The organism is Psychromonas sp. MME1, assembly GCF_041080865.1.
Lineage (GTDB): Bacteria > Pseudomonadota > Gammaproteobacteria > Enterobacterales > Psychromonadaceae > Psychromonas.
In genome coordinates, this window is record NZ_CP160906.1 from 2249189 (window position 1) to 2479874 (window position 230686).

Sequence of the window (230686 nt, forward strand, 5' to 3'; positions counted from 1 at the left end):
CGATCGCAGAAAAACGCCAATCTTGGAAAAATGCAACGGAAAATGGTTTCACTGTAGGTACTTACGAAGAGTTAATCCCACAAGCCGATCTTCTATGTAACCTAACACCTGACAAGCAGCATACAGCTGTAGTTGGCGCGGTTATGCCTCTGATGAAAGACGGTGCGACACTCGCTTACTCACACGGTTTCAATATCGTTGAAGAAGGCATGCAAGTGCGTAAAGATATCACTGTTATCATGTGCGCACCAAAATGCCCAGGTACTGAAGTACGTGAAGAATACAAGCGTGGTTTCGGTGTACCAACACTGATCGCGGTTCATCCAGAAAATGATCCACAGGGCCAAGGTCTTGCATGGGCAAAAGCATATGCATCTGCAACTGGTGGTGACCGCGCTGGTGTCTTAATGTCTTCTTTCATCGCAGAAGTTAAATCAGACCTAATGGGCGAGCAAACTATCCTATGTGGTATGTTACAAACTGGCGCAATCTTAGGCTTTGAAAAAATGGTTGCGGACGGTTTAGAGCCAGCTTACGCATCTAAATTAATCCAATACGGTTGGGAAACAGTTACTGAAGGTCTAAAATATGGTGGCATCACCAACATGATGGATCGTCTATCTAACCCAGCTAAAATCAAAGCATTTGATATGTCTTTAGAGCTTAAAGATATTCTACGCCCACTATTTAACAAGCACATGGATGACATCATTGAAGGCGAATTCTCTAAAACAATGATGGAAGACTGGGCTAACGATGACGTAAACCTACTTAAATGGCGCGCAGCAACGGCTGAAACAGGCTTTGAAAAACAACCAGCTGGCGACATGGAGATTGGCGAGCAAGAGTTCTACGACCACGGTATCTTCTTAGTAGCGATGATCAAAGCGGGTGTTGAGCTTGCATTTGAAGCGATGACTGCATCTGGCATTATCGATGAGTCTGCATACTACGAGTCACTACATGAAACACCGTTAATTGCGAATACCATTGCACGTAAGAAACTTTACGAAATGAACGTTGTTATCTCTGATACAGCTGAATACGGTTGTTACCTGTTCGACCATGCTGCTAAACCACTACTTGCTGATTTCGTTAAAGCGATGAGCCCACAATTCTTAGGCTCAGCACTACAAGTTAAATCTAACTCTGTAGATAACGCGCGTTTAATTGAAGTTAATGAAGCTATCCGTACTCATCCAGTAGAAATTATTGGTAAGAAACTACGTGGTTACATGAAAGATATGAAAACGATTGTTTCTGCATCTTAATAAAGCCAATCGCTAGCACATCATCAAGCCAAGGTATTTACCTTGGCTTTTTTGTCTATTAAGAAAAGGTCGGTAACAGATCTCGAATACCATTAATAAACATTTGTACGGACATAATTAACAATAACATCCCCATTAAACGCTCTAATGCAGTCAAGCCTTTCACCTTTAAAATTTTGTAGAGTTTAGTCGACGAAAGCATTATTACCGCAGAGGCAATCCAAGCCAAAAACAGCGAAATAAACAGTGCACCGGAATGGTCAGCATTGGTTTTTGCTAATACTAATAATGTCGCCAACGCAGCAGGCCCAGCAATCATAGGCAATGCAATAGGGACGACCAAGGGCTCATCACCAACTTTAGTGGCAAACATATCTCCCCCATGCGGACTTGGAAAAATCATCTTTAATGAGATCACGAAAAATATAATCCCACCTGCAATCGTGATTGCCTGTGTTTCGAGATGGAATAGACTTAAAAATTGTTCGCCAAAAAACAAGAAAACAACCAAAATTAAAAAGCCAATTAGCATTTCTCGCACAATGATCTGAGTATGCCTTTGCTTATCAATATTCTTTAGAATGCTTAAAAGTAAAGGGACATTACCAAAGGGATCGAGAATAAAAAATATGAGTACTGCTGTTGAGAAGATCGGAAAAGTTGTCTCCATTCGCCACCATCCTTGTCAATAAATAATATTTCAAAACGTATTGATTACTGAAATCGGCAATACGATATAGCTATTTGATTTGAATATACAGTTTTATTATTTAAAAAATTCACACGCTGAACAATAGAAATGATTAACAGTAAAACATGGAGGTTTGATCAATAGGAGGACGGAGATATTAGGAAGGCTAGAAAAAACAAGGAGGTTAAACCTCCTTGTTTACATTAATGCTGTTTAATTACACTTACTGACCATTAATTCACCACCATCATTATTCGCATTGATACGGAAACTATAAACATAATCTCCAGCTACAGGGATAGTAATTGCTGACTCGGTACCAGGTCCTGAAGCTATAGTCATGTTTTGTTCACTGGCAATAACAACGGGAGCCGAATTGGCTACGGCAAACTCAGAACTCCAATCACCTGCTGCAAATTTAAATGAAAATGCAGTAGGGACACTCTCATTAACCACTACTTGATAGATATTATCTCCCTTGTAGCTAAATTTATGACTATCTGGTGTCGCATCGAAACCATCGGGAGTATAAGTACCACGGATCCACATCTCTTTACCTAAAGGTCCAACTTCATCCTCATCGGCGGCATTACAATCTGCCAATGGCCCCGTTCCAACTAGATTATCGCCATCCCCCACATTTGGCCCTTCAGCACTTGGAGTGACAATATCTAAAAAGCGAGCCTGTAGTGGTGCTAATGTCACGGAATATTCATCGCTAACAGACTTGATGACTTCTGCCGTTTGCAAATCCACCAAATCACCCTCACTACCCGATTGAGCAGCAGTAAATGTCACTGTTTTGTCACTATTGCTCGTATTCAAAACAAACAGTACCGCATCATTACCAGCTTGTTTATGGTCAATATAAACAACAGCGTCTTGATCTGTATTAAGATGTGTACGCACACCATTATAAAGCGCTGGTTGAGTTGCACGAAGATTCATCACTTCGGTAATGTAATCGCGTAGCGATTTTTGCTCTGCATCAGCACTGAATGGAGTGTCACCGATAACAGCGGCAATACCTTCAATCTTAGCAGGTGAACGCGAAACATGGTCATCACATAATCCGGCACGCGCATTCGCACCGTTATCATTCGCACAATCCACACGATCCGCAAAACCAGCCACTTCATCACCAATCTCATCACCGTAATACATGGTGATAGGCCCAGTATAGGCGGCTAAAAGCGCATAGGCCGCTTTATGACGTTGTGAGTACTCCGTTGTACCTGGCTCTGCAATATTACCGCGCTGTAATAAGTCACCAAAACGGACTAAATCGTGATTAGTTAAAAAGCCATTCGGCGCCGCAAAATCAGGATAAACAATATGCGTAGCGTAACCAGCAGCTAAGTTAGTCGCATCACGCCCACCCGCACCACTCTCTTCTACAGCTAAGGTTTGTGTAATGCTATAACGCATTGGGAAATCGAAGTTCGAGCAAAGACCAGGCATCGCAGTATTACCATAACCATTGTTGGCAATCTCACCGGCACTACTCCATATCTCCCCGACCATATACCCCAATGGATTAACAGTCTCGCCCTTCATTGTATAGGTCACGCTCTTAGCCGCATCTTCAACCGTTTTACGTAGTTCTCCCCACGCACCAACAGGTACCTGATAGGCCTGATCTAAACGCCAACCATCAATACCAAACTCAGTGATCCAGTAACTGGCCACTTCTTTAAAAAAGGCTAAATCATTCGGATAGACCGCTTGTCGGCCAGTTGCACTTTGCCCTGGACCATTAGTCGAAACGGTCAGCCCTGTCGGTGAAGGGTAATCAGTGGCGTTGGTCTTGAAATGACCAAAAACACCATCAAGGATCACATATATACCTCGTGCATGTGCTTCGTTGACTAAGGTTTGCAATTCCGCTTTAGTACCAAATTTAGGATCCACATCAAAATAGTTAGAGGCAAAGTAACCAGTACCATCGAGACGATCTGCCCACTCATCCTGACTTGATAACTCAACGGATTGGAATATCGGCGTCATCCAGATAGCATTCATACCCAGAGACTCAATATAATCAAGTGAGTCAATCACGCCTTGGATATCACCTTTATGCTCACTGTTACCATAAGCCATGTTGTAATCAGCATTGGCATTGCCATCAACAAAGGATTCGCTCATCACTTGATAGATACGCAGTTGATTAGCTTTTTCATATAGCGTGCTATCACATGCATAGGCCTGATATTCAGGTGTTGGAGGAGTTGGGGGAGTGTCGCCACCGCCACCACCACCACAGGCTGTCAATACGGTTGTTAACGCCAGTGCTAATAAAGACTTTTCAAATTGCATTATTTCTTCCCCTGAATATAACCATTAAAAATAAAAAAATTCTCACGAGTATATGGGGGTGAAAAATCCTGTCAATATGAGCAGATGGATTTACCAGAAGCAAGGCCTTTCATTTACCTATACCGTGATCAAACCCTGACTTCTAAAAAAAATATAGTCCATATTTAAACGTCGATGAGCTATTAACCAGCGACAATTTACCACTTAAAATTCAAATGGTTACGTTTACATTTTTGATAATTAGCGCAACAAACAACATGCTAAAGCAACCACTAAAGCACGCAAAAATAGCACTACCTAGCTTGTTGTAGAAATGATTTAACGAGCGAAGGGAAAACAGCTATTGCCATGCATATCAACCACAAAAGCGAATATGCATGTGCACAGAGATAGTATTTTTCAGCTATGCGCTAATTTAAGGCCAACAATACCCGCACAAATCAACCCCAAACTCACTATTTTTAAAGCGTCAGTGGCTTCATCGAACAATATAACCCCAAAAATAGCGGTTCCAAGGGCACCAATCCCCACCCATATTGCATAGGCAGTGCCAACTGGCAATGTTTTCAGAGCAAGACCCAACAATAGAAAACTGGCAATTAACGCACCTACCGTCGCAACACTCGGCCAGAGTTTCGTAAAACCATCGGTGTACTTCAACCCAATAGCCCAACAAATTTCCAAAAGACCAGCGACAAATAAAATAACCCAACTCATAGATACCTCTTGATTAGTTTTGGGCCGTCCCCCGATGAAATAGAGCGGTGAGGTCGTCCTCACTTCAACACCGTTATCGCTCTAAAGAGAAATGCGGCAGGAGAATTTAACGATAAATATTCACACACCCCCATCCCAGCTAACCGTCCCGTCGCAAAACAGGCCGTTAAAAGATACCCTCCGGTTGGCGCTTCCCAATCAAGCATCTCACCAGCACAGAAGACGCCGGGCAATTGCGTTAACATAAAGTAGCCGTCAACACTGCTTTCGCAAACACCACCAGCACTTGAGATGGCTTGCTCAATACTTTTTACTTTATTAAAGGTGATCGGTAATTTTTTTATCGACTCAGCTAAGGATTGCGCATCTTGTAATTGATCCTTGCTGCACCTCTCGTATAACAGGGCCGCTTTAACCCCACTGATGCCTAAGCAGCGTTTTAAATATTTACTAAAAGAGTCTTTCCCCTGCTTAAGCTGCAATTTTTTAACTATCTGTTGTTCACTTAAATCGGGTAATAAATCGAGTTGCAAATGGGCTGCCCCATGGTGATTTATCGCATCACGCAAATGCTTCGAAAAAGCATAAACCAAGCTGCCTTCCATACCATCTTCGCTAACAATACATTCGCCCTTACGATATATATCCTCGCCTGCTAGGGTCTTAAAACGAAAAGCGATATTCTTAACCGGACTACCGGCATGATTTTTTTGTAAATGGTCGCTCCATTGACTATAAAAACCGCAATTAGCGCTCTGTAATGGTTGTATCTGCACATTGGCGGCAGACAACATACTTTGCCACGCTCCATCTGAACCTAATTTTGGCCAACTTGCTCCGCCCATCGCAAGCACCACGGCATCGGCATGCACAGAGACACTATCACCAGCATGGCGAAAAGATAATAGCTCACCTTTAATATCAATGAGGCGATGATTCATGTTGAAAGTGACGCCTGATTCCCGTAATCGTTTTAACCAATTCCGTAACAGCGGAGCGGCTTTCATATCGCTCGGAAATACACGTCCAGAACTACCGACAAAGGTATCAATCCCTAACCCTTTTATCCAGTGACGCAGAGCGCGTGCATCAAAGGCACTAATCGCTTTATCCAACCATTGCAACTTTTCATAATAACGTTTAATAAATTCATCATAGGGCTCAGAATGAGTGATATTCATGCCCCCGACTCCAGCCAATAAAAACTTACGGCAGGCACTTGGTTTGGCATCAAAAACTTGTACTTGATAACCAGCGGCATTAATCACTTCAGCAGCCATTAACCCCGCAGGTCCGGCTCCCACTACTACAACCACTTTTTGTTTCGTCACCGACTGCCCCGCTTAAAATATATCCTCATCTATTGAGGTATAGGGTATATGAATCAATACTTGGTTTCACTGAAAATATGAGAGCAAAACGAAATCGTCTGCATATCTCGTATTTTTATCTACATTAGGTATAATGCGCCTGCTTAATTTTGGAGTTCAGCATGTCTAATTATCACCATCGCTTTGGCGGCATTCAACGTTTATACGGCACACAAGCTATCAATAAGTTTCAACAGAGTCACGTTTGTGTAATCGGAATCGGTGGCGTTGGCTCATGGGTTGTTGAAGCCCTCGCTCGCTCTGGGATTGGTCAACTCACTTTGATTGATATGGATGATATTTGCGTCACTAATACCAATAGGCAAATACATGCGCTCGCCAATAGTATTGGTGAAACCAAAATTGAGGCGATGGCCGCTCGCTGTCGGTTAATTAACCCCGAGATTAAACTTAATTTAATCGATGATTTTATCGACAAACAGAACTGTTTTGAATACCTCTCCAGTGAATTTGATTATATCTTTGACGCCATCGATAGCATCCCAGCAAAAGTGGCACTAATTGCCCACTGTAAACGTAATAAATACCCCTTGCTTACCTGTGGTGGTGCCAGTGGACAATTAGATCCCACACAGATTCAAATTACCGATTTATCCCGCACGATTCAAGATCCGCTCGCCGCGAAAGTGCGTTCAGAGCTACGCCGCCATTTTAACTTTAGCAAAAACCCCAAACGGAAATTTCGCGTTGATTGTGTTTTTTCCACGGAGCAGTTGAGTTACCCTGATATGAATGGTGAAGTTTGTCATCAGAAATCGGAATCCGATGGTAACATGAAAATGGATTGTGCCAGTGGCTTCGGGGCATCTACCATGGTAACGGGCAGTTTTGCCTTTGTTGGCAGCGCGTTTATACTGAAAAAAATAGCCAGTAAATAAACGAGGCGCTTTAACAAATTAAAGCGCCCATGCCACTACTTACTTAAGTCTAATAATTCACGCAGTGCAACCTGACACATACTAAACTCAGGCACTTTAATCGCCAATAATGAATCTGCCATTTTATACCAACGTTGTGCCAGATTTTCATACTGCGTTTCCCAGTCATTAAAGGTTTGCTCAACATCCTCCCCTTTCATCATCGTCAACAACGTCCTCGCAATACGTTGCTGTTGCCATTCAAGGTCATCACACATCGCCTCCTTAGCCAATGATTGCCAATTATTATCAACGGGCAGTAAATTGAGCTGTTTAGCAATATCAAATAACTTCAATTTGTAAGATGCATAAAAATAGACTCTAGCTGCTAAATGGGGATCAACCTGTAGTTTTAGCGCCACAGAAATCACACTCAATAAGGCATAAAACTGCTCCGTACAGGAGATTTTTGCCGCCAAAGAAGCAGGAACAGAAGCTTCTAAAAGAGGATTAATAGCAGCAATACGATAATCAACCACATTGCCCATTAAGACTTTTTCAATATTAGCCGCCACCGATTGCAAGGGCTGTTGATATTGACGTATTAACTTACCAGTCTCTAATTCATCACGATGATTACGTATCAACCAACGCGTGCTGCGATAAATCATACTTTGCAGTTTAAAAATCATATCGTTCTGTAGGGCACAATCAACCTTATGATCTAAGGCTTCTATCTCCTGCAAAATATTGTTAAGTACAAAAATATCCCGACTAGCAATCCACGCCTTACTCAGGTCTAAAAATGAACAGCCCGAGCTAGACATAATACGATACGCAAAGGTTGGCCCCATTATATTAAAAAGAATCATTACTCACTTGTGTCGCAACAATCTCATTGATTAATGGATGCTGTTGTATCTCATTGGGATATTGCTTAACTAAGGATGCTGGAAATATTTTTTCTGCTTCACCAATAAGATAAGGATCACTGGCAATGTGAGCATCTGCTAGTTCCTGTTTCATCTCATTTTTTGCATAGGCAAGCACAACCGAAATAGTCGGGCGACTCAAACCAAGGTGTGCGCTTTTACGTTCACATAGCTTTTCATCGGAGGGAATAAACTCCAGCTCACGGTTTAATTTTCCCTTAGATTCCAATTCATTAATAAAATTACGAAACTCTTCCATACGCTTATAGCTGCCAATATGCGTCAAACTAACACACTGGGCTTGGCGATAATTATTGCAAAGCACTAAATGCGCCACATCATCGGTCATTTTTCCTAAGCAAAGATTACGCTGCTTAACCGTTAAATCCCCCTGTGAAACTAACTTATCCAGCAGAATTTTAATATTAACTTCTAAATCTGAACAATTAACGCCTGCAGCATTATCGATGGCGTCAGTAAAGCAGAGCCCCCCCATACCGGCATACTCAATTCGTGCCCGTTGTGTAAAACCTAAATTTCCACCTTCACCAATTACGGCACAGCGCAGTTGATTACCATTAATACGTAAACAATCGTTAGCCTTATCGCCAACATCAGCATGGCTTTCGTCACTACTTTTAACATAGGTGCCGATTCCCCCATTCCAGAGAAGATCAACGCGTGCTTTTAATAACAAACCAATCAGCTCCGTTGGGGAAACTTGTTTTTTATCAATATCAAAACGTTTTGCCATTTCAGGTGTAATTTTAATACTTTTAGCGCTACGTAAATAGACACCACCACCCGTAGAGAGTAGTGCCGCATTGTAATCACTCCAAGCACTACGCGGGGTATTGAATAAACGCAATCTTTCATCAAAGTTAGCTTTTAAATCAACCGGATTGGGATCAATAAATATATGTAAATGGTTAAAAGCGGCAATCAGTGAAATATATTTTGACCTGAGCATCCCATTACCAAAAACATCCCCTCCCATATCACCAATACCAACCACACTAATGGCTTGTTGCTGCACATCAACACCGCGTTCTCTGAAATGACGTTGCACACTTTTCCATGCCCCGCGTGCGGTAATTCCCATTTTTTTATGGTCATAACCATTACTGCCTCCCGAGGCAAAGGCATCATCGAGCCAAAAATTTCTTTGCTGTGCTAATTGATTCGCGATATCAGAAAAAGTTGCCGTACCTTTATCTGCCGCTACCACAAGATAGGGATCATCGCCATCATAGCGAAGCAGATCGACGGGCGGGACGACCTCACCTTGTTGAAGATTATCGGTAATATCTAATAACGCGCTGACAAACATTCGATAGCAACGAATACCTTCGGCCATAAAACTTTCTCTGTCCATATTCGTTTTTAATTTTTTCGCAACAAAGCCCCCCTTAGCACCAACCGGGACAATCACCGAGTTTTTCACTTGCTGCGCCTTTACTAAGCCAAGTACCTCGGTTCGAAAATCTTCACCACGGTCAGACCAACGTAACCCACCACGAGCCACCTTACCACCACGCAGATGAACCCCTTCAAAGCAAGGTGAATAAACAAACACCTCATAATTTAAGCGCGGAAGCGGCAGTTCGGTTAATTGGTCATGGTCAAATTTAAAGCTGATATAGGGTTTATCAATACCGCTATCTCGTTGGAAGTAGTTGCTACGCAATGTTGCCATAATAAGCTCAACATATTGACGTAAAACGCGATCTTCATTGAGATTACTGACATCATTTAGGGCCGTTAAAATCTTATCCTGCAACTTAACTTGCTTATCCAGATGGCAACTTGTCACAGGATCAAAGCGTAACTTAAATAAACGAATAATATCTTGTACTAATTGGCTATGGGCGAGCAGTGTTTTAGCAATCGCTAAATGGCTAAAACCAAAACGAATTTGTTTTAAATATTTAGCATAGGCACGTAATAAACTGACTTCACGCCAAGAAAGTCCGGCACTGAGAATGAGTTTATTAAAAGAGTCACTCTCCGCCTGACCATACCAAATTGATAAAAAGGCATCGGAAAATAGATCTCGATATGCTTCGGGATCAAAATTATCAACGAGCGAATATTTTAACGTTAAATCATACAACCAAACCGACTCTTCACCCTCCGGAGCGACTTTATAGGGATACTCTTCAGCAACTTTTAAGCCTAAGTTTTCCAAGACAGGGATAAGATCCGAAAGCAATAATGCACCATCTTGATGGAATAGTTTTAATTTTAATTCACTCTCATTAACTTCAATAGAGCGGTAAAAACGCAATGCCATTGAGCGTGTTTTATCTGCATACAATGACTCAATTCGTTCAATATCAGTCACTGCAATACGGCTACTAAAGACATATTGATAACTACTTGAAAAGGCTGACTGATACTTTTTGGCAAGCTTTATCCCCTGCTCTTCACTAAAGTGGTCAACTAAAGACTCATGTAATTGATAATCCCAAGGCTTAGTTAACTGGCACATACGATCTTCTATCGCTTGCACCTCTAACTCTTGCTTCAATGGTCCTTTTAAACGCAACAATAAACGGAGACGCGCTAAATTCGACTCGCTCATATAGATTTGAAAATCACTATCAATCACATCTAAGGTGCGGCAAATTAACTCTTCAAAAGCCAATCGAATTTTAGTGTTATAAACATCGCGAGGAACATAGAGCGTCGCAATAACAAAGAGGTGATTACCTTCGCTGCGCAAAAATAGCTTCAACTGTTTACGCTCTTGCGCATGTAAAACCACTAAAGCATTTTCTAATAGGGATTGCGTATCACACAGTAGCAGATCTTCTGCTGGATGAGTGGAAATAATTTGCGATAACTCTTTGTAATAATGGCCACCTGGACTGTAACCTGATTTTTCTAATATATGCTTTAACTTACTAGAAACGACAGGGATCAAGGATGGCGTTTCACGATATACGGATGAAGTATATAAACCAATAAAACGATAACCAGCAATTAACTGCCCCTGTTCATCGAAACGTTTAACATAAATCACATCGGGATAGGCCGCCCGATGGACCATCGCCCGCTGAGAGGCCTTGCTAAAATGCAACAAAGAGGGACGATTTAACACATCAAAGGCTTCGAATTGGAGAGTTCCGCCATAAAACCTACACGTTTAAGTAGCCCTAAACGACTCTCCTGAGAAGAAATAAGTTGCCCTTTTTCTATTACAAATTGGTCACAAGCGATAAAGGTAAAGTGATCATTTAACAACCAAGATAAAAAAGTTTGCTGCTCTTTTAAGTCAGGGATCTGTTTATTATATTTATCCGTACAACTAACCTGCACCGCATCCTTTAATGTTTGCGTTAATCTAGAGAAGTCATCAACAACTAAAACAACATCTTGCATAGCGAGTTGGATCTTAGCCGTTAACTGATCTCGTTCCACTTTTGAACTTGTTTGGTCTATCTCTAAATAGAGTAATAACTCCCCCTTTTCCTTGCCATTAAAAGAGGATAATTTACCCGTTTTCGTTCTACTGGTGGTCATTTCGCTATGAAAAACACGATGAACTTTAATATTTTGCTCGTTAATAATGAGTTTTAATGTATCAATCACGAAGGGAATATTACGGCACAACACACTAATAACAGTATGCGAGGATTGCCATTCATCTTTTTCAACATCAGGATTAAATACCAGTACCTTGGCATTATCTCCAGACCATTGCTGACATTCACGCCACAAAGAGACGGTCAGCCCTGTGAGATCTTCTGGTGACATTTGCGTTAAATCGGCAATGGTTACATCACGATAAAGTCGGCTGATAAATTGCTCTAATACCTTTTGTGTCGCCGCAGAGAAGTGCGTTTTTAAATGCGTAAAAATCTGTTTTAATATATCGCTTTTTTGATCTAATTTTGAAGAAGTCATCATTGCCCCCCATTACATAAATGCTCTTTTGTAAGACTAGAGCACAATAAAGAATTAACCATGCAACCCACGCAATAAAAATTACTTTATAGTAAATATTTGATTTGCTTCGAAATGTGAGTAAAAAAGAGCAGTGCAAAAATGCCCCTGAAAGAAATAGCCCCGAGCATCTCGGCACTCTTTTTCTTGCTGACTTTGCATTTTAAAGTGGCAGGAATATAAATATAGGATGGGTATTAGTGTTCACAATGGGGACAATGATAAAAGCGCGTAAAAGCTCCCTTTACGCGCTTCATAAAATGCGATTAGCGTGTCCTTGTCACACCATCAACATGAGTAAGTGCGGCTTGCAAGGCTAGCTCACGTGAACTGTAATTATTACTCTTGGCAATTAAATCCAAGACATTCAATTTTTCTAATTGGTCGCGCGTTTGTATATGAGGGCATAATAATAACACCTCACATTTTGCCTCTAGTGCATCTTTTATCGCATTTTCTAGTGCCAAGCCAACCGTCACATCAATCATCGGTACATCGGTTAAATCTAAAATCATCACTTGATAGTCGTCAATGGTTGCATGTTGTCGTGATATTGCTTTTGATACACTAAATATCATTGGCCCTGATAAGTAAAAAAACAGCACTTTGCCATCCGCTTTATCTAAAAGTAATCGTTCGCTAACGGTTAAAGGTAAATCGGTTTGATCGGCATCACTGATCGCTTTAACTTGCCGTTCTTGCTCTTTACTGAGCTTTTCAATAATCAAAATATTGGAAATAAAGACCCCTAACCCCACTGCGACCATCAAATCAACAAAGACGGTCAGTAGCATCACGCCATACATTATCATCATCGCAGGCAGGCTAACCTTGTGAGCTCGCTGAATAAAGCTCCAATCTAAAATATTAAAACCAACATAAACAGCAATCCCGGCCAGCACCGCCATGGGTATGGGTTCGGTTAGCCCACCCGCAACGAGCACAACCAGCGCCAGCACAAGGGCGCGCAACATACCTGAAATGGAAACGCCCCCCAACCTGTATGTTGGTGACCGTGCCCATGGTTGCCCCAGCCCCCGGTAGTGCGCCAAATAAACCAGAAATCATGTTTGCCAAACCTTGGCCACGCAACTCTTTATCAGAGTCATGCTCTTTACGCGTTAAGGAATCACCAATGACAGCTGTTAACAGGGTATCAATACAACCTAAAGTCCCCAGTACTAACGCATCGAGTACCATGGTAGTAAACATATCAGCATTAAAAGATGGCAATACCAAGGAAGGTAATCCAGCAGGTATTTCGCCAATACGACGGATACTCTCTTTATCAAATAATATCACCGACAAAAATGTAACAGCAACTAAAGTGACCAGTTGCGCGGGAACAAATTTTCGATATTTTTTAGGGAAATAAAATAGTAATAGTAAAGTAATAACACCAAGGAAAAGTTCACTAAATTTTATCTCTGATAACGTCTGCGGTAACGCAGAAAGCGTCCCTAATACTCCTCCTGCTGGCGCCGAATGTCCAAGCAATGGCGATAATTGCAGAATAATTAAAATCACACCGATACCAGACATAAATCCCGAAACAACGCTATATGGCATCAACGTTACATACTTACCGAGTTTAAGCGTGCCGAGCAATATCTGAAAAGCCCCCGCCATCATCACCACGGTAAAAGACATTGCCATGCCCGATTCTGGATATTTAGCCATCATACTGGTCAAAACGGCCGTCATAATAACCGTCATTGGGCCAGTAGGCTCTGAAATAAGGCTCGTTGAGCCACCAAAAAGAGCAGCAAAAAAACCAACCAGAATCGCCCCCCACAACCCAGCCTCCGCACCAGCGCCAGAGGCAACACCAAAGGCAAGCGCCAAGGGTAAAGAGATGATAGCGGTTGTGACGCCAGCGAAGAGATCCCCTTTCACATTAATATTATCAAAACGATGTCCAAGCACCACGGTCACTCCTGTAGAAAGTCTGTTGTGAATTTTTTAACAACATTCAAATTGTGCAATTTGTTGCTTAACTATCGCCTGATTTTCTGCAATGAAATTAACATGACCTAACTTTCTATTGGCTTTCACGGTTTTGTTATACCAATACAATTTGGCGTTTTCAGTTAATGCATCAAAGGGAGGCTTTGCCGTACCGATAAGGTTAACCATTCCCGCAGCCCCTATTTGCTGAGTGCTGCCAAGGCTCAACCCAGCTAATGCTCGGATATGATTTTCAAATTGGCAAGTAAGAGTACCCAACTGCGTCCAATGACCGCTATTGTGAACTCTGGGCGCTAATTCATTAACCATTAACTTATCGCCAACAACAAAAAACTCAATAGCCATCACCCCAACATAATCCAATTTATTCAGTAGCATTTCCATATACTGCTGTGCCTGTTGCTCCATGGCATTGGAAATATCCATTGCTGGCGCATAGGATCGTTTTAACATGCCTCGTTCATGTTCATTATCGGTTAACGAATAGTGCTTAATCTGCCCACTTTGACTGCGCACAGAAAGCAGGGAGATCTCTTTATCAAATGCAACAAATGCCTCGATAATATAGTCTTCAATAGTGAGCTTATCGAATGCATTTGCCTCATCCTCATTTTTGATAAGCCATTGGTTTTTACCGTCGTAGCCTTCGCGACATGATTTAACCATGACCGGATAACCTAAAACCTGCCCCGCCTCTAAGACACGGCTATTATAAAAAAATGGCGAGGTTGGAATAGCCAAATCCGCTAATAGCTGTTTCTCTTTAGCTCTGTGTTGACACGCCTTTATCGCGGCAATACCCGGATAAATAGGACAAAATTCTGCCAAGGCTTGTAATAGCGCGGGGTCAACTTGTTCTTTTTCAACGCTAATACAATCAGGCTCACCTAACGCTTTATATAGTTGCTCGATTTTCTGTCTATCATAACCATCACTCCCTTTTGTTGCCGCTGGCAATTCTTTGACCACCCCAAGCCCCTCGACACAAGAAAGGCTTTGGCTAAGATCATCATGAATAAAGCTAAATTTAATCCCCAATGGTAAACCCGCAAGCGCCATCATACGTGATAACTGCCCACAGCCAACAATGGCAATACGCATTATTCAACCTCCCACGTAACACTTTCTGTTTGCTGTTCACGCCATGCTTTCACTTTATGTTGTAAGTCAGGGTCTCCAATTGAAAGCAGTTGAGCGGCTAACAAGCCCGCATTAAAGGCCCCCGCTTCACCAATTGCTTGCGTTGCAACCGCAACGCCCTTAGGCATTTGCACAATGGATAATAAACTGTCCATCCCCTTGAGTGCTTTACTTTGTACAGGAACGCCAATCACAGGGACACAGGTTAACGCCGCAGTCATGCCTGGAAGATGAGCAGCACCACCTGCGCCAGCAATAATCACGCTGTAATTATTCTCCGCTGTTTGCGCAAATTCATATAACCGTTGTGGGGTACGATGCGCGGAGACCACCATCGCTTCAAAGGGAATAGCAAACGCTTCAAGCAAGGTGGTGGCGTGACGCATCACAGGCCAGTCTGATTGAGAACCCATTATGATAGCGACTTTATGTGTAGGCATTGTTTTTACTCCGTAATTGATTCACTAAAAAGTGCAAATTAATATAGTTTTCCTTGGACGGAGTGAGTATGACAACAACAAGCCATAGATAAAAATAGATATTATCTAATCCATATATAGACTAATATCTATGTACATTTATTCTTATACCGTGAAGGATTTCGAATGCAATCACGACTGCATGCCCATGTAGGTACAATGCGGCAACTAGAAATACTATTGGCTGTGCATGATAAAGGCAGTATTAATGAAGCGGCCAAGGAGCTTTTTTTAACTCAACCGACAGTATCAATTCAAATGCGCAAACTCACCGAAGCGATTGGTGAGCCTTTGTATCAATATATCAATAGGCAATTGGTTTTTACGGATATCGGCTTAGAGCTAGTGAAAACCGCAGTCGAAGTGCTTGATAGCTTTGCTCGCCTAGATATGACCCTAGGCAATCTCCGCGAATTCAAATCGGGTACCCTACGCTTGGCCGTTGTAACCACATCCAAATATTTTATTCCGCACCTTTTAGGCCCCTTTTGTGAAGCGTTTCCAAATATCGATATCCAACTGAAAATCGGCAATCGCGAGCAAACCATTGAACGAATGAAACAGGGGGTGGATGATTTTTATGTCTTTAGCCACCCCCCTCAAGATATCGAGGCCAACAGCATAGAATTTCTCGACAATCCCTTAGTCGCCATAGCGCATCAAGACCACCCACTGGTAAAACAAAAAATAATTACCCTTGATGACCTATGTAAAACGCCTTTTCTAATGCGTGAAAAGGGTTCGGGCACCCGTTACGCGATTGAACGTTTTTTTAAAAAACATAAGTTACAAGCCAACATAAAGATGACCATAGAAAGCAACGAGGCGATTAAACATGCGGTCATGTCTAAATTGGGGGTGTCGATTATTTCGGCTCACACCCTCACCTATGGTGGTCAAAGCGGCTTAGTACGTCTACCTATCAAAGAGCTACCGATAGATTCACACTGGTTTTTTATGTGGTCAGCAGCGAAACGCCCCACCTTAATCGCCTCGGCATTTTTACAGCATATTGAGGCTAATGGTCGCAAGTTGCTACAAGATGAACTTGATAAGAATGGGTTGGAGTAAGGTGAGCGCTATAAGGTTTGACTGCCCTAGCGAAGCCTACTCCTTACAGCGAAAAAATTACAGATGTTAAAGTTTTTAACCCTCTTTTGTATTAGTTCAGACTAGATCTGACATTTCGACTTGAAAAGTTGAGAGTTACCCGTTTTGATAAAGGTGTCGAATCTTTATTTCAAAACAACAAAAGGTAACTCTCATGTTTCATACTAACAATCCAATCATTAAACACAAAGCAGGTTTACTTAATTTAGCAGAAGAATTAGGCAACGTATCTAGAGCTTGTAAAGTCATGGGTGTATCACGAGATACATTTTATCGTTATCAAGAGCTTGTGGAGGAAGGTGGTGTTGATGCTCTGATCAACAAAACCAGACGAGCACCCAATCTTAAAAATCGTGTTGATGAAGCAACAGAACAAGCTGTTATTAAGTATGCCATTGAACAACCAGCTCACGGCCAACACCGTACAAGCAATGAATTACGCAAACAAGGTGTATTTGTATCCGGTAGTGGTGTTCGCTCTATTTGGTTGCGGAATAACCTTGAAAATTTCAAAAAACGCTTAAAAGCACTTGAAGAAAAAGTCGCTAACGACGGCATTATTCTAACGGAAGCACAGGTCGCAGCACTAGAAAAGAAAAAGCATGATGATGAGGCGTGTGGTGAGATAGAAACGGTACATCCAGGTTATTTAGGCTCTCAAGACACCTTTTATGTCGGCAATATGAAAGGTGTTGGTCGTATTTATCAGCAGACTTTTGTTGATACCTATAGCAAAGTAGCCTTCGCCAAGCTCTATACCACCAAAACCCCAATTACAGCTGCCGATATACTTAACGACAAAGTATTACCGTATTTTGAGCAGTATGAGCTTCCTATGCTACGGATTTTAACTGACAGAGGTACTGAATACTGTGGAAGAGTTGAGCAGCATGATTATCAGCTCTATCTTGCTATTAACGATATCGATCATACTAAAACGAAAGCGATGTCTCCGCAGACTAATGGTATCTGTGAGCGCTTCCATAAGACGATATTGAACGAGTTTTATCAAATTACTTTTAGGAAAAAACTGTATAGCAGTTTGGAGGAGCTGCAAAAAGATCTAGACGAATGGATCAATTACTATAACAATGAACGTACCCATCAAGGTAAAATGTGTTGTGGACGAACACCACTTGAAACATTAATTGATGGTAAATCGATTTGGGCAGAAAAGAATTTAGCTCAAATCTAAACTAACAGTCACCATTACAAAATGGGTAACTGTCAGATTAAGTCTGAGCTACTACACTCTTTGCTAACAATCGTAAGCGCAGGTGGGTGCTGATTGATTAGTTCTATCTTTTCCATGCTCTAATTGACGTTCAGCATCTTGTACTGATATCTTCTGAAAAAAAACCGCCATAATTAGATTTAATCTTTCTTCTGCATTTCCAAATTTATCCATTCCGCCATACCTAACTGAATCGAAGTCAAGCTCAGCCACCTTCTCTCCTTTACTATCAGTAACATCTAAGTTTACGTAACGCATGTACGTTGCCATATCCCACCACCAATTAGCATTAAATTCAAACATCACTTGATTATCATTTAACGCTGCATTTGGGCTTGCCGTTTCCTTAGATACGTTATAACCATTATCAACCATCCAATTAGTAACAATACTCCTAACTTTTGCGGTTTGCTTTGGATCGTTTGTCATAACTATTTCTTTTTCAAAATTTGGATCCATTTGCTTCAACGTTGTTAGACCATTGCTTGAACATCCCGTTACAGCGACTAAAACCAAACCGAGTATTATATTTCTCACGTAAACATCCCTTTAAATTAAATATAGCTATACGCAAACGATATAGTTGCGTATCCATGTTAAGCAGTTATGATAATAACTTGAATATTTGATGATAAGTTTAATATTACTCGTATACAAATATCAGGTAACAAAAAGCAATATATGGGGTTTCCCATTATTCAATGGTTGATGATATTGGAAATCGCGAACATGCAAATATTTTATTGATTTACATTAATAAAAAGGTTTGGCTGTCCCAAATTGTTAGTCCAGTTAATAAAAGACAAAATTAACAACAAAAAGTACGCCAGACAAAGCATCTGAGATAACAGGGGTATAGGGAATATTCATGGACTTAGAGATCTATCAAGTTGATTCGTTTACAACTGAAGCATTCAAAGGAAACCCTGCTGGGGTTTGTATAACGAAGAATGGTATAGCTGAACGCTTAATGCTTTCCATTGCTGAAGAAATGGCGGTATCTGAAACTGCATTTTTATCACTTTCGGATATGACCTTAAGGTGGTTCACTCCCAAGGCAGAAGTAAAATTATGTGGCCATGGAACACTTGCTGTTGCCCATGTACTCACCGAACGAGGGCTACTTAAACAAGGCGATCAAATCAATTTTGAAACAGCATCTGGTACATTAACAGCACTCATAAACGAAGCGACAATCGAACTTGACTTCCCATCACCGATAATCAACTTTGATGTGACTCAACCGCCTGAGTTACTTGATTATCTAGGTATCGAAAAGAGTAAAATCATATCCTTTGGTCACTTTGATTCAAAGTTTTTGATTGAAGTTGATAGTGAAAAAACCTTACGTAATCTTCAGCCTAATTTTGATGCTTTAAAACAACTTAATGGTCGTGGTGTTCTGGTTACAACACGCTCAGAAAGTGATAATTTAGACTTTCTCTCAAGGTACTTTGCTCCTTGGGTTGGTGTAAATGAAGACCCTGTAACAGGATCGGCACATTGTGCTTTGACCGTTTATTGGTCGGAGAAATTAGGAAAAATACAACTAAAGGGGTTTCAAGCATCAACCCGTGGTGGATATGTCGCTACCGAACTTTTACCCAATGGACGCACAAAGTTGGTGGGCTCTGCAGTAACGGTAATCAAAGGAACGATACAAGTACCAATCATATAACCCATAAATAGGTGATACGAACGTAAATTAAAAAGTTAGCGCCAAAAGTCAGGACATCTGGATGTCCTCAATTGGCACTAAGATATAAGCCTAAAATAAGCTTAACCACACGGCATTACTTATAAGGGGTAAGTGTAAGAAGCTTGAATACCCAGTGGAATACCTAATGCCCAGTAAGCCAATAAGAATAATGTCCAACCAATTAACATTGCAATGGAATATGGCATCATCATTGACGCTAATGTACCGATACCAGTGCTTTTAACATAGCGTTGACAGTAAACAACAACCAGAGGGAAGAATACCATTAATGGAGAGATGATATTAGAAACAGAATCACCAACACGGTAAGCCGCTTGCGATAGCTCAGGAGAGATATTCACCGCCATTAACATTGGCACTAAAATTGGACCAATTAATGCCCATTTGGCTGATGCTGAGCCAACAAGTAAATTTATAAATGCCGTTAACAGGATCATGCCAACAATCGTAAATTGTCCAGGTAAATCTAAGAATTGCAAGAATTGAGCACCGTAAAGCGCCAAAACAACACCGATATTAGATTGGCTAAACGCCACTGGAACTGTGCACAGAAAAATGACATGACGATGTAACTGCCCATTGTACCCATGGTAAATGACATTGATTTAATGACGTCATCATTGGTTTTAAATTTACCCACCATACGCCCATATACAACGCCAGGGATAATAAAGATAATAAAGATAAGTGGCACGATAGATTGCATAATCGGCGCATCAAATGCTGTTAACTCTCCAGTAGGAGAGCGAAGTGCTGAGTTTTCAGGAATTAACAGTGCGATTAATACCGCAATACCCGCTAACATAGTAAACAGAGCGAACTTGAATGCACGTCCTTCAAGCTCAGTAATAACTCCTAATTTTTCACTCTCTTCAGCATCATCATCGATTTTAATTTTACTCAAACGAGGTTCAATCACTTTATCCGTTACCCACCAACCCACAGCTACAATTAGGATTGAAGATAACCCGGTAAAGTAAATATTTGATAACGGATTAACAATGTAATCAGAATCAAATACTTGTGCTGCCGATTGTGTAAAACCAGCAATTAACGGGTCAATACCTGATGGGATAAAGTTAGCAGAGAAACCACCTGATACCCCCGCGAAAGCAGCTGCGATACCCACTAGAGGATGACGACCTGCCGCCTGGAAAATAATTGCCCCTAATGGAATAACCAGTACGTAACCTGCATCGGCAGCAGTATGCGAAACAATCGCCACTAAAATTAACATCGGTGTTAATAGTTTAGCAGGGGTAAAGCGCAACATGTTTTTAAGCGCTGTATTAATAAAGCCAGAAGAATCAGCAACACCGACACCTAACATAGCGACCAGTACAATGCCTAACGGAGCAAAACCTGTGAAGGTTGTTACCATATTAGCTAAAAAACTTGCTAAAGAATCTCCGGTTAATTGGTTATTAACTTCAATACTTGCTTCTGTTACAGGATGTACTAGACCAAAGGAAAATTGCGAAAATAACGCAGATAGCCCCCATACTAGCAGTAGCCCCCAGAAAAAAAGAAGTGCTGGATCAGGTACTTTATTACCTGTTCTTTCGATAAAATTTAAAAAACGATCCATTCCTTTGGATGTAGTTTGTGCATTTCCTTCTAATGAAGTTTGCACATCTCCATTGATCGCTTGGTTACTCATTAAAACTCCTGTTTTTAGCTAGAAAGTTGAATTGTTTGAATATTCCTCTACAAGGAAATTATTATTACGGCTTATCACTCAACTTTTTAAATATAAGCCGCTTTGCCCTCACATAATTGATGGGATTATCATTTTTACTGCCCCAATTATCATTCGATGCTGTTTCGATTAAATCAGCGCTTCACATAATACAGAAAGTTAATGGAAGCGACACAAAAAGATATATCACCTGAGTAGAAATCGCGGACATCCAAATATTTTATTGATTTACATTAATAAAAGGTTTGCCTGTCCCAAATTGTTAACCGTACTCGTTAGCGGGTAGAAAATCTTAGACACGTCTGTGAACGCTTTAGTATTTTTACCGTCAGAGCGACTGCAATTAAAGCTAATTTGTTGATTCTTCATTATCAAAAGATCTGTTTTTAATAGACTAAGAGTCATTTATATCCCTGATTACACCCTTAGCTAGTCTTTTGGGTTTTACGCAAATAGATATTTACGCTTTACAACACCAGCAGTAGAATGTGCCGATTTTCGGCACCGCTCATCACTTTTAAAAATGGTGGGCTATTGTATGAGTTTGATATTTAATGAATCCGATAGTAATCAGTATTTCACTGCTTGTTTGTAGTAATGTTTTTATGACTTTTGCATGGTATGCACATTTAAAAGAACTTAATAATAAACCGTGGGTAATAGCTGCTCTAGTTAGTTGGGGAATAGCTCTTTTTGAGTATATGCTACAAGTTCCTGCGAATAGGATAGGTTATACCGCTCTTAATGTTGGCCAACTAAAAATTCTTCAAGAAGTCATTACGTTAATGGTATTCGTGCCATTTTCGGTTTTCTATCTTAGAGAGCCTCTAAAATTAGATTATTTATGGGCTGGTTTTTGTTTGGTTGGCGCTGTGTACTTTGCATTCCGCAGCAAATTTTCCTAACACTGCGAAATAGGTGTTCTCAATTGGCGTTTCTCATTAAGTAACGTAAGTCTCTCTTCATTTATTACTTGAAGACGAGCATCTATTTGGGCAAGTTTATTAATATGGTTTTCAGGCATGACTATCATTTACCTTAATAAAGCTTACCCAAATACGGCTAGAAATGTTTTGAGGGATCCATACGCTGATGAAGAAGACGAGCCACTTCGATGCCATTATCACTAATCTGATAAAAGACAATATGCTTTTCTACGGGAAAACTTTTAGCACCAACATAAACATCATTTCTTTCCCTGCCGAAGTCAGGGTATTGAGCTAACTTCAATAAGGCTGCATCGATAGTTTGAGCATACACTTTTGCCTGTGTACTTCCCCAAGATTCAATCGTTGTTGAAATTATTTTGAATAAATCTTTTTCAGCTAAAGGAGATAACCTATAGCTAGGCATTAGTATTATCGCTCGCTGACTTGTTAGCGACTGAAAGAGAAGCTTGTTCAAATATTTCCATTACACTGTGCTTTGACGATTCGCCAGCAGCTAGCTGTTCGAATCCTTTAGCGACTTCTTCGCGTAATATTTCTAGTTGCTGGTTTTTAGCAACGTCTTTCTCAAATAATAGCCTCAAACCATCACGGATCACTTCACTTGCAGAAGTATATAAACCATCAGATACCTTTTCAGTAATTCTTCGCTCGAATTCTTTACCTAAAGTAATATTCATAATTAGCACTCCAATCATTCATTTATCATATTATGCGCATGATATACACATAATTCAAGTTTGAGAAATTTTAGTATCAAAATTAAAGAAGATAATGTGGATATTAGATGTTCAGGTTATTGAGGCATTAAACCAACCCAAACCCATATCATGCATCCCATTTATGACTTATACCAATTCCGGTAAGTATGTGATCTAAATTTTGCGCAGGAAAAACAGCTTAATTCAAGGCGTAATTTAACGTAAATGGTTATTCCCTTTGCGAAAATTACAACGCAGCAGTAAGTTGTTTTAACCAGTAAAATAGATCAGCTATTTATCGGAATTGGTATTACCACGTTGCTTTTAAGAGAGTATCCATATGGGAGGCTTTATTGGTACCCCACTTTATACCCCTAAAATGATAAAGCTTCATCAAACCTAAGAAACAAAAAAGCCATAACATCAACATGTTATGGCTTTTAAAGAAAGCTATCTAGAGTGTGTTTTACTACATCATACCGCCCATACCACCCATTCCGCCCATATCAGGCATTGCAGGCTCTGCTTTCGTTGGTAGGTCTGTGATCATACACTCTGTCGTGATCATTAATCCGGCAACCGATGCGGCAAATTGTAATGCGCTACGGGTTACTTTAGTTGGGTCAATGATACCCATTTCTAACATATCGCCATATTCACTAGTTGTTGCGTTATAACCAAAGTTACCAGACCCTTCTTTCACTTTGTTAGCAACCACAGAGGCTTCTTCGCCACAGTTAGCAACAATTTGACGCAGTGGTGCTTCCATTGCACGTAGTGCAACACGAATACCCACATTTTGCTCATCATTATCACCTTTTAGGTCTTTTAATAATGCAGCAACACGCACAAGTGCAACACCACCACCGGCAACAACACCTTCTTCAACTGCTGCGCGTGTCGCATGTAGTGCATCATCAACGCGGTCTTTCTTCTCTTTCATCTCAACTTCAGTCGATGCGCCTACTTTAATAACAGCAACACCACCTGCAAGTTTTGCACTACGCTCTTGTAGCTTCTCTTTATCGTAATCAGATGAAGAGGCTTCGATTTGTTGTTTGATTTGCGCAACACGAGCTTGAATCGCATCTTGTGCACCAACACCATCAATAATTGTGGTTTCATCTTTATTGATAACGATACGTTTTGCTTGACCTAAATCTTCTAGTTGGATCTTTTCAAGATCTAAACCGATCTCTTCAGAGATAACCGTACCCGCTGTCAAAATCGCAATATCTTGTAACATTGCTTTACGACGGTCACCGAAACCAGGCGCTTTAACCGCTGCTACTTTCACTATGCCACGCATGTTATTCACAACTAGCGTTGCTAATGCTTCGCCTTCAACATCTTCTGCGATAATTAATAGTGGTTTTGACGCTTTAGCAACAGCTTCTAAGGTTGGTAATAATTCACGAATGTTACCGATTTTTTTATCAACTAATAGAATGTATGGATTATCAAGCTCAATGGTGCCCGCTTCTTGATTAGTGATGAAGTATGGCGATAGGTAACCGCGATCAAACTGCATACCTTCTACTACGTCTAATTCTGTTTCTAGGCCTTGCCCTTCTTCAACGGTAATAACGCCTTCATTACCGACTTTCTGCATTGCAGATGCGATAATTTCACCAATTTCACTATCTGAGTTTGCAGAGATAGTACCTACTTGTGTGATCGCTTTTGAATCGGCACAAGGGGTTGATAATTTTTTCAATTCAGCAACGGCAGACTTAACGGTTTTATCAATACCACGTTTAAGATCCATTGGTTCATACCCGCAGCGACTGCTTTTAAGCCTTCTTTAATAATCGCTTGCGCTAATACGGTTGCGGTCGTTGTTCCGTCACCAGCTGCATCATTGGTTTGTGAAGCAACTTCTTTAACCATTTGTGCGCCCATGTTTTCAAACTTATCTTCAAGTTCAATCTCTTTCGCAACAGTTACGCCATCTTTAGTAATTTGTGGAGCGCCAAAGCTTTTATCGATAACTACATTACGGCCTTTAGGACCTAATGTTACTTTAACTGCATTAGCTAGGACATCAACACCGGCTAACATTTTAATACGCGCATCGTTACTAAATTTAACTTCTTTTGCAGACATTTTATTTTCCTTTATTCTTTACGATTTTAAGATACTGACATTACTTTACGACGAAAAAGTAAAGTACAATTAAAATAGCGAATTATTCAACAACAGCAAGAATGTCACTTTCACTTAATATAAGCACTTCTTGGCCTTCAATCTTCTCAGTTTTCAGACCGTAACCTTCACTAAAAATAACAATATCTCCCACTTTTACATCAAGTGGCTTTACCTCACCGCTATCTAGTAGGCGGCCTTTACCAACAGCAAGCACTTCACCGCGAGTAGACTTTTCCGCAGCGCTTCCCGTTAACACGATGCCACCTGCAGATTTAGTTTCTTGCTCGGTACGTTTTAAAATAACACGATCATGTAATGGACGAATAGTCATGGTTTTTCCTTCTAAATTGACGTTTGGATGTACAAGCGATATGGGGAGGGGGAGTAAAACTTTCAAGTGCAAAAGTGTATTTTTTTGCAAAAAAAAAAGCCTATATATTCATATAGGCTATTAAAATTTGATTAAACAAGGTTAAGTAGATGGTGACTTTATCTTCGGCGATGCGAGTTCATTAATAATTCGATTAATTTCACTTACTGCAATCAATATGCTTTTGTCGCTTTGTTGATGACGATATGCGACCAATTTTCCTTTGATAACACGAAACCGCCCCAAGCCAACAATAAAAATACGTCCGTTAAAAAAGGCTTTGACAAACTTAGCTATTTGACGAGGTTGATATTTTTTAAAAACTCTTAATGTAATTGAATTCTTTATACTCACAACAGTTGACCCTTTTGTTTTTTGTAAATCACTTTAGGCGCATTAACGTACTCGCCATATATGACAAAACAATGAAATATATAGACTTTCTATACAATGCCGTTGCAAATGAGATTTATCAAATAAAAAAAGAGAGATATGTGACCGCAATTTAAAAATTTACTCTTTGTCATCTTTACGTTCGAATTCTCCTTCAATGACATCATCCGACATTTTTTTAGTAGAAAAAGGTGAGTGGGCTCCCCCCTGTTGAAATGCACCTCCCATCGTCACGTTTGGATTTAATTTTATATTTGCCAAAACCATTCGTGCGATGCTTTTCCTAATGGATGGCTGTAAAAGTAGCAAACCACAGGTATCAGTAACAAAACCAGGCGTGACCAATAAAATTCCAGAGGCAAATAGCATTAGCCCTTCAACCATCTGTTGCCCCGGCATCTCGCCACGTGCAACGCGTTGTTGTAAATCTTGGATAAGTTGTAGACCTTGACTGCGCACTAAGGCAGACCCAACTAATGCGGTAATAATAACCAATAACACCGTTGGCCAAGCACCTAAAGCACTACCAACCTTAACCAGGACAAAAATTTCTAGTAGGGAAACGGCAGTAAAAAGTAAAAATAATCGAGCAAACATATTCATTCCTATTTTTGGTAGAAAATATAACCAGTTACCTCAGTATGCTTTGTCAGGCGTTAGGGCAATAACAAGAGTAGCAGTCGGCGATGTTATAAAATCTCTAGGTAGAATAACTATACTTCTATTTGAAGCCTCGCATCTCGGTACGCTTTTGCTTGCTGACTTTGCATCTTGAAGTAGCATGGTTATTAAGACTATAGTAAAGCGTACTTAATTAACATAGTGAATATTGAATTTACTTGTATTCTAAATTACGAACTTGCACTTTCGTCTTGATAAAATGTTTGTATTGACTATCAGCGCTAAGCTCTCCAGATAACTCGATAAATACGCTACGCAGCGTCGCTGACGCACTCGAGACTTCGCTTTCAGTAAAAACCAACTTGGTGATTTTTATGAATTTATTATCCGTCATGGCTTCCCAATGTCCGTTACCACTGTTATAACAATCTGCCGCCAATGGGGCGACCCCTCGACCAAATTGGATTCGCTGATTATCAGCATCAAACCTAAATGCCATTTTATTACTGTGAATAAGGGACTCTGAATGATCTTGGTTATAATAATAGATGATACAATTTTCACTTACGCCATGGATCGTATCGACCGTTTTTACAGCCCCACTACCCACCAAGTAGTCACGTCCCCCATAACCTGCGCGGCGAATATCATTTTCCATCACGGCGATGAGTGATTGTAAATCAGTACGTAAACGAGACTGTTTTAAACTTTTAGCCCCCGCTGAAACGCTAAACAGATATAAACTAATGATCATTGTCAATAACAGTGAACCCAATAACAAAGCGATTAATAGTTCAACTAATGAAAAGCCGCACTTACCTTTTAACATTTTTTATACCCTAACAGTGCTTCATTAGGAGAACATATTCTTAATCGCATTGTGGATTGAATAACTTTTAACTGTGCCCCATCGGGAGTGGAAAATTTCACACTGCCCGTATTAACATTAAATCGCATCGCTCCATAGGAGGCTTGTTGGCTAGAAAAATTGATGTCTGCGGCAGAAGTTGAGACCTTGTTGCCATCACTTATTTGCTCACTCACGAGTAAACCATCGAACAAGCAACTGTTAATATTGATGCAATCGCAGTTATCGACATCCGTTGTGATGACCTGCCATGCACCGCTAACCTGCATCGGACAAAAATGAGCATATACCACACTGTTTTTTCGGATCGCCTGCGAGCTAGTTAAACTTAATATACGATGTAGTTTTTCGGCGCGTTGTATTAAAGCTTGGTGGGCAAAAAGAGCGTAATAACTTGCTCTAACAGTAGAAATGAGAATGGCTAATATAACCAAGGTGATCAGTAATTCGATGAGTGTCAAACCTCGGCTATAATAAGCACCTTTTCTAACCACCCTGTACTCCTGAAATTTATGATTAAAACAACTTAAAGCGCCTTAAGTGCGGATTCAAAACAGCGATACCGCTGCATCGAAACCTCATCAAGTTCCGCAGCTTCAATAACATTAACACATTGTTTTGCTATATTTTTTTTCAACGAAAATGGCTCATTAGTGGGCCAGCCTTTAACCAGTGATTGTGCTAAGTTGAGTGACAGCTGTATATTGTTAGGCATAATTTTATGCGCATCCAGAAACGTTGCGGTAGCGGCGGGGTATAGACCATTGCGATATAAATTAATACCCTTTTCATTCAACTCCAATAGTTTTCTAATTAACTCATTGCTCTCTTTCTTACTCTTATTGATAAGTAATAAATAGCTCATCACTTCGATGTTATTGCTCTCCTCTGGTAGTGAAATAAGCGCCATTATTTCATGATGTTTTCTATGTTCTCCTAGCTCAAGCCACGTTTTAGCTAGTGCTAAAACAGTGTCTCGCCCACTCTCTACGATAACATCGATGTCACAATCATTGAGTAATCGATAGGCCTCTTTTAATGCGCCTTTCACTATCCGCATACGCGCTGCAGCTATTTTCTCTAACTCGCAAAATTGTTTTTTATCAAAACGTTGAGAAGCATTTTTTAAAATAACTTGTACCTGTGAAAACGTTTTTGCCTGTTGCAGCTCATTACCTGTTTTCGCTTGATCTAATAGGCAATGAATATAATTAAAACTGTTAACAATATGTTCATGTACCGAAAAGTGGGAATTACTTAATATCACCTTAAAACAACGCGCGGCGGTTTCGTTATCACCTTCTAATAAGGCGATGTTAGCTAAAGCTCGTTGCCTAGATATGTTTTTTGGGGAGAGTTTAAGCGATTCCACTAATAGTTTTTTCGCATCGGCAAAGCGTTGCCTCTGCGCATAAATACTAGATAACCAGTTCAGTGCTTCGATGCGTGTTTCATTTAAATCACATAATGCATATAGCAGCTTTTCAGCACGACTGTAATCATTTAAATGGTAATAGGCGATCGCCTTACCCAGCCTAGCCCAAGAAAAATCTCTATGTTGCAGAATGACATCATAGAGATCCAAAGCTAATTGCGGATGTTGCAAATGTAGTAACACTTCCCCTTTCAAACGAGTAACCATTAGCGTATATTTATTGCTCTCTTTACTGGCTTTAGCGCATTCCGACAACGCTTTAGTGTAATCTTTATTCGCCAGAGCATCATAAATTCCCCCTAGAGCAATACGTTTCTCTAAGGCTCTGACTAAACGGGTTTCAAGGGTTTTATAGGAGAAGGGTTTTAATAGATAATCATCGGGCTGAAGTTCTACCAAACCATGCACAACTTGCTGCGTCATTTCAGCGCTAATTAAAATAAATACCGCATTCGTTTTTAGTAGAAAACGTAATTTTAACTCTTCAAATAACTGGTAACCATCCTTACCTTTTCCTAAGTTAAAATCGCATAAAATAAAATCAAATGCTTTCAACTCACACAACTCAAGCGCTCGGTCACCATTACTCGCAAGGGCAACATCGCGACAGCCAAACATTTGCAACATCCCTTTAACAGCATTTCGGATTGTATCGATGTCATCAACAACTAATACAGATTGTGTTGCAAAAAAATTACTGGGTAAGGCCATAATTCCCTAGCTATGTAATACATATCTACATAAGTATCTGATCTATCTTGTTGCTTAAAATAATAAATAGGTGCGTTGCATTCAATCGTAATAGTCGACTATGACTCAATCATATGCTTTGCTCTCTCATTTACTCACAAGCGATGACCACAATATTATCCAGATTGGTATAAGGTAAAAAGTAATAAAGCGATGAACTCCTTAGCTTTATCACACTTGCCTCGTGAGAGGCATATAACTGTTCACGGTATTAGATAATTAAAATAATTGGTATTAAACTTAAACATTCCACGTGTTGGTGAGTATGCTATGCACGCAACACGTGTATCTAAACAATACAGATAAAAAGGATTTAGAAAATAACTATTATAGTCTAAATAATGATTCTATTGACAAACCTTGTTGGGAAAGGACATCACGTAAACTTCTCAACGCTTCAACCTGAATTTGACGAACGCGCTCCCGTGTTAAGCCAATCTCTTTGCCAACATTCTCTAACGTTGCTGCTTCATAGCCAAGCAGTCCAAATCGTCTCGCTAGTACTTCTCGTTGTTTAGGATTTAGATCTTCTAACCACTCAACAATACGTATCTTCATGTCATCATCTTGTAGCTCATTTTCTGGTGAAGCTTCACTACGATCAGGGATGATATCTAATAGCTCTTTATCAGAATTATTACCAATGGGAATATCAACTGAACTAATTCGTTCATTGAGTTTTAATATATGGGCGACTTCCTTGGCTGATACTCCTAATTTTTCAGCAATATCTTCAGCAGTTGGTTCATGTGTTAAACTGTGGGCAATTTCACGTGCAGTGCGCAAATAAACATTCAATTTTTTTACGATATGGATGGGTAAACGTATGGTGCGAGTTTGATTCATTATGGCACGTTCGATAGTTTGCCTTATCCACCATGTTGCATAGGTGGAGAAACGGAATCCCTTTTCAGGGTCAAATTTTTCAACAGCACGAATTAAACCTAAATTTCCTTCTTCGACTAAATCTAACAGAGACAAGCCCCTGTTGTTATAACGACGGGATATTTTGACCACAAGACGTAAATTACTTTCAATCATTCGCTTACGTGCAACTTCATCACCACGGAGTGAGCGGCGCGCATAATAAATCTCTTCTGCAGCAGTTAATAATGGAGAAAAGCCGATTTCACCAAGGTATAGCTGCGTCGCATCCATTACCTTAAACTGATTATCAACGGTTAATTCTTCAACCTCAGTGTCATCATCAATCAAGTCACTATCATCATCTACTTCGATTATAATATCATCAGCTACTTGCATATTTCACTACCCCTTAATCGATACTTACACTTAACCCATCATTTACTTTTTTTTGATATATATTGAAAAGGCTAACCCTTCATTATTTTTTTATTTAGTTGTTGTTTGCAATTTCGCCTTTGCTATCACTCCCATTGATAGCACCTCTGCTATTCGCTAATAAGGAATAGCTAACAATAAAATCACTCCTTTGAACAACAGTAAAGCAATATCAATTAATTATGTGACCAACAATCCACATTAACGCTTTGGCAAATAACGCTGAGGATCGACAGCCTTACCCCGATAACGGATTTCAAAATGCAGATGAACAGTTTCTGTTCCACTATCCCCCATTGTCGCTATCACCTGCCCAGCCGTCACCTGCTCATTTTCGTTGACCAAGAGTTTTTCATTATGGGCATAGGCACTTAAATAATCGTTATTATGCTTGATAATGATAAGGTTACCGTAACCACGTAACGCGCTACCCGCATAAACAACCAAGCCAGGGGAAGCTACATAAACTGGCGCTCCGCGTTGATTCGATATACTGATACCTTTCATCCCTGCCTGGGAGGAAGAAAATGTTTTACTAAGCTTCCCAGCTGCAGGCCAACGCCAATTGCTTATTTTACCCCCACCTTTGTCATTCACGTTAATTTGACTTGCCTTGGGCTTATTACTGTGCTTATGGTATTCCTTTGCGTTACTTGCAACAACCTTTTCTTTCTTATTTTGTACACGAATCTCACTTACACAACTACTTTTTATTTTCTTTGCTGTAGAGGAAGTTTTTTTCACTGTAGTGACAGTCCCGCTATGGCTCTTTTTAGCTAATGAGGGACGCAGCTTTAAGTTTCTTCCTTGATAAATAGTATAGGGAGCTTTAAGGTTGTTATATTTAGCTATATTATTGACATCCACCCCAGTTTTCCAAGCAATACTGTAAAGTGTATCCCCTGCTTCAACTTTATAATGTGTTGCGTTTTCATAATCACTTGGCTTGTTGACCTGTTTAACCGTTGCGACAGATTCCTTATTTAAGCTCAGGTCAGAGACAGGCGCACGGTGCCCGGATGATGAACACCCAGATATCAACAACAAAAAAGCTAAAACAGGAAACAGCATTGGCATATCAGCTCTTAAGCAAAAAATATAACAACATGGCGAGCACAATTGTTATCCAGCTTAATATATCGATGTACTTACTCAATTTTGCTTCCATTTTTTCTCCACCTAACACCATCAAACCCGCGACAAGAAAGAAACGCAAACCTCGCCCAACTAATGCAGTTAATACAAAAGGAATAAAAGCCATACTCATGACACCCGCTGTAATAGTAAAAACTTTAAAGGGGATGGGTGTAAAACTGGCGATAAAAACAATCATAACCCCCCAGTATGAAAACCACTCCTGTGCCGTTTGCATCTTGCTTTGATACTGCATAAACTCGATAAATGGCAATACAACGGGCTCATATAAAGCATGACCAATATAATAACCCAATGCCCCACCAAGCACAGAAAATAAGGTCGCCCCAAGTGCATAACGCCACGCTAATTTAGGCTTAGCCAACGCCATCGGTGCCAGCATAATATCAACGGGTATTGGCCAAAAAATAGACTCGACAAACGCTGTCAAATATAAATAATATGGCGCATATTTATGTTTAGACCATGTCATAACCTTGCTATACAGTGGTGAAAATATTTTCATTTTTTCTCTTTTCAAGTAAATTTAAAATTGTTAAGTTGATGATATTAATAGGAACAAATAGCTCACCTAATTTAATGACTATTCACTCAGATAACAAATTATTCACGTATTAACTCTCGTAATACACTCGTTGCATAACAACCCGAGGGTAAATAAAAATCGATTTTGACACTCGTATCATTAAGCCAAGTCGATGATAATTCTTCAGGTATTAGTAACAACGGTCGCCGTTCCTGTTTTAAACCATTTTTAGCTAATCCGGCCTGTATCGCTTGATAATTCAATAATTTTTTTAATTCATAGGTTTGCGCATCTTCCTGAGAGGTTAAGTCACCGGCCCCCCACAACGGGGCGGTCAAACAGACCTCGCGATCCAGTAAACGTTGCAAGGTACTTGGCTGAAGATCTAATAATGGAAAAAAAGATCGATTAGCGACAAATTGAACACAATCGCCCAATAAAGGCTGATTATATAAACCATCCTTAATACGTTCAGAAACAACATGATTGAACAGATAGCTACGTGCGGCACTCAAATAGATACCACGCTTAAAGCGGTCTTTTATTTTTCGACCTAAAAACATCTGCATAGCGGCATTGATATTATGTCCCGCATAACCAAAACGTTGCTTACCAAAATAGTTCGGTACGCCGTTTTTAACGTTGAGTAATGCGCTATCTAAGGCTTCTTTATCACTTATTTCACGTAAAATAATCGTAAAGTAATTTCCAGCTAGTGCGCCCGTTCTTATTTTTTTATTGTGGCGAAGCACCTTGAGTATGGTCACCCCGGGTAATTCGAACTGCGAAAAATCGGGGCTTAATTTTCCGGGGATATGTAATGAAAACCACTGTTTAGTGACACCTTGGCGATCTTTTAAACCGGCATAACTCACATCACGCGCAGGAATTGCTGCAAACTTTGCAAGTTGCTTAGCAACATATTCTGTATTTTCTCCCGTTTTTTCAATCCACAAACAGACATGTTCACCTTCGCCAGTTAATTCAAAACCCAGTTTTTCTTCTACATAAAAATCACTGCAAGATGCTTTGAAAATACCTGAACTTTTTGGTAACCCGTATAAATAGCTAAAATTTAAACTAAATTGTGGAACTTCTATTTCACTCATTTTGACTCTTCATTGGTTATTTTACTCACTAATACAACAGCATGAGAAGCGATGCCTTCCTTTCTGCCAATCGTACCCAGTTTTTCTGTGGTGGTCGCTTTAACATTAATATTGCAAATTTGAGTTTCTAATAAAGCCGCTATTTGTTCTCGCATTGCGTAAATATGGGGAGCCATTTTAGGCATTTCGGCAATAATAGTAAGATCTACATTGCCAATTTTGTAACCATTAGCTTTAACTTCAGAGAAAACCCTTTGTAATAATTTACGACTATCAATACCTGCATAGGCAGGATCATTATCGGGAAAATGATGGCCAATATCGCCCAGCGCTAAAGCCCCCAAAAGCGCATCGCACAGTGCATGCAATGCTACATCTCCATCTGAATGAGCGAGTAGACCACTATGATAAGGTATTTGCACACCAGCTATGGTTATTGGCCCTTCACCGCCAAATTTATGCACATCAATACCATGGCCAATACGAATCATGATAGCTCCTTTTATTAATTACTGTGTAAGGTATAACTCGGCTAGTTTTAAATCTTCTTGCCGAGTAACTTTGATATTATCGCCACGCCCCTCGACGATGCCAACGGGTATTCCCGCCAACTCTAATGCAGAAGCTTCGTCGGTGATTTTGTCAAGATTATCCGCGGCTTTAATGGCTGCAATTAATAATCGATTATTAAACATCTGCGGGGTTAGCGCGTGCCAGAGATGGGTGCGTTCAACGGTCTTAATGATATTTCCCTGTGCATCGGTGCGTTTCATTGTATCGCGCACAGATGTTGCCAAAATAGCACCTTGCTGAGAACAACAAACATGGTCGATCAAGCTATCAATATCTCCTCGAGTAATACACGGCCGAGCAGCATCATGCACTAAGACATAGGCATCTTGGTCAATTAGCTGTAATGCTGAAAGCACCGAGTCAACGCGTTCAGCTCCCCCTTCTACTAATTGTATTTTACAGTGAGTAGCAATAGGCAAATTGACAAACCATGTATCGTTTTTTGCTATAGAGACGACAACTTGATGAATATCGGGATGATCAAGAAAAGGTTGTATACTGTGTTCAACAATCGTTTTACCTAATAAAGTTAAATACTGCTTAGGAATAGCGGCACCAACACGCTTACCAATACCAGCGGCTGCGATAACCGCAACTAAATTAGTTTTATGCATTTTTTTCTCGATATTGATGACATTCATTAATCTTCTTTAGGAACAATGCGGAAAAACGTTTCCCCCTCTTTAACTAATCCTAATTCATTGCGAGCACGCTCTTCAATGGCCTGATGACCCTGCTTTAAATCTTCAATTTCCGAGAACATCATTTGATTACGTTGCATTAACTGCTCCGTATCAGCCTTGATTAAAGCCACTTCTTTTTCCAACCTGTAGTTATCTTGCAACCCATTCTTGCAAAACCATAAGTGATACTGCTGTAGTGCGAATAAACAAATAAGTAGCAATACAAATAATTTCATGAACTCAAGGACTCCAATAATGCCTACCTCTACCTACAAAGATCTATTCTCACATATATAGCCATGGTACTTCAATATGCAAAGTCAGCAAGAAAAAGCGTATCAATATGCGAATTACAAAGTAAAAGTCTAGTATCCTACATCGAGATTTTATCACAAAGCAGAGGGAGAGCTCTTTGCTTGCTCTGCGGGAGCCTGCAACAGACAACGTATCTTGAGGTAACATGGAAATATCTGAACAGATAAGTTGTATCGCTTTAGCAATAGGACTGCAATATATTGCACCATCTAGCTATTAATTCTTGTTTTTGTGACATTTAATAAACATTAAATATAAAAGTGTACTAAAGTAGTGCCATTGTTAACTCCCCATCTCCCAACTCAGTTTATTTTTTGTTGTGTGTCGCTCAAAGTTTCGCAAAAGTTCCGCAAAGATTTTATTATATTAATAAAAGTGTGACGAACGTCGTAGCCATAAGGAAACTTCCACACATATAATGCGCTCAAGTTAATTGGAACTTCAATTACCATTTTAATTGTTATCCCAGCTAACTCACTCTAAAGAATTAGAGTGATGGATATTTAAATATAATAAATAATGGAATCAAAGGAATAATTATGAAAATCAAAACTCTTTCGGCTGCGGTAGCAGTTGCATTGTTGTCAGCTAGCGCATCAGCGGTAGATTTCAACGGTTATATGCGTGCAGGTATCGGCCAAAATACAGATGGCGGCAATCAAGTTTGTGCTCAAGCAAACGGTGCTCCAACTAAATACCGTCTTGGTAACGAATGTGAATCTTACTTAGAACTTGGTCTAGGACAAGATTTATATGAAAAAGATGGTAAAAAATTCCGTCTAAACACTATGGTTGCGATTAAAGCAGGTAATGGTGCAGATTGGCAGGATACTCGTGACGGTGGTCATGGTGATGAGATCTTAGCAGATGATTCAAATCCTTGGGGTAATGCTGCATTTGCATTCCGTCAAGCAAATGTTGAATATACTAACGAAGCTGGTACTAAAGTTTGGGCTGGTAAAAAATACTACCAACGTCATGATATCCACTGGTTAGACTTCTACTACTGGAATACATCTGGTTACGGGGGCGGTGTTGAAAACTTCAAAATTAACGATCAATTAGGCACACTATCTGCTGCATGGTTACGTGTAGTGACTAACGATGGCGGCCCATCTGGTAACGAAGACAAAGTTAACCAATACAACACAAACAATATCGACCTACGTTGGGCTGGTATTCAAATGTGGAAAGATGCTTCATTAGAATTAGGTGCAAACATTTCGTTCCTACAATTACTGATGAGCAAGATAAAGCTGGTCTGAATGATGACACTGGTACATTATTGACTGCTGAATATACCCAAGGTGGTATTTTAGGTGGCTTTAACAAATTCACTGTTCAATATGCAGATGGCGCTTCAGCTCATGAACTAATGAGCAACCACTCAGGCTCTTACTTCGGCGCTTGGATGGATAAAGATTCTAGCGGTTACCGTATTATCGACTGGGGTGTGATCCAACTTAGTGACAAAATTGAAATGGGCTACAACGCGATTTACGCACAAGTAGACTACAAAGGCGACAACGACCATAAATGGACTTCTGTAGGTATCCGTCCAGTGTACAAATGGTCTGATACAATGAAATCAATCATCGAAATTGGTTACGACAGTACTGACAACCCAGACTGGGGTCAAAAAGAAGATCTAACTAAAGTTACTTTTGCTCAAGCTTTAACTGCGGGTAGCAGCTTCTGGGCTCGTCCAGAACTTCGTGCCTATGTAACTTATGCTAAATCTGATGATGACAACAAATTCCGTGAAGGCAGAGACAAAAACATTAGTGTTGGTCTTCAAGCTGAAGCTTGGTGGTAATCCACACTGTTTACAGGCTTGAATTATAAGCCTGTGATTTCAATTAAACCCTTATCAGGCAACTGTTAAGGGTTTTTTTCTGTCTTGTAAAGCTGCAACTCGCTTATGCACCAGACTTCTTAGACTTCCAAAATAACAGTTTGCTTTCTAATTGTGGAAAAAAAGGATGGATGAATAACTTATAGCTGGTGATCCCCCCTACTATCGCTTTGATAACAACCATTTGCTCAATACCTAAAAGATAATAAGCAAAACCACCAACAAAAGCAGAGGTCAGCATAAACAGTTGAAAAATGCGTAATCTTTTAACGCTTAATGCAATGAGTATTAGTGCAAAATCAACCCAAGTCAGCAGTAAGCCCAATGATGGATTAGCCAAATAATCGTTAATAGCAAAGTGGGTGAAATAGCCGATGCCAAGTATCATTAGGGCCAATAAAATGTAGGTCACTTTTTTAGGTGTATTAGTGAAATCACAAATATAGCGATAGAAGGTAACACTTCCAACGACCAAATTCAGTAATACCTTGGGCATGACACCAATCATGAATCCCCATACCACATCGTTAGCAACTGACAAAAAAGACGCCAACCGCATATTTTTCATGCCATTAAATAACAACAATAAAATATAAAAAGCAACACTTGTCCAACCGAGTACTTCGACAATGATATTCATATACATTTCCATGAAAAAAAACCAAAAAAAATCCCCGCCGTAGCGGGGATTACTATGAAATTAATCAAGCGCAGTAATTAGTAATTACTGACCTTTAACTTCTTTAAGACCGTTGAAAGGTGCTTTTGCGCCTAACTCTTCTTCGATACGGATTAGTTGGTTGTATTTAGCAACACGGTCACTACGGCTCATTGAACCAGTTTTGATTTGACCTGCTGCAGTACCAACGGCTAGATCAGCAATTGTTGCATCTTCAGTTTCACCAGAACGGTGAGAGATAACAGCTGTATAACCTGCATCTTTAGCCATTTTGATTGCTGCTAACGTTTCAGTTAAAGAACCAATTTGGTTAAATTTAATCAGGATTGAGTTAGCAATACCATTGTCGATACCACGCTTAAGGATCTTAGTATTTGTTACGAATAGATCGTCACCAACTAATTGAATTTTATCACCCATTAGTTTAGTTTGGTGCGCGAAACCATCCCAATCAGACTCGTCAAGACCGTCTTCGATAGATACGATTGGGTATTGGTTAGCAAGATCTTGTAGGTAGAAGTTAAATTCTTCAGAAGTAAAGATTTTACCTTCGCCTTTCATGTTGTAGTTACCCGCTTCTTTGTCGTAGAACTCAGATGCAGCACAGTCCATCGCTAATGTAACGTCTTTACCTAGTACGTAACCAGCAGCTTCAACAGCTTCTTTGATTGCAGCTAGTGCAGCAGCATTAGACTCAAGGTTAGGAGCAAAACCACCTTCATCACCAACAGCAGTGCTTAGGCCTTTAGCTTTTAATACTTTAGCTAGGTTATGGAATATTTCAGCACCGATACGTAGTGCTTCTTTAAGTGTTGGAGCGCCAACTGGTTGAATCATGAATTCTTGGATATCAACGTTGTTATCAGCGTGCTCACCACCATTGATGATGTTCATCATTGGAAGAGGCATAGAGTAAACACCAGAAGTACCGTTTAAGTCAGCAATGTGAGCATATAAAGGAACTTTCTTAGAAATTGCAGCTGCTTTAGCATTTGCAAGAGAAACAGCTAGGATTGCATTCGCGCCAAAGTTAGCTTTGTTTTCAGTACCATCTAAATCGATCATGATTTGATCTAGTTCAGCTTGTGCAAGTGCATCTTTACCTACTAATGCATCTGCGATTGGACCGTTAACAGCAGCAACTGCTTTAAGTACACCTTTACCTAGAAAACGTGCTTTATCACCGTCACGTAATTCTAACGCTTCACGAGAACCAGTTGATGCGCCTGAAGGAGCTGCAGCACGACCCATAGAGCCGTCAGCTAGATAAACATCAGCTTCAATAGTTGGGTTACCACGTGAATCAATGATTTCGCGAGCAAGTACTTTTACGATAGTAGACATAATTGTTCCTTTAGATTGTATTAAAAAATAATATTAAAAATTTATTTATGTGACCTAGCAACACGTTATGCTGCGAATTTAAACAAAACAAAGTGATCTGGTCAACAAAAACTATTTAAATCGACCCTGTTGATGATCTATCGCAGCTTTTATGAATCCTTTGAACAAAGGATGCCCATCTCGAGGTGTAGAAGTGAACTCGGGGTGGAACTGCGCAGCAACAAACCAAGGGTGATTAGGGTTTTCAATAATCTCAACTAACTTTTTATCTTCCGATAGCCCAGTTATTGCTAATCCAGCCTTTTCTATAATAGGCAAAAGATTATTATTTACTTCATAACGGTGACGATGACGCTCGAATATCTCTAAATTAGCGTACATTGCAGCAACCTTAGACCCTTCTTTGAGGTGACATAGTTGCGCACCAACGCGCATTGTACCACCTAAATCAGAATTTTCTGAACGCTGTTCAATTTCACCTGTTTTATCTATCCATTCTGTTATTAAGCCAACAACGGGTTGCTCAGTATCGGCTTTAAATTCGGTGGAGTGTGCATTTTTAAGGCCAGCAACATTTCGAGCAAACTCAATTAACGCAACTTGCATACCTAAACAAATACCAAGGTAAGGTATTTTGTTTTCACGCGCATATTTTGCCGCCAATATTTTACCTTCAATGCCACGCTCTCCAAATCCACCCGGTACGAGTATTGCGTCAACACCTTCTAAAATAGAGATTCCACGAACTTCAACATCCTGTGAATCGATATATTTAATTTTAACTGAAGCCGCATTTTTTAAACCACCATGTTTTAATGCTTCATTCACCGATTTATATGCATCAGGTAACTCGGTATATTTACCGACCATACCAATCACAACTTCATGGGAGGTATTCGCTTCTTCAGAAACAACTTGCTCCCATTCACTTAGGTCAGCTTCTGGGCACGCTAAACCAAATCGTTCAATACAAATTTGATCTAATCCCTGCGACTTAAGCAATGCGGGAATTTTGTAAATTGAATCAACATCACGCAGGGAAATAACCGACTTCTCTTGAACATTACAAAATAACGCTATTTTAGCGCGTTCATTAACTGGAATGCTCACTTCAGAGCGACAAACTAAAATATCAGGCTGAATACCTAAACTACGTAACTCTTTTACAGAGTGTTGTGTCGGTTTAGTTTTGACTTCGCCAGCGGTTTTTAAATAAGGCAATAGCGTTAGATGCATATACATGGCGTTAGCTTGACCGACTCTTAACCCCAATTGGCGAATGGCTTCTAAAAAGGGTTGCGATTCAATATCGCCAACGGTACCACCTAACTCAACAATAGTGACATCATGCCCTTCACCACCAGCAATAATGCGATCTTGAATCTCATTGGTAATATGTGGGATAACCTGAATAGTTGCCCCCAAATAATCGCCTCGACGCTCCTTTGCCAACACCTCAGAATAAACTCTGCCCGTTGTAAAGTTATTACGCTTAGTCATTTTAGTGCGAATAAAACGTTCGTAATGACCTAAATCCAGATCCGTCTCAGCGCCATCATCCGTGACAAATACTTCACCATGTTGAATAGGGCTCATTGTGCCTGGATCAACATTAATATAGGGATCAAGTTTCATAATCGTGACATCTAAACCACGCGCTTCGAGAATAGCGGCTAAAGAGCCTGCGGCAATGCCTTTACCTAGCGATGAAACCACACCACCAGTTACGAAAATATATTTTGTCGTCATAGTAACCCTGAGATATTAGGAATTAAAAAAGAAATTTTATTTACTCATTAAAAGAGATAAAGATACAAACACAAAAAAACACCAACTTAAAGATAATTGCTGGTTTTCGCTACTGGCATCAATTTACTGTAATTATAAATGAGAATTTAGGACATTTAGATGGGAATACAGTATAGCAAGCGCGCTTATTTTCGACAATCTTTTATAACAGATTCACTGAAAATAGAATAATTAACGGTAAACCGCACCAATATTGTAGCTGGAGGGGAAATAGCATCAACGAAGCGCTAGAATCGCGCTATATCATGAAAAATCAACATCTTGAAATTGATAAAACAACGCAATAAAAAACATCTTATTATACAATATCAATATTATAGAAAGTGGCTATATGGTTATTTTTTTAACTTGCTCCCAAATAGCATCTAATTCTTCTAAGGAACATTCCTGCATCCGCTTCCCCTGAGCCATCACTTCTATTTCAACCAAGCGAAAACGCTTTTCAAATTTACTGTTAGCTTGTCTCAACACCTGCTCAGGGTTGCATTTTAGATGCCGCACTAAGTTGACATTAGCAAATAATAGATCGCCAAGCTCATCTTCTATACGTAACTGTTTTTGTTGCTCACTTAAATCTTTGCGCTGAACTTCCACCAATACTTCATCAAGCTCTTCTTTAATTTTATCAACAACCGGAGCTAAATCATGCCAATCAAAACCGACATGAGCACAACGTTTTTGAATTTTATAGCTGCGGTTTAATGCTGGCAACGCCATTGGAATATTATCTAAAACACTTTTTGGTTTATTCTCTAAGCTTGCTTTTTTCGCTCGCTCCTTCTCCTTTTCTCTCTCCCAATTGGCATGAATTTCCGCTTCATTTGCAAATTCCGCAGCACTAAAAACATGGGGATGACGACGCACCAATTTTTCGTTTAAGGTTGAGATAATCTCATCAAAGTCAAACAGACCTTGTTCTTTTGCGAGTTGTGCGTAAAAAACAACTTGAAAAAGTAAATCTCCCAACTCCCCTTTCAACTCATTGAAATCTTTCTGCTCGATGGCATCCGCTACCTCATAGGCCTCTTCAATAGTATGAGGCACAATCGATGTAAATGTTTGTTTGGCATCCCAGGGGCAGCCTGTTTCAGGATCGCGCAATTGTTGCATGATCTTTAACAGGGATGATAAATTTGAAGAAGCCATGACTATTCCTTATGTTTTACACCCCATCAAGGCGTTTTTATTTGCTGCGCTAACTGCGCTATTTTTTTACACATGCCAGTCAGTAACAATTTATGCCACGGAGCAAAAAAGTACCAATAGACTAAACCCCAAATCCCAGCAGGATGCCAGTATAATGCAATTTTAAGAATGCTACGATCTGCGCGATCGGGATCAATTGTTATTTGCATTCCACCGCCACCGGGGGCCTTCATACCAAAACGCATCACTAAACAACGCCTTTCTTCGACGCTGAGTATTGTCCATGAATCTATTCGATCCCCCACTTTTAGCTGCGAGCTATCGGTTCGACCATGATGACGCCCATCACCACCGCACAGGTAATCAATCCACTCTCGTAATGCCCAAAGGCTATTAAAATAAAAATAGCGATGTTCACCACCGAGTAAATTGATAACCTGCCAAATTTGCTCAGGGCTAGCTTGAATGGTGATACTATTTTTTGCACTTTTAGCATAAAAACCATGTAGCGATGAAAAATTACGAAAGGCAGGAACACCATCTTCCCAACGCTCTGGATAGGATAATATCTGTTCTTGTTTGAAAACATCATCAATGGCTTGCTCAACGCTAATTAATGACTGCGGTATGAGTTTACGTAATGACTCAGGGCGGGCCTGAAGTTGCTCTGCTAACCGGCAATTAGTGACTTTGCTAAATTTTGCGGCACCGACGTTACCACCCCTAACACCGTACACGCTACCCGTATTGGCAGACCGGGAATGGCAATTATCTTTATATTTTTATTAAATTTTTTAGCGATTTTAAGCATCAACTGTCGGTAACTCAACCATTGCGGTCCTGCTGCGTCAAGTATCATCCCTGCGGTTTCCGGCATGTCAGCTAATTTAACCAAATAATGAAGCACGTTGACCAACGCGATGGGAGGCGCTTGTGTCTCTATGGCGTTAGGAACCAAGGCGAAAGGCATATGACCAACCATATCACGCATCACTTCAAAGGCGGCAGAGCCCGGTGCAATAATAATCCCTGCGCGCAACTCTGTTACAGCAATACCACTAGATGATAATGCCTCGCCAGTGGCAATGCGCGCAAGCATATGGTCAGATTTAGGCCGAGCTGAAACTAAACTGCCTAAATAGATAATACGGTTAACCCCTGCACTAGCTGCTGCATGGGCAAGGTTTCTAGCCGCAATAACTTCCTTACTTGTATGCGTCTGCCCATCACTCATTGCGTGCATTAAATAATAGATTAATTCAACCCCATCTAAAGCTGGCGGTATTGAATCATAATAAAGCAAATTGAGCGTGAAGCGACGACAAACCGAATCAGGCCAAGGTGCAATTTTACTGGCATAGCGCGAAGATATTGCTACTTGATGTCCCGCGGCTAATAACTCAGGTACTAATTTTCTCCCCACCGTTCCTAGCGCACCTATCACTAATATTTTCATCTAACGACTCCCGCTTTTAAAAGCATGCTGCAATAAATAAGCTTACGCTAACATCTGCAATATCTTTTTTAATGCGCTAATAAAATGTTCAGCTTCCCGTAAGGTATTATACATTGAAAAAGAAACTCTCACGCTGCCATTGCAATTTAATATTGCCATTAATGGCATGGCACAATGAGAACCACTGCGCACCGCAATACCTTGAGCATCTAATAACATGGCGATATCAGCGGGGTGTTCACCCTGCACCGTAAAGCTCAATGCTCCTGATTTTTGCTCACCTTGGGCAAAAACGGTGATACCTTTTATTTTCACCAATTCATTTTCTGTAAACACAAGCAAAGCCTGTTCGTGGGCTTTTAATTGTTGCCTATCATACTGTTGTATAAAATCAATCGCAGCACCTAAACCGATAACCCCTGCAATATTGGGCGTGCCCGCTTCAAACTTGAAGGGCAGATCATTATAAATGGTTTGCGTAAAAGTAACGCTTTTAATCATCTCTCCACCGCCCTGCCACGGTGGCAAACTTTCTAATAAATGCAGCTTGCCATACACTACACCGACGCCCGTTGGAGCAAATAGCTTATGCCCAGAAAAAACATAAAAATCACAATTTATATCTTGTACATCAACCACTTCATGCGCAACCGCTTGCGCGCCATCAATAATAACTTGCGCAGCAACTTGGTGGGCTAAAAAGGTGATCTCTTTAACGGGGTTAATTACACCTAATGCATTAGAAATATGGCTAACAGAGACAAGTTTAGTCTTATCATTTAGTAATGACTTATAGGCATCCATATCTAAACAATGCTGTTTATCAAGGGGGATCACTTTTAGGACAACGCCAATTGACTCAACCAACATTTGCCATGGAACAATATTCGCGTGATGTTCAAGCTCACTGATAATTATTTCATCACCTGCTCGTAACCCTTTGGCTAACGTATTAGCTAATAAGTTAAGCCCCTCGGTCGTCCCCTTCGTCCAAATGATTTCTTTGCTATTTTGAGCATTAATGAAGGTCGCTACTTTTTCGCGTACCGCTTCAAAGCGCATCGTTGCGCGGTTACTCAGTTGGTGACTAGCACGGTGAACGTTGGCATTATCATTAGCATAATAGGAGGTGATTGCATCAATAACGGCCTGCGGTTTTTGGGTCGTAGCGGCATTATCGAGATAGATCAAAGGGTGATCATTAATGGTTTGCTGTAGGGCAGGAAACTGCAAACGCAATTGTTCAATAGAAAATGTAGATTCAACCAAGGTAAACACTCACTTACAATCTAAGAAGGCTATCAGCAGTTAGAAATCACAACCGATAGCCAACAACAGCCTTTAGCCATTTCGCCCTTCAACCATTAGACGTTTCATTTCACTCACTGCGTTAGCAAAGCCATCAACTAGCGCACGAGCAACAATCGCATGACCAATATTCAGTTCGATGATTTCTGGCAATGCCGCAATAGGTTTCACATTATGATAGTTTAAACCATGCCCTGCATTCACTTTTAAACCAACTTGGTGTGCGTAGGTAGCCGCTTTAGCAACACGCTCTAATTCCGATTCTTGAATCGCTTCGCTGGTTGCATCGGCATATTGACCCGTATGTAATTCGATATAGGCAGCGCCCGTTTTAAACGCTGCATCTATCTGCGCATTTTCAGGGTCAATAAACAAAGAGACCTGAATACCAGCCGCATTTAAACGGGCGACGGCACTGGCGATATTAGTAAAAGAGCCAATCACATCTAACCCCCCTTCAGTGGTTAACTCTTCACGTTTTTCTGGTACTAAACAGACAAAGGCTGGTTTGGTTTTAATGGCAATATCAACCATTTCATCGGTTACCGCCATCTCTAAATTCATTCGTGTTTGTAATGTCTGTGCTAACACTTCAACATCACGGTCGATAATATGGCGGCGATCTTCACGTAAATGGATCGTGATACCATCGGCACCCGCACATTCGGCTACAGCAGCTAAATGGGCAGGCTCTGGATAGCAAGTCCCACGCGCGTTGCGCAATGTGGCGATATGATCAATGTTTACACCTAATAAAATCTTACTCATTGCTACGTTGTCCTTTTATTTCGCCGCAAATAAACTGCGGCTATGTAATGGTTTGCCACCCAATAGGTGGGCTAATGCTTGACGACAAAAACGTTTTGCCGTGTGTAAAATAGTCGGGCTAGAAAAATCTCGATTAGCCAATGCGAGTATCTCTTCACCTTTATAGACTTGATCTTTTTTATGAATCGCTTGTTTAGCGAAAAAACCTGCCTGTTGCTGATATTGATATTCATAACCCGCTTCGATTAATTCACCACTGTAAATATCTTCATGAAAATTAACACCATAACCTAAATTTTCTAATAGGCTAAATTCAAAACGACGTAATGTAATTTGTGGGTTACCTGCCGCAGCGATTTCTAGCAATGTCTGCTGATAAGCTGTAAATAAACCATCACAGGAAGTTTCAGCCTCTAGAAGGCGGTATAATAATTCATTAATATACATTGCTAAATAGAGGCGATCACCACTTAATGGCACGACCTGAGTAATGGCCTCAATGGACTTAACCGTTTTTAAACTGCCACGTCCAAAATAACTCACTTGTAGCAGGGTAAAAGGTTGCGCCATACCGCGTTTCATACGCGAACTACTACGCGCCCCCTTATACACTAAACTCACTTTCCCTACATCTTGGCAGAACAGATCAATTAATTGACTGGTTTCACCGTAGGGGCGTCGATGTAGAATAAAAGCTTGATGAGACTCAATTGACATAGTAAATGCTTACTTACTGTAATCATCACCATAGCCAAGGCTGTGTAACGCACGCATGTCATCAGCCCAGCCAGATTTAACTTTCACCCAAACTTCTAAAAAGACTTTCGCATCAAAAAGTTCTTCCATATCAAGGCGAGATTGTTTACTAATCTCTTTAATTTTGTCACCTTTATTGCCGATAACCATCCGTTTTTGACCGTCTCGCTCAACTAAAATCAATGCATTAATATGCAACACACCATTTGCTTGCTGTTTAAATTGCTCAATTTCAACGGTGACTGAATAGGGAAGCTCATCACCTAGAAAACGCATTAGCTTCTCACGGACTATTTCTGACGCCATAAAGCGTGACGAACGATCAGTGATATAATCTTCAGGAAAATAGTGCTCAGATTCAGGCAAAGCCTGTTGCGCCCATTGACGGATTTTTTCCACATTATCGCCTTTTTTAGCAGACATTGGCAGAATGTGAGCAAAATTATAACGTTTAGCTAATGTTTCTAAGTGCGGTAATAAAAGCTCTTTATCTTCAACATTATCAATTTTGTTAACGGCTAACACTACCGGGCATTTTAAGTACTGTAATTTACTCAGTACCATTTCATCATCTTCGTTCCAGTGTGTCCCTTCAACGACAAAAATCACCATTTCAACATCATTAATTGAGCTCGCTGCAGAGCGATTCATCAAACGATTAATCGCACGTTTTTCTTCTACATGTAGCCCCGGAGTATCGACAAAAATAGTTTGATACTCGCCGACGGTATCTATACCTAAAATGCGATGACGAGTCGTTTGCGCTTTGCGTGAAGTGATACTCACTTTTTGACCTAATAAGGCATTAATCAATGTTGATTTACCCACATTTGGACGACCAACAATTGCCACTAATCCACATTTTGTACTCATTTATTGTGCTCCCAGTAAAAATGCTAACATTTTTTCGGCGGCCACTTGCTCCGCTTTGCGTCGACTTGTCCCCTGCCCCATCACCGAGGGTAAACCTTCAATAGTGCAGCTCATTGTAAAACGCTGGTTATGCGCTTCACCTTTGATTTCAATCACTTCATAGACGGGTAGTGCTTTTTTACGTGACTGCAAACGTTCCTGTAAACGCGTTTTCGGATCTTTTTGGCTAATTCCCGGTTTAATCGTCTTTAAACGACTATCAAACCAGCCTAAAATCAAACCCTTAACAGTATCAATATCCGAGTCAAGGAAAGCCGCACCAATAATCGCTTCAACGCTATCAGCGATAATGGAGTCGCGGCGAAAACCACCACTTTTCAACTCTCCCGGCCCTAAAATCAAGCAATCACTTAGAACAAATTCACGCCCTATTTCAGCTAACATTTTTCCGCACACTAAGGTCGCACGCATGCGACTTAAATCACCTTCATCCACATTAGGAAAACGGGTGTAAAGATCCGTCGAAATTGCAAAACTTAAGATTGAATCCCCTAAAAACTCCAATCGTTCGTTATGATTTCCCAAGGCACTGCGATGAGTGAGCGCTTGTTTGAGTAAATTAAAATCTTTAAAGGTATAACCGATGCGTCTTTCTAAACGTTTTAATTCGTCATTCTTAATACTCATTACTTAACACCACCGATACGATCAAATCGAATACCACTGGGTACCCAAGTAGGAAGAAAATCATCGCGGTGACGGTAGAACTCAAAACTTACCCAAATTGCAACGGCTTTACCCACTAAATTCTGCTCCGGAACAAATCCCCAATAACGGCTATCTTTACTGTTATCTCGGTTATCCCCCATGACAAAGTAATTACCTTCAGGCACAATCCATTCATAGGCGTAGGTATCTGCTTGCTGATAATAATAAGCGACATGGTCGCTACGCAGCGGATTGATTAATACTTTATGGGCCACTTCACCTAATATTTCGCTATAAACTTGCATCATACTCTCTTCATCGGCAAAATCTTGCTCACCGATATACTGCGTATCAACGGCTTTATAGTTACCACATTTTTCTTTTTCACATGCAGGAACAAGATAAAGGCGCTTATCTTTATAAACAATTTTATCCCCCGGTAAACCAACAACACGCTTGATGTAATCAACACGAATATCTTCTGGGTATTTAAATACCGCGATATCACCGCGTTTAGGCTCGCCAACTGGGATCAGTGTATTTTGCCAAACAGGCTCTTTGACACCATAGGAAAATTTTTCAACTAAAATAAAATCACCAACTAATAGGGTGGGCATCATTGAACCCGATGGAATTTGAAAAGGCTCATATAAAAAAGAGCGCAAGACAAAAACAATCGCAATGACGGGAAACAGTGATCGCGCATTTTCGATGATCACATTTTCAGGATAGATACCTGCCAATGTTTGTTCATCTAATACCCCTTCCACTTTATCCTGTGCTGCTTGTCTAGCAGCAACTCGTTTAGGCCCCCATATAAATTTATCAAGCAGCCAGACAATACCGGTAACAAAGGTTAATATAACCAAAATAAGTGCAAACGTATTTGCCATTTTCATTCCTATTATTTAGATTTTCTTTTATTCAATCAGATTATTTAAGCTGACATGTAGGCACATATCCGTTTAACTAATATGACTACCAATTATGCGTAAACAACTTGAATACGCAGATTTTTGACCTGTTTATATAAAGCGAAAAATGCGCTGTTTAAAAAAACAGCGCATTTTTGCCATTTACTCTATGGGTTGGGACAGCTATTTATCTTTGCCAATATGCAACACCGCAAGGAATGCTTCCTGAGGAATATCAACATTACCGACAGACTTCATTCGCTTTTTACCCTCTTTTTGTTTCTTCAATAGTTTTTTCTTACGGCTAATATCGCCGCCATAACATTTTGCAAGTACATTTTTAGTAAGCTGTTTTACCGTGGAACGGGCAATAATTTTCCCGCCTATCGCCGCTTGTATTGCAATATTAAACATTTGGCGAGGAATAAGCTCTTTCATTTTTTCAACGAGATCTCGACCATAGTTTTCGGAGTTACTACGATGCGTAATGAGCGCGAGCGCATCTACACGATCACCATTTATTAACACATCCACGCGCACCATATCCGCCAATTCAAAACGAATAAAATTATATTCCAGTGAAGCATAACCACGGCTGGTTGATTTCAAGCGGTCAAAGAAATCCATCACCACCTCTCCCATCGGGATATCATAGGTTAGCGCAACCTGATTACCATGATAGGCCATTTTCTTTTGCACACCGCGTTTATTGATACAGAGCGTAATAACATTACCTAAATATTCCTGCGGTACTAAAATATTACACTCCGCAATTGGTTCACGAATCTCTTTAATGCTATTTATCGCGGGTAGTTTAGCAGGACTATCAACATGTTGAACTTTGCCATCGTTCGTTTCTACTTCATAAATAACCGTTGGTGCAGTAGTAATTAAATCAAGATCATATTCACGCTCTAAACGCTCTTGAATAATCTCCATATGCAGTAAACCCAAGAATCCACAGCGGAAACCAAAACCGAGTGCCGATGAATTTTCTGGTTCATAAAATAGTGATGCATCATTAATACTCAACTTACCCAAGGCATCGCGAAAACTTTCGTAATCATCGGAGCTCACGGGGAACAAGCCAGCATAAACCTGTGGTTGCACGCGCTTAAATCCAGCCAAAGGTGCACTTGCTTCGTTGTTAGCAAGTGTTAATGTATCACCAACTGGCGCACCAAGAATATCTTTAATGGCTGAAATAACGTAGCCCACCTCACCCGCTTTTAAGATCCCCGTTTCTTTCTGTTTAGGCGTGAAATAGCCCACTTTGTTAACTAAGTGAACCTGACCAGTAGACATCACCTTCATGCGGTCACCAACTTTAATTTGGCCGTTTTTAATACGCACTAAGGAAACAACACCTTGATAGTTGTCAAACCATGAATCAATAATTAAGGCTTGTAATGGCGCATCAAGATCCCCCACTGGTGGCGGAATAGCACGCACAATTTCTTCTAACACCAAATCGACACCAAGCCCGGTTTTAGCAGAACAATGGACAGCTTCCGTCGCATCAATACCGATAATATCTTCTATCTCTTCAGCAACACGAATAGGATCGGCCGCAGGCAAATCTATTTTGTTCAGAATAGGTACAACTTCTAGGTCCATCTCCATTGCGGTATAACAGTTAGCAAGTGTTTGTGCTTCAACGCCTTGCCCTGCATCGACCACTAACAATGCCCCTTCACAGGCTGCTAATGAACGCGATACTTCATAGGAAAAGTCGACGTGTCCCGGCGTATCGATAAAATTAAGCTGGTAAGTTTGACCATCTTTGGCTTTATAATCGAGCGTCACACTTTGTGCTTTAATGGTAATTCCGCGTTCACGTTCAATCTCCATTGAATCGAGTACTTGCGCTTCCATTTCTCGAACCGTTAAGCCACCACAAATGCTGATTAAACGATCCGACAACGTTGATTTGCCATGATCGATATGGGCGATTATTGAAAAGTTACGAATATTTTTCATGAATACATTAAATACCTGTGTTATTGCATGCTGCATGCGCTGTAATATGGGCTTTCATAGCGACGCTTTCTAGACTTTAAAATGGAGCAAGAAGCTTCGATATATAAATGCTACGCATTCTAACGAATTAATCAATCCACCGCTATCTTTATGACACAATCCCCTTTTCAATAAAGATAGCAAACAAAGATATCGCCAATAGAATAGAAAATAATCACTTTTAATTTTTCACCAATCCTTTTTAAGCGTGTGCTATTTCACAAAACCAACCTACTTATGTTCAATAAGCACCTATTATTGTTAACAGAATTGATCGTTTTAGCTTACAATATGTTTGCTTTTTTTAGGGAACAGTAACGGCAAGGAGCAAATTAATTTGTGCAGCCAACAACCGAAAAAAGAGATTCTTAATCATTATTCAATCCATATCGCATCTATCGATGTCGATGTTTTTCTATCTATCTTTGAGGTTATTTAATTATGAAATCAAACACATCTGTGTTGCTTTCTGTCGCAGTGGCGATATTAGGATTTATCGTTATTTCTGTATCAGGCATTAATATACCTGGTCAATATTTATTTGTTATTGGCGCTTTAGCAACGGGGCTTGCCATTCAATTTATTCCAACAACTAAATCAACGAACACAAGTGAAGAAGCAAACACTGCAGATTTTACAACTGCGACACTTTATGTTGGAAACTTACCTTATCGCGCAAATGAGATGGCTATCCGTACACTGTTTTCAGAGCATGGCAAAGTTATTTCAGTACGTTTAATGAAAGATAAGCACACGGTAAACGTCGTGGCTTTGGTTTTGTAGAAATGCCCGAGGAAGATGCTAAAAATGCTATCGCTGCATTAAATGAGTATGAATTTCAAGATCGCTCATTAAAAGTGCGTGAAGCGAATGAAAGAGCACCACGCAATGATGATAATAGCGAAAATTAGTCAATATTTATTGCTATCTGCATAAACGCCCTTTGGGCGTTTTTTTATGCCTGCTCGATATTATCATTGCAGGCGAGGTTAATTAAAAAAGCGAATTCCCTCGCCGTATCATGAAAAGGCTTAAATCGACCAGACTTACCACCATGACCCGCTTCCATATCCGTATACAACAGTAATTGATTGTTATCAGTTTTTAATGCCCGCAACTTGGCAACCCACTTCGCGGGCTCCCAATATTGGACGTTCGAATCATGTAAGCCTGTGGTGACTAACATGTTTGGATAATCCTGCCTTTTTACTTGATCATATGGACTATATGAGAGCATATAATGATAATAGTGTTCAATATTAGGATTTCCCCACTCATCATACTCTCCCGTTGTTAAAGGTATAGATTCATCGAGCATAGTCGACACAATATCAACAAAGGGGACTGCAGCAACAATACCGCAATATAGCTCGGCCGCATCATTGATAACCACCCCCATCAATAATCCTCCAGCACTGCCTCCCATGGCAAAAACCTTACTAGGATCTGCATAATTTTGTGTAATTAATCCTTTGGTCACATCTATAAAATCATTAAATGTATTTTTCTTTTTTAGCAGCCTTGCATCTTCATACCAAGCACGCCCAAGCTCCTCACCTCCTCTGACATGGGCCACCGCATATACAAAACCACGGTCTAATAGACTGAGATTAGCAGCACTAAAGGTAATATCTAAACTGTGTCCATAGGAACCATAGCCATAGATTAAAATAGGATTATGGTTATTGAAAAGTGCACGTCGGTAGACCAAAGTGACGGGAATATTGGTACCATCGCGGGCTACTATGGTAATTCGTTCACTTTTGTAATCACCACTTTCAAAACCACCCATCACAATGCGCTGTTTTAATATCTCAGTAACACCACTATTTAAGTCAAGCTCATAAACGGTTGTAGGCGTGGTAAAAGAGGTATATTGGTAACGAAATTTACTGCTATTAGGATCGGGATTGTAATGACTAAACACACTATAGGCAGGATCATTAAATGTAATGAGTTTAGATTCGCCGCTATTATAGTGAATTTGGCGTAGCTGAGGTAATCCTGCAGACCGTTCTTCAACAACTAACCAATCAGACATTAATTCAAAGTCTTCAAGTAATACCGCTTCTCGAGCTGAAATTAACGTTTTCCAATGTGCACTATCACTATTAACCGATACACGGGAAGTTTGTAAAGCAAAGTTTTTACCGGATAAATTCGTGCGTATGTAAAATAGGCCTTGGAAATGGTCAATCCGATATTCATGCCCTTCTGATCGCGGCAAAAATATCTGCGGCGGCTGTAGCGGATAATTAGCATCTAACAGCAAGCATTCCGACGTTGTACTGCTTTCAATATAAATAACGACATATTGTTCACAACGCGTTTTATATATATCAACATAAAAGCTTTCATCACTTTCTTGGTAAACTAATTGGTCATTTTCTATCGCATCCCCGAGCGTATGCCGATAAACTTGATAGGGCAATAAAGTCTTAGGATGTTGCTTAACATAAAAAACCGTTTTATTGTCATTTGCCCAAACGACGGCAGAAACATCTTCAATGATGTCATCAAGTACCTCGTTCGTTTGCAAGTTTTTAAAATAGAGCCGATATTGCCGACGACTAATAACATCCTCAGAAAAAGCCAATAGCATGGCGTTGCTTGATAGTGTTAAATCACCTAATTCATAATACTCATGCCCTATTGCGCGCTGATTGCAATCCAGATAAATCTCATCTGCAGCATCCATTGTTCCTTCATGTCGACTATAAATAGGGTAATCTTTGCCTTCATCAAATCGCGATAAATAGTAAAAGCCATTTTTAAAATAAGGAACCGTACTTAGCGCAGGCTCTTGTCGCGCGACCATCTCTTTATATAAGGTATTTTGTAATGTCGCTAATGGTGCCATTTCATGCTCTGTATAGGCATTTTCTTGTTTAAGATAATTTAACACGTCAGCGGATTCGCGTTTATCATCTCGTAGCCAAAAATAATCATCACAGCGTTGATGACCATGCATCTCGTGAATATACCGTTTTTTCGGTGCGTAAGGGGCATAACGTTTATTAGCAGTTTGCATGGCTTGCTCAATGATGATTTAAAGAGGGGAAATATTAACACTCGCTAATAGATTGGCAAAGCATGCCTTGAAATAGAGTAGTGAAAGGAAGCATTAATTCAAGAAGAGTAAATGGATATAAAAAAACAGCTCCCAAGGGAGCTGTTTGATGTATTGATTTAACCTTTATTACCACCTGCGGTTAAACCACCTACTAACCATTTTTGTGCGAGCATGAACACAACGGTAATCGGTATTGCCGATAGAACCGCTGCGGCTGCGAAATCGCCCCATAAATAGTTTTGTGGGTGCAGATACTGTTGCATACCAACCGCTAAGGTATAGTTCTCAACAGGGACGTCAACTAACAATAATGAAGCAACTGGCACTTCAGTAACTGCAGCCACAAATGACAGGATAAATACCACGGCTAGAATAGGCACAGAAAGCGGTAATAACACCAACCTAAATGCCTGCCAAGGTGTCGCACCATCTAACGATGCAGCCTCTTCTAGAGAAACATCAATCGTTTCAAAATAACCTTTGATAGTCCAAACATGTAATGCAATACCGCCTAAATAAGCAAAGATTAAGCCCCCGTGAGTATTTAAACCAAGGAATGGGATATAGTCACCAACTTTATCGAATAATGCATATAACGCCACTAACGCAAGCACAGCTGGGAACATTTGAAATATTAACATCCCTTCTAACAATACTTTTTTACCCGCAAATTTCATTCGAGCAAATGCGTAAGCAGATGTTGTTGATAATACAACAACTAATATTGACGTAATACCTGCTACTTTCACCGAGTTCCATAGCCAGCTCAAAACCGGAAATGGAGGCGCTGAAATAGTTCCATCGGCATTAGTGACACTTAAACCTAATGCAAGTCGCCAGTGATCTAGCGTTGGGTTATCAGGAATTAACGATCCCGCTGCGAAGTTACCTTCTCGAAACGAGATGGCAATAATCATCAATAGTGGAAATAAAATCGTTGCACAAAAGATTAATAAAAATGCATGGGCAAACCAGACGCGTTTTTGTTCATTTTTAGATTTAACAATAGCCATTAGATTGTTCCTTTAAGAAGCTTGTTGTTTTTTCGAAGCACGTAGGTTAATAAATGCTAACACAGCAACCATCAAGAAGATTATTGTTGCAATCGCACTTGCCAAGCCAAAGTCTTGACCACCACCACCTTCAAAGGCGATACGGTATGTATAACTAACCAATAAGTCTGTATGACCAGCTGGAGTCGAAGAACCGATAATATCCGGCGTACCGTTGGTTAATAGTTGAATCAATACAAAGTTATTAAAGTTAAAGGCAAAACTTGCAATCAGTAGTGGCGTTAACGGTTTAATGATTAATGGGAAAGTTATTTTAAAGAAATTATCTAACGGTCCCGCACCATCAATTGCAGAGGCTTCATATAAATCACTCGGAATTGATTTTAATAGACCCATACATAGGATCATTACATAGGGGTAACCTAACCATGTATTAACAATTAAGAGCATTGCTTTTGCTAAATAAGGTTCAGTAAACCACTTTAATTGAACACCGAAAATTGCATTTAGAAGTCCATTTATCTCACCAAAGCTTTGGTTAAATAAACCTTTAAATATCAAAATAGATATAAAAGCGGGTACCGCATATGGCAGTATTAACAGCATACGGTAAATTGCTTTACCTTTTAACTCATCCCACTGCACAACCGTTGCTAGTACAAGGCCCACAGCCAGAGTAAAGAATACTGAGCCACCAGCAAAAATAATTGTCCAGATAAAAATTTGTAAGAATGGTCCTTGAATACCTTTATCGAGGAAAATACGAGCAAAATTATCCCAACCGTTATTAACCACAAATCCAGGTGTCAATAACTGACCTGAGAAATTACCATTTGCATCAACACCCTGATAATTACCGACTTCAAAATTCGGTTTAATAGTCGTGCCATCAACTTGATTAATTAATGTACCTTGATCATCAGCAGCAGCATACAGAGGTACAACTTCAGAAAACTTACGTAATCCCTGCATAGAGAGAACTTTTTCATCAATGGTATACAGTTTTAATTTACTTAAATTACTACGGTTTTGAACAAGGAATCGAACTTTAGCAAGCTCACCAACTCTCTCATCACCAGCGACTTTTAAGTTAACATTTTCCTCAACTGAACTTAATGTTAACGGGGCTGTAACAAAAACGTCCTCACCTTTACTTAAGTAAAGCTGAATCTTTTCGTCATCTAAAATATAGACATCAAATTTATAACTTGTTCCTGGCTTTTCATAGGTTTGTGCTAGAAATTGTGATTCAACACGTTCAAATGTTAATTGATTCGCACCACTATAGTTAGTAAAGGCGATACCGACCGTATACATAAGTGGGAATATGATGAATAAGAACATTGCCGCTATGCCAGGATATACATAACGATGAGCGTATGTATCTTGACGTGCAAAAACAACCACACCCGAGGAGACCAAAACAAGGGTTACTAACGCAAACACAATTTCGTCTTGTGCATACATCAAAACAACTGCATAACCCGCTATTAATGAAATAAGTGTTAATAATCCCCACTTAATCCAATTCGCACTAGAAGACGGTGCATTTTCCGATTTAATAGATAGTTCCATAAATTCCTCAGAGGTAAAACTCAATCAATAAAGACTCTTAGAGTGACTACCCTAAGAGCCTCTTTTTACTTACTATTGTTATTTAACAATACGTGCAGCTGCAGCATCTAGCGCAGCTGATACAGTCTGACGACCTTGTACAGCATTGTTGATTGCAGCACCTTCTGCATACCAGAATTTTGACATTTCAGGTATATTAGGCATTAACTCACCAGTTTGAGCATTTTGCATTGTTGCAGCAATACGAGGATCTGCTTCAAGCTTAGCTTGGAAAGAGTTCAATGCCACAGCACCAAGTGGTTTATCATTATTTACTAACTCAAGACCAGCATCAGTCAATAGATAGTTTTCGATAAACTCTTTTGCAAGCTCTCGGTTAGGGCTCGCAATATTAATACCTGCAGTTAATACACCTACGAATGGTTTCGCTGCTTTACCTTTAAATGTAGGTAAAATTGTTACGCCATAGTTAACGCCACTTTTATCAATATTGCCCCAAGACCAAGGACCATTGATAGTCATCGCTGTTTCACCTGCGTTAAATGCAGATTCAGCAACTGAGTAATCAACATCTGCACTGATCTGTTTGCTAGAAATCATATCAAGTAGGAATTGTAGTGCCGCTTTTGCACCAGGCTCATTTACACCTGTATTTTTAACGTCATAACCACCGTTAGCAAATTTGAATGCGTAACCACCGTCAGCAGCTAGTAAAGGCCATGTGAAGAACGGTTCTTTTAAGTTCCACATGATTGCTGATTTACCATCTTTTTTAAGTTTCGCATCAAGGGCAGCCATCTCTTCCCATGATTTAGGAGGATTAGGTACTAAATCTTTGTTGTAAATCAAAGATAGAGATTCAACAGCGATTGGGTAACCGATATATTTACCGTCATACATTACCGCATCCCAAGTAAAGTCAGCCATTTTACCTTTTAACTCTTTACTTGGTTTAATTTCAGCTAGTAAACCAGCTTTAGCCCAACCACCGAAACGGTCATGAGCCCAGAATACGATATCTGGACCAGCACCAGTCGCTGCTACTTGACCATATTTTTCTTCTAATTTGTCAGGATGTGCAACAATGACTTCTATACCAGTGTCCGACTCGAATTTTTTACCAACTTCAGCTAAGCCGTCATAGCCTTTATCACCATTAATCCAAATAGTGATTTTGCCACCGTCCATTTTTGCATGAGCAACATTTACACTGCCTAGTGCAACCAATACTGAAACAGCTAATGTACCTAATACTTTTTTCATAAAAATTCCTTTAAAATATAAATGGTAGTTTTTAGTTTTGTATCATTCTTCAACTTCGTTTTTCATCTGGTTTATCTAATAACCTTAAAAACGAGGGAGACAATAGCCCCCCCCCAAAAAAATCGTCACCCCCCCTCCCTCTACGCCCCCCCTAAACAATGCCATGTTAATGTAAATAATGTTACCTAACGCACTAAATTAGGGTTAAAAGCCGCACGAGTTAGTTGCAATGGATATCGTTTTATTGCATTTTAAACGCCGCTGGGAGGAGGTTATTTATAGAAGGGCGTAGCTTATTTAACTGCACATCTATATTCTTCATCCATAAAACGTTAACATATATTAACTAACTATCATTACGCCTAACATTTTACTGTAAAATCAAACAATAATGTTTGCTATTTACGACGATAGGATTGATGTAAAGCTGTATTAAAGCGCGAATGAAAGCGATAGCAGCATCAAATAGTCGAATCAAGGAAGAAATTAAGTATCTAACGAAGCTACTTAACTAGTATTAGATGCTGCTTTAATTAAAGGTTTAGTATGATTATCAAATCAAAATTATCACTCCCCACTCCACTTAAAAGAAGCATAGTCCGCAAGCGACTGATGCACAACCTAGGGAATTGCAAATTAGGGTTAATTTGCGCACCTGCAGGTTATGGAAAAACCACTGCAATGACAGATTGGGCACAAAGTAAAAAACATTTAGCTTGGTTTAGCATTGATCGATTTGATGATAACATCAGCCGCTTCAGTAATTATTTTATCCACTCCATTAATGAAATAAATGCCATTAATTGCCCTGCTTCACTAGAAGCTGTCAAACAGAGTCAATACCCTGACCTGATCAATCTCTTCACTCTCTTTATTAGTGAAATATCTGAATATAACGTGCCAATTTGTATTGTTCTGGATAACTACCACCACATAAAAAACCCAGTTATTCACCAAGGTATCAGCTTTTTTATTAAAAACATGCCTAATACTTGGCAAATGGTTATTGCCAGTCGCACACACCCAAATTTACCAGTTTCCAATTTACGCCTTAAGCAGCAGCTTTTTGAGATATCCGAAGCTGAATTAGCATTTACCGATTTAGAAACTGATTCTTTTTTTGCACTTTGCACTGATTTTTACCGCGACCCTGAAAAACAACAGGCATTACGCAAAAGTGTAGATGGTTGGCCAGCCGCCTTACAACTGGTTTCAATTCTAAGTAAAGATAGCGATACATTTAATGAATGTGCTGAACAAATAGGTAAAAGTAATCATGCCTATCTCTGGGATTATCTTGATGAGGAAGTTTTTTCTCTACTTAATCCAAAATTGCAGACCTTGCTATTAACGATTGCACCACTTAACAAAGTTGATGCGGATATTGTTAATAGCCTCTGTCAAATTGATAATGGTCAAGAACAGTTAGAGCGCCTACAAGAACAAGGTGCTTTTATCGTAGCTAACAACAATCAAAAAGAGTGGTTCACATTTCATTCATTCTTTAAAACCTTCCTCTTGCATAAATGCAAAAACACTCCGGGGATTAAGAGCGACCATACAAAGATTGCACGACTTTGGTTATCTAAACAGAATATCGAAGAAGCATTACCCCATGCCCTAAAAAGCCAAGACCAACAATTAATTATTGATTTACTTAAAGGGGCTGGTTGGCAACTACTCGACGATGGCCACTTAAGTAGTCTCGATGAATGTTTTGACATTATTAAAGATGCAATATGGGAATATCCAGAGCTTGTACTACTAGAATTATGGATGCTACGCAGTCGCCATCAAGGTTACAAAGTCGAGCCCCTTATCAAGAAAGCAGAAGCAATTTTTGCAGAGAAAAATATTTCCCTCTCTGAACAAGTAAAAAATGAGCTACCCGTGATTCATGCACAAATAGCAATAAATCACGGAAAAATTGAAGATGCCTTGAGTCAGGCTCAAAAAACATTATTAACCATGGAAACAAATAGCATACGGGTTAATATTGTTGCACAGGCAATCATGGGGGAAGCATACCACTGCCTTGGTAATCTACCGCTCGCATATCAATATTTTCAAGAAGTGAAAATGCTCGCCAATGGACAGCACATGCACCAAAGTGTGATTTGGGCTTTTTACCAACAGGGTGAAATACTTCATGCACAGAGTAATCATGTCGAAGCTGAAAGACATATCGATGCAGCGATCAGCTTGATCAACAAGTATCATTTGCAGAAATTACCCCTATATGCTTTTCCACTACATTTTAAAGCACAAAAGGCCTATCAAGAGGGCGACTTTGAACTTGCAGAACACCTTTGTAAAAGTGCTTTAAAAGTGGTTTCTCCCTATGGAGAACAGTGGCGTTTATATACTTATACGTTACAAGCAAAGATAGCGCTGGAGAAAAAAGATCGTGACCAAACCGCGCCCTTAATTGAAGAGATTGAAAGACTAATACGAAAACAACATTTTCATAGTGATTGGATAGCATCTGCAAACTATGTTCGCATAAAATACTGGCGTACTTGCAACGATATCACCGCGATTGAACGTTGGCTAGAAAATGCACCTATTCCTGAGCATGCTCGCAATCACTTTGATCAATGCCACAATCGCAATCGCATTCGTGCTTATATACAGCTAGGGGATTTAGACAAAGCAGAGACGTTATTAGAAAGTAATATTGCCGATGCCCAAGCGTGCGAACTATTACAGGAAGTCAATCGTAATTTAATCTTATTAACAACTGTCGACTGCCGCTTAAAGAAATTAGAATCAGCTAAGAAACATTTATTACAAGCTTTAGAGTTATCCCTATTAACGGGATTAACAACTTGCTTTGTCCGAGAATCAGGTAATTTAAAATCAGTTTACCTAGAATTAGCGGATGATGATTCACTACTTCATTCCGTAAAAGAACGATTAGCTTATTTGCTCTCCCTATCTGGCATTAACGTAAACGAGCCACAGAAAATCCCTTTTACGCCTGAAAGTGTAAAAAAAATTCAAGCGCATCCTCGCGTTCCTATGTTAGTAAAAAATATTCAGCTAACGCCTAGGGAGTGGGAAGTATTGGGGATGATCTATGCAGGTTACCGAAATCATCAAATAGCAAAAATGATGGGCGTTGCACCAACAACTATAAAATCTCACATTCGTAACGTTTACCAAAAACTAGGCTTAGGTGATCGTAATGAGGCAATGGTTTTAAGTGAAGAGTTGGTCACACTTATTGATGAATAGCCATTCACAGTAAAAAAAATAGTCCATAATAGGAATGTAAAATGAGATAGATAATCAAAAATAACGAGATCTGCTTCTCAAAAGCCAACTCTACGCCCCCTCAAATAAGGCCTACGCCCCCTTGAGGAGGATGCTTATGAAGCGACCATAGCTCAGAATATTTATCTAGAATATTTTGGTTTATATTATCTCCTATGCATTTGATTAGATTCCTAATACATAAGAAATAAACTAAATCCTATAAACATCAATAATAGAGAAGGTAAAGTTAATGGCAGGCGTTGTATTAAAAAAAATAACAAAAGCATTTGGTAATGTTGTTGTTCAAAAAGATATTGACTTAGAAATTGTTGATGGTGAATTTATAGCCTTTGTTGGCCCATCTGGCTGTGGTAAAACAACACTACTACGTATGATTGCTGGATTAGAAGATATTACATCCGGTGACCTCTATATCGATGGCGAACGTGTTAATGACACACCTCCATCAAAACGCTCTATCAGCATGGTATTTCAATCCTATGCACTTTATCCTCACTTAAACCTTAAGGACAACATGACCTTTGGTTTACGTTTAGCGAAAACACCAGAAGCTGAAATTCAAGAGCGTGTTGACTATGCCTCTTCAATTTTACAACTTGGTTCTCAGCTACATAAAAAACCAAAAGAGTTATCAGGTGGTCAACAACAACGTGTGGCAATTGGTCGTACGCTAGTAAACCGTCCAAAAGTATTGCTATTTGATGAGCCACTATCAAATCTTGATGCATCACTACGTGTACAAATGCGTATTGAAATTACCAAACTGCACAAACGTCTAAATTCAACTATGGTTTATGTTACACATGATCAGGTTGAAGCGATGACAATGGCTGACCGTATCGTAGTACTAGAAGGTGGTCGAGTGGCACAACTTGGTACACCTCTTGAGTTATACCATAATCCTGAAAATCGTTTTGTAGCAGGCTTTATCGGTTCACCAAAAATGAACTTTGTAAATGCACGAGTTCAAGAGTTAAATGATGAAGGCGTTGTAGTTCAATTAGCTGATAAATCACTAATCACGGTACAAGTTGAGCACGATACATTAAAAATTGGTGATCCCGTTTCAGTTGGTATTCGCCCTGAGCATATTGATACATCATGCTCTGTTCAATGTGGTGATGGAAGCAAAAAAGATTGTCTCGTTGGTGAAATCCAAGTACTTGAGCAATTAGGCCATGAAACACAAATTTATGTAGAAGCTAAAGGCATTGAAAGTGACTTAATCATTCGTTACTTTGATGTTGCTAAAGTGGCTCTAGGCGAAGAGATTGCGTTTAAATTCCCAGCTCATCGTTGCCACCTATTTAAAGAAGATGGCACAGCATGCCGTCGTACCTTTAAAGAAATCGGTAGCCTTTAAATAGTAATGATGCTTTAACCACCAAAAAGGAGCCTTAAGGCTCCTTTTTGGTTATAGCAATTCATTTAAATAACAAAGCTCAACAAAACCATAGTCAAAAAAATTCTGCTTTAATGCAGCCAAATTCTCTTTTTCAGTTTCACTATATTCCTTTGTATAATAAGCACGATACCCAGTCACGGAGTTACTCTCCGTTTGCTTGCCCAATAATTGATTAACACGATTTGCCACCGCAACACCAGGATCGACCAACTGAACCTGCCGTTCAAAACAACCTGCAATTTCCTCTTTTAACAATGGAAAATGAGTGCAACCGAGTACAATTACATCTGGTTTTTCACACAGCGTTAGCCACGGCTCAAATATTTTTTGTAAGTTGGCTTGATCAACCACTATGCCACGCAACTTTTGCTCTGCCATTTTGACCAAAGCGGTTGAGCCTATTTTCAATACAGTTAAATTGGGGGCAAATTCATCGATCAGTAATTTGGTATATTCTCGATTGATAGTTGCAGGTGTTGCAAGTAAACCGATCACCCCATTTTTTGTTAACTGTGCTGCAGGTTTAATGGCAGGGACAACACCAACAATAGGAATAGTAAAATGCGCTCTTAATACTTGTAATGCGACAGTACTAGCAGAATTGCAAGCGATAACGATTAAATCAATAGCATGCTTTTCAACAACCGCTAATAACAGTTCAGTTAAGCGCTTAATGAGAAAATCATCCTCTAACTCACCATAGGGGAAGTAAGCATTGTCAAATAAGTAGAGGCAATCGACTTGGCTATTAAGACGTGTTATTTGTTCAAATATGGATAAACCACCAACACCTGAATCGAAAATTAAAATCTGTTTTGCTTGCTTCATGAAATTGCCACTATTTTACCCTGTGAAATAAATTATCTGAATTTATCTGGTCAACTTAGTATCGCTACTTTAAAATTCGCACATTATACAATAATTAAGAGGTTTAAATGAATCTGCAATTTGTCGATCCAGATAATTATGAACAGCAGTTAGCTGCCAAAGAAACACAATTTAACCATCAATTTGCAACATTCAAACTGCCTCCTCTAGAGTCGTTCCCCTCTCCAGTCATCAATTACCGTATGCGTTCAGAATTTCGTGTCTGGCATGAAGGAGATGACCTTTTTTATATTATGTTCGACCAAGCAACTAAAGCGAAGATTAGAGTTGATCAATTCCCCCCAGCCAGCGCGCTAATAAATCAACTTATGCCACAATTAATTGCGGCACTAAAAAGCAATACGATATTACGCTACAAACTATTTCAAGTGGATTTTATCTCTAGCTTAAGTGGCCAAATCGTGATTAGCCTGCTATATCATAAACCGTTAGATGAACAGTGGGTAGCACAAGCAACACAACTTAAAACATCACTATCAGCGCATTTCGACATTAACGTTATTGGACGTGCTAAAAAGCAAAAAATTGTATTAGATCAAGACTATGTATTAGAAGAGTTAGAGGTTGATGGAGAAAAATTATGCTATCAACAAATCGAAAATAGCTTTACTCAACCGAATGCTCAAGTCGCGATAAAAATGCTGGAGTGGGCGATTGATTGCACCCGGAATAGTGAAGGTGATCTACTTGAACTATACTGCGGTAATGGCAATTTCTCACTTGCACTGGCAAAAAACTTTAACAAAGTGCTAGCAACCGAAATAGCTAAACCCTCTGTTCATTCTGCACAGTTCAATATTGCCAAAAATAACATTGATAATGTCACTATTATTCGCATGTCTGCTGAAGAGTTTACACAGGCTATTAATGGAGAGCGTGAGTTTAATCGTTTACAGGGTATTAATTTACAAGATTATCAATGCAATACCATTTTTGTCGATCCTCCTAGATCGGGTCTTGATGATGAAACGGTAAAAATGGTACAAAAGTATGACAATATTTTATATATCAGCTGCAACCCTGATACCTTATATAATAATTTGCTCGTATTTAATGAAACCCATGAAATTAAGCGTTTTGCGCTCTTTGATCAATTTCCATATACACACCATAGCGAAGCGGGTGTCTATCTAGTAAGACGCTAGCCTTTATTGGACTTTGATATAGGAGCCAATAATTGTCAGCGAATATTGCTTACTGATTATATCAAAGGCGTGGGCGACATTATCGTCGAGTTGATGGCCGTCCACATCAATAAAAAAGTGGTATTTTCCAAATTGGGACTTGGTCGGACGTGACATGATCGATGTTAAGTTTACTTTTTGCTGAGAAAATGCATTGACGATATTGCCCAATACACCCGGACAATCCTTATCATTTTTCACAACAACGGTGGTTTTATAATTGGCATCGAAAACACGTGCCTGCGCTTGATGGCTAATCACTAAAAAGCGTGTCTGATTATTCTCATAATTAGTCACATTTTCCTTCATCAAACAGTTACTATCAGCAAGTTCTAATGCATGCTTAGGAATAATAGCTCCAGCTCCTTGACCTTGCTGCTTAGCGCGCATTAACGACTCTATATTACTCTGTGTATTATGGATTTTAATATTTGCTAACTTATTAATAAACTCAGAGCACTGTCCATGCGCAACAAACTGTACATAAAATCTGTTAATTGCGAAAAATCTTTGCAATAACCAACAAAGGAGAATTGAATCGGTAATAGTAATTCAGCAATAACAATTAAATGCGTATCGATGAGGCGTTCTAAAACAACTTGTACATACCCTTCAGATAAGTTCTCAATCGGCAATACCCCACACTCACACTCTTTGCCAATGGCATCAAAGGTCTCACTTAGCGTCGGATAATATTGAATATCATAATGTTTATCTTGGCTACGCAAGTATTGCTGTGTGGCTAAATCTGAAAATGTTTCTTTAGGGCCAAGCGTTGCTATTTTAGGCATGAGCCACCGAACTATGGATAAGTAGGGAAAATAAAAAGGTGAGCTTATTGCTCACCTTAATTATATTAGTTAAATCATATGCGATTGTAATTTTTTAAGTGCATTTGCTTCAAGTTGACGCACACGCTCCGCGGATATTTCATAACGTGCAGCAAGATCATGTAGTGTTGCTTTAGAATCATCTAACCAACGGCTATTAATTATATCTTGGCTGCGCTCATCCAACATAGATAACGCGGCATAAAGCTTATTTTTTTGCGACTTTTCAGTGTACTCTTTCTCAACAACAACCGCGACATCAGCACTCTTATCTTCAAGGTATTGGACAGGAGAAAAATTACCGTCTTCATCATCGCTAGCACTTAAATCAAAGGATTGATCCTGTGCATTCAAACGAGATTCCATTTCTAATACATCTTTGGTACTAACATTCAAATTTTCTGCAACTGTTTCAACTTCATCTTGGCTTAACCAACCCAAACGTTTCTTTGCTTTGCGAAGATTAAAGAAGAGTTTACGTTGTGCTTTAGTGGTTGCTACTTTAACCACGCGCCAATTACGAATAACATATTCATGAATTTCAGCTTTTATCCAGTGCACAGCAAAGGAGACGAGACGAACGCCAATAGATGGGTCAAAACGTCTTACAGCTTTCATTAAGCCAATATTACCTTCTTGAATTAAATCAGCTTGAGGTAAGCCATACCCAGCATAACTTTTAGCAATATAAGCAACGAAGCGTAAATGAGACATGACTAATTTTTTAGCCGCATCCAAGTCCCCCTCATTAAATAAGCGTTCAGCCAACTCTTTTTCCTCTTCTGCACTAAGCATTGGAAACTGGTTAACCGATTGAACATAGGCGCCAATACTTCCCTGAGGAACTAAACTCATTGAATTTATTGTATTACTCATGTGTTTCCTTATTGATATATATAGCTAATATAACGATACCATTGCCGTGATAGAGCGTTAACGCAGTGATTATATAACCTCAATTTAGGATAAGCAAATCTATACCCATCTTAGGTCTGAAGCTTTATCAGGCGCTAACTAGCAAGCCTGACATTATGATACGTATTATTACGTAAAAAGCGCTTTAAATGACGAGAGAGCCAATATTCAGCTAATGTCTGATCTTTAATAATACTGCGGATATAGATATTGTTAATTTCTATATCGAGGTTGTCTACCACAGTAAATGTCGTATAGCCAATTACCACGCCATCTAAACGAATAATTAATAATTCACTGGCAATACCAATGTTGATTAATTCACAACGTTGCTCAATGGAGGTTTCATTGATTAGGGTCTGGCATAATGGCGAAAAAAGAGAGGTAGCGGTAATATCGATAATTTTGTTCATAAGAAGCCCAATACCAAATCCTATAGTTATCTACTCATTAATGCTGGTGAAAATGAATACTCGCTTGTAGTGAAACCCCGTTTCACTCTTGTTATTTATACCAAGAGGAGTAAATAGCTGATCTATTTTGCTGGTTAAAATAACTTACTTTTTTGTTGTAAGTTTCGTAAAGGGAGCACCATTTACGTCAACTCACGCCTCAAATTAAGCCATTTTTCCTGCGCAAAATTTAGATCACATATTTAATCCGATTGCTATTATTTTGCAATTAGAAGAATTAATTAGTGAAATCAATGTTCGCTCACATATTACAGGCAATAAAAAAGAGATCAAGCTTGATCTCTTTTTATTATTTACCAAAACTACGTTAGCAACAATCGCTTACTTAGGCTCTATTTTTACCAAATATTGTTTCACAGAAATAAAGGAAGCAATAAAGCCAAGGAAGGTAGAGACACCGATTAAAATAGCCACTTCTTCTATATTCATTGCTAAGATCTGGAAATCTACCTTATATAGGCCCATCAAGCTTCCAGCACTAGATTGTAACCATTGCACTAAGCCAAATGTTAATAACCAGGCAATGACGCCACCTAGGCAACCAAACCAAGCGCCAACATACAAAAATGGACGTTGGATAAAGCTGTTTGTCGCCCCCACTAACTTCAATACTTCGATTTCAGCACGCTGATTTAAAATATTTAAACGAATCGTATTACTGATAATTAATAGAACCGATAGCAACAGCAACAATGCAATTGCAATGACAATATCCACGATAACAGATAAGATCGCTTGTAACTTTTCTATCCAATCTATATCCACACGCACAAGGTCGATATCAGGCTCTCGTTGCAATTTGGCTACCAGTAATTTACTTGAAGCGATATTCATTGCATCGGGTGTAGGTACGATCACCAATACATCGGGTAATGGATTATCCTCTAAGTAATCAAGCGCCTTGGAAAAGCCAGACATCTCTTTGAACTCTTCTAATGCTTGATTAGAAGTGATATGAGTGACCGTTTCAATATCGCTATATAAACTTAACTTATTAATCAATACCTGAACACGCTGTTCTGATATATCTTTCTTTAAAAATAGACTAATTTCAGACGCTTTATCCCACTGATTCGTTACACGTTCTGTGTTTTTATAGATCACCTGAAATACACTAGGTAATGATAAGGCTACACCGAGCACTAAAATGGTCATTACCGTCGCAAAGGGGGTTTTCCATAACTCAGAAAAACTACTAAAAATTTGTTTAAAATTTTGCTGAAATCCAGATATCACACGTCCAAATAGTGACACCTTGTTGATACGAGGTGTTCCGGATAATGCATTGCTGTTTTCTTTTTGCTTAGCCATGACGTTCTCTCATTAATCCATCATTAATCATTTCCCCATCCTTTAGGGTCAATGTGCGATAACGCATTTTTGCGATCAAACCTAAGTCATGAGTGGCAATTAACACCGACATACCAAACTCATTCAAAGATTCAAATAAGCTTAAAATTTCTAAAGATAATTTAGGATCGAGATTACCTGTCGGTTCATCGGCAAGTAATAATGGCGGCTGATTGATTATCGCACGGGCGATACCAACACGTTGCTGCTCACCACCTGAAAGATGAATAGGTAAATAGTCCTCTTTCCCTAACAACCCCACTTTATCCAAAGCAACTAAACTACGGCGCTTTATTTCATAGGGGTTATACCCCTCAATTAACAGTGGCAAACCTACGTTTTCTAATACAGTTCGATTCATTAATAAACGGTGATCTTGAAAGATCATACCGATATGTCGGCGCATATAAGGGATGTCACTTCCTTTAATCGCACTAATATCATTACCATTTAAAAGAATACGCCCTGTACTTTGACGCTCCATCAAACTAATTAATCGTAACAGCGTACTTTTACCAGATCCTGAGTGCCCAGTTAAAAATGCCATTTCCCCCTTTTTTAGATGAAAATTGACATCTGACAGCGCGCTAAAATTCCCAGCGTAAACTTTGCTGACGTTTTCAAATACAATCATTATTTATTGTCACCTTATTCTGAATGTTCCTCATTCGAGAAAAGTGCATCGATAAACTCTTTGGCATTAAACTCCCTCAAATCATCAATCCCTTCACCAGTCCCGATGTAACGAATGGGTAAGTTAAATTTATCAGCAATCGAAAATATAATTCCCCCCTTTGCAGTACCATCTAGCTTTGTTAATGTAATTCCTGTTAAACCAACGGCTTGGTTAAATAATTGTACTTGGCTAACGGCGTTTTGCCCAGTACTAGCGTCAATCGTAAGCATAATTTCGTGAGGTGCACTGGAATCTTTCTTACGCATAATGCGAACAACTTTACTTAATTCATCCATTAAGTGGTTTTTATTCTGTAAACGACCCGCTGTATCCGCTATTAATATATCGACACCTCGAGCTTTAGCGGCATCCATCGCATCAAATAAAACGGAGGCACTATCAGCACCAGTTTGTTGAGCAATGACAGGAATATCATTACGCTCTCCCCACACTTGAAGTTGCTCAACCGCGGCAGCGCGGAAAGTATCCCCGGCTGCTAACATCACAGACTTGCCCTGCTGCTGATATTTTTTAGCCAATTTACCTATAGTGGTTGTTTTACCCACACCGTTTACACCCACCATCAAAATAACATAGGGAGACTTACTTTCATCAATGCATAATGGCTGTTCAACTTTTTGTAGAATATCGGATAGATCCTCTTTTAAGAGCGCATATAATGCTTCAGCATCTTTCAATTGCTTACGATTAGCATGTGAGGTTAAGTTATTAATAATTTTTAAGGTAGTATCAACGCCAATATCAGCAACAATTAGCTGCTCCTCTAGCTCTTCAAACAACTCATCATCTATTTTCTTACCTTTAAAAAGCGAAAAAAGCCCACTACCAATAGATAAACGCGTTTTCGTTAAGCTAGCTTTAAATCGAGCGAAGAAACCCAATGGCTTTTTCTCTTCTTTTACAACTTCTAACTTTTCAGCTTCTAACTTTTCAGCTTCTAACTTTTCAGCAGCTAACTTTTCAGCTTCTAACTTTTCAGCTTCTAACTTTTCAGCGGCTAACTTTTCAGCTTCTAACTTTTCAGCTTCTAACTTTTCAGCTTCTAACTGTTCAGCTTCTAACTTTTCAGCTTCTAACTTTTCAGCAGCTAACTGTTCAGCGGCTAACTTTTCAGCTTCTAACTTTTCAGCTTCTAACTTTTCAGCTTCTAACTTTTCAGCTTCTAACTTTTCAGCTTCTAACTTTTCAGCGGCTAACTGTTCAGCTTCTAACTTTTCAGCAGCAACTTTATCCGCTTGTCGCTTTTCGTTTTCTAAATCAACCGTTACATCTTCATCATCAAAAAGCGTTATTTCTATATTTTCATCTCTATTCTGTAATGCTTCTTGCTTCAATAATTCAAGTAACGCTTCTTTTTCACTTTGATCTTTCTTTTGCGTCTCTTCTTGCGGAGTTTTTTTTCCAAACCAGGAAAACATACCTTTCTTCTTAGTCATTAATTAAAAACCTTACTAACATGCAATATGTGCTGCTAAAATAGCAACGATAAGCGTATCTTACCATTATATCCTTGGACTAAAAATTATATGGTTAACAATCGACACAATAAATTACATGAAAAAAGTAAAAAACTGATCAAAAGTGGATTTATTCGCATCATTGCGGGGAAATGGCGAGGTAAAAAATTACCGGTATTAGATAAAGAAGGGCTGCGTCCAACCACAGATCGCAATAAAGAGACACTCTTTAATTGGCTAATGCATGATATTCGAGATACAAACTGTTTAGATTGTTTCAGCGGTAGTGGCAGCTTAGCTTTCGAAGCATTATCTCGCTCTGCTCAACATGTCACACTGCTCGAACGCGATACACAGGCGGCATCACAATTACAGGTTAACTTACAAACATTACAAGCCAATAATGCACAGGTCATTGCAACGGATTCCCTGCATTTTTTAAATGCACAAGCACAGCACCCCTTCGATATTGTGTTTATTGACCCGCCATTTATGCAAGGTTTAGTAAAACCATGCTGTGAACTATTAACAAAAAACGGCTACTTATCAGATAACGCATTGATATATATAGAAACAGAGTCTAATTTATCAAGCGATCAATTACCTAGCCATTGGCAGTTAATCAAAGAGAAAAGTGCAGGGCAAGTGAGGTTCCAACTTTATCGAGCTTATACCAATCGGAATAAATAGCTGATCTATTTTACGGGTTAAAATAACTTACTTTTTTGTTGTAAGTTTCGCAAAGGGAACAACCATTTGCGTCAACTTACGCCTCAAATTAAGCCATTTTTCCTGCGCAAAATTTAGATCACATACTTAATCCGATTGGTATTAAAGCCTCACTATCCTAGTAGAACAAGGGAGGAGAACAATTGCTATTGTGGTCCTCGCCTTAACAAGACCCCGTCACAGCGATAAATCCCGCTTCTGTTTCAATGAATTTTCCTTTGCTAACGAGAAAATTAATAAGATCCTCAGCCGTAAGATTACTATCCATGCAGGTGTGAAACAGGCTATCGTCACCAAACTGCTCGGCAACGGCTATTTTTAAGGTCGATGTGGTGAAAAGTATTTCACTGTTCGAAACCAGATCAATGACCTGATGCCCATGAATTGATTGACTCATTGATTACTCCAATTAGATTAGATTGCCCCTAGAGTATAATCACAGTAATTAAGTCAAGTATTGATATTAAACAAAAAGCGAACGGTTTTCATATTCTAACAAAAAGCACTCCGAAGAGTGCTTTGATATTCATTAACTAGTTAATCACTTATGCATTTTTCATCCGGTTAGCAATACTTTCTGCCTGTGGACCAATAATAACTTGTAAATTATTTTCACCTAATTTGACAACGCCCATCGCACCTAAATTTTTCAATTCAGCTTCATTAATCAAGCTACAATCTTTTAGTGTTAGACGTAAACGAGTGATACAAGCATCAATAACAGTTAGGTTATCTAAACCGCCTAACGCTGCTACATAAGCTGTCGCAAGTTCACCAGCATCTTGACTTTTAGTTGTCGTTACTGCGTCAGCATCTGCGTCTTCACGACCGGGTGTTTTAAGGTTTAATCCTTTGATTAGCGCTACGAAAGTGAAGTAGTAAAGTGCAAAGAAAACAACACCTTGAACAAGTAGCATGTACCATTTAACAGCTAATGGATTTTGTGAAGATAGTACCATATCCACTAAACCTGCTGAGAAACCGAAACCTGCCATCCACTGCATTGATGCTGCGAAAAATACAGAGATCCCCGTTAAAAATGCATGTACAACATATAGCAGTGGCGCAACAAACATGAATGAAAATTCAAGAGGCTCAGTAACACCAGTGAAGAAAGAAGCTAAAGCCGCAGCGATCATAATTGATGCAACTTTTTCTTTGTTTTCTGGCTTTGCCGTCATGTAGATAGCAAGTGCAGCACCAGGAAGACCAAACATCATAATTGGGAAGAAACCAGCTTGGTACATACCGACAACACCAACCGCTTCTTTACCTTGCGCAGTAAATGCATCAATCGTTGTTTGACCGCCTAGGAAGTTCGGAATATCGTTAATACCCGCCACGTCAAACCAGAACACAGAGTTAAGTGCATGGTGTAGACCAACTGGAATTAATAAACGGTTAAAGAATGCGTAGATACCAGCACCGACATCACCTAAACCAGAGATAGTTTCACCAAAGTGTTGTAGACCTTCGAAGATCACAGGCCAGATAGCCATTAATACAAAAGATACACCGATCATAACCACAGATACCACGATAGGTACGAGACGACGACCAGAGAAGAATGCTAAGGCTTTGTGCAGCTCAACACTTGAAAAGCGGTTATACAACTCAGCAGAGATAATACCCACAAGGATACCCACAAACTGGTTATTGATTTTGCCAAATGATGCATGTGCATCCATGCCTGTAATTTGTTGAACCGCGCCAGGAGAGAGTAGTGTTGTAACAACTAACCAGCCCACTAAACCAGAAAGCGCAGCAGCACCATCTTTATCTTTAGACATACCATAAGCAACACCAACAGCAAATAGTAATGCCATGTTCTCAATAACAGCAGCACCAGCTTTAATCAAAAAGGCAGCAAGAGCAGAATCCCCCCCCCAACCATTTGGATCAATCCAGTAACCAATACCCATTAAAATTGCCGCAGCTGGCAGTACAGCAACTGGCACCATTAACGCACGACCTACCTTTTGGAAGTAACCTAGAATATTCACAACGAACTCTCCTTATTGATTAAACGTAAAGTGCTTAGAATTATTTCGCACTAATTATTAACAGTCAACTTTACGCTTGCAAATTAAGCTACAGTTGTAAAAATGACAAATCTTGCAACTAAGATTAAAGTTTTAATGGCATTTCGCAAATACAAAACGACTAAAACGCGATCGAAATCACTAAAAACTCGACTTTTTGATTTTTTTACTGGTAAAAAACACAAACTTATTTTACATTAAGAATTAAGTTATATTGGAAACATAATATATAATCTAACTTCGACAATAAATTAGGAGAATAGAATGCGCTTAATCCCTCTAAAAAAAAGTACTGATGTTGGTCTTTGGTCTGCTCGCCACATTGTAAATGCCATTAATAAATTTGCCCCGACGGCAGAAAAGCCATTCGTATTAGGCTTACCAACAGGGGGAACTCCGTTAGCTACCTATAAACGTCTAATTGAGATGCATAAAGCAGGTGAAGTTAGTTTTGCTAATGTCGTAACATTTAATATGGATGAATATGTCGGCATCGAACCATCACACCCAGAAAGCTACTATAGCTTTATGCATAACAACTTCTTTAATCATATTGATATCAAGCCAGAGAACATTAATCTATTAAATGGCCTCGCAGAAGATTTAGAGGCTGAATGTTTACGTTACGAAGAAAAAATAAAAAGCTACGGCAAAATAAATCTATTCATGGGTGGCATTGGTGAAGATGGTCACATCGCATTCAATGAACCAGGTTCATCATTAGCATCGCGTACCCGCATTAAAACCTTAACGCCACACACCAGACAAGTTAACTCTCGATTTTTCGACAATGACATTGATCAAGTGCCTAAATTAGCATTGACCATTGGTGTTGCAACGCTATTAGATGCCGCAGAGGTGCTTATTCTGGTATGTGGATTCAATAAAGCACAGGCCGTTGCCGCGGCCGTTGAAGGAAGTGTTAATCATCTTTGGACTGTTTCTGCTTTACAACTCCATGCTAAGGCGATTATTGCCTGTGATCAAGACGCCACCATGGAGCTAAAAGTCAAAACGCTTAAATACTTCAGTGAATTAGAAGTTGAGAATGTTAATAAATTATAATTTAAATTTTAATTAAAAAAGATTGAGGGAGATTTTACTATGTATGCATTAACCAACTGCACCATCTATACCACACAGGACGTGTTACATGACCACGCTATTGTTATAAATGGTGAGAAAATTGAAAAAATTATCCCCCTCTCTGAACTTAATAGCGATTATATAACCAAAGTTGACCTTAAAGGGGCAAATGTCAGCCCCGGATTCATTGACTTACAACTAAATGGCTGTGGTGGTGTCATGCTCAATGATCAAATAACTGAGCAAACTCTAGTAACAATGCAAGCGGCTAACTTAAAATCTGGTTGCACCAGTTATTTACCAACATTAATTACCTCATCCGATGAAGATATTAAAACAGCATTACAAGTTGCCCGCAGCTTTATGGATAAAACAAAAAATGAAGTGTTAGGTTTGCATCTTGAAGGACCATTTCTTAGCCTAGAAAAAAAAGGCATTCATCGTCCAGAATATATCCGTAAACCAGCTCAGGAGATGATAGATTTAATCTGTGCGAATGCCGATATCGTTGCCAAAGTCACCCTGGCACCAGAAAATACACCAGCAGAAATTGTTAAACAACTCACTGATGCTGGCATAGTCGTCTCTATCGGCCACAGTAACGCAACCTATCAAGAAGCAAAAATGGCGATTGATAATGGTGCCAGCTGTGCAACCCATTTATTCAATGCGATGAGTGCCATGAGTGGGCGAGAAGCGGGTATCGTTGGCGCGATTTATGATACAGCTATCTACGCGGGTATCATTGTCGATGGTTTCCATGTTGCCTATGAAAATGTACGTATTTCTAAAAAAATTCTGGGTGAAAAATTATTCTTAGTGACCGATGCCACCGCACCTGCTGGGGCGAACATTAGCGAATTCGATTTTGTCGGTACCACCGTTTACTATAAAGATGGCAAATGTTTCTCTAAAGATGGAACACTAGGCGGTTCAGCGGTAACCATGATAGAATCGATTGAGCAGTGTGTGAAACATGTCGGAATCTCATTGGAAGAAGCGATCCGCATGGCTACCCTATATCCAGCGAAGGCCATTTCTGCCGAACAAACCCTTGGTAGCATCGATGTAAATAAAGTTGCTAATTTAGCGATTTTTAACAATAACTATCAAGTGCTCGCAACTATCGTTAATGGTCATTTCGCAAGGAATGAATTGTAAATTTTTATCCTAGCCATTACATAACGTTGTGTAGTGGCTATCTAATCAATTGAAGTGAATATTAATGGAAGAATACACATCTAGCAATGAGTCCGTTATTGCTAACATTGATCATATAAAGCAAGTCAATTACGCTGCTATTTATAAGGTCATTGAAAAAAATGCCCCTATTTCACGTGTCGACGTCGCTAAAGTGAGCAAGCTTGCTCCTGCCAGTGTCACCAAAATAACACGCCAGCTGCTAGAGAATGGCTTACTGACCGAGACGGCTCGACAAGCTTCAACCGGCGGTCGACGCGCAATATCTTTAGAGCTAAATGCATCAGCGATTAATGTACTCGCAATTAAAATCGGTCGTAAACAGCTTTCCATTGGCCGTTATAACTTAGCCGGTGTGCAGCTGTTTAAAAAACAAGTACCTGTCATGGCAGAAAATGCCGAGCAACTGCTTGCCCAGCTTTTGTCTGAAATTGAATTGGTCATTGTCGATTGCACGCAACGAGATGAAAAAATATCCGCTATCACCCTAACACATGCAGGTCTGATAGACCCGATCAAAGGAGTAATACTCTACTCATCGCGCTATTCCCTAGAAAATATCTGTTTAGTCGAGCTCATTCAAACACGCTTTAATATTCCAGCTTATTTAGGTAATCACACGCGTTGCTTAGCCCTAGCGGAGCACTACTTTGGTGCCTCTCAGGATTGTAAAGACTCTATCTTAATTAGCATTCACCATGGTGTCGGTTCTGGCATTATTATGCAGGGTAAGCGGCTGCTGGGTGAAAAATATAACATCGGTGAAATTGGTCACATTCAGGTAAATCCCGCCGGGAAACAGTGTCACTGTGGTAACTTTGGTTGCCTAGAAACAGAAGTCAGTGATGATACTATTATAGAAAAAGTACAAGAGGCACTTAATCGAGGCGCCATCTCATCATTAAGCGTAGAGGAATTGAGTAGCGAGAATATATACCAAGCAGCTGCCGATGGCGATCCGCTCTGCCAAAAAATCGTCACCGATATGGTCAACTACCTCGGTAAAACCGTTGCTATTTTGATTAATATCCTTAATCCTGAAAAAATTATTATCTCAGGGAAAATTACCCTCTGTGGTAATTTACTCTTTTCAACCTTGCGCCAATCAATCAGTCAGCAAACCTTGCATGCTTTCCGTGAAAAACTGCAAATACTACCGACAGCATTAGCTGAGAATCCAACCATTGCCGCCTTTGCATTGGCAAAACAAGCCATTTATGAAGGGGATTTACTGCAGAAAATAAATAATAAATAATAAATAATAACGAGTAACATCAGATACCCGACTACAAATAGCAGTCGGGCATCAACGGAAAATATTAACCAATAACACTACCCAATTGGAAGATAGGCAGATACATCGCCACAATCAAACCACCAACGACCACACCTAACACCACCATGATCATCGGCTCTAATAGGCTTGTTAAAGCGTCAACGGCGTCATCAACTTGCTGCTCATAGATATCCGCCACTTTACTTAGCATGCCGTCAAGGTCACCGGATTCCTCACCAATCATCACCATTTGTGCAACCATATCAGGAAAAACAGTGGTCGTTTTCATCGCCACATTCATCTGCATCCCCGCCATTACCTCGGTACGAATATTGGTAATCGCACTACGATAAACATAGTTACCCGATGCCCCTGCGGCAGAAATTAAGGCATCCACTAACGGGATACCGGCAGAAAAGGTGGTCGATAGCGTGCGCGCAAAGCGGGCCACGGCGGCTTTATCTAAAATGGTGCTAATGACGGGAATTTTAAGCACGAATTTATCGGTATTATCGCGTACATTCTGCGAGGCGGCATGGGCGCGTTTAAATATAAAAATGGCCGCTATCACCGCCGCAGCGATAATGTACCAATAAGATTGTACTAAATCGGAGATGCCCAATACAAACAGGGTAAAGGCTGGGAGTTCGGCACCAAAACCGGTAAAAATATCTTGGAACTGCGGAATAACAAATAGTAGTAGCAACATCGTCACCACCCCTGCAACAGCCAATACCGCAGCAGGATAAAACATCGCCTTTTTAATTTTCGACTTCAGCGCTTCAGACTTCTCTTTATAGGTGGCAATACGATCATAAATCGCCTCTAAGGCACCCGACTCTTCACCAGCATCCACCAAATCGCAGTAGAGATCATCAAAATACTTAGGATGCGTACGCAGGGTTTTAGAGAGCGGTGTACCCGTCGCTACTTCCGTGGCAATGGAGGTCATCAGTTCCCGTAAGGACGCTTTTTCATTACTTTTAGCAATTAACTGTAGGCTCTGTACTAAGGGCACACCAGCACCTAGCATGGTCGCTATTTGTCGTGAAACAATGGCGATATCCATTGGCGATATTTTATTGCCAAAGGAGAAGAGATCTTTTGGTTTTTTGGTGATGCGGGTAACATTTACCCCCTGTTGACGCAGTTCCGCCTTGGCTTCCACTAACGAAGCACTTTGTATCTCGCCAGAGACTTTTCCGCCCTTGCGGTTAAACCCCTTCCATTTAAAGCTATGAATAACAACAGCTTGAGGTTTTTTAGGTGCAGCCATAATTCTTCCTTAAATTATAATTATTATGAACCTCCAACTGGGTCGGTGTTAAACGACGATGAGAGGAGCTGCCATCTTTTAAACAACAGCTTTTATTAACTGATTTAAAATGGCAATATTAGGTAACGCGGGTCACCTCTTTTAAACTGGTAATGCCTCTGATCGCCTGTTGCAGTGCCGATTGACGTAATGTATCCATCCCTTCAGCCTCGGCGACATTGGCGATTTGCATCGCATTACCTTCATTGAGGATGATGTGACTAATATTGTCGGACATCTGCATTACTTCATAAATACCCACACGTCCTTTATACCCATCTGTACATTTAGCGCAACCGACAGGTTTATAAAGTGTTATCCCTGCTGCAATTTGCTCATGATTAAAGCCGATCGTCTGTAACTCTTTGTCACTGTACTCATCTACCGCTTTACACTCAGGGCAGAGTCGACGCGCTAAACGTTGTGCGATAATCAGGGATACCGAAGAGGCGATGTTAAAGGCGGGAACGCCCATGTTTAACAAACGCGTTAAGGTTTCTGCTGCCGAGTTGGTATGCAATGTGGATAACACTAAATGGCCCGTTTGTGCGGCTTTAATGCCGATTTCGGCGGTCTCTAAATCTCGAATCTCACCGACCATCACGATATCAGGATCTTGACGTAAAAAAGAGCGCAGTGCTGAAGCAAAGGTCAGCCCTGCTTTATTATTGATCTGTACTTGGTTAATACCAGCAAGGTTGATCTCCACGGGATCTTCCGCTGTTGAGATATTACGCTCCACGGTATTGAGAATATTCAGTCCCGTATAGAGAGAAACGGTTTTACCACTGCCCGTTGGCCCAGTAATGAGGATCATCCCCTGCGGTTTTGACAGGGCATGTAAATATTTCGCCTTTTGTTCATCGCTGTAACCTAAACGGTCGATATCAAGGCTTGCAGCCGAGGAGTCTAAAATACGCATTACGATTTTTTCGCCCCACATGGTAGGTAGCGTACTAACACGCAGGTCAACATTACGTTTGCTCGATATTTTCAGCTTAATACGACCATCCTGGGGCAGACGGCGCTCGGCAATATCCAAACGCGACATCACCTTAAGGCGCGCCGAAAAACGGTTCGCTAAATTAACCGGTGGCGTAGCAACCTCATGTAAAATACCATCAACACGAAAACGGACGCGGTATTTTTTTTCATAGGGCTCAAAGTGTAAATCCGAGGCGCCCTTGCGCACCGCATCGAGCAGAATGCCATTAATATATTTAACGATCGGGGCATCATCTTCACTGTCGCCCTGCGCCTCGTCAAGGCGTGATTCACCTTCGTCAATTTCGATATCGTCGATATCGCCCATATCACCAAGGGAGGAGACATCATCCTCTAAGAGCTTTTCAATGGCTTTATTAAGGTAACTCTCTTCCACCAATAAGGCTTCGGTATGGATGGCAAAACTAAAGCCAAAATCTTCCAGAGCCGCGACGTTAGTCGGGTCGGACATGGCGATATAGAGGGTTTTCTGCTGCACATAGACGGGCAGCGCATGATGTTTCTCTATGAGTTTCTGATTAATAAACTTTTCTGGAATCTCATCGAGGTCCAGAGAGGCAGCGTCTAATAGAGGAATACCATATTCAGCTTCGCAGAACTGAGCCAGCTCAACACTAGAGATAAAATTATTTTCCACCAAATAGCTAACCAGTGCTTTTTTTTGACTAGCGGCAGCGGAGGTTATCTGTTGGAGTTTCGCAAAGGGGAGTAGACCGCGAGCGGCGAGGCTAGACGCCAAGCCGCTAATATGATGGGTTGCCATTAGGAATTAGCAGAAAGCACTATTACTACACACAAAACCCCAAGTAACCTGCCCTGAAGCTTGGCGAGTAGGTGTCCCTGTATAAGTAGCACTACCAAGTCCTTCACCAGCAACAGCTGTTGCTGTAATTACACCGTTTGTAGTTGTTACAGAAGTTACATAACCATATGCACCAAGTGCTGCAATATTGTACGTAGAACCAGATGCACCATCAGTACAGCCTGTAACAGTACTAAGCTCCATAGCGCACAGCTCTACTTGTGTTTTCAGACCAGTAACAGACTGCACTACTTCCGCAAATTTTGCTTTAGCTGTATAACTATTATAAGCAGGCAGTGCCACTGCTGCTAGAATACCGATAATCGCGATTACAATGAGTAGCTCGATTAATGTAAAACCTTGTTGTACTTTTTTCATTTTGTCATCCTTAATGTAATGTATTTTCATTTAACGTATTGCTTAAAATGTTAACTCTTTCCCTAGAGAAGTGGAGTAAATCGTTAAGCGATCTTGCGTTATTATGCTGTTTAACTATTTGTTAGTAGGTCTTGCAACCTAATTTGTAAAACAGCGCCTAGTTTACCTTAATGTTATAAACTTAACATATAAAAAAGTGTTTAAAATCTTTAATTTATATCAAGTTATGTGGGAAAAGTTAAGTAGCGCACAATTTACTGCTAATAAACGGTTAGCCACTTCACTTTGCGTTTTTCTATTCTCTCAGAACTATAGTCGTGGAACAAGCCCATAAACGGCAACTCTATGAGCAAGATCTAATAAAAATTTAGTTGAACGCCGCTTTTTTAAGCGAACTTTTCAATAGCACTACTTTGCACAAAAAAACAGAGCGGCTATAAATCGCCATAATAGCATAGCGAATTCAAACGCTTGCCCATTGAGAGAGCTCACCTTGCACAATTAACAAGCAAAAGGGAACGGATTAAAGGCGAAAATAGAGCGGCGATTAGCGACAGCAAAAGGGGGCAATAACGCACATAATGTTGCGACAAACACGCAACGATTGCGCGCACTTGTCGGCAATTCACCGACAAGTATAATATCGACCATTTAAAAAAGTGCTGAATTGATCCATAAGTGAGTAAAGATACTGGCGATATATCCTAAAGCAACAACGGGCGCCCATTTTAGGTGCACGGCAAAGGTATAGATACCACGCGCTTGCCCCATTAATGCGACACCAGCCGCGGAGCCAATAGAAAGCATACTGCCGCCCACACCTGCGGTTAATGTTACCAACAACCATTGTCCCGTGCTCATGTCTGGTTGCATACTTAACACCGCAAACATCACCGGAATATTATCCACGATTGCCGATAAAACCCCCACGGTAACGTTGGCATAGGTTGCATCCCAGTTGCTATACATAGCTTCGGAAATCATATGTAGATAACCAATAAATCCTAATCCACCAACACAAAGTACCACCCCGTAGAAAAATAGTAAGGTATCCCATTCCGCTCGGGCGACTTTATTAAAGATATCAAAGGGCGCACCATTACCTAAATCACGTAAACGTTCATGCTCCACCGTATCATCGGTTTTATGTATTGCACTTTTATAATAAGAGCTTTGTGTTTTACGTAAAAAGAAAGCAAAGAACTGTAACAGACCAAGACCTGTCATCATACCAAGCACGGGAGGCATACCAAGGAATGAATGGCCTAACACGGCAAAGGAGATGGTCACTAAAAATAGCGCCACGATACGCAGTGCACCGCGTTTGGTCTGTACCTGAATGCCATCACCTTGCGCAACATCCTTAGAGATAAAAAAGCTCATAATAATAGCGGGTACTAAAAAGTTAACCGCGGAAGGAATAAATAGTAAGAAGAAAGTACCGAATTGGACCATACCTTTTTGCCAAACCATTAATGTGGTGATATCACCAAAGGGGCTAAAGGCACCACCCGCATTCGCAGCAACAACAATGTTAATACAAGCAATGGCAATAAATTTTTTGTTTTCACCACCTACTTTCATGACAATAGCACACATCAGTAGTGCCGTTGTTAAATTATCGGCGATAGGCGAAATAAAGAATGCCAAGATACCCGTTAACCAAAAAATAAGGCGGAGCGTAAAGCCCTTATTAACCATCCAAGCGCGCAGGGCATCAAAAAGTTGACGTTCTTCCATGGCGTTAATATAGGTCATCGCCACTAATAAAAAGAAAAATAGCTCTGCGTATTCTAATAAATTATGACGAAAAGCGAGCTCGGCATCGTGGCTCATACCGTGTTGCGTATAATAATAACCAATCATTGCCCAAATGATACCCGCAGCAACTAGCACGGGTTTCGATTTACGCAGGTGGATCACATCTTCGAGCATCACTAAAACGTAGGCAATCGCAAAAAACAGTAATGCGGCATAACCAATGCTGTGTGACGTTAAGTCCATGGACTCTCCACTACTAGCCAACAGGCTCGGTGAAAAGAAAAGGCTAATAAGTGTCAGAAAAACACTTAAAGACTTAGTTTTAGATAACATTTCATTCATCCTTAAAGAAAGTAAAACAGTGCGAGTTAAAATTTTTTCGATATTAACATAGAAGATTGATTTTCAATACAATAAAAGAGGTTTTATCTATATGTGTTAATTGGTGCTGTTATTTCTCTCGCTTAACACTGAGATACGCAATGAGTTGCGCGAGTATAAAGCCACAAAGTAGACCAAGACAATTAGCCGCTAAATCTAACCACTCGCCATAACGATTGACATAGGGCTGGATTAATTCAATGGTGCCACTCGCTAGGATAAACAGCAGGGCTATCCAGCGCCAATATTTGGGCTTTCGTAGCGCCACCGGAAACATTAATGCCCCATAGGCGATAAAATGGTGTAGCTTATCCGTACCGGGCACATCGGGAAGCTGGCTGACGGGATACAGTGACAAAGTAATAATCACCGCTAATATCGACAATGAAATATATAACCAATAATCCCGCATTTTAGTGATTAATCTATTCATCAGTGATGCACTAAAAACTAATTGGTTTACGGGCTTTTTTACCCTCAACTTTTGTCGATTCGGTTTGCTCAACTGGCGCTTGTTGCCTTTGGCTTTCAACAGGTGCTTGTGTACCCATTTCATACTGTTCAATTTGCCCAACTAGCGCAATTTGAAAATATTGCTCATTAAAATAGATAACATCCCCTGCATACACTTTTTTACGTTTACGCGTTTCCACTTCACCATTTAAGTACACATAGCCGTCACTAATGACCTGTTTCGCTTCCCCTCCTCCAGAGACTAAATTCTCAAATTTCAATATTTTATAGAGTTCCGTTGGCTCCGCTTTTATCTCAATTAATGTCGCATAAATATCTTGCTCTGACATGTTACTCTCTTATCTCTGTTAACTCTGTTCGGTTAAACTATGATCCCAATCTTTCCAAACCACTTCATAGCCCTGCGCTTTGACTAATTCTGCCATAGTTTGCGCAGAACGCTCATCACTAATTGCGAATTGCTCTAACGCTTTTTCCGATTGCTCGGCATACCCCCCCGGTTGTGTGCTTGAACCTGCGCTTAAGGAGGTGATCCCGAGCGGCAAGACGTGATTTCTAAAGTGTTGCGATTCCCGTGTCGATAAGGATAACTCGACTTCGGGATTAAACAAACGATAGGCACAAATAAGTTGTACTAACTGTTTATCACTCATCACCGATTTAATTTCCATGCCGCCCGTGCACGGACGCAAGCGAGGAAAAGAGATGGTATAACGGGATTGCCAATATTGTTTCTCAAGATAGCTTAAATGGGCAGCCACATAAAAACAGTCGGTACGCCACTCTTCCAAACCAATTAGGCTACCTAACCCCATTTTATGAACGCCCGCTTTACCTAAACGATCATGGGTATCTAAACGATAATTAAAATCGGCTTTTTTCCCCTTTAGATGGTGCTCAGCATAGGTCACAGGATTATAGGTTTCTTGGTAGACTAACACTGAATCGACTCCATATTGAATCAACTCACTGTACTCCTCTTGCTGCAATGGCTGTACTTCAATGGTGATATGTGAAAAATATCGCTTGATGATAGGCAATGCCTGTTTGAAATAATCAATGCCTACCTTACGCTCCGACTCCCCCGTCACCAATAGAATATGCGCAAAGCCCATTTTTTTAATTGCGATGCATTCGCGTTCAATTTCCTCCATATCAAGCGTTTTGCGACGAATTGCATTATGCATGGAAAAGCCGCAATAGGTGCAGATGTTGCTGCACATATTAGAGAGATATAAAGGAATATAGAACTGCTGCGTTTTACCAAAGCGCTGTTGGGTTAATTGCTGTGATTTTTGCGCCATCTGCTCCAAATAGGGTTCAGCAGCGGGGCTTATCAAGGCTTTAAAATCCTCTAAATCTAAACGCGCTTTACTTAATGCACGCTGCACATCGGCAGCGTTTTTTGCATAAATAGAGAGGCGCACATCATCCCATTGATACGCTTTTATTTTTTCACTAAAGGTCACAGGCTTGCCTCAAGAAACGCAGTTAATGGACTCGAAGCTTGCGCATAGTGGCTCTGCCCCCCTAATCCCGCAAGATAAGCTTGACGCCCTGCTTGCACCGCTTTAGCAAAGGCTTCGCTCATGGCAACCGGATCATGCGCAACGGCAATGGCGGTGTTAACTAATACGGCATCAGCGCCCATTTCCATCGCCAAAGAGGCGTGTGAAGGGCTACCTAACCCTGCATCAACAATCACTGGAATAGTTGCCTGCTCGATAATAATCTGCAAAAAATCTGCGGTTTTAATCCCTTTATTAGAGCCAATCGGTGCGCCCAACGGCATCACGGCGGCACAACCGACCGCCTCTAAATGTTTACACAACACGGGGTCAGCATGCACATAGGGTAGCACTACAAAACCATCTAGCGCCAAGGCTTCCGCCGCTTTTAATGTCTCGATGGGATCGGGTAATAAATATTTAGGATCGGGATGAATCTCTAACTTCACCCAATTGGTTTGCAGTGCTTGGCGTGCCAGTTGCGCGGCAAAGACAGCCTCTTTGGCATTACGCGCCCCCGATGTGTTGGGTAGTAGCTGCATACCATTTTTAATCAATGGCGCGAGAATATCATCATCTTTGTGCTGCATATCCACACGTTTCAATGCCATAGTAACCAGTTGTGATTGTGATGCCCGTAAGGCATTGATCATGGTTTGCTGGTCATTAAATTTCCCCGTTCCAGTGAATAAGCGCGAGGTAAATGTTTTATCGCCAATGGTTAATTGGTCATTAACCAACATCTCTTTAAATAACATGCGATTAGCCCCCTGCGATTGCTTGAAAGAGAGAGATTTGATCACCTTCATTTAAACCGAATTGTGACCATGAACCGCGACTGATAACGCGCTGATTAACCGCCACTGCACTGCCATTGAGCGGTTTTTCTAATAATGTTAATAACGCATTGATATTACAATTTTCAGCAACTTCAATTGGTTGCTCATTGACAAATATTTTCATCTAACTTTTCCCACAGACGCGACATTGAGGATCTTTATTGATCACAAAGGTTTGCCAATCGAGGCTTTTCGCATCAAATAATTTCAATTTATTTTTAATACCAGAAGGCAAACCAAGGAAATGTTTAATCGCTTCCAGCGCTTGCAAGGTGCCAATAGTGCCAACAACGGGGCCTAACACACCAGAATTACTACAGTTGAGTTGCGCTTCTTCACTAGAGGGAAAAAGACAATGGTAACAAGCAGCGTCATCGTGGCGATGGTCAAAAAACATTAACTGTCCTTCAAGGCGGATCGCAGCCCCGACGATTAACGGTACTTTCGCCTCTACACAGGCAGCGTTGATGATCTGCCTTGTCGCCATGTTATCGCTACAATCGAGCACCAGATCCACCATCATTAACTCCATCGCTAATTGCTCTGCGGTCATTTTTTGCTTAATGGTGCGCACTCGAATTTGTGAATTTAAGTGCTGCAATCGCTGTTTAGTAACAACCACTTTTTCAGCATTAATATCACTCTCTTGATAGCTTATTTGCCGTTGCAAATTACTCATTTCGATATGATCAAAATCATTTAACACTAAATGACCAATCCCAGCAGCAGCGAGATAGAGTGCAGCGGGTGTCCCTAGTCCACCCAGACCAATAATCAACACCTTAGCGTTTTTTAGCTTCTGCTGACCAACGTCTCCCACTTCCTGTAACAATAAATGGCGGCTATAACGGATCGTTTCTGCATCAGATAACATATTCTGCTCCAATCAAATTATTGCATAATTTCATTAAATTCCCTGACCACTCGCTCGGGATCATCACTTAACGTAATGGCAGTCACTACCGCGATACTGCCAACGCCACACTGCCAGACCGCGCTCGCTCGCTCCAGATTAATGCCACCAATGGCAACGGTAGGCGTATCTGCAAGCAAATGGGCATAGTTCGCTAACCGAGTTAGTCCCTGTGGATTAGAGGGCATCTCTTTGGTTTGTGTGGGAAAGATATGGCCGAGCGCAATATAACTTGGCTTTAATTGCTGCGCTCGCAACAACTCATAATATCCATGCGTACTCAGCCCTAAACGCAAACCTGCATCGGCTATTTGCACTAAATCAGCAACGTCGATATCTTCCTGACCAAGGTGTACCCCATAGGCACCATGCTTAATGGCGAGTTGCCAATAATCATTAATAAATAGGCGGGCATTATATTTTTTCCCCAGCGCAATGGCGGCAATCACCTGCGCCTCAACCTGCTCTGGCTGTTTATCTTTGATACGCAGTTGTAGTGTTTTTACGCCCATTTTTAAGACGCGCTCGATCCACTCGATGCAATCTAAGACGGGATACAAGCCAAGCTTTAAGGTCTGACAAGAGGCAAAACCGTGGCCCGCTTCTAGCGTACCGGGTAAATCTAACTCATAACCTATCTTCGACTCAGGCAAAACCACGTCAGGGAAATCGGCGCGTTCCCTTGGCCAACCTAAATGCGCGACGCTCCCCTCCCCTTTGCCAAGCGCCTTAGCTCCTTTCAGCCCTTGATTAAGATAGGCTTTGGCAATCACTAAGGCATCTTCGATAACATAATCTAAGGCGATAGATGCAGCAATGGCACTGGATAACGTACAACCACTACCATGTGTGTGAGCCGCCTGTATACGCGGACTGGTTAAGGCAATTTCCCGTTCACCATCACACCAATAATCGAGCGCGATAGCATCAAAGAGCGGAAAATGGCCGCCCTTAATAAGCACACTTGCACAGCCCATCGAGATTAATTTATTGGCAGCCGGTTTTAAGGACTCTCCAGAAATCAAAGCATGCCCCGATAGCGCTAATAACTCGTGACCATTAGGGGTTAGCAGATCCACTTGCGCTAATAAGTGCGCTTTAATATAGGCGTTAATCCCCTCTTCCACCATATTATCCCCCGTCGAGGCAACAGCAACGGGATCGTAGATAACAAAGGGCTTGTTAGACCATGTCTGTTTATAAAAAGCGAGTTTTTCCGCTAAAATTTTGACCTGTTCGATGGTTGCGATTAATCCGATTTTAATCACTTTAGCGGGCATATCTTCCGCCAAGCAATCTAACTGTTCAGTGAACATCTTATCGGAAACCGCTTCAACTAAACTCACCATAGTCGAGTTTTGTGCAGTAACAGCACTGATCACCGAACAACCAACAACCCCTAAATCGTGAAAGGTACAAAGATCCGCTTGGAGCCCTGCACCTGCGCTGCTATCGGAGCCAGCAATAGTCCAAACAATGTTATTCATAATAGGCCTTACTCATTAAACCTTATCTGATATATTTCAGCCCCTGAGTCAGCAAACTCCTTGGCTTTTTCTGTCATGCCCTGTTGCGCTGAAACGGTAACCGTTTGATCAAGTAATTGAATGGAGATCTCACCATCATCTAGCTTTTTGCTAAAATCGCGCACATCTTGGGTTATCTTCATGGAGCAGAATTTTGGCCCACACATGGAGCAAAAGTGCGCCACTTTGCCGGACTCCTTCGGCAATGTCTGATCATGGTATTCCTGAGAAGTAACAGGATCTAAGCTGAGATTAAACTGATCCTGCCAGCGGAATTCAAAACGCGCCTTAGACAAGGCATTATCACGAATTTGTGCGCCCGGATGCCCCTTCGCTAAATCCGCTGCATGGGCAGCTAATTTATAGGTCACTAGCCCCACTTTAACATCATCTTTATTGGGTAATCCTAAATGCTCTTTAGGGGTGACATAACAGAGCATGGCACAGCCATACCAACCAATTTGCGCCGCACCGATAGCCGATGTAATGTGATCGTATCCCGGTGCAATATCCGTGGTTAATGGCCCTAACGTATAAAATGGTGCTGCAAAACAATCTTTAAGCTGTTTATCCATGTTCTCTTTGATCATCTGCATGGGGACATGACCGGGGCCTTCAATCATCACCTGAACATCGTATTGCCACGCCACTTTGGTGAGTTCACCTAATATTTCTAGCTCAGAGAACTGCGCCTGATCGTTGGCATCAGCAATCGATCCGGGACGTAAGCCATCCCCGAGGGAGAGTGCCACGTCATATTGCTGGCATATTTCACAAATTTCACGGAAATGTTGGTAGGCAAAATTCTCTTTATGGTGCGATAAACACCATTTAGCCATGATCGAACCTCCGCGAGATACTATCCCAGTCACCCGTTTTGCCGTCATCGGTACAAAGCGTAATAACAGACCAGCATGAATGGTAAAGTAATCAACCCCCTGTTCGGCCTGTTCGATTAAGGTGTCACGAAACACTTCCCAAGTGAGGTTTTCAGCAATGCCATTGACCTTTTCCAACGCTTGATAAATGGGCACAGTACCAATTGGTACTGGCGCATTACGCATGATCCACTCTCGGGTTTCATGAATATTACGCCCCGTTGATAAATCCATCACCGTATCACCGCCCCAAAGCGTTGACCAAACCAATTTTTCCACTTCCTCTTCAATGGATGAAGTGACCGATGAGTTACCAATGTTGGAATTCACTTTTACGAGGAAGTTACGACCGATAATCATCGGCTCTAACTCTGGATGGTTAATGTTGGCAGGAATAATGGCGCGCCCTTCCGCAACCTCCTGACGCACAAATTCAGGGGTGATCGCCTCCTGTAGATTTGCACCAAAGCTGTATCCAGGATGCTGGAAATGTAACGCCTCACATTTCACGCGATCGCGTCCTTGATTTTCACGAATGGCAATATACTCCATTTCAGGGGTTATAATGCCCTGACGCGCATAATGCATTTGGGTAACACATTTACCTTTTTTCGCACGCAATGGTTTTGGCAAGTTTGCAAAACGCAGCTCATCTAAACTTTCATCGGCTAAGCGCGTTTGTGCGAATGTTGAGCTTAAAGAGTCGAGTTCTTCAACATCATCACGTGCTTCAATCCAACTTTTTCGTAACTTAGCAAGACCTTTATGAACATCAATAACCGTGTTTGGATCGGTATAGGGGCCAGAGGCATCATAAACGGGAATCGCTTCGTTTTTTTCATAAATGGGCTGTTCTTCACTTCCCCCTACGAAGGTATCCGCTTGCAGAATTTGTCGCATCGCCACTTTAATAGGATGGATTTTTCCATCAATATAGATTTTCTCTGAATTTGGATAGGATTCATTATTTAAATTATGAATATAATCCTGTGCGGCTTGACGAGATTCTCGACGAGATAAGTTGTTACGACTAGACGTTTTTAGATTTGAATTTACGGTGTTTGACATAGCATTCTTTACCTTAACATAAATAAAAGTTGATAAGAGTGCTTGACGAAAGATTGTGGAAAGAGTAAAAAACTGAGAATGACCCATTATTTTTTATGCTTGTTCCCTTCGTAGGTACTAACCTAATCAGGTTCCACGGATTCCACGTTAATGATAATTAAAACTAACTATCAAGATATACCCTACATAAGATGACGAGTATAGTGGTCTCAGCCCAAGGGCGCTCCGACAAGAGCCCCTAGTATAGAAGAAAATTTATAGCAGTGGAACCGTATTAGTTAATTGTATGTAAATTAAAATTTATTATTAATACGCGTTAATAAATTCATCAACTGCGCTATCTCTTCTTCCGTAAAATCAGCTGTTAACTCTTCAGTAAGTTTCTGATGTAACTGATCATGTTGCAAAAATAGATTATGCCCCTGATCACTAAGTTCGACTAGGATCGAGCGGCGATCGCTCTCATGGGCAACGCGTCGCACTAAATCAGCAGCGACGAGCTTATCCACTTGCACCGTTAATGTTCCCGTCGTCACCCCTACTTTACTCGCCAAAGTTTTCATTGGCATGGCACCGAAGATCCCTAATATTTCCACGGCATGTACCAAGGTTAAAGTGAGACCATTATCTTTTACCGTATTCGCCTCCCAAGCAGAGAGCTTTTCATAAAACTCGATAAAAGCGTGATTCAATTTTTCGGTTATTGTTTTCATCTATTTCATCTCTTGTAAACATTCATCTTGAGTACATTGGTTCACTTCAATTGTGAGATGACTCAAGCGCTCAAATTGATTGAGTAGTTCTTGATAATATTGTGTAGTAAATGGTCGGTGCGATACGATGGATATAACCGCAGCATAGTGGTCAGCACTCACAGACCAAATATGAATATCAGCAACTTCATGGTCATGATGCTCTTCTATTACCTTAATAATGGCACGTTGATACTCAGGTTCAATGCTTTTATCCAATAGTATCGGCGCTGTCTGCTTTAAAAGTCCCCATGACCAACGGGTAATAATTAATGCGCCAACGATTCCCATCAGTGGATCTAAACTATTTAAAGCAAAGTATTTACCCATCAATAATGCAGCAATCGCTAATACAGAGGTTAACGCATCCGCCATGACATGAAAATAAGCCGCGCGTAAATTATGATCCTGTCCATGATGGTGATGAGCATGATGGCTATCTGCATGTGAATGGTGCGTGTGAGTATGACCATGTGCATGATCATCCTTTAATAAAAACACACTAACGACATTGACTATCAAGCCAATAACAGCGACCCAAATAGCTTCTTGGAAATGTATTTGTTCGGGGTTAAAAAGTCGTACAGCCGATTCAACCGCCATAATCAAAGCAACTAAACCTAATGCAATCGCACTGGTAAACCCACCAAGTACACTCACCTTACCCGTACCAAAGGAGAATTGTGGGTTATTATTATGATTACGCGCATAGGCATAGGCAAACAAAGTAATTAAAAATGCAGCGGCATGCGTGCCCATATGCCAACCATCGGCCAACAGAGCCATTGAACCGTAAATGCTCCCAGCGATAATTTCTGCCACCATCGTAATAACGGTCAAGTAGAACACATACCAGGTGTTACGTTCCCCTCTATTATTGCTCGCTGAAAAATTATGTTGCTGCTGCCATTTACGGTGAGCCGCTGTTAGCTTCGTCATCTGCTTTCTCTTTAGTTTGATTTGCATGTAATTTGATTTTCAAACTATATTAAAAGCGAACTATTATTACAACCATTTATTATCAATCGCAAATCATAAAATTAACCGTAATGACTCTTCAGCGCTTGCTCACGGGAGAGCTTTGCTATTGAATAGAGACATCACTATTTTATCTAAAATTATCAAGGAGATTTCATGGGTCGTCATAAGATCCCACGCAATATTTGTGGAACCCCAGCCGATAGTTGTTTTAAACCAAACGGCATCCCGATAAGTCAATTACAGCAGCTACACCTAGCACTAGATGAATTTGAGGCATTACGCTTAGTTGATTTAGAGGGATTACAACAACAAGAAGCCGCCATTGTGATGGGTATATCACGACAAACTCTCGCTAATTTAGTGAAAAAAGCACGAGCTAAAGTAGTCGACTGTTTAGTCAATGGCAAAGCATTAATCATGCATCCCCATGATGACAAAGAATAACTGATCTTAACCATTTATTTATTGCATATGCTATATTTGAGTGCTATATATAGCATATGCCAATTAAATAAATCTGTTTATTTATAATATTGGCTATTTTCAACCACCTATTACAAGGAATAAATTCAATGAAAACAGCCATTCCAATGAAAGATGATCGTATTGCTAGCCATTTTACCAAAGCTGACCATTTTATTTTCTTAGACAAAAATGGTTCAATCCAAACAACCAAGAAAAATCCAGCCTTCGGCGCAGATTGCTGCGGTAAAAGTGCGCTACACAAACTACTTACAACAGAGCAAACGCAACGCGTCATCGTTCGCAACATTGGCCAACGCAGTTTGGCTAAACTGTTACAAGCGGGAATACAAGTATTACAAGCTGAAAGTGGCCATTTTGATAGCGATATATTCAATACAAACGGCTTAATAGAACTGATCGATGCACAACAGGGAAGAGAGCCCCTCACACACAGAGCTAAAAAAACCAATTGTTGCGGCGATTCACAAGAGCCTAAGCATCATCACGGAAAGTGTTGCCATAGAAAGCATAAAAATGGCCCTAAATCGGCCATCAAAAATAGCTGCTGCCATTAATTAGGTTCTTGGATTTGATATAAGCGATGTTGTTCACAGCTAGTTTCACAATCACAACTTCGCTCTATTTGTAAAGTAGCTAATCCACCACAACTCCCTTGTAACTGCTGACGGTTAAATATAACACCAATGGCCATGGCTAAAATAACCAATAAAAAAATAACGAATGTAATAATTAATTCCATAATTTCTCCTAACGTTGACATTTTATACTACTTCTTACAATTAATAGCATATGCTAAATATTATTCTATAACGTATGCAAAAGGAGAGCAAAGTGAGTAAATCAAAAAATAGATTATTGAAAATGCTCCAATCACATTATCCGAATTTAAAAAACGATGATTTAATGCCTATTAATAAAAACGCAAGCCATAAACATTGTATGTTGTGTGGTTTACAGAACCCGCTCGGTCTTAAGCTAGCGTTTTTCTACACCGCAGATCAAAAGGTATGGTCACATGCAATGGGTGAGTTTCACCACCAAGGTTACACCGGTATATTGCATGGGGGATTTCTAGCCGCATTGCTTGATGCCGCTATGTGCCAAGCTATTTTCAATCAAGGTATAGAAGCAGTCACCGCAGAGATAAAGATTCGATATTTACATGAAGTACCTGCCAATAGTCAGGTTTTAATTAGCGCTAAAGTATTACCATCACGCCACCCCCTCTATAATGTTGAGGCACAACTTTATGTTCAAAACAAATTAATGGTCAAAAGTAGTGCACGTTTTATGGACAAATTATTTGCGAAGCCTAAACATGAGTAAAGCAGACATTAGACTAACCATCTTAGCGGATAATATCGCGCAGTCAGGATTTATAGCCGAACATGGCTTTGCACTCTTAATTGAAAGTAACAAGCAGCGTTTTCTGTTTGATACTGGGCAAGGAGAAGCTCTTTTTGAAAACGCTAATAGATTAAATATTGTATTAACGGATCTCGATGGCATTATTCTCAGCCACGGTCATTTTGATCATGGTGGTAATATTAAAAAATTATTACATGACAATCCCAATACCACCTTATATTTACACCCTGATTGTTTACAAATACGCTATTCGATACATCCTAACAAAGCAGTTCGCGTCATTTCATTAACAGAGGAAACTCTCGCAGCTATCGAGCAATTTCCCGCTGAGCAAAAAGTCTTTAATAAATCCATTACACAAATAACTGAGCAACTTTTTATTAGTGGTGAAATACCGCGTATCCATAATGAGAATGGAAAAAAGACGCCATTTTATTTAGATCCATTTAAACAGACGCTGGATAAACTGCTTGATGATCAAAGCCTATGGATTGAGACTACAACAGAAGTCATTGTCATATCTGGCTGCTGCCATGCAGGTGTGATTAATACCTTAACGCATATACAACAGAATAATCATCAGAAAAAAACGACAACGCTATTGGGTGGATTACACCTACACAATGCGGACAAAAACAAACTAGATAACACCATTAATTACTTGCACGAAACAAACATATCTAAACTTTATCTCGCACATTGCACAGGAGTAGAGTCTAGCCAATATTTAAAAAGTCAATTTAATGGTACGGTGAAAAGTTGTTATGCAGGTTTAACATTATCTATTCAATAAAAATAAAAAAGCCCCTGCTATTTTCATAGCAGGGGCTTACAGATAACAACTTAGTTAAGAAAAATTATTTCTTAGCTGCAGCCGCTTTCTCTGCTTTAACTTTTTCAATTACGCCTTCAGCAACGCTGTTAGGACAAGGCATGTAGTGTTTGAACTCCATAGAGAACTGACCACGGCCTGAAGTCATCGTACGTAGTGACCCAATGTAACCAAACATTTCTGAAAGTGGCACGTCTGCTTTAATACGCACACCTGTTGCACCCGCTTCTTGACCAGAGATCATACCACGACGACGGTTAAGGTCACCGATAACGTCACCAACGTGATCATCAGGCGTAAATACGTCTACCGCCATGATTGGCTCTAGAAGTTGTGCACCCGCTTTAGGGATAGACTGACGGAATGCGCCACGTGCAGCTAATTCAAACGCAACTGCAGATGAATCCACGGCGTGGAAACCACCATCGTAAAGTTCAATTTCAACATCTAATACAGGGAAACCAGCTAGTACACCCGTTGCCATCATGCCTTCGAAACCTTTCTCGATCGCAGGGAAGAACTCTTTTGGTACGTTACCGCCAACAACTGTTGATTTGAATACAAAACCAGAACCAGGCTCTCCAGGTCTAATACGGTAATCGATTTTACCGAATTGACCAGAACCACCAGATTGTTTCTTGTGCGTGTATGAGTCTTCAACAGCTTGTGTGATAGTTTCACGGTAAGCAACCTGAGGCTCACCTACGATTAAATCAACACCGTAAGTACGTTTTAAGATATCTACTTTGATATCTAAGTGAAGCTCACCCATACCAGAAAGAATCGTTTCGCCTGAATCAATATCAGTTTCAACACGGAATGTTGGATCTTCAGCAACCATTTTACCGATAGCAATACCCATTTTCTCAGTTGAACCTTTATCTTTAGGTTTAACAGAAATTGAGATAACTGGCTCAGGGAATACCATTGCTTCTAGAATGATTGGATCTTTTGGATCACATAGTGTGTGACCTGTTTGAACATTTGTCTTCATACCAACGATAGCGATAATGTCGCCCGCTTGTGCTGAAGTTAATTCTTTACGATCATCCGCTTGCATTTCAACCATACGACCAACACGCTCAGTTTTACCTGTTGCTGCGTTCATGATGGTATCGCCTTTCTTCAGTTTACCTGAGTAGATACGTACGAAAGTCAATGCGCCAAAACGGTCATCCATGATTTTGAATGCTAGAGCTTTCAGTGTTTCGTCAGCAGATACTGTTGCAACACGACCTGTTGGTGCACCTTCTTCATCGGTAAGCGGTTGTGGATCAACTTCCATTGGGTTTGGTAAGTAATCAACAACAGCATCAAGAACAAGTTGAATACCTTTGTTTTTAAACGCAGAACCACAGTAAGTTGGGAAGAATTCCATTGTACGTGTACCTTTACGGATACAACGTTTGATCTCTTCTAGAGAAGGCTCAACACCCTCTTCTAGGTACGCTTCCATTAGGTCATCGTCTTGCTCTACGGCAGTTTCGATTAGTTTTTCACGGTATTCTTCAACCATGTCAACCATATCAGCAGGCACATCTTTAATTTCAAAGTTTTCAGGAAGACCTGTCTCATCCCAGATGTGTGCTTTACGCGTAAGTAGGTCAACAACACCACAGAATTCATCTTCGATACCGATTGGTAACACCATTACTAATGGGTTAGCAGCAAGCACTGTTTCAGTTTGCTTAACAACACGGAAGAAATCAGCACCCATACGGTCTAATTTATTTACGAAGATAATACGTGCTACTTCTGAGTCATTCGCATAACGCCAGTTAGTCTCTGATTGAGGTTCAACACCACCGCTACCACAGAATACACCGATACCACCATCTAATACTTTAAGTGAACGGTAAACTTCTACTGTAAAGTCAACGTGTCCAGGAGTATCGATAACGTTTAAACGGTGGTTGTTCCAGAAACAACTTACCGCTGCCGATTGGATAGTAATACCGCGCTCAGCTTCTTGTTCCATGAAGTCAGTAGTAGATTCGCCATCATGAACTTCACCAGTTTTATGGATAGTACCAGTAAGTTTTAGGATACGCTCTGTTGTAGTGGTTTTACCCGCATCAACGTGCGCGAAAATACCAATATTTCTGTATTTTGTTAAATCTGTCATTTTTTATACTCTGTTTAGTAAAAAATCGAAACCAATATTCCCGGCGCATTATACAATTTTTAAAGTTAAACAGAACACAGAATTAAGAATAAATATAAAATTTGTCTCTTTTTTCACCATTATTTTGATTGATTTTTAAAAAAAGGCCTTTTTTTAGCAAATTTGCGGCTATTTTTCCGTTGTCTTACCGATAAATGACAAACGGACTAAACAACGCAGCGATTAAAAATTTAAGAAACTGGGATTAAGAGCAATGCAAACAGCAGTGCAAAGACAAAACTGCTAATCGCTGTGTTTTTTAATTCTTGATTAAAAATATCGCCATCTCGACAATCTCCATTAATTGCAACAGATAACCGTAAACAACTTTTACTAAATGGGATCAATGTTAATAAAAAAAGATATTGCCATGCAGCGACATCAATTAAGGTACATAGATATAGGCATGCCAATAACTGGCCGGTAAAAAGTAAAAAAAGATGGTATATGTATGCCTTTCGTCTCCCCCACAATACAACCAGAGTTATTTTATTGGCCGCCTTATCATTAAAGACATCGCGCATATTATTAATATTAAGCACTGCCGCTGAGAGCATACCGATACTGCATGCGGGTAGCAGTAAGCCATAATGAAAGGTATGTGCGTAAAGGTAATAACTACCAATCACACCTAACAGACCAAAAAAAATAAAAACAGATAGATCCCCTAATGCACGATATCCGTAGGGTAACTTCCCCATGGTGTAGGTAATTGCCGCAGCTAACGCTAATACCCCTAATGCAAGAAACAACAGCCAACTGGTTAAGTCGTTACCTAAGGCAATAAATAAGAGACTCACACCGCTGCAAATAGTCACAACAACGGTAATCAATATTGCCCGTTTCATGCTCTTTTTACTAATAACCCCCGTTTGCATTGCCCGAGTAGGGCCAACACGAAAGTCATTATCCGCACCGCTAATTGCATCACCATAATCGTTAGCAAGATTCGATAAAATTTGTAATAACAAGGCGGTGATCAATGTAAAAGTAAAAATAACGGGATCAAAGATGTGCGCTTGGGCAGCAAGGCCTGCCGATAAAATAATAGAAGCCGCTGCCAGTGGCAAGGTACGTAACCGTAGTGCGCTTATCCAAATTACAAGCTTGTTCATTAACTTTTTCCTAATTTCTAACTATGCAGAAGCATTTAATCGCGCTACATTAACAAACCTGAATCTACAATAGCAAACTGTTATCATCAACGCATCTTGTCACGGAACACAACCTAACAAACATGATTAGTTTTATTAAACAGCAATTACACCTTTTCGCTAAGCAACATGGAGAGACACCCTGTGACAATTTAGTGATTTCATTACCTCTGTTCGATTTACTCGCATTTTTAAAAGGTCAAACATTAGCCCCATCACCCATTTACCCGAGTATCTATTGGCAAGATAGAAATCAACAACAAACGATTGTCTGTTTAGGACAAATCGAAGAGCATTATTGCGTGCCCAACGTAACAGATCCACAAGCTTGCTATTTTGGCGGTTTAGCCTTTCAACAACAAGGGGAACAGTGGCCTGATTTTCCAGCGGTTCGTTTCATTCGCCCGGCATTGGAATTTAAACAATACGCAGATAAAGTAACATTAACCTGTCACTTTAATGGGCAGAATGGCATTCACAGCACCGATGCATTAGTTACACAATTACAGACTATCGCCCCCTTAAGTAAAAATCACAGCACCATATTGTCTCGTACGGAGCGGCCCAATCAACAACAATGGGCTGATTTAGTCGAACTGGCTATTGAATACAAAGCATTACTCCCCAAGGTAGTGCTATCGCGGCAGACGGAAATAATCTGTGCAAAAAAAATTAACCATGTTGATTTATTAGCTGAATGGCAAAAGGCCAATAAAGCGAGTTTTCATTTTTCTTTTCAATTTTCACAAAAACATGCCTTTATTGGCTGCTCACCGGAACGGCTTTTTTGCCGTAATGGTAATCAACTTAATACGGAAGCGTTAGCAGGTACTATCAACCGTGGTCGTAATGAAAAAGAAGATCAATTTTTATTACAAAGCCTGTTAACGGATAAAAAAATCGACCGTGAAAACTATTTGGTACAAGAATTTATAATTGCCAATCTCAAACAACTTAAAGCGACGGTCTGCTGTGATGATGCTCGGGTGATGCAACTACAGAATGTACAGCATTTGTGTGTCCCTATTAAGGCAACCCTCGCAGCTAACACCAATGATGCAAGTCTACTCCATAAGTTGCACCCCACCCCCGCGGTTGGCGGTTCACCAAAACATCCCGCCCTACAATTCATTAACGACAATGAACCCTATATACGTGGTTGGTATGCAGGGGCCGTCGGTTATTTGAGCGCACAGAAAAGTGATTTTAGTGTCGCAATTCGTAGTGCCTTAGTAAAAGATAACAAAATTAAACTCTTTGCAGGTGCGGGGATTGTCACGGGCTCTATCGCACAACAAGAATGGCAGGAGCTCGATAATAAAATTCATACTATATTAACTATTTTATCGTCACAACAATAAGTAGAACGCGATGCAGACTCCTTGTCACCAAAACAATTCATTTCCAACGCACTTTGCCAATATTAATCAACTATGGGCAACTCTTTTTATTGAGGAGTTGGTCCGTAATGGTATTCGTGATTTTTGTATTGCACCCGGCTCTCGTTCAACACCACTTACTCTTGCCGTTGCGACCCGTAGCGATGTCAACACACATCTCCATTTTGATGAGCGAGGACTCGGCTTCCTCGCATTAGGGATCAGTCAAGCCACTAACAAACCAGTTGTAATTATCACGACATCAGGTACTGCCGTTGCCAACCTCTATCCGGCGGTGATTGAAGCGAGACAAAGTCAGCACCCTTTAATCATTCTTTCCGCTGACAGGCCGCCACATTTGCTCGATTGCGGCGCAAATCAAGCCATTGACCAGTATGCTATTTTTGCCAATTACCCGATATTTTTTAAACAACTGCCCATGGCGACATTAGAGATAACGCCCTGTTACCTATTAACAACCATTAATCAAGGCCTCGCCAAACAACAGAGTAGCCCAGCCCCCATTCACTTTAATATTGCATTTTCAGAGCCCCTTTATCCGCGCGAAGAGCTGATTAATTATCAAGATTATTTAGCCCCTTTACAACGTTGGTTAACAAACTCAATCCCCTTTACCTCTTATATGCAAGATAACGTTAGCGATAGGCTCGACACGAGAGAACACCGTTCAGGCAAAAAAGTACTGATTATTACAGGACGTTTGACCAATAAAGAACAAGCATTACAAATTGCTCAGTTTGCCAAGCTTAATCATTACCCCTTGTTTGCCGACATTCAATCGTCACTTGCAAAGCATAATCAACAGATTACCTATTATGACCTACTCTTGCTCAATCCAAGCTTTACAACAAAGTTAGCAGAAGCTGATATCATCATTCAATTTGGCGATCAAATAGTCAGCAAACGATTAGGGGAGTTTATTACACAATTCACGGGCGAATATTGGCTAATTCAAGAGGGTAACCAGTGCATCGATCCTCATCATCAACTGCAACAACGATTTAACTGCACAAGCAGCGAATGGATTAATCAGCAGAGCGCGTTAACTGCAAGTAACGTCAACTGGCTGACTAATTTAATAGAATATGATCTACAAATAACAGAAAACCATATATCACCATTGCTTAACTCCTCTGTTTTTTGCGAAATAAATATTACCCATCAACTCGGTAAACTGATCGGCAAAAATAATTCGCTCTTTATTGGTAATAGCCTGCCAATCCGTATTGCCGATATGTTTATGAGCCACGATGAAATTGATATATTCACTAATCGCGGAGCAAGCGGTATCGATGGTTTAGTCGCAACAGCTGTCGGTGTTGCGAAAAATCATGGGTGTACAACCACACTATTACTGGGTGATACTTCGTTTCTCTATGATTTGAATTCATTAGCACTGTTAAAACAGTTACACTCGCCTTTTATCATTGTTGTTATCAATAATGATGGCGGTGCTATATTTAATCTTTTACCCGTACCCGAACAACATAAACAAAGGTTTTATCAACTTCCCCATGGTTTAACCTTTGCAGACACCTGTAAACAATTCTCTATCGATTATTATCAACCAGCACATTTGCAAGAATTCCAACTCTGTTATCAAAAAGCAGTAAAGAATAGAGCATCTTTAATTGAGATTTGTGTAAAAAACGAGCAAACTAGCAAACAACTTGAACAACTCAAAGAGCAGCTTAAATATGCCACTTTTTTATAGAGTAGATGGTCAACGAAGTAACCCTACCTTGGTTTTCTTACATGGTTTTTTAGGTAATAGTGATGATTGGAATGAAACCATTACTCAGCTTAAGGAGCGATTTTATTGCATTTGCATAGACTTACCTGGTCATGGCCACTCTATCGCCACAAATGCCCCCATCGAAAATGGTTTTGCACATTGCCATCGTTTAATCAAAAAATGTTTACAAGAATTACAAGTGACGACATTTACTCTCGTCGGCTACTCCCTTGGTGGACGTATTGCACTAGATTACGCGCGCACTCAAAAAGATGCTAACTTACAGCGCCTTATTTTGGAATCCTCGCATATAGGCTTACACTCTGAAGCTGAAAAAAAAGTCCGCTATCAACACGATAAAAGTTGGGCAAAGCGCTTTGCCACGCAGCATATAGAGCAAAGTTTATATGAGTGGTATGAACAGAGTCTATTCGATAACCTATCTCCGCAGCAAAAAGACGACATCATAAATAAACGGAGCCAAAACTATGGCGTCTGTTTAGCGGGCATGCTGCTTTCGACAAGCTTAGCAAAGCAAGACCATAGCTGGGATTACCTGCAAAACAATAGTCAAACTACATCGCCATTACCTATCGACTATTGCGTGGGTAGTGAAGATAAAAAATTCATCGCACTTGCGAAACAATTAACTTCCTTTAACTGTGTTAATATTATTGAGTTCAACGGTGTCGGTCATAATATTCATCAACAGCAACCGCGACAATACGCCCAATTTATAATAGATAATATACATAAATAACTAATAACGAATAATATTCACCCTTACTTTCCACAGCTAACAGATAATAAGAGAAAATGATGCCTGAACAAGATTTTTATGCACCGATAACCTGGCAAGATAGTGGCTTAAACTTTACCGATATTCTTTACCATAAAGCCGAGGGGATTGCTAAAATCACCATTAATCGCCCACAGGTCCGTAATGCTTTTCGTCCACAAACAGTCAATGAAATGATGCAAGCGCTCAGCGATGCTCGCTACGATGAAAAAATTGGCGTGATTATATTAACAGGACAGGGCGACCTTGCCTTTTGCTCCGGTGGCGATCAAAGCGTGCGCGGTGACTCAGGTTATCGCGATGAGACTGGTGGGCATCATCTAAATGTACTTGATTTCCAACGTCAAATCCGCACTTGTCCAAAACCAGTTATTGCCATGGTAGCAGGGTATGCCGTCGGTGGTGGCCATGTTTTACATATGATGTGTGATTTAACTATCGCAGCGGATAACGCAAAATTTGGGCAAACTGGCCCCAAAGTTGGTTCTTTTGACGGTGGCTGGGGCGCTAGCTATATGGCACGTATCGTCGGACAGAAAAAAGCACGCGAAATTTGGTTTTTATGTCGTATGTATGATGCCAAAGAGGCTCTTGATATGGGCTTAGTCAATACCGTCGTGACACTCGCCGATTTAGAAAAAGAGACGATAAAATGGTGCCGCGAAATCTTGCAAAATAGCCCAATGGCATTACGCTGTTTAAAGGCAGCACTCAATGCAGATTGTGATGGGCAAGCTGGACTACAAGAACTTGCAGGTAATGCAACTATGCTATTCTATATGAGTGAAGAAGGGCAAGAAGGTCGAAATGCCTTTAATGAAAAGCGTAAACCTGACTTTACCAAGTTCCAACGTAATCCATAAGCATTAAAAGAAAGTGGCTAATTTAATCAAATTTCAATAGCCTTAAGCTATCAATTTAATTGAAATAAACGATTCGATTATTAGTGATTTTTCACGCATGCTATAAAACATAAACATATTACTTAATCAACAGAGGGAAATATCATGGTATTAGTAGGCAAATCAGCTCCTGATTTTACAGCGGCAGCAGTATTAGGTAACGGCGAAATTGTAGATAGCTTTAACTTAAAAGCTTTCGCACAGGGTAAAGAAGTTGTTATATTCTTCTATCCTCTTGATTTTACATTTGTATGTCCTTCAGAGCTAATCGCTTTCGATAAACGTTTTGGTGAATTTCAAGCACGTGGCGTTGAAGTTATCGGTATCTCAATTGATTCTCAATTTACACATAATGCATGGCGTAACACGGCTATCAATGATGGCGGTATTGGTGCTGTTCAGTACCCACTCGTTGCAGATGTTAAACATGAAATATGCCAAGCATACGATGTTGAATTAGCCGATGCAGGCGTTGCACTACGTGGTTCTTTCTTAATCGATAAAAACGGTATTGTTCGTCATCAGGTGGTTAATGATCTACCACTTGGACGTAATATTGATGAAATGTTACGTATGGTTGATGCATTACAATTCCACGAAGAGCATGGCGAAGTTTGCCCGGCACAATGGGCAAAAGACAAAGCTGGTATGGAAGCTTCTCCAGAAGGTGTGGCTAAATACTTAGCGGATCATAACGACGACCTATAATGGTTATCTATTGTTTTATTTAGCTAAAAAAGGCCTCATGCTATGAGGCCTTTTTTGTATGCTGCGAATCATTGCCCAGCTTTACTTTAATGATGAATAATAAGCCGCTATATTTGCCATATCTTCATCTGAGAGCATATCAGCTTGTGGTTTCATAATCGCAGACATCCCCCCTGACGTTGACCCGATTTATAGGCCTTTAAAGCAGATACAAGATAAGCCTCTTGTTGCCCCTTTAAATTAGGATAAATCGGCACCGCAGAGATGCCATCAGCACCATGACAAGCAGCACAAATAGCTGATTTCGCTTTCCCCAACTCAGCGTCAGCAGCAACGCAAAGCATGGGTGAAAGCAACATTATTGATGCAAGTAATCGTTTTTTCATTCGAGCTCCTTTCTCTATTTTTAACAAAAATTAACGAATGTGGTACAACGCGTTAATTTTATCCAGATTGTCAAAGTTCATTTCAAGATCCTTTAAACGGCCATCTTTCACGGAATAAACTAGACCATGCACAACTAATTCCTGCCCCCTTGCCCAAGCTTCTTGCACACAGGTGGTATGACAGACATTTTTTGCCTGTTCGATAACATTCAGCTCGGTCAATAAATCCAACCGTTGTTCATCACTCATTTCAGCCGATAACTGATCACTATGTTTAACATAAATATCTTTAATATTACGTAACCAGCCATCGATTAAATCATAGGACTGCTTTTGCATTGCGGCTTTGATCCCACCACAATCGTAATGGCCCGTAACAATAATATGTTTTACTTTTAATACATCAACGGCATATTGAATCACTGACATACAACTTAAATCAGTATGTATCACTAAGTTGGCAATATTACGGTGGACAAAAATATCGCCCGGCATCAAATCTAATAGTTGATTCGCGGGAACTCGACTATCCGAGCAACCGATCCATAAATAATCTGGGGATTGTTGATTCGCTAACTGTGAAAAAAACGTTGGGTCTTCTTCATTTATTTTTGCAGCCCATTCTTCATTTTGCTTTAATAGATCACTTAATAAGCTCATAATTCTTCTCTATATAATTTAATTATAATAAGTTAGCAGGATATTTATGCTTATACCATATCAAGAACTAAGTTCAGAGGCATTAGATAATTTAATTGAATCTTTTATTTTACGAGAAGGGACAGACTATGGTGAGTTCGAAATTTCTCTCATCGAAAAGAAGCATTCAATCTTGCAACAGCTAAAACAAGGTTGTATTGTAATACTCTATTCGCAATTGTCGAATAGTGTCACCTTAATCGATAAGGATGATTTAAAAAAACAACAATGATTAATATTAAAAAATAACGGATTATATTCACAAGCTTTTTTCACTAAATCTATTAGTTCATTTTCAAGAAAAGCCTTTGTAAAAAGATAAGTTTGTTGATGAAGATCTAATTTCTGCAGTGACAAAAGCCGATAAGTGTTATCGGACGCATCTAAAAAGAGATACAATCTCTTGGTTAGTGCCACGTCATAAATAATAACAAGAGATAGCTCATTAGCTAGTCAATACCTAATTAAAGGAATATTATGATCATTACCAAACCTCAAGCAGACCCAACATTAGAGTGGTTTTTATCACACTGCCACACACATAAATATTCAGCAAAAAGTATGCTTATACATGCTGGAGAAAAAGCAGACACTCTTTATTTTATTGTAAAGGGTTCGGTAGCCGTTGTGATCAAGGATGAAGACGGTAAAGAGATGATTTTATCATATCTAAACCAAGGTGATTTCATTGGCGAATTAGGCTTATTTGATAAAGAAGAAAACCCGATTCGTAGTGCTTCTGTAAAAGCGAAAACATCTTGTGAAGTTGCAGAGATATCCTACAAAAAATTCACTCAGCTGATCACCGTAAACCCAGAAATTTTAATGCGTTTATCTCGTCAAATGGCTAATCGTCTACAGATCACGAGCCAAAAAGTTGGCAACCTCGCTTTCTTAGATGTAACTGGACGTATCGCGAATACTTTACTTGACCTTGCTAAACAACCCGATGCCATGACTCACCCTGATGGCATGCAAATTAAAATCACACGCCAAGAAATTGGTCAAATTGTTGGTTGCTCGCGTGAAACGGTTGGTCGAATCTTAAAAATGCTCGAAGACCAAGGCTTAATTTCAGCCCACGGTAAAACCATTGTGGTATTTGGCACCCGCTAATTAAAAGTGCGCAGACCAAGCAACAAAAACCGCTTAATATAGCGGTTTTTTTATATCCTTTAATAACAATCCGCATAAGTTATGAGTGATTATTTACTTTCACAGCACAAAACTAACGCTTTCATAAAGATAAAGTACTAACAATATTTATCTAAACTGCCACAACCGTTATAATTTAATATAATCAACAAACACGACCATACTTATTTAGGCTTACTCATGAGAAAAATAATAAAACCTATTTCTAGGGAAGATAATTTCTATTACATGCTAATCAGCCTGATACTTTTACTTTTCTCTAATGCCTGCATTGAACAATTTTTTCTTGATTCTCTATTTATTCATGAATTATTTACCCTATTAACCATCACCTCTATGTCCATATCCATTTTCGGTTTACGTTCCAGCGGCATCGCGTTTAAATCGGCAATCGGGTTAATTATCACGATTATCGTAATGACAACGCTAATCACAAACTTTAGGGAAGCCGACCTCGCTATTACACAACTTGTTTTAATGTTAATATTTTTTTCCATGCAGATAAAATTAGCTATACAACAAGTACTGTTTTCCAGCGATAAAATAACAGGGAATAGTTTAGCGGGCTCAATTTGTATTTTTTTATTGTTAGGCATTATTTGGCTGCTACTCTACTCAATCACCATTGAATTAATGCCTAACTCATTCTCCGGTCTACCGCAAGATACATGGCCAGGTAATTTCTCAGGGATCATCTATTATAGCTTTGTTACCTTAACCACATTAGGCTTCGGCGATATATTACCGCTCTCTCCCACTGCACGTTTCTTAACCTATATGGAAGCCATTGTGGGTGTCTTTTACATGGCAATCTTCGTTTCTAGTTTAGTGGGTGCAGCAATGCAGCGTAAAAGCTAGACCGTATGTTTTATGAAGGGAGAGAAAAACGTTTAGAAATAATTATAACTGGGCATAACCTACTAGAATATTCAGAGTCATTTTGGATAGAGATGGTCAGTGAAGCGAATACCAATATCCTTTCACAAATTAAAAATAAACATATTAGTGCCTATTTATTATCAGAATCGAGCCTATTTGTTTGGCATAATAAAATTTTGCTCATCACCTGCGGTAACACGCATTTAGTGAAAGCGGCACAATATTTCCAAAAAAAAATCCCCAAAAAGAATATTATTTCATTACTATTTCACCGCCACCAAGCGATACAGCCAAATCGACAAAAAAGTAGTTTTGAACAAGATAGTCAACTTTTAACGGCAGATCTTAATGGTATCACTCAGCACTGGCGAGGCGATTATCGAGGCGATCTATTCTATTTTACAAATAAAGAGCCTAACTCCGATTACAAACAAATCTTAATGTGTCATAACTTAACAGGTGAGTTAACGGAAAAGGCGCAATCCGGTTTACTTTCAACGGCAGAGATGGAGAGTTATCTCTCCATTAATTGCTTTTTCGACGACCTTATCATTGATCAATTTACCTTTGAACCTAAGGGCTATTCATTAAATGCGGTCTGCGCAAATGACTACTTAACTATTCACCTTACTCCTGAAAAGTTAAGTAGCTATCTAAGTGTGGAAACCAGTTTTAACAACGCTAACAGCAAGGCACTGATGGCGCATATTGTAAAACTATTCAAACCACAACAGAGTCATTTAATGTGTTTTAACTCAACAGAGCAAAGTGCGTTACAGATAAGTTTACATCCCCACTAACCCCTTCCCTGGTGTGAAGAAATAGTTAAGGATTCAATAAAAATACCGCCTGTACCCTGTCCGTTAAGGTCATTTTTTTCGACTGGTAAGTTGCTTCAGCTTGCTCATCTTGCATACTTTTCATCATCATCATCGGCTGCACATAATTATTCTGATAATTAATCGAATAGATCTGACCCAATTTAGCTCCGTAGGCGGTAGCTAACACCTCCGCTTTCATCAATGAATCCTCTATGGCCATTTGTCTAATCTTTGCTCGCCATTGCTCCGGTGAAGCTAAACTATATTCCAATGCATTGATTGACTCTATTTGAGACGATAAAACCGTATCTAAAAAGCGATTTAACCCATCGATGTTCGTTAACAGATAACTTAAATCACGTATTGCGCGTATTCCGACTAAGGTACGTTTCCTATCGTCATATTGATACTCTTCACCACTATATAGATCAGCCCTTTGTAAAAGCGCCGTATCAAATCCAGCTGCTTTTAAATTAGCCAACAAAGCCTCAACTTGTGAATCAACCTTCATTTTTGCTTCTTTGGCATCTTTTTCTAGCGCTTGGGCGCGAAACTTAATAGTCACTTGATCAGGCATAACAGCCAAGGAAGCAATACCAGTCACTGATATAGAAGGCTGATTAGGCAATGCCTCAGCGGAAGTTGAAGTGGATACAATAAAGGTTAACAAAACAATACAGTAATTAATCACTCGCATAATAAGCCTCTCATTTTCTCATGGTAATACCAATTCCGGTGAGTATGTGATCTAGATTTTGCGCAGGAAAAACAGCTTAATTCAAGGCGTAATTTGACGTAAATGGTTATTCCCTTTGCGAAAATTACAACGCAGCAGTAAGTTGTTTTAACCAGTAAAATAGATCCGCTATTTATCGGAATTGGTATAAAACGTAACAAAAAAAGCCAGCAACTAGATAAACTAGGCTGGCTCTATTAATAGTCTGTTATATTTTAATAAAGCCAACGATAATGTCGGCTCGTTAAATTATAAAACGTCGATAGCGTTAAGGTCTGCAAACGCTTTTTCAAGACGCGCAACCATAGACTCTTGACCTGCACGTAACCATACACGTGGATCATAGTATTTTTTATTCGGTGCATCTTCACCCGTTGGGTTACCGATTTGACCTTGTAAGAAATCGTGGTTTTTAGCTTCGTAACCACGGATACCATCCCAACATGCCCACTGTGTATCTGTATCGATGTTCATTTTGATAACACCGTAACCGATAGACTCTTGGATTTCAGCTTCAGATGAACCAGAACCACCGTGGAATACGAAGTTTAATGTATTCGCTGGAAGACCGTGTTTTTCAGAAACATAAGCTTGAGAATCACGTAGAATAGTTGGTGTTAACTTAACGTTACCAGGCTTGTATACACCGTGTACGTTACCGAAAGAAGCTGCGATTGTGAAGTTAGGGCTAACTTTAGAAAGTTCAGTGTACGCGTAATCAACTTCAGAAGGTTGAGTATAAAGTAGAGACTCATCCATACCTGAGTTATCAACACCGTCTTCTTCACCACCAGTACAACCTAATTCGATCTCTAATGTCATACCCATTTTAGCCATACGTGCTAGGTATTTAGAACAGATTTCGATGTTCTCTTCTAAAGACTCTTCAGAAAGATGATCATGTGTGAAGAGAAAAGAGGTTTACCAGTTGCAGCAAAGTGCTCTTCAGATGCAGTTAGTAGCCCGTCAATCCAAGGAAGCAATTTTTTAGCTGCGTGGTCAGTATGAAGAATAACAGGTACACCATAAGCTTCAGCCATTGCGTGAACGTGCTTAGCACCTGAAACAGCACCAAGAATTGCCGCTTCTTGACCTTCAAGTTTAAGACCTTTACCTGCGTTAAATGCAGCACCGCCGTTAGAGAATTGAACAACAACAGGCGCTTTAACTTTAGCTGCTGCTTCAAGTACTGCGTTGATTGAATCAGAACCAACAACGTTTACCGCTGGAAGTGCAAATTTGTTTTCTTTTGCAACTGCAAATACTTTCTGAACATCATCACCAGTGATAACACCAGGTTTTACAACGTCTAAAATCTTAGTCATGAGATATATCCTATCTATTTTAGTTAAATTAAATACGGTTTAATTTCGCGTGATATTATACACAATTATGTGACAAAAAACACGCAATAAAAAAGCGAGATCTTATCTCGCTTTGTATAGTATATTAATCGTTTGCACGTGACTCTAACATTGCCACTGCTGGTAATATTTTACCTTCAACAAACTCAAGGAATGCGCCACCACCTGTAGAGATGTAAGAAACATCAGCAGCAATATCGAATTTATCGATAGCCGCTAACGTATCACCACCACCGGCAACAGAAAACGCAGAAGACTCTGCAATCGCTTTAGATATCCCAGCTGTACCCGCTTCGAAATTTTTGAATTCAAATACGCCAACAGGGCCATTCCAAAGAATTGTTTTTGCACCTTTAAGGATTTCAGCAAGCGCAGCAGTTGATTTAGGGCCTAAGTCGAAAATCATATCGTCATCTTGAACGTCTTCAACATTTTTTATTTCAGCTTCTGCGTTTTCATCGAATGCTTTTGCACAGGCAACATCTGTTGCTACTGGAATTGCACAAGAAACCATTAATTCTTTAGCTGTTTCAACTAAATCTGCTTCGTACAATGATTTACCAACATTGTGCCCTTGCGCTGCAATAAATGTATTTGCAATACCGCCACCAACAACAAGTTGATCGGCAATTTTCGATAAAGATTCAAGTACAGTTAGTTTAGTTGATACTTTAGAACCACCAACGATAGCCACTAGAGGACGCGCAGGTTTATCCATCGCTTTACCTAATGCTTCCAGCTCAGCCGCCAATAAGGGACCAGCACAAGCGATAGGTGCAAATTTAGCGATACCATGAGTTGATGCTTGCGCACGGTGAGCCGTACCAAATGCATCCATTACATAAACATCACAAAGTGCTGCCAGTTGCTTAGCAAGTACTTCATCGTCTTTTTTCTCGCCTTTATTAAAGCGCACGTTTTCAAGTACAACAACTTCACCCGCATTTACTTCAACACCGTTCAAGTAATCAGTTGCTAAACGAACAGGCACATCTAGCGCTTCGTTTAGGTAATCAACAACAGGCTGTAAAGTTGCAGCTGCATTTTCTTCAGCAGTACCGCCTTCAACAGGGCGACCTAAGTGAGAAGTGATCATCACTTTAGCGCCTTTTTCTAAGGCTAGTTTGATTGTTGGGATAGACGCACGGATACGTGCATCCGATGTCACTTTACCCTCTTTAATTGGCACATTAAGATCTTGACGAATAAATACGCGTTTACCAGCTAGATCCTGATCTACCATTTTTTTTACTGACATGATGTGTCCTCTTATTTAATTTTAAAACTAACAAACTGATATTTTATACCTGAATAACGATCCAGATTTTGCTATCGAACTCGTTTTAGTACAACATTCTTCCGTTGTCTTGAAATTACTCGTAGCATTATAGACGATTCTTTTTGTTACATCGATCACAATGCCCTGTAATTTACCTTCTTAATAGGGGGTTAGGGTTTGATTTATATCATTTTCTGTAACTTTATTTCAAAATCACTAAAAAATAACAACATTCCCAACCTTTTCCTACAAAAGATAACATTAACTTTTAATACTTTGTAACTCTTCTAAAGGCCATCGGGGTTTGGTTTTTATTTTTAAATCCTGTAAATGGCCAGCCTTGAGACGTTGCATGCCCGCATAGGCTATCATTGCACCATTATCTGTACAAAATTCATTACGTGGATAAAAAACCTCCCCTTGTAACGACTTCATCATCACAGCCAATTGTTCACGTAATGACTTATTGGCACTGACACCACCGGCCACAACTAATCGCTTTAGCCCCGTCTGCTTTAGGGCGCGTTTACATTTTATGGCAACAGTATCAATCACGGCATCTTGGAATGCCAATGCAATATCCGCCTGCGTTTGCGGATCACTGCCCTCTTCGGCAATGGTATTGGCGGCAAACGTTTTTAATCCACTGAAACTAAAATCAAGCCCAGGTTTGGTAGTCATTGGTCTTGGAAAGTGAAAGCGCCCTGCAACACCGTTTTCAGCCATTTTCGCCAAACGAGGTCCGCCCGGATAATCCAAACCAAGTAATTTGGCTGTTTTATCAAAGGCCTCACCTGCTGCATCGTCAATGCTTTCTCCGAGTACCGTATATTCACCAATATCATCGACCTGTACTAGTAGGGTATGTCCACCAGAAATAAGGAGAGCCAAAAAAGGAAATTCTGGACGATTATCTTCGAGCATCGGAGCTAATAAATGGCCCTCCATATGATGCACGGCAATAGCTGGTTTATTCCATGCATAGGCTAAACTTCGCCCAATACAAGTGCCAACTAACAAGGCGCCAACTAATCCAGGGCCCACTGTATAAGCAATACCATCAATATCATCTTTACTACAATCGGCATTAGCGAGCGCTTCCTTAATCAGCGGAATCGTTTTACGAACATGGTCGCGCGATGCAAGCTCAGGAACAACACCGCCATAGTCAGCATGTAATGCTACTTGGCTATATAATTGATGTGACAATAATCCTAACTGATCATCATAAATTGCGATGCCCGTCTCATCACATGAAGTTTCAATGCCTAAAATACGCATATCGCCAAGCCTCTAATGAATAAAATAACAGCTTAGTTTACCGCAAAATTATCACGAGTAACTTTTTTTTTAATAGAGAGCGTCATTTTCAATGCATAAATGCCTTTTTCTAATAATACAATTCCCCCTTTATCTTTTTTTAACTATATTTAATACAGTAATCCTTTACATTTTATAGCAAATAAGATTAAAATCTCGCACCATTTTAAAAGCACTGGTCAATATACGACCGTAACCATAAAGGTAATAGGCACATGCCAGTAATTAAACTTCGTGAAAACGAACCATTTGACGTAGCACTTCGTCGTTTTAAACGTTCTTGTGAAAAAGCAGGTATCTTAGCAGAAACTCGTAAACGTGAATTCTTTGAGAAACCAACTACAGTTCGTAAACGTGCTAAAGCTGCTGCTGTTAAACGTCACTTGAAAAAACTTTCTCGTGAAAACGCACGTCGCGTTCGCCTGTACTAATTTCTTAGTTAAAGGTTTCTGATGTCTTTAAAAGCAAGATTAAAAGAGCAACAAATACTCGCGATGCGAGCGAAGGATAAGGCACGTTTAGGCACTATCCGTATGTTGCAAGCAGCAATCAAACAAGTTGAAATTGATACGCAAGTTGAACTAAATAATGATGAAGTTATGGCTATTGTCATTAAATCAGTAAAACAGCGTAAAGATTCAATTGCTCAGTTTGAAAATGCGAATCGCGTTGATCTTGCTGATATTGAAAAAGCAGAACTTGCAATATTGCAAGAGTTTCTCCCACAACCACTAACTTCCGATGAAGTCAAAGACTTAATCAAGCAGGCTATTGCGACCTCTGGTGCAACTGGCATGCAAGATATGGGTAAGGTAATGGGGCTACTCAAAGAAGATATTCAAGGACGAGCAGATATGGGTGAAGTAAGCTCGCTTGTGAGAGCTGGCTTAGCTTAATTCTGATGCTTGTTAAATAATAGCCCTGAGTTTATTCGTAAGCTTGGGGCTTTTTTGTTTTACCACTAAACTTACCCCCTATTAATAAACAACTTAATTTAATGGTTTAATACATGGCAGGACGTATTCCTCGACAATTTATTGATGACCTTATCGCACGTACCGATATTGTTGACCTCATTGATAGCCGTGTAAAATTAAAAAAGAAAGGCAAAGACTACCGCGCTCGCTGCCCTTTCCATAACGGTAATAACGACTCCTCCTTTTCCGTTAGTGCAGATAAACAGTTTTATCACTGCTTTAATTGTGGTGCCAGTGGTAACGCACTGAGCTTTGTCATGGAATATGATGGCATTGAATTTGTCGATGCAGTAGAAACCTTAGCTGAACAACTGTCCATTGAAGTACCTCGTGAAGATATTGGCAATGGCAAAACAGTGGTCAATAATTATGTTGATCGCAAAGATCTATACCAATTGATGGCCGAGATCACCATTTTTTATCAACAGCAGCTGCGCAGTCACAAAAACAGTGAAAAAGTGATTAACTATCTAAAGGGTAGAGGATTATCCGGTGAAACCGTTAAATACTTTAAAATTGGTTACGCCCCGGATGGTTGGGATGAATTACGTAAACGTTTTGCTTTAACTGCGCAATTAGAAAAGCAACTCATTGATATCGGCATGCTTATTGCGAAAGATAAAACAGGCAGTTATGACCGCTTTCGTGATCGCTTAATGTTTCCAATACATGACCGCCGAGGACGAGTGATAGGATTTGGTGGCCGCGTTTTAGATAACCAAGAACCAAAGTACTTAAATTCACCTGAAACACCCATTTTTCACAAGGGTAAAGAACTTTATGGCTTATATCAAGTAAAGCAAACCCATAAAGAGATTCAACGTATATTGGTTGTTGAAGGCTATATGGATGTCGTTGCACTAGAGCAATTTGCGATTAATTATGCCGTTGCATCACTGGAACTAGTACGAGTAGTGACCATATTCAAACTCTTTTTCGTCACAGCAGCGAAATTATTTGTTGCTTCGATGGAGATAAAGCGGGCAGAAATGCTGCTTGGCGGGCATTAGAAAATGCCCTACCCTATATACAAGATGGCCGAACACTGCGCTTTATGTTTCTACCTGATGGAGAAGATCCTGATAGTTTAATTCAAAAGCAAGGTAAGCAAGCCTTTGAACAGTTAATCGCTGAAGCTCTTCCGCTTTCTGATTTTCTTTTTCAACAATTATTAAGCAAAGTGGATATGAGCACATCAGACAGCAAATCAAAGCTGGCTCAGCTTGCCATTCCGCTGCTAGAGCAATTACCAGAGAGCGTCTTTAGGCAAATGATGGATGAAAAGCTCATTAATCTACTCGGTATTGAAAAAGAAGGGTTAAAAAAATTACTACCCAGGTCACAAGAGCAAAATAAAAATAAAATAAAACAAAAAGCGACACCGATGCGTTTAGCTATCTCTGTATTATTACAGCACCCTAATGTCGCATTTGATTTACCTCTGTTTCCTGAATTTCAAGAAATGAATTTACCTGGATTACCATTATTAAATTCATTACTTGAAATTTGTCGTAACAGCCCCAATATAACCACAGGTCAGTTACTCGAACATTGGCGTGATGCGCCTGAATACAAACAACTACAGACCCTAGCTATATGGGAAAATAACATTGATGACGATAATTACGAAGCATTTTTCTTAGACACATTAGAGAACTTTCTGAATCTTCATCTTCAGTATAAAATTGAATATTTAAAACAAAAAGCTAGAACAGGCAATGCATTAACCAGTGAAGAAACACAACAGCTTGCAGCACTGCTTGTAGAGCAAAAACAACATTAATGAAACTGGAAAAAATAACGAAATAGGCGTATAATCGAGCGCTTGTATTTTTTTAATTGTATCTCTCTATTTGGATGGTATCTATGGCTCAATCACCTCAGTCACAGCTCAAAGAGCTTATTATTAAAGGTAAAGAAAAAGGTTTTTTAACCTATGCAGAAGTTAATGACCATCTGCCACAAGATATTGTTGAATCAGAGCAGATTGAAGATATAGTACAAATGATCAATGACATGGGGATCCGTGTTGTTGAGACAGCCCCTGATGATGACGATCTACTATTGTCTGGTAACGAGGAACCCGATGAAGATGCCGTAGAAGCCGCAGCACAAGTGCTAGCAACGGTTGAATCAGAAATTGGACGTACAACAGATCCTGTGCGTATGTATATGCGTGAAATGGGTACGGTTGAGTTACTTACTCGCGAAGGCGAAATAGTGATCGCCAAACGTATCGAAGAGGGCATTAACGAAGTACAAACAGCGGTATCAGAATATCCTGGCACCATAACCGGCCTACTCGACAATTGGGATAGTTATCAAGCAGAAGATATGAAACTCACTGATTTGATTAGTGGTTTTGTTGATCCTAATGATGAAATATCAATGGCAGTTAGTGCGATTCATATTGGCTCTGAATTATCTGACTTAGAATTAGAAGATGAAGATGATAAAGATGACGATGATTTACTTGATGATGAGGAAGAAGAAGGTCCTAAAGGACCGTGTCCTGAAGAAGCTGCGGAAAAATTTACAGAACTTCGACATTTAAACAAAATTGTAGAAGATTCTATTGCTAAAAATGGTCGAGCACATCCTGAAACACGTAAGGCGATCAATGAGCAAGCCGAATTTTTCCAACAATTTAAACTTATTCCGAAACAATTTGATCGCATTGTTAAAGCGATTCGTTCATCCATGTATGCAGTACGTGTGCAAGAACGTTTAATTTTAAAAATCTGTGTTGAAATAAATAAAATGCCTAAAAAAGAGTTTATTACTCTATTTAAAGGCAATGAAACTAACCAATCATGGTTAGATGCTATCATTTCGAGTAATACCGATTACGGACGACGTATCGCTGAATCAAGTGAAGATTTACAGCGTTGTATCCGAAAAATGCTCTCTATCGAAGAGCAAAGCTTCCTTACCATCACCAATTTAAAAGAGATCTCTCGCAACATGAGCGTAGGTGAAGCAAAAGCTCGCCGAGCTAAAAAAGAGATGGTTGAAGCAAATTTACGTCTAGTAATTTCTATTGCTAAAAAATACACCAATCGTGGCCTACAATTCTTAGATTTAATCCAAGAAGGTAATATCGGATTGATGAAAGCGGTGGATAAATTTGAATACCGCCGTGGTTATAAATTCTCAACCTATGCAACTTGGTGGATTCGCCAAGCAATCACCCGTTCTATTGCAGACCAAGCACGCACCATTCGTATCCCAGTGCATATGATTGAAACGATTAACAAACTAAATCGTATTTCTCGTCAAATGCTACAAGAAATGGGCCGTGAACCTCAGCCGGAAGAGTTAGCTGAACGTATGATGATGCCAGAGGATAAAATACGCAAAGTACTTAAAATCGCCAAAGAGCCGATTTCAATGGAAACTCCTATCGGTGATGATGAAGATTCTCATTTAGGTGATTTTATTGAAGATACGACCATAGCGCTTCCAGTAGACTGTGCAACAATTGAAAGCCTGAAAAATGCAACGAATGAAGTGTTAGAAGGGTTAACTGCTCGTGAAGCAAAAGTATTACGTATGCGTTTCGGTATCGATATGAATACCGACCACACTCTCGAAGAAGTGGGTAAACAATTTGATGTAACACGTGAGCGTATTCGTCAAATTGAAGCCAAAGCATTACGTAAACTACGTCATCCAAGTCGTAGTGAACAGTTGCGTAGCTTCCTTGATGAATAACCGATAGATCATATTATTTTTACTAAAGTCCTGCATTCGCAGGATTTTTTTTAGTAAAAAGGAATTTTTTACAATCAATATTGAAAACTGCGCTGAAATTATAAGCAAACGCACTCTATATGCTAGACAGAGGAAATTGAAGCTTATATAATCGCATCTCAAATTTAGGCCCATAGCCTTTTATTGGTATAGGGTTAGAGCAAATGCTCTAGACAAAAATTTGGCCCCATAGCTCAGTTGGTTAGAGCATCCGACTCATAATCGGCAGGTCCCCTGTTCAAGTCAGGGTGGGGCCACCACATTCAACAAAAAAGGCGCTTTTAGCGCCTTTTTTGTTTTCCGATTCAGATTGAGCAGCGGATGATTAACGACGTTGACGACGCGTTAAACCAAACGCCAGTAAACCTAGCCCTAAAAATGCAGCAGAAAGAGGCTCAGGCACTTCCTGTGTATTAACCGAACCTAAGTTGGTAATTTTACCATCAAAATTAAAACATGCCCCACATTGCATTTTGACATCAAAAGGATCCAAAGTAAGCTCAGCACTGCCGACATAATCGCCAGCAATATAATCAAAAATAGTGCTACCACCAGCAAATTTACCACCCGCAATAAAACCTAGCGACCAAATTTCATATGCCCCAGTGACGCTTTCTTCACCAAAGATAGGGGAAATAAAATTAACACCAATACTTAATTCACCGTCACCATAGCCGACAAATGCAGCATTACCAAAGGTAAAGTTCGCTGATTCGCCATCATCAAGGGAGGCAGAACCAGAATATCCAGTATAAGAACCGATTCCGACTGCGCCAGTTGCACTAGCAGATCCCCCATCAAAAGCAAAATTAATTGGCATAGCAGAGACAGATAAGGCACAACAAGCAAGTATTAAACCTAAAAGATAACTTTTCATCATAATTACTCCATATATTTTCAAGATACCGATTAGATTCTGCCATTATCAACACTCTCACCATGTCACTTTATCATGCAGAGAAACCGGTTGGATATCACATCTAGTGGATAAGATGCCGTGGTTAGTAAAGTCTAACGATACAAATAAAGCATAAACCACACCAAAAATAGGCTTATTATATTTACCCTTAAAAACAATAACTTAAATACAAACCCATAATAAGAAAAAGTAATCTGTTACATTTCTCGACACTTTTTTTTGACAAAAAAAAGATGATTTCATTTGTAATTAACAGGATTTTTACATCACGTTAACCACAAACACATAATTTATGTATGGATTTGAGATTATTTATATTGAACTATATATCCAGGTCATCATTATTATTATTTATAATATAAATAATAATAATGTAACTAATTAATAGTAAAGGGAGTTCACATATATCTATCGTTTATGAAGGTATACTTATTGAAAAAAAATGATTTGAGATGGAGTTGCATGAAAATTTTTTCATCATGTGATAAATTTTTCGACAATCGCAAGAATATGATCTTTAATAAAAAATACACTAGGGCAATATTTGAATATCACCCTAGCTATTTTAAGCTTAGGATTAGATATTTCCCTATGGTTAACAAAATCCCTATTTACCGACTCTACGACGCATTAAAACAAAGCCAACGCCCATTAGTAATAGCACTAAAGAATCTGGCGCAGGCACATCAGTCGTACCGCCACCATCGTAGTTATACGCTTGTAGATGTGAAAGACGATCACCTCCCTTACCAGGAGCTAATACATCATGAAACACCCAAGTACCAGATGTAACACCGTCTTTAAGGTCAAAGATAAACCAATTATCTGCCGTATTACCCGTACCAAATTTAAAACCAATCGCTTCAACAAATGAATCTACAGACCACGTACCAGCGTCCTCCCCATTATTATAAAAATCAGTACCAACACTCGCCCCTATATAACCAGCTGTAGTACCTCCTGCGGTTAAAAAATCATCAGTACCTGCATTTCCGTTAATATTACCGACGCCAGAAGCAACACATCCTGTCGCATAAGTATCCTCCATAGTCATGTAATTCTTAGCGGTATCTTGGCAAGTGATAAGCCCTGCATTTGCCGTAGAGGTAAGAGCCAGTAACAAAGCTCCAACTCCCCCTAGTACCATTTTTAATTTATGTCGCATAATATCCATGTCAAACTCCTCATGTATACAAAACGATAAGAAAACGTATCAATTATCGAAATTGTTTTTATACGTCATATATACTCAAGCATATATCAAACCAAATATATAACCCTCATTTATCAGCAAGTTACAATACCACAAATTAAGTGTGTAAGAAAAACCAACATGTTTTCTACGCTAATAGCTAACATTTTTTATCATAGAGATTTTATAACAAAGCTGATTGATATGAATTTCTAGGAAGTAGAAAACGGGCAAGACAACCCGTTTTCTCTTTTTAATTGTATTACTTTTATGTTTTAATCATCTAAGCTAATTACTGACACACCGCTTGCAGATTCATTGTCATCAATAGCCACTAATGTATAGATACTGTTTGCACTTAACTCTAGCATCACAGGGCCAATAGCAATGGTGTTCATATCTTCGGCAGGGGTCACCATGATATAGACTTCTCCTGGTGTTACATCTAATAAACCGCTATCACCTTTATAGGGTATATCTTTTAAAACCACATCATCTGCACTTGGTGTACTGTCTGAACTGAGGTAAATGTCTACATTACCTGCCAATGTAGAAGCATGAAAAGCACGCAATTTAGCCGCAGTCGCTATACGACGAGTATTGTCTTCAAGAACATATAATTGTTCATTTTCAGCACCATCGGCAAGATTACCTATCGCAACAGCCGTATAATTATTTCCTGCAGATAGCGTAGCATTAAGGGTTAAGGCATCAACCACGGCAACGGGATCACTGCCATTGACAGCCACGTTGAAGGTATAATCTCCTGCGGCTACAGCGATATAATCAGTAAATGCTTTAAATCCTAAGTCATACAAGGGACTTTCCATCGTTGGCGCAGTACCGTTAACCCAAACATCGACATCCGGAGCATCAGAAATAGCATGCACCACACGAATATCTGCACCATTATTGATATCGTTGACCACTAGCGAAGCATCCCCAGTATCAACTAGCAAACTAACAGGAGATGAACCAGCACCAGTATTCGTTGTCGCAACAGCAACCCAATCTCCACCAGCGGGGACTGATACCATACCGGAATCAAAATAGATCACAGATGGATCGTTGGCATCGGTAATACGGATTTGATAATCACCAGCTGGTACTTCGACAGCTTCCGTAGCAGCTAAATATTCAACATTATCAGCAAAGGGGATCGCATCAGTTAAATCATCATTATAAGCAGTGATGAATATATCAACCATTGGCGCATCAGGCGCAGCGTGAATTGCCTGAACACGTGCACCAGATGGGCTAAGTTGTTCACGAGCAACAATTTTTGGTGCAAATGCTTTTTCATCCCCCGTTCCTATAAGCGCAGCTTTACCTAAAGCGATAACGTTATATTCACTATCAGCCATCAAATCTAGGGTTGTTTCGGGTAATACGGTGAGTGTGGAGCCATCAGGTAAAATCGCATCTATTTGTACGCTATGTACGCCTTCTGATACAAACAAGGCACCGGAACTTTGCTGGTAGTCAACGCCAGTTAAAGCAGGCTTACCATCTAACCAAACATTCACTAATGGAGCATCCGGTGAGGCGTGATAAACTCTTAAGGAGGTGGTTGATTGGCTATCAACACTCGAAGAGCCTCCTCCCCCACCACAAGCAACTAATAAAGTTGAAACGAAAGAGACGAATAACATATTTTTAAAGTTTTTGATGTATTTCATTTTTTATACCCTCTTGTTTACGTGTTTTAATCATTACGAGGAGGGTGAAAAAAAAATCACTATTGATAAAAAGAAAATTCAAAACAGGTTCGTAAATATCACCAACGATATGATTGAATTGGTGATATTTACGTGAAATTATTTTTTGTCTAGTTTTATACGCGCAACTAATAATGCAATAAATTTATTCGCCGTTAATCCATGAGCAACAATACTTAAAATAACAGTACAGGCTACCGTCATCGCTAAGGTTTTACCGCCGGGAAGCTGCTCTTGAAGTACAATTAATGCAAAGACAATACTGGCTAAACCTCGCGGACCAAACCAACCAATGAAGAGCTTCTCATCAGTACGTAGTTTTTGCCCTGTTAGCACAACAAAGACTGGCAACATTCGAATCACCGTTAAGCTTAATATTGAATAAAAGATAATATGCCAACTAAATAACTCAATTGACTGTCCAACCACCAACGCCCCAAATACAACCCATGTTATCAGGGCTAAGGTATCTCCTGTCCCCTCTGCAGCCACTAAAAGTTTATGTTTATGTGCTTTCGCAATCGCACCAAACAGTAATCCACCAACGAAGCTCGCAATAAAGCCACTACCACCTAACCACTGAGCAACACTAAAACAAGCTAGTGCCATCGTCACAACGGGCAACTGCTGCCAGCTTTCAGTTACCCAGTTTCGCTGCGTACAAAAGTGCAGTAAATGATAACCACAAAAGGTAAGCCCAACACCAACAACGACACCAATGCCAATCTCTTCAGCAACTAATGTCAACGCTAACAGGCTGGTATTTTCTTGACTTGCATCTCCTGCTATTAGGGCAATAATAATAAACAGGATGGGGACACAAATGCCATCATTTAATCCACTCTCAACATTCAATCCTTCACGGATATTAGCTGGTACATTTTCATTGGTTACAACCGCTTTACCTAATGCTGCATCGGTAGGAGCAAGCATGGTTGCAAGCAACGCAATTTCGAATAACGTCAACTGGTCAAAGAGTAAAATACCAAAGGCATAGCCGAGCAAGATAGTTAACGGTAAGCCAATTAACAATAAACGCCCCGGAATACCAATATTACGCTTTAATACTGCTAGATTGGCATTAGCTGCATCAGCGAATAATAGAATAGCCAGTGTCAATTCAGCCAGTGTACGTAACATTTCAATTTCCATACGCCCAGCAATCACCGCAAAACCCAGTGGACCAAATATCAGCCCAAATGCAGTAAAAACAATCGCACCACTGGTTGGCGTTTTCTCAAGTCCCCCGCTTGCTATGCTATAAAAAAACACAAAAAGCGCTAAAACAGATAAAGAAGCATACATAATAATCCCTTATTTAATAATGACATTTAGGCTGTTTTTACAACCAATTAGTACGATACTTATTAGTTAAGATAACTCCCTAAGTCATAATATTAATATTGCTGTAATGGAGCCTAACGTGAACGAATTTGCTGATGCAAAACAAATTTCACTTCTCAGTATAGCACTTGCTGTCGACCTATTAATCGATGTTGAATACGGCGTGAAGCGCAAGAAGTCACCCATTTAGTTAATCCATTAGCGTTACAATCAACACTTATCTTTGCTGTATTTTTAGTATTACCGATGTTGCCGCGATCGTAGCAGGCAATAACATGGCCTTGAAAGTTCTCCTGCCACTATCAATGACCGCTAGTACTGGCTTAATAGTGATTTGGTTGGTCCATTTTTTTTAGTTCAAAATAGCTGCCCATATATTTCTTAACAAAATGATCTATATCAGCGTTTTGCTGTGCGCTAAGGTCGATCCTCTCCTAACATTGAAGTGTGGCATTTATTGTTGTTTAGGAGGTTGTTGTGCATTTCTCTGAAATCAAAAAAAATCCCTTACAGGCAAGCGATCATAATCTTGTATCCTATGATGACACTTACCAACACTTTAATTGGCAAATAGCAGACGCACGACTTAGCGGTCATGATAAAAAGTTAAATATCGCCTTTGAAGCGGTGGATCGTCACGTTGACGAAGGTTTCGGCGAGCAAGTTGCTATCCGTTGGCTAAGCAAGCAAGGCGAACAAACAAACATTAGCTATGCACACTTAAAGGCGCAAAGTAACCGCTTTGCGAATATTTTACAGGATCTTGGTGTGCAACCGAGTGAGACTGTATTTGCCCTCTCTACACGCGTCCCGCAACTGTACATCGCATTACTTGAACGCTTAAATTTGCCGCCGTTTTTTCACCATTGTTTTCTGCATTTGGCCCCGAGCCCATACGCTCACGTATGGAAATTGGTGATGCACGTGTTCTGGTCACTAGCGAAGCACTTTATCGAAAAAAAGTGCAAGCATGGCGCAACGAGCTAACACAATTAAAATGGGTGTTGTTATACAATGTGAGCGTTGAATTACCTGAAGGTTGTTACGATCTGGATAAGTTACTAACACAAAGTAGCGCAGAATTTACTACTCGTTTCTGCGATCCTGAACAGCTCGCGCTATTGCATTTCACCTCTGGTACAACGGGCAAGCCCAAGGGAGCCATGCATGTTCATAGGGCGGTCATTTACCATAGTATTTCTGGTTTTTATGCACTCGACCTTCGCCCTGGCGACTGTTATTGGTGCACCGCCGATCCAGGCTGGGTGACGGGCACTTCCTATGGTGTCATTTCGCCACTGTGCAATCGTGTCACCTTGATCATTGATGAAGCGGAATTCGATGCGCGTCACTGGTATCAATTACTGAGTGAGCAAAAAGTGAATATTTGGTATACCGCACCAACGGCTATCCGGATGTTAATGAAAGCGGGTGATGAGCTTGCCAAGGAATATGATCTTAGCGCCTTACGTTTTATCGCCAGCGTGGGTGAACCCCTTAACCCTGAGGCGGTGATATGGGGAGAAAAAGTATTCGCCATGCCCTTCCATGACAACTGGTGGCAAAGTGAAACCGGTGGCATTATGATCGCTAACTTTGCAACAACCGCTGTTCGCCCTGGCTCCATGGGTCGCCCGCTTCCGGGGATCGACGTCGCGATTATGGTCAAAAATAGCGACGAAATAACCACACCATCACAGCAAGCCAATCAAATTGGCGAACTTGCGCTAAAACGCGGTTGGCCATCGATGTTTCGTGGTTATCTACATGAAGAAGCGCGTTATCAAAAATGTTTTGTTGGTGATTGGTACTTAACCGGTGACCTTGCTTACCGCGATGCGGATGGATATTACTGGTTTGTTGGGCGAGCCGATGATGTGATTAAAAGCTCGGGTCATTTAATTGGCCCCTTTGAGGTTGAAAGTGTCCTAATGGAGCAACCTGCCGTTGCCGAAGTGGCTGTGATTGGTCTGCCCGATGAGATAGCTGGAGAAGTTGTTAAAGCCTTTGTCGCCTTAAAACCCAATTACGAAGGCGATCAGGCATTGCGCAAAACATTACTCGCCCATGCGCGCAAAAGACTCGGCCCAGCCGTTGCCCCAAGGGAAATTGTATTTCGTCAGAACTTACCAAAAACACGCAGTGGCAAAATCATGCGACGACTCTTAAAGGCTCGCGAATTAGGCTTACCTGAGGGTGATATATCCACACTTGAGAGCGATGAATCCTAAATATTAAGGCTCGGGAGAAGATATTATGGGTAATGATAAAATACATCTGAATCGTCAACATTTACATTATTTACTCAAGCAAATGTTGCGTATCCGTCGTTTTGAAGAGCGTTGTGTCACCTTGTATAGCGAAGAAAAAATTCGTGGTTTTTTACATTTATATAATGGTGAAGAAGCGATTGCAGTCGGCGTCATGCAAGCATTAAATCAGGACGATGCGGTATTGGCAACCTATAGGGAACATGGTCATGCATTAGCGCGAGGTTTGTCAATGACGTCAATAATGGCTGAAATGTTTGGCAAACAGAGTGGCTGTAGCGGTGGTCGCGGAGGTTCGATGCATCTCTTTGACGACAAGCTACGATTTTTTGGTGGCAATGCCATTGTCGCGGGGGCGTTACCGCTCGCGGTTGGATTAGCGCTCGCGGACAAAATGCAACAACGTCAATTAGTGACCTGCTGTATTTTTGGCGAAGGAGCCGTTGCCGAGGGTGAATTTCATGAAAGTCTCAATCTCGCAAAATTATGGCAATTACCTATCCTATTTATTTGCGAAAATAATCTCTATGCCATGGGCACGGCCTTAGAGATAGAAGAATCCAACCAAAAAATCCATTTAAAAGCAGCGAGCTATGGAATGACTTCACAGGTCATCAACGGCATGAATGTCATTGATGTGGAAGCCGCTGCAAAACTCGCATGTAGCGCAATTCGTCAAGGTGACGGCCCACATTTTATCGAGTGCCGTACCTATCGTTTCCGTGGACACTCCATGTTTGATACACAACTTTATCGCCAGAATAGTGAAATAGAAGCGTGGAAACTAAAAGGGCCAATCGTGCAGTTAACACACTGGTTGACTGAAAATAAACAGCTCACTAACACAGAGCTACAAGCAATCGAACAAGACGTGGATGCTGAGATAGAAGAAGCCGTGCAGACAGCAGACAAAGCGTCGGTCGAACCCGTTGCAGATATATTTAAACACCTATACGCGGAGGCTCCCCATGAGTGAGGTAACATTCAGAGAGGCATTTAAAGCCGCGATTGTAGAAGCATTGAATGATGACCCGCGTGTTTTCTTGATGGGTGAAGATGTCGGCCACTATGGTGGCTGCTATGCTGTTTCCAAGGGTTTAATTGATCAATTCGGCACACAGCGAATCATCGACACTCCCCTTTCTGAGTCAGGATTTGTCGGTGCAGGTATTGGTGCCGCGATGGGAGGGATGCTGCCGATTGTTGAGGTAATGACCGTTAATTTTAGTCTTCTTGCTTTAGATCAAATCATTAATAATGCAGCGACGCTGCGACACATGTCGGCAGGACAAATTGCCGTACCACTGGTGATTCGTATGGCATGCGGTGCAGGTAAGCAATTAGCAGCGCAACACTCACATAGCTTCGAAGGTTTTTATGCCCATGTCCCGGGGTTAAAAGTACTCTACCCCGGTACGATAGCGGATGCGCGCTACATGTTAAAAATGGCACTGGCAGATCCCAATCCAGTCATCATTTTTGAACATGTCATGCTCTATAACCAAAGCGCAGAATTAGCAGAGAACAATGATATCGCACCGATGGAAAAAGCGGTGATCCGCAAAACGGGCAGTGATTTATCCATTATCACTTGGGGTGGCTGTTTATATAAAGCGGTGGCGGCTGCGGAGCAACTTCAGGAGCAAGGATTTTCCATTGAAGTGGTCGATTTACGTTGCTTACGCCCATTGGATAGAGAGACCATTATTGACTCCGTGCAACGCACCCATAAAGCACTGATCGTTGATGAGTCGTGGAAAAGTGTCGGCATGTCCGCAGAGATAAGTGCAACTATTGCAGAGCAAGCATTTTGGTATTTAGATGCGCCGATACGCCGAGTCTGCTCGATAGAAGTGCCTTTTCCCTATGCTGGGCATTTAGAGCAAGCCTGCATTCCACAAATAGAGCAAATAGTGGCAGTGGCACTAGAAATGTTAACCACAGCAATTCCATCTGAACAGGTGACACTATGAATGGGGCGCGACATGATTTAAAAATGCCCTCCTTCGGTGCGGATATGGCAAAAGGCACACTTGTGGAGTGGCAGGTAAAAAAAGGCGATATCATAAAACGGGGAGATGTCATTGCCGTTATTGAAACGCATAAAGGCGCAATCGATTTAGATGTTTTTGAGGATGCCATCGTTGAAGAATTACTTATCAAGGAAGGACAGCAAGTCACCGTCGGCACAGCTATCGCTACCCTACGCACGATGAACGACTCATTAGAGACGCCTAGTCGGCAACAACACATAGATGAACACAGCAATAAAACAGAGCCCGCCGAGAAAGTACAGATAAACAACACGTTGACTGAAACGCATCAACCAAAAGCGGCCCTTGACTCTGACTTTATATTAGCCAGCCCTGCTGCACGTGCATTAGCGGCACAACAGCAATTATCTTTATCACGCTTAGCGGCTGAAAATAGCCAACCATTGACACTGACGATGGTTAAAAAAGCAATAACCAAAACAGAGGAGGCTGAGCCCCCCATCCAAGAAAAATCAGCTCAGCGTAAAAGTGGTTTTGACAAAAACGCAATGCGCCAAGCCATTAGTGATACGGTCACACGGTCAAAACAACAAATACCCCACTACTATTTAAGCCAACGTTTAGATATCAGCGCATTACAATCCTATCTACAAAACTATAATGCGCAAATATCCGTGGAATCACGTCTGCTACTTAATGCCCCACTACTCTGCGCCATTGCACGTACATTAAAAACAAACCCACAACTTAATGGGATATATCAGGATCAGCAATTTATCCCCAGTGATAGCATTAATTTAGCCAATGCGATTAATTTAAGAGGCGGAGGATTAGTGATGCCCGTGATCCGTGATGCGCAATCGCTGTCAGCAGCAGCGATGATGCAACAACTCAAGGAGCAAGTTGCACGAGCCCGAACAGAGAGCCTACGGGCATCAGAAATGAGCAATGGCAGCTGTACGGTTACCAGTATTGGCGATCGCGGTGCTGAACAGATGTTTGCCGTGATTTATCCACCGCAGGTGGCGATAATAGCTCTAGGAGCCCCCCACCAAGAAGCATTGGTGATTGATGACAACATACAAATTCGCTCCATCATAAATGCCACTATTGCGGCAGATCATCGCGTCAGTGATGGGCAAGTCGGCGCTCGTTTCCTATATCAGCTAAATCAACTATTACAACAACCCGAACAACTGTGGCAAGAATAGGTTCAACAAGGAGTAGGTTATGAATAAAATTGAATTAAAAAATTTAATTATTACAGAGCTCGGTAATATTGCACCCGAAATAGAGCCAGAGGAGATACCAGAAGATCAAGATCTACGTGAAGCGATTGAGCTTGATTCCATGGATTTTCTAAATTTGGTGATTGCTGTATCCAAACAAACCAAGGTAGCCATCCCAGAAGCCGATTATCCATTGGTAGTAACCCTTAATGGTATGGTAAATTACCTTATCGACAAGCAACAATAATCAATAAAATGACATTTCATTTAGCGTCGCTCGCAACTTGCACATCCTCTACAGGATGAACGACTGCTTGCATCCAAACGTCCGCGCTGAATTTTACAATAGGCATTTTTTAACGCACGTCGCCCCGAAAACCAATCATCTGCCTTACCGAGTAATAAATTCCCCTTGAAACGTTTAGCTAACTCGACACCATATTGATCAATGAATGAACGATCAAAGCTTATCTCAAAATAAATTAATGCATCCTCTATTCTTGTAAAGCCCTCAACTATATTTTGTAAATTATTTTTTTGATAACTTTGAACCATGTGGCGAACCTCACAGAATTAAAATGGCTATTAGTAGGATAATGCGACCTTTATCGCCATTGATTTATATTTCACAAATAAATGACTCAACATACCGCGTAGATGATCTATTTTACTGTGAATTTTAATGCGCTTAAACTTTTATTGAATTAACAAGAGAGTCGTAATGAAAAATACAAAGCTAACCATTTATTTTTTATTGCTACTTTTTATTCATTTACCCTCCAGTAGCACTGCTGATGAAATAACTATCGTTGCAGACCAATGGTACCCCTATAATGGGGATGAAAAATCACCGGGTTATGGGATCGAAATTGCCAAACATATCTTTCAAGCCGCAGGGCACAAAATAATTTATAAAATAATGCCTTGGAATAGAGCCATCAAAAAAACGCGCGAAGGGAAATTTAACGCCATTATTGGCGCAATGAAAGAAGAAGCGCCTGACTTTATTTTTCCAGAAGAGGAATTTGGCATTTCTGAAGAGATGTTCTTTGCCAAAAAAGGCAGTACTTGGCGATATAATGGCATTAAATCATTACAAGGGATTAACATTGGTCTAATAAAAGATTACTCCTATGGTAATGAGTTAGAAGATTTTTTTGCCGACAATCCCGATAAGACGCAATACGCTCAAGTCACCAAACCACTTGAAATGAATATAAAAAAATTACTCTATGGCAGAGTTGACGTGATTATCGAAGATCCCGTTGTACTAGCGCAAACTAGCATGCAAATGGGTCTTTCTGAGCAACTTATTAAAGTGGGAAAAACCACACAAGCCGATAAAGTCTACGTTAGCTTTTCACCCAACATAGCGAAATCAAAGGAATATGCCGAAATCTACACAGAGGGAATTCGCAAATTGCAAGCGTCAGGTGAATTAGAAAAAATTCTCGCCAAATATCATTTAACATATTGGAAATGATCCCATTAAGTCACTTTTTCACTTGAAAGGGTGATCTACTGCCAAAATGTTCGATGCTGACGACAAATTAATACGCCCCATGTTTCCGACTTGGTTTATGCTTAATTAAGCAGATAAGACATGGAGGCATCTTCTGAATACAGAAACAACAAGCTCATCCCTTAAACAGCGTAAACACAAACGCGGAATACTTTACGCAACTATTCTGCTTACTTTCCTGCTTCTCGTTTTATGCTTTATTTACCTAAAACTGCATAGTGAACTACACCATAAACGTCAAACAGAACAATTCTCAGAACTTTTTGGCATGCAAAGCAAAATTATTAGCGAGCTAAACTCTGTCGGGGTAAATCTTAGCTACTACGCACATAATGAGTTTACAATTGCGACACTTTCATCACAAGACAAAACCGCTCAAGCCTATCTTACCTCGCTCATGTACCAAATAAGCACATTGCAAAAACGCTATGAGCAGATCCGTTTATTGGACGCATTCGGAAATGAGGTTATTAGGATAAATAAATCGCCTAACTCACCACCACAAATTACCCCGACAGCCAATTTGCAGAATAAGGCTAATCGTTATTACTTCCAAGAATCAAAGATTCTGAAACAGCAGCAGCTATATACCTCGCCATTTGATCTTAATATTGAAGCAGGAAAGATTGAAAGACCCCTCAAGCCTATGATTCGTTTTGCCACACCTATCCATAACAAAGAAGATCAATTACTTGGCGTTGCTGTTATCAACTATAACGGCAGTCAAATTCAAGCGCTGCTTGAGAAGCTTAATATACACCAAGGAGATCAAATCCTGCTGCTAAATGAAAATGGCTATTATTTAAAAGCTAATCAACCTGATACAGAGTGGGGATTTATGATCCCAGAAAGAGCAAATTTTCAATTCTCTCAGCAATACCCACAACTCTGGAGAGAGATGCAAAATAGTAAAAGCGGTGAAATTACTACAGAGAAGGGAGAATATTATTTTAGTCGTTTCGAACTTTCACCTTCCCACCCCTTTGAAAGCATCAATCAAAATCATGTCACACTAGTCATGTATGTGCCAAGTACAATAATTCATAATGATACAGGGCCTCTCATAACAGGCTTATTAATTGCTTTTGTATTTTTAGCGCCGATGCTTACTTTTTTAGGCTGGGTATTAGCAAGCTACCAAATCAGTCAAGCCAATCTGTACAAACAGTTAGAGCATGAAGCCCGATTTGATGCATTAACCGGACTTTTGAATCGCAAAGCGATAAGTGATCGTCTACAGGAAAGTATCAACCTGAATAGGCGCAGGAAATCACCTTTATCGGTTGGATTTATTGATGTTAACGACCTTAAAAAAATGAATGACCAACAGGGGCATGCAGCAGGAGATCATCTAATTCAAGGTGCTGCCAAAGTCATTACTAATGTCATTCGCTCAACAGATTTAGCTGGTCGATTAGGTGGAGATGAATTCCTTATTGTATTTATCGATTGTACTGAAGAGAGCGCCAATATTATTATGAACCGTATTGAGTCAGAATTTAATTCATTAGGAATGCTGACAATGGGTAAGCCATGGAGTCTAAGTTATGGTTGTACAGAGCTTACAAATGATAACGAAAACGCTGCAGATATGATTAAACGAGCCGATAATAAAATGTATGAACATAAAATAAGGTATAAAACAAAAAAGAGAGCATAATTGCTCCCTTTTGTTTATCGCGATAACACTAGGGTAATATACGAGACATCACTTTATCTTTTATTATTAACTGATGGTATAAAGCGGCTGCAATATGACCGACAATAACAATTAGGATGATGCTTTCCATCACATCACCATGGGTTGCTTTACCCAAGTTAAATAACCACTCACTTTTATCAACTAGCGAAGGCATCGTCTCCCCAGCAATCGTCAATGATCGTCCCCCCTTACCAGCAAAACGAATATAACCACTGATTGGCACTAATAAAGTAATTAAATATAGCGAAATATGCGCACCGTGGAGTAACAGTTGCATTACCCCTTTTTCATAGACAGCTGCAGGAGCTTTACTGTTCATCTTAACGGCAAGACGAATAATTGTTAACACAAAAACCATGATCCCAAACCAAGAATGCAAGTTAAGCCAAAGTACTCGGATTTCAGTCCCTTTATCCGAAATTGAGCGAAGGTAGTCGCTTAAAAATAGCAGTGCAAATAGCAGTGCAATAATCCAATGTGTTGCGATAATAATTTTATTGTATTTCATAAAGCCCCTAAGATAATTAAATTTCCATTATTTAAACAAAAACTCGGATCGTAAGCGTTGATCTAAATAATACATGCTACAAATAGCATTTAATAAATTGCATGAAAAAGTGTTTCACTTCATACAATCTATCATTCCTTAATGAACAGCAATCATGGCTTGATATGATGAGATAAATATCAATATAACAACTAAAAAGAAGTGCCAAGGATGTTGAAAATATTCCAAGATTTGCGGGAATTACCCAAGGAAGAACAGAAGAGAAGCAATATTCGTAATATCATCGCTGGCTTCATCTTAATTATAACGCTCTTAATTATAATGGGTTTTACAACATTGGGTGGTGTTAATACCTTTTTTGAAACATTACGCCATTATTCAGAAACCGGGGAACTATTAATATCATTAGATAGAGCGAGACTCTATGAGCAAACATTCGAGAAAGAGAATAGTTTAAATAGCGCAGATAAAGCGCAACAAAGTATCGACCAATCAATCAAACTTGCCAACACATGGGAACACCAACAAAAACCCACCATAATGCAGTTACTACAGGCTTATAATAAACATTTCAATTCATTGGCTTTACTGAGTATTAAGCGTAATAAAAAAACGCAAGAAATGGTAAAAAAAGCGACCAAAGCTTCAGCGAGCAGCGATCAGCTGCAAGTTTTACAATCAAAATACATTAATTTAGATCGATTAGAGGTGAGTAACCTGCGAAAAGCCGTTTTTTTAGACTTAAATAACATTACACAATTATCTTCGATATCTTCATTACTGCAAAATTTAAACTATAGCATCATCAATTTTAATTCAGATAATCATAATCAATCATTTAAAAAAATGCTTTTTGAAAAAATCCTAGAAGATATCGATAATATCTCGCAACACATACAACGCAGCATTGATAAACTCCATTACAACGAACCACTTTTACTAAAAATGTTGCTGTCATCGGTACAGATAAAAACGCAATTAACTGAGCCAAATAGCCCACTAAAAACGGTGATAGAGTTATTGCATGAAACGACAGATGACAGCCTAAAGGCCATTGCCATTGCCAAAAAATGGCTTGAAATAAACCAAGAAAATCTCGAATCCAGAATGGATATTATTGATAAGAGAATTGAATTACTTGAACTGGTCAATACCTTAACAAATAATATCGATGATGCCAGACAATGGGATAGAGACTTTTTATCCTCAATATCAGAAAAAAATAAAAATCTATTTAAAAAAAGAACACTTGCCACACTCAATAACGCCATTGATATCAGTAAAAAAATAGAAAATAAATTATTAGAAGCAGAAGAGGTGCTAATTTTTGATGAAGTATCATCCGATATAAAACAGTACTTTCTCGCCTTTCAAGCGCTTACCAATATTGTTCAAGAATTAAAAAATGCAGCACACAACACCAAAGTCGCAGCACAGGATGCAGATCGATTATTGCTACAGGTAAGGAGCGAAGCTTTTAATGATTTTAATAAGATAAAAGACACTTATACTTACATAAGCATACTATTATTCATTTTTTTCACTCTGCTTATATTTTTAGGGGTGCTTATATATCAATCTATATCGCACCTAATTTCACTAACAAAAATATCCATCGTAGCAAAAAATGATGCCATCAAGGCGAATAAAGTCAAATCTCAATTCCTTGCGAACATGAGTCATGAAATAAGAACACCAATGAATGCGATATTAGGAATGACTAAATTAACACTTAATACGGATTTACAAGAAAAACAAAAAAAATACATTACCCATATCTATAATTCTGCACATAATTTATTGTATATCATCAATGATATTCTAAGCCTTGCAAAGATAAATTCCGGAAAATTTGCCATTGAGCCCATTAACTTTTCATTAATGGAACTGCTTGATGAAGTGGCTAATATCATGCGTATTAGTGCAGAAGAAAAAGGCATTCAATTTCAATGCACCTATTCTCCTAATTTACCGGCCTATATCCAAGGCGATCCAAACAGAATAAATCAAGTGCTGATTAATATTGTCGGCAATGCAATAAAATTTACCACTAAAGGTTCGGTAAACCTAGAGGTTTCCCATCGCGTACTTGAAGATAAACAGCTCAAACTACTTTTTTGCATCACTGACACCGGGATTGGCATCGCCGCCACAGACCTTGAGCGGCTTTTTAACCCCTTTAGTCAAGTCGATGAATCAACAAGTCGAGTTTATGGTGGAACAGGATTAGGATTAACAATAAGTAAACAACTTATCTCCTTAATGGGCGGTGAGATTAAAGTCAGTAGTACTGTCAACATCGGGAGCACCTTTGAATTTGAAATTCCAGTACTGCAAGTAGATTGTGCTCAAGTAAACGAGAATGATGTCGCTATTATCGTCCCAACAGACCTTGCTCCATTAAAAAACAAATCTATATTACTTGTTGAAGACAACCAAATAAACCAAGAATTAGTCGAAGAGTTATTAAGAGGCAAACTAGATTTATCAATCTGTAACAATGGTCAAGAGGCATTAGCTGAAATAAAAAACAGACAATATGATGGTATATTAATGGACTGTCAGATGCCCGTAATGGATGGCTACACAGCGACCCAAATCATTAGAGAAGAACTCAATAACAATATCCCTATTGTAGCAATGACCGCCAATATTACGGAAAAGGATAAAGAAAGAGCCCTCGCCTGCGGTATGAACGATATAATCGGTAAGCCTATTGATGTAGAAAGCATGTTTAAAAAAATGCTTAAGTGGTTTGCAAACAAAGAAGTCTCTGAAATATCACTCTCACCAGTGTCATATATAGATAATAACGAGCTCGATGAATTTATCATTGCACTTTCTCGTATAGGTGTGGATATTGAGACCGGTTTAAATATCGCCAATCACAATCAAAATCTCTACATAAGCCTAATCAACTCATTTAGCACAGAATATAAAACATGCCATTATCAAGACAAACAAGCCTTCGTGCATAAGCTTAAGGGTGTTTCCAGTAATTTAGGATTAGAGAGCATATTCAACCGTTGTAAAAGCTACGAGTTGTCACCCACCAACCACGATTTTGCCGTCGTCATCGATGAGATAAAAAACATTATACATAGCATTGATAACATCAAAGCCGTACCGATTGAACAGGCAAAGAATGAACTTATGCCGTGCAGTGATAAATTGATTGGCCATATTCTCATTGTTGAGGATGATGCGATTAATCAACTTTTATTACAAAAAATAGTCAATGATATGGGTGTAACAGCTGATATAGCCAATGACGGGATCGAGGCATTAGAAAGAATAGAACAGAGTAAAACAGCCTATGACCTTATTATGACCGATTTTTATATGCCCAATATGGATGGCCCTGCGCTAGCTCAAAAACTACGCAACAACATCAGCCAATATGGGTATCTAAATATTATCGGCGTCACGGGGGAAGAGGCACACATTAACAATAAAAATGAAAATATGGATATCGTGATTAGCAAACCATTTAATCGACAGGAAATTCAGACCGCTTTAAGTAAATTTTTAATTGCCTCAGAAACAACTGAAAGCAATGACGGATTAATTTCTGTTTTTACAAATTATACAACAGAAGAAAAAGTCAAAGCGTTCAACCTTATTATTGAGTCAATGAGTCAAGATATAGCAGAGCTTCGCAAAACGGATTGCGACATAAAAAATATCGCCCATAAAATAAAAGGCAGCACCAGTATGCTAGGCGTTAGCAGTGTCGCTAAACTTGCGCAGCTACTTCAAAATGAAATTGATGACGAGATGATAAAAGAGAAAAAACAGCGTTTAATACAAGAAATGGTTAAAGTGATTGATGATGTAACCCTTCTCTTAGAAGAGCTAATGGATCAATAGCCAATACTCCCCCCTGTAGGGTAAGAAAAACAGCAGCGATTACGTTGTAGAAGCAATCTCTGTATCATTATTCGATGTTCGACTAGAGGCTAAATCTTCCGCAAGCCTGTAATTGGAATGAATACCCAATTGAGTTAACTCGTTATTATTATATAACTCTTTACATATATGGTAACAATCTTTTAGCAATAGGCGAATATCTCGTCCTGTATAATTAGAGGGCCAATTCACTGCAAGGTATTTAATGAGATTGCCATTTACTTCACGTATATACTTATTCTTAGCTCTAATTTTTAATAACACATCGAGGGCTTTCATAATATCCCCCGTTTTCACACACTCATTAAACGCTTCGTAAGCTTTTTTAATATATTGCACATTTTTCTTATGATGATTAATTTGAGAACTAATCACCTCTAATTGTGACTTAAGTAAAATAGGGCTAATGTTTTGCGAATCCATAAAAGTTTTCAATGTCATCATATTTTCATTGAATTCTCGATTAAAAGATAAGCTATCGAGCAGATAGTTATAATGAATATTACTATAAAACCCCTTTATCGCCTTATTAGCATACAAGTGTTTCAAAATGGTCATTGCTTCAGATATATTCCCTTCCATTATCGCAAAATGGCTTAAAATCAATTCGCTATCGCAGTCACCATCCTTTACTGACTCCCCAGAATCATCCGCTTTAGCATTGTTTCTATGGCGTAAATTTGCAAGGGTTTTATACTCATTCAACGCTTCCACTTTTAATGTTAGCGTTGCATTCATTAGCTCTTTATTTTGACTGCCCTTCACATTAAATTTATTCATGGCATCATAAATGAACAAAATACATCTTATATAGTTATATCTTGCTTCAAAACTATCACGATAAGTATCAATATTAAGCTCGTAGTAAGTCATAAATCGAGAGGCTGCATTACGAAAATCGCCTTGAGATAAACATAAGTTAGCGATAACCAACTCGCGCTCTGGATTTCCTGGCGCAAGCTCTGAAATAATAGAAAACTGTTTTATTGCATTGGGAACATCACCGCTATATATATCGTATTTAGCATTTAGAGATAAACCTGAAACCGAGTTGGGGACTTTATCTAATATTTTATTAATTATCACTTCAGCTCTTGAAAGCTCGCCTAGTTCAATTAAAGAATCGGCCAAACCGACATTAGCCCATTCCACATCTTTCTCAAGCACAATAGAGCTATATAACTCTTTTGCTTCATTAAACATACTTAGCAATGTATATAGCTCGCCTCTAAGCTTCTGTATTATATAATAATATTGTGGAAATTTAATGGTCAGCTGATCAGCTAAAAGCAAGCCCTCTTTATAGTTTTTATTATTTTTTGCTTCGTATAACTTATAAAGCGCCGCTTTTCGTTTAAGTGCATTTTTTACCTTAAAGGTGAAAAACTGAGAGTTAAAGGGTTTGAGGAGGTATTCATCAGGATCTAATTCTATAATCGACCTAACTACCTTTGAAAGTGATTCACCGGTTATTATAATAAAAACAGCTTCAGGATTTAATAAATTATAATATTTCAACTCTTCAAAAACTTGTCGACCATTTAACCTTGTAAAAAAATTATAATCACAAATAATTACATCAAACTTTTGTTTCTTGCAATGCCAAATCGCCGCTTTCGGATCCTTAGCATGATTAACGTTTTTTTCATTCAACCCCATATTCACTAGCATTTGTCTAATGCTAGAGATCATAACGGGGGAATCATCCGCAACAAGAGCTGTTATGCTTTTTAATTCTTTCATATTTTATTAATTATAATCCAGTACTGAAGCATCTTGCTTACTCAACCCAAACACTTAATTAGAGATAATGTTTAGATTATTTAAAAAGATAATACACAGAAATATTTTACAGCTTAAGGTTTATTAAATATAGCTTACTGAGCCACATCAACACTAACTACACAGTTTAAAATATATAGGGGGAAGCATAGAGATGTACGAACTCTGTCTGCCTTTTATACTCTAGGATATTAGCAACAAGTATAGTTTATAGCCATAAATATCTGTTTTTTACACATTTAAAGAGGTTAACGGGAACGAACTCAGGAGCAAAGACATCGCAGCAACCCCTAGGGCGAGACTAATCAAGCAGTCCCTGATGGTTCAAAGGGCTTGTTCACCCCCAATAAAGTGTCGGCTGCGCGACATCTATTCTTGTTGGTTATGTTTCTTGGCTTTTATGGCTTAATTTATGGGCATGCTGCTCCCAATTTTTGCCATCAAAGTCAGATATATTTACTTGCTTTGCTTCGGTATCGAGGCAATTTACATTAACGTCAACGCCATCAGGGTTAGAACGTGGAATATAAAATGGTTTAATACCACAAGTTTTACAAAAGAAATGCTTAGCGATTCCAGTATTAAAGTTATATTCAATCAGCTTACTTTTACCCGTCAGTAACTTAAAACGAGAATTGGGCACTATTAAATGCAAATACCCTGATTTTTTGCATACGCTACAATTACATAAATCTGCTTCGATAACACTCGGTGCATCAACACTAAATTGAATGTCGCCACAATGGCAGCTTCCTTGATATATCATGCAACTCCTTATAAAAAATGAACAAAGAAGAAAAGAACGGGGACAGCCAAATCTTATACTTTATAAAAAAATATGGGGAAAATATACTTTATTAACCATTCATATCGATGATGACGTTTATTTAAACATCTCAAATGTTGCTCTTAACACTTAAAGAGGGGTAATTGGCAAAACCAACGCACAGAGCCCCCTTAACGAGACGCTAATCGTTAATAAAAAAACAAATGATTGGGAGTTAATGCAGCATACAACTTAGTTTGTTTTGCCCAGATACCCAACATCGGCCTGTGTGTTCGGCAAATAGTGCCAGTTCTTCGAGTGAGCCCACTGCACCATGGTAATCTTTACCAAAACTCACGGCTAAGGCTAACCATGTGTCACTCTCTAAGCCAAGGCTGCTTAATAAGCTTGGCAGTTCGCTCGAAATCACGCCGCGCTTATCCTCTCGAATCGCTCGTCCAGTCCAATCAACAAGCTCTAAATAATCGAGTAAGGCATAGGGAATACCTTCGTGGGGCGCATCACATTCTGCCGCTACAAAACCAAATAAGGGTTTACTGTTATCATGGCAATGCAACGCTTCATCGTGACTACATTTACTGTGGATACGCTCAAATATGGACGTAAACTCCGATGTTTCCACACTCTCTGACATTTTTGCTCGCACGGGGTTTAAATCAACATAAGCCATACAAGTTAATAGTGCTTTTTCATCAAGCAATGCTTGCGACTTAAAGCGCCCTTCCCAAAAACGCCCTTTACAGTTATCTTCGGCGTTCGCTTTGCGGGCAATAAATTCATTTAATGCCCGCATGAACCAAGAGATATCAAGCAAGCGATGACGCCATTTGCTGATTATCTCAAGCGCCACCTCTATTTGACCTGCGCAAGTTAGCTCCCCTTTACGCCATCGCGAAACTATTTCTGAGCCAGAATAAAGTTGATACCAACGTCGGCAAACTTCTTCATCGCTACAGGCGCTAATCTCGGCTTCATTAGCATGTAAAACAAGGTGATAGTGATTAGACATAATCGAATAAGCGCAAACATCAATGGCAAAGATGTCACTTAATTGCCGAATGCGATCGACCATCCATTGCCGGCGATGTGAATAGTTTTTACCGCTGTAATTATCTTCGCCACACAAAAATGCACGGCGAACACATCGAGAAATGCAATGATAATAAGGTGTGTCCACAAGAGAAATTAACGAAGCACGTGATTGTGTCATACCAAACCCCACAACTGTAAACAAAAACACTGTTTATATAGTAGGTGCGATATTCAATTTAGTCAAAAAGGTGTGGGTGTCCTGCACTAACGATATCAGGCAGCCTAAAGCAGGGTTAATGTTCCATAGCGATCGTGGCTCTCAATATACGAGCGCGCGATTTAACCGATTGTTAACTAAACATAAAATAACCGCCTCCATGAGCAGTGTTGGGGCTTGTTTAGATAATGCAGTTGTAGAGCGATTTTTTGGTAGCTTAAAGAATGAATGGTTATTAAATGTTGTTTACTTAACACGTGATGCAATGAAGATGGATGTTGAAGAATATATCCGTTATTATAACCATGAGCGATTGCATACAACACTCGGTGATTTAACGCCGATTAACTATGAAAATTTACAAAGACAGGTGTCCGGTTGGAGTTGACCAGAATAAATCGATTTACCATCAATTAATGTTTCAAGTGGTGTTCGTCCACAACACATTTTACCTTGATGGGTACGTTCATTGTTATAGTAATTGATCCATTCGTCTAGATCTTTTTGCAGCTCCTCCAAACTGCTATACAGTTTTTTCCTAAAAGTAATTTGATAAAACTCGTTCAATATCGTCTTATGGAAGCGCTCACAGATACCATTAGTCTGCGGAGACATCGCTTTCGTTTTAGTATGATCGATATCGTTAATAGCAAGATAGAGCTGATAATCATGCTGCTCAACTCTTCCACAGTATTCAGTACCTCTGTCAGTTAAAATCCGTAGCATAGGAAGCTCATACTGCTCAAAATACGGTAATACTTTGTCGTTAAGTATATCGGCAGCTGTAATTGGGGTTTTGGTGGTATAGAGCTTGGCGAAGGCTACTTTGCTATAGGTATCAACAAAAGTCTGCTGATAAATACGACCAACACCTTTCATATTGCCGACATAAAAGGTGTCTTGAGAGCCTAAATAACCTGGATGTACCGTTTCTATCTCACCACACGCCTCATCATCATGCTTTTTCTTTTCTAGTGCTGCGACCTGTGCTTCCGTTAGAATAATGCCGTCGTTAGCGACTTTTTCTTCAAGTGCTTTTAAGCGTTTTTTGAAATTTTCAAGGTTATTCCGCAACCAAATAGAGCGAACACCACTACCGGATACAAATACACCTTGTTTGCGTAATTCATTGCTTGTACGGTGTTGGCCGTGAGCTGGTTGTTCAATGGCATACTTAATAACAGCTTGTTCTGTTGCTTCATCAACACGATTTTTAAGATTGGGTGCTCGTCTGGTTTTGTTGATCAGAGCATCAACACCACCTTCCTCCACAAGCTCTTGATAACGATAAAATGTATCTCGTGATACACCCATGACTTTACAAGCTCTAGATACGTTGCCTAATTCTTCTGCTAAATTAAGTAAACCTGCTTTGTGTTTAATGATTGGATTGTTAGTATGAAACATGAGAGTTACCTTTTGTTGTTTTGAAATAAAGATTCGACACCTTTATCAAAACGGGTAACTCTCAACTTTTCAAGTCGAAATGTCAATCTAGTCTGAACTAATACACTAAATGAAACACGCAGAAAGATAGTCTTCGTTTTCTTAAGAACGTCTTCGTTTTAATTCCACGAATACACTACACCTCTTGCCCCGCTGCCCAACCACTCGCCCATGCCCATTGAAAATTAAAGCCGCCAAGCCACCCGGTTACATCCAAGGCTTCACCAACAAAATATAACCCTTTGGTGGTTTTACATTCAAAGGTTTTCGATGAGACGAAATCGGTATCGACCCCACCGAGCGTCACTTCCGCCGTCCGGTAGCCTTCGGTACCACTGATCTGCGGTGACCATTGATGGAAAAGTTGGCTAATGGTGATTAACTGTTTTTCGTGATATTTCTTGAGCGGTAAATTTTCGATTGCTGCCATTTCTAATAAACACTCCACCACGCGTTTAGGGAGCTGTTTAGCGAGTAAGGTTTTTAAGGTTTGCTCTGGGTTAGTTTGTTGCTGAGTTTGCAAGATATGCAGAAGATCTAGACTCGGTAAAAGATCTAAGCTCACCTTCTCTCCCGGCTGCCAGTAATTCGATATCTGCAAAATAACAGGGCCACTTAAACCGCGATGAGTAAATAACAAGGCTTCGCTAAAGCTAATTTGCTTCGATTTTTTACCCACTTTAACTTCACAACTTGCAGTGGCAGGTAAGCTAATGCCCGAAAGCGCAGCAAATTTATCCTTTTGTTGCAGGGTAAAGGGAACTAATCCTGCGCGGGTTGGCTTGACGGGTAATTGATACTGCTCAGCGACTTTATAGGCAAAGGGAGTTGCCCCCATTTTGGGCAGAGAAAGGCCACCAGTGGCAATAACAAGCGAATGACACTGCATGCTCCCCTGTTTGGTTTGTAGTGTAAAAAGATGATCCGCACTTTGACTATGGGCAATGATTTCCGTTTGCAATTGCAACTGCACACCCACTTGTTTAGCTCCATCTAAGAGCATTGTGACGATTTGTTTAGCACTATCATCACAAAATAGTTGCCCGTGTTCACGCTCATGCCAGTTGATTTTATGCTTATCCACCAGCGCAATAAAATCCCACTGGGTATAACGACTCAGTGCAGATTTGACAAAATGTGGATTATCACAGAGGTAATTATTAGGCTCTAGGTAAAGATTAGTAAAGTTACAGCGTCCACCACCGCTCATTAGGATTTTCTGTCCGGCACGTTTTGCATGGTCCAACAGCAATACCTTACGGCCACGTTTACCCGCTTCTATCGCGCACATTAGGCCAGAAGCACCCGCTCCGATAATAATCACATCCCACATACAACACCTCTTAAATTAATCCGCTAAGGATACACTATTTGCTCATCGCTAGCCCATTATGATTCTGAAAAAAAGGCAAAAAAAAAGACCGCTCAAAGCGGTCTTTATATAACTAAATTAGATTAGTATTTATTCTGTAGCAGCTTCTTCTGTTGCTTCATTATCTTCAATGGCTGCAGATTCAATGTCTAACAATTCAACATCAAAGATCAATGTTGAATTTGCTGGAATACTACCAGCACCTTGATCACCATATGCTAGGTCAGCAGGAATAACGAATTTAAATTTATCGCCCACACTCATTAACTGTAGACCTTCTGTCCAACCAGGAATAACACGGTTTAGTGGGAATGTTGCTGGCTGGCCACGTTTAATTGAGCTATCAAATTCAGTTCCATCAACAAGCGTACCAACGTAATGTACCGTTACAGTATCTTCAGCTTTTGGTTTTTGACCTTCACCTTCTGCTTTTGTAATGACAGAGTATTGTAGGCCTGAATCGGTAACCATAACACCTTCAACTTTAGCATTCGCTTCTAAGAACGCTTTTTCTTCTTCAGCGGCTTTCGCTGCGTCTTCTAGCATTTTCTTTTCTGCAACCGCTTTAACTTCTTCACCGTAAGCTTTCAGTGTCGTCATCATCTCTTCATCAGACAACTTTGCAGTGCCACGTAGCGTATCAGTAATACCTTTAAGAACCATCTCTTTATCTAATGGCATACCAATTTCTGTTTGTTTATCTAACATGGTGTTAAATTGCTCAGAGAATGATTGACCAACTGCGTAGGCTACTTTTTCTTGATTTGTGGCAAAAGTGGCGGCTGCAGTTTCAGTCGCAGCAGCTTCCGTAACAGCTTCAGCTTTTTCATTGCAACCAACAGTTAGTGCAACAGCTGCAGCTAATAAAGAAACTTTAAATACATTTTTCATTGTTACTCCAAAATTATTCATATTTATTAAGTAAAACATGTGCCAATACTATTTTCTCATTCGCCAAGAAAAAATAAAGTATCAAATTTAATTCGCTTATACTAACCTTAAAAACTCTATTTAACCAAAAGTTAATTCTGAAATGTCATTAAACATCTATTTAAAATCACTTTTTTTAATCTTGGTAATGATTTTTGTCACTGCCTGCAATCGTTCCGATACGCCATTACAGCAATATGAACATGCTGTCGAAGGCGCATTTGCCGCTGAAATATCTCAAAATGGTGACTTCTCTATTATCTCTTCGAAGCATCATGGCCTGAGCTTGTGGAATAATCGAGAAAATAAACTGTTATTTCAATGGCAGCACCATAATGCCAACGATAACGACATTTATATAGTACGACTCTCCGCTAACAATAGTCACGCACTTTCTGCAAGTCGCGATGAATTTGCAATTTGGGACATGCAAACCGGGAAGTCATTAGGTTTTTATAAGGTCAGTGATTCCGCAATTCGAGATATTCGCATATCCGCCAATGGACGTTACGTTCTATATGGCCAAGTAAATGGTAAAGTTGTCCATATAGACCTACAAACGGGACGTCGCTTAGAGATGCCGATACACACCGAAAAAGTAAATAGTGTCGACTTATCAGCCAATGGGCTTTATGCATTAACGGGCGGTAATGATAAACGCGCATTTTTGTGGAATACAAAAACAGCACAAATTATTAAAGAGTTTAACTTTTCACAACGTGTCTCGATGGTAAAACTGGAAGATGAAGGCCGTTATGCTTTTATAGCGGACACTCAAAAGGCTTCGCAAATATGGGACTTACAAACAGGTAAGCTACAAAGCAGCTTGCAATATACGGCAAGACAATCGATTTTTTCTTCGCTGCGTTTTATCAACGAGGGCAAGCAGCTACTCACCGGAAATGCCTCGCAACGATTACAAATATGGGATGTAAAAAGCGGGCAGAGTCAACAAAGTTGGCAAGTCAGTGTCGGTGAAGAGAGTCGCCCTAAAACTGCAGTAGTATTCTCCGCGACATTATGGAATGATCACCAAATAGCCAGTGAAAGCTCGGCTGGCAACTTAGAAATTTGGCCTTTACAAACGCTTAATAATTAAAAATAGAGAAACAGATGAATTTAGAGACGCGTATTGAACAACTGGAAATGAAAGTCGCATTCCAAGAAGATAATATTGAAACCTTGAACAGTGAAATTTTTGAACAACAACGTAAATTACAATTACTCAGTGAGCAGGTCGCGATACTGGCGACAAAATTAAAAGAACATACCCCTAATCAACTCGCATCTGAAAAAGAAGAGATGCGCCCACCGCATTATTAATACACTAATCTGTTAGCGCGTCCATGTTGGCAAGGGCGGGATTGTTAATCAAACCATAACTCTGCCACCCCTCTGAAAGTTCATTGGCTTTATCAACAGGTCGAGGGGGGGTATCGGCAGCCTGCTCAGCTTCCGTTACGCTAAACAGCTCACTATTATAGATAACAAAATCGCCTACTTGATAATTGCGTTGTGGTTCGAAGTAACGTACATCTTTACTGATTATAAATGATTCGATGATGGCTGCTTCCAAATCAGCTAAACGGTTTTTTGTATTCAGTAGCGCGCCGCTATTAATCACTTGGCTATAGATAAAACGTTGTTCATTTCCCTGCGAATCAGCCCACTCAATCAGCAACTTGACGCAACGTAGATCCGCTTCGGCACTATAGATATTAGCAATCGGCTCAACTTCCCAGTTTAAATATAAATTAGTCAGCGCAGTTGAACGCGTTATTGTGCCTAAATTCACCAGCGAATCTAATTCACTCACGCTATCATATTGCAAAACCTCTTCCATTTTTTCTGTGGCTATCTGTACCACATAGCTATGTATCGCATTATCACGATTTTGCTCGCTGACCATTTTTTGTAAACTAATAATTTGAGCGGCCGTTAAACTGACAACAAACAGTGAAATGAGAATTTCAAGCAATGAAAAGCCCGGTGCAGATTCCTGATAGGTCATTTGAAATCTTTCCATGATCCAGCCACTACCCGATAGCCTGCACTAACCGCAAGACTACCTCTATTTTGATACAATTTATTAAGTACGGTTTTGTCATAACGGACGGAAAGAGGCGCTGCATTAAGGCTTGCTTCTGCATTATCGCTACCACTGTATGAACAGTTATACTCACTGAGCACCGCGCCATTCACGGACAGGTTGCCAAGGTCAACACTTTGCTCTCTCGCCTGCATTACTTGCTCTGTATCGGGATCAACTATGACGTTACCATTTTCATCAAAGAGTTCACCGCTACCAGGTAAAAAATAGACCATGCCAAAAATAACCACATCCGTTTTGGCCTCGCTAACAAAATGCCCCCCTTTAATTAGCAGTAATTTAGGGTTATCAACACTGCCGATGCTAACTCGTTGCGTTTTTTCCGCATCCAACGCATAGAGGTCATCACGCATTAGGTCGCAATCACCTTCAATATAAATCGTGCTGACTGCCTCATCCACCTCCGTTAGGCGCGTTAGACAGTTCGTGACATCACCATCATTCATATCGATCATGGCTACATCATTAGCACTTTGTAATGCAAACATCGCATCTGACTCCGACACACCAAAGGTACTCTCAAATAATGAACTCGGAGAGACATCTTCTGTCACCTCAAGACCATGAAATTGCATGGCTGCGGTTCGATTTTCAGGCCAATTTACGGTTTCTAACGTTGCAAAGCCATACTCATCGATAACGCTTTTTTGTTCACCAACAGTCAAAAAATTATCGCCATGCAAGAGGTTGCTAGCAAAAACATTTTGCGCCAATGAATGCCCAGTGCACTCTGCTGTTGCTTGCGTTTCATTGCTCGGATGAGTGACTAATTGATACTTGGCAATATTGCCAGGAGATTTACAAAGTGATGCATTTACACCTTCACAGCCATCATTAATCACCACATCATCATTTAAGTGCAATTTCCCATTCACAGAAAGCGCCGCTAATGGGATGTTATAGGTCAGTTCATGGTTAATTTGTAAATGGATCTCTCGTTGTGCAGTGCCATCCTGTGACATACCAACTGCACTAAGCGCAACACTATTTTTATTAATACGTTCAACGGAGACAGAATAAGAAGCTCCCGCTGGATGGTAGGAAATGGGCAGCGTGTTTAAGAGAGAAGCCGAGGCCGTAATTTTACTTAACATCAGGTTAATACCTGATTCTGCATTAAGAAACGCTTCTCTATTGCGATAATAATTACCTGCAATCTGATTATCAATCAATTGTGAAAATGCCATGTTGGTCGTAAAGGCAATCCCCGCAAGGCACAATAATAGCGCGGTAATTAAAACGGCAAATCCCCGCTGATGTTTAATGAACTTCATACTCCTCCCTAAAAGCGAATGCCACGACTTCTGTGAGAATTTATGTTCATTAATCTTAGAAAATAAAAGTCAAAAGTAAATAAATAAAAGCAAAATAATGTATTTAAACTTCTCTATTAGCTAACAATGCATCTCGGCGCTATATATCGACCGATTTTAAATAACCACTACTAGCCAGTTCACAGAAGAGCAGTTACACTGCATAATCTACTGTTTTAGGAGCTTATTTATGTCAAATAAGATAAAAGTATTAGTATTGAACGGTCCCAATCTAAATCTATTGGGACAACGTGAGCCAGAAGTCTATGGACGACAAACACTGGATGACATTGTTAATCATCTCGAGATACAAGCAAAACAAGCCAATGTTGAATTAACACACCTACAATCGAATCGTGAATATGAGCTCATTGAGAAAATTCATGCGTCGATTAACAGTATCGATTTTATTATTATTAACCCCGCAGCATTTACTCACACCAGCGTTGCACTACGCGATGCCTTATTAGGCGTGGCGATTCCATTTATTGAAGTACACCTTTCTAATGTGCATGCGCGTGAAAAATTCCGTCATCACTCCTACTTATCAGATGTCGCAAAAGGTGTTATTTGTGGTTTAGGGGCGAAGGGTTACAGCTATGCTCTAGAATCAGCAATTGAATACTGCCAAGCAAAAAAATAGCAGAGTAAAATCGTCATCCCCCGAACTCATGGCAAAGAGAAAAACCAATATTCAGTAAAATGGCCATTTTTCCTCCTTGCCAACTTTCTTTTTCTATATTATTCGACCTATCCCCTGTATTCTTGCGCAATTATTCTGAAAATGAGAGAAAACTATGCCTTGGATACAATTAAAACTTAATGCAACGTCCGAAAATGCAGAGATGATTGGTGAGTTGTTAATGGACAATGGTGCGCTATCCGCAACCTTTACCGACTCTCACGACACCCCGATTTTTGAACCCGCTCCCGGTGAAACTCGCCTTTGGGGGGATACAGATATCACAGGTCTTTACGAAGCTGATACCGATATGACCTTAGTCGTGGCAGCACTTAATAACAGCCCACTACTCAATGAAAATTTCGCCCTTAAAATCGAGCAACTTGAAGACAAAGATTGGGAACGCGAATGGATGGAAAACTTTCACCCAATGCAATTTGGTGAACGTCTATGGATATGCCCAAGCTGGAAACCCGTTCCCGATCCGAGTGCTGTGAATGTGATGTTAGATCCTGGCCTTGCCTTTGGCACGGGGACTCACCCCACCACGGCATTATGTTTAAAATGGCTCGACGCTCAAAATCTACAGGATAAAGTTGTCATTGATTTCGGTTGTGGCTCCGGAATTCTAGCCATTGCAGCGCTAAAATTGGGCGCGAAACGAGTCATCGGTATTGATATTGACCATCAGGCAATAACAGCAAGCCGTGATAATGCCGAACGTAATAACGTTTCAGACCAATTAGAACTTTACCTACCCGGCGATATGCCAGAGGGGCTGTTAGCAGATGTATTAGTCGCAAATATTCTTGCCGGACCACTACGTGAACTGTCAACGAACATCGAAGCATTGGTCAAAGATAATGGCCTATTAGCACTGTCAGGTATTTTACAACAGCAAGCTGATGAGTTAATCGATGTCTATGGAAAATGGTTTAGTATGGACAAAGCTGAGATTAAGGAAGATTGGGCTCGACTTTCAGGCATAAAATGCAAATAAAATAGCGACAAACTTAAAATTGCTTACTTTGCAAGCAAAATAATTATTAAATGGTTAATAATTAACCTTTATTCTATCGGCAAAAATGCGTACACTACGCCGCCTTAAGATAGATAGGTTGTTTACTTTATATGCGTATTGGTCAATATCAATTAGATAGCAATATTATTTTAGCGCCAATGGCTGGGGTGACTGATCGCCCTTTTCGTGAACTTTGCCGTTCACAGGGTGCCGGACTTGCTGTTTCGGAGATGCTGTCATCTAATCCACGCGTATGGAATAGCACAAAATCTAAATTAAGAATGGATTACCATGATGAATCTGGCATTCGCTCTGTACAAATAGCGGGCTCTGAGCCTGCTGCAATGGCTGCTACTGCACGCCTATGTGTACAACAAGGCGCCCAGATTGTTGATATTAATATGGGTTGCCCGGCGAAAAAAGTAAATAAGAAGATGGCAGGCTCGGCCTTGCTACCTCACCCTGAACTTGTGCAAGCAATTTTAGAGTGTGTCGTTGATGCCGTTGACGTGCCTGTTACTTTGAAAATTCGCACTGGCTGGGATCCTGAAAATAGAAACGGTCTGGAAATTGCGCAAATAGCACAACAATCAGGTATCCAAGCACTCGCGGTGCATGGTCGTACAAGACAATGTCTGTATAACGGATTTGCTGAGTACGACACCATAAAGAAAATTAAAGAAAATGTAACCATTCCTGTGATTGCCAATGGCGATATCACTTCAGTGGAAAAAGCCAAATTTGTGCTTGAATCAACTGGAGCGGATGCCATTATGATTGGACGAGGTGCACAAGGTGCTCCTTGGATATTCAATGAAATTGACCACTATTTAAAAACAGGGGAGCAAGCTGTTCCACTGAATAAAATAGAAATAAGCGCTATTTTACTGAACCATGTGCAGGCTCTGCATGCGTTTTATGGTGAAGTAATGGGGCCTCGCATTGCTAGGAAGCACGTAGGTTGGTATTTAAAAGAGCAAGATCAGTTAGGTTACTTTAAACGAAAATTTAATGCGATTGATTGCCCTAGCAAGCAGTTAAGCACATTAGAAAATTATCTAAACCATTAGTATTTAATCATTAAAGAGTTTATACCCATGTTTGAACAAAATATTTCTTCAGAAGCACTTACAACGACAACTAGCATTCCTGCAACAGGGCAAATAACTCAACGACCACTTCGCGACTCAGTACGTCAAGCTGTTTCAGGTTACATGGCGAAGCTGAATGGCCAAGATCCAACTGAATTATATGAGCTTGTTTTATCAGAAGTTGAAGCCCCATTTTTAGATATCGTCATGCAATACACTCGTGGAAACCAAACACGTGCAGCGACCATGCTAGGCATTAACCGTGGCACACTACGCAAAAAACTAAAAAAATATGGCATGGGCTGATTTTTCTAGCTACTCAATATACAAAAGCGACTATTATGTCGCTTTTTTTATGCCTGCAGATAAAAAAGTAATAGGAGTTTATTTTAGCTTATCGTAAGCTCTCACTATATCTAACAAGGTAACTAGGAAATGTATGCTTGATTTACCCATCAATAACCAATTAAATAAATTAGCGCCATGGCAACAAACTGTTTTTTGTATGGCGCTTGCAGAGCAAACTCGATTGCATTTCCAACTTTTTTGTGACGCGATTAATAGTGATAACCATCAAATCATCAACAACATTAATCAACTTTTTTGGGAAAAAATGACCGTCAAAGGGGCAAAGGTCAATTTTGCCATTCAGCAGGACCATTTTGAAGAGATCATTCCCAATGTCAGCGACTATGACTTTTATGGTGTCACACCAGCACTTGACCACTGTGTGATTGTCAGCTGCGTATTCAATAGCTTTTTAACTAAATCCACAGATGAAGCACTCAATGCCAGCCAAACAGCCTTCGCAACGATCGCTAGTTTCATCGAATTACAAAGCGGTGAGGAGATTCAACAGAGCGATCTTGAAGCAGAGCCGCTCTTTAAAAACCAACTAGCATTACAGCTAAATATCCTAAAAATGCTCGACGAACAGCGTTCACCTGAGCTAATTAAATCGATAAAAAAAATGGTTTTAGATATTGGAACAACGAGCCTAGGTATTGACTTAGAAGGCTAAAATAGAAAATATTTTGTGATTTTTAACACAGTAAAGACAATTAAAAGTAATATATCGCGTTTTTCCTGTGCTAACTCTTTACTTCGAACAATGAGTTGCAATACATTCATCCATTGTCAGGTAAAACCTACTCTAACTAACTATAAAAATGGAAACTCTAATATGAATAAAACTCAACTTATTGCTGCTGTAGCAGAAAAAGCAGATTTAACTAAAGTGCAAGCTAAAGCAGCACTAGAGCAAATTCTTGCTAGCGTAACTGATAGCCTTAAAGACGGTGAGCCAGTACAATTAATTGGTTTTGGTACATTCAAAGTAAGCCACCGTGCAGCACGTACTGGACGTAACCCACAAACGGGTGAAGATATCCAAATCAAAGCGGCAAACGTACCTGCATTCGTAGCGGGTAAAGCATTAAAAGAGTCTGTTAATAAATAATTTTATTAGCGCCAAAAATTTGATAGGTGAAGTCATTGCTTCACCTTTTTCATATCTATAGATACTCAAACCTTTAAAGCAGAACTACTTTCCCCCCTTAGCCTACCCAAGGGCGCATGAAATAATACCAACTCCGGTAAGTATGTGATCTAAATTTCGCGTAGGAAAATCTAAATCACATACTTACCGGAATTGGTATAAAAAACAAAAGGTGGTGAATTCAGCAATAAACTAACTAATAATTTATTAACATATCTCAATGAGCAAAATTCACCACCTAACGTAACCATTTATATTAATATTAACTATTGAGTGTAATAACTTTAATGCCTTCCATACGTATATTTGTTTCAATTGCTTCACTTAGCTCTTCTAATGGAAAGCTATGTGTCACTAATTTTTCGATGGGTAAACCGATACTTTTAATGCCTTTCATACACTCAATGGCGTTAGGATAATCTTCAGGGCTGTATGCCCATGATCCCACTAGTGTGATCTCTTTATTGCAAATATCAAGGTGCGGATTAATTGCAGCTTCGCCATTATCAACAAAGAAGCCCACTTCACATAACCCACCACCACGTGCGACTAGTTTCAGCGCAGTAGAAGCGGCGGCTGGCGCACCAGTACATTGGAAAGCAAAGGTCGCACCACGACCATTGGTTAACGCATGTACGGCAGCGACTAAATCAGCCCTTTCCGGATACTCGGTAAAATTAATAACCGCTTTTGCGCCAAGCTCTTTAGCGATAGCTAGCCGTTTTTCTTGGCCATCAATGGCAATAATATTTTGTACTCCAAGGGTTTTTAATACTGCGATTACAGATAAACCAATCGGGCCAGCCCCTTGAATGAGAACCGGTGCGGCAAAGTTAATCAACCCCGTTGTTTTGGCTCGCTCAACGGCGTGTACAGCAACTGCAACAGGCTCAATTAAAATACGTTCTTTAACATTAAATTCTGACACATTAAAAAATGTTGATCCTGCTTTTAGTACTAAATATTCACCAAACCAACCATTAAATTTATTGTCTTCCTGTTCACCCATTAACCCATAGCACCCCATGCTTTCACATAAGTTGGTACGTCCTGGTGTAGTTTTACAGGGTTCACACTCACCACAAGGAATAATACTGGTAATTATTTTTGACCCCAGTGAGACAGATTTTCCGACGCTGTCTTTGCTGATATTTTTACCTAATGCAATAATTTCCCCCGTTCCTTCGTGGCCTAATACAATAGGGATAATACCAAACGGGTCGTTACGGTATTCATGTACATCAGTACCGCACACACCACAACCTTCAATTTTAATTAAGATTTCATCATCACCAATTGCAGGCAGTTGATACTCGGCAAATTGAATTTTTTTTAAAGCAATTAATTCAGCCACTTTTGCTTTTTCTGGAATTACGATAGACATGCTTTCATTCTCCATATTCGGCACCTATTCTTGTTTGTTAGATGCCATAAGATTTATATTCATTAACGCCTATTTTACGAGGTGTTTATTCACCGCTTTAAGGCGATCGAGTACAACGGCTTGCACGCGTGGCAACACTTCTTGCATGATCAATGGTGGATAAGCATTGGCTATATCTTTACTGATCTCTTTGTGTGTTTCACGCATGTAAGTTGAGTGGACAATCGTGCCAATATTAATTTTCGCAATACCCATTTTGATCGCTTTTTGAATATCTTCATCGGCAATGCCTGTACCACCATGCAATACCAATGGACATGCAACGGCATTAGCAATCTCTTGTAGGCGTTTAAAGTGAATTTTAGGCGCACTGGTCGTGAAACCATGTGCAGTACCGATCCCCACAGCCATGATGTCAGGACCCGCTTCTTGGTAAAGAGAAACAACATCGGCAACAGAGGCAAGGTAGTCATCTTCTGATTTAACGACCACGTCACGCCCCATGATCTTACCAATTTCAGCCTCAACGGTGACATTGGCGCTACGTGCATAGTCGACCACTGCACGAGTCATAGCGATATTCTCTTTGAGGCTCTGATGTGAGCCATCGATCATGACGGAATCGTAACCATCATCAATCGCTTGCTTACAGAGATCAACGCTCGTGCTGTGATCTAGATGTAGGTAAATTTTGTTGTTAGCGATATGCTCAAAACCATCCACCATCTTACGGCACAAGCGCGTAGTGTTTAATTGCGTGACCGGAGGATAAGTCATTGCCATAAAAGGTAAATCTAATTCATTCGCAGCCAGTGCAACAGCATGTAAATCATAGATATCATTAATATTAAAACCGGCAAGACAGCGTTGTTGCGCACGGTAGTTTTTGAGTAGAGCTGTAAGTGATTGTGACATAGTATATTAACCTTATCTTAGTAATTTAATTTTTTAGGGATGCTACGACCGTAAGTTTTTGCTTCTGTTGGCATTAACTCTTCTACCCCTACCCAGAAATTAAATTCGCGTAAGGTCTCAATGAGGTGACCACGAGCCATCGCCCAGTGATGATCCATGCCGTAATTCATAACTGAATTGGCAATCGATTTTGAACAAATATCTTGCGGTGTAATTTCGCCATAACAACCGCGATATCGCATTGGAGACTCAATAATTTCACCTTCAAAGGCAAACACGGTTGATGCGTGTGGATATTGGTATTTGGCAATAGTAATTGGCCCCGTTTCCTGTAGAAACTCTAACAACATTCCGTAGGATTGCTCAGGATCGTAGTTATCTAAAATACTGTGATTTTTCACATCAAAGGTCGTGCCTTCTCGCATCAACTTAGTTGAGGTACCACCACAGTGCCACATACCAATACTATTTTTATCGTGATCAACAAAAGAGAAGTCCATCAAGGTCGGTAAGCCTTTACTCATGGTTAGCTCATTAAAGACCACCATCGTCAATAGCGCGCCCATATCTGATTCATCGGCAACAGGAATACCGAGATCTTGTACCAAAGCACCCGCGCCATCACCTGCGATGCCATAGTTATCAAAAAGCTCTGGCCAATTTTTCAATGCTATACCAATGTAGTTACCCTGATTACTGTAATCTGCGATGGCCAAAGCTAAGCGAATTGAAAGAAATAGCTCTTTCTCTGACACATTATTTTCATTGAATTTATCTGACACAAGCAACTGCTTAATAAGAGGCTTAACTTGCTCCTCGCTAAAGTTTTTCTCACCATGTAACCAAATAGTTTGCATATCAATGCGATCGACAGCGATACCAAAGTGCTTAGCAATCGACATCTCATTTAATTCACAATCATAAAAACCGGGAACGCGCATACCGCCCACCATTAATATTTTGGCGTGCTTAAGGCGTGCTTTCGCAGAGACTGCATTGATAAATCTACCCAGCGATTCTTCAAGACTTGGCGCACCAGGCTCTTCAAAAATCCAGCTGTATTTGACTTCCATTGATGAAACAATGTTTAACAGGAAGTTTTGTCCGCACAAACGATTTGCCGTTAAGTTTCCACCAGTTACTTCGGTGTGTGACCAACTCAGTAAAGGAATGTCATGTTCAGCTAACCACGTTGCTAAGGCAAGCGCCATATCACCTTGAATATAAGAGGCTTGGTAGATGATTAATGCTTTCATCCCCTGCGCTCTATATGCATCTAATAGCGTGAGCATCTCTTCTTTAGTTTGAATCGGCTCCTCTTCTGCAAGCATTGAATTACTGCTCGAGAAGACATTTTTTACATCATTAATTGCCTGAGCATAAGACTCTTTGGCTTTTGCCCAATCAAAATGTAATTCAAAACCAATACCGATAAAACCGATAGGCACATCTTTACGAGGTACAGCGGGCGTTACTAAGGCTTTCATCGCCTCTTCAAGTACACCAACGCGTTGTGTGAAATCTACTGACATATTGGAATTCCTATTGTGCTTGTTGAATAAAATTGTGTACATCTTGTTCAGATGGGAAAGCGGTACGGCCGCCAAAGTGAGTTGCAACAATCGCAGCAAAGGCAGAAGCAAATTGCATGCGAGCCGAGAGTTCGTAATCTTTCATTAATGCATAAGCATAAGCTGCGTGATAGGCATCACCACACCCAGTGGTATCAACAACTTCGACTTTAAACGCGCTTTGACTGATAACCGAATCACCCTCTGTGGCCCAACTACCATTAGCACCATCGGTGATCACTAGCTGCGCATCTGTAGTGGCCCTGAGTGTATTAATACAATCTTGGATATCTGTTTTAGCGCTCATAAATTGCGCGCACTCAAGTGGCAAAATCACATGAGAACCTAATTTCAGCATGATATTAAGCTGTTCAATATCACCAGCTTCCATATCAACAACGGAGGGGATATTTTGTGCTTTTGCTTGTTTAAGCAACGCAATATTGCCTTCAATATCGTAACCATCCACAAATAACAATTTACTTTGCGCTAACCAAGTTGGATCAATATCTTGTTCAGATAATGCGCGGTACCCCGTGGTCGAGTAAAATACGGTTCGCTCCCCCTGCTTGTCGACTTCAACCAAAGCAGTAGCGGGGACGGCTCGGCTATCGTGAAGCATTAAGCTAGTATCAACATTGCAGCGTTTAAATTCACTTTTAGCAATATCGCTTTGTGCGTTATCACCTAAAAAACCTAAAAAGCCAGTTTTTAAACCTAGTGCAGCCATTCCACAGGCACCATTACCCGCTGGAGCACCACCTTGAATAACAATCTTGTCGACTTGTTGTTTTTTACCCGCTTCATATTGTGCGGGTAATGTGACTAATATATCGATAACATTTAAGCCTGAAACGAGGACATCGTAACTCATGCCTTTCTCCTAAATTGAACTTGGTATTCTCTTTAGTGCTTAAAATAACGATAAAAGTGCAACAAAGCTAAATAGCAAATTATCCGATTTGTGTGCTATTTTTGCATTGTTGTGCTAATTTACTTTGACACTTAATCGCCGTCACATTTTAGATAAAATAAAAATTTGATAGGCGCATCTTGTTAATGCGTATTATTAAATTATTCACATCAATAAAAATCACTCGCTGTGATGATGCTTTAGTTTACTTAAGGATAGGGAGAATGGGCTTATGGAGCCAGTTTTAGAGTATATACCGCTAAACAAAGCCCACTCATTTCATGTTGAAAAGTATCAACAAAAAAGCTTTGACGCGCCTTGGCATTATCATTCTCAGTGGGAGTTAACATACATTATTGAAGGGTCTGGCATGGCCTATGCTGGCAACGCAATTCGCCACTTTGTACCGGGTGAATTAGTATTGTTAAGCCCCAACCTCCCTCATTGCTGGAACAGCAATGTAAATTCAAATGCCAGCGCGACGTCACTCTTTGTGCAGTGGGATAATAACTTGCTCGGAGAGGGATGGTTAACACGTCAGGAGTTTAACGCAATTAAAAAGATGCTCGATAACAGCCATACTGGGATTATTTTTGATTCATCGAATATCGCTGAACTGACCAGTAAATTGATAGGTTTGCAGAAATTACCAGCCTTTGCTCGCCTGATTCAATTTTTAGATTTACTAAACTGTTTGGCGGAAAGCCATTATAAACCGCTGAGTGACAGTGTGGTCGAGTATAAAAATAAGGCTGTCCCTAAACGGATCGAAACCATTCTTGAATATATTGCAGAAAATTATCAACAGAGAATAACAGCCGAGGATATGTCTGTATTAACTAATTTAACCGCAGTTTCTTTCTCTAAATACTTTAAAAAAACCTTTAATAAACCCTTTACCCGTTTTTTAAATGAGTATCGAATTAGTCAGGCCTGTGTATTATTAATTGAAGATGATAATTGTATTGAAGAAATTGCACATCGCTGTGGTTATAACAATATGGCTTTTTTTCATCGCCAATTTAAAGAGGTCATGTTAAAAACACCATTAGGTTATCGGCATGAATTCAGAAAGGTACAATATTAGCCTTCCCTAATTAACAACCACTATCCGTTATTGCGTAGGTAGGTGGATTCGTTGCGGAACTTGCCTGTGTATATTCAAAGTAACATCCATCATCATTAACCTGCCCATTACCATTAGCATCGTAACCGATAAAAGTTGTTGTTATACCTTGGTACTGAATTTCAAAATCATCGGAGAGGTAGACTCGTTTTTCGATATCGGTATTGTCTAAGTAAAACCATTTTAAACGGGTATCAAAATTACCATCCCCCGTGGTATCAACATCGATAAGATCATCTCGATTCGGAACGGGTTGGCTAGCGTAGCTGGGCATTTGCGATTTTATAAGCATGAAATTATTGGCAGTTTTAACACTCTCTTTAATTTGCTTGAGCACTTGTATACGTGATTCAGAAGAGAGATTGACCATTTTAGGTAGCGCAACGGCAGCAAGAATACCAATGATAACAATCACGACAACCAATTCAACTAAGGTAAAACCATTTACTTTTGTTTTTAAACGCATTTTTATCACTAATTCCATTTGAGCTTGGCGACATGATAAATTAATAACTCAATTTTTGTCTATTATAAAAAGCAAAAAATGCGCTCTCTCGGCTATTTTTATATCAACAGTGAAAAAATGCGCAACATGGGCAATGGTGAATTTGAATAGAGATAAAAGTTTGGGATATACAAATATTAAAGTTGTTAATTGAGTGGAAATTATACCAATCGGATTAGTATGTGATCTAAATTTTGCGCAGGAAAATGGCTTAATTTGAGGCGTAAGTTGACGAAAATAGGTTGTTCCCTTTGCGAAACTTACAACATAAAAGTAAGTTATTTTAACCAGTAAAATAGATCAGCTATTTATTCCGATTGGTATTAACAGTTCAACTTTCCCGGCCAACTAAATATGAATTAATATTTCAGACAAAAAAAATCCGATATAGTCAATGCCACATCGGATTATAAAAAAGCAACATTATTAAATAGAATATAACCTATTTATCTTGCTCGCGGGCAATAGCGCGGTAGGCAATATCATTACGATAGAACATGCCATCCCAACTAATTTGCTTAGCAAGCTGATAGGCTTTTTCCTGCGCTTCGGTCACAGTGTTACCTAAAGCTGTCGCACAAAGTACACGTCCACCATTAGTCACAACTTGCCCATCTTTTTCACTAGTGCCAGCATGGAAGACCTTCAGACCTTCGCTCTCTTGCGTTGGTAAACCAGAAATAACCTGACCTTTACTGTAATCACCAGGGTAACCACCTGCGGCTAATACCACGCCAATTGCAGCGCGCTCATCGAACTCTGCGACCATACCGTCTAATTCACCGTTAACACCCGCTAAACAGAGGGTCACGATATCTGACTTCATACGTAACATGATAGGTTGCGTTTCTGGATCACCAAAACGGCAGTTATACTCAATCACTTTAGGTGTGCCATCGGCCATGATCATAAGACCCGCATACAAGAACCCAGTATAAGTATTGCCTTCAGCAGCCATCCCTTTAACCGTTGGGTTAATGACCAAGTCCATCACACGCTTATGCATTTCAGGGGTTACAACGGGAGCTGGAGAATAAGCGCCCATTCCGCCCGTATTTGGCCCTGTGTCACCATCACCTACACGTTTGTGATCTTGACTCGTTGCCATCGGCACAACGTTCTCACCATCGACCATAACGATAAATGAAGCTTCTTCACCATCTAAAAATTCTTCGACAACAACACGATGTCCCGCTTCACCAAAGGCATTACCAGCAAGCATATCTTGAATGGCATCTTCAGCTTCTTGTAACGTCATTGCCACAATAACGCCTTTACCAGCGGCAAGGCCATCTGCTTTAATAACAATCGGCGCACCTTTTTCACGCACATAGGCAAGCGCTGGCTCTATTTCTGTGAAGTTTTGATACCAAGCCGTTGGGATATTATGACGCGCTAAAAAGTCTTTAGTGAAAGCTTTCGACCCTTCTAATTGCGCAGCCCCTTTAGTTGGACCAAAACAAGCAAGGTTAGCCGCACGAAATGCATCAACAACCCCAATCACTAATGGGGCTTCTGGGCCAACAATGGTTAATTCAACATGGTTTTCTTGAGCAAAGGCAACTAACGCATCAATATCTTCAACGCCGATATTAACATTCGTCACTTTATCTTCTAAAGCGCTGCCCGCATTACCCGGTGCAACAAAAATATGGTTAACTTGTTTATTTTGCGCCGCTTTCCACGCTAATGCATGCTCACGACCACCACTACCAATAATTAATACATTCATTCTTAACAAATCCTTCAATAAATAGATATTATACCAATAGGAATAAATATCTGATCTATTTTACTGGTTAAAATAACTTACTTTTATGTTGTAAGTTTCGCAAAGGGAACAACCATTTGCGTCAACTTACGCCTCAAATTAAGCCATTTTCCTGCGCAAAATTTAGATCACATACTTAATCCGATTGGTATTAATTGGAATTTCTCAACGGCGGTTGCTTCGAGGTCAAGGAAAAAGCGCGCAGCTTACTCTAGTAAGTGAGCACTTTTGACGCTGAGATCGAAACAACAGACTAAGAGAAAACCAATTAATGGCGGAAGTGACGCATTCCCGTGAATACCATTGCCATACCATGCTCATCTGCTGCGGCGATAACTTCATCATCACGCATCGAGCCACCTGGTTGGATAACACAGGTGATGCCGGCTTCAGCTGCTGCATCGATACCATCACGGAATGGAAAACGCATCCGATGCCATTACCGAACCTTCTACAACCAGATTCTCATCGGCAGCTTTGATACCAGCAACTTTCGCGCTGTAAACACGGCTCATTTGTCCAGCACCAACACCAATAGTGGTACAATTTTTTACATAAACGATAGCATTTGATTTAACAAATTTAGCGACTTTCCAGCTAAATAGTAGATCTTTTAATTCTGCTTCCGTTGGTTGACGTTTCGTCACCACTTGCAAATCATCTAGGCCGACCATACCTTGATCGCGATCTTGTACCAATAAACCACCATTCACACGTTTAATATCAAACTCAGTGGTTTTACTCGCCCATTCACCGCACTCTAGTAGACGTAAGTTTTTCTTCGCAGCAACAATTTGTGCCGCTTCAGAGCTCACTTTAGGGGCAATAATCACTTCCACAAATTGACGAGAAACAATCGCTTCGGCAGTATCTGCATCCAATTCACGGTTGAAGGCAATAATGCCACCGAAGGCAGAAGTTGGATCGGTCTTATAAGCACCTTCATAGGCATCTAGGATATTATCACCGATTGCCACACCACAAGGGTTAGCATGTTTAACGATCACACAAGCTGGCTCTGCAAACTCTTTAACACACTCAAGGGCGGCGTCAGTATCGGCAATGTTGTTATAAGATAACGCTTTACCTTGCAGTTGTGTTGCGGTTGCAACGGATGCTTCTTGGATATTAGTCTCAACATAAAATGCAGCATCTTGATGACCATTTTCACCGTAACGCATATCTTGTTTTTTGTTGAATTGCATGTTGAAAGTACGTGGGAATTTAGACTCTTCATCACCTTCTTTATTTTCGCCGTAACTTGGTACCATAGTACCAAAGTAGTTAGCAATCATGCCGTCATATTGAGCAGTATGCTCATAGGCAGCAATCGCTAAATCAAAACGCGTTTTGTAAAGTAAACTGCCGTCATTTTCATTCATTTCATCAAGAATACGCGAGTAATCACTTGCATTAACGACGATTGCCACATCTTTATGGTTTTTAGCCGCAGCGCGAACCATCGTTGGACCGCCAATATCAATATTTTCAATTGCATCTTCTAAAGAACAATCTAGGCGAGCCACGGTTTGTGCAAATGGATAAAGATTCACCACAACCATATCAATGGCAATAATGTCATTTTCTGACATGATCGCTTCATCAATACCACGACGTGCAAGAATACCGCCATGAATTTTTGGATGAAGGGTTTTAACACGCCCGTCCATCATCTCAGGAAAACCAGTATAATCAGATACTTCCGTTACTTTTATGCCATGATCAGCAAGTAGTTTACAGGTTCCACCCGTAGAGAGAATATCGACGCCTTTGGCCGCTAACTCTCTTGCAAACTCAACAATGCCAGATTTATCTGAAACACTTAATAACGCTCGTTTAATCGGTCGGCTACTTTCCATTTTATTACTCATTCCTCGGTTGATGAATTAATAAGCAAAACCATGCATTGGTTTTTCAACTTATAAAAAAATTCTTTGGACTAGGATCGCTATTCTACCCGAAAACGATGGCAATTTGAGCGTTTATAATGAAAAAAATTCGCTTTTTATTGTGTCGTGATACTGACTACTTAAGTTGCGCTTTAAAATGGTATTTTCCTAGCAATTTATAATGGGCATTTATAACGAGTGCAAGGCTGTAAATAGGGGGATGGCAATGGTTAGATTGTAACAAAAGAGTAATCGATAACGTTAAGCGGTAACAATGCCGTTACCAAAACAAATGGTAACGGCTATCAAAAGATTAAAGGTGGTAAGGCTGACTCAATTCATGCACGGCATCGACAAATACTTTGGCATTTTCTGGTGGAACATCCAAATGAATACCATGCCCTAAATTAAATACGTGGCCACTGCCATTGCCAAAACCTTTTAAAATTTCAGCAACTTCTTGACGGATGCGTTGTGGGGATGCATATAACATGGATGGATCCATATTGCCTTGTAGCGCAACACGAGAACCAACTCTTGCTTTAGCTTCAGCCATATCAATAGTCCAGTCAAGGCCAATACCATCACACCCAGTATCTGCGATAGACTCTAACCACTGCCCACCATTTTTAGTAAACAAGGTAACCGGTATTTTTTTGCCTTCATAATTTCTTATCAAGCCCGCAACGATTTTCGCCATATATTGTAGTGAAAAATCTTTATAATCTCGCGGTGACAAAACGCCGCCCCAAGTATCAAAAATCATCACTGACTGTGCGCCAGCCGCTATTTGACCATTTAAATAGGCGATAACAGAATCGGCTAATTTATCTAGCAGGGTATGTAATATTTGTGGCTCAGAAAATGCCATTTTTTTAATTTTAGTAAATGCCTTAGAGCTTCCCCCTTCCACCATGTAAGTCGCTAATGTCCACGGACTACCTGAAAAACCAATCAGTGGAACTTCACCTTTTAACTCACGACGGATGGTGCGCACCGCGTTCATAACGTACTGCAATTCACCTTCAGGATCTGGCATGATTAAATGGTCGACATCTTTTTTACAACGAATAGGGCGTTCGAATTTAGGCCCCTCTCCCTCTGAAAAATAGAGCCCCAGCCCCATCGCATCAGGAATCGTTAATATATCTGAAAATAAAATAGCGGCATCGAGTTCAAAACGGCGTAATGGTTGCAATGTCACTTCACAGGCAAGATCAGCATTGCGACATAGCGACATGAAATCGCCAGCTTCTGCTCGTGTTGCTTTATATTCAGGCAAATATCTCCCCGCTTGGCGCATCATCCAAACAGGTGTTTTATCGACAGGTTGCTTTAATAACGCACGAATATAGCGATCATTTTTTAATTCAGTCATACAACTTTTATTCCATTATAAAATTGGATTTAATATTTTCGAGATGTTAACACTTTTAACATCTTTTTTTACAAAAAATCAAGAAATCGATAACGCTAATCAATATCCGTAATTATCTTTGTAATTAATTTTCTTGCTAACGTCCCTGTATTAGGTAGTTCAGGCAAATTATCAATATCGTACCAGTCAGCACTACAAAGCTCTTTAGGGTCAATATTAATGTCACCTGAAGCATAATCTGCTATATATCCAACCATTAATGAATGGGGAAAAGGCCAAGGTTGACTGGTGACATATTGAATGTTTTTAATTTTTATTCCCGACTCCTCATAAACTTCACGTTCTACGCAAGTTTCGAGTGTTTCCCCTGCTTCAACAAACCCGGCCAAGACCGTATAAACAGGGTTGTTATCATTCTTATGACGTTGATGCAGGGCTAATAAAATCTGTTTTTGTTTACGAATGCCAACAATAATACACGGAGAAACGCGAGGATAACAACGGTGTTCGCAGTGATAACACTTCATGGCAATTTCCCAATGAATCGCACTCATCTTTTCACCACAATGGCCACAATATTGGTGGGTTTTATAAAAATGCGCAACCTGAAATGCCCTCCCTGCTATATCAAACAAAAGATCATCAACTCGCCCAAGCAGGAAGCGTAAATTCGAATATTCACCTAGGCCAACATCTAATTTTTCCTGAAGATGAACTAAATAGCATGGACTAGACTGATAGCTGCCGATATTGACTCTATCAGCAACGAGTTGTTCTGAAAATGGCAAATCATCAAGATTTCCATAGGGGATAAAATCGCCCTGTGGCTGTAAAATAATTTCATTATGAGCAACAATAAACCACCATGCATTTTGCTGATAATCTATCTTTGATTTAACTGGTTTCATCTCCCCTCCCCTTGACGAATTTAACTCAATTAGTGCCTGCTAAATTTTAACAGGTAGCAGCTTACATCACAGTTATACAGGAAGATTATCATGATATTCAAATTGAAGTTGACGCTAACTTAATTTTTGTTTACTTTCGCTGTTAAAACTTATTACATAATCTATTTAAGGCTGTCATATGCTAACCAAATTAGAACAAGCAAAAGAAGAATGGGGTGGCACACTTGCAGTTATTGATAAGTGGCTTGAAGAGCGCCAAAGCTTAGTTGTTTTATATTGCGAACTAGCGGGATTACCGCCTTATCAGCAAGAGACTCGTAGCTTACCTACACAAGAGAAAATAACGCAATTTTGTCAAATGTTACTCGACTATGCATCGAAGGGCCATTTTGAAATTTACGAGCAAATTATTCTGCAATGTAAATTAGATGGTGAAGAAAATTTAAAAATTGCTCAAGAGCTCTATTCGCGCATCACCACGACGACGGATACGGCATTAAATTTCAATGATAAATATGCAGAAGCAAAGGGTGATAAAAACTTACTCGACTTTGACCAAGATTTGTCGGAATTAGGCCAAGTTATGGAGAGCCGTTTTGAGCGTGAAGACCAACTACTTGAAGTGGTACATTTACACCACACGCTTGCCTAGCTGTTGTTCATATAAGCAAAAACCAATCTTTTCTACATTGGTTTTTGCTCTTCCGTTCAATAATAACCGACCTGCTACCTAAGGCAAATCCATTACCTGCGAATCTAAACTATTTTTTATCAATAAAAAATACTCTTTGATAAAATCAATCTGCGTTCTGTTGGCTGGCTTATTCCAACGTTGTCCTAATATTTGTTCTAGGTCATCAACCAACTTATCGCCTTCTGCAACCACAGTGAGGCGCGTTTCATTACTCAAGTGCGGTTGCTGTTGGCAAAAGCATAACAACATATCAACGACTTGATCTGAGACGATATCTGCGATGATATCACCTTCCTCTGAATTAATTTGACCTTCAAAAATATCTAGGTTGTCAGCAAAATAACCAACACATGCCTTGTAAGCATCACTTTCTAATAACATAATGATCTACCCTGAAATTAATGATTGCTATATAAAATAATAGTACGACTTAAGCAACTCGTGCAATTAAATGGATGCTAAACCCAACTCTTTTAAAAATAGGTCTCTTCGTTGCTCAAATACCTTCATCTGTTTTTTAGGTACCTCTTGAGATAACGGTAAATCGACACGCATAGCATCAACGGGTCTGTTGTAGACATGGAATTCGTAATGCAAATGAGGTCCGGTTGAACGGCCTGTATTACCACTTTTAGCAACTAACTCTCCCATTTTAACATGCTGCCCTTTATGCACATATATTTTACTTAAATGTAAAAAGCGCGTGGTGTATTTACGTCCAAGTTTTATCACCACATAGTTACCAGCAGCAGCATGATACCCCACTCGCTCGACAACGCCATCGCCAATTGAGTAGACTTTTGTACCAGTTGGCACGGCAAAATCGGTACCATTATGGGGTCTGACTTTTTTCGTTACAGGGTGTAAACGTTTTGGATTAAAGTTGGAGCTAATACGATATTTTTGCTTAAGTGGTACACGTTTATAAGCTTTATTCAAACCGCGTCCCTGTTGATCGTAATAACGCCCATCTTCATTAAGGAATGCCGTATAGGTTTGTCGACGGGTGTTGATGATAACCGCTAGCACTTCACTATCTAAGCTATACTGACCATCGATATACTGCTTAGATACCAACACATTAAAGGTATCTCCTGCTTGCAGCTGACGGCGAAAATCAATCCGGTCCTGTAGTGCATCTGATATCTGTTGAATCTGCCCTGAGGTCAGCCCTGCATCTATTGCATTATTATAAAAACTACCTGTTATTGACCCTTCATATGAACTATTTTGCCACTCACCTTGTTTCGTTTCTAACAGGGCAACATACTCATTATCCTTAAGTGTAAAGGTCAATGTATTAGCCAGATCAATAATGACCTTCAAAGCCATTAATTTATTATCAGGCGAAATTAGTAAGTAAATTTGCTGACCAGGTAATAAGTTATCTAAACGTAAATACTGTCTATCGACCTCAAGGAGTTCTTGTAGTAATGCCGCTGACAACCCCTCTTTTTCAAATATCGCACTAAGTGTATCGCCCTTTTCTATTTCAATTTGTACTTCTCTATAACCGAGCGGATTTGGCAGTGTATCAACATATTCCGCAGCCACTCCTTCAGCGGGCTCTAAACTTGCCTTGGTTTGTAATTTTGTTGAGCTAGGCTCGGCAACATTTTGACTAATAGATGGCAATTTCAATTGTCTTTTAATACTTTTGTCTTTAACCCTTTGCATCGGCATAAAAGAAATGACCAATAAAAAAACAAACAATATAATTAAAGCAAAAAAATGTTTTTTTGGTAAGTTATTGATAAATGAAACAAATGAAAGTAAAAATGCTTTTAGGCGGATAAAAAAAGTCATATATAGAACTCAAGAGCTAAAATGAATACAGCCGAAATAGAAAAATGAGGCGCTAGTATATACCCATGATACTTCAAGATGCAAAGTCAACAAGAAAAAGTGTCGGCGTAAAATAACCAAGCGCTTCATCCTATTCGTGAAGTTAAATAAAAGGGTGTTTTTCATCACAGAAAAATGTATTATAGACGTCTAGATGTAAAAACATCTAAAATAATTACACTCATCTCATTTTAGGAGTCCATATGTCACGTGACTTATTCACTTCAGAATCCGTTTCTGAAGGTCATCCAGATAAAATCGCCGATCAAATTTCCGATGCGGTACTTGATGCCATTTTAAAACAAGATAAAAAAGCACGTGTTGCCTGTGAAACCTATGTCAAAACAGGTATGGTGATGGTGGGTGGTGAAATCACTACCGATGCATGGGTTGATATTGAAGAGATCACTCGTAACACGGTACGTGATATTGGTTACACCAGCTCTGAAATGGGATTTGATGCCGATTCTTGTGCAGTCCTTAACGTAGTGGGTAAACAGTCGCCTGATATTAATCAAGGTGTTGATCGTAGTGATCCACATGAGCAAGGAGCCGGCGATCAGGGACTTATGTTTGGTTATGCAACCAATGAAACAGAAGTCTATATGCCAGCCCCTATCACTTATGCTCACCGTTTAGTGAAACGCCAAGCAGAAGTTCGCAAAAATCAAACATTGCCATGGCTGCGTCCTGACGCAAAAAGCCAAGTAACCTTTGCCTATGATAATGGCAAAATTGTTGGTATCGATGCCGTCGTATTATCCACACAGCACTCTGAAGGTATTAAGCAATCTGATTTGATTGAAGCGGTAATGGAAGAGATCATCAAACCTGTATTACCAGCAGATCTATTAACAGAGCAGACTAAATACTTCATAAACCCAACGGGTCGTTTTGTTATTGGTGGCCCTGTTGGCGACTGTGGTTTAACTGGACGTAAAATTATCGTTGATACTTACGGTGGTACTGCGCGACATGGCGGCGGTGCATTCTCTGGTAAAGATCCTTCTAAGGTTGACCGTAGTGCTGCTTATGCTGCACGTTATGTTGCCAAGAATATCGTTGCGGCTGGTCTTGCGGATCGTTGTGAAATACAAGTTTCCTATGCTATTGGTGTTGCAGAGCCGACCTCAATTAGTGTTGAGACTTTCGGCACAGAAAAAGTGAAGAAAGAGCTGATCATTCAACTTATCCGTGAACATTTTGATTTACGCCCATACGGGTTAATCGAAATGTTAGATCTTATCCAGCCAATTTACCAAGCGACGGCAGCCTATGGTCACTTTGGTCGAAATGAGTTTCCTTGGGAAGCACTGAATAAAGTTGAAGATCTGAAAGCTGCCGCATTTTAAGAGAGATAACCAACTCTTTTATGGTCAGTAACGAAGATAAAAAAGCACTGCAAGTTAAAGGTGAAACATGTTTCATTTTAGCTGAGTGCTTTTTTAATCGCTCTTTTCAGCGCCCAAGTTACCTCTTTAATCAACGAGGAAAGAGCGCAGCAACGGCACATCTACAGCGTAATTTAATTAAATTCAACGCGATCCTTTATCAACAAAATAAAGAAACCTTTTTACAACAGGTCGTCGCCCACGAAGTCGCTCATCTAATTGTTTATCAATGCTACGGTAAGGTTCGTCCGCACGGTAAAGAGTGGCAAAAGGTGATGCGTGATGTATTCCACTGCCCACCTCACACGACTCACTCATTAGATATAAGCGATGTGGTTGGTCAACAATTTACTTATCAATGTCAATGCAGCAGCCATCAACTCAGCATACGCCGCCATAATAAAGTATTAAAAGGGGGTCAATATCTATGTACCCGTTGTAAAACCCTATTAACAGCTAAGAACGCTTAAAATTGTCTAAAATAATCCCCGTTGCCATAGCAACATTTAATGATTCCGCCATGCCAAAGTTCGGGATAGTGATTTTATCACTAATAAACTCTCCGACCTCATCGGAAATACCATGTGACTCGCTGCCCATGACAATAAAAGCACTATCAGCCAGTTGAGCTTGATGAATATTCTCCCCCTCTAAAAAGGCACCATAAATAGGCCGATTTTGCTGACTTAAGTATGCTGACAATGGGGTATGACTAACCTGAACTCGCGCAAAGGATCCCATCGTCGCTGCAATCACTTTTGGGTTATAAAAATCAGCACACTCGGGACTACATACAATGCGTTTAATGCCATACCAATCCGCAACCCGTATTATCGTGCCAAGGTTGCCAGGATCACCAACTTGGTCAAGGACTAAAATCAATTCATGCTTACCAATAATTGGGACTTCGTGGGTTTTACATTCGGCAACGGCAACAACACTATTATTGGATATCAGTGTACCAGCCTTACTTAGCTCATTTTCAGTCGCTGCAAAGATAATATTTAGTAGACCTTTTTCTGCGAGTAATGCACTATTTTTATTAATGTAGCTAGCGGTTGCAAAAATAGACTCTATTGTGAAATCAGAGGCCATTAATTCGGCAACATTTTTCTCCCCTTGTACTAAGAACAAACCATGTTTTTTGCGTTGTTTTTTTAACTCAAGCGCTTGTATAAGTTTTAACTGATTTTTAGATAACATATTAATATTCCATCTTATCGCTATAGGTAACAACACATAATAAGTGCATCTTCACGGCCATTTTCGCAGGGATAATAGTCTTTACGTCGATCAACCTCGACAAATCCAGCTTGACTATACAGCGATAGTGCATTGAGGTTCGATTCGCGTACCTCTAACCAAATTTCTTGCTCATCTTTTTGCCTTGCATGATCGAGCAAGAATTGTAATAACTTCCTCCCTAGACCACGACCTTGATTTGTAGGTGAAATGGCAATATTCATTAAGGTGACTTCGCCAGCAACGGAACTGGCGACAAAAAAACCGACCACCTGACCATTTTCTAATAAGAGATGATTAAAATAACGTTTACCAAAATTACTTAAAAATAGATTTTTTGACCAAGGGTGACTATGACAACGGCATTCAATGAGATGCACTGCTTCAATGTCAGCCAACCCCATCGGGAGAATATCCAGCTCACTGTTTTGATTATTTTTTAAAGGCACAAAATTGCTTCCATAGGGATTTTTTATGGTGTGGATTATTGGCTAACTGAGACACCGGTACAGAATTTAACACTTTATGCCCATAGGGCTGGTTAATTTTACCCAAGGTTGACCAAATATATTCGGGTAAGACACCCTGTTGGGCTTCAAATTCAGCCATTGAACAATGATAAACTTGCTCGGGGGAAAATTGAAATGCTTTTAATATATTCCCCATTAATGGATGCGCAAACTCAGCCTCTTCTATTAAGATCAGCAGTGCATAACGGCTTAAATCGACATTTTTTTTGCCTGCTTCACAGGCAAACAATTCGGGCTTACGTACTTGCCAACGAGTGATCCCCATCTCTTGCAAGTAAACTGCTTTTTGATGTTGCATAATAGCAATCCGTCTTTATTCACCTAAAAAAGCAAATATAGCATGAATAAATGCCAAGCGAGTAAACAATCAATTTCACGAGTGCTGTTTTATAAACACCTCGCCAAGGCGTATTTTGAAGATATAACCAATAGTTATCGTGAGCGACCGATATATCAACAACGCCGCTCACGCTAACAATAAACAACTATTACTGGGTCGCTGCAGGCGGTGCAATTGCTTTGCTCTTCTCATTTGCTTTGCCTGATTTTCCAAGTGCAGTTAAACAAGGGTGTTTATCTTCTATCACTGACTCTACTAATTTTTGTGCTAAGTAAGAAGTACCTAAGGTAAGTATTGCTGCACCAATAGTCGCCCCTGTTTTCGTTGCCCCGGCAATATCGAGAATCGGTTTAGGGTTCGCTAACGTCCCGCCTAAACCAACACTGCGAGTAAGGTCACCCGCATCAATAGCAGCAAAACCTACACTGTGGGAGCTAATTTGAAAACCTAATCCCTCTGTTTTCAAATCGATCTCGCCACTACCTACAATAACCGTTTTATTACTTTTCAATGCAATGCTCTTATCCGCTAAAGCATGGCCATCTTTTATATCAAAACGGACAACGCCACACTCTAATAAGGAGCCCTGTGTTTTACTTTCCGTTGGAGCAAGCGCTGAAATAAGTGATGCAATCATATCGCCAGCAATTAAATCCATAGTACCATTAGCCAATTTAGCCTGGCCAATATCAAGAATCGTTTCACCATTCAATCCCGCCATTATCTCGCTAATTGAATCACCACTCCCCTGCAGCGCAATATGAACTTTAGAATCACCACCACTGATGTGCTCCTTCAATTTATCAAATTTACCCAACTCTAATTTATCGGAGTCAAGATTAACCATCAATAGAGGTTTGCCTTGGCTTGGTGATGCATCTAAAAGCAACTCCCCCTTAATAGTACCTCCTTGCAACTGCGCTTGTAGTGGTTTTACTAACAATTTGCTGTTATTCAGGTTGACGACAAATTTAAGATCTTTGATAACCTCACTCGGCAGCTCTAGTCGACCAATACTATAATCAATATTCGCATTAAGTGAACTTAATGACTGCAAAGGTAAAGGTGTACTAGGAAACACTTTATCACTTTTAACCGCGACAACGGGTTGCTTCTCTTGTTCTGTCACTGGGTCATTTTGAAATGGTTTTAAGTCAAGGAGATTACTCATTATTGTTGCTGAAATAGCGATAGGTTGTTTTCTCTCAATGGTGATAGCCCCTTTTAAATCAATATTATCAAGCTTAAGGTCAAGCTCTGATATTTTATAATCGCTAGGCGAGGTATTCAACTTTGCTTTCAAGTTAACAGGGCCCACCTGAGGCAGTTCGGTTTGACCTAATGCACCTAACTCTGCAAGATCGGTTGCAACTAACTCAAGATTGATCTCATCACCTTGCCCGGGTGATTTTTGCGAAATCTCCCCGTCGGCATCAAGACGGATTTTATTTAAATCAGCATTGACTTTAAACTGGTAAAAGCCCCCAATACTGGAGGCTTTACCAGCCACTTCAATAGGGCCCATACTCGGCAGTTCAGTGTTAGCCAACTTGCCCAATGGTTGTAGATCCGGCCCTTTTACAAGAAAGTTGATGTTATCACCTTTACCATCAAATTTTTGCGAAACCTGACCATCGGCATCGACTTTTATATCGTCAACGGTGGTGTTTAATTTAAACAGATACGCTCCATTAGCACTTGCCACTTTAGCGTTAATATCAACGGGGCCCATATCGGCTAGTTCTAGGTTAGCGAGTTTACCTAGTTGTTGTAAATTGGGCCCTGTTATTTGAAGGTTAATCGCATCGCCTTGACCATCGAGTGATTGTGCAACTTGGCCATCGCTATGCACGTTAATTTGGTCAATATCCCCCTTTAAGGTAAAACGATAAAAACCATTTTCAGTGATCGTGTTACCGGCTACTTTGATGGTATCGATCTTCGGCATTGCATACCCAGTGAGTTGAGTAATATCGTTAAGATCGGGCGTATCAATAGCAAAATCAATATTTAACAGCGGCATTTTGCTCGTTAGCGGTAATGCTACGTCTCCCTGCAATTGGGTATTAAAATCCCCCAGTTTTCCACGAAGATCCATCTTGAAAGGTTTCCCAACAAGCAGAGCATGTATTAATGAAGTCGATCCATTTAGAGCAACATCAACACCTTTATATTTTGCTGCAATATCCCACTCTTGCAAACCATCGACAATATGATTTACATGCAGTTTGTCTACCACTAATTGGAGTTCTTTTTCTGCATGATTTTTTATGGAAATATGGCTATTTTGCAATAGGGCTTGATGTAACAGTATCTCCGTTTGTACTCCTGAAGAGGGGTGCTGAGTCGTCTCTTTTTTGGCTTCACCGAGTTCCCAGTTACTGACTCCCTGTGCATTGGTTTCTATTAACATATCGAGGTCGCTCACGGATAATTCCGTCACTTCGATTTTATTCGATAATAGTGGGATGAATTTTAACGCTAATACTGCTTCACCCGCCTTAAGCATATCGGCTTGACTTCCCCATGACGCATTCTGAATATGTACATCACGTAATAACATATAAGGCGTTAATGAAACAACCAGCTGCATATCCCCATTAATTTTTACATTTCGTCCTAAAATCTCGGTAAATTGATTTTCAATGAGAGTGCGATGTTCGCTAAGCTCAACACGGTTGAGCCATGCAATCATCGCCGTGATGAGAACTAAAAAAGCAATAAGAATAAAGCATAAATATTTAACTATTTTCATATAATTCATCCATTAAGAATATGAGCACAATCTGAAGTTTCATATAAAGAGAAGTAAATCAATCCGTTACTAATGCGGATCATACTGTAACAAATGCGTCACGCATACAGATCATTTACAGGCAAACGTGTTTAGTATAGTGCGATAACCAATTTTTTATTATCGCATATGAATAAATTCTTTAACTAAAGTGGCTTAATATTTGATTTATATTGGTAAGCAGAAGCAAAACCGCACCACTGTATTAGTTAATAGTTAGCAAAATGAGGATATGATCCCAGTAATATAAGCGCTATTTTGCCAAACTCAATCTGACTTATCACAACCACTCAATAGCGCCTTAAAGGTTTTTTGATGCAACTGATTATATCCTTATTACAACAGCTTAGCGTGTACTTAGTGATTGCCTATCTATTAAGTAAAACGCCACTTTTTATGCCATTAACAACGGTTTCAGGACATTTATCGCAGCGCATCACCTGTTATATCATTTTTAGTTTATTCTGTATTTTAGGCACCTATTTTGGTTTGACCATTGAAAATGCTATCGCCAATACTCGTGCCATTGGTGCCGTCATGGGGGGATTATTAGGCGGGCCAATCGTTGGTTTTTTTGTCGGCTTAACGGGTGGTGTGCATCGTTATACGATGGGAGGTTTTACCGATACCGCCTGTGCGATTTCCACTACGGCGGAAGGATTACTGGGTGGTTTCGTGCATAGCTATTATGTTCGCCGTGGCTTGGTCGATAAAATCTTCACCCCTTACATTGTTTTCATCGTACTGTTAGTTGCAGAAGTGATGCAGATGGTGATTATATTAGTGATTGCCTCCCCCTTTGAGGATGCACTCCATTTAGTACAATCTATTGCACTGCCGATGATTATTGCTAACTCAATCGGTGCGGCTCTGTTTATGAGTATTATTCAAGATAGAAAAGCGATCTACGAAAAATACTCTGCTGCTTTTTCCAATAAAGCCCTTAAAATTGCAGAACGATCCGTGGGTAAACTAAGTAGTGGATTTAATCAACAAAGCACCAAAGAGATCGCACAAATTATTTACGAAGAGACGGGGGTGGGTGCGGTTTCGATTACAGATAGAGAGAAAATCCTCGCTTTTATTGGTATCGGTGCCGATCACCATCTGCCAGGTACTCCTATTTCATCCGCCTATACCAAACAAGCGATTGAAAATGGTGAATTAATCTATGCCGATGGTTATGAAATTCCATACCAATGTTCACTACACCCTAAATGTAAATTAGGATCGGCACTCATTATCCCGCTCATGGAAGATGAAAATAGTGTATTAGGCACCATAAAACTCTATGAACCTAAGCAAAAATTGTTTTCGACCATTAATCGAACACTCGGTGAAGGGTTGGCAAAATTGCTATCTAACCAGATATTAACAGGCCGCTATATAGAACAGCAAAGCTTATTAGCACAGGCTGAATTGCGTTTATTACAAGCGCAAGTTAATCCTCACTTCTTATTTAACGCCCTCAACACTATCAGTGCTATTATTCGCCATGATCCCAATAAAGCCCGTGAACTCATTCAACATCTGTCACAATTCTTTAGACGCAATTTGAAACAAAATATTAAGTCAGTCACTATTCGCGAGGAGTTAGCTCATATCAATGCTTATCTCGAAGTAGAGCTCGCTCGTTTTTCTGATAAGTTACATGTGCAATTTTCCATCGATGATGCATTACTGGATATTGAAGTGCCGACATTCACTCTACAACCACTCGTTGAAAATGCCATCAAACATGGAACATCGACTCTATTATCGGACGCTTGCATTATTATTAGAGGCGAAATCATCAGCCACAACGCAGAAAAACTCGTGAAACTACAGGTGATAGACAATGCAGGAACCTATCAACTAAAAGAGAATGACAGCGGGCTGGGATCGCAAATTGTCGACAAACGTTTAAAAAATCGTTTTGGTAATGCCTATGGCTTAACAATGCATTGCCAAACGGGTATCAGCACGACGGCTGAAATATTGTTTCCCCTTCCTCTAATAAGCAATAACGGAGATAAACAGCCATGTTGTTAAAAGCAATCGTCATTGATGATGAGCACTATGCACGCGAAGAGCTAATTGCTTTACTGAATGAAACGGGACAAGTAGAAGTTGTCGCTTCCTGTGAAAATGCCATTACCGGATTACAAAAAATACATAGTTTAAAACCGGATGTCGTTTTCTTAGATATTCAAATGCCACAGATAACAGGTCTGGAAATGCTAAGTATGCTTGACCATGAAACAATGCCAATGATGGTGTTTGTCTCCGCCTACAATCAACACGCATTACAGGCCTTTGAAGAAAACGCCTTTGATTATATTTTAAAACCCGTAGAACCTAGCCGATTAGCGAAAACAATAAAAAACCTACATGCCATCACCGTAAAAAAAGACTACAGCCAATTAGTACAAGATAAGCTAGAACTAATCCCCTGTATGGGCTACAACCGAATTCTATTGTTAAAAGCACAGGACATTGAACTCGCCTATTCCAATCAATCCGGTGTACATATCGTTAGTCATGAAACTAACAAAAACAACCAAACGACAACCTGTTCACTCAGCTTAAAAGTACTTGAAGAAAAAACCTGCTTGCTACGCTGCCATCGCCAATATTTAATTAATACCAATATGATACGAGAAATAAAATTACTGGATAACTCATTGGCTGAAATTATCACTCATAATGGCGCTGTTGCCCCCGTGAGTCGCCGCTACTTAAAAACATTAAAGGATAGATTAGGGCTCTCTTAGCCCTCATCTCAGCAAGTCAAAAAACCACTTAATATCGCTATCAGCCACTTAAATTGCTATATGGCCACTGCCTTTTTTTCAAGGTGACTCTAATTTCTATGCGCGTAAAGTGCTAACTACAAAACTAATAAGTCACTTTTATTAACGTTCAAAGGAGAGAATAATATGTTGTGGTTTTTATCTTGTGTCGCGATGTTACTCGCTGGATATTTTATCTATGGCACCATCGTTGAAAAAATTTTTGGCATAAAGCATAAACGCACCACCCCCGCCTATAGCAAGCATGACGGTGTGGATTATGTGCCCATGAATAAAGGTAGAGTTTGGTTAGTACAACTACTAAATATTGCAGGCATCGGCCCTATTTTTGGTCCAATAATGGGCGCACTATACGGCCCCGCAGCCATGCTATGGATCGTTTTCGGTTGTATTTTTGCCGGCGCGGTACATGATTATTTTTCTGGCATGTTATCTATTCGTAACGGTGGCGCATCAGTCCCCACGATCACCGGAAAATATCTCGGACAAGGCGCAAAACATTTTATGAATATTTTTGCCCTGGTCCTGTTATTGTTAGTCGGTGTGGTTTTCGTCTCCGCACCAGCGAATATGATCACCAACCTAGTTAATCAACAAACTGATTTAGCGATGCCGCTAATCACCATGGTTATTGTGATTTTTACCTATTATGTGATCGCAACCATTGTCCCAATTGATAAAATTATCGGTCGTTTCTACCCATTTTTTGGTGCGTTATTAGTATTTATGTCGGTCGGACTTGTCGTCGCATTAGCCTTTTCAAGTGAACATAGTATGCTTGCTAACTATGCAATAAGCGATATGTTCAGCAACATGAACCCTAACAATTTACCACTCTGGCCAGCCCTATTTATCACCATTGCCTGTGGTGCAATTTCTGGCTTCCATGCCACACAATCTCCATTGATGGCGCGTTGCATTGAAAATGAAGGCAATGGCCGCTTTGTATTTTTTGGCGCAATGATTGGTGAAGGCATTATCGCCTTAATTTGGTGTGCATTAGCGCTTTCGTTCTTTGGTTCGGTTGATTCATTAGCCGAAGCGGTAAAAGCGGGTGGCCCTGGTAGTGTTGTTTATGGCACTTCGATTGGCCTACTCGGTACCTTTGGTGGCATTATCGCCTTCTTAGGGGTCGTTATTTTACCTATCACATCCGGAGATACTGCATTCCGTTCAAGTCGTTTGATCCTCGCTGAATATTTCAACATGGAACAAAAAACAATTCGCAACCGTTTACTAATGGCATTACCGCTGTTCACTATCGGCGCAATATTAACACAGGTCGATTTTGGTATTATCTGGCGCTACTTTGGTTTTGCCAACCAAACGACCGCTGTGATGATGCTCTGGACAGCTTCTGCTTATTTGCTCCGACATAATAAATTCCACTGGATAACGACCGTGCCAGCGATGTTTATGACTACCGTATGTATTACATTTATCCTTAGTAATACAACCTTAGGATTTGGTTTGGGTATCAATATCGCAACGGTAATGGGCATTGTCGCCATGTTAATGATCACCACCTATGTGATTAAAAAATCTAAAGGTAAACATATTGCCGATGAGCCCGTTGCAGGCGAAGAGGAAATTGCTCCCAACTTGAGTATGTAACCTACCTATTTTTACGGCGTAGCAATCGCTAACTATTGCTACGCCTAAATAGAGCATATAACTACAGGAATTCCTATAATCGATTAAACGTCCATTTGCCGATTGATAAAGTAAGCTAGTTTGCGTATGCCATCTTCACGCGCATTGGCATCTTGCTCACTAAAATTAATACGCATGCAATTGCGAAACTTTCCCGTTGCAGAAAATAGCGTACCGGGTGCGATATTAACACCGCCCTCTCGACACTCCGAGGCTAACTTCACCACGTCGACCACTTTCGGTAACTCCACCCACATGATGTATCCCCCTTTCGGGAAACTGCAACAAATCTGCGTGGGTAAATATTTATTCATCGCAGCCATTATCTGATCTCGACCTTGCTTGTACAACAAACGCATCCGGCGCAGATGCCGAGCATAGGCCCCCTTTCGTATAAAGTCGGCAATCGCTATTTGTGGCAACGTCGGGCACATCGAACTACTTACGTATTTAATATGGGTGACTTTATCGCGATAACGCCCTGGCGCAATCCAGCCGACTCGCATCCCTGGCGCAATCGTTTTAGAAAAAGAGGAGCAAAGCATAACCCGTCCATCTTCATCAAAGGATTTAATGGTGCGAGGACGAGGATATTGAAAAGATAAATCACCATAAATATCATCTTCAATAATGGCAATGTCATAGCTTTGTGCGAGCTGATAAAGACGTTTTTTATGCGCCTCAGACATAATATAGCCCATCGGATTATTGCACGTAGGTGTCAGCAAAATAGCTTTAATAGGCCATTGATCTAAGGCGAGTTCTAAGGCTTCTAAACTAAGTCCCGTTTCAGGATGGGTGGGAATTTCCAACGCCTTTAAATTCGATGCTTTAATGGCTTGCATCGAGCCATAAAAACTTGGTGATTCAATGGCAACAATGTCGCCGGGTTGAGTCGCCGCACGTAAACAGACCGATAATGCTTCTTGGCAACCAGAGGTCACCACAATATCATCGGGATGCAATAAACATCCAGACCCAGCCGCAAGCGAGGTTAATTGCTCTCGTAACTCCAATGAACCGCGAAGATCTCCATAGGGTAAGCTGATCTGCCCACTATGGCGGGTTAAATCAGACAACTTTTTCAATAATGGTTGCAACGAAGCAGCGGTCATATTAGGCATCGCATGCTGCAACTCGACCGTACCAGCAATATTTTGACTCAACAGTAGCCCTAACACCTCTTCCCACTGTGATATATCGAGGGGTCGTTGTGGTGGTCGTGACGTTTCAGGTAAATTATAAGTCGGCGCTTGGGAAGTCACAAAATACCCAGACTTCGGTCGAGCCTCCACCAGCCCTTCCATCTCAACTTGCCGATACGCTTCCTGTACCGTTGAAATGCTTACCCCATGGTCACTTGACAATTGACGAACAGAAGGTAAACGCTCACCAACTTGAAATAATCCTTGCTCAATATGCATACGTAAATGATCAGCTAACTGCTCATACAGTTTCATAAAGCACTCCCTCACCTTTATCTGTAACGAATAATAAACAATACAGACAAAAATTACCCATACAGATTAAATATAAAATGACAATACAGCTAATTTATGTGCATTTTGTATTGTTTATTTAACTTTTTCTGAGTCTGTATTGTTTTTAAGGGGAGATTAAAATGGTTTCACAGTAGCGAGTATAAGTGGCAAAGGATGCAATAGGAGATCAACATGGAAAATAATTTGTTAATGGCATTGCTTATATTTAGCTTTGTTATGTCAGTAACACCAGGACCCAACAACATAATGCTGTTGAGCTCTGGCGCACAGTTTGGCTATAAACGGACCTTGCCACATATTGCAGGTATCATTATTGGTGTCGCACTACTGCTCACAACCTTATTACTTGGGTTCGGGGCTGTTTTTCAATTTTATCCACCACTCTATCAAATATTACAAATAGTAGGGTCTCTCTATCTGTTATGGTTATCGTGGAAAATCGCCACTGCACCGACCAACACAGAGCTAGTTAACACCAACAATAATATTTCGCAGCCAATGAATATGCTATCTGCTATCACATTTCAATTTGTTAATCCAAAAGCTTGGGCAATGGGTATCGCAAGCGTGACTACCTTTACACTCGCAGGAGAGCACTATTTTAGGTCAGGATTATGGATCCTCGCTTGCTTTGCCATAATGGGGTTTATTGCCATTAGCATTTGGGCTGCACTCGGTCAGGCGATAGGACAATATTTAACAACGCAATCGCGAAAGAAAAAGTTTAATTATTTAATGGGGATATTAACTGCTGCAACGATACTGCTGATTATTAGCGATTAGTGCCCCCAACTCAGGATAAGCAAAGCGGCGTAGCTATTGCGGCGCAGGAATACACGGAAATAGTGATGCTATATCGATTTGCTTATCCTGAGTTGAAGTTAACTATTTTCTTCGTTATGGTATGGATATTTCACGTGGCCATAGCGAATAATTAAAATAGATAGCGCAAGAACGAAGCACCGCACCAACCAGTGCCAACAACCTCGCAGTGTCTAAATTTTTCATATCAAGAATGATGTAACGTGCAATTGCTACGATCGCAATATATAAAGGCATACGTACAGGTAATTTCCCTGATTTTAGGTATATGCCGACCATAGCGAAGACTTCAAGGTAGATAAAAAGCAGTAGAAGATCCGCCAGCGTTACCTGCATTGCCAAAAACATAGAAGTGATTTCAAAACACATAGCGACTATCGTTGCGATAGCAATAACGGTTAAGCCAATATATTCTGCCACCAGCAAAAATTTATAACTTGAACTTTTTAACTTGCCCACTCATTTATCCCTAAATTACTCTGACCAAAAGAGCTTTGACCAACAAAATTTGCCTCAAAAACATAACTTAGCATAGAAATTTCAAAATAACCTAGATCTATTAATTTAAAAAGTTAATAGAAAATAGACATAACACTTTTGCTGTCACTGGTGCACAGATTGTATGCCCTTAGGTAACGCGAGATTGCAATATACCAGCAAACATCATAGAATAATTTTACACAACACCGCACCACAGAATATAAAGCCAATGTAATCATATATAGCAATTCTGTTCTTAAATAAGAATCAATAACCCTATGTTCATAACAACTAGCTCACCACTGCATAAATCGATTATTCCATCTCCGATGCTACGTTGTTCATTAGCCGCTATTTTTGCGCTATCGGTACTAGCCGCCATCTTATTATTTTTATTACAGCAGACAAAGAATACTCTCCAAGATGTGAGCAACAGTATGGCTAATGACGCTTTATGGCATATTGATGAAATGGCAACGAATACTCACGCTACCTTGGATCATTTGTCCGAATACTCGGATTGTAGTTGTTCCGAGGTCAAAGAACAACTCGAAAATCAGCTCATTACAGGCATTTACTTACACTCCATACACCTATTTAAAAATAACACCATTTACTGCTCTTCTGTATATCGTGCCATTGGTTTTCCTGTTGCAGGTAAAGAATATTATAGCAATGGCGAAATGCTGCTACTTACAAGCAAGAAACTGAATAACAACATTCCCCTTTTAGTACACCGACGTGATATTGAACAGACAGGTATCCTCAGTTTGATAGATGGGCGCTATTTACGTCTTGCTCTTAGTGTTCAAGAAGAGAAGGGATTTATCGCTTTACAAGTGGGTGAAACATGGATGACCGAAACAGATCAAACAGCAGATGGGCCCCTGCCTAAACTTACATTTGTCAGCAAAATAAAATCACAACAATTCCCCATTACAATCATAGCCGGTTTTCATGATGAAATTTTATGGCAACAATTGTGGGAAAATAATGGCGTATTATTAGTAATTGTTATCCTTCTGCTTCTGCTGCTATCCGTAGTGATTGTCCGCGCTCTTAAGCAACCTTATTCCGTCCAAAGAACATTAAAAAAAGCGCACCTCAACCAAGAATTTATCCCTTACCTGCAATCTATTGTAGACTCGCAAGGCAAACTCTGTGGCGCAGAAGCATTAATGCGTTGGCAAACTACTCCAACACAACTTGTTAGCCCTATAGCATTCATTCCCGCGATGGAAGAAACTGGATTAATAGTCCCCATAACCTCATCTATCATTCGTCAGTTAGCTGATACCTTAGAGCCACAACAGTTACTATTACCCGATAATTTTTACATTAGTGTCAATATCAGTAAGTCGCACTTTAAAAATCTCTCATTATTGGAAGATTGCCGTTACTTCATCGATAAGCTATCAATAAAAAAAGTGAAGATCTGTTTAGAGATCACGGAACGCGAGCTCATCGAGCAAACAGAACTTAGTGATTACTTACTGCAAAAGTTAGCTGAAATGGAAGTAAAAATAGCCATTGATGATTTTGGAACAGGGCATGCTTCCTTTGATTACCTGCAGCGTTTTAGAGTAGACATACTAAAAATAGACCGAGGTTTTATCACTAATATCGGTGCAAATTCATTCTCAGAGCACCTCATCGAGACCATGATTGAACTCAGTCATAAACTCAATTTGTTCACTATCGCAGAGGGAGTTGAAACTATCGAACAATCTCAATATTTAGAAAAACATGGCGTTAATTTTCAACAAGGTTTTCTTTTTGCCAAACCTATATCGATGAACGAATTTATACAAATTAATGGCAAGAACAAAAAATCATAGTACTTGCCATAATGCCCTTAACATTCATATATTTATTTCTTAATCACCGGCTGATTCTGCTGCAAAATATCTTCATCATTAACAAAACGTAACGCTAAACAATCACTCTCTTTGCTAATGATCATCGAAGAATCAACTCGCAAGCAACTACCTGCATACTTACCCGCAGCGGTGAAGGTACAAACCTGTACATAGTAACCATCCACCAAGGGTAATGGAAATAGCGCTTGGTAGATATGATCCTGCGCGGCGAATTGCCCCCCCGTTGCTTCGATAATATCTTGATCCTGATCGATCAATTGAATATTCGCACCACATCGCCCAACAATAGGTTTACTGACATAACCACTCTCTTGCAACGCCTCATTTAGCTGAAAATCGGCATTGAGCAGCAAAGGATGATTTGGGAACAATGACCAGAGCACAGGAAGAATCGCTTTATTACTGGGAATGAGTGTCCAAAGTGGTTCAAAAATCATGATATTTTTATGCAATAAAACATCGGCAAGTCTCGGTGCCTGCCCCTTTTTCGATGCTGGCTGATAATTTTCAGGCACGACAGCATCGGACTCACATTCTAAACGAATTTGATCCAGTGCGGTTTCCCACGACCACGTTTTCCACACCCACTGTAGTACTTCACCTTGCGCATCAACAATGTTACCTGATTCACCCCACGTTAATGCGTTAATACCAGCAATCATTCGACTCTCAATGCCTGCCGCTTCTAATGTTTGCTGAATAAATAGGGCATGGTATTTCTCTTCGGGATCATGATCATGAAGAATATGTACTAGCCCTTTCGCCTGACTTTTTCGCCATGCTTGCACAAGTTGGTTAAAAAGATCTTTACCCGCATCTTCCCCCTCATGGACGCCATAATGACGCGCCCATTTACCCTGAATTTTAGCCCCCTCCATATAACAGGATGCCGAATCACAGTTATATTCATACACCTTTAATCCCTGCGTTGTCATCGCGAAATCAAAACGACTCGTGATCAATTGGTTAAGACGGTTATCCCAGGATTGGCGGATCTTCGGCAAGAGTGCCCTTGGTAAATTAAATTTATCTAATAACGCTTCATTATCAAGCACATAATCCGTTGCATGCATAAATAAGCCATGCAACTCATTGGTCGCTCGACGCAAGGTATCCTGCGCTGTTTTCGATAAAACGTAGTAACGATACTGGTCTGCAACGGCTGCACTTAATTTATGGCCATGCAGGGCGTGAACATAAGCTGCTTCATCTTCATTCGCCACATTTAACCACGACTTTTGAGGCTCTAACAGGGGTTTTGCATAATGGCTAGATAATGAAAATAGCTGCTTGTTAGTTTCCACACTCGCTTCTGCATAGCGATCATCATCAGTTTGTATCATCCAACCTAAAATCAAGGCATCATTAAAAGAACAAGCAACCCAATATTCACCCTCCTCCGTGATCGTCGCGATTAGCTCGCGACTAAAATCGCGCCCATCAGGCCAAATTGTATGGTCAAGATTTTGTTCTGCAATACGAATTTTATCGGCAAACACTTCCGTCACAATGGCAACGTGGCCAGTCTGCTCAAACTCCCCGCCTTGCTCCCAAATCAATAAACTTCCCGGTTGCGGATGACGTTTACTACCGTTAGCAAAAGCTTGTAAGGGTAAACGTGTATTGGAAGCAATATCGCGCACAGAACGTAAATTAAAAATATCATAGGCCATCGGCACATCATCAAAAAGATAGCCATGATTGAGATACATCCAGCGTCGTGCAAATTCCACGCATTGCCATTTATAGCCCATGTAAATACCATCAACATAATTGCGAAAGGCGCTACGTTTTGGGTATTCGCTATCACTGGCGCTATCGTAATCACTAGAATATGCAGCAACGCCACCGGGTGCATAACCAAGCAGAGTACCAAAGGGACGAGAAGTGGCTATGTGGGTCAAAGCGATATCCTTTTATTAGAGTGAGAAGATAACTAATATATGCGACTAATTTATTATTAGCAATGCCGTCATTTATCTAGAACCAAAATAAAAACTAGGTATATATGAAAGGGTTTCTAAAGGGGGGAGCTGTGGTCGATATATTCGTGAACAAGATAAAATGGGACGTTAAAAAAGATAGTCGTAGAATAAAAAATCGGCAACAAGCACTGGCTTGTTCCCGATTATAGCTAAAGCCTTTAATCTAACTTATTGAATTGTTACACCAGCAAAACCGAATCCACTATAACTGCCGAATGTACCAACTGGATGAATGTTGATATCAACAATACCTTCGAACTCAATATCCACTTTCATGTAATGCCAAGTATAACCAGAAGGCACTTCAACTAATTCACTTTCACCATTAATGATAATTTCAATAAAGGCAGCATCATTACTCCAAACACCCGCATTAAAATAGACCGAAGCAATATTTACCTGTTGCGAACCACTTGCCAATTTAATTTCAACGCCATTACTCTCTTTCCATGACATACTTTGATAGCCCGAATTAATCTCATTGCCGCCATTAACAAATGTGTACTTGCCATCGCGATATTTGCTTTTACCGTAGAATGATAAATTCTGCAGTACGGCGTTAGAAATATCTTCATTACCATTTATCCCATTGGCGCTATAAAAGCTTGCATCCGTTGTGTCGATAACAGACCCAAATTTTGTTTCTGTTGCAACAAGTGCCGCATAATTTACCACAGGCGCCATATTTGCATTATCAAAAACAATACCAGCAAACATAACAGCACTGTAACCTGAACGATCCGAATCTGTTGTTATATGCACAGGAACTGTACCATCAAAAACAATGTCCACTGCAAAGAAATGCCAGCTATACCCCTTAGGTAACGTAACAACTTGAGTTTTATCACCCGCAGTTACAACGACACTAGATTGTTGATCATCCCAAGCTCCAGCCTGCATATACAAGCGTGCAGTTTGTTCATTACCTGTACCATGTAAAACAAATGAAAGGCTATTACTACTGTCAAACTTCATACTGGTATAACCATTCTCAAGTTCAACCCCCTCATTTTGGAAGCTAAAATAGTCTTTATCTGCAGAACTAATTTTACCTGAATTTATTACAAAGTTGCTGCCTTCAAGTGTCTCTTGAGTGTACTCTTGATTATGGGTGACATTACTTTTAAATGAATAAAGCGTTTTTCTACCTATTTCAATAGCAACAGGTTTAGAAATAGTTTCATGCGATATAACAACACTGCCAGTAAAATCAGGCTTATCGCCAGGGAGCGTTTCACCTGGATCGGGAACAACAGGCACCTGTGCGCACACTTCTTCGGAATTGTTTTTTCCTGCTTGGTTAAATGCCGTTATCCGATAACAATATGTCTCTTCACTAATAACATCTAAATCATTATATTGCGTAGTATTGGCAGCTAACACTGCGATATTTTGGAAAAAGTCATCATTAACAATGCGCTTTTCAACAAAAAATCCTTCTTCATTTGTTGAATTATCATTCCATGCTATCTGCAAACTAGCAGATAATGCAACGGGACTCATAATGAATAACAATATTACAATTAGGCGGGTATAAATTAAATTAACTAGTTGATTCATTTTTGCCTCCACAAAAGTGATCAATCAGCGTTTATTCATAATTTGTAAATTAGGAGGAATGATAAGAACTATTATCGCCTCGGTAACTCCGCTGCCATAGACTGATAGTCAACAGGCCGGTGGTTTTGCGTATTAAGGTTTCCCTTAACTTGCCTTTTTCTAGCTACAATATTTAAACAACTGAATATTAAAAAATAGGATTGGTTAAATTTCATACAAATTAAAACAGAAAAACGAACAGATTAAAAGCGTTAATTTAGTAATTAATCACTCAAAAAAAGCAAAATAGGACCTACTTTTAGAGGGATCAAACGTAAGCATCAACTAACATTACACACCTAGGCTTGTGACTTTTTATTCAGATCAAGTATAAAAATCAGCGTCTTATATTTTCATCACCGCTACCTCCCCAACCTCTCCATCAAGCTGAAATAGAGCAACAACAAGATAAAAACAAATACCAAATAACAAGATCTACCTCACACACTAACCCACAATTAAATTTACTTTTTTATGATTTTTAGTCTACGCACTTAGATGAACAGAGAAATATCACAGCAAAACCAACAAAAAAATGTGCTGTATAGTGGTGGTATTGCAATCAGTAAACAAACTTTCAACGAATAAATAAGAAAATTAATGGATAAATTTATTTATATTGTGACACTCTTATCTACAATAATTTATCTTTCCTCATCTAAATTATCTACACTAAGAGTTAGAGTTAATGCTTAAATTTGTTGTCGTACTTACATAAACGGACTGATAACCTTGCGCATTAATAAGGCTTCCCCTATCCTTTTACAAGACAAATAAAAATAGCTGTTCAGACAACAATAGCATATGTTTTTTAATTTATTACAAGCATTGACCTCCGCTGAATCACAACTAATAATTACGGAGAGTAAATGAAAAGATGCATACGATATTATTTAGAACTCATTTTTGCTGTACTGGCTTTGAGCGTAAGCCTTTGTTCTTATGCCTGTAAACCTATTATCACCCCCACCTTTGCCAATATTAGTAAAGATATTTTAATCAGAGACCTACTTGTTTTATCTTTATCGAAAGTGATCGAAGCTGAGAATATTTGCGTAAAACCCTATATAGAAAACCTTTCCGATGCACGTAAAAGTAAACATGTTATGCAAGGTTTGATTGATGTGACATGGGCAAGTGCCTCCGCTGTTGAAGAAGATAATTTACAGGCTATTCGCATTCCTATCTTCCGTGGTTTGCAGGGGCTGCGCATTTTTATTATCCGAGAAAATGAGCAAACACTATTTGATGCAATCACAACGCTAGATCACTTGCGTCAATATCAAGCAGGACAGGGTACTTTTTGGGGGGATACAAAGGTATTAAAAGGCGCGAATATTCCCGTCATAACCACTCCCATATCAGAAAATTTACTCTCTATGCTTGCTAAAAAGCGGTTTGATTACTTTCCCTTAGCTATTCATGAGCCATGGGTCGCTCTGAGTGCACATCCTGAGCTACCACTCGTGGTTGAAAACTCAATTATACTTTCCTACCCTTCTGCCTTTTATTTTTATGTGAGTAAAGATAACCAGACCCTCGCATCGAATATCCTCAACGGAATGAAAATAGCGATTGCAGACGGCTCTTACGATCAATTGTTATTTAGCTCTGACTTATTGAAAGAAGCGTTTCTGCGCGGTAATTTAACTCAGCGAAAAGTATTTTCAGTACAAAATTCTAATTTTCACCACAAAATTCCAAAAGAAAATAGGGTATATTGGTTATCTGCAGATGAATTAATCACAATGATGTCTAAAAACAGATGAGAGCCAAAACAAGAGCTGATAATACCAACCTCATAATATTATGGTCATAGTTTGTTGAGGATAAATACCGAAAAACAAGGCGCATGATTGAGTACTAGCAGGCTATTACAATTGAATGCAACGCTGTTACCTATTATTTTAACCAACAAGATAGATCAGATACTTATGCGGATTAGTATTATCTCCCTACAGAGCGATGAAAAGGCTATTAATTAAAAAATAGCAGGCAATATAATAAAAAGTATTGATGTATACCCATGATACTTCAAGAGGGGTATATAAGTGTTGCGGCGCCCATAAAATTGCTAACAAGCTACAAATTTATTCGCTCACACAGAGAGGACAGGATATGGACAGGAATAATTTTATTACTTAGGAGTGTTTGAGACAATAACTGACTAATAAATGCGTTGTAACTTATTGATAACCCTAGAAACAACAAAGCCCCGACAATTGTCGAGGCTTTATCTAAATGTGGCAGGGGTGGAGAGATTCGAACTCCCAACATTCGGATTTGGAATCCGACGTTCTGCCATTGGAACTACACCCCTGCAGACGACGCAAATAATACCTAAGCTAATTTCAAAGTAAAGTGCTTTTTATGCAAACTCGGTTAACTGCCTAGAAAACAAGCAAAGCAAGCTGCATTTCTATTTTTTACCAAGGTTTAACGAAGAAAATCTTGCACCTTCTGCTGGTCGGGAACCGAGCCCGAGTGCACCAGTTTACCATCCACGGAAACCGCTGGTGTACTCATCACCCCAGCCGCCATAATCGCTTGTAAGTCCGTCACTTTGGATAACGCGATATCAATATCTAACTGCTTCGCGGTTTGTTGAATCAACTCTGCTGTTGTGACGCAATTTTTACAACCAGATCCATATACATTAATCGTTTTCATTTTATCTCCCTGTTTATTCTAAAAGTTAACTGCATTAAATAACCAACCAATCAAACTCAAAGCGACCAGTAAATAGGCCGCAATCATTATTAATAATCGCGTGGTCATCACCTGTTTGAGCATCATGAATTCAGGCAAACTAACGGCAACAGCGCTCATACAAAAAGCGAGCGTTGTTCCCAATGGCACGCCTTTTAATAATAAGCTTTCAATAATGGGGACTATAGCAGTGGCATTAACATACATCGGAATAGCGAGCAAAGTGGCAACTGGAACAGACCACCACTGCCTCGCCCCTAGATGCTCACTAAACCATGTTGCAGGTATAGCACCATGAATCACCGCACCAATAGCAACCCCAAGTAGGACCCATTTCCAAACTCTACTAAAGATGGTTAACATCTCTTGTTTGGCAAATTGATGGCGTTCGAATAAGGTCATTTTATTCTGTTCATATGCAATATCAGGCATATCATCCTGACGTTTATATTGCTGAGCAAGAAACGCTACTAACATGCGTTCCCCTTTGATTAAATCAATGAGAAAACCAGCTGAAATGCCAAGTAATAAACCGATGCTGATATAAATAAGGGTAAATTTAAGACCAAGCAGAGATCCCAACATCACCACCACCACTTCGTTGATCAAAGGGGAGGTTAGTAAAAAGGCGATGGTGACACCAAGCGGAATACGTGCGGAGACAAAGCCCATAAATAAGGGAATCGAACTACAGGAACAAAAAGGGGTAACCGATCCAAAAATTGAACCGAGAATATAGCCTAAGAACCTATTTTTACCCTGTAAATAGTAACGGACTTTTTCAGGGTTAAGCGTGGCTCTCACTACGGCAATAAGGTAAATCAGCACAACCAATAGCACTAAAATTTTACTAGTGTCTTCAATAAAGAAGTGAACGGCTCCTGTCAATCGACTATCGGGCACCAGATTAAATAATGAATAAGTTAGCCAATCGGCAAGGTAAGTGAACCAAGCTAGCATGAATGCTCTCCGCTGAATGTATCTCTAATTATAGACACGAACAGGGAGGTAAAAAGATGCAAATTTTTTAAATTATTTTCTGGGTATAAAGGCGATAACCCCCTGTTGATCAAATTCCACCTTACAGGATATGATCATCTGCTCACGCAATTTCTTTCGCGCCCGCTGTATTCGTGATTTGCTTGCGCTCAACGACAACCCTTTATGCTGTGCATATTCTGATTGTGAAAGCCCCTGTATATCACAGAGCTCGATGGCCTCTTTGTCACTTTCATCTAATTCACACAAAACGCGGATCAAACAGTGTTGTAAATTCACAATCGGCTGCTGCTCTGGTTGCACACTGACTTCTGCATTGATATTCATTTCTAACTTCGCTTTGCGATGTGCATCAATGAGCGTATTTTTAGTGATAGTAAAAAGCCAACTTTTAGCGTGCGCTAATGTACAAAAACGCGCTTTATTTTGTAGGGCTTTAATAAACACATCTTGCAGAAGGTCTTGAGCCAACTCGCAATCACCTGTTTTTTTTACTAACCAATTTTTTAATGCCTGCTCATTTGCATTCCAAGCGACCATTAAACAGTCCAAAATATCAACCTTATACCAAATAACCACTTAATAAACATACTGTTCAGCTTGCGCGAGTATTGATGTCATCCACATTTTAGCATCGTTAATATTATTGAAGAATTGATAGGCTTCCCCCGCCTGATTATACAAATCACTCAGATGACGCTGACCTAGCGCAGGAGCAGTACAATCAGTTAAAATTAAAGCCGTTGCGATACGCCCGTTTTGTTTGTCATATTTAACGTATTCAACCAGTAACTCAGCGGCCTCTGGCGTATGGATCGGATCTCCGTTTAAGGTAACGATCACCCCCCATTTTTCATGGGTTCGCAACCGCTGTACTACATTCGCATTGCTAAGAGAAAGGATCATCGCTTCTTTATTCCAAGGGCCACACCCCTCAATCATTAATATATTATTTACTAATTCAAAGTGTAATGTCCCATGGTCTGTTTTCATCATTGAACTCCGTTGTGGGCTACTTTAAAAAAACATAATGTGTTTCTATATTCGCTCATTTATCACGACGAATAAATCGTTAATGATAAGATCTTTGTTATCCCCCTCAAAAATAAAAACAGCTATCGCGATCACCCATATGAACAGCGCAATAAATGATGCAATGAAGGCAATATTGACCTCAATATAGTGCTTGCCGTAACCTTTCTCCCACCTTAGTATAGGCAATTTAATTCGTTAATTTTAAACCACTTTACGTATAATGCTTTTATCAGCACAATAAATGCCATGATAAAAAATAATCGATTGTTTTTTAAAGGATAATAAACAATGAGTAACCTGCAACCAGCTATCAAACCAGTTAACCCTAATTTTTCATCTGGCCCATGCGCTAAACGCCCCGGTTATGATATTAAGCAGTTAGATATTGCGACGTTAGGCCGTTCGCACCGTTCCGCTCTTGGCAAAAATGCGTTACAAAAAGTGATCGACGATACCGCTAAGCTATTAGCGCTACCTAAAGATTACCGCGTTGGTATTGTCCCCGCTTCTGATACGGGCGCGATGGAGATGATCATGTGGTCGATGCTCGGTGAGCGCCCTGTTGATGTCTGTTATTGGGAGTCATTCGGACAAGGTTGGTTTGCCGATATTACTAAGCAACTTAAGTTACAAAACGTCAATGAGATAAAAGCAGATTACGGGCAACTACCCGATCTATCGCAAGTGAATTCCGATCACGATGTTGTCTTCACTTGGAATGGCACAACCTCTGGCGTCAAGGTTGAAAATGGCGATTTCATTCGCGACGATCGTCAAGGATTAACTATTTGTGATGCGACTTCGGCGGTATTTGCGATGCCAATGCCTTGGGAAAAATTAGATGTCACCACATTCAGCTGGCAGAAAGTATTAGGTGGTGAAGGTGGTCATGGCATGATCATTTTAAGTCCACGCGCAGTGGCTCGTTTAGAAAGTTATACTCCGAGCTGGCCGCTACCTAAAATTTTCCGATTAACTGCAGCTGGAAAATTGCTAGAGGGAATTTTTAAGGGTGAAACAATTAATACCCCTTCTATGCTCTGTGTGGCAGACTATCAAGATGCATTAGATTGGATCTCGGATATCGGTGGTGTACAAGCGAGCATCGAAAAGTCGCAACAAAATCTCGCCATCTTAGAGACCTTTGTCTCAGAAAATGATTGGATTCACTTTTTAGCTGAGAATGCACAGATTCGCTCTAACACCAGTGTATGTCTATCTCTCGACTTAGATGATCAACAAATTAAACAATTCATAACATTACTTGCCGATAATCAAGTTGCCTATGACATTGGTGCCTACAAAGATGCGCCAAGTGGATTACGTATCTGGTGCGGCAGTACCGTACAAGCAAGCGACTTAAAAGCCCTATTACCTTGGTTAAGCTGGGCATATCAAGTAGTTTGTAAATAAACATAAAGCGCAAAGCGTTGGAGAAAACAATGAGCGAAAATAATTTTGATTTTGACTATATCTGTATTGGCGGTGGCAGCGGCGGGATTGCATCGGCAAACCGTGCAGCCAGATATGGGCAAAAAGTCGCAATCATCGAGGCCAACGCATTGGGCGGCACCTGTGTCAATGTCGGCTGTGTCCCTAAAAAGGTGATGTGGCATGGTGCGCAAATTGCCGAAGCGATTAACCTATACGCACCAGATTATGGTTTCGACGTGAACCTAAAAGCATTTAATTGGGCAAAACTGATAGAGAGTCGCCAAGCCTATATTGGTCGTATCCATGAATCCTATGACCGCGTATTAGGTAATAACAAGGTGGAAGTGATCAAAGGCTTTGCCACCTTTATTGATAAAAATACGATTGCAGTTGGTGATAAACAATACCGCGCCAAACATATCACCATTGCCACGGGCGGTCGCCCAATTATCCCCAATATTGCAGGGGCTGAATATGGCATCGACTCGAATGGCTTTTTTGATCTGAAAATACAACCTAAACGCGTGGCCGTAGTCGGTGCTGGTTATATCGCCGTTGAGATTGCAGGCGTCTTACATGCTTTGGGTACGCAAACTCACCTTTTCGTGCGTAAAGAATCACCTCTCCGCAGTTTCGACCCGATGATCATTGAAACGCTCGTTGAAGTGATGGAAAAAGAGGGCTTGAGCTTACACACCCACTCTATCCCCAAAGAAATCGTTAAAGAAAGCGATGGTAGTTTAACCCTACACCTTGAAAATGGAAAAAGTTGCAATGTTGACACCCTGATTTGGGCAATCGGGCGTAGCCCCGCCACAGATACCATTAATCTTAGCGCTGCAGGTGTCGCAACCAATGACGCTGGCTATATTAAAGTTGATGCCTACCAAGAGACAAATATACCGGGCATCTATTGTGTTGGCGATATTATGGAAGGAGGGGTAGAACTGACTCCCGTAGCCGTTAAAGCGGGTCGCCAGTTATCTGAGCGCCTATTTAATAATAAAGTGGATGCCAAAATGGACTATAGCCTTATTCCTACGGTGGTATTTAGTCACCCACCAATTGGCACTATTGGGTTAACGGAACAACAAGCTATTGCACAATATGGCGAAGCCAATGTTAAGGTTTATCAGTCGGCTTTTACCGCGATGTATAGTGCAGTGACACAACACCGCCAGCCATGCAAAATGAAATTGGTCTGTGCGGGCGCAGAAGAGACCGTCGTTGGTCTGCACGGTATCGGTTTTAGTGTCGATGAGATGATTCAGGGGTTTGCTGTCGCAATGAAAATGGGCGCAACAAAAGCCGATTTTGATAGTGTTGTAGCTATTCACCCAACGGGATCGGAAGAGTTTGTTACTATGTAATGTCCACTTCCCACTCTTACCAAAAAAGCCCTGTCTATATACAGGGCTTTTTTATTAGATAACTGAAAAATCAAATAAACCTTTCCTTAAGCGTTTCTTAAGTTTATTAGCGGAGAATGAGTAAAAATAATTCAACAGAAGAAATCCATTTGAAACTATTACCACAAAAACTACTCAACCACTTATCCGTGAAAATGAGTATTGAATCCCTTGTACTACTCACCTCATTATACTTTGCCATTGTGATCAATTTCCCTTTTATTACGAGGATGCATGAGCTTGCCGATCCCGCTCACGTAATTTTTTCACTGACCCCATTTGCCGCGCTAACGGGTGCATTTTTGGTTATTTTCACCTTATTCTCGTTTAAGTATATTTTTAAACCCGTCATCATATTTATACTGCTATCATCGGCAAGCGCGACCTATGCGATGATGAAATACAATGTATTGTTTGACTATTCGATGGTCGAAAATATTTTTCAAACCAATATTGCGGAAGCTAATTCATACATTAATCTGCGATCTTTTTTATATCTATTTTTCCTTGCTTTTATACCTGCACTATTTATCGCGTTGGTAGAGATAAAATGGACTGATTCATGGCTAAAAGGGTTACTACATCGTACTGGGATGATCGTGATTGGCTTTGCTATTCTTGGTATTATTGCAGCCTTCTTCTATAAGGACTACGCCTCAGTTGGACGCAATAATCACTATCTCAATAAAATGATTCTACCTACACATCTTTACTACGCAGGAAGATATATTAACAATACTTACTTTGTTAAACCGCTCGCGTTTAAAGTCATGGGTGAAGATGCAAAAATTATAAAAAGCGATAATAATAAACCCACATTGATGGTATTAGTGGTCGGTGAAACCGCGCGCTCAGAAAACATTGCCTACAATGGTTATGAACGCAATACCAATCCCTACACGGAAAACTTAGCCATTATTTCATTTCAAAATGTCTCTTCATGCGGCACGGCAACGGCGCACTCATTGCCTTGCATGTTTTCATCTTTAACACATAAAAATTATGACCATAAAAAAGTGAACGCGCAGAGCAATGTCTTAGATATTATGCAGCATGCGGGTATCGATGTGATCTGGTATGAAAATGATGGCGGCCATAAAAACGTTGCACAACGCATTAATAAAGAAGAAGTTTCAACGAGCAGTGCAAACCCGTTCGTGATGGCAGTGTCTGTGTCGATGAAGTGTTAGTGGACAAATTAAAAGAGCAATTAGCAACACAACCAGCAAAAGATTCATTAATTGCTTTTCATCTCATCGGTAGTCATGGTCCGACCTATTGGAAGCGTTATCCAACAGAAATGGAAACCTTTAAACCAGCCTGTCGCCGTAGCGATATAGAGAATTGTAGCGATCAAGAAATTGTTAATGTTTATGATAACACCTTGGTTTATACAGATTATGTATTAGCAAAAACCATCAAAGTATTAGAAGAGTATGAAGATCGTTATAACGTAGTCATGTTATACGTATCAGATCATGGTGAATCTCTGGGCGAAAATGGTCTCTACCTTCATGGCACGCCTTACGCATTTGCACCAGAAGAGCAAACTAAAGTTCCTTTATTTATCTGGCTCCCTGACAGCTATGCCGATGTAAAGGGAATCAATAAAAGCTGTTTAAGTGATGCAGCCAAACAGCAGTCGTTTTCACACGATAATTTATTCCATACCTTATTGGGCTTATATGGAGTGACCACGGAAGTGAAAGATGCACAACTAGATATGACAGCTAACTGTATGGATAGCGATAAAAAATAGACAATATATACCCATGTTACCTCAAGATTCTTTGCTATCTTAATGTAACATGGGGTATGCATCATAGACTGATACTTACCCATTTTATCCCACTGCTAGTTCATAGAATATTTGTGTTTTTAAAATTAACCTGATGTGATGGTTACTTCATTTAGTGCTATTTTAGTGCGTTGTTTGCACGATTGAGGGCGTTATTTGTATTTTCATCGCTTCCTAATTTTAGATAAATGGCTTTTAAATAGGCTATTTAAACGATTTTGAATAAATTCCTCTATTTCATGCAAATGGAATAAATAATGCAATATATCAACACCAAATGACATTTTCATGTTATTTATATAGATTCATATCATCAAAGGGGAATTAGTCGATGACAATTACTGTTGGTATTTCACACCATACCGAATATAAATATGACCGTTCTGTGAAAATGGGGCCGCATATATTTCGTTTACGGCCTGCTCCTCATAGCCGTACTAAAATTAAGAGTTATTCTTTAAAGATCACCCCAGAAGATCACTATATTAATTGGCAGCAAGATCCCTTTGGTAACTATCAGGCTAGAGTGGTATTTAATGAACCGACGACAGAGTTCAGCTTTACTGTTGATCTAGTCGCTGAAATGACGGTCATTAATCCCTTTGATTTCTTCTTAGAAGAGTATGCAGAAGAGTTTCCATTTGTTTATGACAAAACATCAAAGGCGGAACTTGCTCCCTATTTAAAAAAACGTAAAGCCAGTCCGAAATTATTAGAGTTAGTTGCCTCTTTGACACCTAAAGAGCCGATACGTAGTGTCGATTTTTTAGTAGCAGTGAATAAGGCGATCTATGAGTTAGTGGATTACGGTATTCGTTTAGAGCCTGGTGTTCAGACTGCCAATGAAACGCTCACTAAAAAAACGGGTTCATGCCGTGATTCAGCTTGGCTATTAGTACAACTATTCCGTCATTTAGGATTAGCTTCGCGATTTGTTTCAGGCTATTTAGTGCAGCTAACCTCTGATCAAAAATCATTAGATGGACCAAGCGGCCCTGAAGAGGATTTCACTGATTTACACGCTTGGACTGAAGTTTATATTCCTGGTGCAGGTTGGATTGGTCTTGACCCAACCTCTGGATTATTTGCTGGTGAAGGCCATATACCATTAGCTTGTACACCAGAAACCAGCTCTGCAGCACCAGTAACGGGCGGTATCGATAAGTGTGAATCAGAATTTAGTTTCTACAACAAAGTAACTCGCGTACATGAAGATCCCCGTGTGACAAAACCCTATTCAGAAGCACAGTGGTCTGCCATTAACCGTTTAGGGCAAAAAGTTGATCATATTTATGATGACGAGGGCATTCATTTAACCATGGGTGGCGAACCGACATTCATCTCTATTGATGATATGGAACACCCGCAATGGAATACGGCAGCCGATGGCGAAGAAAAAAGAGTCTTAGCACATCATCTGTTTTTAGAAATGAATAAAGTCTTTACGCAAGGCGGTTTCACTCATTACGGTCAAGGGAAATGGTATCCAGGTGAACCTTTACCTCGCTGGCAGTACGGCTGTTATTGGCGTAAAGATGGTGCGCCACTATGGAAAGACGCCAACTTATTAGCAGATCCCAATAAAGATTATAAATTAGATCATAAAGATAGTAAGAAATTTGCTGAAAAGTTAAGTGATGCATTAGGGTTAGGTAAAGCAGCCTTAACCACTGCTTACGAAGATATTCTTTACCATATGTGGCAAGAAGCGTCTTTACCTACTGAAATTGGTCCAAAACAACCTGAAGTATTAGATGCAATGAGCCGTAAAGGTTTCTTAGCTAAAATGGAAAAAGGGATAGAAAAACCAGTTGGTTATGTGCTGCCTTTACAATGGAATGATGGCAAACATTGTTGGCAGTCGTGCGTTTGGGAATTTAAACGTGGTCACTGCTTCTTATTACCTGGTGAATCACCATTAGGTTATCGTTTACCTTTAGATAGTCTTCCTTGGTCAGATAATATTATCGATCGCGACCCGTTTGATATTCCTGATAGCTTTGCGAAAACCAAGAAAACGAAAAAAGGTATTATCGGCAAAGAGATGATTAAAACGGCACTGGCACTTGAGGTCAGATGCGGACGCTTATATGTCTTCATGCCGCCAACCAGTCACTTTGAACATTATTTAGCGATTTTAACTGCCGTTGAAAGTGTCGCTAAAATGCTAGCAATACCTGTAGTAATTGAAGGCTATACACCACCTAAAGATAGTCGTGTTGAAAAATACGCGGTAACGCCAGATCCTGGCGTTATCGAAGTGAATATTCATCCGTCTAAATCTTGGGAGCAATTAGTTGAAAGAACAACAACCTTATATGGTTTAGCTAAACAATCACGTTTAGGCACCGATAAATTTATGGCTGATGGTCGCCATACGGGGACAGGTGGTGGTAACCACGTAACCTTAGGGGGTGAAACACCTGATCAAAGTCCGTTCTTACGTCGCCCAGATATTCTAAGAAGCTTCATTACTTATTGGCAGCATCATCCAGGACTATCTTACCTATTTTCTGGTCTGTTTATTGGCCCAACAAGCCAAGCACCAAGGGTAGACGAAGCGCGTGATGAAATATTGTATGAGTTGGAAATTGCCTTCTCACATATGCCTGAAGGTGAAGTGCCTGCTCCTTGGTTAGTAGATAGATTATTACGTAATCTATTGGTCGATTTAACCGGCAATACGCATCGAGCTGAGTTCTGCATTGATAAGTTATATTCACCTGATTCGGCAACGGGGCGTTTAGGTATCGTAGAGTTCAGGGGCTTTGAAATGCCACCTCATGAACAAATGAGCTTAGTACAGATGTTACTGTTACGTACTCTGTTAGCTTGGTTCTGGAAGAAGCCTTATCACAAACCTCTCGTTCGTTGGGGGACAGAATTGCATGATAAATTCTTATTACCGCAATATGTTGAAAATGATTTAGCAGAAGTAAGCCGTGATTTACAACAAGCGGGTTTTGGATTCCAATTAAGCTGGTTAGACCCTTTCTTTGAATTTAGATTCCCAGTTTGTGGTACGCGTGAACTGGATAATGTCACATTAGAACTAAGAACGGCTATTGAACCTTGGCATGTATTAGGTGAGGAGGCAACGGGCTCAGGTACGGCGCGTTATGTAGACTCTTCGTTAGAAAGGGTACAAATCAAAGTACAAGGTACAATGAGTGACCGTTATATCGTTACTTGTAATGGTCGCAGGGTTCCCCTTAAAGCTGTTAAAGGTAAAGCGAAGGATGAAATGGTTGCCGGTATTCGTTACCGTGCATGGCAACCACCAACGGCATTACACCCAACGATCGGTGTGCATGCACCGCTTACGTTCGATTTGATTGATACCTGGGAAGGACGTTCATTAGGTGGTTTTGTGTATCACGTTAGCCATGCTGGTGGACGTAATCCTGAATCGTTACCTGTAAATGCCTTTGAAGCTGAAGGACGACGTGTAGCACGTTTCTGGAACATGGACATACACCTTCATTACTGAACTCAGATCAAGCAAGTTGGACACCATCGGCAGTAACGCATCGTTTTAGCAATGCAGGGGTCAGTGAGTTTGTTGTTCCTGAAGAGGAAAGTACTAACCTCGATTACCCAAACACATTAGATCTACGTCGACAACCTTCCTTTAAATAAGCATCAATAGTTGTATCATTCCACTTTTAAATTAATTAAAGTGGGATGATCAATTTTTCCAGATCCAATTTATACAATGACAATTATTTTCTTAAACATGGAGTGCGATCAGCTTGTATATTAAAAATAGTACTATGCCTGAATGGCTATCCTTATACCTCGATAAATCACACAACCATGATGAGTTAGTTAACTACAGTGGCTTGAATCCAGAACATTGGGATACGTTGTTTAATCGATTATCTAACTTAACTGCTGAAGAGGTTAATAGTCGAGCTATCGAAATTAGCCAATTATTGCAAACGGGTAATATCAAATTTGAAAGTAATCAACAATGGCAATTTGATCCATTACCTTTTATGTTATCTAAGGATGATTGGAGTTCGATTGAAGCTGGAATTAAACAACGAACAACGCTATTAAATATCATCCAACAAGATATTTATGGTAAACAACAATTATTGATTGACGGCTCGCTCCCCGCTCAGAAATTATTTCAAGATAAAAATTATCTCAGAGAAGGTTTTAGTCTGCCGAGTAATGAATTAAAGTTATTTTTTACCGCTGTAGATATATACCGTACTCCTTCGGGTCAATTCAAAGTCTTAGCGGATCATTGCCAATGTCCCCTTGGCCTTGGACTGTTACTAAAAAGTCGTATTATTGCTCGTCGAGTGATGGCAGAAGAGTTTGCTGAATGTAATGTACAACAGATTAAAAATTTCTTAAAAACCTTTCAAGAAACGATCAATGAATATACTCATTATATGGATGACCCCCGAGTTGTTATTCTTACCCAAGGCATAGACGATCCCAATTATAATGAACATGCGTTTCTATCTACTTATTTTGGTTATACATTAGTACAAAGTGCTGACTTAACCGTGAGAAATGGAGAAGTATGCTTAAAATCTTTACAGGGTTTGGGGAAAATTAACGTCATTTTACGCTGGCTACCTGACCGATGCATTGACTCCTTAGAGCAAACAGAATATTCATTACATGGCATTCCGGGTCTGTTACAGGCTGTACGAGAAAATACAGTCAAAGTATTGAATCCGTTTGGAAGCGGCATATTATCCTCTCCAGCCGTGCAGTTTAATTTGGAACAGTTATCACAAGCTCTATTACAAACACCATTGTTATTAGGCCAGCCCTCTTATCATGCTATCTCTGATGCTGCATTATTAGATTGGCGGTCTCTAGAGTTAAGAAGTTATCAAGACCCTCTATTTAAATTAGATGGAAAAACTGATATTGAAAAAATAAAATTAGCGATCGATAAACACCCTGAACATTATTATTTTCAAGATAAACCCATTTTCAGTCGAGCACCTTTTTGGAGTAATAACCAACTAATTTCGAAACAGGTGATTTTTCGATGCTATGCAATAAGCACTGAACATGGTGTCGAAGTATTACCCTCTGCTCTCTGTTTCTCTAATGACGGCAGTGATCATCCTGATACATCTGGTTGGATAAAAGATACCTGGATATATACCTCTGGTAAAGGTAGCGTCGTCGAACCTATGCCCCCTACTCCTGTTCGCAAACGAATGGATGTCACCTTATTAGAAGGGGTTATTTCTAGCCGGACGGCCGAACACCTTTTTTGGTTAGGTCGTTATTTAGAGCGATGTGAAAATACCGTGCGTATTTTACGCGTATTCATTGAACGATATACCGAACTATCTATTTACTCAGATATTATACGCCACTCTATTGCAACTCGTTTATATACTGCAATACGATCACAACATATTGTTTATCCTTATATTGAACAGGAAATTGTAATACAGGAATGCTCGCTTGCTGATGCGAAAGAGATGGCTTTTCAACTACTTGCGGATGAACAATGTGCGGGTAGTATTATTAATACTTTAAAATATTTATCTAATGCCGCAGTGCAGGTTCAAGAGTTATTATCTTACGATAGCCGCCGTATTCTTGATGATATTAATGAGCAAATTGATGCATTAAAAATGCTCACTGAAGATAGGTCATCACGCACATTACAAAGTCACGTTGATAAAGTGATCGGCTCTATTATGGCATTTAATGGCTCAATTGCTGATTGCATGCCAAATAGTAACGGTTGGTTCCTCTTAGAAATGGGCCATCGAGTTGAGCGCAGCATACAAATTACATCATTAAGCGCAGCTCTATTGACCGAAGAGCTAGAAGAATCTGCCGAGATTGGTTTATTAGAGTCAGTGTTAACTTCTCAGGTCAGTCTGGTTACACATAAGCGTCGTTATAGAATGCATCAAAGTATAGGAACGGGACTAGAACTATTATTATTAGATGCAGAATACCCGCGATCGCTATTATTTCAATTAGAGCAAATTAGTTTATTATGCCAACATTTACCGACCAAACGTCGTCCAGGTGTCATATCCGCACATGAAAAAGCAATCCTTTTATCCAAAACGACATGTTACGTGACAGAAAGAGATTATTTACAAAAAAGCACCGATGCAAAGCGTTTGCAATTAATAGAATTTAATCACCATATTCGAAGTAACTTAAATACTTTTTGTGATGTACTACTATTACAATATTTTTCCCATACACAAACCGCGACTAAATTGAATTGGACTAATATTGAGCAGGCACAATCGTGAAATATAAAATAAAACATTCTACTACTTATCGTTATGCTGATTTTGTTAGCTTATGCCAGAATCAGGCTCGCTTAACGCCAAAAACAAACCAGTCACAAATCTGCCATAGTAGTTATATTGAGATACTACCGCCAAGCAGTTATTTGCATGAATATACTGATTATTTTAATAACAAAGTCACTGTCTTTGAAATAGCAAAACAGCACCGAGAACTGACCGTGACAATGGTCAGTGAAGTGGAGTTGTTAGAACAACAAAATCCCGATCTCAGTGCAGTTGATATGCCTTGGGAAAAAGTCAAAGCATTATTAACTACACCTAATACAACAACGCTTTTAAAAGTATCCGAATTTGTATTACCTTCCCAATTTACTCCTTTAGAAGCGGGAATTCGAGCTTATGCATTAACCTCTTTCACAGAGGGTAAAAATTTAATTGAAGCCTGTACTGATTTAATGGCACGAATATTTCATGACTTTCAGTATGATCCTGGTTTTACTACGATTAGCACTCCTTTAAGCGTTGTTTTTGCACAAAAAAGGGGCGTTTGCCAAGATTTTGCACACTTTGCGTTAGCTTGTTTGAGAAGCATTGGCTTAGCAGGGAGATATGTCAGTGGATATATTGAGACGCTACCGCCAGAGGGCGAAGTAAAATTAGAAGGCGCCGATGCAACACATGCTTGGTTTGCTGTTTTTGTGCCTAATTATGGTTGGGTTGATTTTGACCCAACTAACAATGCGTTACCGACTAATCAACACATCACTTTAGCAGTAGGAAGAGATTTCTCAGATGTCACACCACTTAAAGGTGTGGTGTTTGGTGGTGGTTCACAATTATTAGATGTAGCGGTCGATATGGTTCGATTGGATTAGTTTTTATGACAATATATAAATATGAGCAATAACAAGGCGGTAAGTGTATGAAAATTGATTGGAAAGGATATCAAACAAATGGTTTTTTTGATGAATTAATCGATTATAAAGGAAATGTGAGACCACACGGAAAGCAGTTAGCTCAATTTTTTTCAAATTTATCAAGTGAAGAATTAAAGAAAGCAAGGGCCGTCGCTGATTTGGCCATTAAAGAAATGGGAATTTCCTTCACTGTTTATAATGAAGGCAGCATGATTGATAGGGCTTGGCCGCTCGATTTAATTCCTCGGACAATTGGGAAAACGGAATGGCAAGGTATCGAAGTTGGTTTAAAACAACGTGTTGAAGCGCTAAACCTCTTTATTGATGATTTATATCACGATCAAAAAATAATTAAAGATGGCGTATTTCCAAAAGGTTTATTAGAGAAATCAGTAAACTTCCGCCCTCAATGTGTAGGCATCAACCCACCTAATAAAATTTGGGCTCATATCTGTGGTTCAGATTTAGTTCGAGATGGTAATGGTACTATGTATGTACTGGAGGATAACTTACGAGTCCCCTCTGGTGTCTCTTATATGCTTGAGAATCGCTCTGTGATGAAGCGTGTTTTCCCCGCGTTATTTGAAAAAGTGTCTATCTTGCCAGTTGACGATTACCCTTCTCAACTATTCGATATGCTCGCCGCAATGTCACCGCGCCCACAAGATAAACCTGAAGTTGTGGTATTAACACCTGGAGTGTTTAACTCCGCTTATTTTGAACACTGTTACCTTGCTCAACAGATGGCTGTGAACTTGTAGAAGGTCGTGACTTAGTCGTTGAAAACGATGATTGTGTTTATATGAGAACCATCACTGGTTTGCAACGTGTCGATGTTATTTATCGTCGTATTGATGATCTTTTCTTAGACCCAGAAGTATTTTTAGCTGACTCTCAGTTAGGTGTTCCTGGATTAATGCGTGCTTGGTCCAGGGGCAATGTTGCACTGGTTAACGCCCCGGGTGCAGGTGTTGCAGATGATAAAGTTGTTTATGCTTATGTACCCGAGATGATTAAGTATTATTTAGGGGAAGAAGCCAAATTAGCAAACGTGCCTACTTTTAAATGTCTTGACCCAAAAGAGTGCGATCACGTTATTAAAAATATCGATAAATTAGTCGTTAAACCAGCTAATGAATCAGGTGGTTATGGATTATTGATCGGTCCAAAATCAAACAAAGAAGAACAAGCGAAAACGATTGCACAAATAAAAGCAGATCCCCGTAACTGGGTTGCTCAACCTACATTAAATTTATCCACGGTTCCAACATTAGAGGGCTCTACACCTAGTGGTCGCCATGTAGATTTAAGACCTTTTATCTTATCATCAGGTAAAGAAACACAAATTACAACGGGAGGTTTAACACGTGTTGCAATGGTAAAAGGTTCGTTGGTGGTGAATTCATCGCAAGGTGGCGGTAGCAAAGATACATGGATAGTAGACGAGGAGGATAAATAATATGTTATCAAGAGTCGGTGAAACTTTATATTGGGTCTCTCGTTATATTGAACGTGCGGAAAATATTGCTCGCTTAATTAACGTGAATAATATGTTAATGATGGACTTACCGAAAGGGGTGAGTACGGGTTGGGAACCGTTAATTGATATTATTGGAGCACGTCAATCTTACTTAGAAAAGCACTCAGATTTTTCTGAAGCTAAAGCGTTACGCTTCCTATTAGTTGGAAAAGATAACTATTCTTCTATTTTAAATTCGATTAGTTGTGCTAGAGAAAGTGCACGTACTATTCGAGATGTCATCCCCAGAGATGTATGGGAAGCGATAAATTCTTTGTATTATTATGTAAAAGATAATCAAAATGATGGTTTAAGCAAGGGAGAAAGATTTACCTACTTAATAACTATCATTAATTCTGCGCACCAAATATTCGGCTCTCTCGATGCATCCATTAATCACGATCTCGGTTATACTTTTATTCGTCTCGGATTAATGATTGAACGTGCAGATATGACCTCGCGCATATTAGATATTCGTTCAGCTACATTGATTACCAGTGAAGAAGCTAAACCCTATGAAAACATTCAATGGATTAGTTTATTACGCTCAATGAGCGCTTATCAAATGTATCGTCAAGCGATGGGCGTACGTGTTCAACGTGCAGATGTTATTGAATTTATATTGCACAGTCATGTTTTCCCGAGATTTATTTTGTATTGTTTAGAACAAGTTAAGTCTTTAGTTACCTCTTTGCCTAACTCTGAGGAAATAATCATACCTATTGATAAAGCCATTAGTGATTTGGCAGCAGATGATGTTGCAACGCTTAAAAAAGGTAACTTGCATGAATACATGGATGAGATTCAGATCACTTTAGCGGGCATCCATAATGATTTAGCTGGACTTTATTTTTTAAAAGTAACTGAATAATCCTTACATTAAAAAGCTCAGATTGGTTGAGTTTTTAATATCATCGATAAATTCACACCATAAAAAGATAAAAAAAAGGTGCCATCGGCACCTTTTAAAACTCGTTTCGAAAAAACAGATAATCGATAAGGATTATTTGCTTTTAAGTGAACCAAAACGACTTTTGAATTTATCAATACGACCACCAGTATCAATAACACGTTGAGTACCAGTGTAGAATGGGTGACATGCACCACAAATATCTAGCGCTAAATCTTTGCCAGCTGTTGAGCCAACTTTAACTACGTTACCGCATGAACAAGTTGCAGTGATTTGCTCATATTCTGGGTGAGTTGCTTTTTTCATTTGGAAAACCTCTATTGGGCCGTGTCGCTGCTCTATTTGCATGAATTATTTCATCCAATAAAGTACCACACGTATTTATCGTTAAATTTCAGGGGCGGATTATATATGAATCAAAAATAAAAGCACAGTATAAAATTGCCTTTTAAGTAAGCAAATATTAACCAACCATAAGTAAATCTAATGCCGCATCTAATAATGATGCAGGTGTATACCTTTGCTTACAAAGCGCCATTCTATTAGCTCGTGATTTCCCCTCTTTTAACTCACAATAGTTAAATATAACTCTATGAATCTCTGATATATTATCAAGTACCGCAAGGCTATTAATCTTATCATTTAGGTGTCGCTGTAGGTAATGATGAAATTCATCCGCTGCATCATTAGCAATGACATGACCATCACTCACCGCCAGCTCATCACCGACAATAGGAGAATAAGCCCCCTCTCCATAGCTAAACCACCTGTCTTTCCACCAGCCCATTTTTTTACCCTGTAGATGTTCATGCTTATCCTGAACAGGTAAAAAATAATAAATACTCGCATGACCTTGCTTAATTTCAGGATAAGAGGCCATCAAAGCAGCTGCACGTAAACTACTCTCATGTTCAATATAATGTGAATATTGCCGGGCTCGAAAGGTAAATGCCGTCAATAACTGAAAGTGAACATAAGCTAAGGTACTAGGGAATAACAAAGAGCATCTACTTAAGGGGTGCAATTCACCAACCAACAGCTTTTCAAAATGCTCTCTTTGCATATTTTGTTGATAACGGCTAGCTAAAATATGAGTGATGCTTTGCTCTTTTGGAGAAGTAATTATGCTATTTCTTTTGCTGCTATAGGTATCTTCGGGTTTTAATTTTTGTTTAGTTAAATTATGACTCTGTAGCAACACGTAGCCACTATCGCTATGGGAAGTAATTAAATAATAAAAGCCTCTTTGATAGGCCAGCTGTAACACACGCCCTTCACTGTGCAAGGAAAGATCATCACCAACAAGCCCCTTATCTTCGAGCATTCTGCTGAAGTTACTGAGAATAATAGCTAATTTATTAAGATAAAAATAAAATAAACGAGCACTTATGCCAAGCTCCTTAATGACTTCATGGCTACTTTTGGCAGATGAAATTGCAGCTATCATTAATTGATATAACGCTCTGTTTTTATCTTGCGGCAAGGTGAAAACAGCATGGCAGTGGTTGCATTTTTTACGTTGTATTCCCGCAGAAGTGAAGCCATGCCGTATAGATTCTTGCCCTCCTCCAATAAAAAAGTTGTGGTTACAAATAGGGCAACCGCCTATTTTTCTGCTTAAATGAAAGTTAATTTTTTCATCTAAAGAACTTGCGACAAGCCAATTATTCACCCAAGGAGGATTACTGCCACAAACCTTACACTCAATGGATAAATAGCCTAAACGGCGACTTCTGTAGATGTAGTCGGGACTCGCTATAACGCCAAAGTTATTACAAGCTACCGTTTTACAGCTATTAAAATCTGTTCTAAATTTAATCAATAACTTGCTCCTAAAACACGCACCGCCACAACAACAGATTATGTTAATCAAAAGGAAATTACTGTAATAAATGAGCTTCTATCGATGCAGGTCACACTTTAGAGGCAAATTAATACATAAACTTCTTGGCGTTGGTCATCAAACAAAAAAATATAAATATTTAATACGCGCTAGACAATGATAATCATACGTTGTTGGCATAACGAAATAGGCAAAAATAGCGAATCCTGTTAATTAGATACGCTAGTTAACAGGCTCAACATCACTACACACAACGGAGTATAATAATGGAAATTGTAATGGGTTTAGTGGGAATTATGTCACTAATTATAATTGCGGTCATATTTTCAAGTAACAGAAAAGCGATAAATCTACGCACTGTCGGTGGTGCATTTTTAATACAAGCCATCATCCCTGCAATCATTATTTTTACAGATTCGGGTGCTGCTGTATTAGGTGGTATATCCGATGGAGTACAAGCTGTTATTAGTAGTGCTGATGCAGGTATCGGTTTCCTTTTCGGCGGACTTGTATCAGGCAAAATGTTTGAGGTCTTTGGTGGTGGCGGATTTGTATTTGCCTTTAGGGTCTTACCGATAATCATCTTCTTCGCATCACTGATGGCTGTACTTTACTATATCGGTGTCATGCAATTTATTATTAAAATTTTTGGTGGCGCACTACAAAAATTACTCGGTACGAGCCGTACCGAATCAATGTCCGCTGCGGCAAATGTCTTTGTTGGACAAACAGAAGCGCCATTGGTGGTTAAACCCTTTATTAAATCGATGACTCGTTCCGAACTATTCGCTGTGATGTCTGGTGGGCTTGCATCTGTTGCTGGTGCGGTATTAGCGGGTTATGCATCATTAGGCGTTAGCCTTGAATACTTAATTGCCGCTTCCTTTATGGCGGCACCCGGTGGTTTGTTAATGGCTAAATTATTAGAGCCAGAAACGGGCACACCAAAAGATCAAATGGATCAATTAAATGTTGAAGAATTAACAGCCGATGCTGAAGCGCAACCTGTCAATATTATTGATGCAGCAGCTTCAGGTGCATCATCAGGATTACATTTAGCAATGAATGTTGGAGGCATGTTGATCGCGTTTATCGCATTAATCGCCTTAATCAATGCGATATTAGGTGCTGTTGGTGGCGCATTTGGTGTTGAAGCACTTACCCTACAACAGATTCTTGGTTACCTGTTTGCGCCGATTGCCTTTTTAATTGGGATCCCATGGTCAGAAGCAATACAAGCAGGCAGCTTATTAGGTCAAAAACTGGTGGTGAACGAGTTTGTTGCTTACATCGACTTTGTCTCAATCAAAGAAAGCTTAAGCGCACATTCACAGGTGATTATTACCGTTGCCCTATGTGGTTTTGCCAACTTATCTTCGATGGCGATTCTTCTTGGCGGTCTCGGCGTATTAGCCCCAAGTCGTCGTCCTGATATTGCACGTTTAGGGTTAAAAGCGGTACTCGCGGGTACATTATCTAACTTCATGAGCGCCTGCCTAGTTGGTATTTTCTATGCGCTAAGCGTCGCCTAATCTATAAACACTCTTCAGTGCTTGCGGCTTATTAATACATTAAGCGGTAAGCACCTTCAAATAAGGATCAAAACAATGAGCGATTTACAAAAAGCATCTATGGAAGGCATTAAATTGATGGATCTAACGACATTAAATGATGACGACACGGACCAAAAGGTAATGCAGTTGTGCGCAGATGCGCAAACTGCTGCCGGTGACACTGCTGCCGTATGTATTTATCCGCGTTTTATCCCAATTGCACGCAAAACATTAGCATTACAAAACACACCGCATATAAAAATAGCAACGGTCACTAATTTTCCTCATGGTAATGATGATTTAGAGATTGCTTTGGCCGAAACGCGCGCTGCAGTTGCCTATGGCGCAGATGAGGTTGATGTTGTATTCCCGTATCGCGCGCTAATGGCTGGCAATAGTGAAATAGGAAAAGCCATTGTTACAGGTTGCCGCGAAATTTGTGGCGATAACGTCACACTAAAAGTGATTATCGAATCCGGTGAATTAAAAACAGCAGAACTCATTAAAAAAGCAAGTGATATTTGCATCGAGTCTGGTGCAGACTTTATCAAAACATCAACGGGTAAAGTCCCCGTCAACGCCACTATTGAAGCAACAGAAATAATGCTAAAAGCAATCAAAGAATCCGGTCGTGACGTCGGCTTCAAAGCCGCGGGTGGTGTTAAAGATGCACAAGCTGCACACGCTTATTTACAACTTGCCCGTTCGATTATGGGTGATGATTGGGTTAACCGCGATCACTTCCGCTTCGGTGCATCAAGTCTACTAATCAACCTCCTCTCTGAATTAAATTTAACCAATAAAAAAGCACAACCAGGAGCATACTAATGAAACGTACCATTATTTTATTACTCGACTCCTTTGGTATCGGCGCTAGCGCCGATGCAGACCAATTTATAGGTTCATTAGCCGATGGTACATCCTTTAACGATGCAGGTGCAAACACCCTCGGGCATATTGCTCAAGAGTGTGCAAAAGGCAACGCGAACATTGGTAGAAAAGGGCCTCTTAATCTACCTAATTTAAATAAATTAGGCATCGGTCGCGCCTGTTTTGATAGCTCATCTTATTTCCCTGAAGGACTAGATAATAGCGTTGAACCGATTGCAGCGTACGGTTTTGCGAAAGAGTTATCAACGGCTAAAGATACCTCAAGTGGACATTGGGAAATTACCGGTACACCGGCCTTATTTGAATGGGGCTATTTTAAAAAGAAAGCGAATAGTTTTCCACAATCGCTACTCGATGAGATAGTAAAAAGAGCAGATTTACCCGGATACTTAGGGAATTGTCACTCCTCTGGTACAACTATTTTAGAAGAGTTGGGTGAAGAGCACCTTAAGACAGGTAAACCTATCTTTTACACCTCCGCAGACAGTGTTTTTCAAATTGCTTGTCATGAAGAGAGTTTTGGCTTAGAGCGACTTTATAAGCTTTGTGAAATCACCCGCGAACTGGTGGATGAATACCATATAGGCCGTGTTATCGCGCGTCCGTTTAGCGGTGATAAAAGTGATAATTTTGCTCGCACAGCCAATCGCCATGACTATTCCGTCACGCCACCAGCCGCAACCCTTTTAGATAAAATGAAGGATGCGGGCGGTTCAGTCGTAAGCATTGGAAAAATCTCAGATATTTTCGCAGCCCAAGGCATTACTAAAGCCGTTAAAGCGAATGGAATAGAAGGCTTATTTGATGCTAGTTTAGAGGCATTAAAAAATGCAAATGATCAAACGATAATCTTCACTAACTTCGTCAACTTTGATGCGGACTTTGGCCATCGTCGCAATACCGCAGGTTATGCCGCTGGCCTTGAATATTTTGACCAACGTTTACCTGAAATGTTGGCGTTAATGGAGGAAGGTGACCTATTAGTACTCACCGCAGATCACGGTTGTGATCCAACTTGGCATGGCACGGATCATACCCGTGAACATATCCCCGTTATTTTTTATGGCAAATCGATTAAAGCGGGCCCCGTTGGGCTACGAGAAACTTTTGCCGATATAGGTCAAACGATCGCCGAATATCATGGTTTACCTAAACTTCAATACGGCACAAACATCCAAGCATCTTTAAATAATTAAATACTGAATAAGTATAACTGGAGAAAAATAATGACTACACCACATATTAATGCCGTAGATGGCGCTTTCGCAGAAACTGTTTTAATGCCAGGCGATCCACTACGCGCAAAATATATCGCAGAAACCTTTCTTGAGAACCCTGTACAGGTCACCGATGTGCGTAACATGCTCGGTTTTACAGGAACCTACAAAGGTAAACGTGTTTCGGTAATGGGAAGTGGTATGGGGATCCCATCCTGCTCAATTTATGCCACAGAGTTAATTCGTGAATATGGCGTAAAAAATATTATCCGAGTTGGTAGCTGTGGGTCAGTGAATAAAGATATCAAAGTATTAGACGTTGTTATCGGCATGGGAGCATGCACCGATTCTAAAGTAAACAGAACCCGTTTTAATAATCATGATTTTGCTGCTATTGCTAGTTACGAACTCCTAGAAAAAGCCGTAAATTCGGCAAAAGCACACGGCATTAAAGCAAAGGTAGGCAACATTTATTCTGCAGATCTTTTCTACACGCCAGAAGACAACATTTTCGATGTGATGGAAAAATATAATATTTTAGGGGTCGAGATGGAAGCCGCTGGTTTATATGGTGTTGCCGCTGAATTTGGCGCGAATGCCCTCTGTATTTGCACTGTTTCTGACCATATTCGTACGGGTGAAAAAACCACCTCTGACGAGCGCCAAACTAGCTTTAATGAGATGATTCTAATTGCACTAGATTCAATTATCGCTGAATAAAAAAGAGACAACACTCGCTAATAGTTGCTATGCAGTGTCACTCATCATTCAACTTATCTAATAAAAATAACAACTTCAGCTAGAAGTTGTGCACATAAGACAACAGGGAATTACTATGAAAAAATCATTATTAGCCTTAACGACCATGGCACTCACCTCAACCGCCTTCGCTGCAGATTATAGCGATGGTGATACCCATAAAAACGATTATAAATGGATGCAAGGCAATTTAATGTATGCCGTTGATGAGCTGCCGGGCAAATCGAGCCATGACTATTTAGAACTTGAGTTTGGTGGTCGAGCAGGGATTTTAGATTATTACGGCTATATCGACGTGTTTAACTTAACGAGCAGCTCTAGCTCAGATAAAAGTGACGACTCGAAAATGTTCATGAAGTTTGCGCCACGTATCTCCTTAGATGGCTTAACGGGTAAAGATCTCTCCTTTGGCCCAGTTCAGGAGCTTTATTTTGCCACTTTATTTAACTGGGGTGGTGGCTGTAGCGGCTCACAAAGTGATGTAGGTTGTGAAGGTGGCCAAGATGTAAACAACTCATTCTGGGGGATTGGCTCAGACATTATGGTGCCATGGTTCGGTAAAGTTGGCTTTAATGTCTATGGACTTTACGATCTCAATGAAAAAAAATGGGATGGCTACCAAGTATCAACAAACTGGTTCAAACCCTTCATGTTCTTTGATAATGGTTCATTTATCGCTTACCAAGGTTACATCGATTATCAGTTCGGTGTGGACGATAAGCCATCTGAACTTAAATCAACAAACGGTGGCGCAATGTTCAATGGTATCTACTGGCATTCAGACCGCTATGCAATTGGCTACGGTCTAAAAGCATATAAAGATGTTTATGCACTGAAAGATGGCGGTTGGGCAGGCGATACAACAGGCTTCGCTCACTATTTTGCATTGACCTACAAGTTCTAAATATAACTAGAACTCACTGCCGTGGTAATGATACTGCGGCATTTCCATGTGCCATTACTTAAATGCTTATAAGCTCTCTGATGCGCTTTTAAGTAATTGCATTAACCCCGTTAATCTTTCATTACGAAGAATAGCCATTGCACAATGGCATCAATAAGGATGGTAAAATGATACTGCTTCCTCAAGAAATTATTCGCAATAAACGCGATGGCAAAGCCTTAAGTAAACAGGAGATAAACTCTTTTATTCAAGGCATCATCAATAATAAGGTTAGTGACAGTCAAATAGCCGCATTTGCGATGGCCATCTATTTTCAAGATATGAACATGGAAGAACGTGTTGCTTTAGTCTCGGCCATGCGTGATTCAGGGCAAGTGCTTAACTGGAAGTCCTTAAACTTAAATGGTCCGATCGTTGACAAACATTCAACGGGTGGGGTCGGTGATGTGACATCATTAATGCTCGGCCCAATGGTTGCGGCATGTGGTGGTTACGTACCGATGATATCTGGTCGAGGATTAGGCCACACGGGTGGTACATTGGATAAACTTGATGCTATTCAAGGCTACCAAACCGAAGTCAGTAGTGATCTTTTTCGTCAAGTCGTTAAAGATGTTGGTGTGGCAATCATTGCCCAGTCTGGCGATTTAGCACCAGCTGATAAAACCTTCTATTCTGTGCGCGATGTAACGGCAACGGTCGAATCTATCCCCTTGATCACCGCCTCTATTTTATCTAAAAAATTAGCAGCAGGACTCGAAGCATTAGTCATGGATGTCAAAGTCGGCAGTGGTGCATTTATGCCCACCTATGAGGCATCCGAAGAGTTAGCTAAAAGTATTGTGGCAGTGGCAAATGGAGCCGGGTGTAAAACCGCCGCCCTACTTACCAACATGAATCAGGTTTTAGCCAGCAGCGCAGGTAATGCCGTTGAAGTGCGCGAAGCAGTGCGATTTTTAACGGGTGAGTATGTCAACCCACGCCTCCATCAAGTAACCATGGCATCTTGTATCGAAATGTTACTCGCCAGTGGCCTAGCAAGTGATGAACAAGAAGCTCGAAATCGTTTACAGACAGTACTCGATAACGGTAGCGCCGCCGAGGTTTTTGGCAAAATGGTTAGTGCATTAGGAGGGGCGACTGACTTTGTTGAAAACTATGATAATTATTTAGCGACACCTGAAATCATTCGTCCAGTCTACGCCACACAAGCGGGATTTGTAAATGCAATGGACACGCGTGCGATTGGTATGACCGTTGTTGCCATGGGTGGAGGAAGACGCATAGCTAGCGATAAACTGGATTATGCGGTGGGTTTCTCAGACTTTGTTTCATTAGGTGATGCTGTCACAAAGGAAACACCATTGGCAATGGTGCATGCTCGCAATGAAACGCAATTTATGGAAGCACAACGAGCCATTCAAAACGCCATTATTTGCACTGATAAGCAACCAGCAAAAGAGCAACAAGTTTATCAATGTATTCGTTTAAACGATATTAAATGATTTTACAAATATAGACGTTATAGGATAAGAAAATGGAATTTAATTGGGTCGAATGGTTTGGTTATTTCGCATCATTAATTGTATTGATCTCGTTGACCATGAGCTCAATTATCAAACTACGTGTACTTAACCTTATTGGTTGTTTGCTGTTTGCTAGCTTCGCATATTTTATTGATTCAGTGCCAACCATGTTTATGAATTTAAGTATCGTTTGTATTAATTTTTATTATTTATACCAAATGTATAGCCACAAAGAAGAGTTTAAAATTATTTCAGCCTCGCTTGATTCTGAATACTTTGACCATTTTATTACTGTAAATAAACAGGAGATTGAAAAAAACACCTCAATTGAAAATCTAAAGAAAGTAGAACAAGCCTTTTACATGCTACGTAATAATAATACAGCGGGCGTATTGGCAGGTAATATTGAACGGGACGGGATTTTTACCATCGTACTTGACTATGTCACACCACAATACCGTGACTTCAAACTTGGTAGCTATTATTTTAAAAAGTACCCAGCTTTTCTTAAAGAGAAAGGGATCAATACATTACAAGCATTTGCTAATAGCAAAGAGCATCATAACTACCTGCAAAAGATGGGATTTTTACCATCAACTCGGAATAACAATATCTATTTAAAACAACTTTAAGGCGAACAATATCATGAACTATTTCAATCAATTACATGAGCTGCTTGATTGTGCATCTGCGCCCTATTCAGGTTTTCACGTAGCTGCAATCGTCGTTACGTATGACAATAAAATATATAAGGGGGTGAATGTCGAATCAGCCGCCTACCCCACCACTAATTGTGCCGAACGTAATGCTTTGCAAACCGCCGTGACTGAAGGCGCTAAAATAGGTGATATTAAAGAGGTACATATCCTCGCACGCAATGCCAAACAGGAGCTGGTTCAAGCTTACCCCTGTGGCTCATGTCGTCAAGTCATTGCAGAGCAGTCAGCGAATAATGGCATAGTTTATTGCTACGCATCTGCAACAGAATTCGCTCAACATAGCATCGCAGAATTATTACCGCACGCCTTCCTCGGTGCGGAAATGTAACTACAATCATAAATAATCTCTTTTGAGGAGTTTGAAAATGTCTGATGTATTTCATTTAGGGTTAACGAAAAGCATGTTAGACGGTGCAACTTTAGCCATTGTACCGGGTGATCCTGAACGCGTTAAAAAAATTGCCGAATTAATGGAAGGGGCCACTTTTTTAGCCTCTCACCGAGAGTATACAAGTTATCTTGCTTATATTGACAAGCGTGCGGTAGTGGTCTGTTCAACGGGTATCGGCGGGCCTTCCACTTCGATCGCCGTCGAAGAGTTAGCTCAATTAGGTGTGACCACCTTTTTACGTATCGGGACAACGGGCTCTATTCAACCCCATGTTAAAGTCGGGGATGTGATCGTCACACAAGCATCGGTTCGCCTTGATGGTGCAAGCTTACACTTTGCACCGATGGAGTTTCCTGCCGTTGCTGATTTTAGCGCAACGACGGCCATGGTCGCTGCCTGCCGTGATGCTGGTGTCGAACCGCATGTTGGTATTACCGCCTCATCGGATACCTTTTACCCAGGTCAAGAACGTTACGACACTGTCTCTGGGCGAGTCACGCGCCGTTTTAAAGGGTCAATGCAAGAGTGGCAAGAGTTAGGTGTGCTTAACTATGAGATGGAATCTGCAACGCTGTTTACCATGTGCGCTTCACAGGGCTGGCGCGCAGCCTGTGTAGCGGGTGTTATCGTCAACAGGACTGAACAAGAGATTCCCAACGAAGCGACGATGAAAAGCACTGAAAGTAATGCAATTTCAATCGTTGTGGCAGCGGCTAAAAAGCTACTTGCCTAATATTGCTAAAAGCAGAGCCATGATCATAAGAAACCTCTGCGGAGGTTTTTTTATTTCTGTCGAAAAAAACAAAACAAGCTACAATAGCCTTTCAATTTATAATCAAGTACGCAACAAAATATTATGAGCGAAGCAATCATTTGCCGTGTTGCACTGGCAATTCCACTACATAAACAGTTCGATTACCTGCTACCGAGTTATCTCATTAGTGCCACAGCACTGGCTGATATAAATAACTTAGTGGGTTGTCGTGTACGTGTTCCTTTTGGTGGAAAACGACAAATGATTGGTGTGATTTACGAAGTCAATCCTGAATGCGACTACGCACTAAATAAGTTAAAAAAAATAACACAATTAATTGACCCAACCCCACTGCTTAATGACTCCCTATGGTCACTATTAAAATGGGCTGCCTACTATTATCAACACCCCTTTGGCGATGTTTTCCAACAGGCCATTCCAACCCCATTGCGAGAGGGTCAAGAAACCTTGTTTAAAGGTTGTGAACATTGGCAACTAAGTGAGACTCCTTTTCAACTTGACCAATTTAATAGCGCTAAAAAACAGCAACAGGTATTGGCATTATTACAAAAAAACAGTTGCCCCATCTCCACAGATCAATTAAAAAGTAAAAATATCAGTCGCACAACACTCAAAGCTTTACAGCAAAAATCCCTTATCGAACCCATTGAATTGCAACCTATTTCTCATTTCAACTGGCAAGAGAATGTTATAGAAAATAGTGAAAAACCACACTTAACAACAGAACAAGCCATTGCAATTACAACGATTAATGAGCAAATAAATTATTTTAACTGTTTTTTGTTAGAGGGGATCACGGGCAGTGGAAAAACAGAAGTTTACCTCAATATAATCAAACCGATCCTACAATCGGGTAAACAAGCATTAGTTATCGTACCTGAAATAGGGCTTACACCCCAAACCATCGAACGCTTTCAGAGTCGTTTTAACGTGCCCGTCTATGTTAAACATTCCGCTTTAAATGCGCGTCAACAATTCGATACATGGCTGCATGCAAGACAGGGGAGTGGTGCAATTATTATTGGTACACGCAGTGCTATTTTCAGTGATTTTAAAGACCTTGGTTTAATCATTATTGATGAAGAGCATGACGCATCCTTCAAACAACAGGATGGTTTCCGCTACCATGCGCGAGATTTTGCCATTAAACGCGCCTTTCAGGAAAATATCCCAATCATACTCGGCTCTGCAACGCCATCGTTAGAGACACTGCATAATGCGCTACAGGGAAAATACCAACACCTTCATTTAACTCATCGCACTGGCAAAGCCAAACCGCCCAGTAGCAGTTTAATTAACCTCGCAGGTTTACCACTGAAGTCAGGATTGTCACCGCAGCTCATTGAGCTGATGAAACTGCACCTAGAAAAAAACAATCAGGTTATTCTATTTTTAAATCGTCGCGGTTTTGCCCCCGTATTAATGTGCCATGAGTGCGGCTGGCTAGTAAAATGTCAACGCTGTGACGCTTTTTATACCTACCATAAATCCGCGAACTATTTACACTGCCACCATTGTAGCGCCACCTTACCAGTCCCGCGGCAGTGTGGACATTGTGGATCAACACAGCTGATCACAACGGGTGTCGGAACAGAGCAGTTAGAGGAAACCTTAAAAACACTTTTCCCCAACTATCCGACGATACGCATTGACCGAGATAATACGCGTAAAAAAGAGAGTTTTAATACCTATATCAAGGATATTAATGAAGGAAAATATAAAATTTTATTAGGTACGCAAATGCTCGCTAAGGGGCACCACTTTGCCGATGTCACCTTAGTTGCGTTAATTGATGTCGATGGTGCACTTTTTAGCAATGATTATCGCGCCAGTGAACGTTTAGCACAATTATTTACACAAGTGGCAGGTCGTGCTGGGCGAGAAAGTAAAAAGGGGCAAGTGTTCTTACAAACCCATCACCCTGAGCATAGTTTATTACAGGATCTTATTAATAATGGTTATCTCGATTTTTCACGCAGTGCGCTGCAGGAACGTAAGCTCGCACATCTACCGCCCACAACTTTTCAAGCATTACTTCGATCTGAATCGAGTAATGCGACCTTAGCTGAAAATTTTTTAGGGTTATGTAAACAGATACTTAATAAGATAGCGACGGACAATCAAAATAGTGAACGACTACTGATATTAGGGCCAATACCCGCGACAATGGAAAGGCGTGCAGATAAATTTCGTTTTCAACTACTACTACAGTGTGAACAACGACAACTGATTACGCAAACGCTACAGCAGGCGCTCACTGCCTTGGATGCCATTCCCGAGGGGCGCAAGTTACGTTGGTCTATCGATGTTGATCCCATTGATTTCACTTAATAAAAATGGTGGTCTATGGACCACCATTGATAACAATCATTGCAATGCCATCGGCTGTTATAAACGCCTTACATCGGAAACTTCTTTTAATGTTTTGAGTTTATTGATAATTTTATCAATACCTTCACTATTATGAATTTCTAAATTAAGATCAACCATCGCCGTTTGCGTTTTAATATTGGTCATACTATTTACGCCCAAAACATTAATCTTTTCATTAGAAAGCAAGGTGGTAATGTCTTTTAATAAACCATTTCGGTCCATCGCTTCAATGCGCAATGTCAACGCGTAACCCGATGAATTAATTTCCCCCCAAGAAGCTTCAATGATACGCTCAGGATGCGCTTCTCGTAGATCAGCTAATTGCTCACAGGATTGGCGATGCACAGAAACGCCCCGCCCCTGAGTAATATAACCAGAAATAGGTTCACCAGGGATAGGTTGGCAACAACGTGCAATGGTGTGCATTAAATTACGCTCACCATCAATAATAACATTATTACCCATTGCTTTAGGCACAAAGCTGCTACGGTTTTTAGTTAATTCTGCTAACGCAGCTTGATCTTGTTCTTCTAATGTTTTTTGATGATGGTAACTATCTAAAAAATTTACCAACTGATTAATGCGTAAATCACCATTGCCGACTCCGGCAAAAATATCATCATCACTACTGACATTAAAACGTTTAATAGCAGGCGAGATATCGGTTAGTTTTAATTTAACTTTACCCAGCTCATTTTCTAGAATTTCGCGTCCGGCGATAATATTCTTATCACGATCCTGTTTTCTAAACCAAGTGGCAACCTTATGCCGCGCACGAGGTGCATTGATGTAGCCTAAATTAGGGTTCAGCCAATCACGACTAGGATTAGCCTCTTTTTGGGTGAGAATTTCAACCTGATCACCGGTTTTTAATTGGTAAGTAAAGGGAACTATATGATTAGAAATTTTTGCACCGATACAGCGGTGACCTATCTGGCTATGAATGTAATAAGCAAAATCGAGCGGTGTTGATCCCGCAGGAAGATCGATCACTTCCCCTTTAGGAGTAAAGACATAAACACGATCATCAAACACTTGGCTACGAATTTCATCAACCAAATCATCGCTATCATTAATATCATCTTGCCATGCTAATATTTTGCGTAACCAAGCGATTTTCTCTTCGTAACCGTTAGCAGCCTTTCCGCCTGCACTGCCCTCTTTATATTTCCAATGCGCAGCGACGCCAAGTTCTGAATTTTCATGCATTTGTTGAGTACGAATTTGTACTTCAACCGCCTTCCCTTCTGGCCCTAAAACAACGGTGTGAATAGACTGATAACCGTTAGGTTTGGGGTTCGCGATATAGTCATCAAATTCACTGGGTATATGGTGCCATTGCGTGTGAATCGCACCTAATGCCGCGTAGCAGTCCTGTAGTTTTTCCACGACGACCCGTACCGCTCGTACATCATAAAGATCTTCAAAGCGCAGATCTTTTTTCTGCATTTTCCGATAAATACTATAGATATGTTTTGGTCTTCCGTAGGCGCTACCGTTGACTTGCATCTCTTGCAGTGATTTTTGAATATTAGCAACAAATTCTTCAATATAGTTCTCGCGCACAATACGTTTTTCATCGAGCTGCTTGGCTATTTTCTTATAGGTATGAGGCTGTAAAAAACTAAAGGCAAGATCCTCTAATTCCCACTTTAATTGACCAATACCCAGCCGATTGGCCAGGGGGGCATAAATAGAGGAAATTTCTTGTGCAACGGAAACTTGGGTCTCTTGATCGGCTTCTTTTAACTGCCGTAAATAACAGATACGTTCGGCAAGCTTAATGACCACGGCACGTACATCATCAACCATCGCCAGCAGCATGTGGCGCAAATTATCAACCTGTGTATCGCTGCTTTTTATGCCGCCTTTATTTTGTAGTGCACGAATACCTTCCATATCCGTAGCGCCTTTAACCAATTTAGCTATGCGCTTAGCCCACAGTTCATCGACCTGTTCTTGGGTTAAAACGTTTTGGTCGAGCAAAGGGAAAATTAATGCAGCATTGAGCGTATCCATGTCCATATTTAATGTTACAAGGATTTCGACCAACTCACTCCCCAATTCAAGAAGAGGCAACTGATTTGCCTCGGCACATAACGCGATGATTTTGTTATAATTATCGAGTAAATTTTTCTGATCCGTTGCGCTTAAACCTAGTGTACTACACCATTTTTGCGGATCTTTCTGCGCAGTTTGATGAAAATGTGCATCTCTAACTGAAACCATTGAATGAAACTCCAAAATATTTTGTGACAAACAAAATCATAATCAATGCGCATAAATGAAAATAATTACTTAAGAAACAATGCCATTGATTCCACATGTTTTGTTTGTGGGAACATATCAATTAAACCTAATTTAGCTAACTTATAACCTTTTTCAAGTAATATTTGACTATCTCTGGCCAATGTTAACGGATCACAGGAAACATAAACAATATGAGTAGGCTTTTTCGCTGCAATAAAGGCCATACAATCCTGCGCACCTGCACGGGCTGGATCAAGTAATATTTTATTAAAATCAAGTGGCGACCAGGGCTGTTTTTTCAAGTTATCTGCGCTTAAATCCGCTTGATAAAATTCACTATTATCAATGTCATTTAATTGGGCATTAAACCTAGCCCGATCAACCATTTTTTGCACACCTTCGACACCCACCACACGCGCCACTTTTTGAGCCATTGGCAAGGTAAAATTACCCAATCCACAGAACAGATCTAAAACCACATCTTGCGCTTCAAGTTGTAACCACTGCAATGCCTGTGTAACCATTTTTTGGTTAATTTTAGCATTGACTTGTAAAAAATCCGTTACCGCAAAACTAAGGGATAATTGACCTTCATCAAGCTGATAAGTGAGTTTTTCTTGCCCAACTAAACAAACAACTTGGCGTGTCGAACCTTGACTAAAAAAGTTAATCTGATGGTCTGTTGCAAAGGCCTTTATCGCTGCAACATCTGCATCGGATAAGTTTTTCATATGGCGTAAAAGTACCACGACGCCTTGATCAGAATAGATCAATTCAACATGCCCTAAATCGGCCTTCCCCTGCAAATTGGCTAATAGGTTTTTAAGCGGTTGAATGAATAACGCTAACTCGGGAACCAATACTGGACATACACGTTGCTCAATTAAATCATTGCTTGCACTACGGCGAAAACCCATTTTTAATTTTTTGCTTTTATTATCAAATTGCACGCCAAAACGAGCGGTTCTTCGATATCCCCAAGCATCATCAATAATAGGTTGCGCCAGTTGTAACGGCTGATGTTTAGCAAAACGTTTGAACAACGATTGCAAACCTTCCAGTTTAATCGCAATTTGATTATCTTGTGCGAGATGCTGCAATTGGCAACCGCCGCACTCTTCGTAGTGTGGGCAGGTTGGCGCAACGCGCATGACACTAGCTCGGTTAACTTTTTTTATCACCCCAGTGCTATAATTTTTTTTATTTTCAACAATCTGGATATCAAGGGATTCACCAACTAGCCCACCTTCAATAAAGAGAGGACTATTTTTAAAATAGGCGATACCACGACCTTGATGATCAACTTTTTCGACATGCACATCTTTAATAATGTGGTTTTTTGCACTATTTGTGCGCTTTGCTTTAAAGAACTGGGCCATAAATGATTCACAGGTTAGAGAAGCTATGCCATCATAGCGAATAATACCATTGTCACACAATACGAAAAAAATGCATTCATAAACTCTCTTAATTTTAGAAATATGACCTATGACAAAATATGGATTACGTGCCCAAGTTATTGCTTATACCATTTTACCAACCATTATCATTGGCGGATTATTAGCAAGTTATTTTTCTCTACATCGTTATCAACAAGCCAATGATTACTTAATTAATCGTGCTATTAATATCAGCGAGCCATTAGCTATTGCCAGTGAATACGGCATTTTGGATGAAACACGCACGATTTTAAGGCGATTGCTCAGTGCCACACATCGAAAAAACAGTTCCATGGTAAAAAGCATTGCCATTTTCGATAGTAATAATAAGCTTTTTGTCACCAGTAATTACCACCGTAATTTTCAAATATTAAAAATTCCCGATGGGCAGCCAATCCCAGAGATAACCGAAATCATCTATCATGAAGATACAATTATCATTCATACGCCAATCATCGATGAAACGAATTTTTTGGAGTATCAATTAACCTTTGATCAACCTAGAAAAATTGTCGGTTACGTAGCACTTGAGGTAAATAGTGACGAGATAGAACTATTAATGTTCCGCGATACAACCTTATCTTTCTTTGTTGTGCTACTTGGCATTCTCGGCAGTTTATACCTTGCATTTAAGCAAGCTAAGCGGATCACTGCCCCAATCTCTAACATGGCATCTGTCGTTGAAAAAATAAGTCTAGGGCGCTTAAACTCGCGTGTAGAAGGGAATTATTCAGGTGAAATAGCTCTACTACAGCAAGGTATTAATGAAATGGCTGTCGCGATGTCTAAGCACCATGAGGAGATGCAGGATAGTATTGACCTTGCCACCAGTGAATTACGCGAAACTTTAGAACAAGTTGAAGTACAAAATATTGAGTTAGATATTACTCGAAAAGAAGCGCAACAGGCCGCTTCGGTAAAATCGGAATTCTTGGCGAATATGAGTCATGAATTACGTACACCGCTCAATGGCGTTATCGGCTTTGCCAGACAATTACTCAAAACCCAATTATCCAGCAATCAAATTGACTATCTACAAACAATCGAGCGTTCCGCGGGGAATTTGCTTAATATCATCAATGATATACTCGACTTTTCTAAGCTAGAAGCAGGTAAATTAACTCTTGAGCATATCCCCTTCGATTTACGTGATTGTATTAATGAAACAATGCATTTATTAGCGCCTAGCGCTCACGAGAAAAAACTAGAACTGAGCATGATGATTGACTGCGAAGTCCCTCACGAGGTACTCGGTGATGCAATGCGTCTTCAGCAGATCCTGATGAATTTAATCGGTAATGCGATTAAATTTACCCGTCAGGGAAACATTGAGGTGCAGATTCATCGCATTGATGAACATCACAACGATCCTCAGGAACAGGATAAGGTCACCTTAAAAATAATGATATCAGATACGGGTATCGGTATTTCAGAAAAGCATCAAGCGCAACTATTCAAAGCCTTTGGGCAGGCAGATAGCAGTATTACGCGTCAGTATGGTGGTACCGGATTAGGATTGGTTATAACACAGAAATTAGTCAATCAAATGAATGGTAGTATTGACTTAGTCTCGGTTCCCAATAAAGGATCGACCTTCTGGTTTACCATTGAAATAGAGAAAAATAGTCATAACTCTTTCAACTGTTTTCCTGATGCTAATTTACAAGACCAGTCTATCTTGGTTTATGAGAGTAATGAATATGCCGCACGCGCATGCTCACAACTACTCAACCAATGGGAGACTAATTTAGTCGTCGCTGAAACTCATCAGCAGTGGCAATCTTTATTAACTCATCGATATGATAATATCGTTATTGGCTATAGCCATTGTGACAACTTAGAGCCGCTTTTCAGCTATATCGAGCAAGCGAAAGAGTTTACCGGTAATATCGTCGTATTAATTAACTCGAGTGATCCCAATATATATGAAACATTAATGGCAACGGGTATCAACCACTGCCTTAGCAAGCCAATTGATAATAAAAATTTAGCAAAAGCACTCATCTCTGATAAACCAGTATTTAGCGGACTTGGGCAGCAAGTTAAATTACTGCCTTTAGTGCGTAAAGATATCAGTGTAATGGCTGTCGATGATAATCCTGCTAATCTCAAACTTATTTCTGCGATGTTAGCGGATCGCGTCAACCATGTAACAACCTGCATTGATGGACAACAAGCAGTAGACCAAGCGCAACTACAACAGTTTGATTTAATTTTCATGGATATACAGATGCCTGTTTTAGACGGTATTAATGCGTGTTTACAAATCAAAAGTAACTCAGCAAACACAAACACCCCTGTCATTGCCGTCACTGCACATGTATTACCGAGTGAAAAAGAGCAGTTCTTAAAACAAGGAATGGATGACTGTTTAGCGAAACCGATAGATGAGCTTGCATTACAACAGATGATAAATAAATGGACCCAAGATAAGCCCATTTTAGAGACTGGCCCAGCCAAAATGATAACCATTGAACAGCCTCCTAGTCTAGAGAGCAATAATAATTCATTTGATTGGCAACTTGCTCTGCAGCAAGCAGCGGGTAAAGAAGATCTCGCTAAGGATATGCTAACAATGCTAATTACAGACTTTAGCGCTATTCGCAATGAAGCGAATAAAGCAATGCAGGGAGAAATAGATAATGTACGTTTTGCGCAAATCATCCATAAATTTCATGGCGGTTGTAGCTATAGTGGTGTACCCAAGCTCAAAAATATCGCTGGACTGATTGAAAAAGAGCTAAAGCAGGGCATCACCCCTGAGCTGCTAGAGCCAGAACTACTCGAATTATTAGATGAATTAGACAATGTCGAGAAGGAAGCAAAAAACTATTTAAGTTAATAAATTAGGTTTGCTGCTCAACAAATACCAGCAAACCTTATTATGTTTACTGTTGTGGCATCTCCCCAGTAAAATGCAACTGTCGTGTTGGGAAAGCAAATTGTGCTTGATGAGCAATAACGATATCAGCCACTTTCAACAACACATCCTGCTTAATTTCATGAAATAAGACCCAATTAGTGGTTTTGGTAAATGTATAGATAAAGAAATCCAGGGAAGAATTATTGAAGTAATCAAAATTCACAATTAATGTTTGTTGTGTATCGATATCAGGATGATTTTCTAACATCTCTCGTACCGCTTTAATAATCGAATGAATATGAATAATGTCGCTATAGCGTAGACCAAAGGTCTCCTTAATACGACGATTACTCATACGCGAAGGATTTTCGACAACAATTTGTGTAAATAAACTATTAGGAACATACAGAGGACGTTTATCAAAGGTGCGAATTCGCGTCACGCGCCAACCAATCGACTCTACTGTCCCTTCAATTGATTTATCGGGACTGCGGATCCAGTCACCAACCTTAAATGGTTTATCCATATAAACCATTAATGCGCCGAATAAATTCGAGAGCAAATCTTTCGCGGCCATACCAACAACCAGACCGCCCATACCACCAAAAGCAAGTACACCAGAGATGCTCACACCTAAGGTCTGAATGACCGATAACGCCATGATCACCATCACCGATAACTTAGCTAATTTGGCAACTGCTGTCACCGTGGTGGTATCTTTATCTTCATGGTCAATAAAGGTTAATTCTGATTTATGAATTAAACGCCAGAATGACCAACAAACCAGCAATATAATCGATATTTTTTGTACAATGGGTAGGTAATCAGATATTAATAGCTGTTCACTTTCAGCAACCACTCTTAATGCCATTGAACTACCCATCAATATAATTAGCCAGTTCATTGGCCGCCATAAAGCAAACCAAATAATATCATCCCAATGATTATCAGTACGCTCAATAACCCGCTGTGTTTTCGTTGTAAAAGCGCGCCAGAGTAACTGCAGTATCAACGTGAACACAATAACCAGTGTAAAATTAGCAATCCAATTGCCTATGTCCAAAGACATTAATAACTCTTTTAAATATAACTCTACTTTATCAATCATTTTCATCTCTCATAAAAAAGCCACGCTTTGATATTACCAAAGCGTGGCTAGATAACGGAATAAAAAAATGGTCCTAAAAGTTAATCCCTAACGTAGATCACTTCCATCATCTCTTCATCATCATCATCCCAGTCATCATCACTATCATCAAAGTCAGCATTAGCATTCTCTATTGCCGATTCATGGTAATCATCCCACTGGAATTCAACCTGTTCACGCTGCTCTTCAGGCGTGTAGTCCGTCGGTAATTCTTCTAAATACTCAACTACATCCTGACAAACTTGTTGCGTGCCTGATTTTGAAATAGCCGCGATTTTATAAACGGGGCCATCCCATTGTAATGCATCCTGCACACGCTGCATGACTTCTTGCGCTTCATCTTCTAATAGTAAATCGGTTTTGTTAAACACCAACCAACGTGGTTTAGCTGCCAATTTGGGGCTATGTTTAGCTAGTTCATCAATAATAACCAATGCATTTTGCGCCGGATCACTACCATCTGCTGGTAATAAATCAATCATATGTAACAACACGCGGCAACGTTCTAAATGACGTAAAAAACGGGTACCTAAACCAGCGCCATCGGATGCTCCTTCAATTAACCCAGGAATATCTGCAATAACAAAACTACGTCCATGCCCCATACTCACAACACCTAAATTAGGAATTAATGTGGTAAAAGGATAATCAGCAACCTTTGGTTTCGCCGCAGAAACACTGCGAATAAAAGTTGATTTACCCGCATTAGGCAAACCGAGCATGCCGACATCAGCAAGCAACAATAATTCGAGCAATAAATTACGCACTTCCCCTGGCGTTCCATCTGTCTTTTGACGCGGCGCTCGGTTAGTACTGCTTTTAAATCGAGCATTACCTAAACCGTGGTAACCTCCTTTAGCAACCATCAATTTTTGCCCATCTTTAGTCAAATCACCGATGATTTCACCAGTATCATCATCACGGCAGCGGGTCCCCACTGGCACCTTAACGATACAATCTTGACCACGAGCACCTGTACAATCACGCGTCTGGCCATTTTCGCCACGCTCTGCGTTATAAAAGCGCACAAAACGGAAATCGACCAATGTATTTAGGTTTTCATCGGCTTGCAGATAAACGTCGCCACCATCGCCACCATCGCCGCCATTTGGACCACCACGAGGAATATATTTTTCTGTACGGAAGCCGATAACACCGTTGCCACCATCTCCAGCGTCAACCTTTATTTTTGCTTCATCAACAAACTTCATTACAAACTCCAAAAAGATCAACCGATCTTAACAATCAGTTTGAATAACTATCACCATTATACCCATTTCTATGGATCATAGATCATAATTGATGACCAATAGAAATGAATAGCTAAAAAAAAAGCCTCGCATCAGCGAGGCTTTTTAAAATTCGAAATAGGAAACCTAATTATTCAGCAACGATACTAACGAAGCTGCGCATTTTAGGGCCTTTCTTTTCAAACTTAACTACACCAGTAGCTTTAGCGAATAAAGTATGATCTTTACCAAGACCTACATTGTCACCAGCATGGAACTTAGTACCACGTTGACGAACTAAAATATTACCAGCTAGTACTGATTCACCACCAAAACGTTTAACACCTAGGCGTTTACTTTCGGAATCGCGACCGTTATTAGTACTACCACCAGCTTTTTTATGTGCCATTTTTAATAACTCCTAATTAAGCGTTAATTGCAGTAATTTTAACTTCAGTAAACCACTGACGATGACCCGCTTGTTTACGCGAATGCTTACGACGGCGGAACTTAACGATTGTTACTTTCTTACCACGACCGTGAGCTACTACTTCAGCAGTAACTTTACTTCCTTCAACGTATGGAACACCAACTTTTACATCATCAGCATTTGCTACTAAAAGAACTTTATCAAATTCAACAACAGCACCAGCTTCAACATCTAGTTTTTCCAAGCGAAGAGTTTGTTCGACAGCTACACGGTGTTGCTTGCCACCACTCTGGATAACAGCGTACATGTTTCTTACTCCGTTCAGGCATCTCGTGCAAATTTTATATATTCAGCATCGAGAGCACACTTATTAATCACAATGGAGGCGGAGTTTACGGCAAATCGCTGCTATTGGCAATGATATTCTCTAAAAACATTTAAATTATATTAATGTTCAAATAGCATGGCTTAACTAGGGCAAAATAGCAGCAAAAAAACAAATAACGGCACAAAACAGCCACAAACAAGTTAAATACACGTAAAATAAAGATAAGTTTTATCATTTGCACTTAACAGTGTTGAGATAAAAGCAATAAACGGCAATAATGCACCATCAACTTTTAAAGCACCATTATTTGGAAATTTAGATTCATGGACATCAAAGAGATTCAACTTATCTCCAACGCTGAAATGAGCGAAGTCAATGCATTAATTAGCACACAATTAAAATCAGATGTTGCTTTAATTAATCAACTTGGCTTTTACATTATTAACAGTGGCGGTAAACGCATTCGCCCATTGATCGCCATATTAGCAGCAAAAGCTTTAAACATTCATACACCTGAAGTGAGTAAATTAGCTGCAATAATCGAATTCATCCATACCGCGACGCTATTGCATGATGATGTTGTTGATGAATCTGATTTACGCCGTGGCAATAAAACAGCCAATGCGCTATTTGGCAATGCCGCGAGCGTATTAGTTGGAGATTTTTTATATACACGTTCATTTCAAATGATGGCTGAGCTGCAAAACCCAAAAGTAATGGATGTGTTATCTTCAGCCACCAACGTGATTGCCGAAGGTGAAGTATTACAATTGATGAATTGTAATGATCCCAACACCTCGGAAGAAAGTTATATGGATGTCATCTACTTCAAAACAGCGAAACTATTTGAAGCTGCGACACAATTAATTGCCGTATTAGGTAAACAATCAATTGAAGTAGAAAATGCACTACGCGATTATGGTAAATATCTTGGCACCGCATTTCAATTGACCGACGATGTGATGGATTATAATTCTGATGCAGCACAAATGGGAAAAAATGTAGGTGATGACCTAGCCGAAGGAAAACCAACACTCCCCCTACTTTATGCAATTAAACACGGCAGTCCAGCACAAGTTACCCTGATCAAAGAGGCGATAGAAAAAGCCAATGGAATGGACCATTTTGCAGAGATAATGCAAGCTTTACATGAAACCAAGGCATTGCAATACACTAAAGAACGCGCCTTTGAAGAGGCAAACAAAGCAATACAAGCAATTGCCATTCTACCTGACAATCAATACAAACAAGCATTAATCAGCTTAGCCTACCTAGCAGCAGATAGAAAATCCTAAGTTTATAACTGTTAACGATTAAAAAAGCCCTTATCATTTTGCAGTGATAAGGGCTTTTTTATTAAATACAGTTAAAGCTTATCGACACCCTGATACTTCAAGGTGCAAAGCTCTCAGCTAAATGGATTCACTTGAATCATTGTTTCATTACAATCTGGACCCGTAGAAATAATATCCATTGGCACACCCGTAATTTCTTCTAGACGTTTAATATAAGCTTGAGCATTTTCAGGAAGAGCATCAAATGAGGTCACACCAAATGAACTCTCACTCCATCCCGGCATGGTTTCATAAACAGGCATAGCCAGTTCATAACCTTCAGCAGCCATTGGTGGAACATCAACTAATTTACCGCATGGCATTTTATATGCGGTACAAATTTTAATTTCTTCTAAACCATCTAAAACATCAAGTTTAGTTAAGCAGAAACCGGTAATACTATTTAATTGCACAGCACGTTTAATCGCCACGGCATCAAACCAACCAGTACGGCGTAAACGGCCCGTTGTTGCACCAAATTCATGTCCAACAGTACCCAAATGTTTACCAGCAGGATCTAATTTATCAACGCCATCATACAGCTCAGTTGGGAAAGGTCCTGACCCCACACGAGTAGTATAAGCTTTAACAATACCTAACACATAGTCTAAATGTGTTGGGCCAAAACCACTTCCTGTCGCAACACCACCGGCGGTGGTATTTGAAGAAGTTACGTAAGGATAAGTGCCGTGATCAATATCCAGTAAAGTTCCCTGCGCACCTTCAAATAGTATGTTTTCACCACGTAGGCGCGCTTTATCAAGCTGATCGGTTACATCAATAACCATGCTAATTAATAAAGGAGCCATTTCAGTCATTTGCGCTAAAACATCATCGTAACTAACTGCTTCAACTTTGTAGTAGTTTACTAACTGGAAGTTATGGTACTCCATGACTTCTTTTAGTTTTACAGCAAATGTCTCCATGTCGAATAAATCATCAACACGTAAACCACGACGTGCAACTTTATCTTCATAGGCAGGACCGATACCACGACCAGTTGTACCAATAGCTTTATTGCCACGCGCTTTTTCTCGTGCGACATCTAATGCAACATGGTATGGAAGAATCAAAGGACAACCTTCACTGATTGAAAGGCGTTCTTTAGCAGGAATGCCTCGCTCGATAAGCATGTTCATCTCTTTGAACAACGCATCGGGTGCTAACACAACACCATTACCGATCACGCATTTGACATTCTCGCGTAAAATCCCTGATGGGATAAGATGAAGAACGGTTTTCTCTCCATCAATAACAAGTGTATGTCCAGCATTATGCCCACCTTGATAACGAACAACCCATTGTGCTTTGTCTGTTAGTAAGTCGACAACCTTACCTTTACCTTCGTCACCCCATTGAGTGCCAAGAATTACTACATTTTTTCCCATCAGAATCACATATCTCTAGCGAATTGAAAAAAGATTTTAGCAAACATTAATCGTGCATATCAATCTCTTTATTTTTAATTAACAGGAAAAAAAGTAATGCTATTTCATTTCTCGGCGATCATCACCATAGAAGAGAACTAAGCACCTGTTTTAACTTAAATTATTCATAACCGACAAAATAGCGATGAAAAATAAGATAATAAAAAGGGTGTAAATATTACTATTTACACCCTTTCAATGATTTTAAAGCGGTTACAATTTATTCATTAACGGCTTTATTTTTTTGGATTGCAGATAATACATCCGTAGGAACAAGCTCATAGGCAGCCTGTGGTTTTAATACAACATTAGATTTATCAGCAACCATTAACATTTGCTTTAAGCGGCTTTTTTCAAATGGTTTTAATAATAAGCCTTGCACATCTAATAGGCTATTTAGGCCTAATAATTCACGCTGCACATCAAAATGTGAACTTAATATCGCAATATCCGCAGCTGCTGAAGTTTGCCCTGTACGAATTCGCTTAATTAACTCAATGCCTGCATTATCATCAATTAATGAATCAACAATAACCAGATTAAAATCTTGCAATGCAACGGAACGCTCTGCTTCAATGGTCGTCGCAACACCTTCTACATATGAAACATCAAGTTCTTCTAGTTGTTCAATTAATTGAATACAATCATTCGCTTGCGCTTCAACAACGAGAACTTTCATTGTTTGGATTGAATTAACTGAGGTATCACTTTGCATAATAGGCGACACTTTATGGTCAACCACTGCACCTACACCTTCCATTCGTGCAATATAACCACGTTTTGGGATCGTGGAAATATTTAATCCATGTATGCTTAATGTACCAATACTTTTACGTAATTGAGAAATATGCTGGTTAATTGTATGGTCAGTCACCAAACGTCCCCAAACATGTTGCGCAAGATCTTCACGAGTTACCACAGTATTCACGTTTTTACATAAAAAATGTAACAATGAAGTACGTAAAGGGCCTAGGTAAACTTTACGATTACCATGAACTAGGCTATTTTGACTGGTATCTACGTGGTATTCACCCACAACTAAACTTGTTTCTAACATTACATCACCTATTGATAAATTTATTAATATACATCTATTTTGTTGGCTATTTATACAGCTCTTTTATACTTATTTGTGCTACATTATCAAATTTTGATGAAAAAACAAGCAAATTTACACTTCCACCCACTTACTTTGTTTGATAAATGTGTGAGAATAAATGTTCCTCCTTAATCGAATACCAATCAAGGAGGAAAAAACCATTATAAAACAATGATTTTCAATTACACTTCTTTCGTCTCGATTATTAAGTTGGCTTTATCCGTATAATTTTTAATTTGGTCAAAATTTAAATAACGGTATGTCTCTGCAGCCACCGTATCTAAAGTATGTGCGTATTGCATATACTCAGCAACGGTTGGTAATTTTCCTTCAATAGCAGCAACGGCTGCGAGTTCCGCAGAACTTAAATAAACATTCGCGTTATTACCTAAACGATTCGGGAAATTACGTGTTGAAGTCGAAACAACTGTCGTGTTATCACCAACGCGTGCTTGATTCCCCATACATAAAGAGCATCCCGGCATTTCTGTGCGAGCACCTACGCGACCAAAAATGCTGTAATAACCTTCATCAGAAAGTTGGCTTGCATCCATTTTTGTTGGCGGTGAAACCCATAAGCGCGTTGGTAACTGTCCCTTAAACTTATCCAATAAGTTACCTGCTGCACGGAAATGACCGATATTTGTCATACATGAACCGATAAATACTTCATCAATTTTTTGTCCGGCGACCTCTGATAACAACTTAACATCATCGGGATCATTCGGACAAGCAAGAATAGGCTCTTTAATATCATTTAAATCAATATCAATGATTGCAGCATATTCTGCGTCTTTATCCGCTTCCATTAACTCAGGGTTAGCTATCCATTGCTGCATTTCTTTAATTCGACGAGTGATAGTACTAACATCACCATAACCTTCTGAAATCATCCACTTAAGCATAACAATATTAGAGTTTAAGTATTCGATAATAGGTTCTTTATCTAACTTAATTGAACAGCCAGCGGCACTTCTTTCTGCTGATGCATCAGACAATTCAAAGGCTTGTTCAACTTTAAGTGTCGGTAAACCTTCGATTTCTAGAATACGACCTGAAAAAACGTTAATTTTTCCTTTTTTATCAACGGTTAAGTGACCATCTTTAATCGCTTGATAGGGAATAGCATTAACCAAATCTCGTAATGTTACGCCTGGCTGTAATTCGCCCTTAAAGCGTACCAAGACTGATTCAGGCATATCCAGTGGCATTACACCAGTTGCAGCTGCAAAGGCAACCAAACCAGATCCCGCAGGAAAGGAGATACCAATAGGAAAACGCGTATGCGAATCCCCACCTGTACCAACGGTATCAGGTAATAACATACGGTTTAACCATGAGTGGATAATGCCATCACCAGGACGAAGCGAAACACCACCACGATTCATAATAAAATCTGGTAGTGTATGATGAGTGATCACATCAATTGGTTTTGGATAAGCACCCGTATGACAAAATGATT

At 40.0% G+C, this 230686-nt stretch carries 202 protein-coding genes, 2 tRNA genes, 10 pseudogenes and 2 riboswitches (2 of these 216 cut by a window edge); of the genes and pseudogenes, 86 read left to right on the top strand and 128 right to left on the bottom strand.

Annotated elements, in window-relative coordinates; translation table 11 throughout:
- Positions 1-1271, top strand: the 3' portion of a protein-coding gene (gene ilvC, locus AB2N10_RS10265) for a ketol-acid reductoisomerase (protein ID WP_354623721.1). It extends 211 nt beyond the left edge of the window; only the last 1271 of its 1482 coding nucleotides appear in the window; its start codon lies beyond the left edge, outside the window; it ends in the stop codon at positions 1269-1271.
- A gap of 58 nt (positions 1272-1329) precedes the next feature.
- On the opposite strand, the gene AB2N10_RS10270 is transcribed toward ilvC, so the two are convergent.
- From AB2N10_RS10270 to AB2N10_RS10285, 4 genes are all read right to left on the bottom strand, one after another.
- On the bottom strand, positions 1330-1941 hold the full coding sequence (locus AB2N10_RS10270) for a MarC family protein (RefSeq protein WP_354623719.1): 612 nt from the start codon (positions 1939-1941) through the stop codon (positions 1330-1332).
- Between the two features lie 234 nt (positions 1942-2175).
- The gene (locus AB2N10_RS10275) at positions 2176-4278 is read right to left on the bottom strand and encodes an alpha-amylase family glycosyl hydrolase (RefSeq protein ID WP_369433804.1); all 2103 of its coding nucleotides are present in this window, start codon (positions 4276-4278) and stop codon (positions 2176-2178) included.
- A gap of 399 nt (positions 4279-4677) precedes the next feature.
- Positions 4678-4995: a quaternary ammonium compound efflux SMR transporter SugE gene (gene sugE / locus AB2N10_RS10280; protein WP_354623715.1), complete on the bottom strand. Its 318-nt coding sequence runs from the start codon at positions 4993-4995 to the stop codon at positions 4678-4680.
- 59 nt (positions 4996-5054) lie between these two features.
- Positions 5055-6326 carry a TIGR03862 family flavoprotein gene (locus AB2N10_RS10285; protein ID WP_369433805.1) on the bottom strand — a complete coding sequence of 424 codons (1272 nt, stop codon included), beginning with the start codon at positions 6324-6326 and terminating at the stop codon, positions 5055-5057.
- 161 nt (positions 6327-6487) lie between these two features.
- Between AB2N10_RS10285 and tcdA the strand changes: the two genes are divergently transcribed.
- The gene (gene tcdA, locus AB2N10_RS10290) at positions 6488-7264 is read left to right on the top strand and encodes a tRNA cyclic N6-threonylcarbamoyladenosine(37) synthase TcdA (RefSeq protein WP_369433806.1); all 777 of its coding nucleotides are present in this window, start codon (positions 6488-6490) and stop codon (positions 7262-7264) included.
- Positions 7265-7299: 35 nt separating this feature from the next.
- On the opposite strand, the gene AB2N10_RS10295 is transcribed toward tcdA, so the two are convergent.
- The 6 genes and pseudogenes from AB2N10_RS10295 to purE all read right to left on the bottom strand — a co-directional run bounded on the left by AB2N10_RS10295 (position 7300) and on the right by purE (position 15671).
- A complete protein-coding gene (locus tag AB2N10_RS10295) occupies positions 7300-8115 on the bottom strand; it encodes a hypothetical protein (RefSeq protein WP_369433807.1) in 816 nt (271 codons plus the stop codon).
- Positions 8102-11227, bottom strand: a complete 3126-nt coding sequence (locus tag AB2N10_RS10300; protein WP_369433808.1) for an NAD-glutamate dehydrogenase — start codon at positions 11225-11227, stop codon at positions 8102-8104. The genes AB2N10_RS10295 and AB2N10_RS10300 overlap by 14 nt, the downstream gene beginning before the upstream one ends.
- A gap of 44 nt (positions 11228-11271) precedes the next feature.
- Complete coding sequence (locus tag AB2N10_RS10305; protein WP_369433809.1) at positions 11272-12087, bottom strand: hypothetical protein; 816 nt, start codon at positions 12085-12087, stop codon at positions 11272-11274.
- Positions 12088-12389: 302 nt separating this feature from the next.
- Positions 12390-14052, bottom strand: a pseudogene (locus AB2N10_RS10310) (SulP family inorganic anion transporter).
- A 33-nt stretch (positions 14053-14085) separates the two neighbouring features.
- Positions 14086-15192, bottom strand: a complete 1107-nt coding sequence (locus AB2N10_RS10315) for a 5-(carboxyamino)imidazole ribonucleotide synthase (RefSeq protein ID WP_369433810.1) — start codon at positions 15190-15192, stop codon at positions 14086-14088.
- Positions 15192-15671, bottom strand: coding sequence for a 5-(carboxyamino)imidazole ribonucleotide mutase (gene purE / locus AB2N10_RS10320; RefSeq protein ID WP_354623491.1), 480 nt, complete (start codon positions 15669-15671; stop codon positions 15192-15194). The genes AB2N10_RS10315 and purE overlap by 1 nt, the downstream gene beginning before the upstream one ends.
- Before the next feature lie 165 nt (positions 15672-15836).
- Between purE and AB2N10_RS10325 the strand changes: the two genes are divergently transcribed.
- Together AB2N10_RS10325 and AB2N10_RS10330 are read left to right on the top strand one after the other, a co-directional pair.
- On the top strand, positions 15837-16781 hold the full coding sequence (locus tag AB2N10_RS10325) for a LysR family transcriptional regulator (RefSeq protein ID WP_354623492.1): 945 nt from the start codon (positions 15837-15839) through the stop codon (positions 16779-16781).
- Positions 16782-16974: 193 nt separating this feature from the next.
- Positions 16975-18015 (top strand): IS481 family transposase, encoded by a 1041-nt coding sequence (locus AB2N10_RS10330; protein WP_354623493.1) that lies wholly within the window; start codon positions 16975-16977, stop codon positions 18013-18015.
- A 63-nt stretch (positions 18016-18078) separates the two neighbouring features.
- Here the strand turns inward: AB2N10_RS10330 and AB2N10_RS10335 are convergent, their stop codons facing one another.
- Complete coding sequence (locus AB2N10_RS10335) at positions 18079-18591, bottom strand: Sbal_3080 family lipoprotein (protein ID WP_354623494.1); 513 nt, start codon at positions 18589-18591, stop codon at positions 18079-18081.
- Positions 18592-18922: 331 nt separating this feature from the next.
- Here AB2N10_RS10335 and AB2N10_RS10340 point away from each other — a divergent pair, with 331 nt between their 5' ends.
- A complete protein-coding gene (locus AB2N10_RS10340; RefSeq protein WP_369433811.1) occupies positions 18923-19732 on the top strand; it encodes a PhzF family phenazine biosynthesis protein in 810 nt (269 codons plus the stop codon).
- A gap of 119 nt (positions 19733-19851) precedes the next feature.
- Here the strand turns inward: AB2N10_RS10340 and AB2N10_RS10345 are convergent.
- Positions 19852-21362: pseudogene (locus AB2N10_RS10345) on the bottom strand (AbgT family transporter).
- 665 nt (positions 21363-22027) lie between these two features.
- Here AB2N10_RS10345 and AB2N10_RS10350 point away from each other — a divergent pair.
- Positions 22028-22378, top strand: coding sequence for a DMT family protein (locus tag AB2N10_RS10350; RefSeq protein ID WP_369433812.1), 351 nt, complete (start codon positions 22028-22030; stop codon positions 22376-22378).
- Between the two features lie 157 nt (positions 22379-22535).
- Here AB2N10_RS10350 and AB2N10_RS10355 read toward each other — a convergent pair whose 3' ends face one another.
- The 16 genes and pseudogenes from AB2N10_RS10355 to ftsB all read right to left on the bottom strand — a co-directional run bounded on the left by AB2N10_RS10355 (position 22536) and on the right by ftsB (position 35290).
- On the bottom strand, positions 22536-22826 hold the full coding sequence (locus AB2N10_RS10355) for a type II toxin-antitoxin system RelE/ParE family toxin (protein ID WP_354623497.1): 291 nt from the start codon (positions 22824-22826) through the stop codon (positions 22536-22538).
- On the bottom strand, positions 22819-23100 hold the full coding sequence (locus tag AB2N10_RS10360; RefSeq protein ID WP_369433813.1) for a type II toxin-antitoxin system ParD family antitoxin: 282 nt from the start codon (positions 23098-23100) through the stop codon (positions 22819-22821). Before AB2N10_RS10360 ends, AB2N10_RS10355 begins: the two co-directional genes overlap by 8 nt.
- A 490-nt stretch (positions 23101-23590) precedes the next feature.
- Positions 23591-25227, bottom strand: a pseudogene (groL, locus tag AB2N10_RS10365) (chaperonin GroEL).
- Between the two features lie 82 nt (positions 25228-25309).
- A complete protein-coding gene (locus AB2N10_RS10370) occupies positions 25310-25600 on the bottom strand; it encodes a co-chaperone GroES (protein WP_354623500.1) in 291 nt (96 codons plus the stop codon).
- 141 nt (positions 25601-25741) lie between these two features.
- Entirely contained in the window at positions 25742-25993 is a 252-nt protein-coding gene (locus tag AB2N10_RS10375; protein WP_354623501.1) for a DUF1107 domain-containing protein, read from the bottom strand.
- A 159-nt stretch (positions 25994-26152) separates the two neighbouring features.
- Positions 26153-26629, bottom strand: a complete 477-nt coding sequence (locus tag AB2N10_RS10380; RefSeq protein WP_354623502.1) for an FxsA family protein — start codon at positions 26627-26629, stop codon at positions 26153-26155.
- A 238-nt stretch (positions 26630-26867) separates the two neighbouring features.
- Positions 26868-27482, bottom strand: a complete 615-nt coding sequence (locus tag AB2N10_RS10385; RefSeq protein ID WP_354623503.1) for a prepilin-type N-terminal cleavage/methylation domain-containing protein — start codon at positions 27480-27482, stop codon at positions 26868-26870.
- Entirely contained in the window at positions 27476-28015 is a 540-nt protein-coding gene (locus tag AB2N10_RS10390) for a GspH/FimT family protein (protein ID WP_354623504.1), read from the bottom strand. The genes AB2N10_RS10385 and AB2N10_RS10390 overlap by 7 nt, the downstream gene beginning before the upstream one ends.
- A 32-nt stretch (positions 28016-28047) precedes the next feature.
- On the bottom strand, positions 28048-29667 hold the full coding sequence (locus AB2N10_RS10395; RefSeq protein WP_354623506.1) for a response regulator: 1620 nt from the start codon (positions 29665-29667) through the stop codon (positions 28048-28050).
- A 366-nt stretch (positions 29668-30033) separates the two neighbouring features.
- Positions 30034-30969, bottom strand: coding sequence for an RNA polymerase sigma factor RpoS (rpoS, locus tag AB2N10_RS10400; RefSeq protein WP_354623507.1), 936 nt, complete (start codon positions 30967-30969; stop codon positions 30034-30036).
- A 240-nt stretch (positions 30970-31209) separates the two neighbouring features.
- Positions 31210-32085: a peptidoglycan DD-metalloendopeptidase family protein gene (locus AB2N10_RS10405; protein WP_369433814.1), complete on the bottom strand. Its 876-nt coding sequence runs from the start codon at positions 32083-32085 to the stop codon at positions 31210-31212.
- A gap of 1 nt (position 32086) precedes the next feature.
- Positions 32087-32668: a YqaA family protein gene (locus tag AB2N10_RS10410; RefSeq protein WP_354623509.1), complete on the bottom strand. Its 582-nt coding sequence runs from the start codon at positions 32666-32668 to the stop codon at positions 32087-32089.
- A 98-nt stretch (positions 32669-32766) separates the two neighbouring features.
- The gene (truD, locus tag AB2N10_RS10415; protein ID WP_369433815.1) at positions 32767-33798 is read right to left on the bottom strand and encodes a tRNA pseudouridine(13) synthase TruD; all 1032 of its coding nucleotides are present in this window, start codon (positions 33796-33798) and stop codon (positions 32767-32769) included.
- Positions 33795-34289, bottom strand: coding sequence for a 2-C-methyl-D-erythritol 2,4-cyclodiphosphate synthase (gene ispF, locus AB2N10_RS10420; protein WP_354623512.1), 495 nt, complete (start codon positions 34287-34289; stop codon positions 33795-33797). The genes truD and ispF overlap by 4 nt, the downstream gene beginning before the upstream one ends.
- A gap of 18 nt (positions 34290-34307) precedes the next feature.
- A complete protein-coding gene (ispD, locus tag AB2N10_RS10425) occupies positions 34308-35012 on the bottom strand; it encodes a 2-C-methyl-D-erythritol 4-phosphate cytidylyltransferase (RefSeq protein ID WP_369433816.1) in 705 nt (234 codons plus the stop codon).
- Positions 35012-35290 (bottom strand): cell division protein FtsB, encoded by a 279-nt coding sequence (gene ftsB / locus AB2N10_RS10430; RefSeq protein WP_369433817.1) that lies wholly within the window; start codon positions 35288-35290, stop codon positions 35012-35014. Before ftsB ends, ispD begins: the two co-directional genes overlap by 1 nt.
- A 618-nt stretch (positions 35291-35908) precedes the next feature.
- Between ftsB and AB2N10_RS10435 the strand changes: the two genes are divergently transcribed.
- A complete protein-coding gene (locus tag AB2N10_RS10435; protein ID WP_369433818.1) occupies positions 35909-36634 on the top strand; it encodes a carbohydrate porin in 726 nt (241 codons plus the stop codon).
- 20 nt (positions 36635-36654) lie between these two features.
- Positions 36655-37185, top strand: coding sequence for a carbohydrate porin (locus tag AB2N10_RS10440; RefSeq protein WP_369433819.1), 531 nt, complete (start codon positions 36655-36657; stop codon positions 37183-37185).
- A 103-nt stretch (positions 37186-37288) separates the two neighbouring features.
- Here the strand turns inward: AB2N10_RS10440 and AB2N10_RS10445 are convergent, their stop codons facing one another.
- From AB2N10_RS10445 to lepA, 13 genes are all read right to left on the bottom strand, one after another.
- Positions 37289-37864, bottom strand: a complete 576-nt coding sequence (locus AB2N10_RS10445) for a phosphopyruvate hydratase (RefSeq protein ID WP_354623516.1) — start codon at positions 37862-37864, stop codon at positions 37289-37291.
- 84 nt (positions 37865-37948) lie between these two features.
- A complete protein-coding gene (eno, locus tag AB2N10_RS10450) occupies positions 37949-39247 on the bottom strand; it encodes a phosphopyruvate hydratase (RefSeq protein ID WP_354623517.1) in 1299 nt (432 codons plus the stop codon).
- 111 nt (positions 39248-39358) lie between these two features.
- Complete coding sequence (locus AB2N10_RS10455; protein ID WP_354623518.1) at positions 39359-40996, bottom strand: CTP synthase; 1638 nt, start codon at positions 40994-40996, stop codon at positions 39359-39361.
- Between the two features lie 387 nt (positions 40997-41383).
- The gene (gene mazG, locus AB2N10_RS10460; protein ID WP_354623519.1) at positions 41384-42202 is read right to left on the bottom strand and encodes a nucleoside triphosphate pyrophosphohydrolase; all 819 of its coding nucleotides are present in this window, start codon (positions 42200-42202) and stop codon (positions 41384-41386) included.
- Positions 42203-42228: 26 nt separating this feature from the next.
- Positions 42229-42939: a DUF2867 domain-containing protein gene (locus tag AB2N10_RS10465; protein WP_369433820.1), complete on the bottom strand. Its 711-nt coding sequence runs from the start codon at positions 42937-42939 to the stop codon at positions 42229-42231.
- Positions 42873-43658, bottom strand: coding sequence for an NAD(P)H-binding protein (locus AB2N10_RS10470; protein ID WP_369433821.1), 786 nt, complete (start codon positions 43656-43658; stop codon positions 42873-42875). Before AB2N10_RS10470 ends, AB2N10_RS10465 begins: the two co-directional genes overlap by 67 nt.
- Before the next feature lie 42 nt (positions 43659-43700).
- On the bottom strand, positions 43701-44927 hold the full coding sequence (locus AB2N10_RS10475; RefSeq protein WP_354623522.1) for a cysteine desulfurase: 1227 nt from the start codon (positions 44925-44927) through the stop codon (positions 43701-43703).
- 72 nt (positions 44928-44999) lie between these two features.
- Positions 45000-45734 carry a pyridoxine 5'-phosphate synthase gene (gene pdxJ, locus AB2N10_RS10480; RefSeq protein WP_354623523.1) on the bottom strand — a complete coding sequence of 245 codons (735 nt, stop codon included), beginning with the start codon at positions 45732-45734 and terminating at the stop codon, positions 45000-45002.
- A gap of 15 nt (positions 45735-45749) precedes the next feature.
- Positions 45750-46451: a DNA repair protein RecO gene (gene recO / locus AB2N10_RS10485; protein ID WP_354623524.1), complete on the bottom strand. Its 702-nt coding sequence runs from the start codon at positions 46449-46451 to the stop codon at positions 45750-45752.
- Positions 46452-46460: 9 nt separating this feature from the next.
- Positions 46461-47363 (bottom strand): GTPase Era, encoded by a 903-nt coding sequence (gene era / locus AB2N10_RS10490; RefSeq protein WP_354623526.1) that lies wholly within the window; start codon positions 47361-47363, stop codon positions 46461-46463.
- A complete protein-coding gene (rnc, locus tag AB2N10_RS10495) occupies positions 47364-48050 on the bottom strand; it encodes a ribonuclease III (protein WP_354623527.1) in 687 nt (228 codons plus the stop codon).
- Positions 48050-48964, bottom strand: coding sequence for a signal peptidase I (lepB, locus tag AB2N10_RS10500; protein WP_354623529.1), 915 nt, complete (start codon positions 48962-48964; stop codon positions 48050-48052). Before lepB ends, rnc begins: the two co-directional genes overlap by 1 nt.
- Positions 48965-49168: 204 nt before the next feature.
- Positions 49169-50965: a translation elongation factor 4 gene (gene lepA, locus AB2N10_RS10505; protein ID WP_354623530.1), complete on the bottom strand. Its 1797-nt coding sequence runs from the start codon at positions 50963-50965 to the stop codon at positions 49169-49171.
- Between the two features lie 480 nt (positions 50966-51445).
- Here lepA and AB2N10_RS10510 point away from each other — a divergent pair.
- A pseudogene (locus tag AB2N10_RS10510) lies at positions 51446-51915 on the top strand (RNA recognition motif domain-containing protein).
- 44 nt (positions 51916-51959) lie between these two features.
- Here the strand turns inward: AB2N10_RS10510 and AB2N10_RS10515 are convergent.
- The 4 genes from AB2N10_RS10515 to malE all read right to left on the bottom strand — a co-directional run bounded on the left by AB2N10_RS10515 (position 51960) and on the right by malE (position 57928).
- Positions 51960-54035: a S9 family peptidase gene (locus tag AB2N10_RS10515; protein WP_354623532.1), complete on the bottom strand. Its 2076-nt coding sequence runs from the start codon at positions 54033-54035 to the stop codon at positions 51960-51962.
- A gap of 158 nt (positions 54036-54193) precedes the next feature.
- The gene (malG, locus tag AB2N10_RS10520; protein WP_354623533.1) at positions 54194-55090 is read right to left on the bottom strand and encodes a maltose ABC transporter permease MalG; all 897 of its coding nucleotides are present in this window, start codon (positions 55088-55090) and stop codon (positions 54194-54196) included.
- A gap of 12 nt (positions 55091-55102) precedes the next feature.
- Positions 55103-56665: a maltose ABC transporter permease MalF gene (malF, locus tag AB2N10_RS10525; protein ID WP_354623535.1), complete on the bottom strand. Its 1563-nt coding sequence runs from the start codon at positions 56663-56665 to the stop codon at positions 55103-55105.
- Positions 56666-56743: 78 nt separating this feature from the next.
- Positions 56744-57928 (bottom strand): maltose/maltodextrin ABC transporter substrate-binding protein MalE, encoded by a 1185-nt coding sequence (malE, locus tag AB2N10_RS10530; protein WP_354623536.1) that lies wholly within the window; start codon positions 57926-57928, stop codon positions 56744-56746.
- 546 nt (positions 57929-58474) lie between these two features.
- On the opposite strand from malE, the gene malT reads away from it, so the two are divergent.
- Positions 58475-61165 carry an HTH-type transcriptional regulator MalT gene (gene malT, locus AB2N10_RS10535; RefSeq protein ID WP_369433822.1) on the top strand — a complete coding sequence of 897 codons (2691 nt, stop codon included), beginning with the start codon at positions 58475-58477 and terminating at the stop codon, positions 61163-61165.
- Between the two features lie 271 nt (positions 61166-61436).
- Positions 61437-62570: a maltose/maltodextrin ABC transporter ATP-binding protein MalK gene (gene malK, locus AB2N10_RS10540; protein ID WP_354623538.1), complete on the top strand. Its 1134-nt coding sequence runs from the start codon at positions 61437-61439 to the stop codon at positions 62568-62570.
- 51 nt (positions 62571-62621) lie between these two features.
- Here malK and murI read toward each other — a convergent pair whose 3' ends face one another.
- Positions 62622-63440 (bottom strand): glutamate racemase, encoded by an 819-nt coding sequence (gene murI, locus AB2N10_RS10545; RefSeq protein ID WP_369433823.1) that lies wholly within the window; start codon positions 63438-63440, stop codon positions 62622-62624.
- A gap of 107 nt (positions 63441-63547) precedes the next feature.
- On the opposite strand from murI, the gene trmA reads away from it, so the two are divergent.
- A complete protein-coding gene (gene trmA, locus AB2N10_RS10550; RefSeq protein WP_369433824.1) occupies positions 63548-64645 on the top strand; it encodes a tRNA (uridine(54)-C5)-methyltransferase TrmA in 1098 nt (365 codons plus the stop codon).
- Between the two features lie 3 nt (positions 64646-64648).
- Here the strand turns inward: trmA and AB2N10_RS10555 are convergent, their stop codons facing one another.
- From AB2N10_RS10555 to ftsY, 7 genes are all read right to left on the bottom strand, one after another.
- Complete coding sequence (locus tag AB2N10_RS10555; protein WP_354623541.1) at positions 64649-65200, bottom strand: prephenate dehydratase domain-containing protein; 552 nt, start codon at positions 65198-65200, stop codon at positions 64649-64651.
- Entirely contained in the window at positions 65119-65475 is a 357-nt protein-coding gene (locus AB2N10_RS10560; protein WP_354623542.1) for a prephenate dehydratase domain-containing protein, read from the bottom strand. Before AB2N10_RS10560 ends, AB2N10_RS10555 begins: the two co-directional genes overlap by 82 nt.
- Positions 65476-65544: 69 nt before the next feature.
- Entirely contained in the window at positions 65545-66390 is an 846-nt protein-coding gene (gene rpoH, locus AB2N10_RS10565) for an RNA polymerase sigma factor RpoH (RefSeq protein ID WP_354623543.1), read from the bottom strand.
- A gap of 134 nt (positions 66391-66524) precedes the next feature.
- Positions 66525-66842 carry a hypothetical protein gene (locus tag AB2N10_RS10570; RefSeq protein ID WP_354623544.1) on the bottom strand — a complete coding sequence of 106 codons (318 nt, stop codon included), beginning with the start codon at positions 66840-66842 and terminating at the stop codon, positions 66525-66527.
- Positions 66843-67223: 381 nt separating this feature from the next.
- Positions 67224-68213 carry a permease-like cell division protein FtsX gene (gene ftsX, locus AB2N10_RS10575; RefSeq protein ID WP_369433825.1) on the bottom strand — a complete coding sequence of 330 codons (990 nt, stop codon included), beginning with the start codon at positions 68211-68213 and terminating at the stop codon, positions 67224-67226.
- Positions 68206-68886, bottom strand: coding sequence for a cell division ATP-binding protein FtsE (ftsE, locus tag AB2N10_RS10580; RefSeq protein WP_354623548.1), 681 nt, complete (start codon positions 68884-68886; stop codon positions 68206-68208). The genes ftsX and ftsE overlap by 8 nt, the downstream gene beginning before the upstream one ends.
- Positions 68887-68900: 14 nt before the next feature.
- Positions 68901-69830 (bottom strand): signal recognition particle-docking protein FtsY, encoded by a 930-nt coding sequence (gene ftsY, locus AB2N10_RS10585; protein WP_354623672.1) that lies wholly within the window; start codon positions 69828-69830, stop codon positions 68901-68903.
- Between ftsY and AB2N10_RS10590 the strand changes: the two genes are divergently transcribed.
- Positions 69778-70314: a pentapeptide repeat-containing protein gene (locus tag AB2N10_RS10590; RefSeq protein WP_369434670.1), complete on the top strand. Its 537-nt coding sequence runs from the start codon at positions 69778-69780 to the stop codon at positions 70312-70314. The genes ftsY and AB2N10_RS10590 overlap by 53 nt on opposite strands.
- 161 nt (positions 70315-70475) lie before the next feature.
- A complete protein-coding gene (gene rsmD, locus AB2N10_RS10595) occupies positions 70476-71096 on the top strand; it encodes a 16S rRNA (guanine(966)-N(2))-methyltransferase RsmD (protein WP_369433826.1) in 621 nt (206 codons plus the stop codon).
- Between the two features lie 202 nt (positions 71097-71298).
- On the opposite strand, the gene AB2N10_RS10600 is transcribed toward rsmD, so the two are convergent.
- Together AB2N10_RS10600 and nagE are read right to left on the bottom strand one after the other, a co-directional pair.
- Complete coding sequence (locus AB2N10_RS10600; RefSeq protein WP_369433827.1) at positions 71299-71532, bottom strand: YecH family metal-binding protein; 234 nt, start codon at positions 71530-71532, stop codon at positions 71299-71301.
- 148 nt (positions 71533-71680) lie between these two features.
- Positions 71681-73138 carry an N-acetylglucosamine-specific PTS transporter subunit IIBC gene (gene nagE / locus AB2N10_RS10605; RefSeq protein WP_354623552.1) on the bottom strand — a complete coding sequence of 486 codons (1458 nt, stop codon included), beginning with the start codon at positions 73136-73138 and terminating at the stop codon, positions 71681-71683.
- Positions 73139-73441: 303 nt separating this feature from the next.
- Here nagE and nagB point away from each other — a divergent pair, with 303 nt between their 5' ends.
- The 3 genes from nagB (at position 73442) to AB2N10_RS10620 (ending at position 76718) form a co-directional block, all read left to right on the top strand.
- Positions 73442-74242, top strand: coding sequence for a glucosamine-6-phosphate deaminase (gene nagB / locus AB2N10_RS10610; protein WP_354623553.1), 801 nt, complete (start codon positions 73442-73444; stop codon positions 74240-74242).
- Positions 74243-74281: 39 nt separating this feature from the next.
- Positions 74282-75424, top strand: coding sequence for an N-acetylglucosamine-6-phosphate deacetylase (nagA, locus tag AB2N10_RS10615; RefSeq protein ID WP_354623555.1), 1143 nt, complete (start codon positions 74282-74284; stop codon positions 75422-75424).
- A 64-nt stretch (positions 75425-75488) separates the two neighbouring features.
- The gene (locus AB2N10_RS10620; RefSeq protein ID WP_354623556.1) at positions 75489-76718 is read left to right on the top strand and encodes an ROK family transcriptional regulator; all 1230 of its coding nucleotides are present in this window, start codon (positions 75489-75491) and stop codon (positions 76716-76718) included.
- A 64-nt stretch (positions 76719-76782) separates the two neighbouring features.
- Here the strand turns inward: AB2N10_RS10620 and AB2N10_RS10625 are convergent, their stop codons facing one another.
- The 15 genes from AB2N10_RS10625 to dmeF form a co-directional block, all read right to left on the bottom strand.
- The gene (locus tag AB2N10_RS10625) at positions 76783-78015 is read right to left on the bottom strand and encodes a type II secretion system F family protein (RefSeq protein ID WP_369433828.1); all 1233 of its coding nucleotides are present in this window, start codon (positions 78013-78015) and stop codon (positions 76783-76785) included.
- A gap of 118 nt (positions 78016-78133) precedes the next feature.
- A complete protein-coding gene (gene pilB, locus AB2N10_RS10630) occupies positions 78134-79822 on the bottom strand; it encodes a type IV-A pilus assembly ATPase PilB (RefSeq protein ID WP_354623558.1) in 1689 nt (562 codons plus the stop codon).
- 6 nt (positions 79823-79828) lie between these two features.
- On the bottom strand, positions 79829-80239 hold the full coding sequence (locus tag AB2N10_RS10635; RefSeq protein ID WP_354623559.1) for a prepilin-type N-terminal cleavage/methylation domain-containing protein: 411 nt from the start codon (positions 80237-80239) through the stop codon (positions 79829-79831).
- 501 nt (positions 80240-80740) lie between these two features.
- On the bottom strand, positions 80741-80890 hold the full coding sequence (locus AB2N10_RS10640) for a hypothetical protein (protein WP_354623560.1): 150 nt from the start codon (positions 80888-80890) through the stop codon (positions 80741-80743).
- Positions 80891-82333: a sodium:proton antiporter NhaD gene (gene nhaD / locus AB2N10_RS10645; protein ID WP_354623561.1), complete on the bottom strand. Its 1443-nt coding sequence runs from the start codon at positions 82331-82333 to the stop codon at positions 80891-80893.
- A gap of 118 nt (positions 82334-82451) precedes the next feature.
- Entirely contained in the window at positions 82452-82814 is a 363-nt protein-coding gene (locus AB2N10_RS10650) for a VanZ family protein (RefSeq protein ID WP_354623562.1), read from the bottom strand.
- 10 nt (positions 82815-82824) lie between these two features.
- Positions 82825-83184: an RNA-binding S4 domain-containing protein gene (locus AB2N10_RS10655; RefSeq protein ID WP_354623563.1), complete on the bottom strand. Its 360-nt coding sequence runs from the start codon at positions 83182-83184 to the stop codon at positions 82825-82827.
- An 18-nt stretch (positions 83185-83202) separates the two neighbouring features.
- Complete coding sequence (gene thiH, locus AB2N10_RS10660) at positions 83203-84324, bottom strand: 2-iminoacetate synthase ThiH (RefSeq protein WP_354623564.1); 1122 nt, start codon at positions 84322-84324, stop codon at positions 83203-83205.
- Positions 84321-85121 carry a thiazole synthase gene (locus AB2N10_RS10665; RefSeq protein ID WP_354623565.1) on the bottom strand — a complete coding sequence of 267 codons (801 nt, stop codon included), beginning with the start codon at positions 85119-85121 and terminating at the stop codon, positions 84321-84323. The genes thiH and AB2N10_RS10665 overlap by 4 nt, the downstream gene beginning before the upstream one ends.
- Positions 85122-85125: 4 nt before the next feature.
- Positions 85126-85326: a sulfur carrier protein ThiS gene (thiS, locus tag AB2N10_RS10670; protein ID WP_354623567.1), complete on the bottom strand. Its 201-nt coding sequence runs from the start codon at positions 85324-85326 to the stop codon at positions 85126-85128.
- On the bottom strand, positions 85327-86076 hold the full coding sequence (locus AB2N10_RS10675) for a HesA/MoeB/ThiF family protein (RefSeq protein WP_354623568.1): 750 nt from the start codon (positions 86074-86076) through the stop codon (positions 85327-85329).
- A gap of 17 nt (positions 86077-86093) precedes the next feature.
- Complete coding sequence (gene thiE / locus AB2N10_RS10680) at positions 86094-87602, bottom strand: thiamine phosphate synthase (RefSeq protein ID WP_369433829.1); 1509 nt, start codon at positions 87600-87602, stop codon at positions 86094-86096.
- 8 nt (positions 87603-87610) lie between these two features.
- Positions 87611-89587: a phosphomethylpyrimidine synthase ThiC gene (gene thiC / locus AB2N10_RS10685; protein ID WP_354623569.1), complete on the bottom strand. Its 1977-nt coding sequence runs from the start codon at positions 89585-89587 to the stop codon at positions 87611-87613.
- An 86-nt stretch (positions 89588-89673) separates the two neighbouring features.
- Positions 89674-89825, bottom strand: a riboswitch (TPP riboswitch).
- 55 nt (positions 89826-89880) lie between these two features.
- Complete coding sequence (locus tag AB2N10_RS10690; RefSeq protein WP_354623570.1) at positions 89881-90300, bottom strand: MarR family transcriptional regulator; 420 nt, start codon at positions 90298-90300, stop codon at positions 89881-89883.
- Complete coding sequence (gene dmeF / locus AB2N10_RS10695; RefSeq protein ID WP_354623571.1) at positions 90301-91278, bottom strand: CDF family Co(II)/Ni(II) efflux transporter DmeF; 978 nt, start codon at positions 91276-91278, stop codon at positions 90301-90303.
- Positions 91279-91473: 195 nt separating this feature from the next.
- On the opposite strand from dmeF, the gene AB2N10_RS10700 reads away from it, so the two are divergent.
- The gene (locus AB2N10_RS10700) at positions 91474-91764 is read left to right on the top strand and encodes a DUF134 domain-containing protein (RefSeq protein ID WP_354623572.1); all 291 of its coding nucleotides are present in this window, start codon (positions 91474-91476) and stop codon (positions 91762-91764) included.
- A gap of 128 nt (positions 91765-91892) precedes the next feature.
- On the top strand, positions 91893-92360 hold the full coding sequence (locus tag AB2N10_RS10705) for a NifB/NifX family molybdenum-iron cluster-binding protein (protein ID WP_354623573.1): 468 nt from the start codon (positions 91893-91895) through the stop codon (positions 92358-92360).
- Here the strand turns inward: AB2N10_RS10705 and nqrM are convergent.
- Positions 92357-92545, bottom strand: coding sequence for a (Na+)-NQR maturation NqrM (nqrM, locus tag AB2N10_RS10710; RefSeq protein ID WP_354623574.1), 189 nt, complete (start codon positions 92543-92545; stop codon positions 92357-92359). The two genes, AB2N10_RS10705 and nqrM, sit on opposite strands and share 4 nt — an antisense overlap.
- Before the next feature lie 92 nt (positions 92546-92637).
- Between nqrM and AB2N10_RS10715 the strand changes: the two genes are divergently transcribed.
- Positions 92638-93132: a hotdog domain-containing protein gene (locus AB2N10_RS10715; protein ID WP_354623576.1), complete on the top strand. Its 495-nt coding sequence runs from the start codon at positions 92638-92640 to the stop codon at positions 93130-93132.
- Positions 93125-93967 (top strand): MBL fold metallo-hydrolase, encoded by an 843-nt coding sequence (locus AB2N10_RS10720; protein WP_354623577.1) that lies wholly within the window; start codon positions 93125-93127, stop codon positions 93965-93967. Before AB2N10_RS10715 ends, AB2N10_RS10720 begins: the two co-directional genes overlap by 8 nt.
- Before the next feature lie 64 nt (positions 93968-94031).
- Here the strand turns inward: AB2N10_RS10720 and fusA are convergent, their stop codons facing one another.
- Both fusA and menA read right to left on the bottom strand, forming a co-directional pair.
- Positions 94032-96131: an elongation factor G gene (gene fusA, locus AB2N10_RS10725; protein ID WP_354623578.1), complete on the bottom strand. Its 2100-nt coding sequence runs from the start codon at positions 96129-96131 to the stop codon at positions 94032-94034.
- A 230-nt stretch (positions 96132-96361) separates the two neighbouring features.
- A complete protein-coding gene (menA, locus tag AB2N10_RS10730) occupies positions 96362-97285 on the bottom strand; it encodes a 1,4-dihydroxy-2-naphthoate octaprenyltransferase (protein WP_369433830.1) in 924 nt (307 codons plus the stop codon).
- Positions 97286-97407: 122 nt separating this feature from the next.
- Between menA and AB2N10_RS10735 the strand changes: the two genes are divergently transcribed.
- From AB2N10_RS10735 to AB2N10_RS10755, 5 genes are all read left to right on the top strand, one after another.
- Positions 97408-98685, top strand: a complete 1278-nt coding sequence (locus AB2N10_RS10735; protein ID WP_354623580.1) for an isochorismate synthase — start codon at positions 97408-97410, stop codon at positions 98683-98685.
- A gap of 10 nt (positions 98686-98695) precedes the next feature.
- Positions 98696-100438: a 2-succinyl-5-enolpyruvyl-6-hydroxy-3-cyclohexene-1-carboxylic-acid synthase gene (gene menD / locus AB2N10_RS10740; protein WP_354623581.1), complete on the top strand. Its 1743-nt coding sequence runs from the start codon at positions 98696-98698 to the stop codon at positions 100436-100438.
- A complete protein-coding gene (gene menH, locus AB2N10_RS10745; protein ID WP_354623582.1) occupies positions 100422-101219 on the top strand; it encodes a 2-succinyl-6-hydroxy-2,4-cyclohexadiene-1-carboxylate synthase in 798 nt (265 codons plus the stop codon). Before menD ends, menH begins: the two co-directional genes overlap by 17 nt.
- 59 nt (positions 101220-101278) lie before the next feature.
- On the top strand, positions 101279-102121 hold the full coding sequence (gene menB, locus AB2N10_RS10750) for a 1,4-dihydroxy-2-naphthoyl-CoA synthase (RefSeq protein WP_354623583.1): 843 nt from the start codon (positions 101279-101281) through the stop codon (positions 102119-102121).
- A 141-nt stretch (positions 102122-102262) separates the two neighbouring features.
- Positions 102263-102868, top strand: coding sequence for a peroxiredoxin C (locus AB2N10_RS10755; protein ID WP_354623674.1), 606 nt, complete (start codon positions 102263-102265; stop codon positions 102866-102868).
- 152 nt (positions 102869-103020) lie between these two features.
- Here the strand turns inward: AB2N10_RS10755 and AB2N10_RS10760 are convergent, their stop codons facing one another.
- Complete coding sequence (locus AB2N10_RS10760) at positions 103021-103254, bottom strand: c-type cytochrome (RefSeq protein ID WP_354623584.1); 234 nt, start codon at positions 103252-103254, stop codon at positions 103021-103023.
- A gap of 30 nt (positions 103255-103284) precedes the next feature.
- Positions 103285-103914, bottom strand: coding sequence for a carbonate dehydratase (gene can, locus AB2N10_RS10765; RefSeq protein ID WP_354623585.1), 630 nt, complete (start codon positions 103912-103914; stop codon positions 103285-103287).
- A 46-nt stretch (positions 103915-103960) separates the two neighbouring features.
- Here can and AB2N10_RS10770 point away from each other — a divergent pair, with 46 nt between their 5' ends.
- The 4 genes from AB2N10_RS10770 to AB2N10_RS10785 all read left to right on the top strand — a co-directional run bounded on the left by AB2N10_RS10770 (position 103961) and on the right by AB2N10_RS10785 (position 106787).
- Entirely contained in the window at positions 103961-104185 is a 225-nt protein-coding gene (locus AB2N10_RS10770) for a YheU family protein (RefSeq protein ID WP_354623587.1), read from the top strand.
- Positions 104186-104427: 242 nt separating this feature from the next.
- Positions 104428-105069 carry a cAMP-activated global transcriptional regulator CRP gene (crp, locus tag AB2N10_RS10775; RefSeq protein ID WP_354623675.1) on the top strand — a complete coding sequence of 214 codons (642 nt, stop codon included), beginning with the start codon at positions 104428-104430 and terminating at the stop codon, positions 105067-105069.
- Between the two features lie 219 nt (positions 105070-105288).
- A complete protein-coding gene (locus AB2N10_RS10780) occupies positions 105289-105966 on the top strand; it encodes a potassium channel family protein (protein WP_354623588.1) in 678 nt (225 codons plus the stop codon).
- A gap of 5 nt (positions 105967-105971) precedes the next feature.
- On the top strand, positions 105972-106787 hold the full coding sequence (locus AB2N10_RS10785) for an S-adenosylmethionine decarboxylase (protein WP_369433831.1): 816 nt from the start codon (positions 105972-105974) through the stop codon (positions 106785-106787).
- Positions 106788-106812: 25 nt separating this feature from the next.
- On the opposite strand, the gene AB2N10_RS10790 is transcribed toward AB2N10_RS10785, so the two are convergent.
- The 4 genes and pseudogenes from AB2N10_RS10790 to tsaD all read right to left on the bottom strand — a co-directional run bounded on the left by AB2N10_RS10790 (position 106813) and on the right by tsaD (position 111468).
- Positions 106813-107505 carry an SIMPL domain-containing protein gene (locus AB2N10_RS10790; protein WP_354623591.1) on the bottom strand — a complete coding sequence of 231 codons (693 nt, stop codon included), beginning with the start codon at positions 107503-107505 and terminating at the stop codon, positions 106813-106815.
- Positions 107506-107793: 288 nt separating this feature from the next.
- A pseudogene (gene fbaA / locus AB2N10_RS10795) lies at positions 107794-108869 on the bottom strand (class II fructose-bisphosphate aldolase).
- Positions 108870-108993: 124 nt separating this feature from the next.
- Positions 108994-110166 (bottom strand): phosphoglycerate kinase, encoded by a 1173-nt coding sequence (locus AB2N10_RS10800; RefSeq protein ID WP_354623593.1) that lies wholly within the window; start codon positions 110164-110166, stop codon positions 108994-108996.
- Between the two features lie 282 nt (positions 110167-110448).
- On the bottom strand, positions 110449-111468 hold the full coding sequence (gene tsaD / locus AB2N10_RS10805; RefSeq protein ID WP_354623594.1) for a tRNA (adenosine(37)-N6)-threonylcarbamoyltransferase complex transferase subunit TsaD: 1020 nt from the start codon (positions 111466-111468) through the stop codon (positions 110449-110451).
- Positions 111469-111722: 254 nt separating this feature from the next.
- On the opposite strand from tsaD, the gene rpsU reads away from it, so the two are divergent.
- From rpsU to AB2N10_RS10835, 6 genes are all read left to right on the top strand, one after another.
- Complete coding sequence (rpsU, locus tag AB2N10_RS10810; protein WP_011768738.1) at positions 111723-111938, top strand: 30S ribosomal protein S21; 216 nt, start codon at positions 111723-111725, stop codon at positions 111936-111938.
- Between the two features lie 21 nt (positions 111939-111959).
- Positions 111960-112403 carry a GatB/YqeY domain-containing protein gene (locus tag AB2N10_RS10815; protein WP_354623595.1) on the top strand — a complete coding sequence of 148 codons (444 nt, stop codon included), beginning with the start codon at positions 111960-111962 and terminating at the stop codon, positions 112401-112403.
- Positions 112404-112516: 113 nt separating this feature from the next.
- Positions 112517-113494 carry a DNA primase gene (dnaG, locus tag AB2N10_RS10820; RefSeq protein ID WP_369433832.1) on the top strand — a complete coding sequence of 326 codons (978 nt, stop codon included), beginning with the start codon at positions 112517-112519 and terminating at the stop codon, positions 113492-113494.
- Positions 113437-114267 carry a hypothetical protein gene (locus AB2N10_RS10825; protein ID WP_369434671.1) on the top strand — a complete coding sequence of 277 codons (831 nt, stop codon included), beginning with the start codon at positions 113437-113439 and terminating at the stop codon, positions 114265-114267. The genes dnaG and AB2N10_RS10825 overlap by 58 nt, the downstream gene beginning before the upstream one ends.
- A gap of 83 nt (positions 114268-114350) precedes the next feature.
- Positions 114351-116198 carry an RNA polymerase sigma factor RpoD gene (rpoD, locus tag AB2N10_RS10830; protein WP_354623597.1) on the top strand — a complete coding sequence of 616 codons (1848 nt, stop codon included), beginning with the start codon at positions 114351-114353 and terminating at the stop codon, positions 116196-116198.
- 222 nt (positions 116199-116420) lie between these two features.
- A tRNA-Ile gene (locus AB2N10_RS10835) sits at positions 116421-116497 on the top strand.
- 65 nt (positions 116498-116562) lie between these two features.
- On the opposite strand, the gene AB2N10_RS10840 is transcribed toward AB2N10_RS10835, so the two are convergent.
- From AB2N10_RS10840 to AB2N10_RS10855, 4 genes are all read right to left on the bottom strand, one after another.
- Positions 116563-117117, bottom strand: a complete 555-nt coding sequence (locus AB2N10_RS10840; protein WP_369433833.1) for a PEP-CTERM sorting domain-containing protein — start codon at positions 117115-117117, stop codon at positions 116563-116565.
- Positions 117118-117763: 646 nt separating this feature from the next.
- Positions 117764-118330: a PEP-CTERM sorting domain-containing protein gene (locus tag AB2N10_RS10845; RefSeq protein WP_354623601.1), complete on the bottom strand. Its 567-nt coding sequence runs from the start codon at positions 118328-118330 to the stop codon at positions 117764-117766.
- A gap of 293 nt (positions 118331-118623) precedes the next feature.
- Complete coding sequence (locus AB2N10_RS10850) at positions 118624-120027, bottom strand: DUF4397 domain-containing protein (RefSeq protein ID WP_354623602.1); 1404 nt, start codon at positions 120025-120027, stop codon at positions 118624-118626.
- A 138-nt stretch (positions 120028-120165) separates the two neighbouring features.
- Entirely contained in the window at positions 120166-121371 is a 1206-nt protein-coding gene (locus tag AB2N10_RS10855; protein ID WP_354623603.1) for a cation:proton antiporter, read from the bottom strand.
- Positions 121372-121887: 516 nt separating this feature from the next.
- Between AB2N10_RS10855 and AB2N10_RS10860 the strand changes: the two genes are divergently transcribed.
- From AB2N10_RS10860 to AB2N10_RS10885, 6 genes are read left to right on the top strand one after another with little or no spacing between them, the layout of a single operon-like run.
- Complete coding sequence (locus tag AB2N10_RS10860) at positions 121888-122397, top strand: AMP-binding protein (protein ID WP_369433834.1); 510 nt, start codon at positions 121888-121890, stop codon at positions 122395-122397.
- Positions 122304-123641 carry an acetate--CoA ligase gene (gene acsA, locus AB2N10_RS10865; RefSeq protein WP_369434672.1) on the top strand — a complete coding sequence of 446 codons (1338 nt, stop codon included), beginning with the start codon at positions 122304-122306 and terminating at the stop codon, positions 123639-123641. The genes AB2N10_RS10860 and acsA overlap by 94 nt, the downstream gene beginning before the upstream one ends.
- Positions 123642-123666: 25 nt before the next feature.
- Positions 123667-124656 carry a pyruvate dehydrogenase (acetyl-transferring) E1 component subunit alpha gene (pdhA, locus tag AB2N10_RS10870; RefSeq protein ID WP_354623605.1) on the top strand — a complete coding sequence of 330 codons (990 nt, stop codon included), beginning with the start codon at positions 123667-123669 and terminating at the stop codon, positions 124654-124656.
- Positions 124649-125653, top strand: a complete 1005-nt coding sequence (locus AB2N10_RS10875) for an alpha-ketoacid dehydrogenase subunit beta (RefSeq protein ID WP_369433835.1) — start codon at positions 124649-124651, stop codon at positions 125651-125653. Before pdhA ends, AB2N10_RS10875 begins: the two co-directional genes overlap by 8 nt.
- A complete protein-coding gene (locus tag AB2N10_RS10880) occupies positions 125650-126885 on the top strand; it encodes a dihydrolipoamide acetyltransferase family protein (RefSeq protein WP_354623608.1) in 1236 nt (411 codons plus the stop codon). Before AB2N10_RS10875 ends, AB2N10_RS10880 begins: the two co-directional genes overlap by 4 nt.
- A 19-nt stretch (positions 126886-126904) precedes the next feature.
- Positions 126905-127150 (top strand): acyl carrier protein, encoded by a 246-nt coding sequence (locus tag AB2N10_RS10885; protein ID WP_354623609.1) that lies wholly within the window; start codon positions 126905-126907, stop codon positions 127148-127150.
- Positions 127151-127170: 20 nt separating this feature from the next.
- On the opposite strand, the gene AB2N10_RS10890 is transcribed toward AB2N10_RS10885, so the two are convergent.
- Positions 127171-127458 carry a nitrogen fixation protein NifW gene (locus AB2N10_RS10890; RefSeq protein WP_354623610.1) on the bottom strand — a complete coding sequence of 96 codons (288 nt, stop codon included), beginning with the start codon at positions 127456-127458 and terminating at the stop codon, positions 127171-127173.
- A 166-nt stretch (positions 127459-127624) separates the two neighbouring features.
- On the opposite strand from AB2N10_RS10890, the gene AB2N10_RS10895 reads away from it, so the two are divergent.
- The gene (locus AB2N10_RS10895) at positions 127625-128386 is read left to right on the top strand and encodes a transporter substrate-binding domain-containing protein (protein ID WP_354623611.1); all 762 of its coding nucleotides are present in this window, start codon (positions 127625-127627) and stop codon (positions 128384-128386) included.
- Between the two features lie 307 nt (positions 128387-128693).
- On the top strand, positions 128694-130085 hold the full coding sequence (locus AB2N10_RS10900; RefSeq protein WP_354623612.1) for a sensor domain-containing diguanylate cyclase: 1392 nt from the start codon (positions 128694-128696) through the stop codon (positions 130083-130085).
- Between the two features lie 28 nt (positions 130086-130113).
- On the opposite strand, the gene AB2N10_RS10905 is transcribed toward AB2N10_RS10900, so the two are convergent.
- Entirely contained in the window at positions 130114-130635 is a 522-nt protein-coding gene (locus tag AB2N10_RS10905) for a cytochrome b/b6 domain-containing protein (RefSeq protein ID WP_354623613.1), read from the bottom strand.
- Positions 130636-130845: 210 nt separating this feature from the next.
- On the opposite strand from AB2N10_RS10905, the gene AB2N10_RS10910 reads away from it, so the two are divergent.
- The gene (locus tag AB2N10_RS10910) at positions 130846-134505 is read left to right on the top strand and encodes a response regulator (RefSeq protein WP_369433836.1); all 3660 of its coding nucleotides are present in this window, start codon (positions 130846-130848) and stop codon (positions 134503-134505) included.
- Positions 134506-134544: 39 nt separating this feature from the next.
- Here the strand turns inward: AB2N10_RS10910 and AB2N10_RS10915 are convergent, their stop codons facing one another.
- The 3 genes from AB2N10_RS10915 to AB2N10_RS10925 all read right to left on the bottom strand — a co-directional run bounded on the left by AB2N10_RS10915 (position 134545) and on the right by AB2N10_RS10925 (position 138323).
- Complete coding sequence (locus tag AB2N10_RS10915) at positions 134545-136287, bottom strand: response regulator (protein ID WP_354623616.1); 1743 nt, start codon at positions 136285-136287, stop codon at positions 134545-134547.
- Positions 136288-136708: 421 nt separating this feature from the next.
- Entirely contained in the window at positions 136709-137092 is a 384-nt protein-coding gene (locus AB2N10_RS10920) for a GFA family protein (protein WP_354623617.1), read from the bottom strand.
- Between the two features lie 235 nt (positions 137093-137327).
- Positions 137328-138323, bottom strand: a complete 996-nt coding sequence (locus AB2N10_RS10925; RefSeq protein WP_354623618.1) for a hypothetical protein — start codon at positions 138321-138323, stop codon at positions 137328-137330.
- An 88-nt stretch (positions 138324-138411) separates the two neighbouring features.
- Here AB2N10_RS10925 and AB2N10_RS10930 point away from each other — a divergent pair.
- Positions 138412-138750, top strand: a pseudogene (locus tag AB2N10_RS10930) (transposase); the annotation flags it as partial.
- On the opposite strand, the gene AB2N10_RS10935 reads toward AB2N10_RS10930, so the two are convergent.
- The 3 genes from AB2N10_RS10935 to fkpA all read right to left on the bottom strand — a co-directional run bounded on the left by AB2N10_RS10935 (position 138711) and on the right by fkpA (position 142071).
- Positions 138711-139769, bottom strand: coding sequence for an IS481 family transposase (locus tag AB2N10_RS10935; RefSeq protein WP_354623619.1), 1059 nt, complete (start codon positions 139767-139769; stop codon positions 138711-138713). The pseudogene AB2N10_RS10930 and the gene AB2N10_RS10935 overlap by 40 nt on opposite strands.
- 175 nt (positions 139770-139944) lie before the next feature.
- A complete protein-coding gene (locus AB2N10_RS10940; RefSeq protein WP_369433837.1) occupies positions 139945-141141 on the bottom strand; it encodes an NAD(P)/FAD-dependent oxidoreductase in 1197 nt (398 codons plus the stop codon).
- A 129-nt stretch (positions 141142-141270) separates the two neighbouring features.
- The gene (fkpA, locus tag AB2N10_RS10945; protein ID WP_354623620.1) at positions 141271-142071 is read right to left on the bottom strand and encodes an FKBP-type peptidyl-prolyl cis-trans isomerase; all 801 of its coding nucleotides are present in this window, start codon (positions 142069-142071) and stop codon (positions 141271-141273) included.
- A gap of 142 nt (positions 142072-142213) precedes the next feature.
- Between fkpA and AB2N10_RS10950 the strand changes: the two genes are divergently transcribed.
- Together AB2N10_RS10950 and AB2N10_RS10955 are read left to right on the top strand one after the other, a co-directional pair.
- A complete protein-coding gene (locus AB2N10_RS10950; RefSeq protein WP_354623621.1) occupies positions 142214-143209 on the top strand; it encodes a hypothetical protein in 996 nt (331 codons plus the stop codon).
- 14 nt (positions 143210-143223) lie between these two features.
- Positions 143224-143433: a SlyX family protein gene (locus AB2N10_RS10955; protein WP_369433838.1), complete on the top strand. Its 210-nt coding sequence runs from the start codon at positions 143224-143226 to the stop codon at positions 143431-143433.
- Between the two features lie 4 nt (positions 143434-143437).
- On the opposite strand, the gene AB2N10_RS10960 is transcribed toward AB2N10_RS10955, so the two are convergent.
- Both AB2N10_RS10960 and AB2N10_RS10965 read right to left on the bottom strand, forming a co-directional pair.
- Positions 143438-144136, bottom strand: coding sequence for a hypothetical protein (locus AB2N10_RS10960; RefSeq protein WP_354623625.1), 699 nt, complete (start codon positions 144134-144136; stop codon positions 143438-143440).
- Positions 144118-145494, bottom strand: coding sequence for a pilus assembly PilX N-terminal domain-containing protein (locus AB2N10_RS10965; RefSeq protein WP_354623626.1), 1377 nt, complete (start codon positions 145492-145494; stop codon positions 144118-144120). The genes AB2N10_RS10960 and AB2N10_RS10965 overlap by 19 nt, the downstream gene beginning before the upstream one ends.
- Before the next feature lie 229 nt (positions 145495-145723).
- Here AB2N10_RS10965 and aroQ point away from each other — a divergent pair, with 229 nt between their 5' ends.
- The 6 genes from aroQ to AB2N10_RS10995 all read left to right on the top strand — a co-directional run bounded on the left by aroQ (position 145724) and on the right by AB2N10_RS10995 (position 149786).
- Complete coding sequence (gene aroQ / locus AB2N10_RS10970; protein ID WP_354623627.1) at positions 145724-146176, top strand: type II 3-dehydroquinate dehydratase; 453 nt, start codon at positions 145724-145726, stop codon at positions 146174-146176.
- A 154-nt stretch (positions 146177-146330) separates the two neighbouring features.
- A complete protein-coding gene (prmA, locus tag AB2N10_RS10975; protein ID WP_369433839.1) occupies positions 146331-147215 on the top strand; it encodes a 50S ribosomal protein L11 methyltransferase in 885 nt (294 codons plus the stop codon).
- Positions 147216-147346: 131 nt separating this feature from the next.
- The gene (gene dusB, locus AB2N10_RS10980) at positions 147347-148306 is read left to right on the top strand and encodes a tRNA dihydrouridine synthase DusB (RefSeq protein WP_354623628.1); all 960 of its coding nucleotides are present in this window, start codon (positions 147347-147349) and stop codon (positions 148304-148306) included.
- Between the two features lie 27 nt (positions 148307-148333).
- Positions 148334-148633, top strand: a complete 300-nt coding sequence (fis, locus tag AB2N10_RS10985) for a DNA-binding transcriptional regulator Fis (protein ID WP_354623629.1) — start codon at positions 148334-148336, stop codon at positions 148631-148633.
- 133 nt (positions 148634-148766) lie between these two features.
- On the top strand, positions 148767-149348 hold the full coding sequence (locus AB2N10_RS10990; RefSeq protein WP_354623630.1) for a YjaG family protein: 582 nt from the start codon (positions 148767-148769) through the stop codon (positions 149346-149348).
- A 162-nt stretch (positions 149349-149510) separates the two neighbouring features.
- Entirely contained in the window at positions 149511-149786 is a 276-nt protein-coding gene (locus AB2N10_RS10995) for an HU family DNA-binding protein (protein WP_354623631.1), read from the top strand.
- Positions 149787-150087: 301 nt separating this feature from the next.
- On the opposite strand, the gene AB2N10_RS11000 is transcribed toward AB2N10_RS10995, so the two are convergent.
- The 4 genes from AB2N10_RS11000 to AB2N10_RS11015 all read right to left on the bottom strand — a co-directional run bounded on the left by AB2N10_RS11000 (position 150088) and on the right by AB2N10_RS11015 (position 154569).
- Positions 150088-151209, bottom strand: a complete 1122-nt coding sequence (locus tag AB2N10_RS11000; protein ID WP_354623632.1) for a zinc-binding dehydrogenase — start codon at positions 151207-151209, stop codon at positions 150088-150090.
- 69 nt (positions 151210-151278) lie between these two features.
- A complete protein-coding gene (locus AB2N10_RS11005; protein WP_369433840.1) occupies positions 151279-152124 on the bottom strand; it encodes a class II fructose-bisphosphate aldolase in 846 nt (281 codons plus the stop codon).
- Between the two features lie 17 nt (positions 152125-152141).
- Positions 152142-153656, bottom strand: coding sequence for a hypothetical protein (locus tag AB2N10_RS11010; RefSeq protein WP_354623635.1), 1515 nt, complete (start codon positions 153654-153656; stop codon positions 152142-152144).
- Between the two features lie 10 nt (positions 153657-153666).
- The gene (locus AB2N10_RS11015) at positions 153667-154569 is read right to left on the bottom strand and encodes a carbohydrate kinase family protein (protein ID WP_354623636.1); all 903 of its coding nucleotides are present in this window, start codon (positions 154567-154569) and stop codon (positions 153667-153669) included.
- A 271-nt stretch (positions 154570-154840) separates the two neighbouring features.
- Here AB2N10_RS11015 and AB2N10_RS11020 point away from each other — a divergent pair, with 271 nt between their 5' ends.
- Entirely contained in the window at positions 154841-155695 is an 855-nt protein-coding gene (locus AB2N10_RS11020) for an AraC family transcriptional regulator (protein WP_354623637.1), read from the top strand.
- Positions 155696-155705: 10 nt separating this feature from the next.
- Here the strand turns inward: AB2N10_RS11020 and AB2N10_RS11025 are convergent, their stop codons facing one another.
- From AB2N10_RS11025 to nudC, 5 genes and pseudogenes are all read right to left on the bottom strand, one after another.
- On the bottom strand, positions 155706-156200 hold the full coding sequence (locus AB2N10_RS11025) for a prepilin-type N-terminal cleavage/methylation domain-containing protein (RefSeq protein ID WP_354623638.1): 495 nt from the start codon (positions 156198-156200) through the stop codon (positions 155706-155708).
- A 481-nt stretch (positions 156201-156681) separates the two neighbouring features.
- Positions 156682-157971: a phosphoribosylamine--glycine ligase gene (purD, locus tag AB2N10_RS11030; RefSeq protein ID WP_354623639.1), complete on the bottom strand. Its 1290-nt coding sequence runs from the start codon at positions 157969-157971 to the stop codon at positions 156682-156684.
- Positions 157972-158278: 307 nt separating this feature from the next.
- Positions 158279-159869 (bottom strand): annotated as a pseudogene (purH, locus tag AB2N10_RS11035) (bifunctional phosphoribosylaminoimidazolecarboxamide formyltransferase/IMP cyclohydrolase).
- A 343-nt stretch (positions 159870-160212) separates the two neighbouring features.
- A complete protein-coding gene (gene hemE, locus AB2N10_RS11040; RefSeq protein ID WP_354623640.1) occupies positions 160213-161277 on the bottom strand; it encodes a uroporphyrinogen decarboxylase in 1065 nt (354 codons plus the stop codon).
- A 95-nt stretch (positions 161278-161372) separates the two neighbouring features.
- A complete protein-coding gene (gene nudC / locus AB2N10_RS11045; RefSeq protein ID WP_354623641.1) occupies positions 161373-162185 on the bottom strand; it encodes an NAD(+) diphosphatase in 813 nt (270 codons plus the stop codon).
- A 178-nt stretch (positions 162186-162363) separates the two neighbouring features.
- On the opposite strand from nudC, the gene rsd reads away from it, so the two are divergent.
- Entirely contained in the window at positions 162364-162837 is a 474-nt protein-coding gene (gene rsd, locus AB2N10_RS11050) for a sigma D regulator (protein WP_354623642.1), read from the top strand.
- Between the two features lie 78 nt (positions 162838-162915).
- On the opposite strand, the gene AB2N10_RS11055 is transcribed toward rsd, so the two are convergent.
- Positions 162916-163260, bottom strand: coding sequence for a DUF3802 family protein (locus AB2N10_RS11055; protein WP_354623643.1), 345 nt, complete (start codon positions 163258-163260; stop codon positions 162916-162918).
- A gap of 66 nt (positions 163261-163326) precedes the next feature.
- The gene (locus tag AB2N10_RS11060; RefSeq protein ID WP_354623644.1) at positions 163327-164685 is read right to left on the bottom strand and encodes a peptidoglycan DD-metalloendopeptidase family protein; all 1359 of its coding nucleotides are present in this window, start codon (positions 164683-164685) and stop codon (positions 163327-163329) included.
- Between the two features lie 242 nt (positions 164686-164927).
- On the opposite strand from AB2N10_RS11060, the gene metK reads away from it, so the two are divergent.
- Positions 164928-166076 (top strand): methionine adenosyltransferase, encoded by a 1149-nt coding sequence (metK, locus tag AB2N10_RS11065; protein WP_354623645.1) that lies wholly within the window; start codon positions 164928-164930, stop codon positions 166074-166076.
- A 20-nt stretch (positions 166077-166096) separates the two neighbouring features.
- Positions 166097-166585, top strand: coding sequence for a SprT family zinc-dependent metalloprotease (locus AB2N10_RS11070; protein ID WP_354623646.1), 489 nt, complete (start codon positions 166097-166099; stop codon positions 166583-166585).
- On the opposite strand, the gene AB2N10_RS11075 is transcribed toward AB2N10_RS11070, so the two are convergent.
- Genes AB2N10_RS11075 through AB2N10_RS11085 form a run of 3 tightly spaced genes read right to left on the bottom strand, consistent with a single transcriptional unit; the run spans position 166572 to position 168185 of the window.
- Positions 166572-167318, bottom strand: coding sequence for an RNA methyltransferase (locus tag AB2N10_RS11075; protein WP_354623647.1), 747 nt, complete (start codon positions 167316-167318; stop codon positions 166572-166574). The two genes, AB2N10_RS11070 and AB2N10_RS11075, sit on opposite strands and share 14 nt — an antisense overlap.
- Positions 167319-167338: 20 nt before the next feature.
- On the bottom strand, positions 167339-167806 hold the full coding sequence (gene rimI, locus AB2N10_RS11080) for a ribosomal protein S18-alanine N-acetyltransferase (RefSeq protein ID WP_369433841.1): 468 nt from the start codon (positions 167804-167806) through the stop codon (positions 167339-167341).
- Positions 167790-168185, bottom strand: a complete 396-nt coding sequence (locus tag AB2N10_RS11085) for a DNA polymerase III subunit psi (protein WP_354623651.1) — start codon at positions 168183-168185, stop codon at positions 167790-167792. The genes rimI and AB2N10_RS11085 overlap by 17 nt, the downstream gene beginning before the upstream one ends.
- 42 nt (positions 168186-168227) lie before the next feature.
- Here AB2N10_RS11085 and AB2N10_RS11090 point away from each other — a divergent pair, with 42 nt between their 5' ends.
- Positions 168228-168362, top strand: a complete 135-nt coding sequence (locus AB2N10_RS11090; RefSeq protein ID WP_354623653.1) for a hypothetical protein — start codon at positions 168228-168230, stop codon at positions 168360-168362.
- Positions 168363-168375: 13 nt separating this feature from the next.
- Here AB2N10_RS11090 and AB2N10_RS11095 read toward each other — a convergent pair whose 3' ends face one another.
- Positions 168376-170982 carry an AsmA family protein gene (locus AB2N10_RS11095; RefSeq protein WP_369433842.1) on the bottom strand — a complete coding sequence of 869 codons (2607 nt, stop codon included), beginning with the start codon at positions 170980-170982 and terminating at the stop codon, positions 168376-168378.
- Between the two features lie 354 nt (positions 170983-171336).
- On the opposite strand from AB2N10_RS11095, the gene AB2N10_RS11100 reads away from it, so the two are divergent.
- The 3 genes from AB2N10_RS11100 (at position 171337) to AB2N10_RS11110 (ending at position 175427) form a co-directional block, all read left to right on the top strand.
- A complete protein-coding gene (locus AB2N10_RS11100) occupies positions 171337-173052 on the top strand; it encodes a sensor histidine kinase (RefSeq protein WP_354623655.1) in 1716 nt (571 codons plus the stop codon).
- Positions 173043-173774 carry a two-component system response regulator BtsR gene (btsR, locus tag AB2N10_RS11105; protein ID WP_369433843.1) on the top strand — a complete coding sequence of 244 codons (732 nt, stop codon included), beginning with the start codon at positions 173043-173045 and terminating at the stop codon, positions 173772-173774. The genes AB2N10_RS11100 and btsR overlap by 10 nt, the downstream gene beginning before the upstream one ends.
- 165 nt (positions 173775-173939) lie before the next feature.
- Positions 173940-175427, top strand: coding sequence for a carbon starvation protein A (locus AB2N10_RS11110; protein ID WP_354623657.1), 1488 nt, complete (start codon positions 173940-173942; stop codon positions 175425-175427).
- Positions 175428-175510: 83 nt separating this feature from the next.
- On the opposite strand, the gene AB2N10_RS11115 is transcribed toward AB2N10_RS11110, so the two are convergent.
- The gene (locus tag AB2N10_RS11115) at positions 175511-176926 is read right to left on the bottom strand and encodes a PLP-dependent aminotransferase family protein (RefSeq protein ID WP_354623658.1); all 1416 of its coding nucleotides are present in this window, start codon (positions 176924-176926) and stop codon (positions 175511-175513) included.
- Between the two features lie 213 nt (positions 176927-177139).
- On the opposite strand from AB2N10_RS11115, the gene AB2N10_RS11120 reads away from it, so the two are divergent.
- A complete protein-coding gene (locus tag AB2N10_RS11120; RefSeq protein ID WP_354623659.1) occupies positions 177140-177751 on the top strand; it encodes a LysE family translocator in 612 nt (203 codons plus the stop codon).
- Between the two features lie 98 nt (positions 177752-177849).
- On the opposite strand, the pseudogene AB2N10_RS11125 reads toward AB2N10_RS11120, so the two are convergent.
- A pseudogene (locus tag AB2N10_RS11125) lies at positions 177850-178249 on the bottom strand (phosphate-starvation-inducible protein PsiE).
- 299 nt (positions 178250-178548) lie between these two features.
- Here AB2N10_RS11125 and AB2N10_RS11130 point away from each other — a divergent pair.
- Positions 178549-180108 carry an EAL domain-containing protein gene (locus AB2N10_RS11130; protein WP_369433844.1) on the top strand — a complete coding sequence of 520 codons (1560 nt, stop codon included), beginning with the start codon at positions 178549-178551 and terminating at the stop codon, positions 180106-180108.
- A gap of 32 nt (positions 180109-180140) precedes the next feature.
- Here AB2N10_RS11130 and gss read toward each other — a convergent pair whose 3' ends face one another.
- Together gss and AB2N10_RS11140 are read right to left on the bottom strand one after the other, a co-directional pair.
- Complete coding sequence (gene gss, locus AB2N10_RS11135; protein ID WP_369433845.1) at positions 180141-182054, bottom strand: bifunctional glutathionylspermidine amidase/synthase; 1914 nt, start codon at positions 182052-182054, stop codon at positions 180141-180143.
- 249 nt (positions 182055-182303) lie between these two features.
- A complete protein-coding gene (locus AB2N10_RS11140; protein ID WP_354623663.1) occupies positions 182304-183695 on the bottom strand; it encodes a fibronectin type III domain-containing protein in 1392 nt (463 codons plus the stop codon).
- 78 nt (positions 183696-183773) lie between these two features.
- Positions 183774-183859: riboswitch (cyclic di-GMP riboswitch) on the bottom strand.
- A gap of 744 nt (positions 183860-184603) precedes the next feature.
- On the opposite strand from AB2N10_RS11140, the gene AB2N10_RS11145 reads away from it, so the two are divergent.
- Positions 184604-185503, top strand: a complete 900-nt coding sequence (locus AB2N10_RS11145; protein ID WP_369433846.1) for a diguanylate cyclase — start codon at positions 184604-184606, stop codon at positions 185501-185503.
- Between the two features lie 475 nt (positions 185504-185978).
- Here AB2N10_RS11145 and AB2N10_RS11150 read toward each other — a convergent pair.
- The 5 genes from AB2N10_RS11150 to AB2N10_RS11170 form a co-directional block, all read right to left on the bottom strand.
- A tRNA-Trp gene (locus AB2N10_RS11150) sits at positions 185979-186054 on the bottom strand.
- 116 nt (positions 186055-186170) lie between these two features.
- The gene (locus tag AB2N10_RS11155; protein ID WP_354623665.1) at positions 186171-186404 is read right to left on the bottom strand and encodes a thioredoxin family protein; all 234 of its coding nucleotides are present in this window, start codon (positions 186402-186404) and stop codon (positions 186171-186173) included.
- An 18-nt stretch (positions 186405-186422) separates the two neighbouring features.
- A complete protein-coding gene (locus AB2N10_RS11160) occupies positions 186423-187403 on the bottom strand; it encodes a permease (protein WP_354623666.1) in 981 nt (326 codons plus the stop codon).
- A 72-nt stretch (positions 187404-187475) separates the two neighbouring features.
- A complete protein-coding gene (locus AB2N10_RS11165; protein ID WP_354623667.1) occupies positions 187476-187994 on the bottom strand; it encodes a sigma-70 family RNA polymerase sigma factor in 519 nt (172 codons plus the stop codon).
- Positions 187995-188021: 27 nt separating this feature from the next.
- Positions 188022-188438: a hypothetical protein gene (locus AB2N10_RS11170; RefSeq protein WP_369433847.1), complete on the bottom strand. Its 417-nt coding sequence runs from the start codon at positions 188436-188438 to the stop codon at positions 188022-188024.
- A gap of 336 nt (positions 188439-188774) precedes the next feature.
- Between AB2N10_RS11170 and AB2N10_RS11175 the strand changes: the two genes are divergently transcribed.
- The 9 genes and pseudogenes from AB2N10_RS11175 (at position 188775) to AB2N10_RS11215 (ending at position 202688) form a co-directional block, all read left to right on the top strand.
- On the top strand, positions 188775-189890 hold the full coding sequence (locus AB2N10_RS11175; RefSeq protein WP_354623677.1) for a phosphoserine transaminase: 1116 nt from the start codon (positions 188775-188777) through the stop codon (positions 189888-189890).
- Between the two features lie 29 nt (positions 189891-189919).
- A complete protein-coding gene (gene gorA / locus AB2N10_RS11180) occupies positions 189920-191281 on the top strand; it encodes a glutathione-disulfide reductase (protein ID WP_369433848.1) in 1362 nt (453 codons plus the stop codon).
- Between the two features lie 116 nt (positions 191282-191397).
- Positions 191398-192510, top strand: coding sequence for a phosphoethanolamine transferase (locus tag AB2N10_RS11185; RefSeq protein WP_369433849.1), 1113 nt, complete (start codon positions 191398-191400; stop codon positions 192508-192510).
- Positions 192510-193079 (top strand): phosphoethanolamine transferase, encoded by a 570-nt coding sequence (locus AB2N10_RS11190; protein WP_369433850.1) that lies wholly within the window; start codon positions 192510-192512, stop codon positions 193077-193079. The genes AB2N10_RS11185 and AB2N10_RS11190 overlap by 1 nt, the downstream gene beginning before the upstream one ends.
- A gap of 370 nt (positions 193080-193449) precedes the next feature.
- The gene (locus AB2N10_RS11195; RefSeq protein WP_369433851.1) at positions 193450-196608 is read left to right on the top strand and encodes a DUF2126 domain-containing protein; all 3159 of its coding nucleotides are present in this window, start codon (positions 193450-193452) and stop codon (positions 196606-196608) included.
- 262 nt (positions 196609-196870) lie between these two features.
- Positions 196871-199381, top strand: a complete 2511-nt coding sequence (locus AB2N10_RS11200) for a circularly permuted type 2 ATP-grasp protein (RefSeq protein WP_369433852.1) — start codon at positions 196871-196873, stop codon at positions 199379-199381.
- Positions 199378-200256, top strand: coding sequence for a transglutaminase N-terminal domain-containing protein (locus AB2N10_RS11205; protein ID WP_369433853.1), 879 nt, complete (start codon positions 199378-199380; stop codon positions 200254-200256). Before AB2N10_RS11200 ends, AB2N10_RS11205 begins: the two co-directional genes overlap by 4 nt.
- A gap of 47 nt (positions 200257-200303) precedes the next feature.
- Positions 200304-201757, top strand: a pseudogene (locus AB2N10_RS11210) (circularly permuted type 2 ATP-grasp protein).
- Between the two features lies 1 nt (position 201758).
- Positions 201759-202688: an alpha-E domain-containing protein gene (locus AB2N10_RS11215; RefSeq protein ID WP_369433854.1), complete on the top strand. Its 930-nt coding sequence runs from the start codon at positions 201759-201761 to the stop codon at positions 202686-202688.
- 132 nt (positions 202689-202820) lie between these two features.
- On the opposite strand, the gene rpmE is transcribed toward AB2N10_RS11215, so the two are convergent.
- Both rpmE and AB2N10_RS11225 read right to left on the bottom strand, forming a co-directional pair.
- Positions 202821-203033 carry a 50S ribosomal protein L31 gene (gene rpmE, locus AB2N10_RS11220; RefSeq protein ID WP_354623683.1) on the bottom strand — a complete coding sequence of 71 codons (213 nt, stop codon included), beginning with the start codon at positions 203031-203033 and terminating at the stop codon, positions 202821-202823.
- A 157-nt stretch (positions 203034-203190) separates the two neighbouring features.
- A complete protein-coding gene (locus AB2N10_RS11225) occupies positions 203191-204549 on the bottom strand; it encodes a hypothetical protein (protein ID WP_369433855.1) in 1359 nt (452 codons plus the stop codon).
- A gap of 287 nt (positions 204550-204836) precedes the next feature.
- Between AB2N10_RS11225 and AB2N10_RS11230 the strand changes: the two genes are divergently transcribed.
- The 10 genes from AB2N10_RS11230 to priA all read left to right on the top strand — a co-directional run bounded on the left by AB2N10_RS11230 (position 204837) and on the right by priA (position 215636).
- Complete coding sequence (locus tag AB2N10_RS11230) at positions 204837-206102, top strand: NupC/NupG family nucleoside CNT transporter (protein ID WP_369433856.1); 1266 nt, start codon at positions 204837-204839, stop codon at positions 206100-206102.
- 75 nt (positions 206103-206177) lie between these two features.
- A complete protein-coding gene (gene deoC, locus AB2N10_RS11235) occupies positions 206178-206951 on the top strand; it encodes a deoxyribose-phosphate aldolase (protein ID WP_369433857.1) in 774 nt (257 codons plus the stop codon).
- Positions 206951-208210, top strand: coding sequence for a phosphopentomutase (locus AB2N10_RS11240; RefSeq protein WP_369433858.1), 1260 nt, complete (start codon positions 206951-206953; stop codon positions 208208-208210). Before deoC ends, AB2N10_RS11240 begins: the two co-directional genes overlap by 1 nt.
- Positions 208211-208240: 30 nt before the next feature.
- Positions 208241-208951 (top strand): purine-nucleoside phosphorylase, encoded by a 711-nt coding sequence (gene deoD, locus AB2N10_RS11245; protein ID WP_354625484.1) that lies wholly within the window; start codon positions 208241-208243, stop codon positions 208949-208951.
- 115 nt (positions 208952-209066) lie between these two features.
- Entirely contained in the window at positions 209067-209894 is an 828-nt protein-coding gene (locus AB2N10_RS11250; protein WP_354625483.1) for an outer membrane protein OmpK, read from the top strand.
- 170 nt (positions 209895-210064) lie between these two features.
- Positions 210065-211399 (top strand): thymidine phosphorylase, encoded by a 1335-nt coding sequence (gene deoA / locus AB2N10_RS11255; protein ID WP_354625493.1) that lies wholly within the window; start codon positions 210065-210067, stop codon positions 211397-211399.
- Between the two features lie 32 nt (positions 211400-211431).
- On the top strand, positions 211432-212052 hold the full coding sequence (locus tag AB2N10_RS11260; RefSeq protein ID WP_354625482.1) for a hypothetical protein: 621 nt from the start codon (positions 211432-211434) through the stop codon (positions 212050-212052).
- A 13-nt stretch (positions 212053-212065) separates the two neighbouring features.
- Positions 212066-212467 carry a cytidine deaminase gene (locus AB2N10_RS11265; protein WP_354625481.1) on the top strand — a complete coding sequence of 134 codons (402 nt, stop codon included), beginning with the start codon at positions 212066-212068 and terminating at the stop codon, positions 212465-212467.
- Between the two features lie 37 nt (positions 212468-212504).
- Positions 212505-213263, top strand: coding sequence for a uridine phosphorylase (udp, locus tag AB2N10_RS11270; RefSeq protein WP_354625480.1), 759 nt, complete (start codon positions 212505-212507; stop codon positions 213261-213263).
- Between the two features lie 123 nt (positions 213264-213386).
- Positions 213387-215636 carry a primosomal protein N' gene (gene priA / locus AB2N10_RS11275; protein WP_369433859.1) on the top strand — a complete coding sequence of 750 codons (2250 nt, stop codon included), beginning with the start codon at positions 213387-213389 and terminating at the stop codon, positions 215634-215636.
- A 57-nt stretch (positions 215637-215693) separates the two neighbouring features.
- Here priA and relA read toward each other — a convergent pair whose 3' ends face one another.
- Positions 215694-217907, bottom strand: coding sequence for a GTP diphosphokinase (gene relA / locus AB2N10_RS11280; RefSeq protein WP_369433860.1), 2214 nt, complete (start codon positions 217905-217907; stop codon positions 215694-215696).
- Between the two features lie 65 nt (positions 217908-217972).
- The gene (gene rlmD / locus AB2N10_RS11285) at positions 217973-219307 is read right to left on the bottom strand and encodes a 23S rRNA (uracil(1939)-C(5))-methyltransferase RlmD (RefSeq protein ID WP_369433861.1); all 1335 of its coding nucleotides are present in this window, start codon (positions 219305-219307) and stop codon (positions 217973-217975) included.
- A 109-nt stretch (positions 219308-219416) separates the two neighbouring features.
- On the opposite strand from rlmD, the gene barA reads away from it, so the two are divergent.
- Entirely contained in the window at positions 219417-222209 is a 2793-nt protein-coding gene (gene barA / locus AB2N10_RS11290; RefSeq protein WP_369433862.1) for a two-component sensor histidine kinase BarA, read from the top strand.
- A gap of 46 nt (positions 222210-222255) precedes the next feature.
- Here the strand turns inward: barA and AB2N10_RS11295 are convergent, their stop codons facing one another.
- The 4 genes from AB2N10_RS11295 to rplU all read right to left on the bottom strand — a co-directional run bounded on the left by AB2N10_RS11295 (position 222256) and on the right by rplU (position 225343).
- Entirely contained in the window at positions 222256-223338 is a 1083-nt protein-coding gene (locus AB2N10_RS11295; RefSeq protein WP_354625474.1) for a mechanosensitive ion channel family protein, read from the bottom strand.
- 80 nt (positions 223339-223418) lie between these two features.
- Entirely contained in the window at positions 223419-224588 is a 1170-nt protein-coding gene (cgtA, locus tag AB2N10_RS11300; protein ID WP_354625473.1) for an Obg family GTPase CgtA, read from the bottom strand.
- 169 nt (positions 224589-224757) lie between these two features.
- Entirely contained in the window at positions 224758-225015 is a 258-nt protein-coding gene (gene rpmA / locus AB2N10_RS11305) for a 50S ribosomal protein L27 (RefSeq protein WP_354625472.1), read from the bottom strand.
- Positions 225016-225031: 16 nt separating this feature from the next.
- Complete coding sequence (gene rplU, locus AB2N10_RS11310) at positions 225032-225343, bottom strand: 50S ribosomal protein L21 (protein WP_354625471.1); 312 nt, start codon at positions 225341-225343, stop codon at positions 225032-225034.
- Positions 225344-225687: 344 nt separating this feature from the next.
- Between rplU and ispB the strand changes: the two genes are divergently transcribed.
- The gene (gene ispB, locus AB2N10_RS11315) at positions 225688-226659 is read left to right on the top strand and encodes an octaprenyl diphosphate synthase (RefSeq protein ID WP_354625470.1); all 972 of its coding nucleotides are present in this window, start codon (positions 225688-225690) and stop codon (positions 226657-226659) included.
- A 113-nt stretch (positions 226660-226772) separates the two neighbouring features.
- Here the strand turns inward: ispB and AB2N10_RS11320 are convergent, their stop codons facing one another.
- The 3 genes and pseudogenes from AB2N10_RS11320 to acnB form a co-directional block, all read right to left on the bottom strand.
- Positions 226773-228086, bottom strand: a complete 1314-nt coding sequence (locus AB2N10_RS11320; RefSeq protein WP_369433863.1) for an adenylosuccinate synthase — start codon at positions 228084-228086, stop codon at positions 226773-226775.
- Positions 228087-228345: 259 nt separating this feature from the next.
- Positions 228346-229182, bottom strand: coding sequence for a winged helix-turn-helix domain-containing protein (locus tag AB2N10_RS11325; RefSeq protein WP_354625469.1), 837 nt, complete (start codon positions 229180-229182; stop codon positions 228346-228348).
- Between the two features lie 224 nt (positions 229183-229406).
- Positions 229407-230686: pseudogene (gene acnB, locus AB2N10_RS11330) on the bottom strand (bifunctional aconitate hydratase 2/2-methylisocitrate dehydratase); it runs 1317 nt beyond the window's last position.

Excerpts from the sequence above, each read along its gene's own strand:
- AB2N10_RS10350 (WP_369433812.1), top strand. The coding sequence starts at position 22,028 with ATGAATCCGATAGTAATCAGTATTTCACTGCTTGTTTGTAGTAATGTT.
- ispF (WP_354623512.1), bottom strand. The coding sequence starts at position 34,289 with ATGATTCGTATTGGCCATGGTATTGATGTGCATAAATTTGGCGGTGAA.
- AB2N10_RS10760 (WP_354623584.1), bottom strand. The coding sequence starts at position 103,254 with ATGAAAAAACGATTACTTGCATCAATAATGTTGCTTTCACCCATGCTT.
- AB2N10_RS11260 (WP_354625482.1), top strand. The coding sequence starts at position 211,432 with ATGGAATTTAATTGGGTCGAATGGTTTGGTTATTTCGCATCATTAATT.
- menB (WP_354623583.1), top strand. The coding sequence starts at position 101,279 with ATGCCTGAACAAGATTTTTATGCACCGATAACCTGGCAAGATAGTGGC.
- AB2N10_RS11320 (WP_369433863.1), bottom strand. The coding sequence starts at position 228,086 with ATGGGAAAAAATGTAGTAATTCTTGGCACTCAATGGGGTGACGAAGGT.
- fusA (WP_354623578.1), bottom strand. The coding sequence starts at position 96,131 with ATGACAGATTTAACAAAATACAGAAATATTGGTATTTTCGCGCACGTT.
- malF (WP_354623535.1), bottom strand. The coding sequence starts at position 56,665 with ATGGAACTATCTATTAAATCGGAAAATGCACCGTCTTCTAGTGCGAAT.
- AB2N10_RS10855 (WP_354623603.1), bottom strand. The coding sequence starts at position 121,371 with ATGTATGCTTCTTTATCTGTTTTAGCGCTTTTTGTGTTTTTTTATAGC.
- priA (WP_369433859.1), top strand. The coding sequence starts at position 213,387 with ATGAGCGAAGCAATCATTTGCCGTGTTGCACTGGCAATTCCACTACAT.
- AB2N10_RS11325 (WP_354625469.1), bottom strand. The coding sequence starts at position 229,182 with ATGTTAGAAACAAGTTTAGTTGTGGGTGAATACCACGTAGATACCAGT.
- AB2N10_RS10940 (WP_369433837.1), bottom strand. The coding sequence starts at position 141,141 with ATGTGGGATGTGATTATTATCGGAGCGGGTGCTTCTGGCCTAATGTGC.
- udp (WP_354625480.1), top strand. The coding sequence starts at position 212,505 with ATGTCTGATGTATTTCATTTAGGGTTAACGAAAAGCATGTTAGACGGT.
- pdxJ (WP_354623523.1), bottom strand. The coding sequence starts at position 45,734 with ATGAGTAAGATTTTATTAGGTGTAAACATTGATCATATCGCCACATTG.
- can (WP_354623585.1), bottom strand. The coding sequence starts at position 103,914 with ATGAGCTTATTAAGTGATCTATTAAAGCAAAATGAAGAATGGGCTGCA.
- pdhA (WP_354623605.1), top strand. The coding sequence starts at position 123,667 with ATGGGTAATGATAAAATACATCTGAATCGTCAACATTTACATTATTTA.
- malE (WP_354623536.1), bottom strand. The coding sequence starts at position 57,928 with ATGAAAAAAGTATTAGGTACATTAGCTGTTTCAGTATTGGTTGCACTA.
- malK (WP_354623538.1), top strand. The coding sequence starts at position 61,437 with ATGGCAGGCGTTGTATTAAAAAAAATAACAAAAGCATTTGGTAATGTT.
- AB2N10_RS10910 (WP_369433836.1), top strand. The coding sequence starts at position 130,846 with ATGTTGAAAATATTCCAAGATTTGCGGGAATTACCCAAGGAAGAACAG.
- AB2N10_RS10270 (WP_354623719.1), bottom strand. The coding sequence starts at position 1,941 with ATGGAGACAACTTTTCCGATCTTCTCAACAGCAGTACTCATATTTTTT.
- AB2N10_RS10600 (WP_369433827.1), bottom strand. The coding sequence starts at position 71,532 with ATGAGTCAATCAATTCATGGGCATCAGGTCATTGATCTGGTTTCGAAC.
- AB2N10_RS10920 (WP_354623617.1), bottom strand. The coding sequence starts at position 137,092 with ATGATATATCAAGGAAGCTGCCATTGTGGCGACATTCAATTTAGTGTT.
- AB2N10_RS11110 (WP_354623657.1), top strand. The coding sequence starts at position 173,940 with ATGTTGTGGTTTTTATCTTGTGTCGCGATGTTACTCGCTGGATATTTT.
- AB2N10_RS10815 (WP_354623595.1), top strand. The coding sequence starts at position 111,960 with ATGTCTTTAAAAGCAAGATTAAAAGAGCAACAAATACTCGCGATGCGA.
- recO (WP_354623524.1), bottom strand. The coding sequence starts at position 46,451 with ATGTCAATTGAGTCTCATCAAGCTTTTATTCTACATCGACGCCCCTAC.
- dusB (WP_354623628.1), top strand. The coding sequence starts at position 147,347 with ATGCGTATTGGTCAATATCAATTAGATAGCAATATTATTTTAGCGCCA.
- AB2N10_RS11120 (WP_354623659.1), top strand. The coding sequence starts at position 177,140 with ATGGAAAATAATTTGTTAATGGCATTGCTTATATTTAGCTTTGTTATG.
- AB2N10_RS11060 (WP_354623644.1), bottom strand. The coding sequence starts at position 164,685 with ATGACTTTTTTTATCCGCCTAAAAGCATTTTTACTTTCATTTGTTTCA.
- eno (WP_354623517.1), bottom strand. The coding sequence starts at position 39,247 with ATGTCTACTATCGTAAAAGTACTTGCTCGCGAAATCATTGATTCACGT.
- AB2N10_RS10455 (WP_354623518.1), bottom strand. The coding sequence starts at position 40,996 with ATGACGACAAAATATATTTTCGTAACTGGTGGTGTGGTTTCATCGCTA.
- menH (WP_354623582.1), top strand. The coding sequence starts at position 100,422 with ATGCCACTTTTTTATAGAGTAGATGGTCAACGAAGTAACCCTACCTTG.
- mazG (WP_354623519.1), bottom strand. The coding sequence starts at position 42,202 with ATGGCTTCTTCAAATTTATCATCCCTGTTAAAGATCATGCAACAATTG.
- AB2N10_RS10315 (WP_369433810.1), bottom strand. The coding sequence starts at position 15,192 with ATGCGTATTGCCATTGTTGGCTGTGGGCAGTTATCACGTATGATGGCG.
- AB2N10_RS10875 (WP_369433835.1), top strand. The coding sequence starts at position 124,649 with ATGAGTGAGGTAACATTCAGAGAGGCATTTAAAGCCGCGATTGTAGAA.
- AB2N10_RS10650 (WP_354623562.1), bottom strand. The coding sequence starts at position 82,814 with ATGAATAGATTAATCACTAAAATGCGGGATTATTGGTTATATATTTCA.
- AB2N10_RS10990 (WP_354623630.1), top strand. The coding sequence starts at position 148,767 with ATGCTTGATTTACCCATCAATAACCAATTAAATAAATTAGCGCCATGG.
- AB2N10_RS10300 (WP_369433808.1), bottom strand. The coding sequence starts at position 11,227 with ATGGTCCATCGGGCGGCCTATCCCGATGTGATTTATGTTAAACGTTTC.
- AB2N10_RS10800 (WP_354623593.1), bottom strand. The coding sequence starts at position 110,166 with ATGTCAGTAAAAAAAATGGTAGATCAGGATCTAGCTGGTAAACGCGTA.
- lepB (WP_354623529.1), bottom strand. The coding sequence starts at position 48,964 with ATGGCAAATACGTTTGCACTTATTTTGGTTATATTAACCTTTGTTACC.
- pilB (WP_354623558.1), bottom strand. The coding sequence starts at position 79,822 with ATGGCAACCCATCATATTAGCGGCTTGGCGTCTAGCCTCGCCGCTCGC.
- trmA (WP_369433824.1), top strand. The coding sequence starts at position 63,548 with ATGAATCTGCAATTTGTCGATCCAGATAATTATGAACAGCAGTTAGCT.
- AB2N10_RS11130 (WP_369433844.1), top strand. The coding sequence starts at position 178,549 with ATGTTCATAACAACTAGCTCACCACTGCATAAATCGATTATTCCATCT.
- purE (WP_354623491.1), bottom strand. The coding sequence starts at position 15,671 with ATGCCTACACATAAAGTCGCTATCATAATGGGTTCTCAATCAGACTGG.
- AB2N10_RS10675 (WP_354623568.1), bottom strand. The coding sequence starts at position 86,076 with ATGTTATCTGATGCAGAAACGATCCGTTATAGCCGCCATTTATTGTTA.
- deoC (WP_369433857.1), top strand. The coding sequence starts at position 206,178 with ATGAGCGATTTACAAAAAGCATCTATGGAAGGCATTAAATTGATGGAT.
- AB2N10_RS10690 (WP_354623570.1), bottom strand. The coding sequence starts at position 90,300 with ATGAAAACAATAACCGAAAAATTGAATCACGCTTTTATCGAGTTTTAT.
- AB2N10_RS10780 (WP_354623588.1), top strand. The coding sequence starts at position 105,289 with ATGAGAAAAATAATAAAACCTATTTCTAGGGAAGATAATTTCTATTAC.
- rpmA (WP_354625472.1), bottom strand. The coding sequence starts at position 225,015 with ATGGCACATAAAAAAGCTGGTGGTAGTACTAATAACGGTCGCGATTCC.
- AB2N10_RS11070 (WP_354623646.1), top strand. The coding sequence starts at position 166,097 with ATGGTCAGTAACGAAGATAAAAAAGCACTGCAAGTTAAAGGTGAAACA.
- rpmE (WP_354623683.1), bottom strand. The coding sequence starts at position 203,033 with ATGAAAAAAGCAACTCACCCAGAATATGAGCAAATCACTGCAACTTGT.
- AB2N10_RS10935 (WP_354623619.1), bottom strand. The coding sequence starts at position 139,769 with ATGTTTCATACTAACAATCCAATCATTAAACACAAAGCAGGTTTACTT.
- purD (WP_354623639.1), bottom strand. The coding sequence starts at position 157,971 with ATGAATGTATTAATTATTGGTAGTGGTGGTCGTGAGCATGCATTAGCG.
- AB2N10_RS10705 (WP_354623573.1), top strand. The coding sequence starts at position 91,893 with ATGAAAACAGCCATTCCAATGAAAGATGATCGTATTGCTAGCCATTTT.
- AB2N10_RS10960 (WP_354623625.1), bottom strand. The coding sequence starts at position 144,136 with ATGGAAAGATTTCAAATGACCTATCAGGAATCTGCACCGGGCTTTTCA.
- nqrM (WP_354623574.1), bottom strand. The coding sequence starts at position 92,545 with ATGGAATTAATTATTACATTCGTTATTTTTTTATTGGTTATTTTAGCC.
- AB2N10_RS10445 (WP_354623516.1), bottom strand. The coding sequence starts at position 37,864 with ATGAATATCATTGTCGAAGTACTCGGTTGGACAAGTGTTGCTTTTTAT.
- thiS (WP_354623567.1), bottom strand. The coding sequence starts at position 85,326 with ATGAAAATATTTGTCAATGAGCAACCAATTGAAGTTGCTGAAAATTGT.
- nhaD (WP_354623561.1), bottom strand. The coding sequence starts at position 82,333 with ATGTTATCTAAAACTAAGTCTTTAAGTGTTTTTCTGACACTTATTAGC.
- ftsB (WP_369433817.1), bottom strand. The coding sequence starts at position 35,290 with ATGAAATTATTTGTATTGCTACTTATTTGTTTATTCGCACTACAGCAG.
- AB2N10_RS10635 (WP_354623559.1), bottom strand. The coding sequence starts at position 80,239 with ATGAAAAAAGTACAACAAGGTTTTACATTAATCGAGCTACTCATTGTA.
- rpoD (WP_354623597.1), top strand. The coding sequence starts at position 114,351 with ATGGCTCAATCACCTCAGTCACAGCTCAAAGAGCTTATTATTAAAGGT.
- AB2N10_RS10885 (WP_354623609.1), top strand. The coding sequence starts at position 126,905 with ATGAATAAAATTGAATTAAAAAATTTAATTATTACAGAGCTCGGTAAT.
- AB2N10_RS10385 (WP_354623503.1), bottom strand. The coding sequence starts at position 27,482 with ATGTTAAAAGGTAAGTGCGGCTTTTCATTAGTTGAACTATTAATCGCT.
- malT (WP_369433822.1), top strand. The coding sequence starts at position 58,475 with ATGATTATCAAATCAAAATTATCACTCCCCACTCCACTTAAAAGAAGC.
- barA (WP_369433862.1), top strand. The coding sequence starts at position 219,417 with ATGACAAAATATGGATTACGTGCCCAAGTTATTGCTTATACCATTTTA.
- AB2N10_RS11170 (WP_369433847.1), bottom strand. The coding sequence starts at position 188,438 with ATGATGAAAACAGACCATGGGACATTACACTTTGAATTAGTAAATAAT.
- AB2N10_RS11005 (WP_369433840.1), bottom strand. The coding sequence starts at position 152,124 with ATGTCACAATCACTTACAGCTCTACTCAAAAACTACCGTGCGCAACAA.
- AB2N10_RS11115 (WP_354623658.1), bottom strand. The coding sequence starts at position 176,926 with ATGAAACTGTATGAGCAGTTAGCTGATCATTTACGTATGCATATTGAG.
- AB2N10_RS10950 (WP_354623621.1), top strand. The coding sequence starts at position 142,214 with ATGTCATTAAACATCTATTTAAAATCACTTTTTTTAATCTTGGTAATG.
- AB2N10_RS10405 (WP_369433814.1), bottom strand. The coding sequence starts at position 32,085 with ATGCCAATGCTGTTTCCTGTTTTAGCTTTTTTGTTGTTGATATCTGGG.
- thiC (WP_354623569.1), bottom strand. The coding sequence starts at position 89,587 with ATGTCAAACACCGTAAATTCAAATCTAAAAACGTCTAGTCGTAACAAC.
- AB2N10_RS10370 (WP_354623500.1), bottom strand. The coding sequence starts at position 25,600 with ATGACTATTCGTCCATTACATGATCGTGTTATTTTAAAACGTACCGAG.
- ftsE (WP_354623548.1), bottom strand. The coding sequence starts at position 68,886 with ATGATTGTATTTGAAAACGTCAGCAAAGTTTACGCTGGGAATTTTAGC.
- AB2N10_RS10915 (WP_354623616.1), bottom strand. The coding sequence starts at position 136,287 with ATGAAAGAATTAAAAAGCATAACAGCTCTTGTTGCGGATGATTCCCCC.
- AB2N10_RS10785 (WP_369433831.1), top strand. The coding sequence starts at position 105,972 with ATGTTTTATGAAGGGAGAGAAAAACGTTTAGAAATAATTATAACTGGG.
- AB2N10_RS10900 (WP_354623612.1), top strand. The coding sequence starts at position 128,694 with ATGCAAAGCAAAATTATTAGCGAGCTAAACTCTGTCGGGGTAAATCTT.
- AB2N10_RS10570 (WP_354623544.1), bottom strand. The coding sequence starts at position 66,842 with ATGAACAAAATTATCGATATTACCGCTACCTCTCTTTTTTCGCCATTA.
- AB2N10_RS10845 (WP_354623601.1), bottom strand. The coding sequence starts at position 118,330 with ATGGATATTATGCGACATAAATTAAAAATGGTACTAGGGGGAGTTGGA.
- AB2N10_RS10965 (WP_354623626.1), bottom strand. The coding sequence starts at position 145,494 with ATGAAGTTCATTAAACATCAGCGGGGATTTGCCGTTTTAATTACCGCG.
- AB2N10_RS10880 (WP_354623608.1), top strand. The coding sequence starts at position 125,650 with ATGAATGGGGCGCGACATGATTTAAAAATGCCCTCCTTCGGTGCGGAT.
- nagA (WP_354623555.1), top strand. The coding sequence starts at position 74,282 with ATGTATGCATTAACCAACTGCACCATCTATACCACACAGGACGTGTTA.
- AB2N10_RS11250 (WP_354625483.1), top strand. The coding sequence starts at position 209,067 with ATGAAAAAATCATTATTAGCCTTAACGACCATGGCACTCACCTCAACC.
- nagB (WP_354623553.1), top strand. The coding sequence starts at position 73,442 with ATGCGCTTAATCCCTCTAAAAAAAAGTACTGATGTTGGTCTTTGGTCT.
- AB2N10_RS10355 (WP_354623497.1), bottom strand. The coding sequence starts at position 22,826 with ATGCCTAGCTATAGGTTATCTCCTTTAGCTGAAAAAGATTTATTCAAA.
- AB2N10_RS10955 (WP_369433838.1), top strand. The coding sequence starts at position 143,224 with ATGAATTTAGAGACGCGTATTGAACAACTGGAAATGAAAGTCGCATTC.
- AB2N10_RS10905 (WP_354623613.1), bottom strand. The coding sequence starts at position 130,635 with ATGAAATACAATAAAATTATTATCGCAACACATTGGATTATTGCACTG.
- AB2N10_RS10435 (WP_369433818.1), top strand. The coding sequence starts at position 35,909 with ATGAAAATCAAAACTCTTTCGGCTGCGGTAGCAGTTGCATTGTTGTCA.
- AB2N10_RS10305 (WP_369433809.1), bottom strand. The coding sequence starts at position 12,087 with ATGATGACTTCTTCAAAATTAGATCAAAAAAGCGATATATTAAAACAG.
- fkpA (WP_354623620.1), bottom strand. The coding sequence starts at position 142,071 with ATGAAAAATGTATTTAAAGTTTCTTTATTAGCTGCAGCTGTTGCACTA.
- AB2N10_RS11145 (WP_369433846.1), top strand. The coding sequence starts at position 184,604 with ATGAAAAGATGCATACGATATTATTTAGAACTCATTTTTGCTGTACTG.
- AB2N10_RS10395 (WP_354623506.1), bottom strand. The coding sequence starts at position 29,667 with ATGGCCTTACCCAGTAATTTTTTTGCAACACAATCTGTATTAGTTGTT.
- AB2N10_RS11240 (WP_369433858.1), top strand. The coding sequence starts at position 206,951 with ATGAAACGTACCATTATTTTATTACTCGACTCCTTTGGTATCGGCGCT.
- metK (WP_354623645.1), top strand. The coding sequence starts at position 164,928 with ATGTCACGTGACTTATTCACTTCAGAATCCGTTTCTGAAGGTCATCCA.
- AB2N10_RS10890 (WP_354623610.1), bottom strand. The coding sequence starts at position 127,458 with ATGGTTCAAAGTTATCAAAAAAATAATTTACAAAATATAGTTGAGGGC.
- rsd (WP_354623642.1), top strand. The coding sequence starts at position 162,364 with ATGCTAACCAAATTAGAACAAGCAAAAGAAGAATGGGGTGGCACACTT.
- AB2N10_RS10360 (WP_369433813.1), bottom strand. The coding sequence starts at position 23,100 with ATGAATATTACTTTAGGTAAAGAATTCGAGCGAAGAATTACTGAAAAG.
- cgtA (WP_354625473.1), bottom strand. The coding sequence starts at position 224,588 with ATGAAGTTTGTTGATGAAGCAAAAATAAAGGTTGACGCTGGAGATGGT.
- fis (WP_354623629.1), top strand. The coding sequence starts at position 148,334 with ATGTTTGAACAAAATATTTCTTCAGAAGCACTTACAACGACAACTAGC.
- AB2N10_RS10470 (WP_369433821.1), bottom strand. The coding sequence starts at position 43,658 with ATGAAAATATTAGTGATAGGTGCGCTAGGAACGGTGGGGAGAAAATTA.
- truD (WP_369433815.1), bottom strand. The coding sequence starts at position 33,798 with ATGAGTGAAATAGAAGTTCCACAATTTAGTTTAAATTTTAGCTATTTA.
- hemE (WP_354623640.1), bottom strand. The coding sequence starts at position 161,277 with ATGACTGAATTAAAAAATGATCGCTATATTCGTGCGTTATTAAAGCAA.
- AB2N10_RS10330 (WP_354623493.1), top strand. The coding sequence starts at position 16,975 with ATGTTTCATACTAACAATCCAATCATTAAACACAAAGCAGGTTTACTT.
- tcdA (WP_369433806.1), top strand. The coding sequence starts at position 6,488 with ATGTCTAATTATCACCATCGCTTTGGCGGCATTCAACGTTTATACGGC.
- dnaG (WP_369433832.1), top strand. The coding sequence starts at position 112,517 with ATGGCAGGACGTATTCCTCGACAATTTATTGATGACCTTATCGCACGT.
- AB2N10_RS10735 (WP_354623580.1), top strand. The coding sequence starts at position 97,408 with ATGATTAGTTTTATTAAACAGCAATTACACCTTTTCGCTAAGCAACAT.
- AB2N10_RS11025 (WP_354623638.1), bottom strand. The coding sequence starts at position 156,200 with ATGCGTTTAAAAACAAAAGTAAATGGTTTTACCTTAGTTGAATTGGTT.
- gorA (WP_369433848.1), top strand. The coding sequence starts at position 189,920 with ATGAGCGAAAATAATTTTGATTTTGACTATATCTGTATTGGCGGTGGC.
- AB2N10_RS10295 (WP_369433807.1), bottom strand. The coding sequence starts at position 8,115 with ATGATTCTTTTTAATATAATGGGGCCAACCTTTGCGTATCGTATTATG.
- btsR (WP_369433843.1), top strand. The coding sequence starts at position 173,043 with ATGTTGTTAAAAGCAATCGTCATTGATGATGAGCACTATGCACGCGAA.
- ispD (WP_369433816.1), bottom strand. The coding sequence starts at position 35,012 with ATGAATGTCATCAATATCGAGAAAAAAATGCATAAAACTAATTTAGTT.
- AB2N10_RS11295 (WP_354625474.1), bottom strand. The coding sequence starts at position 223,338 with ATGATTGATAAAGTAGAGTTATATTTAAAAGAGTTATTAATGTCTTTG.
- AB2N10_RS10840 (WP_369433833.1), bottom strand. The coding sequence starts at position 117,117 with ATGATGAAAAGTTATCTTTTAGGTTTAATACTTGCTTGTTGTGCCTTA.
- AB2N10_RS10850 (WP_354623602.1), bottom strand. The coding sequence starts at position 120,027 with ATGAAATACATCAAAAACTTTAAAAATATGTTATTCGTCTCTTTCGTT.
- AB2N10_RS11085 (WP_354623651.1), bottom strand. The coding sequence starts at position 168,185 with ATGCAACATCAAAAAGCAGTTTACTTGCAAGAGATGGGGATCACTCGT.
- AB2N10_RS11185 (WP_369433849.1), top strand. The coding sequence starts at position 191,398 with ATGAGTAAAAATAATTCAACAGAAGAAATCCATTTGAAACTATTACCA.
- AB2N10_RS10655 (WP_354623563.1), bottom strand. The coding sequence starts at position 83,184 with ATGTCAGAGCAAGATATTTATGCGACATTAATTGAGATAAAAGCGGAG.
- AB2N10_RS11140 (WP_354623663.1), bottom strand. The coding sequence starts at position 183,695 with ATGAATCAACTAGTTAATTTAATTTATACCCGCCTAATTGTAATATTG.
- AB2N10_RS11100 (WP_354623655.1), top strand. The coding sequence starts at position 171,337 with ATGCAACTGATTATATCCTTATTACAACAGCTTAGCGTGTACTTAGTG.
- deoD (WP_354625484.1), top strand. The coding sequence starts at position 208,241 with ATGACTACACCACATATTAATGCCGTAGATGGCGCTTTCGCAGAAACT.
- dmeF (WP_354623571.1), bottom strand. The coding sequence starts at position 91,278 with ATGACGAAGCTAACAGCGGCTCACCGTAAATGGCAGCAGCAACATAAT.
- AB2N10_RS10720 (WP_354623577.1), top strand. The coding sequence starts at position 93,125 with ATGAGTAAAGCAGACATTAGACTAACCATCTTAGCGGATAATATCGCG.
- AB2N10_RS10625 (WP_369433828.1), bottom strand. The coding sequence starts at position 78,015 with ATGGCTGCACCTAAAAAACCTCAAGCTGTTGTTATTCATAGCTTTAAA.
- murI (WP_369433823.1), bottom strand. The coding sequence starts at position 63,440 with ATGAAGCAAGCAAAACAGATTTTAATTTTCGATTCAGGTGTTGGTGGT.
- thiE (WP_369433829.1), bottom strand. The coding sequence starts at position 87,602 with ATGAATAACATTGTTTGGACTATTGCTGGCTCCGATAGCAGCGCAGGT.
- menD (WP_354623581.1), top strand. The coding sequence starts at position 98,696 with ATGCAGACTCCTTGTCACCAAAACAATTCATTTCCAACGCACTTTGCC.
- AB2N10_RS11195 (WP_369433851.1), top strand. The coding sequence starts at position 193,450 with ATGACAATTACTGTTGGTATTTCACACCATACCGAATATAAATATGAC.
- lepA (WP_354623530.1), bottom strand. The coding sequence starts at position 50,965 with ATGAAAAATATTCGTAACTTTTCAATAATCGCCCATATCGATCATGGC.
- AB2N10_RS10925 (WP_354623618.1), bottom strand. The coding sequence starts at position 138,323 with ATGACACAATCACGTGCTTCGTTAATTTCTCTTGTGGACACACCTTAT.
- AB2N10_RS10665 (WP_354623565.1), bottom strand. The coding sequence starts at position 85,121 with ATGTTATTTAAAGAGATGTTGGTTAATGACCAATTAACCATTGGCGAT.
- rpoH (WP_354623543.1), bottom strand. The coding sequence starts at position 66,390 with ATGAGTAATACAATAAATTCAATGAGTTTAGTTCCTCAGGGAAGTATT.
- AB2N10_RS11010 (WP_354623635.1), bottom strand. The coding sequence starts at position 153,656 with ATGTCAGTAGATTTCACACAACGCGTTGGTGTACTTGAAGAGGCGATG.
- AB2N10_RS11230 (WP_369433856.1), top strand. The coding sequence starts at position 204,837 with ATGGAAATTGTAATGGGTTTAGTGGGAATTATGTCACTAATTATAATT.
- AB2N10_RS11015 (WP_354623636.1), bottom strand. The coding sequence starts at position 154,569 with ATGAGTTACGATGTCCTCGTTTCAGGCTTAAATGTTATCGATATATTA.
- AB2N10_RS10380 (WP_354623502.1), bottom strand. The coding sequence starts at position 26,629 with ATGTTTGCTCGATTATTTTTACTTTTTACTGCCGTTTCCCTACTAGAA.
- AB2N10_RS10995 (WP_354623631.1), top strand. The coding sequence starts at position 149,511 with ATGAATAAAACTCAACTTATTGCTGCTGTAGCAGAAAAAGCAGATTTA.
- ispB (WP_354625470.1), top strand. The coding sequence starts at position 225,688 with ATGGACATCAAAGAGATTCAACTTATCTCCAACGCTGAAATGAGCGAA.
- prmA (WP_369433839.1), top strand. The coding sequence starts at position 146,331 with ATGCCTTGGATACAATTAAAACTTAATGCAACGTCCGAAAATGCAGAG.
- era (WP_354623526.1), bottom strand. The coding sequence starts at position 47,363 with ATGAGTACAAAATGTGGATTAGTGGCAATTGTTGGTCGTCCAAATGTG.
- rnc (WP_354623527.1), bottom strand. The coding sequence starts at position 48,050 with ATGAGTATTAAGAATGACGAATTAAAACGTTTAGAAAGACGCATCGGT.
- AB2N10_RS11215 (WP_369433854.1), top strand. The coding sequence starts at position 201,759 with ATGTTATCAAGAGTCGGTGAAACTTTATATTGGGTCTCTCGTTATATT.
- AB2N10_RS11090 (WP_354623653.1), top strand. The coding sequence starts at position 168,228 with ATGAATAAATGCCAAGCGAGTAAACAATCAATTTCACGAGTGCTGTTT.
- nudC (WP_354623641.1), bottom strand. The coding sequence starts at position 162,185 with ATGAAACCAGTTAAATCAAAGATAGATTATCAGCAAAATGCATGGTGG.
- rpsU (WP_011768738.1), top strand. The coding sequence starts at position 111,723 with ATGCCAGTAATTAAACTTCGTGAAAACGAACCATTTGACGTAGCACTT.
- AB2N10_RS10515 (WP_354623532.1), bottom strand. The coding sequence starts at position 54,035 with ATGCAAACTGCTAATAAACGTTATGCCCCTTACGCACCGAAAAAACGG.
- rlmD (WP_369433861.1), bottom strand. The coding sequence starts at position 219,307 with ATGGCCCAGTTCTTTAAAGCAAAGCGCACAAATAGTGCAAAAAACCAC.
- AB2N10_RS11020 (WP_354623637.1), top strand. The coding sequence starts at position 154,841 with ATGGAGCCAGTTTTAGAGTATATACCGCTAAACAAAGCCCACTCATTT.
- AB2N10_RS11000 (WP_354623632.1), bottom strand. The coding sequence starts at position 151,209 with ATGTCTATCGTAATTCCAGAAAAAGCAAAAGTGGCTGAATTAATTGCT.
- AB2N10_RS10560 (WP_354623542.1), bottom strand. The coding sequence starts at position 65,475 with ATGCCTAAAATAGCAACGCTTGGCCCTAAAGAAACATTTTCAGATTTA.
- relA (WP_369433860.1), bottom strand. The coding sequence starts at position 217,907 with ATGGTTTCAGTTAGAGATGCACATTTTCATCAAACTGCGCAGAAAGAT.
- AB2N10_RS10410 (WP_354623509.1), bottom strand. The coding sequence starts at position 32,668 with ATGAAAATATTTTCACCACTGTATAGCAAGGTTATGACATGGTCTAAA.
- AB2N10_RS11265 (WP_354625481.1), top strand. The coding sequence starts at position 212,066 with ATGAACTATTTCAATCAATTACATGAGCTGCTTGATTGTGCATCTGCG.
- rplU (WP_354625471.1), bottom strand. The coding sequence starts at position 225,343 with ATGTACGCTGTTATCCAGAGTGGTGGCAAGCAACACCGTGTAGCTGTC.
- AB2N10_RS10770 (WP_354623587.1), top strand. The coding sequence starts at position 103,961 with ATGCTTATACCATATCAAGAACTAAGTTCAGAGGCATTAGATAATTTA.
- rsmD (WP_369433826.1), top strand. The coding sequence starts at position 70,476 with ATGGTTAACAATCGACACAATAAATTACATGAAAAAAGTAAAAAACTG.
- rpoS (WP_354623507.1), bottom strand. The coding sequence starts at position 30,969 with ATGCAAGTAGCTGATGATATTATAATCGAAGTAGATGATGATAGTGAC.
- AB2N10_RS11055 (WP_354623643.1), bottom strand. The coding sequence starts at position 163,260 with ATGTTATTAGAAAGTGATGCTTACAAGGCATGTGTTGGTTATTTTGCT.
- malG (WP_354623533.1), bottom strand. The coding sequence starts at position 55,090 with ATGGCTATTGTTAAATCTAAAAATGAACAAAAACGCGTCTGGTTTGCC.
- AB2N10_RS10340 (WP_369433811.1), top strand. The coding sequence starts at position 18,923 with ATGGACTTAGAGATCTATCAAGTTGATTCGTTTACAACTGAAGCATTC.
- AB2N10_RS10275 (WP_369433804.1), bottom strand. The coding sequence starts at position 4,278 with ATGCAATTTGAAAAGTCTTTATTAGCACTGGCGTTAACAACCGTATTG.
- AB2N10_RS10790 (WP_354623591.1), bottom strand. The coding sequence starts at position 107,505 with ATGCGAGTGATTAATTACTGTATTGTTTTGTTAACCTTTATTGTATCC.
- AB2N10_RS10325 (WP_354623492.1), top strand. The coding sequence starts at position 15,837 with ATGCAATCACGACTGCATGCCCATGTAGGTACAATGCGGCAACTAGAA.
- AB2N10_RS11095 (WP_369433842.1), bottom strand. The coding sequence starts at position 170,982 with ATGAAAATAGTTAAATATTTATGCTTTATTCTTATTGCTTTTTTAGTT.
- AB2N10_RS11160 (WP_354623666.1), bottom strand. The coding sequence starts at position 187,403 with ATGCTAGCTTGGTTCACTTACCTTGCCGATTGGCTAACTTATTCATTA.
- AB2N10_RS10700 (WP_354623572.1), top strand. The coding sequence starts at position 91,474 with ATGGGTCGTCATAAGATCCCACGCAATATTTGTGGAACCCCAGCCGAT.
- ftsX (WP_369433825.1), bottom strand. The coding sequence starts at position 68,213 with ATGGCTAAGCAAAAAGAAAACAGCAATGCATTATCCGGAACACCTCGT.
- AB2N10_RS10640 (WP_354623560.1), bottom strand. The coding sequence starts at position 80,890 with ATGGTCGATATTATACTTGTCGGTGAATTGCCGACAAGTGCGCGCAAT.
- AB2N10_RS10620 (WP_354623556.1), top strand. The coding sequence starts at position 75,489 with ATGGAAGAATACACATCTAGCAATGAGTCCGTTATTGCTAACATTGAT.
- AB2N10_RS10895 (WP_354623611.1), top strand. The coding sequence starts at position 127,625 with ATGAAAAATACAAAGCTAACCATTTATTTTTTATTGCTACTTTTTATT.
- AB2N10_RS11075 (WP_354623647.1), bottom strand. The coding sequence starts at position 167,318 with ATGTTATCTAAAAATCAGTTAAAACTTATACAAGCGCTTGAGTTAAAA.
- sugE (WP_354623715.1), bottom strand. The coding sequence starts at position 4,995 with ATGAGTTGGGTTATTTTATTTGTCGCTGGTCTTTTGGAAATTTGTTGG.
- aroQ (WP_354623627.1), top strand. The coding sequence starts at position 145,724 with ATGTCAAATAAGATAAAAGTATTAGTATTGAACGGTCCCAATCTAAAT.
- AB2N10_RS11155 (WP_354623665.1), bottom strand. The coding sequence starts at position 186,404 with ATGAAAACGATTAATGTATATGGATCTGGTTGTAAAAATTGCGTCACA.
- menA (WP_369433830.1), bottom strand. The coding sequence starts at position 97,285 with ATGAACAAGCTTGTAATTTGGATAAGCGCACTACGGTTACGTACCTTG.
- tsaD (WP_354623594.1), bottom strand. The coding sequence starts at position 111,468 with ATGCGTATTTTAGGCATTGAAACTTCATGTGATGAGACGGGCATCGCA.